Origin of the sequence: Stenotrophomonas maltophilia, assembly GCF_900186865.1 — a bacterium.
Lineage (GTDB): Bacteria > Pseudomonadota > Gammaproteobacteria > Xanthomonadales > Xanthomonadaceae > Stenotrophomonas > Stenotrophomonas maltophilia.
Genome location: NZ_LT906480.1, coordinates 4242021 through 4466655, shown reverse-complemented (window position 1 = coordinate 4466655; position 224635 = coordinate 4242021). Strand labels below are relative to the sequence as shown.

Here is a 224635-nt window from a genome sequence, read left to right as displayed (position 1 = left end):
CGTCGGTGCGGTGCTGGTACTGGCCACGCTGGTGGCCGAAACGCTGCGATGGCGCCAGCGCGGCCGGCCCAGCGCGGTCATCGCCAACCTGGTGTCGCGCATCCGCGCGTGGTGGGTAATGGCGATCGTGGTCGGGCTGGCGCTGTTCTTCGGCCGCGCCGGGGTGATCGTGCTGTTCGCGATCATCTCGCTGTTCGCACTGCGCGAGTTCATCACCCTGGCGCCGACCCGCTCAGGCGATTACTACGCGCTGCTGGCCGCGTTCTACATCGTGCTGCCGTGGCACTACTACCTGGTGTGGATCGACTGGTACGGCATGTACACGCTGCTGATTCCGGTCTATGCGTTCCTGTTCCTGCCGATCCTGTCGACCATCGGCGGCGATACCACGCACTACCTGGAACGCACGGCGAAGGTGCAGTGGGGGCTGATGATCTGCGTGTTCTGCATCTCGCACGTGCCGCTGCTGCTGAATCTGCACGTGCCGGGCCATGACCCCTCGCGCAACGTGCTGCTGTTTGCTTTCCTGGTGATCGTGGTGCAGTCCTCGGACGTGCTGCAGTACATCTGGGGCAAGTTGTTGGGCAAGCACCTGATCGCGCCGAAGCTGTCGCCGTCGAAGACGGTGGAGGGCTTCGCCGGCGGCGTGCTGAGTGCCAGCGCACTGGGCGCGGCGCTGTGGTGGATCACCCCGTTCACGCCGCTGCAGGCGTTCGGCCTGTCGCTGCTGATCAACCTGATGGGGTTCTGGGGCGGCCTGGTGATGTCGGCGATCAAGCGTGACCGGGGCATCAAGGACTGGGGCCACATGATCGAGGGCCATGGCGGCATGCTCGACCGGCTGGATTCGGTGTGCTTCGCCGCGCCGGTGTTCTTCCACGTGGTGCGGTATTACTGGAAGGCGGGCGGCGGCGGTTGATTCTGCCGGCTTCCATCCACGCATGGCGCGGTTCTACCGGTAGTGCCGGCCGCTGGCCGGCAACTGCAACATCCTGCCATCGTTCGTGGGGTTGCCGGCCAGCGGCCGGCACTACCTGCGCGCGTTTACGCGCTGATGCCGTATTCCTTCAGCTTCTTGCGCAGGGTGGCACGGTGGATGCCCAGCATCGCGGCGGCGCGGCTCTGGTTGCCTTCGCAGTGGTTGAGCACTTCCACGAACAGCGGGATCTCCATCTCGCGCAGCACGATCTCGTAGACATCGTCCGCGTCGCAGCCATCGAGGTCACGCAGGTAACGGCGCACGGATTGGGCGACATGTTCACGCAGCGGTGGCCGGGGAGCGCCACGACTGTTGTCAGGACGAGAGAGGACAGCGTTCAAGGGGGTTCCCGATTCGGTGGGCCCGTGCGCGCGGTGCGCGCGGCCGGACGAGGTGGTGGCGGCCAGTCTAGCGCGAGCGTGCCCGGCCTGCCACGGCCGGTCGCCTTTTCACGTTCAGAGGAAGTCGAAGGTGAATGCGACGGTGGATGCGGCGGGCTCCTGCACACGGAAGGCGACGCGCGCGCTCTGACCCGGTTCCAGCAGGGCCGCGCCGGGGTTCTCGCCAAGGTACTGCGCAGGCGTGAACACACCGCTGCCGATGACCCGGCCATCAGCATCGGACAGTGACAGGCGCAGGTCCGGCCAGGCCTGTGCCCAGCGTGCGTCGTTGCGGATGCTGGCCTGCACCTGCAGCACGCCGGCCTGCCCGGGCAGCGGCCGGATCTCGCGGCTGGTCATGGTGAAGGCGGTGGGTTCATGCCAGGCCGGCAGACTGCAGCGCAGGAGGCCGCAGAGCGTGCCCAGCCAAGCACGGTTGCCGGCGTCGGCGGCCAGCCGCGCACGGTCGGCCAGCACGCTCTGCAGCACCAGCAGGAGCGCCAGCCCTGTAACCAGCAGCCAGTGCCAGCGCGGTGCCGGCAGGCTGCGGGGGCGCGCACTGCCAAGGAAACTCGGCGCGTCAACGGCGGCCGTCGTCGCCGGCACTGCAACCGGTGCCGACGCGATGGCCGCAATGTCATCAACGATGACAGGCGCATCGTCGTGCTGCATCTCCGCCGCCACATGCGCCGCTTCGGCGGGCCCGGCTGGCACCTGCATGGCAGGCGACGCGTGTTCTTCCGGTTCCTGCGTGCGCGCATCGGTCGCAGGCACGGGCAAACCTTCCGGGGCGGTGCGCAGGAAGGTTGCCAGAGGGCGTCGCGGTGGGTTCGGCTCGGACATGCTCAGGGTGCGGGCTCGGATCCAGCAGTCATTCAACCACGATCAGGCGCGGCGCACGCCGGTGATGCGCATCCAGTCGCCATCCTGGGTCGCCTGCAGGTCGTCGAACCATTCCGCATAGCGCTGCAGCAGTTCACCTTCCTGGCCGTGCAGGATGCCGGACAGGGCAATACGGCCGCCGGCAGCCACGCGCGCGGCCAGCAGCTCGGCCAACGCGTCCAGTGCCGAGGCGAGGATGTTGGCGACCACGATCGGGTAGGTGGCGACCGGTTCGTCCGGCGGCAGGTACACGTGCATGCGCGCCTGTTCGCCGTTGCGCTCGGCATTGTCGGCGGTGGCGACCAGGGCCTGCGGATCGTTGTCCACGCCGATGGCCTCAGCGGCGCCCAGCTTCAGCGCGGCAAGCGCAAGGATGCCGGAGCCGCAGCCGAAGTCGAGCACGCGCTGGCCCTGCAGCAGGCCATCCACGGCCAGCTGGTCCAGCCAGCGCAGGCAGAGCGCGGTGGTCGGGTGGGTGCCCGAGCCGAACGCCAGGCCCGGGTCCAGCCGCACCACGGCGGCGTCGGCAGCCTGTGCGGCCTCCGGCAGTTCATGGTTCCACGGCACGATCCAGGTGCGGCTGCCGAAAGCCATCGGCTGGAACTGGTCCAGCCAGGCGCGTTCCCAGTCCTCGTCCTCGACCGCGCGGAAACTGCCGCTGCTCCAGTCCAGTTCCGGGTCGAACGCCTCCAGCGCGGCCAGCAGCAGCAATGCGTTGCTGTCGGCGGGAAACAGCGCGCTCAGCACCAGGGTGTCCCATAGCGGGGTCTCGCCCACGCCCGGCTCGAGAATGGCCTGTTCGTTGCTGGTATCGGCCTCGGCATCAAGCAGCGTGACGGCCAGTGCGCCGACATCCTCCAGCGCATTCTCATAGCGGGGCTGGGTAGCTTCGGTGCAACGCAGGGTCAGTTCCAGGAACGGCATGGCGGTGGGGGCAATCGCGGGAAAGGGGGCCATGCTAGACCATCGGAGCGTCTCCGTATTGCCTGAGATGCCGCTCGGAGATGAATGGAACCGATTCAGACAGGCCTGGCGGGCCTTGCTAAACTTGGTGCTTTCCTGTGCGCCATGAACGTTCACTGCCGCCAATGGCCTTTGCTCCGACCCTGAAAACCTGGTTGCTCGTACTGCCGGCGGTGGCCGTGCTGGGCGTGGCCGGGTATCGGGCCAGCGGCCATGCCGGATCGGTACCGGTGACCGCAGGCGAACTGCCGACGGCGCAGGTTGCGTCGGACGATGCGGCGCCCCTGCCGGTCGTGCCGGAAGCGTTGGCGCGTCGCCTAGCGGCGTTCGAGCGCGGCAACGCGCTGCCTTCGGGCCTGCCGCTGGACCTGCGCGCGGACATTGAGGATGCCACCGATCTGTACGCCTACGCGCAGCGCCTGCGCGTGCAGGCCGACGACGGCAATCACGAGGCGCGCTGGATGCTCAGCCGGGTCTACGACTACTGCGCGCAGTACGCCATCGATCCGGGCGGTTATCGGTTGGACAACAATGTGCTGGCCGGGCTGGGCCTGACCGCTGCACCGGCGATGGTGCAGGCGCGCGAGCGCGTGGCGCAGCGTTGTGGCGGCTTCGTGCCGGGCGACAAGCTGGGGTCCGCGCTGGTGCTGGCCGAGCGCCGCAAGGCGGCCACGCAGGGCAACCTCGCAGCGGAAGCATCGCTGTTTGCCGAAGGCGAGCCGCTGAATGACAGCCCCGAGTACCGCCGTGACCTGGTCGAGCGGGTGCGCACATCGCGCGATCCGGAGGCCTTCATGGCCATTGCACCGGGCATGGGCGTGCGCGCGGCGGGCGACCAGGCGCTCACTGGCCTGGTGGCGGGTGAACAGCTCAGTGAACTGGCGTGGCGGGTTGCGGCCTGCGAGCTCGGTCTACCGTGTGGTGCCGACAGCGTGCTGGTCAACAGTTTTTGTGCGAATGGAGGGATCTGTTCGCAGGATGGGACGCAGGATTTCCGGGATTTCGTGTATGACGCTGCGGTTTCGCGGCAAGGTGCGGGGAAAATGAAGCAGTGGATCAAGCGATTGGTTGGCAAGAGGGGCGGGCAATGAACTACCGTCGATTCCTGCATGGGGCCAAGTTCTGGTTCTGGGTGGCGCTGTTCGTGGCCTATTCGGCCGGCGCGGTCGGGCTGTTGATGATCGACACCTATGAAGATCGTTACCGGCATCTGTCGAAAGTGGAACTGACCACGGTGAAGGCGCAGGAAGATGTGCGCCGCGTGGGTGCCAGCCAGGTCGCTGCGGTCTATCGCGCGCAGAGCGGCATGCCGTTCGCTTCGTTGCCGGCAGGCAGTACCTTCCAGGTGGTGTGGCCCGATGGGTCCACCGAGACGATGGTGATCGTCGACCCGAGCTCGCCCAATGGTGTACGCCCGCTGGCGAATTCGCAGATCCCGGCCGAAGCTGCCGACAAGCGCTGATGCATCTGCCGTAGAGCCGAGCCCACGCTCGGCTCTACGGCAATGGAAAAAGGGCGGGGATATCCCCGCCCTTTTCATGTCCAGTACCTGCTGCCGATCAGGTCAGTGCGATCGGCTTGTTCTTGCGCTCGGCAAGACGCTTTTCCAGGTAGTGGATGTTCTGGCCACCGGCCTGGAAGCCCTTGTCGCGCATGATCCGCTGCTGCAGGGCGATGTTGGTCTTGATGCCGTCGACCACCATCTCGCTCAGCGCCACCCGCATGCGGGCGATGGCGGTTTCGCGGTCCGGGCCGTGCACGATCAGCTTGCCGATCATCGAGTCGTAGTTCGACGGCACGCGGTAGCCACTGTAGATGTGGGTATCCACGCGCACGCCGGGGCCACCCGGCGGATGGAAGCCGGTGATGGTGCCCGGGCTCGGCACGAAGGTCTCGGCGTCTTCGGCGTTGATGCGGCACTCGATCGCGTGGCCGGTCAGCACCACGTCGCTCTGCTTGATCGACAGCTTCTGGCCGGCGGCGATCTTCAGCTGCTCGGCCACCAGGTCGATGCCGGTGACCATTTCGGTGACCGGATGTTCCACCTGGATGCGGGTGTTCATCTCGATGAAGTAGAAGCGGCCGTCTTCGTACAGGAACTCGAAGGTGCCGGCGCCGCGGTAGCCGATGCGCACGCAGGCTTCGGTGCAGACCTTGCCGATCTGCTCGCGCTGTTCGGCGGTGATGCCCGGTGCCGGTGCTTCTTCCACCACCTTCTGGTGGCGGCGCTGCATCGAGCAGTCGCGCTCACCCAGGTGGATGGCGTTGCCCTGGCCGTCGGCCAGCACCTGGATTTCCACGTGGCGCGGGTTCTCCAGGAACTTCTCCATGTAGACCTCGCCATTGCCGAACGCGGCCTTGGCCTCGCTCTTGGTGGTTTCGATCGAGGTCTTCAACGAGGCCTCGGCATGCACCACGCGCATGCCGCGACCGCCACCGCCACCGGCCGCCTTGATGATGACCGGGTAGCCGATCTCACGGGCGATCTTGGTGTTGGCGACGATGTCATCGCCCAGCGGGCCGCCCGAACCGGGCACACACGGCACGCCGGCCGACTTCATCGCGCGGATGGCTTCGACCTTGTCGCCCATCATGCGGATGGTGTCAGCCTTGGGGCCGATGAAGATGAAGCCGGATTCTTCCACGCGCTCGGCGAAGTCGGCGTTCTCCGACAGGAAGCCGTAACCGGGATGGATCGCCTGCGCGTCAGTGACTTCAGCGGCGGCGATCAGCGCCGGAATGTTGAGGTAGCTCTGCGGCGACGGCGCCGGGCCGATGCAGACCGACTCGTCGGCCATGGCCACATGCTTGAGGTTGCGGTCGACCGTGGAATGCACGGCCACCGTGCGGATGCCGAGGGTGTGGCACGCGCGCAGGATGCGCAGCGCGATCTCCCCTCGGTTGGCAATGACGACTTTGTCGAGCATGGCGTGCCCCTCAGCCGATCACGAACAGCGGCTGGTCGAATTCCACCGGCTGGCCGTTCTCGCCGAGGATGGCGACGATGGTGCCGGACGTGTCGGCTTCGATCGGGTTGAACATCTTCATTGCTTCGATGATGGCCAGGGTCTCGCCTTCCTTGACCTGCTGCCCAACGGTGACGAAGGCCGGCTTGTCCGGGGCGGACGACGCGTAGAAGGTGCCGACCATCGGCGAGCGCAGCACGTGGCCTTCCGGCAGTGCCGGGCCCGGCTTGGCGGTACCGCCGGTGGAGGCTTCGGTCGGCGACTGCATCGGCATTGCCTGCGGTGCCGGGGCGGCCGGAGCGGCGTACACCGGGGCGGCGACCGGGGCGGCATAGCCGGCCACCGGGGCACGCGACAGGCGCACCGACTCTTCGCCTTCCTTGATTTCGATTTCAGCCAGGTTCGACTCTTCCAGCAGGTCGATCAGCTTCTTGATTTTGCGCAGATCCATGAGGGCCTCTTTGGTTTCTATCTAGGTGAGGAGAGCGCCGTGGGCGCCCGGGTCGACAATCAGGTGGCGGATACCCGCAGCAGCGCCGCGTCCATCGCGTAGCGGTAGCTGTCGGCACCGAAGCCGCACACCACGCCCACCGCCTTGTCACTGAAGTAGCTGTGCTGGCGGAACGGTTCGCGGGTATGCGGGTTGGACAGGTGGATCTCGATGAACGGCACCGCCACCGCGGCCAGCGCATCGCGCAGGGCAACCGAGGTGTGGGTGAAGGCGGCGGGGTTGATCAGGATGAAAGCGGTTCCGTCGTCGCGCGCGGCCTGCACGCGGTCCACCAGCACGTGCTCGGCATTGGACTGCAGGCTCTCCACCGCGTGCCCGGCGGCCGATGCCTGGCTGGCCAGGGCCTGGTCGATGTCGGCCAGCGTGGTGTGGCCGTAGACCTCCGGCTCGCGTGTGCCGAGCAGGTTGAGGTTGGGGCCGTGCAGGACCAGCAGCTTCGCCATGGGATCCGGAAGACGGGAAAGGGCGGCAGTCTGGCGGAACCGGCGGATGCTGTCCAGTTCGGCGAAGTTTGCAGCGTTTCAATCGAACGTTTGAAATCTGCCGGAGCGCTTGTGGCCGTATGGCGGGCGCTGGATCAAGGCGCGCTGAATGGCTCGCAGACCGGGGATGCATGCACGTAGGCCGACGATGGCGGCAGGCATGGGCAGGGCTGATGCTGTCATGGGTGGTGCTGCAGTAGATCCACGCCACGCGCGGATGAGGCCACCATTCAATAGATCCACGCGATGCGTGGATGGAGGACGTTCGGTACGCAGCACGCTACGCACCCACCGAGGGGCAGCCCAAGGTGCGCCGCACGCCACCCACTGCCCCCCGCCACGCCCCCGCTCACGTCTCCAGCGGCACCGTCGGCACCACGTTCGGGAACACCTCTTCCAGCGGTTCCCGTTCTCCAGGCTTCGGTGCCGGCCAGTTGTAGGCATTCACCGGCTGCGCGCGGTTTACCCACAACGCGTAATACAGGTGGTCGGCGCGGCCATCACCGGTATTGGGGTGGATCAGGATGGTCAGGCCCAGGCTGTTGAGCTGCAGCCAGGGCACCAGCACCGGCAGCAGGTCGTTGGTGAAGCCGAAGTAGAACGACGGGGTGACGTGCGGCCCGCGTGGTTCCAGGTTCCAGTTGCCCAGCTCCACCGGGAAGCGCTCGGCCGTCCAGCGCCGCAGCAGCGCAGCCTTCTCGAAGCTGTCCTCGTCGAAGTAGATGTGCGCGTGATAGCTCTTGATGTCGGTGTAGGCGCGTGGGGTCACGGGCAGGGTGGCCTCGCCGGGACGCACGCTGGCCGGGCGCGGGGGCGGTTCGCTGGCCGTGGCCTGGCCCCAGGGGCTGTGCCCTTCCGGTGCTGGCGGCACGATGGCACGGAAGCCGGGGCGGCCAGGCTCGGTGGTGTTCACCGCGTCGTTGCCGCGCGGTGCTGCGGCGGCGGTCGAGGCACTGGCCAGGCCGCCAGCGGCCAGACCCGCCGAAGCGATCAGGCGGCGCCGTGCCGGCGAAAGCAGGTCGGCCCAGTGGGCGTCATCATCGCCGGCGTCGGTGAGGGTCTGCGGGTCCGGGTGCATGAAGGGCTCCGTGGCGGCATCGTGTGGGCAGGCAAGCACGCTCGGGCACCCGCATCCACAGCGTCCAATAAGCAGGGGGCATCACCGGGTTCGCTCCGTCGTCGTTGAGCGTGGCCTCTGGGCGGGCTAGGGTGCAGGTCTGCCGCCCCCGGAGCCCGCCATGACCTCGCTCGATGCCGACACCCCGCGCAAGCGCGCGGCCTTCCGCCAGCTGCATGCGCAAGGTTGCTTCGTGCTGCCCAACCCGTGGGACGTGGGCAGTGCGCGCTACCTGCAGCGGCAGGGCTTCCTGGCGTTGGCCACCACCAGTGCCGGCTGTGCCTGGAGCGAGGGCCGGCCGGACGGCGCGGTATCGCTGCCGGCCACGCTGGCGCATCTGCGCCTGATGACGGCGGCGACCCCGTTGCCGTTGAATGCCGACTTCGGTGATGGCTTCGGCGCCACGCCGCAGGCGGTGGAGGAGGCGGTGGCTGCAGCGATCGACACCGGCATCGCGGCGTTGTCGATCGAGGATGCCAGCGGCGTCGCCGATGCACCGCTGCGTCCGGTCGACCAGGCGGTCGAGCGCCTGCGCGCTGCCCGTGCAGCCATCGACCGCGCGGGTGGCGACGTGCTGCTGGTCGGCCGCGCCGAGAACTTCTTCGTTGGCGTGCCGGATCTGCAGGACACCCTGCAGCGCCTGCGTGCCTACGCAGAGGCCGGTGCAGACGTGCTGTATGCACCTGGCATCAGCACGCGCGAGCAGATCAGCGCGGTGGTCGCCGCTGCCGGGTCGAAGCCGGTGAACCTGCTGGTCGGTGTACCGACACCGCTGCGCCTGCAGGACATTGCCGCGCTCGGCATTCGGCGGGTGAGTCTGGGCGGCGCACTCGCCCGTGCCGCGTGGGGCGGGCTGATGCAGGCGACCCAGCCGATCGTGCAGGACGGACGCTTCGATGGGCTGCAGCAGGCGGCCTCCGGGGCTGCCTTGAACGCGCTGTTCCGCTAGATCCACGCCGTGCAAGGCGGGAGGGGCCGGCGACTACAGCGCCTCGATCTCCCGCTTGGGTAAGGTCACGTCGGGTTCCAGCGCTGGCAGCAGTTGGCGAAGCAGGTTTGGATTGCCCTGCAGCCCGGTGCCATCCAGATACGTCCAGCCGGAACCACCAACGCGGCGCACGGCCACCATGAACGTGGTGCTGCGCATTGGGGTTTCACGCACCCGTATCAGGGATTGGCGTGGCACGAAGCAGACTTCTTCCTCTCCGGCAGCATAGGTCCGGGTCGGCACACCTACATCTTCGCTGATGATCACTACACCGGCGTTGTGCTGCTTCTTCAACGCATCACGGGTGATCGCCTGGAAGGCGTCATCGCCGCCGGCCAGTCGCTTGAGGCTGGGATGGGTGCGTTCGATGAGGAAGTCCGCATCGCCGCGGGCGTATGCAGCCATCATGGCGCGCACATCTTCGCGCAGAGCCTTCGCATCACTGGGACTGAGTTCACCTGCGAAGGCGGATGGCAGCAACAGCAACAGCGACAGCAGCATCAGCATCGTCAGGGGCAGGCGTCGATCCATGTTCGGGTGTCTCACGGGGCACCGCCGCACTATACGGTGGATGCGAAAACAGCGTCCCATCGATGGCGCTGGTATCCTGGAAATCACTACTTACTATTGGTAGGTATTGATTCCTGGAGACCCCCATGCACAGCCTCATTGTCATCGCCCACCCTGAACCCGGTTCGCTGACCCATGCGATGGCGCATCGCATCGGCGATGCCATCACTGCCGCCGACGCCCGCAACACCGTGGCCTACGCCGATCTGATGGCCGAAGGCTTCGATCCGCGCTTCAACGCCCAGGACCAGGCCTTGTTCCGCAGCACTGGCGCGGTACCGGCCGACATCGCCGCCGAGCACGCACGGCTGGAGGCCACCGATACGCTGGTGCTGGTCTTCCCGTTGTACTGGTGGTCGTTCCCGGCACTGCTGAAGGGCTGGATCGACCGTGTCTTCACCAACGAATGGGCCTACGCACAGGATGCGCAGGGCAGGCTGGTGAAGAAGCTGCAGCGCCTGAACGTGCATCTGGTGGGGCTGGGCGGTGCCGATGCAGCGATGGTCGAACGACGCGGCTACGACGCGGCGATGAAGACGCAGATCGACATGGGCATCTTCGACTACTGTGGCGCCCGCGTGCTGACGTCCGATCTGCTGCTGGATGCCGATACCGGTGCGGCCGGAACGCATCTGCAGACCGCGCTGGCGATCGGCCGTAAAATAGGCACTCCGATGCGCTGATCGCCGTGTTCCGCCGATGCCTGCCAACGCCGCTCCCACGCGCCGCCGATTGACCCGCGAGCAACGCGCCCGCCAGTTGCTGGATGTGGCCTGGGCGCTGGTTGGCGAAGAAGGCACCGACGCGTTGACGCTGGGACGGCTGGCCGAGGCGGCGGGCGTGACCAAGCCGGTGGCCTACGATCACTTCGTGACCCGCAACGGCCTGCTGGCTGCGCTCTACGATGACTATGACGGGCGCCAGACGGTGGTTTTCCACGAGCGTATCGGCCGCGCCCGGGCGCAGCTGGCCGACCGTGCGGCGGCCATCGCCTCCGGCTACATCGACTGCATCCTCAGCCAGGGCAGTGAAGTGCAGGGCATCCTCGCCGCGCTGGTGGGCGCGCCGGAACTGCACGAGGTGCGGCGGCGCTACCAGCAGGACTTCATCGACAACTGCGACGCCTGGCTGGGTCCGTTCGCCACCGATGGCTCGGTGCCGCTGGCAGGACGCTGGGCGATCCTTGGTGCGGCTGAAACCCTGTCCGAGGGTGTGGCCGCCGGCGCGCTGGACAAGACCAACGCCGAGGCCGAGCTGCAGCGGCTGATCGTGGCGACGGTCAAGCGGCGCTGAGCCGCTTCGGGCGTCAGGCCCCGGCAGTGCTGCTGGCCAGCGTGGCGAATCCTGCCGCCAGCTGATCGCGCACTAGGGCATCGCGCGCGTCGCGGCTTTCAGAACCCAATACCACGGTGATCAGGCGTACCGGCTGATCCCGCCCGGGCACTGCCCGGCATGCGGTGGCGGCCAGGCAGAAGCCTGCTGCCTGGGTGTAGCCGGTCTTCAAGCCATCCACGCCATCATCGCCAAGCAGCGCATTCTGGTTGTTGCGGCTGAAGCTGCCATGCACGAACGCGCGCTGCGCGGTGATTGCCAGTATCTGCGGATGGTCATTCAGCAGGCAGGCGGCCAGCACTGCCATGTCGCGCGCGCTGGATGCATGGTGCGGCGTGGTGATGCCGGAGACGCTGGCGAACCAGCTGCTGCGCAGGCCGAGCTGGCGTGCGTGCCGGTTCATGCGCTCCAGGAACGCAGGCTGCGATCCGTCCAGGTGGCGCGCGATGGCCAGCGCCGCGTCATTGCCGGAGACGATCATCAACCCTTCCAGCAGGCGCGCGAGCGTGACCGTTTCGCCGGGCACCAGGCCCATGCGCGTTTCATCGTCGGCGACCGCATGCACGTCGCCGGCGGCGATGGTGACTTCGTCGCCCCACGAGCGACCGCGCTCCTCGACACATTCGTAAGCCGCGTAGGCGGTCATCAGCTTGGTCAGCGAGGCCGGCTGCCTGGCGATATCCGCGTTGTGCTGATGAATCACCGCGAAAGTTGCCGCATCGAGGGTGATGGACGACAGCGGTGCACGCGCAGGAGCAGGAGACGGCATGGAAGCGACGATGGCAGTGGGGACCCAGGAGGATAGTGTGCGGCGGCTGCACGAAGCTGAAATATTGCAACGATATAACGTATCGCCATTGTGGGCCGCCGATGGCCCGACGGGACATCCGATGACTGCACGCATTCCACGCCGCTGGCTTCATTCTTCGTTGCTGCTCGCGCTGGCCGCACTTGGCGGTTGCCAGCCCAACCTGCGCGCCGAGGCTGTTTCCAGCACCGAAGCCGGTCCGCTCAATGTGATCGTGATGATCAACGACGGTGCCGGCTGGGGTACCTGGGACGCCGCCGCCTACTGGCAGTACGGCAGCCGTGAAGGCGCACCCTATGCGGATTTCCCACTGCGCCTGGCGGTGACCACCTTTCCGTTGAACGCGAGCAGCCAGCCGACCGGTGACAACGCGCAGACGCTTGGCTACGACCCGGGCAAGGCCTGGGATGACGCGCCGGTTCCTGCGCTGGACCTGCCTTTTGCGGGCTACCAGTACCTGGCCGCGGTGGCTACCGACAGTGCGGCGGCGGGCACTGCGCTGTCCTCGGGCATCAAGACCTACAACAACGCCATCAACGTCAACAACGATGGCCAGCCGGTCGAGTTCAATACGCTGCGCGCCAAGCGCCTGGGCATGGCCACCGGCGTGGTCACCTCGGTGCCGTTCGCGCATGCCACGCCGGCCGCGTTCGCGGCGCAGAACGAATCGCGCAGCAACTATCACGCCATCGCACACCAGATGCTGGCGCAGGGCCACATGGACCTGGTGATGGGCACGGGTGGCCCGGGCTACAGCGTCGACGGCCGCGCCTGCCATGAAGGTACGGACGCGGCGAAGGCGGAGGGCTGTGCGAATCCATGGGAGTGGGTGTCGCAGCAGGATTGGCAGCAGCTGGAAGCGGGCAGCACCATCGGCGGCAATCCGGCGGGACCGTGGCGCCTGATCCGCAGCAAGGAAGCGTTCGCCGCACTGGCGCAGGGACGGTTGCCGGCCGACCGGCCGCTGATCGGTGTACCGCGCGTGGCCAACACACTGCAGCAGGCGCGCCAGCTGCAGGTGCTGGGCAAGGATGCAGGCACGCCTTCGGGAGTGAGGAAGATCGACAGCGTGCCCGATCTGGCGACCATGACCCGCGGCGCGCTGCAGTTCCTGCAGCAGCGCTCGTCCAAGGGGCTGTTCCTGATGGTGGAAGGCGGCGCCACCGACTGGGCGGCGCATACCAGTGCCTGCGGCACCGAATGGCATTACGGCCAGTGCAGCGATCAGCCGCAGTATGGCCGGTTGATCGAAGAGACCGTGGAATTCAATGACGCGGTAACGGCGGTGGTCGACTGGATCGAGCGCAACGGTGGCTGGGAGCGCAACCTGTTGATCGTCACCACCGATCACGACAACAGCATGCCGATGGGCCCGGATGCACAGAACGTTGCCTTCGAGCCCGTGCGCAACAACGGACGTGGACGCATGCCGGGGATGAGCTTCCGTCCCACCGGCAACCATTCCAACGCGCTGGTACCGCTGTGGGCCAAGGGCGCCGGCGCGGAGCTGCTGGGCAAGCGCGTGCGGGGCGTTGATGCCGGCTACCGTCAGCACGTGCGCTGGAACGACGGCAGTTGCATCGACAACACCGACGTGGCTGCAGCGGTGCAGGAAGCGCTGCAGCGTTAGGGGCGCGCCGGCCGTTGACCGGCAGTTGTGGGATGCACGGTCGGCGAGGTTGCCGGCCAGCGGCCGGCACTACCGGGGGTGCTGCTGGGCGGCGGCGGCGGGGACGGGCTGGCCAGTTGGCGTGCCAGCTCGGCGCTGGCCACGTGGCCCTGCAGGAACAACAAGCCGCCGAAGATGTTCATGAGCGTGCCTCCACTTGAGTGGATTGCACGATACGGGCAGCATGGACGGGCAAAAAGCGACATTTCCGCAAGCATGACTTGAGAGAATTTCAAGCCTTATGTCCCGCCCTCCGCTCCATGCCCTCCAGGGCTTCGTGGCTGCCGCCCGGCTTGGCAACCTGTCGCGCGCGGCGGCGTCGATGAACCTGACCGTCAGCGCGCTCAGCCACCAGATGAGGCAGCTGGAAGAACGGCTCGGGCAGCCGCTGCTAATCCGCCAGCCGCGTGGTATCACCCTTACCCTTGAGGGGCAGCGCCTGCTCGAGCAGGTGGGGCCGCATCTGGATGCGATAAACGAAGCCTTCCAGCCCTATGCCGCGCGTGCCGAGCACGTGCTGACGATCAGTGCGGTGCCATCGATGGCATCGGCCTGGCTGGTGCCGCGCCTGGGTCACTTCGTGGCTGAGCATCCGCAGATCGAGATCAACCTGCAGTCGAGTGAGCGCCTGATTGATTTCGAGCGGCAGCGCCAGTTCGACGCCGCGCTGCGGCTGGGCAGCGGGCAATGGCCGGGCCTGGTGGTGGAACCGCTGTTCGACGAGTGGCTGGTGCCGATGGCGAGCCCCGCGCTGATCGAGCGCATGGGGGGCATCGACCGTGTACCGCTGACCCAGTGGCCGCTGCTCGGTGATCCAGACGGCGCGTGGGGCGCCTGGTTCGCGTTGAGCGGGCAGAGCCCGCCATCGCGCTTCGTGGCGGTGCTGGATGATTCGGAGGCGCACCATCGCGCCGCACTGGATGGCGTAGGCGTGGCCCTTGGCCGGGTGACCCGGGCACGCCTGCTGCTGGAATCCGGCCAGCTGGTCGCGCTGTCCAGCCAGCGCCTGAAGACGGCGTGGCCGCATTGGCTGGTGTACCCGCAGCGCTCGGCCAGCCATCGCGGCTTCCTCGCGTTTCGCGACTGGCTGCATGCGCAGGCCGCCGAGCATGTGCAGCACATGGCGGACGCGCATCTGTAACGCCGCGCGGTGCTCGATCTCGACTCTACAGTCACTGCACCAGGGTGACCGCCTGCCCGGCACGCGCGAACGCTTCCTCCAGCAACGGGCCCGCCTTGATCGCTTCCACTTCCTCAAACAGCGCCCGCAGCGCATTGGCCGGGCGTGAGGCCGGTGCCGCCACTGCCTGCTGGATCGCGGTGAAGCGATCGGCCAGCACCCGATGGCCGGGATGTGCCTTCGCCCAGGCCGCCAGCGGCTGGCGTACACCGGCGGCGGCATCCAGGCGGTGCTGGTCGAACAGGGCGATGGCCGCTGCCGAGGTGTCCGCCCGCTCGATCGTGGCATGGCGCAGTTCCCGGCTCAGGAACAGGTCATAGGCCGCGCCACGCCCCACCGCGATGCGCAGTCCGTCGCGGTCGAGGTCAGTCACGTGTTGCGCAGAGCTGTTCTCGCGCACCAGATAGGTGCCTTCGATCTCCACGTACGGGGCACTGAAGGCGATGCGGTCGGCACGCGCCGGATCGATCGCCAGGAAGGCCAGATCCCAGCCGTCTTCGCCCGCTGCGGCGACCACCGAGGCTGCGGCACCGTGGCAGGTGAAGCGTGCCTGCACCCCCATCCGTTGCGCCAACGCGGTAGCCAGTTCCAGCGAGGGGCCGCGCGGTGAGCGCGCATCGCCCTGTGCCAGCACCGGGTTGCCCAGGTTGATCGCCACGCGCAGGAAACCGTGCGGTGCCAGCGTACGTCGGTGGTCGGCCAGGGACATGCAGGACTCCACGGGGCAGGGGAGACCCAGCATGCCAACAACGGTGTCCGCGTGGCGTGGACTCAGCCGCGCGCGGCGAAGGTGCCGTGGAAGCCCAGTGGCACCGCATACGGCAGCCACGCCTGGGCCAGCGGACCGTCATCCACATGGCGCGCATCCAGCACGGCCAGACCGCTGCGCTGGTTCACCGGATCGAGCAGGGTGCCGATCAGCCAGCCGTCATCGGCGTTGCGGCTGCCCGGGCGCGGTACGAACACATGCTCTTCGGCCATGATGTCCGGTCCATAGTTCCAGAGCTGGCGGCGCCCGTGCTCGATCTCGAACGCGGCCACTGCATTGAAGTACGGCGCAGTGGCCGTGCCGTCGATGGTCGGCGCATACAGCCGTGCGCCACGTGTGTTCGCCGAGCGCGGGTCGAACAACGGGAACTCCACCGCGCTGATGCCCAACGTCTGCCAGCGGGCCTGTCCACGACGCAGGTCCAGATGCAGCTCGACCAGGCTGGCGCCACTGTTGGCCGCGTGTGCGCCATCACCGGCCATCGCTTCCTTCATCGGCGAGCGCGCCTCATTGATGTCGTCGTGGCGCACTGCGCGCAGCACGATGCCGCCATCGCGGGTGAACGCGTCGCCGAAGTGGTAGATCGCCGCGAACGGGGCCTCGAACCATTGCGCCTTGTCCGGCGCATCCTTGGCGACCACCGCGATGCGCACCGGACGCTGCGGTGCGAACTGCATGCGCTCGAAGAAGCTGCCACCTGCGCCGGTGAAATCGAACGGCATCATCACGAACACCAGGTGCTGGTCGGTCATCGCGAAGGCATGCAGGTAGCCATGCTCGGGTGTTTCGATCACATTGGCGCTGCGCAGCTGGCCGTCCACACCGATGTGCCAGACCAGCAGGCCATGGCCCCCCATCAGGCTGATCGAGCCGAAGTTCCAGAGGCTCCCGTCGTGGTCGGTCAGCGGGTGCGCCGAGAACGGCAGCGCCGCCAGGTCCGGACGCCAGGTGACAGGGCCAAGCGTCTGCAGCGAATCCGGGTCCACTTCGAACGCCGAACCGGATTCGCACAGGGCGAACAGGCGGCCATTGATCATCGTCACCGAGGTGTTGGCCACGTTGGCATCATCGTTGTTGCGTACCGCCAGCGCACCGGGAATGCTGGTGCCGGCGGCCGGATACTGGAAGCGGCCGGCCTTCTGTTCACGGGTGAATTTCGGCGTGGCAACCATGCGCCCGTGATGGGTCAGGCTGCCATCACCATTGAAGCGCCAGCCATGCACCATGCCGTCGCCGTCGAACCAGTGGTCGTAGCGGAAGCCATCGCGCTCGGTCCACGCCGGACCGTTGCGGTACAGCGTGCCAGCCAGGCCCGACGGCAGCTTTCCCTGCAACTGCACGGTGGCCGGACCGAGGCTTTCGCTGCCGACGCTGCGCCAGCCGAGCAGCCACGGGTGTTCCTGCATGCCCTGCGCGAACCGCGCCGGGTCGCCGGCGAAGGCGGGAGCGCTGCGCAGTGCGGTGGTGCCCAGGGCCAGACAGGCACTGCTGCTGAGCAGGGTACGAAGGAAGCGGCGACGGTCCATGGTGGCCTCGGGTCTGGATGCAGGAATCAGCGCAGGGTGATGTCGATGGCGGTGCCGGCGGCCGGTACGTCGACGCGCGCCTCGTCGAAGGTCGGCTTGCGCATCACCTGCGGGTTGTTGCTGAAGCCGTAGCCCTCCACCGGCATGCCGACCAGGTTGGTGTCGAGCTTGCCGTTGTCGTTCTCGTCGTGGGTGAGCAGCACGGCATAGCTGCCGGCCGGAACGCCCTTGAACGTGAAGTGGGCGCTGTCGCCGCTGGGCGCCGCCTGCTGGGCCTGCACGGGCCTGGCCTTGCCGTCCCAGGCGGCGGCGCTGTCGACCAGCGCAACGCGCAGGGTGCCGGTCTGCACACGGACGTCGTGCACGGTCACGGCCAGGTCGGCGGCGTGGGCACTGCCGGCCAGGGCCAGGGCAGTCAGGGCGGTGCTGAGCAGGGCGGTGCGGATCATGGCAGTGGCTCCGGAAGTGTGTGTGGCGGTGTGGCGCCAGTCTGCATGCGGCGCTGCACCGGGTTCAGGGCCAGTGGTCATCGATTCGACGTGCCAGAAGTCACTTTCTGCGCCGGACCCATTGCCGCCGGCGTGTGCGGCGGTCAGCATCTGGCCATGCCCAGCCTGTTCCGCCATCTGTTGCGTCCCCTCAGCCTCGCCGGCCTGGCCACCGTGCTGGTGGTGGGCCTGTCATTCGCGGTGCAGCGCAACGGTGCCGGGCTGAGCCTGCTGCTGCTTGCCGTGTTCCTGCTGCTGTTCGTGGTGCACGGCTGGGCGTCGGTGCCATCCCGCGTGCGCGCTGTCGCGGCGGTGTTGCAGGCGTTGCTGGCGGTCGTGCTGGTTGCGCTGCAGCCGCGTACCGGCACCGCACCGGTACTGCTGGTGGTGCTGGTGGCGCAGCTGGCCGAGCATTGGCCACCGCGCTTCGTGCTGGCTGTTGCACTGCTGGCCAACCTCGCCATGTATCTCGTGCTGCGCTACAGCGGCTTCAGCCAGCCGCTGCTGGTGGTGCTGCTCTATGGCGGCTTCCAGGCCTTTGCCGCACTGACCGCACACTATGCCCGCAGCACGGCGCTGGCCCGCGATGACCTGGCCCGCGTCAATGCCGACCTGCTGGCTACCCGCGCGCTGCTGGCCGACAGTGCACGCGACGCCGAGCGCCTGCGCCTGGCCCGCGAACTGCACGATGTGGCCGGGCACAAGCTCACCGCGATGCGCTTGAACCTGCGTGCCCTTGCGGCCGACCCTGTGCTGGCCAAGCGCGAAGGATTGGTGCTGGCCGAGCAGCTGTCCGGCGAGTTGCTGGCCGACATCCGCCAAGTGGTGCAATCGATGCGCGATGATCGCGGCCTCGATCTGGCCACCGCATTGCACGCGCTGGCCGCGCCGTTCCCGCGCCCGAAGCTGCAGCTGCAGATCGGCGAGTGCGTGCGCGTGGTTGACCCGCTGATGGCCGAGACCGTGCTGCGCCTGGTACAGGAAGCGCTGACCAATGCCGCCCGGCATGGCAACGCAGACACCGTATGGCTGACGATCAACGAGGAGGATTCCCGGTTGCGTATCGACATCCGTGACGACGGCCAGCGCGCCGAACGTATCCGCGAGGGCAACGGCATCGCCGGCATGCGTGAGCGCCTGGCCGCAGTGCGTGGCCAGTTGGAACTGGCCCGCACCGCACAGGGCGGCATGCACCTGACCGCCTGGGTGCCGGCATGAACGGCAGCGCGATCCGTGTTGCCCTGGCCGACGACCAGGCGCTGGTCCGCGCCGGGCTGCGTGCGTTGTTGCAGGGGTTGGGCGTGGACGTGGCGCTGGAGGCCGAGGAGGGCCAGGCGTTGCTGGACGCGCTGTCCACCCAGCGCGTGGATGTTGTGCTCAGTGACATCCGCATGCCCGGGATGGACGGCATCGAAGCAGTGCGCCAGCTGCGCGCGCGCGGCGATGCCACGCCGTGGCTGCTGCTGACGACCTTTGATGAAAGTGATCTGCTGCTGCGTGCCAGCGAGGCCGGCGCACAGGGCTTCCTGCTCAAGGATGCCGCACCCGCAGACCTGCGCGAAGCGATCGAGCGCGTCGCCGCTGGTGAGACTCTGCTGCTGCCGGTCAGCACCGAGCCGGTGCGCGCCCGTTACCGCTTCCACGACGAAGCACCGCCCACCGATACCTTCGGGGAACGCGAAGTGGCGATCCTGCGCCTGTTGGCCGGGGGATACAGCAACAAGGAGATCGCACGCAGCCTGTTCCTGGCCGAAGGCACGGTGAAGAACTACGTGTCCGCCATACTCGACAAGCTGGGCACCCGCGATCGCACCCGTGCGGTGCTCAAGGCGATTACCCTGCGCATCATCTGAGTGGACCGAGCAAGGAGTGCCAGTGAACCCGATCCTGCATGTGGAAATCCCGGCCAGTGACCTGGACCGTGCCATCACGTTCTACCAGCGGTGGCTGCAGGTCGCGGTGGACGAACCTATCGTGCTGCACGACTGCCGGATGGCCTACCTGCCGTTCTCCGATGAGGCCGCCGGTGCCAGCATTGCGCTGGTGCACGGCGCGGACTACCGGCCCTCCGAGCAGGGTGCACGCATCTACATCGGCGTCGATGACCTGGATGCGAGCCTGGAGCGTGCACTGCAAGCGGGAGCTGAGCTGTGCTTCGGACCCGCCGATGCGGGTGACTGGCGCGTGGCCGAGATCCGCGACAGTGAAGGCAACCGGATCGCGGTGCAGGCGCGCGCAGCTCTGTAGAGCCGAGCCCACGCTCGGCTGCTGTTGGCCCAGCCGCTCCAGCTCATCCGAGCATTGGCTCGGCTCTACAAGAGCGCGGCGCGCGAGCGCTGCAGCCAGTCATTGATGGCCGGGTCCAGTCGCGGGTCGTCCGGTAGCTGCATGCCGAAGCGCTGCTGCAGCACCTCACGCACATCACCCACATCATGCAGCGGGCGCTTGTCCGGCGCCTGCCCGGGGCGGTACTCGGTGTAGTTGCCGCTGCCGATGGTACGGCGCCAGTCCGGCCCGGTCAGCGATGCGCGCAGCTGGCCGGGGAAACTGGAATCGGGATGGGTGCACACGTACCAGTTGCCCACCACGTTGTCGATCGGTGCCGGCGCCTGCAGGTCGAACCGATACATCGCCCGCCAGCCATCGTTGGACTCGGCCGACAGCACGAAATCACCCTCGCCGGGCAGGCGCTGCAGCAGATAGCGTTCGTGCGGCGTGGCCTGCGGCTGCGGATCATGCAGGCGCAGCGGCACGGTCGGGGTCAGGCTGCCGAACCCGGCATCCACCAGCCAGTCATCGCCATCCACCTGCACGCGTAGCAGCAGGTGGGTACGCGCGGTCAGTTCGCCGTCCTGGGCGGCCAGCAGTACGCGCGCGCTCAATGGCTGCGCGTCGAAGCCCAATGCCTGCAGCAGCGCCAGCAATCCGCCATTGAGTTCGAAGCAGTACCCGCCACGGCGGTCGTCAAGCAGCTTGCGTTGCACGCTGTCCAGGTCGATCGGCACCGCATCGCGCAGCAGGCAGCTGAGGGTCTCGAAGGGCAGCAGTGCGTTGTGGCGCTGCTGCAGCAGGGTCAGGCCGGCCAGCGTCCGCGGTGGCGGCGCATCCAGCTGCAGGCGCTGCAGGTAGCGGGGGACATCGAGCGTCGTCATGGAGGCACCGGGCGGGGGAGGGAGGTCCACTGTGCTCCCCCAACCGGGGTTGAGGTCAAGCGCGGCGGCCGTGTCATGCCTCCGTCGCCTGCACCCGGTACAAAGGCCGCGTCCACCAGCGATGGGGGGACGCAGACGAAGAAAGCGCTAAAGTTGTCCTGAATCCGGCCGATACAGGTGCGTCCTTCCGCCTGGAGTCTGTCATGTCGGCCGTTGTCCCCCACCTCCGGTCCCTGCGCACGCGCCTTGCTGCGTTGCACTCGGCGTCCCCCGGGCTGCTGCGCTGGCTGCAGCCACATCGGCTCAGCGTGGCCAACAAGCTCAAGGCCACACTGTGGATCTGCGGCCTGGGCCTGGTGGCGATCGCTGCTGTCTACGCCTGGACTGGCCATGCCAACGCACTGGCTGCGCGCAGCCAGGCCAGTTACCAGCGCGGCAGCGATCTGGCTGCCAGCCTGTCCACGCGGGTGGCCGAAGCGCGTCGCCTGCAGACCCAGTATGCACGCAGTTTCGATGATGCCGACCGCGCGCAGCTGTTGGCCACGCAGAAGGCGTTGCAGACCGATCTGCAGGCGCTGCGCGCGACGCCGATGGATGCTGGCCGGCGCAAGGCCCTGCAGGCGCTGACCGAGGCTGCCGACGCGTTCTCGCAAGGTGTGGCCGCCCTGTTCGAACGGGTCGACGAGATGGGCCGTGGTGATGCCGGCCTCGCCGCGCAGCTGCAGCAGGCCGCTGACACCCTGCAGGCGCAGGTGGATGTGCAGCAGCGGCCCGCGCTGGCGCTGTCCCTGCAGAAGATGCGAAGGCAGGAGGCACTGCTGCTGCTCGACGGTGATTCCACCCACGCCGACCGCGCCAGCGAGGAGAAGCTGCCGTTCGACCTCGCGCTGGCGGGCCTGCCTGCGGATGTGCAGGACACCCTGCGCACCGGGATGGAGGCGTATCAGGCCGCACTGCTGGGGTATACCGCTGCCCGCGTCGGCCTGGATGTGGAAGCGCAGTCGCTGCTGGATACCGCCACGGGCGTAGCGCCGGCGTTGGCCGCATTCCAGCAGGCACAGGTGGCGGCGCTGGCCGGGGCGCAGGCACGCCAGCAGGCCTGCGCGCGCACCATGAGCGTGCTGTTCGCACTGACCCTGCTGCTGGTGGCCGGCGTGCTGATCACCAGCCTGGTGCTGGTGCTGCGTGCGGTGCGCCAGCCGATCCAGGACACCCTGCGTTTCGCCAGCGACATCGCCGACGACCGCCTCGACACCACCCTGCGCGTCTACAACGCCAACGATGAAATCGGCCAGCTGGCCCAGCGCCTGGTCGACATGCAGCAGCGCCTGCGCGCGCGCATCGAGACCGAGCGTGCGGTGGCCCGCGGCAACACCCGCGTGCGCCAGGCATTGGACAGCGCACAGGCCGGCTTGATGGTGATCGATGCCGAAGGCTTGGTGGCGTACGCCAATCCGGCGCTGCTGGAGCAGCTTGCACTCCGGCTTGAAGATCTGGTGGGGAGCGATGCGGTACGCCTGCATCCGGCACTGGCCAGCCTGGCTGGCGTGCGCCAGCGCGAGGAGCGCGAGATCGGTCATGCCGGCGTCCGCTACCAGTTGATCGCCAATGCCATCACCGACGAAGGGCATTTCCTCGGCGTGGCAGTGGAGTGGCGCAGCCGCGCGCTGGAAACGCTGCTGGAAACCGAAGTGGCAGCACTGGTCGACGCCGCCGCACATGGCGACCTGCACGGCCGCATCGCGCTGGAGGGAAAACAGGGCTTCGTGCGCACGTTGTCGACAAGCATCAACCGCCTGCTGGCGACCTTCGAGACCAACCTCGGCGATCTGCAGGCGCTTCTGGCGGCGCTGGCCCGTGGTGACCTCAGCGTGCGCATGGAAGGTGAGCTGCAGGGCGTGTTCGCACGCATGCGCGACGATGCCAACGCCACGGTCGCGCAACTGGGCCGCATCGTCACCCGCATCCAGCAGGCGACGTCCAGCCTCGACACCGGCGTTGGTGAGATCGTTGCCGGGCACCATGATCTGTCGCAGCGTACCGAACAGCAGGCGGCCAACCTGGAAGAGACGGCAGCGTCGATGCACGAGTTGACCGACACCGTTGGCCGCAATGCCGATGCCGCGGGCCGCGCCGATGCCCTGGTGCAGGGGGCGGCCGCGGTGGCCCAGCGCGGTGGCGAGGCCGTCGGCCAGGTGGTCGCGACCATGCATGGCATCAGCGAGGCCTCGCGGCGGATCGGCGACATCACCCAGCTGATCGATGGCATCGCTTTCCAGACCAACATCCTCGCGCTGAATGCCGCGGTGGAAGCCGCGCGCGCAGGTGAGCAGGGCCGCAGCTTCGCCGTGGTGGCTGCGGAAGTGCGCCTGCTGGCCCAGCGCAGTGCCGAAGCGGCCAAGCAGATCAAAGGACTGATCGAGGATTCGGTGGCGCGTGTTGGCCAGGGCAACCAGCAGGCCGAGCAGGCGGGCATCACGATGGGCGAGATCGTTGGCAGCGTGCAGCAGCTGGCCGAGCTGCTGGCCGGTATCCGCAGTGCATCGCAGGACCAGCATGCCGGCATCGCGCAGGTGAAGCAGACCATCGTGCAGATGGAAGCCAGCACCCAGCGCAACGCCAGCCTGGTGGAAGAGGCTGGTGCCTCCACCGCGCAGATGCAGGCGCAGGTACACGCGCTGACCGAAGCGGTGGGCGCGTTCCAGTTGCAGTCGATGCCACAGGCGCGCGCTGCGGCCTGATCGTGCTCCGGTATGCCGGCCGCTGGCCGGCACGCCCCTGATCATGCCGGCCCGCGGCCGGTACTACCCTTGTGGCTCAATACACGTCGCGACGGTAGCGCCCGGTCTCCAGCAGCGTTTCCACTTCTTCATCACCCAGTGCTTCGCGCAGCACCTGGTCCACGCCTTCGGCCATGCCCAGCAGCGAACCGCAGACGTGGATGACCGCACCACGCTGCATCCAGTCGCGCAGGGCATCGGCTGCTGCACGCAGGCGATCCTGCACATAGCCGCCCTCACCATCGCGCGAGAACGCCAGGTCCACCCGCGCGAGATGGCCGTCGGCCTGCCACGCTTCGATCTCATCGGCGAACAGGAAGTCGTGCGCGCGCTCGCGTTCGCCGAACAGCAGCCAGTGCCCGTGCTCACCTGCATGCGCGGCTTCGCGCAGCAGGCTGCGCAGGCCCGCGATGCCGGTGCCATTGCCGATCAGCACCATCGGCGCACCGCCAACGCGATGGAAACCGGGGTTGCGGTGCACGCGGGCCACGATGCTGGCACCAACCGGCGCATGCAGCGACAGCCAGCCCGATCCCAGGCCGGTGCGTCCGGTTTCGTCATGGACCAGCCGCACCACCAGTTCGACCGCACCGTCATCCGTACAGGATGCGATGGAGTACTCGCGCCCCGGCAGCAGTGGCAGCCCTGCCAGCCAGAGGCACGCATCCTGCACCGCCAGCGCAGCATCGGCATCGGGCAGCTCGCGCTCGCTGGCCAGCGCCAACAGCGTGCGCGGCTGGCCGTCAATCAGCAACGGCTGCTGGGGATCCAGCCCATGTGCCTTCAGCACCGCAGCGGCGTGCCGCGCGTTGTGGCGGGGCGCGACGTGCAGGATGTCGCCCGCTTGCCATTGCGCGTCGGCCGGTGGCGCAAGACGGATGCGCCAGATGGCGCCGCCCACGCTGCCTGGATTGAGGCGGTCACGGCCGAGCAGGCGCCACTCGTGCATCTGCGTCGCGGCCGGCAACACGCTGTCATCGGTGGCGATGCCGGTCAGTGCGCCGAGATGTTGCTGCCACTGGCGCAGCGCCGGTATCGCGGCGGCATCGACATCGATGCGCTCGAACAGCGCACGTGCGCCGTTGCCCAGCAGCCAGCCATCGAATTGGCGGCCAAAGCCGCAGTAATGCGGGTACTGGCGGTCACCCAGGGCGAGCAGGCCGAACTGCAGGCCCGACAGATCGGGCGCTTGTGCCAGCAGCCGCCGCGCAGCGCCCCGTGCCGCATCCGGCGGCTCGCCATCGCCGAAGGTGCTCAGCACGAACAATGCCTGCGCAGTGCGCGCGAGCTGCGTGGCATCGACCCGGGCCAATGGCAGCACCTGCACCGCATGACCGGACGCCTGCAGCTGCGCGGCTGCGCGCCATGCGAGTTGTTCGCCCAGCCCGCTCTGGCTGGCATGCACCACCAGCCACGGCGTGCCACCGCCATCGGCAGGCGTTGCTGGCAGCGACTGGCGCAGGCCACGCGCGGCGCGCTGGCTGCGGCGCCGGTCCAGGTAGAGCATCCAGCCGGTGATGAAGAACAGGCTCATGCCCAAACTGCTGAGCATCACCACGACACGCCCGGGCACGCCGAAGTAGCTGCCCGAGTGCAGCGCGAACACGCTGGTGGCCAGCTGCGCGCCGGCGCCCTGGCGCGCGTAGGGTCGGGCATCGAGCGTGGCACCAGTGCCCGGGTCCAGCTGCAGCAGATCATGCGCGCGGTCATGCTGGCCGCCGCGCTGCGACGGATCACCGGCCATCACGCGCACATTCAGTGCCTGCCCGGGCTTCTCCGGCAGGCGCAGGTCGATGTAGCCGGTGCGCACGCCGGGCAGTGCATACAGCGTGGCTTCGATGCGCTCCAGGTTCAGGGCGGCACCGGTGGCGACCTTGTGCTTGGCGGCCGGTGCGACGCCCAGCAGGGTGTTGGCGGCACTGCGATACCAGTCGAAGGACCACCACAGCCCGGTCAGCGCACTCATCAGGTAGATCAGCAGAACCCAGGTACCGACCACCGAGTGCAGGCTCCACAGGAAGCCACGGCCGCTGCGTTTCCATTCCACCGCCAGCCAGCTGCGCCAGTGCCACCAGCGTCGCGGCCAGCGCAGGTAAAGGCCGGACAGGGTGAAGAACAGCAGCGCGATGGCGCAGCTGCCGGTGATCCATTTGCCGCGCTCGCCGGCGGCGAGGTGGCGATGCAGGTCCTCGACGAAATCGAAGAACGCCTGCCCACGCAGGGCGCTGAATCGCTCGCCGCTGTACGGATCGAAGTAGACCCAGTGTTCCTTGCCACCGGCGAAGCGTGCCACCGAGGGCCGCTGCCCGGTGGCGTCCACGCGCAGGCGTTGCAGGGGGCGATCACTGCCGGCCTGCAGCAGCGGCACCAGCTCGCTGAGTTCAAGCGGAAGCTGGCCGTCGGCATGGTGCTCGGCGATTTCGGCGAAGCCGGGGTTGGCCGCGCGCAGCAGCTCGTCCTCGAAGGACAGCACGGCGCCGCTGAGGCCCATCACGGCCAATACGGCACCGGCGGTGATGCCCAGCAGCCAGTGCAGTTGGAACAGGACGTTCTTGAACATGGAAGGAGGAGGGCCTGGAAGGCTGCCGCCCGCATCCTGCGCAACAGCAAATGAGAATTAGTCGCGGAATTCTCCGTGGCGGACGGGCTACGGTCAAGGAGGGTTTTGTTGCAGGGCTTTGCAGCCCTGCACCCGCTACAAGCCGGAGCAACGTCAACGTCAAAAGCTGGCTTTCCGTGGGTTGGCGGGGTGGGGCCGGTTGAGGGGGACGCTGCAAGTCCCCCTCCGGGGCCCGGCCCAGCCGCTGGCGGCTGTGCGTTCGGGCGCTTGCGAAGCAGTGCTTCGCAAGCAAAGCGCCCTCACCCATGTAAGCTCGGTCGCCGCATCCATGCGGCTCACGCCCCCTCAACCGGACCCACCCCGCCTTCGACAGTTTCCTGCGATCTGTCGGAACGGCGTTCTGCTTTGGTAGGTGCCGACCGTTGGTCGGCACGGGGTCTGATTCCGTTCTGAATATCGATATCTGACAGATGTGTCGACCAAGGTCGACACCTACCAACAGCCGCGAAGATCTGTCAGAGGCGGGGCGGTGTCGGAGTGCGGGGTGTCAGCCGCATGGATGCGGCTGCCAAGCTTACAGGGACGTACTTGCAGCGTCCCCGCACTCCGACACCGCCCCGCCATCCCACGGAATGCCCGCTTTGGCTTTGGCTGTTGCCGTTGCATTGAGCAGGGTGCAGGGCTGCAAGCCCTGCAAAAAACACCCTCACTTCACCCAGCTGTCGATCTCGCCGTGGGCGAACGGTCCCAGCTTGGCCTTCACCAGCCGCCCCTGCGCATCGAACAGCACGCTGTAGGGCAGCAGGCCCTGGGTATTGCCCAGCTGCACGCTGGCATCGCGCGGCCCCGGGGTCTCGATCACGATCGGATAATCCACCGGTACCCGCTGCAGGAAACCGCGCACGTCCTCCGGCGTATCCAGCGCCAGTCCCAGCACCTGCACACCGCGCTCGCCCTGGATATGTGCGAAACGCGCCAGTTCCGGCATTTCTTCCACGCAGGGCGCGCACCAGCTGGCCCAGACATTGATCAACAGCGGGCGACCGCCAGCGTGCTGGCGCAGGTCCAGCGGCCGGCCTTCAAGATCGGGCAGCGACAGCGCGGGCAGGCTGTCGCCGACCTGCAGGGCAGGTGCCGCAGCCGCCACAGCAGGCGCCGCTGGCATGGCCTCAGGCGCAACCGGCGCAGGAGCCAATCGATGCCCGGCCCACAGGCCAAGGCCGGCGGCCAGCACCGCTGTCCACAGCAGCGCTGGCCGTTGCCACTTCATCGTGCGGTGCGCAGCAGCGCTTCCTCCACCACCGCCTGGGTCAGCAGGGTCGGCAGCACGGTCGGCGGTGCGCCGGGGCCGTACACCACGTACAGCGGCACGCCGACGGCTTTGTGCTCTTCCAGGAACGTGGTGATCTGCGGATCGACGTTGGTGTAGTCACCGCGCATGTACACCGCGTTGGTGCGCTTGAGCAGGTCCTTGAACTCCGGCCGCGACAGCACGGCACGCTCGTTGGCCTTGCAGCTCACGCACCAGTCGGCGGTCATGTTGACGAACACCACGCGGTTGTCGGCGCGCAGGCGGTCCAGCAACTGCGGCGAATACTCCACCACGTTGTCGCTGGCGGCCTGTGCGGCGCGAGCCGGCGCTGCCAGCTGGGTCACGCCCCAGGCCGGTACCAATGCGCTGATCGCCAGCAGCACGCCGAGCAGGGTTACTGCACGCGAACCGGTCCAGCGGTTGCGCTCGAACAGCCACAGGCCGAAGGCGAACAGCAACAGGCCACCCAGCACCAGCGCCATGCCGTCCACGCCGCGCTGCTTGCCCAGCACCCACAGCAGCCACAGCGCGGTGGCGTACATCGGGAAGGCCAGCACGTGCTTGAGCGTTTCCATCCACGGGCCGGGCTTGGGCAGGCGGCGCGCCAGCGCCGGCACGAAGCCGATCAGCAGGAACGGCAGCGCCAGGCCCAGGCCGAGGAACAGGAACACGGTCATCGCCTTCAGCGGCGGGGCAATGAACGCGTAGGCGATCGCGCCACCCATGAACGGGCCGACGCAGGCACTGCCGACCACGCAGGCCAGCGCACCGGTGAAGAAGTCACCGGCCGGGCCGCTGCGGCTGGCCAGCGACTGGCCCAGGTTGCCGATGCCGCCGCCCAGGGTGAACACGCCGGACAGGCTCAGGCCTACCGCGAACATGATGTAGCCCAGCGCCGCCACCACGCCCGGGTGCTGCAGCTGGAAGCCGATGCCGACGGCGTTGCCGATTGCGCGCAGGCCCACCATCAACGCACCGATCACCGCGAATGCGACCAGCACGCCCAAGGTGTACCAGAGCGCGTGGCTGCGTGCGCGCTGCGGGCTTTCGCCACTTTGCGCCAGGCTCAGGACCTTCAGCGACAGGATCGGCAGCACGCAGGGCATCAGGTTCAACACCAGGCCGCCGGCCAGCGCCAGCAGCAGCACCCAGACGAACGAACGGTCCGGGTTCGGTGTGGTCGCCGGCGGGCGCGTACGCAGCGCGTTGTCACCGCGCGCATCGGCGGCGAATTCATTGCCGTCCACGGTGCCTGCGACGGCCGGGGGGGCGGCATCCGTATTGGGCACCGTCGGCAGCAGGCGCAGGGGGGCGCCGTTGGCGCCTTCGCGTGGCGCCGCAGCCAACGGGCTGATTACCTCGTTGCGCGGCGGTGCCTGGTCGGCGCTGGCGCTGACCTTGCCGGCCGGTATCGACAGCTTCACCCGGCGGGTCATTGGCGGGTAGCAGATGCCATCGGTCTGGCAGCCCTGGAAGGTCACCACGAGGGTGCCGTCAACCGCGTCGGCAACCGTGCGCCGCAACGGCAGCGGCACTTCCACCTGGTTGAAGTACACCGAGACATCGCCGAAGTGCTCGTCGCGATGCGACTGCGCGGCTGGCCAGCGCGGCGTGCCGGCCTGCACGCCGGTGCTGCCTTCCAGCTTCAGCGAGGTGCGGTCGCGATACAGGTAGTAGCCCGGTGCCGGACTGAAGCGCAGCAGCAGGGTGTTGCCGTCGCTGGCGATGGCATCGAAGCCGAACGCCTGCTCCGACGGCAGCGGCAGCGTCTGGCTGTTGCTGGCCGCACCTGGCAGGCGCAGGCCGCCGCTGTTGCCGGCACCGGCCAGCGGGTTGTTGAACGGACTGGCCGCACCGGCGCGCGCGGCAGGGGCCGCGGCCTGTGCACCGCTGCCGGGCAGGGTGACCTGCACCACGCGCTTCTGCGGCGGGTAACAGACACCGGCATCTGCGCAGCCCTGGTAACGCACTTCCAGGCTGATGGTGCCGGCGGCCTCGGTCGGCGTGCCGGGCAGGGTGGCCTGCAGGCGCTCGCGATAGGTTTCGACCTCGCCGAAGAAATCGTCGTGGTGCTTGTCGCCCTTGGGCATCTGCAGCGCGCCGGCGTTGAAGGCCGGGTCGGCCTTGACGCTGGTGCGGTGGCGATACAGGTAATAGCGGGGCGCGATCTTGAACTGCAGCTGCACCTGGCCCCGTTCGGGGGCACTGGCGGTCAGCGCGAACGCCTGGTCCACCGGCAGCAGGTCCTTCTCATCCAGGGCGAAGGCGGGCAGCGAGAGCCACATCAGGGCGCACAGGGCGGCGCCACGCGCAAACAGAGTCTTCAATCAGTGTCCTCCCGGGTCTGTGCCCGGATCCAGTCCAGATACGCCGGCAGGCCGGCCCGGGTTTCGACCGCGATGCACTCCGGGAGTTCATACGGGTGCAGTTCGACGATCCGGGCGATTGCGTCATTGACGCGACTCGCGGTGGTCTTCACCAGCAGCTGCAGCTCGGCGTCGGTGGTCACCTCGCCCTGCCAGCGGTAGGTCGACTGCGCGCCATCGAGGCGGGTCACGCACGCGGCCAGGCGCTCGCCAACCAGCGCGTGCGCGATGCGCTCGGCACTGGCCAGGTCCGGGCAGGTGGTCAACAGCAGCAGGACGGGATCGACGGTCGACATGACCGTCGAGTATAGGGCCGCCGCCGGGTCAGGACCCGGCGGCGGCCGTGGACCGCTGCGTTGCGCGGTCAGTTGGCCAGCTGGCAGGTGGCCGGCTTGGCCGAGGTGAACAGGCCAGGGGTCGCCCACTCGGGGTGGTCGATGAACGGGTTGCGGTTGCCCTGGAAGCTGTAGATCACGTCATTGCGCGCACGCTCGGCATCATCCGGCGGGTCGGACAGGTGCCAGTCGATCAGCGTCGACAGCAGGCCCATGTAGGCCGGCGAGCTGCTGGTCTTGACGATCCTGCTGCGGTCGTCGGTCAGCTCCAGGTCCGGCTCGGACTGGCCAGTGGCTGCATCCTTGCCGCCCTCGTAGCGGATCGCCATGTACATCACCGCACGCGCCATGTCGCCCTTGCGCTTGCCCCACACCTCGAACGTGCCGGTGTTGCCGTCCGGCGTGCGCACCCAGTTGGAGTTGCCCGGATAGCCACCACTGCCGCCACCCTGGCCGTTGTTGGCCTCGGTGGCGCGCTCGCCGCAGCTGGCGTCGCACTTGCCGAACGGCTTGTTGCCACGGTCGGCGTTCCACTGTGCATCGGTCAGGTACAGCATGTGGGTGTCGGTATACGGCGCGTACGGCAGGCCCTTGTCACCCGTGGTGGTGGCAAAACCCAGCGAGTTCGGCCAGGTGTGCTCGCGGTTGTACTTCAGGCCACTGCCGCTGCCGGCGCGATCGGTCACCTTGGCGTAGCTGCGGTTGCGATACGCGTCGAGGATGCGGTTCGGGTTGTTCGGGTCCTCGTCTGCGATCTCCAGGATGGTCCAGGTACTGGTGCCCGAGCCGCTGTACGGGTAGGCGGTGTGGCCCTTGATTGTCGCGTGCAGCGAGCAGCGCAGCTGGCTCGGGCTGCTGGTGTTGACCTTGGAGTAGTAGCCGGCCGGCACGCCAGGGTTGCCCGGGTCCGGATTGCCGCCGGTGCTGGCCACGGTGAAGGCGATGCGGCTGTCGGCCGCCGGGTGTGCGCCCTGCAGGTCGGTGATGCGCGCGGCGCGGATGTCGAAGCGGCAGGCTTCACCGGCCACCAGCGCGGTGTTGGTGGACAGCTTCACGCTGCGCCCGCTGGCCGGGAAGGTCAGCGGCACGCTGCCGGAGGTACCGCAGCTCAGCGCGAACGCGCCGCTGGCCAGGTTCACCGTCTCGCTGAACACCACTTCCAGATCGGCGGCGGCCGGGAAGGTGCTGCTGCCCTGCGCCGGGGTGGTGGTGGACACCGACGGCGGCGTGTTCGGGCCCGGGGTGCCGCCGCCGCTGAAGGTCTGGCCGTTGTTGCAGCTGCCGAAGGTCTGCCTGGCCGACTCGGCCCAGGTGAAGTGGGCGTACTGGCTGCCGCTGCCGGTCAGCTGCAGCGAGGTGCCGGGAGCCGTGCTGTTGGTCTCGGCCACCGGAATGTTCTGGCTGGTCATGCCGGCGGCAGGGCCACCGGAGGCGGTGATGGCGCCCTCGTAGCTGAGGAACTGGACCACCTTGCCGCTGGCGTCGACCAGGGCGATGCCGTCGTTCGGGCCGTTCTGGATGCCGTTGGTCGGGTAGTTGACCACGGCGATGCTGGCGCTGCCGCAACCGGCGGCGGTGCCGGCCGGGACCGGGTTGTTGGCGTAGACCGTGGCGGCCGAAGGATTGCTGCCGTTGTAGAGGTAGAGGCGGTAGCCGGACAGGTCTTCACCTGCGGTAGCGACCACTTCGATGGCTTCGCCGACGTCACCGGCGGCGGTGCTGTCGTCGTAGTGCAGTTCATTGATGAAGACCTCGGCCTGGGCCGGCGCCGCGGCCAGTGCCAGCAGGCAGGCGGCGGCAAGCGGGGACAGCAATCGCATCGACTACTCCTTGTGATTGGGAATGCGTGACCGAGCCTAAGGCCGATCCAGTGACACTTTGTCGTAAATGAACGTCAGATATCTGACAGTGCGACGCTTGTCACCGAAATTGTCCAGGACCAACGCCTTGGCCGAGGCGCGCGGGTGGAAAAAATTTTTTCATTCCGCCCTTGAAAGGGGGCGGCGGGGCTCCATCTCTGCCCTGCTCCCGACGTTGTCGGGTTTCTTCACGTGCGGTTCTGGCACTCGCCTGGGGTGAGTGCTAACATCGCCGGACTTTTTTAGATCAATCAATCACTTAAGAGGTCTCCTATGAGCATCAAGCCGCTGCACGACCGCGTTGTGGTCAAGCCGATCGAAGCCGACGAAATCTCCGCCGGTGGCATCGTCATCCCCGACTCGGCCAAGGAAAAGTCCACCAAGGGTGAGGTCGTGGCCGTCGGCCCGGGCAAGCCGCTGGACAACGGCAACGTGCGCGCGCCGTCGCTGAAGGTCGGCGACAAGGTCATCTATGGCCAGTACGCCGGCAGCTCGTACAAGAGCGAAGGCGTCGAATACAAGGTCCTGCGCGAAGACGACGTGCTCGCCGTCATCGGCTGAGCCTCGGCGCGACCTGTTTCAACCTGATCCCAAACTCCCAGCCGCCGGGCATCGTCCGGCGCTACCAATGAGGTAAATGCAATGGCTGCCAAGGATATTCGTTTCGGTGAAGACGCCCGTTCGCGCATGGTGCGCGGCGTCAACGTTCTCGCCAATGCCGTCAAGGCCACCCTGGGCCCGAAGGGCCGCAACGTCGTGCTGGAAAAGAGCTTCGGCGCCCCGACCATCACCAAGGACGGCGTCTCCGTCGCCAAGGAAATCGAACTGGCTGACAAGTTCGAGAACATGGGCGCGCAGATGGTGAAGGAAGTTGCTTCGCGCACCAACGACGATGCCGGCGACGGCACCACCACCGCCACCGTGCTGGCCCAGGCCCTGATCCGCGAAGGCGCCAAGGCCGTTGCCGCCGGCATGAACCCGATGGACCTCAAGCGCGGTATCGACAAGGCCGTTTCGGCCGCCGTCGCCGAGCTGAAGAACATCTCCAAGCCGACCGCCGACGACAAGGCGATCGCCCAGGTCGGTACCATCTCGGCCAACTCGGACGAGTCGATCGGCCAGATCATCGCTGACGCGATGAAGGAAGTCGGCAAGGAAGGCGTCATCACCGTTGAAGAAGGCTCGGGCCTGGACAACGAGCTGGACGTGGTCAAGGGCATGCAGTTCGACCGCGGCTACCTGTCGCCGTACTTCATCAACAACCAGCAGTCGCAGACCGCTGACCTGGATGACCCGTTCATCCTGCTGCACGACAAGAAGATCTCCAACGTCCGTGACCTGCTGCCGGTGCTGGAAGGCGTCGCCAAGGCCGGCAAGCCGCTGCTGATCGTGGCCGAGGAAGTTGAAGGCGAAGCGCTGGCCACCCTGGTCGTCAACACCATCCGTGGCATCGTCAAGGTCGTGGCCGTCAAGGCTCCGGGCTTCGGCGACCGTCGCAAGGCGATGCTGGAAGACATGGCCGTGCTGACCGGCGGCACCGTGATCTCCGAAGAAGTCGGCCTGTCGCTGGAGAAGGCCACCATCAAGGACCTGGGCCGCGCCAAGAAGGTGCAGGTCTCCAAGGAGAACACCACCATCATCGACGGCGTCGGCGACAAGGCCAACGTTGATGCACGCGTGGCGCAGATCAAGACCCAGATCCAGGACACCTCCTCGGATTACGACCGCGAGAAGCTGCAGGAACGCGTGGCCAAGCTGGCCGGCGGTGTTGCCGTGATCAAGGTCGGCGCCTCGACCGAAATCGAAATGAAGGAAAAGAAGGATCGCGTCGACGACGCCCTGCACGCCACCCGTGCGGCCGTTGAAGAAGGCGTGGTTCCGGGCGGCGGCGTTGCCCTGGTCCGCGCGATCACCGCGCTGGCCGGCCTGAAGGGCGCCAACGAAGACCAGAACCACGGCATCCAGATCGCCCTGCGTGCGATGGAAGCCCCGCTGCGCGAGATCGTTGCCAACGCCGGTGACGAGCCGTCGGTCATCATCAACAAGGTCAAGGAAGGCACCGGCAGCTTCGGCTACAACGCCGCTACCGGCGAGTTCGGCGACATGCTGCAGTTCGGCATCCTGGACCCGACCAAGGTGACCCGTTCGGCGCTGCAGAACGCGGCCTCGATCGCTGGCCTGATGATCACCACCGAAGCCATGGTTGCCGAAGCTCCGAAGAAGGACGAGCCGGCCATGGGCGGCGCCGGTGGCATGGGCGGCATGGGTGGCATGGGCGGCATGGACTTCTAAGGTCCACGCCCGCGTCGGACGTTGCCGGCCCTGGTCGGCGCGTCTCCCCGATGCAAGGAAAAACCCCGCCGCGAGGCGGGGTTTTTTTGTTGCCCGGTTGCCGCCATGGCGCCGCGTCGCTACGCTCGCAGACCATGCCTACCTCGTTCATCGTCGTCGACGACTTCCTCTCTCCAGCCGATGCACACGGCCTGCGCCAGGCCGGGCTGGGCCTGACCTACCCGGCGCAGGAGGGGGCATTCCCCGGGCGTAATTCGCTCGAACGGCTGGAGCTGGACGGCCTGTCCGAGGCCGCGTCGCGGTTGGTCAACGAGCCGCTGCGGCCGGTCAATCCGTTGCAGTCGCACGGCAAGTTCCGGCTGACCCTGGCCAGCGATGTGGGTCGCGCCAAGGTGCACACCGACCATTCGCACTGGTCCGGCATCCTCTACCTCAGCGCCCCGGAGCACTGCGAAGGGGGTACCGAGTTCTTCCGCCATCGCCGCACCAACACCGAGCGCATGGCGCTGAACGCCCACGAGCTGGCTGCGCTGGGCTACGCCAACGGCGGCGACATGCATCGGGACATCATCGAGCGCGACAGCGTCGACGACAGCCAGTGGGAAATGACCATGCGCATCCCGATGCGCTTCAACCGCCTGGTGCTGCTGCGCCCGTGGTTCTGGCATACCGCCGGCCCGGCCTTCGGCGACCGGCCGGAGAATGGGCGGCTGGTCTACCTGATGTTCTTCGAGCAGGCGCGTTGAAGGGAGGTCATCCACGCATGGCGTGGATCTTATCTCTTGCCAATCTGGCACCTTGGTTGCCGAGAGCCCGGCGTGGGCGACCGTGTGGATCCAGGTCTTGCGACCGAGAAGTAGCTTGGGTCCCCACGCCGGATTCTCCCTGAACCGCCCGAACAGTTGGTTGAGTTGGCGCTCGAACTGATAAGACTGGGCAAGCGGGGAGAGCTCTCGCCCCTGTCAGCCTAGCGGAGTTCTGCCATGTTTGGGATCGGGATCGATGTGAGCAAAGCCACGCTGGATGTGGCCGTCCATGGAGAGCAGTTTCGCCAATTCAGCAACGACAAGCGCGGCTTTGTGCGCTTGATTCGGTGGCTGAAGACGTGGCCGATCAAGCAGGTCGTTCTTGAGGCAAGCGGGGGTTACGAGCGTGCTGCTCTGGATGTATTGCACGCCGCTGGCCTGCCGATGGTACGAATCAATCCGGCGCGTGCACGGCGATTTGCCCAAGGCACGGGCCGTGCCGCCAAGACCGATCGGCTCGATGCGACAGTGCTGGCACAAATGGCCCATTTGTTGCCGCTGACCCGCTACGTACCCCCTGCTCCTTGGCAGCAGCGTCTGGCTGAATTTGCGCAATGCCGCAGGCAACTGGTGCAGATGCGGGTCAGTGAGATGCAGCGCTTGCGGCGATTGGTCGATCCGGATCTGATTGCGATGAAGCAACGCCATATAGCTCAGCTATCTGACGACCTGAAGCAGTTGGATAAAGCTATTGCCGAGCAGCTTGAGGGGCAGCCTGGCTGGAAGAATATCGGCGCGCTCAAAGGCGTCGGCCCCATCCTGATCAGCACACTGGCCTGCGAGTTGCCCGAACTGGGCAGCTTGGGAAGCAAAGCCATAGCATCGCTGGTGGGGTTGGCCCCGATGAACCGCGAAAGTGGCACCTGGCAGGGCCAACGGCGGATCAGTGGTGGGCGCGCGGTGGTACGCGAAGCCCTTTACATGGCGGCCCTGACGGCCATCCGGTACGAGCCAAGGCTGCGCGCGTTTTACGCTGGCCTGAAGGCCAAGGGCAAAGCGAGCAAGGTGGCGCTCGTGGCGGTCATGCGCAAAATGCTGGTGATCCTCAACGCCCGTAAGCGAGACGCCGAGGTGGCCCTCGGCTGCCCCTGACAAGACAGTTGCTACTTCACGAATGCCTTTGCTGCGCCGTACTCCCACTGCCACGGTACGCCGATGTCGCCGAGCACGAAGGCCACCAGCGCCGGGAAGGTCGCCTCGGCGCGCACATCGTTGCCCAGGATCACCACGCAGCGCTGCTGCTGCTCGACGCACACCAGCGTATTACCGACCGCATCATCGTGGCCGCCCTTGTAGAAGCCTGCGCCTTGCGGGCCACGGAACGTCACCACCCCCAGGCCGGCCGCCAGGTCCTTGCGCTGCAGCGCCTTCGGCAGCTCCGGCTGCAGGGTGGGGAACTGGCTGGCGGTGGTGATCGGCAGCTGCGGCCGCACCAGCTCCTTGCGCATCGTCGCTGAAAGCCCATCGCCGCGCACGTAGCCGGCGGCGAAACGGGCCATGTCGGCGATGGTGGTATCCATCGAACCGGCCGCGCGCACGCGGCTGCGCTCATCGTGCGGCTCGGCGGTGCCCTCCATGGTCCAGCCGTCGGCCAGGTTGGTGGCGAAGTCCCCGCGCCACATCATGCTGGTGCGGGTCATGCCGAAGCGGTCGAATACCCGCTGCTGCATCAACGCACCCACATCCTCGCCCAGCCGTCCGCGTTCGATCACGAACTGCAGCAGGATCAGCCCTTCGCCGGAATAGCCGTAGCGGCTGCCTGGATCAAAGTGGAACTTCAGTCGGCCGTCCGGTTCAAGAAACCCGAAGTTGGCAAAGCCACTGGCGTGGTTGAGCAGCAGGCGAGGGGTGAGCTGGCGCCAGCGCGCATCATCGGCCAGCACGCTGTCGTCGGCGTACTTCTTCGTTTCGGGCGGATAGTCCGGCAACGGCTTGTCCAGCGCTGTGGCGATGCTGGCATCCAGATCGATCCTGCGGTCCTGCGCCAGCTGCGCGACCAGATGGCCGAATGCCATCTTGGTCAACGAGGCGGCGTACATCACCGTATCGGTGCGCAGTGGTTCGCCTGCGGTATTGCGCTCGCCGTAGGCGGCGACGTGCACCACCTTGCCGCCGTCGATCACCGCCAGTGCCATGCCGCGCGCCTGTGCGGCCTGCATCAACCGCTGCGCTTCGGCATCGATGCGGGCCGGCGAGGGTACCGGGGGAGGTGCAGCCAGCACGGCCAGCGGGAACAGCGTCAGCAACATCAGGGCAGCACGGCACATGCGTGGAACTCCTGGTGGGGCGCACGGTGATGCTACGCCAGGCTGCCGCTGGCGTCATTGCCGGATGTCAGCTGGCCTGCGGCCGGCGCAGGCAGATCCGGGACGCGCCGGCACCGATGTCCACCTGGCCGCCGCGCATTGCATCCGCACCAAGGATCAGCGCCGGCCGGCCCTCCAGGCCGATCGCCTTGAACACTGGCAGTTCGCTGATGCGGACCTCCATCGAGGGGTGCTGCCAGCCGTTGCCGGCCATGCCGGGCAGGGTGTACAGCCAGGTTGCCTGCTTTCCGCCGCCCAGGCCTTCGGTGCCCTTTTCACGCACCCGCACCCGTGCGTCGCTGCCGTCGGTGCGCAGCCCCAGTGCGCGGGCTGCTTCGGCGTTGAGGACGGTCTGCGCGGCACCGGTGTCGACCACGGCGATGGCGTCCACCGCGGGCGCGCCCAGTGCAAGCGTGATGAAACCGAACTGGCGCAGGCCGTCAGTGCGTCCGGGCAGCGCATTGGGCTGGCAACCCCGTCCTTCCAGGTTCAATCCGCCGGGTGTCCACAGCGCCAGTTGATTGCGGCCGAAGTCCCAACGGGTGTCCCAGCGTCCGGTCAGATCGTTGCCGATCAAGCCGTCAATGGCCGGATCATCGTCCTTCGGCAACGACGACAGATCGACCTTCATGGCTTGGGCCTGCAGCTGCCAACTGCCCAGCTGCCAGGACGTTCTGCGTATGCGCTGCAGCCGCGCGGAGGCTGCACTTGCCCCTTGGGCGTGTGATACCTCCGCATCCACATCTCCCAGACCGTAGCGCCGCACGACGCGGTCATCGACCAGGGTGGCGCCTGCCGCGCTGTCGACCACGAAGCGCAGCGGTTCGGCACGCCCGTCCAGCGACACGGCCACGGCCGGATGACCGCCCTGCATCCACATCGGCAGGATGTGTTCGGGGGAATCGGACGCCAGCGCAGCCAGCGGGGCAGCAAGCAGGACGAATGGGATGAGGCGCAAGGCAAGTCTCCGCAGTGATCATGGGTGACCATTGGCGCGCAGCGGCGTATCGCGGGAATATCGGCGTTGATACCGTCCTGATACAGACCTGCCTGATACTGCCTGCATGACGACTCCCGCCCGTGTCATCGTTGTCGATGACGACGCCAGCATCCGTGATGCCATCGCCGATTGCCTGTTGCTGCATGGCTACCAGGTACGGGTGGCAGCGGACGCGACGGCGCTGGACGTGCTGCTGCAGGTCGATCGCCCGGACGTGATCATCCTCGACTGGATGATGCCCGGTGAGGATGGCCTGTCGGTCTGCCGCCGGCTGCAGGCACGGGCCATTCCGATCCTGATGCTGTCGGCGATGGGCAGCGCACCGGACAGGGTGATCGGCCTGGAGATGGGCGCGGACGACTACCTGGCCAAGCCGTTCGACCCGCGCGAGCTGCTGGCGCGGGTACGCGCGCTGCTGCGTCGGCAGGACAAGCTGCGCGCGCAGGTAGCCAGTGAACTGCGCTTTTCTGGTTGGCGGTTGCTGCCGGAACAACGTCGCCTGCTGGCGCCGGATGGGAACGAGCTGGTGCTCAGCCGTGGTGAATTCAGCCTGTTGCTGGCGCTGGCCGAACGCCCCGGGCGGGTGCTGGGGCGCGAGCAGCTGCTGCAGCTGAGCCGTGGCGAACCGAGTGACAGCGTCGACCGCGCGGTCGACCTGGCGATCAGCCGCCTGCGCCGCAAGCTCGGGCAGGCCTCACCCGGTGCGGAAGCCCTGGTGCAGACATCGCGTGGCGAAGGCTATCGCTTCCACGCCGAGGTACTGGTGCTGTGAACAGCCGGTGGCCGACCGCGCGTTGGATCACGATGCTGGCCCTGGCCAGCCTGCTGCTGGCGACACTGGTCAGCGTGGCCGTGGTTGGCTGGATGCCTCGGCCCGCGCCGCCACCGATGCGGTTGGACCAGGCCGTGCAGGTGCTGCGGGGGGAGCAGGCCGCGGCACCACTGGGCCTGCATCTGGCGACGCAGGATGCGCCACCAAAGGGCAGTGCCAGTGACTGGCTCACCCAGTTGGCGGCGCTGCAGATGGGTTTGCCGGCGAAGGAGGTGCGCCTGGTCTGGAGCGGACAGGGCAAGGCGCCTGATGTGCAGGTCATCGAAGGCGGCGAGGTGCTCGACGGCACGGCGCGGGTCGGTGTACTGAAGGCGCAGGCCGCGCTGCTGACCGCGATGCAATGGCCGCCGTTTGAACTGGGCGTGCGCAAGGCCGATGGCCGCTGGCGGGTGGTCGGCAGCGATCACAGTGATCTGGCAGCTTGGCGGCGACAGGTGATACTGGCGCTGCTGGGCGGTGCCGTGTTGCTGGCGCCGCTGGCGGCGTGGGCATCGATCCGGCTGGGGCGTCCACTACGACGCTTGGCCGATGCCAGTGCACGCGTGGACCTGCAAGCCGACACGCCCCTGCCGGATGATGGCCCGCGCGAGGTACAGATGCTGGCCGCCGCGATCGGCACCGGTCGAGAGCGCCTGCGTGCGCAGGCCCAGGACATGACCCATATGCTGGCTGCAGTGGCGCACGACCTGCGCACACCATTGACCGGCCTGCGACTGCGCGCCGAGTTCGCGCCCACACCACAGGCGGCCCGGATGGTGGCGGACATCGAGCGCATGGACACGATGATCGAGCAGGTGCTCGATTACGCACGCGGCGAATTGCAGCCGTTGCAGATGCGCCCGCTGGATCTGGCCGCGCTGCTGGAGGAGTGCGTGCAGGCAGCGTTGCTGCGCGGTGTCGAGATCTCCATCCAGGGGCCGGACAGTCTGCCCTGGCACGGCGACGCGCTGCTGCTTCGGCGCGCGTTCGACAACCTTATCGACAATGCCGATCGCTATGCCGGGGCGATGGAACTGCGGCTTGCCGTGGTTGAGCGAGGGGTCCAGCTGGAGGTGATGGATCGGGGCCCAGGTATCGCCGAGGGCGACCGAGTACGCCTGCTGCAACCGTTCCAGCGCAGCGAGCGTTCTCGTAGTCGCACCACCGGTGGAGCGGGACTTGGGCTGGCAGTGGCCGCCAATGTTGCGAGGCGGCACGCGGGCGAACTGCAGCTGCTGCACCGGGAGGGCGGCGGGCTGATTGCGTGCCTGCTGCTGGGAAAGTTCACCTGATATCGGCTGTGGTTTACAGGCAGCGGCTGTTTAGCTGTATGATTAGGCGCCTAACCATATCACGTGCGTGAGATGATCGAAGCCAAGCACCATGCCCTGATCGAGGAAGCGCAGCGACGCGGTCACGCCAACATCGCGCCGCTGCGCCTGTGTTTCCAGCTGCTCTCGCTGTCCTCGTCGATCGATCGCGACTGCGCCGCGCGGCTGGCACCGCATGGGCTCAGCGAGGGTCGCTTCATCGTGCTGTTCCTGTTGCACGGGGCCGGTGGCGCACTGCCGCCGCATGTGCTGGCCGAGCGCGCCGGCGTGACCCGCGCCACCATCAGCGGCCTGCTCGATGGCCTGCAGCGCGAAGGCCTGCTGCAGCGTCGCAACGATGACGGGGATGGCCGCCGCCTGCAGATCGTGCTGACCGCACCGGGAAAGCGTTTGGCCGAATCGCTGTTCGAGCAGCACACGCAATGGATCGGTGGGCTGTTCAACGGCCTGGATGCTGATGAACAGCAGCAGCTGTCACAGCTGCTGCACAAGGTCTGGCAGCACACGGACGCCGGGCGGGAATCCGCAGCATGAGCACGGCCATTCCCGGGGAACGCCGGCAAGCACTCAACACCGGCCGCGTCCCCGCCACCCATCTGGCCGAATGCCTGGCAGTGGATTTTGCCGCGCTGCTGCAGGTGGTGGCGCCTGCGCTTGCACCGGAGGCGCTGCAACGCATGCGGGACGCCTCAGGCAAGGGCATCACGCTGCGCATGGCCCTGGCTGCGCAACTGCTGCGTGAGGCGGGGCAGGGGGCGCCTGCGCTCTGGCGGCATCACAGCTCCGATACCGTGCGCGGCTGGGCCTGCTACCTGATCGGCAGCGATGCCCGCGCAACGCTGGCAGAGAAGCTGCAGCAGATGCGCACACTGGCCGATGACCCCCACTTCGGTGTGCGCGAATGGGCATGGCTGGCACTACGCACGGACATCGTTGCCGCGCCGATGCAGGCGCTTGATTGCCTGCAACCGTGGTCACAGGAAACATCGCCCTACCTGCGCCGCTTCGCCTGCGAAGCACTGCGTCCGCGCGGTGTCTGGGCCACGCATATCGCACTGTTCAAGCAGCACCCGGAACATGCATCCGCGCTGCTGGAAGCACTGGCCGACGATCCGGAACGCTATGTGCAGGATTCGGTCGGAAACTGGCTCAACGATGCCGGCAAGACCCAGCCGCAGTGGCTGCGCCAGCTGTGTACGCGTTGGCAGCATGAGCGCCACAGCGACGCCAACGCCTACATCCGCAAACGCGCGCTGCGCTCGCTCCGGTAGTGCCGGCCGCTGGCCGGCAACCCCCGAACCCTCAAGGAAGAACCACCATGTCGCACACTTTCATCGAGCTCTACACCGCCACCCCTGCCTGGACCACACTTCCGCCCGAGCAGCGGAACGCCTTCTTCGCCCGTATCGGCGCCGGCATGCAGCAGTTCGATCCGGTCCGCATCACGCCGCTGGCGATGGGCCGCATTGCCTCGGGCGTACCGCACGGCAGCGATGAGCAGTTCTATGCGGTCTGGCGCTGCGCAAGCCGCGAGGAGGTCGATGCGTTGATGGCCGGCATTGCCGCTACCGGCTGGCATGAGTACTTCACCACCACCCAGGCGGTAGGCGCGATGGACAGCATGGCCCAGCACCTTGCCGACCTGGCCGCCTTGTAGCGGCGCGGCAGACGCCGGCAGATCCCGGTGCTGGGCATGGGTGGCACATGCGCCTGTCACGCAGACGCGGTAAACAGGACATTGCCCATGTCCATCCGCAGGAAGGTCGATCATGCAGAGCACGCTCCAGGTCACGCTGTTCGGCCCTCTTGGCGACAGCCCGGCGTTGCAGTTGCCGGGGCTGGAGGGGCCGTCGGTGGCCATCCAGGAATCGGCCCTGCGGCGCTTGGTTTCCGATCTTTACACCGCGCGTTCCCTGCTCAACCCCGAGCAGCTGGACGAGGCCCGGCAGGAACTGGATCGCGTGCTGGAACGCTGGGCCGACATCCATGAGGGCCTGCTGCTGGACGTGGAAGTGCATGGCAAATGAGCGACGTTGCGTGGTTGCCGCCGCGTGGGCAGGGCCGGCGCGCATCTCGCTGAACCGCGTCCCCAGTTGCGGATGAAACATTTTGCACTGCGCAAAAGCTGTGCTATCAATACAACCCATGAACGCAGCCGCCACCCGCTTTTACTGGTATTACTTTCCGAAGCCACTGGCGGAGGAAGGACTGCGCTCACCCTGAAGAAAGCTTCAGACGCATTCCCGAAAGCCGCCAGCGAACCTGGCGGCTTTTTTCATGCTGCCACGCTGGGGACCCCCAACGTTCCGGAGACCTCCCCCAATGCCCCCGCACACCGACGACCTGCGTATCCGCACCATCGAACCGCTGACACCGCCTGCCCAGCTGCTGGCGATGCTGCCGTGTGACGATGAAGCCTCCGACACCGTCAGCGCCTCGCGCGCGGTCCTGCACCAGATCCTGCATGGCCGTGACGACCGCCTGGCAGTGGTGGTTGGCCCATGCTCGATCCACGACCCGAAGGCCGCCATCGAGTACGCCCAGCGCCTGAAGCCGCTGCGTGACGCGCTGGCCGGGGAACTTGAAATCGTGATGCGCGTGTACTTCGAGAAGCCGCGCACCACGGTGGGCTGGAAGGGCCTGATCAACGATCCGGACCTGGACGGCAGCTTCAGGATCGACAAGGGCCTGCGCATCGCCCGTGGCCTGCTGCGCGACATCAACAAGCTCGGCCTGCCGGCCGGCGTCGAGTTCCTCGACGTGATCTCGCCGCAATACATCGCCGATCTGGTGGCCTGGGGCGCCATTGGTGCGCGCACCACCGAAAGCCAGGTGCACCGCGAACTGGCCTCGGGGCTGTCGTGCCCGGTCGGCTTCAAGAACGGCACCGATGGCAACGTGAAGATCGCCGCCGACGCGGTGGGTGCGGCCTCCAATCCGCATCACTTCCTGTCGGTCACCAAGCAGGGCGGCACCGCCATCGTGTCGACCACTGGCAACCCGGATTGCCATGTGATCCTGCGCGGCGGCAAGCAGCCGAACTACGATGCAGGCAGTGTCGCCGAGGCCTGCCAGGCGCTGGCCAAGGCCAAGCTGCCGACTCGTCTGATGATCGACGCCAGCCATGCCAACAGCCTGAAGAATCCGGACAACCAGCCGAAGGTGATCGAGGATATCGCCGTTCAGTTGGAAGACGGTGAACAGCGCATCGTCGGTGTGATGATCGAGAGCCATCTGGTCGGTGGTCGCCAGGAACTGGTGGAAGGCCAACCGCTGGTCTACGGGCAGAGCATCACCGATGGCTGCATCGACTGGGACACCACCGTGACGGTGCTGGAGCGACTGGCCGCGGCCGTGCGCGCCCGTCGCGACGTGAAGGTGTCCGAAGCCGCTTGAGTGCGGCACGTGTGTGGATGGCGGCCAGCGCCTGCGGGGGTGCGGCCGCGATCAGGGCCGGTCGGAGTTGGAGACCGGCCCATCTGCACCGGCGATGCGCCTGGCGCTGCGCATGAGCGACAGCGCCAGGTACATCGCCGGGGTGGTGCGGATTCCGCCGCGCGAACCTCAATGCACTTCGTCGTGGTACACGAACTTCGGCATTTCCCAGCGGTAGTGGATCGCCAGCAGGCGCAGCGCGAAGCCGCCGCCGAGGCAGCACAGGATCGCGGTGGCGTCGGCCACGCCCCAGTGCAGCAGCAACAGGTAGGCCGCGCCGGTCAGCAGCGCGATGATCGCGTAGAGCTCCTTCTGGAAGATCAGCGGCACCTCGTTGCAGAGGATGTCGCGCAGCACGCCGCCGAACGCGCCGGTCAGCATGCCGGCGATCAGCACGATCGGCATCGCATGGCCGGCTTCGCGCGCAATCGAGCAGCCGATCAGGGTGAAGGCGATCAGGCCCAGGCCATCGAGCACCAGGAAGGTGCGGCGGAAGTGGTGCATCCAGCGCGCCACCCAGGTGGCGATCAGCGCCGCGCACACGGTGAAGCCCAGGTACTCGGGATGCTTCACCCAGCCCAGCGGGTAGTGGCCGAGCAGGATGTCGCGCAGTGAACCACCGCCGAGTGCGGTGACGCAGGCGATCATGACCACGCCGAACAGGTCCATGCGGCGGCGGCCGGCGGACAGCGCGCCGGTCATGGCTTCGGCGGAAATGGCGATCAGGTAGATGATGGACAGCAACATGGGGCAGGCTCCGGGCGCGGTGGGGCCGGCCATGCGCGGACGCCGCCATTGCCTGCGCAATGACGGAATGACGATGACCGGTGCCGCTCCCGCTGTCCTTTTGCCTGAGAGTTCAGCGGCATGGGCCGCGTGCCCCTTCGGCGGATCGTCCCGGGCATGCCCGGTGACCTCTCTCCAGCTCGGCGAGTCGAATGCATGGTTGGTGGGATTCCAGCCCACCGGCCTGAGCGATCATGGGAGCCTGCGCCTTCGGCGGGCGCCAGCGCGGCGCCTCTCTCCTGCATTCGGGCGCCAGTATATCCGCTGCAGTGCAGCACGGCATAATCCGGGCATGGCCCCGTCCCTCCGCCCGTGGTTCCTGTACCTGCTCGAATGTCGCGATGGCAGCTATTACGCCGGCATCAGCACCGACGTGGACGCGCGTTTCGCCGCCCATCAGGCCGGCAAGGGCGCGCGCTACACCCGGGCCCGGCCACCGCTGCGCGTGCTGGCCGTGCGCGAATACCCGGACCGGGCCGCCGCCTCGCGGGCCGAATGGCAGCTCAAGCAGCTGCCGCGCGAGCGCAAGCTGGCGTGGTTGCAGGCGGTGGATGCTGGGTCCCTGTAGATCCATGGCATACATGGATGCCTCTGTGCCGCCATGCGATGATCGCCCAGCCCTCAGCGCTGGAGACCCGGATGTCCACCGTCGCCCTGTTGTTCGCTCTCTCTGCGTCAACCAGTCCCGCTGCCGACCCGGCCACCCTCGCGGCCATCGAAGCCACCTGCCATGACTACGTCGACGGCCAGCTGGAGGCCGACCCGCAGCGCGTCGCCCGCACCCTGCACCCGGACCTGGCCAAGCGCGCGGTCCTCGGCGATACGCCCGACGAGCGGCTGGGCCTGCGCCGCATGTCGAAGCAAGAACTGGTCGCGCTGACGAAGCAGGGCGCGCTGAAAACCCCGAAGGATCAATGGGACCGCCGCTGCACGGTGCTGGACGTGACCGGCAATGCCGCCTCGGTGCGATTGGAAACGCCGTGGTTCGTCGATTACTTCCACATGGGGCGCTTCGACCAGCGCTGGGTCATCGTCAACGCGTTGTGGTACCCGAAACCGAAGGCGAAGTGAGCACGACGCGTGCCGCCGGTAAGGCATGGGTCTCCGTCGTCGTACTGGCCGCCGGCATCGCACTGCTGCCTGGCCTGCTGTACCTGCTCGGGCTTGCCCTGGTGGGCGGTTGGCCGAAGCCAGCAGACCGTGCGCCCAGTGGTGTGGCTGCGTGCAGCAGTGAACCGCGAACAGGATTTCAGCCGATGAATCCCTGGAGTTTCGCCGCGCAGTTCTTCGACGACGACGCGATGAAGAAGAAGGTGCCAGAGGTGGAACGGGAGGCGTTCTGGATTGCCCGCCGCCATCTTTGGCGGCAGCCACGGCACGACATGCTGCGCTGGCATCTGAGCAGCACGGCACTGACGATCTGGATTACCCGCAACTGGAGTGCCGCGCAGATTGCCGACACCGCAAGGAAGGAGGACTTCTGCCGCGCATGGTCGAAACGGCGGGCGCCCGGCGGCCCGATGAAGCGGTAGATCCACGCCATGCATGGATGATGTTGACGGAGTCAGAGCCCTTTCCTGCGGAGAGGGGACGGACCGCGCGGCAGCCGGCCAGCGGCCGGCACTACCGCCGGGGTCGCCGGTCTTCCTGGTCATCGCCGAAGATGATGCGTGCGCTGCGCTGGTAGCTCCAGTACGCCACGGCCCAGTTCAGCAGCACCACGATGCGGTTGCGGAAGCCGATCAGGAAGAACACGTGCGCGGCCAGCCAGAACCACCAGGCCAGCACGCCCGACAGCTGCAGCCGGCCCAGGTGCACGATCGCGGCCATGCGACCGATGGTGGCCAGGTTGCCGTAGTCGGCGTACTTGAACGGGCCGGGCTCGGGCTTGCCGTGCAGGCGTGCGCGGATCACCTCGGCCACGTATTTGCCCATCTGCTTGGCAGCGGGTGCCACGCCGGGTACCGGCTTGCCGTCGGCCTGGCTCAGTGCGGCCAGGTCACCGGCCACGAACAGCTCCGGGTGATCGGGCAGGGTCAGGTCCGGTTGCACCGGCACGCGGCCGGCGCGGTCCAGCGGCACGTCCAGCGTGCGCGCCAGCGGTGAAGCGGCCACGCCGGCGGCCCAGACCACGGTGCGGGCCGGCACGAACTGGTCACCGAGCGTGAAGCCCTGGCTGTCGATGTCGCTCACCGGGGTACCGGTCAGCACTTCCACGCCCAGCTTTTCCAGCTGGCGGCGTGCTTTCAGCGAAAGCACTTCCGGGAACGAGGACAGCACGCGCGGGCCGGCCTCGACCAGCCGCACCTTGGCGCTGGCCGGGTCGATGTGGCGGAATTCGTTGCGCAACGTATGCCGCGCGATCTCGGCCAGGGTGCCGGCCAGTTCAACACCAGTGGGACCGCCACCGACCACCGCGAAGCTCAGCCATGCGGCATTCTTCGTCGGGTCCGGTTCTGCTTCGGCACGCTCGAACGCCAGCAGCAGCTTGCGGCGCAGCGCGATCGCATCGTCCAGCGTCTTCAGGCCGGGCGCATCATCGGCCCACTGGTCGTTGCCGAAGTAGGCGTGGGTGGCGCCGGTGGCCAGCAGCAGGCTGTCGTAGTCCAGCGTGCTGCCATCGGCCATGCGGATCTGCCGGGCCTGTTTGTCGATGGCGACCACTTCGCCGAGGCGGACTTCCACGTTGCGCTGGTGGCCGAGGATATGGCGCAGTGGTGCAGCGATATCCGGCGCGGACAGGCCGGCGGTGGCCACCTGGTACAGCAGCGGCTGGAACAGATGATGGTTGCGGCGGTCGACCAGGGTGATGCGTATGCGCTCGCGGGCCAGGGCACGGGTGGCCCAGAGACCGGCAAAACCGCCGCCGACAACAACCAGGTGGGGAACGCGCTCGCGACTCATCGACTCACTCCAGTGGGGGCATTGGGGGAAGCGCCTGGCATCTTCGCACGGCGACTGCCTGTCACGTCAGCGCCCGCGTGGATCGGCGATACTCGGGTTCAGGCAACCGCCCGCGAGGAGTCCATGAGCGAACCGGAAAAGCGCATCGCCCTGTTGATCGACGCCGACAATGCGCCGGCCTCGAAGATCGACGAGGTGTTGGCCGAAGTGGCCCGCTATGGGGTGGCCAACGTGCGCCGCGCCTATGGCAACTGGAAGAGCCCGCGACTGAAGGGGTGGGAAGCGGTGCTGCATGAGTATGCGATCCGTCCCATCCAGCAGTTCGCCTACAGCAAGGGCAAGAATGCCTCGGACATGGCGATGGTGATCGATGCCATGGACCTGCTGTACGCGCGCAACCTGGATGGCTTTGCCATCGTCTCCAGCGATGCGGACTTCACCCCGATGGTGATGCGCCTGTTGACCGATGGCGTGAAGGTGTACGGTTTCGGCGAGAAGAAAACACCCGAGCCGTTCGTCAATGCGTGCTCGAAATTCACCTACCTGGAAGCACTGGGCCAGACCCACGCCAGCGTGCCGGATACCGAACAGGCATCCAGCGAACAGGCCTCGAACGAGCCGGTGGCCAACGACGATGCGCGCCCGCGCAAGAGCGGTGCGGAAATGCGCAGCGACACGCGGCTGGTGAAGATGCTGCGTCGCGCGGTGTCCGCGGCCGAGGGCGAGGATGGCTGGTCGCACCTCGGCCCGGTCGGCAGCCAGATCGGCAACCAGGCGTCGTTCGACCCGCGCAACTATGGCTACGGCAAGCTCAGCGATCTGCTGGCAGCGATCGGCCTGTTCGAACTGAAGAAGGATGGCAAGTCGTCCTACGTGCGCGCGCTGCCGAAAAAGAACCGGTAATGCCGACCGCTGGCCAGCGAGGAACCGGTAGTGCCGGCCGCTGGCCGGCAATCCCCGGATGCCAGATTCCGCATCCCGCATGCACACACCCCGCCCGATCAGGGGTATCGTTGCCGCTCGCATTGCCAGCAAGGATTACCCGCATGTTGAAGATCTGGGGCCGCCGCAATTCCAGCAACGTCCGCAAGGTGCTGTGGTGTGCCGAGGAAATCGGCCTGCCGTACGAGTCCATCGAGGTCGGTGGCAGCCACGGCGGCACGCAGACGCCGGAATACCAGGCGATGAATCCCAATGGCCTGGTACCGGTGATCGAAGACCACGGCCTGCCGCTGTGGGAATCGAACGCCATCGTGCGCTACCTGAGTGCGCGCTACGCGCTGGGCACGCTGTACGCCGAAGAGCCGATGGAACGCGCCCAGGCCGAGAAGTGGATGGACTGGAGCACCTCGCGCATGGCGCCGCTGTACACCGACCTGATCTGGGGCATCATGCGCACCGCCCCGGCCGACCGCGACGAAGCGCGGATCAATGCCGCCATCGTACGCGCCGGCGACTACCTGGCGATGGCCGATGCCACCCTGGCCAAGCAGCCGTGGCTGTCCGGCGAGACATTCGCGATGGGTGACATCCCGCTGGGCTCGCTGATCTATGCCTGGTTCGAACTGCCGATCCAGCGTCCGGAACTGCCGCACCTGGCCGACTGGTACGCCCGTCTTCGCGAGCGCCCCGCCTACCAGCGCGGCGTGATGTCGCCGCTGACGTAAGCGAAAGCGTCCGGGGTCAGAGCCCTTTTCTGCGAAAAGGGATCCGACCCCAGGGCATCGGGGTCGGATCCCACCCGACGGGTAGGCTCTGACCCCTCAATAAAGATCCGTCGGATCCACATCCAGCGACCAGCGCACCTTGCGTGCTTCCGGCAGCGCATACAGCTGCGGTACCAGTTGCGAAAGCACCCCGTGCAGCGGTGGCCGCTGCGCGGCAGACAGCAGCAGCTGGGCGCGCTGGTAACCGGCGCGCCGTGGCATCGGCGCCGGCATGGGTCCATAGGCTTCCACCACGTCCTGCTCGCCCAGCAGCTGTCGCGCTGCCAGCAGGAATGCATTGGCATGCTCCACCTGCTGCGCTTCGGCGCGCATCAGCGCCAGATGCGCGAACGGCGGGAATCCTGCGGCCTGGCGCTGGTTCAACTCGGCCTGCGCGAACGGGTGGTAGCCACCGCTGACCAGGGTCTCCAGCAGTGGGTGCCCCGGGTGATGCGTCTGCAGCCAGACTTCGCCCGGGTCGCGCGCGCGTCCGGCGCGACCGGCGACCTGGATCAGCTGCTGCGCCAGTTTCTCGCTGGCGCGGAAGTCGGCCGAGAACAGGCCCTCGTCGATGCCGACCACCACCACCAGGGTCAGCTTGGGCAGGTCGTGGCCCTTGGCCAGGATCTGCGTGCCGACCAGGATGCCGGGCTGGTCGCCCAGTTTCGCCAGCTGTTGTTCCAGTGCATCGCGTCGCGAGGTGGTGCTGCGGTCGATGCGCACCACCGGGAAGTCGGCGAAGGCGGCGGTGAGATGTTCTTCCAGGCGCTCGGTGCCGATGCCCTGCGGTTGCAGCGCCAGACTCCCGCACGCGGGGCATGCCAGCGGCGCCGGTTGCCGCGCGCCGCAGTGATGGCACTGCAGGCGACGACCGCCGCCATGCACGGTCATCGGTGCATCGCAGCGGTTGCATGGCGCGGTCCAGCCGCAGTCGTGGCACAGCAGTACCGGCGCATAGCCACGGCGGTTCTTGAACACCAGCACCTGCTGGCCGCGCTGCAGGTGCTCGCCGATGCCGGCCAGCACGTCGGCCGAGAGGCCGTCATGCAATGGTCGCTTGCGCACATCAAGGATGCGCACGCGCGGTGGCCGCGCATCACCGGCACGCTGCTTCAGGCGCAGGTGGGTGTAGCGCCCGGCATAGGCGTTGTGCAGCGTCTCCAGTGAAGGCGTAGCGCTGCCCAGCAGCACCGGAACGCCCAGCGCCTTGCCCCGGACCAGAGCGAAATCGCGTGCGTGGTAGCGGATGCCGTCCTGCTGCTTGTAGCTGCCGTCATGCTCCTCGTCGACGATCAGCAGGCCGGCCTGCGGCAGCGGCGTGAACACCGCCGAGCGGGTGCCGACGATCACCCGTGCCTCGCCGCGCGAAGCCGCCGCCCAGACCCGGGCGCGCTCGTTGTCGTTCAATCCCGAATGCAGTGCATGCACGGCGATGCCGAGGCGGCCGCGGAAGCGTGCCAGGGTCTGCGGGGTGAGGCCGATTTCCGGCACCAGCACCAGCGCCTGCTTGCCTTGGGCCAGGCAGTGGATGATGGCCTGCAGGTAGACCTCGGTCTTGCCGCTGCCGGTTACGCCATCCAGCAGGAACGGTTGGAAGCCCTCGACTGCGTTGATCGCCGCCACGGCCTCTGCCTGCTCCGTGTTGAGGGTGGGGCCAGGCAGTGGCTGCGCGTGCTGCGGAGCGACGCGCAGCGCCACGCGTTCGGCCAGCTCGCGCTTGGCCAGGCTGCGCGCGGCGGTGCGCCAGTCGTCCATGCGTTCGCCCAGCACGTCCTCATCGACGATGGCGTCGGCCAGCAGCTCGGCCAGCTGCCGGGGGCGGCTGCCGGCGCGCAGTTTTTCGCGCTGGGCGCGGCCTTCGGCGGTCAGCTGCCAGCCCCAGTGATGGGTGTCGGGCAGGGCGTCGCCATGGCGCAGCGGGCCCGGCAGGGCGGTGCTCAGCACCTCGCCCAGTGGCGCATGGGTGTAGCGCGCCAGCCACTGCAGGCTGTGCCACAGCTCGCCCTGGAGCAGCGGTTGCGGGTCGCACCAGGCCAAGGCCTGGCGCAGTTCCTGGCCGTCATCGGTCTGGCCGTGCCCCACCACCACGCCGACCAGCTCGCGGTTGCCGAACGGTACCTTCAGGCGGCAGCCGACCGCGACCGTGGGGCCATCGCTCTCTGGTGACAGGTAGTCGAACAGGCGCGGCAGCGGGACGGGCAGGGCGACCTGCAGGGTCGGAATGGGTGAAAGCATCGGGCCAGTGTAACGGGCCATGCGCGCGCGGATGGCAGGAGCCAGAGACTGCCGGAGGGCCTCCGTCGAATCATAAATGTCACCTAAATATCGGTGTCCATTGGAGATTCAGTCTTATCCACATGTTCTGTGGATAACGTTGTGCGTTACCGGTCGACGGGAACGCAGGAGGCCGATGGCGACGAGCTCACGCTTGGGTTGGTCAAAAAATCGCCACACTTTAAAGTCATTCAAAATCAACAACTTGAGTGTGAAACATTGCTGAAACAGAGTGAATTCAGCTGGATGCCGCAGTTTTCCCCGAGGCGGGCGTGGTGCTGTGCACAACCTGCAGCACGAAGTGCCTGCGCGCGCAAGTCCTACGGGTGCCGATGGGCTGCCGCTATCATGCCGGCAGACCTTTGGAGTGACCGATGACGGCTGTGCCCGCCCCTGTTTCCTCGACCGCGGCCGGCGCGCTGCCGGCGTTCCTGCGCGGCGTCGAGCGCCGCGCCCTGGTGGTGGCTGAGCTGCAGTGCGGCGATGCCGCGCGAGCCGAGCAGACCCTGGTGGCGGTGATGCGCGCCTTCGCCGCGGTCGCCAGCGACCTGCCGATGGCGCAGTGGCCGACCCGCTTCTGGACCCTGCTGGGCCAGCGCCAGGCGCTGCGCGAGCCGGTGGGCGGCCAGTGGCTGCCGCCGTTGGCCGCGCTGGGCGAGATGGGACCGCTGCCGCGCTTGGCATTCCTGCTGCGGGTGGGCGGCAGTCTGGACGAGGGTATCGCCATGCGCGTGCTCGACCAGGACGAAGCGGGCTACCAGCACCTGCTGGCTGATGCCTGCCCCCGTGATGCGCACGGCCAGCCCGATGCGTCGGCATGGCGCCAGCTGGCCGAACAGGTGCAGCTGCGCATCCGCGACCTGCCGGCCAAGCGCCTGCAGCAGCTGCAACAGCCGGCTGCGTCGGCCGCCAGCAATGAAGCTCCCGCGACCAGCTGGCGCGCACCGCAGCGCGATGATCGTGCGGCCGCCCAGGGCAAGCGGCGGCGTCCCAATGCCAGGCCGCGCTGGCGCGGCCCGGTGATCCTGCTGGTGACGGTGGCGGTGCTGTTGGCCGCGGCACTGGGCTGGCGCTACTGGCAAGGACATTCATCCGGTAGCGACGCTCCACTGCCGGAAGGGGTAGTGGGCGAAGCTGGCCCGGTCACGGTGGAAGCGCTTCCGCCGAGCAAGGTCAATGCCACGCCGGATGCGACCCCGGCCCAAGCCTCCGACGACGCCATGATGCTGGCCGACCGCGACTATCCGCTGGTGGCCGATGCCGATCTGTATGCCTGGACCGCCGCCGGCGGCCCGTTGCCGGTGGACGAATCGCAATCCAGGCCGAGCCGGCCCGAGCCGGCCAGCGCCACGCTGGAAACCGCTGCCGCCGATGAATAAGACCCTGTTCGCCAGCCTGCTGCTGGCCCTGCCGTTGGCGCTGTCCGCCGCGCCGCAGACCTTGAGCGTGCCGCTGCCGCCGCCAGTGCCGGGCAGTTCACCGGCGGCTCCCGCTCCGGCCACCACAAACACGACGCCCGCTGCGTTCACCCAGCTCGACGCCCAGCAGCAGCGTCAGCGCCGTGCCGACTACGCGGCCTGGCGCGCCCTGCCGGAGAGCGAGCGGGAGCGCATCCGGCAGGCTGCGGCGCGGTTCAATGCGCTGCCGGCGGACCAGCAGCAGCGCCTGCGCGAGCAGTTCCTGGCGCAGGACCAGGCCTTCCGCGAGGGCTGGCGGCTGGGCCCGCAGCTGGGACTGGAGTTCCCCAAGCTGCACGGCCTGTTCGGCTTCGTGCCACCGGAACAGCGCGAGGCCGCGCTGGCCGTGCTGCGCCAGCTCAGCCCGGCGCAGCTGGCCCAACTGACCCTGGTCGCGCAGCGCACGCCACCGCAGGAGCGTGACACGGTGCGAGGCGCGTTCCTCGCCGTGCCGGCCGCCGAGCGCGATGCCTGGCTCAAGCGCCAGGCCGGCCAGTAAACAAAGGGGACGGAGGGGATTAAGTCGTGTTCGGCACAGTCGGGCTTGAAACGACTTAATCCCCTCCGTCCCCTTTTCTGTTCGTAACGCGATCGCAACGCGTGATGCCGAGGCCTGCCGGAACCCAGCATTCACGCCATGTCATGGGAATGCGCGCGCTGCGCGCGTAAGATGACCGGCCGCAACCCGGTGCCTGTGCCCTTCGCGCGCAACCGTAGTTCGCGTCAAGCACCTTATGTCTACTGCAACCTCCACGCCGCGCTTCAGCAAGGAAGTCGGCGCCACCGGTCTGCTCGCCCTGCCGCTTGTGCTCGGGCATGTGTCCACCGGTCTGATCTCCTTCGTCGACAACGTCATTGCCGGCCACCACGCCACCGCGACCCTGGCCGCGGTGACCATCGGCACGGCGCTGTTGTGGCTGCCGATGCTGATCCCGATCGGCACCCTGATCTCGCTCACCGCCTCGGTATCGCAGCTGCACGGCGCCGGCCGCGAGCGCGAAATCGGCCCGCTGTTCCGCCAGGCGTTGTGGTTGGCGCTGGGCCTGGGCCTGATCATGTTCACCTTCCTCACGGTGGTGCCGCCGCTGCTGCCAGCGTTCGGGATCGCGCCGGACATCGTGCCGGGGGCGACCGCGTTCCTGCACGCGGTGCGCTGGGGCGGGCCCGCACTGACCCTGTACTTCTGCATGCGTTACCTGAGCGAAGGCATGCACTGGACGTTGCCGACCATGCTGCTCGGCTTCGGCGGCCTGCTGGTGCTGGCGCCGATGGGCTACGTGCTGGCCAACGGCAAGCTCGGTTTCCCGGAACTGGGTGCGGAAGGCCTGGGCATCGCTTCGGCGGTGATGATGTGGCTGCAGGCCACGGCGTTTGCCCTCTACCTGTGGCGCACCAAGCGCTTCGCCCACCTGCAGCTGTTCTCGCACTTCGAAGGACCGCGCTGGAAGGCGATCTGGGACCTGCTGCGCACCGGCCTGCCGATCGGCATTACCGTGCTGATGGAAGGCGGCCTGTTCATCGTCACCGCGCTGCTGATCGGCCGCCTGGGTGCGAATGAAGCGGCCGCGCACCAGATCGCGATCAACGTGGCGCAGCTGTGCTTCATGATCCCGATGGGCGTGGCCGAGGCCACCACCGTGCGCGTCGGCCATGCGGTTGGCCGTGGCGATGGCTTCGGCGTACGGCGTGCGGCCTGGGCCGGCTACGCGATCATCATGGGCACGCAGACGCTGTCGGCGGCGGTGCTGCTGTTCGGCCACGATGCCATCGTCGGTGTCTACACCAACGACCTGGCGGTGGCCGGCCTGGCCTCGACGCTGCTGCTGTACGCGGCCACCTTCCAGTTCCCGGATGGCATCCAGGTACTGTCGGCCGGCGCGCTGCGCGGCCTGAAAGACACCCGCGTGCCGATGTTCATCGCCATGTTCGCGTACTGGGGCCTGGGCATGCCGCTCGGCGCCGGGCTCGGCCTGGGCCTGGGCATGGGCCCGCAGGGCATGTGGATCGGCCTGATCGTTGGCCTGACCGCCGCTGCCATCCTGATGGGCTGGCGCCTGCGCCGCAGCAGCCTGCGCATCGGCCAGTCGATGTTGTCCTGACCTTTGCGCCCGCCATGCCGACCCATGGCGGGCGATCCCCTGACTTGTGTCCGATGCTGCATCACGCGGCACCGGCTATGCTGGTACCACGGCAAGAAGCCATCCGGAGCGTTCCATGAATCAACCCGTGCCCCCGCTGCCCCCGGCGCGTCGCAACCCCGTCGCCAGTTTCTTCATCGGGCTGTGGGACGTCATGAACTTCACCCGCCGGTTGATCCTCAACCTGCTGTTCTTCGGCTTGCTGTTCCTGCTGCTGGTGATGTTCGTCATCGCGGCGGGCATGGGTGCCGGTGCCAGCAAGTCACTGCAGGATCGCACCACCCTGGTGATCGCCCCGGAAGGTCGCCTGGTCGAGCAGTTCAGCGCCGACCCGGTCAGCCGTGCACTGGCCAAGGCGGTGGGCGACAACGGCGCCGAAGAGATCCAGCTGCGCGACCTGCTGCGGGTGATCGAGTCGGCCAAGGAAGACAAGAAGATCGAGCGCGTGGTGCTGGAGCTGGACAAGCTGCAGCCGTCCGGCTTCGCTTCGCTGCGTGAAGTGGCCACCGCGCTGCAGGACCTGCGTGCCTCCGGCAAGCAGCTGGTGGCCTACAGCGAGAGCATGGGCCAGTCGCAGTACCTGCTGGCCGCACAGGCCGACGAGGTCTACCTGGATCCGATGGGGTCGGTGGTGCTCGAGGGCCTGGGCCGCTACCGCCAGTACTTCCGCACCGGCCTGCAGGACAAGCTGGGCGTGGACGTGCACCTGTTCAAGGTGGGCGAGTACAAGTCCGCGGCCGAGCCGTACGTGCTCGATGCGGCCTCGCCGGCCTCCAAGGAAGCCGACCTGTTCTGGATGAACGACGTGTGGCAGCGCTATCTGGCGGACATCGCCAAGGCGCGTCGCCTGGACCCGGCACAGCTGGCCGCCGGCATCGACACGCTGCCGGAAGGCATCGCTGCCGCCGGTGGCGACCTGGCCAAGTTCGCCCTGCAGCAGAAGCTGGTGACCGCGCTGAAGACCCGCGAGGAGTTCGAGGATCTGATGATCGAGCGCGGCGTGGCCGACGACGATGCCGACGGTGGTTTCCGCAACGTCGACTTCGGCACCTACCTGGGCCAGCTCGATGCGCGCCGCAACCCGGTGGACAACCGTCCGCAGGTAGCGGTGGTTGTGGCCGCCGGCGAAATCAGCGGCGGCGATCTCCCGGCCGGCCGCATCGGTGGCGAATCGACCTCGGCGCTGCTGCGTGCCGCGCGTGACGACGAGAACGTGAAGGCGGTGGTGCTGCGCGTGGATTCGCCGGGCGGTGAAGTGTTCGCCTCCGAGCAGATCCGCCGCGAAGTGGTGGCCCTGCAGGCCGCCGGCAAGCCGGTGGTGGTGTCGATGGGCGACCTGGCCGCCTCCGGTGGCTACTGGATCAGCATGAATGCCGATCGCATCTATGCCGATCCGTCGACCATCACTGGTTCGATCGGCATCTTCGGCATGGTGCCGAACTTCAGCCGCGCGCTGGACAAGATCGGCGTGCACACCGATGGTGTCGGCACCACCCGTTTCGCGGGTGCGTTCGATGTCACCCGCCCGATGGATCCGGCCGTGGGCCAGGTCATCCAGTCGGTGATCAACAAGGGTTACGCCGACTTCACCGGTCGCGTCGCCGACGCCCGCAAGAAGCCGGTCGAGGCCGTCGACGAAGTGGCACGTGGCCGCGTGTGGAGCGGTGCGCAGGCCAAGGAACGTGGCCTGGTCGATGCCTTCGGTGGCCTGAAGGATGCCGTGGCCGATGCCGCCAGCCGCGCCAAGCTGGGCAAGGCCGATGCCTATCGCGTGCGCTACATCGAGAAGGCGGCAACGCCGTTCGCGCAGTTTGTCAGCGGTTTCGCCGGCAGCCGTGCCGGCGCCTGGATGCTGTCCGACTCGGGCATGGCGCGGATGGTGCTGGCGCGCACGATGCCGGAAGTGGATACGCAGCTGCGCTTTGTCGAGAACGCGGCGCGCGAGAAGGGCAACGGCACGCCGGTGAAGGCGCTGGCCTACTGCTTCTGCGGGTTCTGATCGGCAGCGGTGACGAATGAAAACGCCCGGCCCTGGCCGGGCGTTTTCGTTGGTGGGGTCGGATCCCTTTGCCCCGCAAAGGGCTCTGACCCCACAGGTCACTGCGTCGCGTCGGCCTCGGCCTTGCGTTCGCGTGCGGCGGCCTCTTCCACGGCCTTCCCTGCGTCCTTCGCACGGTCCAGCGGTTCCTGCATCGCACGCGACATCGCTTTGGGCACCGGTGGCTTCTCCGGGTTCGGCGTCGGCGGCCGCTGGCAGGCCACCAGCAGCACGCCGGCCAGCAGGGACGAGAACAGGGTCAGGATGCGCATGGCGGCTCTCCGCAGTGGGCGTACGTGCAGTGTCGCATCCTCGGCAGAGGGCCGCCGTGAGCGCGTATCCTTGCCGCATCGAAATGCAGCGGGCGCGGCCCCGGAGGAAACATGACCCAGCAACGGTGGCGCCTGGACGGGCAGACCGCCCTGATCACCGGTGCCAGCGCCGGTATCGGCCTGGCCATCGCGCACGAACTGGCCGGCTTCGGCGCGGACCTGATGATCGTCGGGCGCGATATCGACATGCTGGAGACCGCGCGCGACGAGCTGCTGGATGTGTATCCGCAGATGCAGGTGCACGCGCTGGCCGCCGATGTCTCCGACGACGAGGACCGCCGGCAGATCCTGGACTGGGTGGAAGACCACAGTGATGGCCTGCACATCCTGGTCAACAATGCTGGCGGCAACGTCACCAAGGCGGCCACGGAGTATTCAGAGGACGAATGGCGGAAGATCTTCGAGACCAACCTGTTCTCGGCGTTCGAGCTGTCGCGCTACGCGCATCCGCTGCTGGCTCGCCACGCATCGTCGTCGATCGTCAACGTCGGCAGCGTGTCCGGCCTGACCCATGTGCGCAGCGGCGTGGTCTACGGCATGAGCAAGGCCGCGATGCACCAGATGACCCGCAACCTGGCCGTCGAGTGGGCCGAGGATGGCATCCGGGTCAATGCAGTGGCGCCGTGGTACATCCGCACGCGGCGGACCTCCGGTCCGTTGTCGGACCCGGATTACTACGAGGAAGTGATCAACCGCACGCCGATGCGTCGTATCGGCGAGCCGGAGGAAGTGGCCGCCGCGGTGGGCTTCCTCTGCCTGCCGGCAGCCAGCTATGTCACCGGTGAGTGCATCGCGGTGGATGGCGGCTTCCTGCGCTACGGGTTCTGATCTTTCAGCGGGTAGTGCCGGCCGCTGCCGGCAACTGCAATCATCTGAAGATCCTGTGGTTGCCGGCCAGCGGCCGGCACTACCGGGTGGCGGTCACCCCGGTACCGGGCAGTTGCTGGCCTCCAACACCGCCTGCAGCCGCTCGCGTTCACCGCGCGCGGTATCGCGGTTTTCCGGTGCGGCGAAGCGTTCACGGCCGCGGGCATCGCGGAAGCGCTGCTGCCAGCTGCCGCATCGCTGTGCTTCGGGAAGTTCCTCGCAGCGGTCGCGTACGACTTCGCAGCCGGCCGCGTTCATCGGCGTGACCCCACCCAGGCCCTGCACCGTCATCGGTTCGCAGCGACCAGGTGATGCCTCGTACTCGTGCAGATAACCACCGCCCTGTCCATCGGTGCACTGGAAGATCGGGGGAAGCGGCGGCTTCGGTGGACCGTTGCCTGCTTCGGCACGGGCATCGGCATCACGGCGCAGGGTCGCACTGTCGAGAATCTGGTTGGCACCTTCGCGTTCAACCATTCCCGCTTCCATGATGGTGCGTCCTTCGTCCGCGCGTCGTGGTTTCGCTGGGGCCGCAGGGGCAACGGCCGGTCCGGCCGGCACCGGCGCGGGTGTTTCGACGGGGGCGGGTGCAGGTTCCGCAGCCACAGGTGCAGCGGCAGCCGGCTGCGGGTTGGCCGGGCCGGGCACGCGCAGCACCTGCTGCTTGCTGCCGGTGGGGCACGGCGTGCGCTGCAGGGTAGGGACGTCACTACTGCTGGAGGTACAGCGGTAGATCACGCCCTCTTCGGCCAACGCGCTTCCGGGCAGCAGCGCCAGAAGCAACCAGATCAGTCTGTTCATGCTCACAGCGTACAGGCTGCGCTCAAAGCTGGCAGTCGCGTGACAGGCGCGCGTCGATGCCACGCTGTTCGTTGCTGATGGCGGTGCGCTCGCTCTGCAAAGCGCTGTTGTAGCGACGGTCCAGTTCCCAGCGGCGGTCGCGCAGGCGCGCACAGACCTCCTGTGGCGGCAGCGCGTGGCAGCTGTCGCGCACCAGCACGCTGCCGGCCGGGACCTGCACGCCTACGCCGACGGCGGGCGGCCGGTAACCGGGACCCTCGCCGACGGGCGGACCGATCGGTGTGCCGATGGCCGGGCGCGGACCCGGGTACGATGGGCCCCGATGCCCGTGTGGCAGCCAGACGCTGGTCCACAACGGCACCCAACGCGGATTGCCCTCGTTGCTGTCGCTGGTATAGCGCTGGCCATCGTCGCGCACGCATTCGTACAGCGGCTGCGGCGGCTGGATGTAGACGTGGCGGACCTCGCGGTCACGCATCACCGGAGATTCGTCCGGCGGTGCGGGCGGCGCATCGCTGCGCACCACCCGCGGCGCTGGATCGCGCGGGCGCTGCAGGTCGCGGACTTCCTGGCGGCCGCTGTTGCAGGGCCTGTCCTGCAGGGCCACGGCGCCGTTGCTGGCGACGCAGCGGTAGACCCGCACATCCTCGGCCGCCGGTGCCGTCGATGGCAGCAGCAGGCACAGGCCCAAAGCGGTGCGCAGCAGGTTCATGACGGCAGGGTGCGCGATTGTCCGGGGCAGCGCAATCGACCGCTCAGGAGCGCAGCACGTTGCCGCTGAGCGCGTCGCGGATCGGGGTGGGCTGGGCCAGGCCGCCGGTTTCGCCATCCAGGATGCCATCAAGCAGGCGCAGCAGGCGTGGATCCAGTTCTTCGCGGCGGCGCGCCGGTGGTTCGCCGGCCAGGTTGGCGCTGGTGGAGACCAGCGGGCCTCCCCAGGCACGGCAGAGTTCGGCCACCAGCGGGTGGGCGCTGATGCGCACGGCGATGCCGCTGTGCTCCCCGGTGACCCACGGCTGGGCACGGGGTCCGGCCGGCAGGATCCAGGTGTTGGCGCCGGGCCAGCTGGCCAGCACCGCGCGCTGGCGTGCGTCCGGCAGGGCCTGCAGGCGCACCCAGCCTTCCAGCTGCGCCAGATCGGCCGCGACCAGAATCATGCCTTTTTCGATCGGGCGTTGTTTCAGTCGCAGCACCATGTGCACCGCCGCCTCGTGCGAAGGGTCACAGCCCAGGCCCCAGACCGCTTCGGTCGGGTAGGCGATCACGCCGCCCGCGCGGAGCGTGGCGACAGCAGAGTCCAGGGTGAGTTCTTTCATGGCGGCGACCGGCCCGGCGTGGGCCTTCATTATCCCCCTGCTGCGTGCAGAAGGGGTGGACCCTGGCACCCGGTAGTGCCGGCCGCTGGCCGGCATGTGATGCTTCTGGGGTTGCCGGCCAGCGGCCGGCACTACCCCTCATCCACGTATGGCGTGGAGTTACTTCGCGGCCTTCTTGACGGCCTTCTTCGCCGGGGCCTTCTTCGCGGCGGCCTTCTTTACTGCTTTCTTGGCCGCGGCCTTCTTGGCAGGCGCTTTCTTTGCAGCGGCCTTCTTCGGCGCCGCTTCCTTCTTCACTGCCGCCTTCTTGGCCGGGGCTTTCTTTGCAGCGGCCTTCTTGGCACCGAAGCCCTTGCGCACCGGCTTGCCGGTTTCTTCCATCAACTGCTGCACTTCAGCCAGGGTCAGCGACGCCGGTTCGCGATCCTTGGGGATCTTGCCGTTCATCCTGCCGTCGCTGATGTACGGGCCGAAGCGGCCGTTCAACACCTGGATGTCGCTGCCCTCGAACTCCTTGATGATCCGGTTGCGCGCGATCTCTTCCTTCTCTTCGATCAGGAACACGGCGCGGGCCAGGTCGATGGTGTACGGGTCGTCCTCCTTCTTCAGCGAGGCATAGGTGCTGCCGCGCTTGGCGAACGGGCCGAAGCGGCCGATGCCGACGCTGACCGGCTCCCCGTTGTCCTCGCCCAGTGCACGCGGCATCAGGAACAGCTCCAGCGCGTCTTCCAGGGAAATGGTGTGCATCGACTGGCCAGGGCGCAGCGAAGCGAACTTCGGCTTCTCCTCGGCATCTTCGGCGGTGCTGCCGATGGCGGCATAGGGCCCGAAACGGCCCAACCGCACGCTGACCGGCTTGCCGGTCTTGGGGTCGGTGCCGAGCTCGCGCGCGCCACTGGCCTCCGCGCGGTCGACCGATTCCTTCTTGTCTTCGACCAGTTCCTTGAACGGTTCCCAGAAGCGCGACATCAACGGGATCCAGTCTTCTTCGCCACGCGAGACTGCATCGAGCTCGTCTTCAAGCTTGGCGGTGAAGTCGTAATCCACGTACTGGGTGAAGTGGCTGGACAGGAACTTGGACACCGCGCGGCCCACATCGGACGGGCGGAAGCTGCGCCCTTCCATTTCCACGTACTTGCGGAACAACAGGGTCTGGATGATCGAGGCGTAGGTCGAGGGACGGCCGATGCCGTACTCTTCCAGCGCCTTCACCAGCGCCGCTTCGGTGTAGCGCGGCGGCGGCTGGGTGAAATGCTGTTCGGCCTGGATGCGTTCCAGCGGCACGCGGTCGCCGGGCTTCATCGCCGGCAGCTTGCGGCCTTCGTCCTCGTCCTCGGCACTCTTGTTGTCCTTGCCTTCCTCGTACACGGCCAGGAAGCCGGGCACGACCACGGTGGTGCCGCTGGCACGGAACACGTGTTCGCTGCCGGCCGACAGGTCGACGCTGACCGTGTTGAGCGTGGCCGGAATCATCTGGCAGGCCACTGCACGCTTCCAGATCAGTTCGTACAGGCGGCGCTCGTCGTCGGTGAGGAAGCGGGCGACCTGGGCCGGGGTGCGCAGGGCCGAGGTCGGGCGCACCGCTTCGTGCGCCTCCTGGGCGTTCTTCGACTTGGTCTGGTAGGTGTTGGGTTGGTCGGGCAGCGAGGCGATGCCGTAATCACGGGCGATCACGTCGCGGATCTCGGCCAGCGCATCCTGCGACAGGTTCACCGAGTCGGTACGCATGTACGAGATCAGGCCGACGGTGCCTTCGTCACCAATCGCCACGCCTTCATACAGCTTCTGCGCCACCTGCATGGTCTTGCGGGTGGTGAAGCCGAGCTTGCGCGAGGCTTCCTGCTGCAGGGTGGAGGTGGTGAACGGCGGCGCCGGGCGGCGCTTGCGCTCCTTGCTGGCCACGTCGGTGACGTGCAGCGAGCCCTGCGCGGCCTGCTGGATGCGCATCCGCGCCGCTTCAGCGGTGTCGCCATCGGTGATGGTGAACTGCTCGAACTTCTGCCCGTCCAGCTTGATCAGCTTGGCGTTGAAGTGCTGCGACGGGTGCGCGCACTCGGCGGCGATCGACCAGTACTCGCGGGCGATGAAGGCTTCGATCTCTTCCTCGCGCTCGACGATCATGCGCAGCGCCGGGCTCTGCACGCGGCCGGCGGACAGGCCGCGCTGGACCTTGCGCCACAGCACCGGCGACAGGTTGAAACCGACCAGGTAATCCAGCGCGCGGCGCGCCTGCTGGGCATCGACCAGGTCGCTGGCGATCGCGCGCGGCTGGCTGATGGCTTCCTTGATGGCGCGCGGGGTGATCTCGGTGAACACCACGCGCTGCATCGGCTTGTCCTTGACCAGCCCGCGTTCCTTCAGGATCTCGGCGATATGCCAGCTGATCGCTTCACCCTCGCGATCCGGGTCGGTCGCCAGCAGGATGTCGTCGGCGCCCTTGGCGGCCTTGGCGATCGCGTCGACGTGCTTCTCGTTCTTGTCGATCACGTCATAGTGCATGGCGAACCCGTTGTCCGGGTCGACCGCGCCTTCCTTCGGAATCAGGTCACGCACATGCCCATACGAGGCCAGGACGGTGTAGTCCTTGCCGAGGTATTTGTTGATCGTCTTGGCCTTGGCCGGCGATTCGACGATGAGCAGGTGCTTGGGCATGGCAGCAGGGTCTGTGGGGCGAACCGTGGGGAAGGGGCCGCTAGGGTGGAGCAAATGGCCGCATTAGTGAAGCGGCCACGCGCAAATCCATAAACTGAACGCCCGGTAATGTGCCGGGCGTTCAGGTTTCACCTTATTAGAGGAATCACGCCCGGCCAGCCCGTGTCAAGCAGCCAGCCGTGAGGATGGCCGTTCAGGAGGCCATCTTGGCGATGAAGCCGACCGCGAACACCAGCAGCGCCAGGCCCACCAGCGACAGTACTGCGGTCAACACCAGTACCAGCACGGTGACGGTGCCCAGCTCGCGGCGCTGCAGGTGGGGCTGGTCGGTGTAGGCCCAGCGGTCGACCACCAGAGTGTCGCAGATCATGTCGTGCAGGCCCTGCTTGCGCTCGGTGAAGGCCGCCATCAGGAAGCCGATGCCGAGGGTGAAGCTGCTCAGCAGCATGGCCCAGTAACGACCGAACGCGCGGGCCTTGGTCAGGCGCTCGCCGTTGCCGCGGACGACCTTGATGCCGACCGCCATCTTGCCCAGCGTGGCGCCGCCCTTCGAGGCATGGAACCAGGTGTAGTACGCCATGCCGATGCAGAGGTTGATCAGGGCACTGGCCAGCTGGGCCACGATCTCGATGGCTGATTCGCCACTGCCCACCGCGCCCATGCTGGCGCCCAGGATCGCACCGAGGATGGCTCCTATCATGCTGCCGGGGATGACCAGCACGAAGTAGTCGATCATGTAGGCCGCCACGCGCTTCCAGAAGCCTGCGTAGACCACTTCACCGCCAACCACAGGCTGTGCGTGGCCACCGCTGCCGACGGCGGCTGGAGCGCTGTATGGCGAGCTGCTGAGCGCGCCGGTGCCGGGCAGCGGTGCGGTGCCGCTGTCGATGGCGGCATAGTCGCTGCGCAGGTCGAACCCGCCGCTGCTGGTGGCAGTGGTGGCATCGGCCAGCGTCTGCAGGCCGAGCTCGTCGACCACCTGGCGCAGTGCAGCCCACTGGGCCATGCCCTCGCGCCAGACCAGGGTGTCCAGGTTCAACTGGCCGCGCTGGAAGCGCTGGCGGATCTCCTGGACCGGCAGCGGGCCCTGGCGTTGCTGTCCTTCGGCGTAGTACCACTCAGTCATTGCATGTTCCCTGTTGAATCATCCTTGGAGGTGCTGGCGTGCGCGTGGCTCAGCCGCGGCACGTCGGCGGCAGGTACTTGTCGTTGCTTTCGCCACTGCATTCCCACCGGCCGCTGTCGCGATCGTATTCCAGCCACAGCAGGTCGCCGTCGATGCCCTTGCCTGGTACCGCCAGCGTTGCTTCGATGCCGCAGTGACCGTTGTTGAAGCGGCCGATGTTCACCGCCGACAGGCCCGCGTTGGCGAAGTCGCCCGGGGCCGGGAAGCCGGCGTCATTGGCACCCGGGCAGCGCCCTTCGTCATCGGCGAAATGCTGCACCTGGTCCTTCAGCGGCTGCAGCGCGGCCACGGCGCCGGCGACTTTGCTGCGCACGGTGTAGTCGTTGTAGGCCGGCAGCGCGATGGCGGCCAGGATGGCCACGATCGGGACCAGTACCAGCAACAGGGCACCACCGATGATGGCGGTCAGCGCACAGCCGGACAGCTTCTTTTTCGGTGCCGGCAGGACGGTGGCCGATGCACTGGCGGCGTAGGGCGTGGACGCCGGCAGTACCGGCGGCTGCGGCGGAGGCGGTGCGACGGGTTCCGGTTCCGGTTCGGGTTCGACCGGCGGTACGGCGGCGTCCAGCGCCGGCACGATCAGGCCGAGTTCGTCCACGACGGTGCGCAACGGCTGCCATTGCGGCAGTCCGTCGCGCCAGACCAGGGTGTCCAGGGTGATCTGGTTGTTGCGGAACAGCTCGACCAATTGTTCCGCCGGCAGCGGACCTTGCTGCCGGTTGCCTTCTGCATGGAACCACTCGCTCACGGGGACGCTCCTGAATGCGCTATGCCCCCAAGTGTACGGTCAGTGCAGGGGTTCTGGCTCGTCCATGAACATCTGCGTCTCCATCCAGGCATAGGCCGCTTCGGAGCCAGGCTGGTTGAACAGCACCATCAGTACGACCCATTTCAGGTCGTCCAGGTCCAGTTCGTCCTGGTCCAGGGCCATCGCCCGGTCCAGCACCAGTTCGCGCTGGTCGGCGTCGACGATGCCGTGCTGTTCCAGGTACAGCAGGAAGCCGCGGCATTCCACGTCCAGCTTGTCCAGCTCGGGGCCGTGGTAGACGCGCACGGGGCCGTCGACCCGTGCCTGGGCCACGCTCGGCCGCTGCGCGGCCAGGGCGTCGAGCCAGTCGAACGCCTTGTTGATCTCGGTTGGGCTGAAACCGGCCTGGATCAGGCCGTTCTGGAGCGAATCGCGGTCACGGATCAGGTCCGCGTCTTCGCTGAAATAGTGTTCAAACAGGTACAGCAGTACGTCCAGGATGCTCTCTTTCATTGCCCCTCGGCCTGCGTCGCGCGACGCTGTGGAGGTGAAGAAACTAGGGAGTTCGACAGTAGCGGCCGTGTACGCACACCACGATTCCCGCCAGTTCCATGGCCAGCAGCATGGAGGACACCTGGGGCGCCGTCAATCCACAGCGTGTGATCAGTGAATCCATACTGCTTGGGTCGTGGTCCAGGGCCCGCCACAAGCACTGGTAGTCAGGGTCGTCGGCCCAGCGCGCCGGCAGGAGCGCCGGCGGTGCCTGTTCAGTGGGGGTGCCCAGCCGTGATTGCAAGCCCGGCAGCTGCTGGCGAAGGGCAGGGGCCAGCAGTTCCAGCACTTCCTCGGGGCGCTCGACTAGTGCGGCCCCTTCACGGATCAGCCGGTGGCAGCCCGCTGCGCGTGGGTTGAGTACCGAGCCGGGCAGGGCACAGACTTCACGGCCCGCCTCGGCAGCCAGCCGTGCGGTGATCAGGGCGCCGGAGCGTTGCGCGGCCTCGACCACCACCGTCGCCAGCGCCAGCCCGGCCACCAGGCGGTTGCGCGCGGGGAAGTGGCCCGGGCGTGCCGGTGTGCCGGGCAGGTACTCGCTGAGCACCGCGCCCTCGGCGGCGATCCGCCCCTGCAACCGTTGGTGGCTGTCCGGATAGGCCCGATCAGGGCCGGTTCCGATCACCGCCACGGTGCAGCCGCCTGCCTCCAGTGTGGCCAGGTGGGCGGCCGCGTCGATGCCGGCCGCCAAGCCACTGGTTACGGCCAGTCCGGCCTCGACGAAGCAGCCGGCAAAGCGCGCTGCCAGCGCGCGTCCTCCCGGGGTTGGCGAGCGGCTGCCGACCAGCGCCACCGAGGGGCGCCAGGCCAGGCTCGGATCGCCCGCCACGAACAGCGCCAGTGGCGGGTTCGGGACGTCCAGCAGGGGCGGCGGAAAGGCCGCATCGGTAAAGGACAGCAGATGGTGGTCGTCGTCTTCCAGCCAGTGCCGCGCCACGGTCCAGGCGCGGGCGTCGGGGTGTTCCAGTGCAGCGCACTGCTCTGGCGTGCAACCGTGCGCGCGCCAGTTCGCGGCGCCCTGCGCGATCGCGGCCTCCGCGCTGCCCGCGGCCTGCAGCAGGGACCGCCGTGGCGCCAGCGCGCCGCCTGCCATCACCAGGCGCAGCAGCGCCTCATCAGCTTGCTTGGTCATTCCCCCACTATCGAGCGCATGCAACAAAGGCGCCCTAGGGCGCCTTCGCATGTGGCTGTCAGGTTTTGCCGGAGACCGCCCCTGTAGAGTCGACTGTCAGTCGACTACCGCGCGCAGCGCGGGCGCTTTCGGGGGGGTGGTGAAGAGCAGTCGACCAACAGTCGACTCTACCGCGCGTCCGGGTGCAGCGCGTTGTACCCCACGCGCACCGGCTTCACGCCCTGCATCACCAGCGCGTAGCTGACATTGTCGAAGGTGCGGAACACCATGGCATGCGCCGCGTACTCGTCCGGCAGCGAGACCCGGCCGGCGCCGGTGCTGAGCGAATCGTCCGTGCGCGACGAGTTCGGGTACTTCATGCGGTGCGCCACATGGCGGCCCGGGCGCCACAGCGAGAACACGGTTCCATTGTCCACGCCCTGCGTGCGACCAGCCGAGATCGCGATCACGTCGCGGGGGCCGCCGGCAGTGAACATGTCGGTGACGGCCAGCACGCGTACGTCGACGCCCTCGACGCCTGCGGCGGGGACATGGGGCACGAACTGCAGGTCGTACGGCCTGGCCTCGATCGGCACCAGGCGGTCGCCGGCACGCACCTCACGGCCGCCTTCGTTCTTGTCCAGCACCAGGGTGGACGCCTCGACCTTGCCTCCGGCGACATGGGTGATGGTGCCGGTGGCGACCTGGGCCAGCTCATAGCCGAGCACGCCGCGGCGGTGGTTGGGTGCGCTGTAGGCGCGCCACAGGTTGCCGCTGCCCGGGGTGACGTCGCCGTTGGCGGTCAGGTCCTCGGTCGGCTTGGGCTGGGCGTAGCGCACGGTCGGGCGGACAACCGCCCAGCGCTGGCCTACCTGGGCGTCAGCCAGGCGCACATAGACGGCGTGGCCGCTGGTGGCACGCAGGCGTTCCTCTTCCAGGCCGGCCACGTAGGGCAGCTGCTCGATGCTGTCGACCACGCTCAGCTGCTTCAGGAACGGCTCGACCTGGGCCAGCGGAATGGCGTCGATCGGGGCCTCCTGGCGTGGGCCGGGCCGGGCCGCCACGGTTACCCGGTCCAGGTAGGCCAGGCTCAGAACGTCACCGGGATAGATCAGGTGCGGATTGGCGATCTGCGGATTGGCCTGCCAGATCTCCGGCCACAGCCACGGCTTCTGCAGGAAACGTGCGGCGATATCCCACAACGTATCCCCTTTTCGGACCACATAGGTGTCCGGGTGCCCGCCATTCACTTCCACGGCGGTAGCATAGGCAGCCACGGTCAGCATCGCCGCGGCGACGACCGTACGAAAACGAAGCAACATAGGTGTGAAGCCCTGATTCCCCAACAGGTCCGCGCACTATAGTCCAGAAACCGGGGCGCAAGGCAAGCGTTGGAGCTAGAATCTGCGACGTATGCCGGCGTGCCGGCCCCCTATCCGGAAACAGCCATGGCCCTTCTCCCCATTCTCGAGTTCCCCGATCCGCGCCTGCGTACCAAGGCCGCGTTGATCGAAGCTGCCGAAGTCACCACGCCGGCCTTCCAGGAACTGATCGACAACATGTTCCTGACCATGTACGACGCCCCGGGCATCGGCCTGGCCGCCACCCAGGTGGACGTGCACAAGCGCTTCATGGTCATCGACGTCAGCGAAGAAAAGAATGAACCGCATGTGTTCATCAATCCGGAAATCGTCGCCAAGGACGGGGGCCGGGTGTACCAGGAGGGCTGCCTGTCGGTTCCGGGCATCTTCGCCGACGTGACCCGTGCCGACACCATCACCGTGAAGTACCTGGACCGCAACGGCCAGGAACAGCAGATGGAGGCTGGTGACGTGCTGGCCACCTGCATCCAGCACGAGATGGATCACCTGGACGGCAAGCTGTTCATCGACTATCTGTCGCCGCTCAAGCGCGAGATGGTGCGCAAGAAGCTGGCCAAGCAGCGCAAGCACGTGGCGTGATCGCCAATCCGGGCCACCCTTCGGGTGGCCCGTGCCTGCGCGGCTCGCGCGGGCTCTACGGCGCCGGCCGACGGCGCCGTTTTCTTTCCTGCACGAATCCATCCTGCAAGTGGGGTAGCCATGAGGATTGTCTTTGCCGGTACGCCGGAATTCGCGGTGTCGTCGCTGCGCGCGGCTGCGCGCCACCATGAGGTCGTGGCCGTCTATACCCAGCCTGATCGCCCGGCCGGCCGAGGCCGTGGCCTGGCGCCTTCGCCGGTCAAGCTCGAAGCCGTGGCCCGTGGCATTCCGGTCTACCAGCCGGAGTCGCTGAAGGACGCGGCCGCCCAGCAGCAGTTGCGCGACCTGCAGCCGGACCTGATGGTGGTGGTGGCCTATGGCCTGATCCTGCCCAAGGCAGTACTGGCCATCCCGACCCATGGTTGCTGGAACGTGCATGCCTCGCTGCTGCCGCGCTGGCGCGGCGCTGCGCCGATCCAGCGTGCGATCCAGGCTGGTGACGCGAAGACCGGGGTGTGCCTGATGCAGATGGAGGCTGGCCTGGATACCGGCCCGGTGCTGCTGCACCAGGAGCTGCCGATCGCCGCCACCGATACCGGCGGCCAGCTGCACGACAAGCTGGCCGAGCTTGGTGCCCAGGTGTTGTCTGATGGCCTGGGCCTGCTGCGCGCGGGCATCAAGCCGATCGCGCGACCGCAGCCGGAACAGGGCGTGACGTACGCGCACAAGCTGGACAAGGCCGAAGCCAGGCTGGACTGGGCGCAGGACGCCGACGCGCTGGCGCGTACCGTGCGCGCGTTCAATCCGTGGCCGATCGCCGAGGCAACGCTGGCTGGCGAACGCGTGCGCATCCATGGTGCGGTGGCACTGGAGGCAGACCACGGCCAGGCGCCGGGCACCGTGCTGGCCGCCGGCCGCGACGGCATCGACATTGCCTGTGGCCAGGGCGCGCTGCGCCTGCGCGTGCTGCAGCGTGAAGGCGGCAAGGCGATCACCGCTGCCGATTACCTCAACGCTCGCCGCGACCTGCGCGTGGGGGCATAAGCGGTGTCCAAGCAGAACGATTTCTCCGTCGCCAAGGCGGCACCGGGCGCGGCCACGCGCATGCTGGCCGCACGCGTGCTGGCACAGGTGTTCACCCGTGGCCGTTCGCTGAAGGCCGAACTGGCCTGGGCGCTGCCGAAGCTGGCCGACAGCCGCGACCGCGCGCTGCTGGAAGCCCTGTGTTTCGCTGTGCTGCGCCGTCGCAGCACCTATGACGCGGCCTTGCAGGCCTGGATGCAGAAGCCGCTGTCGGCGCGCGATGCCGACCTGCGCACGCTGCTGATGGTCGGTTTCGCCCAGCTGGACGTGCTCGAACTGCCTGCGCACGCAGCGCTTTCGGCTACGGTCGATGCGGCGCGCGCGCTGGGCCGTGAGCGCCAGGCAGGCCTGGTCAACGCGATCCTGCGCCGCGCCCAGCGCGAGGGGTTCCCCGAGCAGCCTGCGCGCGACGCCTTCCCGGAATGGTTGGCTGATGCGATCGAACGCGACTGGCCGGCGCAGGCCGAAGCGATCTTCAGCGCCAGCCTGCAACCCGCGCCCTTGTGGCTGCGTGCCAACCGCCAGCACGGCGGTCGCGACAAGGCCCTGGCGACGCTGGCCGAGGCCGGCATTGCCGCTGAAGCCACTGCACTGTGCGCCGATGCGTTGCGCCTGGCGACCCCCGTTGCCGTGAACCAGCTGCCGGGCTTCGGCGATGGTGCACTGTCGGTGCAGGACCTGTCGGCGCAATGCGCGGCCGATGCGCTGGCACCCGCGACCGGTGCCCGCGTGCTGGATGCCTGCGCGGCACCCGGCGGCAAATCGGCGCATCTGCTGGAGCGTGACCCGAGCCTGCGCCTGCTGGCGCTGGATATCGACGCGCGCCGTCTGGCCCGTGCACGTGACACTTACACCCGCACCGGTGTGGGCGAGCATGCGCAGACCCGGGTCGCCGATGCCAGCGATCCCGGGTCGTGGTGGGACGGCGTGCCGTTCGATGCGATCCTGCTGGATGCGCCATGTTCGGCCACGGGCGTGATCCGCCGCCAGCCGGATGTGATGTTCCACCGTCGCGCCGAGGACGTCGATGCACTGGTGGGCGTGCAGGCGCGCCTGCTGGAAGCCTGCTGGTCGATGCTGCGCCCGGGCGGCGTGCTGCTGTACGCCACCTGTTCGATCCTGCGCGCCGAGAACATCGATCAGGTGCGTGCGTTCCTGAAGTGGCATCCGGACGCGGTGGCGCAGCCGCTGGGCGATGCGTTCGGCGTGGATTGCGAAGGCGTGGCACGCCAGCGACTGCCTGGTGACAACGATGCTGACGGTTTCTTCTACGCGCGTCTGATAAAAGCAGCCTGACCCCCGCTGCCGTTTCGAGTCCCATGCTGAAGACCCACGCGTCGCGCCAGACGTGGTTGTTCGTGGTGGTGGCCCTGCTGGTGCTGGGGGCCGGGCTCGGTGTCCGCGATCCGTGGCCCTCTGACGAACCACGCTTCGCGCTGGTGGCCAGGCAGATGGTCGACAGCGGTTACTGGTTGTTCCCGCATCGCGGTACCGAGCTGTATTCGGACAAGCCGCCGATGCTGATGTGGTGGCAGGCCTCGCTGTATGGCCTGGTTGGCCACTGGCGCGTGGCCTTCCTGCTGCCCTCGCTGCTGGCCGCATTGGGCACGCTGTGGTGCGTGGTCGATCTGGGGCGCCGGCTGTGGACGCGGCAGGTCGGGCTCTGCGCGGGGTGGGCACTGCTGTTCGCGCTGCAGTTCACCTTCCAGGCGAAGAAGGCGCAGATCGATCCGCTGCTGGTGCTGTTCATCACCCTGGCCAACTATGGCCTGCTGCGCCACCTGCTGCTGGGCCCGGCCTGGCGCTGGTGGTGGCTGGGCTGGTTCTTTGCCGGTATCGGGGTGATCACCAAGGGCGTGGGCATGCTGGCGCTGCTGATGATCGTGCCGGCGGCCATCGCTGCAGCCCTGCAGTGGCCCCGTGTTTCCCTGCACGCACGCGATGGCCGCTTCTGGCTGGCACCGCTGGCCTTCCTGCTGGCGATATCGCTGTGGCTGGCGCCGATGCTGCTGGCCGCGCTGGGCACCGGATCGGACGAGTACCGCGGCTACATCAACGACATCCTGGTGCGGCAGACGGCCCGCCGCTACACGCAGTCCTGGGACCATCACCAGCCGTGGTGGTACTTCTTCGGTGTCATGCCAACGATGTGGATACCCGCGTTCCTGCTGCTGCCGTGGGCGCTTCCGGCGTGGCGGCGGCGCCTGTGCCGCCGCGATCCACGCTACCTGCTGCCGCTGGCGTGGTGGTTGCTGGTCGTGCTGTTCTTCTCGATTCCCCAGGGCAAGCGTGATGTCTACATCCTGCCGGCGCTGCCGATGTTCTGCCTGGCGCTGGCGCCGCTGCTGCCCGGGCTGCTGAAGCGGCGCGATGTGCAGCGCGTGCTGGGAGGGTTTGCCGCGTTGCTGGCACTGGGCTTGAGCCTGGTCGGGGCGCTCGCGTTGCTGGGTGATCCGCGCTTCGAGGTGAACCTTGCCCATGGACGCGGATTGCCGCCCGGCGCGACCGATGCATTGGCGTGGACGATCCTGGCGATGGGGCTCTGGGGTGGCTTGAGCCTGGTGGTGACCGGCTGGCGTCGAAGCCATCTGGCGCTGCTATCGACCCTGGCCGTGGCCTGGGTGCTTTACGGCCTGTTCGGCTACCCGTTGCTGAATGATTCAAGCTCTGCGCGTGGTCTGATGCGTGACGTCGGCGCCCGTCTCGGGCCAGGCGCGGAACTGGGGCTGGTGGCCTGGAAGGAACAGAATCTGCTGATGGCGGACCGCCGCGCGGCGACCTTTGGATTCGAGAACCGCTGGCATGAACAGCTGCAGGCGGCCGTGCGCTGGCAGCGCTTGTCCCCCCGGCATCGCTGGTTGCTGGTGAATGACGATGCCATGCAGGAGTGCATTGATCGTTCGCAGGCGCAGATGGCCGGCATATCCAACCGCCGTCGCTGGTGGCTGGTTCCCGCCGGGGCGGTGTCCGGGGCCTGCGTGCCTGACCTGAAGGAGCTCGAGCGCGAGTACCGGCTGCAGGGGCCACCGGATGCGGACTGAACGAATGAGCGACGGACATGGCCAGTCTGCGTCAACCAGCGGCCTGCTCTGTCCTAGAATGAGGGCCGCTCCCGGCACCGTGCCGGTCTATCGCCATCGACCTGCCGACCGCACCACGTGACTCCGCTTTCCTTGCCTACTTCCCGCACGACGGGCTTCCTGGCCGGCGCCTACGCCGTGGTGCTGGGGGCGTTGCCAACGCTGCTGATGATCACGATGGAGGGCGGCAGCGCGGGGTTCTACCTGGCGATCCTGCTGTCGATCGTCCTGCTGCTGGTGCCCTCGGCCGCTCCGCGCCTGCTGCCCGGTTCCGCCCGGCGCTATGCGTGGATGGGCATCGGCATGGGCGTGATGCTGGTCGGCGTGCTGATCAGCCTGGGCGTGCATGGCATCTGGAAGGGATCGGAGGTCGAAAAGGCCGCACGCCTGTTGTCGATGCTGCTGATCCTGTTCGCCGCGCTGCGGGTGCCGCGCAGGATCCTTGCGCGGGCGATGCTTGGCACCCTGCCCGCGGTGTGGTCGGCAGCAGCCATCATTGGCTGGTTGGCGCTGGAGACCGGCGTGCGGCCTGCCACCCAGCAGTTCAATGCGGTGACCTATGGCGACCTGACCCTGTTGTTCGGTGTGCTGAGCCTGATGTCGCTGGGCCTGCCGGTGACCCGTTTCACCCGCATCGAAGCCACGCTGAAGCTGCTGACCGGCATCCTTGGCCTGGTCGCATTCCTGTGGACGCAGACCCGCGGTGGCCTGCTGGCGATTCCCTGCTTCCTGCTGATCGGCCTGCTGGTGATGGGGCGTCGGCTTGGCCGGATGAAGATCCTGCTGGGCCTGGTACTCGCGGCCGGCGTCGGCATCGTCGCCACCCATGATGGTGCGTTGCGCGATCGCATCGATGCGGGCGTGAGCGAGTATGGCGATTGCAGTGCCGACCACCTGGCAGATACCTCGGTCTGCATCCGCCTTCAGTTGTGGACCGCGGCTGGCTACATGATCCGCGAGCAGCCGGTGTTCGGTGTCGGTGGTGGTGACCGCTTCCGCCAGGAGCTGGAACGACTTGCCGGACAGGGAAAGGTGTCGGCGATGGTCGCGCGTGATTTCGGCGAGACCCACAACGACCTGCTGTATTTCCTGGCCACCTACGGCGTGCTGGGGGGGCTTGGCCTGGTGCTGGTGTACGTGGCCCCGGCGCTGGTGTTCGTGCCACGCCTGTGGCGTGGCGACGAACGGTCGCGGTTGCATGCCGCGGCAGGGTTGAGCATCTGCGTGGCATTCGCCGTCTTCGGGGTTACCGAAATGATGCTGCGTGACATGCGGACCGCCTCGTTCTATGCCGCCTGGGTTGCCCTGCTGCTGGCCCTGTCCGAGCCGCGCCGGTCAGATCAGGCTGAGGCCAGCACCGCTTCGTAGCTGGCCAGGGTCGCCCCGGCGAAGGTCTGCAGGCCGAACTCACGCTCTGCATGGCAGCGGGCGGCCATGCCCATCGCCGGCAGCGCCTGGCGTTGTTCATACATCGCCTGCACCTGTGCGGCAATGGCGGCCACGTTGCGGGTGGGCACGACCCAGCCGTCGACTCCCTGCTCGATGTTTTCCGGCAGCCCCGCGTAGTCGCTGACCAGCATCGGCCTGGCGCTGGCCATCATTTCGCGGCAGGCGAAGGAAATTGTTTCGATGTCGTTGGACAGCACGAAGCCGACGTCGCCGGCGGCGATCAGTGGGCGCGTATCGGCCAGCAGTCCGGTGAAGTGGACCTGCGTGGCGACATCACCGAGGGCCTGCACCTGCGCGCGTTGCTGCGCGTTGGGCAGGTGACCTGCGACCGCCATGTGTACGTGCGGCCGGATCGCGTCGGGGAGCAGGGCAATGGCCTGCGCAAGGTCGATCCAGCCCTTGTAGTCATCGGTGCCGGCGTTGCTGACCAGCAGCAGCGCATCCGGATCCTGCGTCCATTGCTGCCGCATTGCCTGGCCGGCGTCGGCCGGCAGCGGCGCGAAGCGGTCCAGGTCGACGCCGTTGCGGACCACATCGATCGGGCAGCGCCGGTACGGGCCCTGCTCCAGCAGACGCCCGGTGTGTGCCGAAACCGCAATCACGCGATCGGTGGCCCAGCGGGCCCTGAAGGCATTGCCAAGCGTACGGGTGGGCTTGCTGTTGTGCTTGGTCAGGATGATCGGCGGGCGGCGCATGCCGAGCAGTCCCTGCATCACGAAGCGGTGATCACGAGCACCGTTGACGTGGACCAGGTCGATGCCCTCGTCCCGCACCAGCCGGCGCAGCGCATGCTGTTCGGCCAGTTGTCGTGGCAAGGTCGGCAGGCCGCTGCCAAAGGCCATCGGCAGCGGGGTGGCGATCCCTTCCTCGGCCACCGTGCGCAGCAGGCGGCTGTCGGCGGGGGCTGCGACATGGAGCGTGTGCTGGCCATGCAGGGCGCGCGCCAGGGACACGATGTACGTGGTGTGGCCGCCACCGTCGCCATAGTGGAAGTTGGTGTACAGGATTTTCATGGGGGATCTTCAGGCAACGCGCAGCAAGTGTGACACAGCCGGCTCAGGGCCGTTCCACAGGGGCTGGAGGATCGGCCACCGCCTGGCCGTTGCCCAGCATCCACAGCATGATGGTCTTCTGCCGTACGTAGTTGGCACGCACATAGGCATAGACCAGGCCGTGCCAGCCGTCGCGGAAGCCGCCGCGGAACAGGAAGCCACGCCAGAACCGCCAAGCCGGCGCCAGCACCAGCTTGCCCAGCGTGGCGCGCTTGCCACGCGCGAACTCGTGCTCGGCCATCATCCGCGCGTACTTCTCGGTCTTGGCCAGCTGCTGCTGCAACGATCGATAGGGATAGTGGATGAGATCGCCGCGCAGGGTGCCGACGCTGCCATCGACGCTGGCCGCCTCGTGGATCTCGCGCTTGCCGCGCCAGCCGCCCTGGCGGCGGTCGAACAGGCGCATCACCCGGTCCGGGTAGGCATTGCCGTGGCGCAGGAACCTGCCAAAGTATTCGGACAGGCGGGCGAAGCGGTAGCCGGCGTGGCCGGCGAAGCCGCCGTCACGGGCCTGTTCGATGGCCGCACGCAGCTCGGGGCTGATGCGCTCGTCGGCATCCAGGCATAGTACCCAGTCGTGGCTGGCCTGCTCGACGCAGAACGCCTTCTGGCTGCGGAAGCCCTCGAACCGACGCTGCAGCACGCGGGCACCGGCAGCCTCGGCGATGGCCACGGTCGCATCGGTGGACTGCGAGTCCACCACCACGATCTCATCGCAGAAGGCCAGCGAGGCCAGGCAGTCGCCGATGCGCCCGGCCTCGTTGAACGCGATAATGCACGCCGAGATGCGAGGCCGTTCGATGGGAGCGGTCGTGGAGGACATGATGGCCGGGTACCTGTTGTTTGCGACGGAGCGCTATGCGCTGCCTATTCTCGCCCCGTTGGCGCAGGCGTTGCACGCGTCCGGGCAGGAGGTTGCGGCCTGGTTCGAAGGCGGCGCGGCCGGCAGCAGCCTGCCGGGGGTGGCCAAAGTCGGCCTGAAGCAGGCCCTGGCAATGCGCCCGCGGGCGGTGTTCAGCGCGGCCAACTGGGTGCCGACCTTCCTTTCGGGGGCCAAGGTGCAGCTGTTCCATGGCTTCAATGTGGAAAAGCGCGACAGCGCGCGCGGCCACTTCCGGGTGCGCGGCATGTTCGACCTGTACTGCACGCAGGGGCCGGCCACCACGACACCGTTCCGCGAGATCGCGGCCCAGCAGGGCCACTTCGCGGTGGCCGAGACCGGCTGGCCGAAGCTGGACCCGCTGTTCCGCGATGACGGTGGCGAGAGCGCGGCACTGCGTGCGCCGGCCGGCGATCGCCCGGCGATCCTGTTTGGTTCCACCTTCACCGAGCGGCTGAGTGCGGCACCGCACCTGCATGCGCAGATCGCCGCCGATATCGCTGCCGGTGGACGTTACTGGCTGCTGACCCTGCATCCCAAATGTCCGCCGGAACTGTTCGAGCGCTACCGCGCGCTGGCCGGTGCCAATGCCCGCTTCATCGAGCCGGAGCAGGTGATGGCCGCGCAGCGCGCCGCCGATGTGCTGGTGTCGGACACCTCGTCGATCGTTTCGGAGTTCATCGTCCAGCACAAGCCGGTGGTGACCTTCCGCAACCGCGTGCCGAAGCCGCACATGATTGATTTCGACGACCCGGCACAGCTGCCGGCGATGCTGCAGCGCGCGCTGCATCCGGACGCCGCGCTGCAGGCGGAAATCGTGCGTTACGCCGATGCCATCCATCCGTACCGCGACGGCCTGTCCAGCGAGCGGGTAATCGCGGCCACCGAGGATTTCCTGTCCGGTGAAATGGGTGCGCTGCGCCGCAAGCCTCTCGGCAGCTGGGTGCGCGATCTGCAGATCCGAAGGGACCTGGGCTATTGGGGCCCCTCGCAGCGATGATGCCTCGCTGACCCTGCTCGCGGCCGGCACTACCTGATTCAGGCCGGGATCCGACCCCGCATCACCAGCGCAGTTTGCGCCGCGCCAGCGCGGCCGCCAGTTGATCCATCGCCTGCTGTGCCTGTGCCTGCGGCAGATGGTGCAGGGTGAGTGCCACGTCGCCATGCGCACCGGCGGTGTCCAGTTGCAGGCTGCTGGTGCCCAGCACCTTGTCCAGCGGTGAACGCTGCAGGCGCAGGCCCTGCACCTTGTCCAGCTCGGCCCAGCGCCACCAGCGTTTCCACCAGCCGCCGCGCACGGCCACATAGTGCTCGTCCAGATACCAGCCCATGCGTGCCATCTGCCGGTGTGCGACCAACAACGCGACCGGCAGCCAGGCCAGCACGACCAGGCCCCACGGACCCCAGCGCCAGTACGCGGCGGCGGCCAGCAGCGGCACCAGCAGCAGCGCGCCCAGGCACAGCCGCCACCAGCCACGCTGCGGGATGGACTGCCATTGCGCCGGTGGCCAGTGCAGCTGGGGGAGCAGGTGCTGCACCAGTTGCGTGCAATGCTCGCGGGTTGCCAGCGGCGCCAGTTCGCGCAGGGCGCGGTCCTCATCACGCGAAGGGCCACCGGCGGCACTGTCGATGCGCAGCTGGCGCAGCCCGAACCAGCGCTGCAGGGTGCCTTCGCGCAGCGTCCAGGCCTGGATGCGGCGACGTGCCACGCTGCTGCGGGTGCGGCTGAGCATCCCGGCCGACACCGTCAGGCGGCGGTCCTGCTCGACGAGGGTGAAGCCGTGGTAACGCAACAGGGTCAGCACCACTGACAGCACGCGCAGCGCCAGCCAGCCCAGCAGCAGGGCCGCCGCCGCCAGCAGCAACGCGCCGGTCACGCCGGGATGCAGGTGGCTGGCATAGCCGAAGGCCTCGCGGCCGCCGCGCTGGATGGCGTCGTCCATCACCGGCCGCGGCACGGTCTGGAACAGGACGCCGAACGCGGCCACTGCCAGTGCCCAGCCGCGGTTGGAGAGCAGTCCCATGCGCACCACGTCCCAGCTGGACAGTCGCAGCAGTACGCGTTCGCTGTCGACGTCGGCAATGGGCGGTGCATCGACGGCGTCGTTGGCCTGCGGCGCCTGCCCGCGCTGGCGGACCAGCCGTTCCAGCGCCAGTGCCTGGTCCAGCTTCAGTACCCGCATCTCCGCTTCAGGGCACACACCGCCGGCCGATTCCAGGCGCAGCTCGGCCACCCCGAACAGGCGGTGCAGCGGGTTCTGCCGCACTTCCACGTTGTGGATGCGGGCGAACGGGATCTCGCGGCGGTTGCGCGCCAACAGGCCACTGCGCACGGTGATCGCATCGCTGCCGATGCGGTAGCGGTAGCTGAGGTACTGCATCACCGACACCAGGACCAGGGCGGCAATTGCCGTCAGCGGAATCAGCTGCGCCCACATCGGATCGCGGTCGCCGCGCTGGCCGAACACCAGCAGCGCGACCAGTGGCAGGAAGTAGTGGCGCAGCTGCATCAGCAGCACGAACAGCCACGACCACGGGTGCAGGCGGTGGTCCTCGGTACCGGTGGGCGGCGGTGCAGGCAGGGGCGGCGGCAGGCTCACAGGGCGTCGGCGTCCTGGTCGAGCTGGTGGGACAGGGTGTCGCGCAGGCGCTCGGCATCCGCCTCGTCCAGGCCGCTCACGGTCACCGCGCTCATGCGGGTGCCGGCGGTGTGCACGATCAGCGTGGCCAGGCCGGCACGGCGCTCCAGCGGGCCCCGGCGCAGATCGAGATGCTGCACTCGCGAAAGCGGGATGCGCGTCTCCAGCTGCCACATGAGGTCGCGGCGCAGGCCGAGGCCCTGTGCGTCCAGCCGCCAACGGGTGCGGACCAGGCGTCGACGGCCCAGCCACGCACCAAAAGCCACACCCATCAGCAGCCCGGCTGCAGCGGTCCACAGGCCACCGGGCAGATCGAAGAACCACGCCGCCGCCGCCAGTGGCAGGCCCGGGACGAACAGGCCGCCAAAGGCACCTTCCAGTGCGGCCAGGCGGGCTGCGCGTTGCGGCAGTGACTGCCAGTCGGTGGCGGGTGGTGCAGGAATCGTGGCGTCGGTCACGCGGGCTCCGTCAGGCAGCAGGGCGGGCGGTAGCGGCCGTGGCCGCACCGCGCAGACGGTAGCAGGTCGGCTGCGTTACTGGGCAGACTGGATCAGCGCATCGACATCCAGCAGGTGGCCGGCACGGTCGGCCTTGGTGCGCAGGTAGTTCTCGTTCTCGGCAGTGATCTCGCCGGTGACCGGAATGCAGTCCAGCACTTCGATGCCAGCATTGCGCAGGCGCTGTGCCTTGGTCGGGTTGTTGCTGAGCAGCGCCACGCGCGAAATGCCCAGGCCACGCAGCATCGCCACCGCGCTGCCGTAGCGCCGCTCGTCGGCACCGAAGCCCAGCTGCGCATCGGCGTCGATGGTATCCAGGCCGTCGTGCTGGTAGCCATAGGCGCGCATCTTGGCGGCGATACCGGTGCCGCGGCCTTCCTGGTCCAGGTACAGCAGCACGCCACCGCCCAGGTCCTTCAGCTTGCGCAGGCCACGCCGCAGCTGGTCGCCGCAGTCGCACTTGAGTGAACCGAACAGATCGCCGGTCAGGCACGAAGAATGCACGCGTACCGGCACCACTGCCGACAGGTCCGGCTCGCCGACGATGATCGCGACCTGGTCGCGCTGCGCCACGCCGCCGCGGAAGACTGCAAAGGTGGTCATGCCGACGTCGCGCAGCGGAACCGGCGAACGCGCCACCAGTTCGTAGTCGTGGGCCGCATGTGCTGCGCCTTCGGCCAGGTCGCACAGGGCCACCTCGGCCGCACCGTCGAAAGTGTGGTCATCGAGGTCCAGGCGCACCGCCACCATGGCCGGCAGCAGCAGACCCAGGCGGGCAAGCTCCACCGCGCCGGCATCGAAGGCGTCGCCGGCGCTCCAGCTTTCGGGCATCGGCCCGGGTTCGCGCAGGTAGCCCAGCGAGGGCAGAGCCTCGAAGGCCACGCCGCTCAGCGGCAGGCGCGCGCCCTGTGGTGCCTCCACGCCGAGCACGCGGGCGCGGGTGGCGGTCAGGAACAGGTAATGGCGCTCGCGGGCGGCAGCGGCGAAGGCGGCGAAGCTGCTGGTCGTGGCGCTGTCCAGCGCGATCACCGCCAGGCGCTGGCCCTGGCCATCGTGGAGCAGCACCGGGCGACCGGCGCGCAGTTCGGCCACCGCGCGTTCGCAGCGGATCGCGGCCGGATCGCCGAACAGGGAAGAAGCAGCAGGCATGGCAGGACCGGGGGAGGCGGACATCGCAGTCTCTATGGGGGCGCCGGCGTCGTATTCAACGTGGTGCGGCCAGTGGTCGCAGGCGGCCGTCAGTGGGGGTGTTCCTCAGTTGCGTACGGGTCTTCCTCGCTACTGCCCGGTGGCCGCAGCGTATAGCGCTTGTAGGTCCACTGGTACTGCGCCGGGTCGCGGCGGGCGATGCGTTCGATACCGGCGTTGAGGGCGGTGGCCGCCACCAGCGGGTCCGGATCGGCCACGGCCGGGTCGGTCGGCTCGATGTGCAGCGCGAACTCCATGTCCGGCCCGATGCGTTCGCACCAGCCATAGAGCACGGTGGCACCCGTGCGTTCGGCCAGCCGGTTGACCAGGGTCATGGTCAGCGCCTGCACGCCGAAGAACGGCACGAACACGCCATCGCCGGCCTTGGGTTGCTGGTCGGGCAGGATGCCGGTGGCGCCGCCGTCCTTGAGCACCTTGAACAGCTGGCGCACGGCCGGGCCTTCGGCGCGCACCTGCTGTACGTTCTGGCCGCCGCGCACCAGCTGCAGGAAGGCATCGCTGGCCTCGTCCTCCGGCGGCTTGTAGACGATGGCGATCTGCCCGCGCGAGGCCAGCCACTGGTTCAGCAGCTCCCAGTTGCCGAAGTGCGGCGCGGCCACGATCACGCCCTTGCCGCTGGCCAGGGCGGCGTCGTACAGGGCCTCGCCATGGCGCTGCTTCAGGTGCAGGCGCAGGTTGTCGGCCGGCGCCTGGCTCCACAGCCGCAGGGTTTCGATGGCCTGCAGCGCGGTGGAGCGCAGCAGATCACGGTGCAGGCGGTCGCGCGCGGCGCCATCCAGTTCCGGGTAGGCCAGTTCCAGGTTGCGCCGGGTGACGCGGCTCTCACGGGCATTGAGGGCGATCCATGCCCACGCCAGGGCGCGCGCGAATGCCCGCAGCAGCGGCCAGGGCAGGCGGGCGAACAGGGTGGTGGCGCGGTAGACCAGCCGGGCTTTGCGTTGCGGATTCATCGGCGCCAGTTTAGCCAAGGGCGCTGCTATCGTGGCCGGCCCTGTTCATTGGAAGCCCACGATGCTCGTCCTGATCCAGCGTGTCAGCCAGGCCGCCGTCCATGTCGACGATGAGGCCGTGGGGCAGATCGGCCCTGGCCTGTTGGCCCTGGTCGGCATGGAGCCGGGCGATACCGAGGCCCAGTTGCGGCGGATGGCCGAGCGCCTGCTGGGCTACCGGGTATTCGCCGACGAGGCCGGGAAGATGAACCGCTCGCTGCGCGATACGGGCGGCGGCCTGCTGCTGGTCAGCCAGTTCACCCTGGCCGCCGACACCCGTTCGGGCATGCGGCCGAGCTTCACCACGGCCGCGCCGCCGGAAGAGGCTGAACGCGGGTTCAACCGTTTTGTCGAGATCTGTCGTGAAAATCACGCGCCAGGGGTGGAAACGGGCCGATTTGGTGCCCATATGGTCGTCAGCCTGGTCAATGACGGTCCCGTGACCTTCCTTCTCCGGCCCTGAGCCTGCGGGACCACCGCCCGGCAGGCAGGGCCCCGGGCTGGTATAATGCTACGTTCCCTATTTCTCCCTGCCGGTGGCGCGAGCACTACATGGCCAACGAACGTCCTGCCCAATCCGAAATCAAGCAACTGATCAGCAAGGGCCTGGAACAGGGCTACCTGACCTACGCCGAAGTCAATGACCATCTGCCGGACGACATGGTCGACCCGGAACAGATCGAAGACATCATCGGCATGATCAACGGCATGGGCATCGATGTCCATGAAGTTGCGCCGGATGTGGAAACCCTGCTTCTCAACGATGGCAACACCGGCAACCGCGAAGTCGATGACACCGCGGCTGAAGAAGCTGCCGCTGCGCTGAGCGCGCTCGACACCGAAGGTGGCCGTACCACCGACCCGGTGCGCATGTACATGCGCGAAATGGGCACCGTCGAGCTGCTGACCCGCGAAGGCGAAATCGCCATCGCCAAGCGCATCGAGGAAGGCCTTTCGCAGGTCCAGGCGGCCCTGGGCCAGTTCCCGGTTTCGGTCGAGTCGCTGCTGAACGACTACGAAGCCCACAAGGAAGGCAAGAAGCGCCTGGCCGAAGTGATCGTCGGCTTCAACGACCTGGTCGACGAAGAGCCGGCGCCGCCGGCGGTCGCTGCCGATGACAGCGCCGATGCGGACGCCGAAGGCGACGAGGACGAGGACGACGATGTCGACGGTGGCGATGAAGAAGCCGCACCGACCGGTCCGGATCCGGAGGAAGTCGCCGCGCGCATGCAGGCGCTGAGCGATGCCTTCAACGCCTTCAAGAAGGCCGCGACCAAGGGCGACAAGAAGAACCTGCCGCGCCTGCGCGAGGAAATGTCGGCGGTGTTCGTCACCCTGAAGCTGCCGCTGCCGCTGACCGACGTGCTGACCAAGCAGCTGCGCGACACCATGGCATCGATCAAGGCCCATGAGCGCCGCGTGCTGAACCTGGCTACCGTTACCGCCCGCATGCCGCGCAAGGACTTCATCCGTTCCTGGGAAGGCAACCAGACCAACCTGGAGTGGGTGGAAGACGCACTGAAGCGCAAGCAGAAGTGGTCCTCGGCGCTGCGCGAAGTGAAGGACCAGATCATTGCCGAACAGCAGGCGACGATCGACATCGAGACGCTGACCCAGCTGGACCTGGAAGAGCTGAAGGAAATCAGCCGTGCCATGGCCTACGGTGAAGCCAAGGCGCGCAAGGCCAAGAAGGAAATGGTCGAGGCCAACCTGCGCCTGGTCATCTCCATCGCCAAGAAGTACACCAACCGTGGCCTGCAGTTCCTCGACCTGATCCAGGAAGGCAACATCGGCCTGATGAAGGCCGTGGACAAGTTCGAGTACCGCCGCGGTTACAAGTTCTCGACCTACGCCACCTGGTGGATCCGCCAGGCGATCACCCGCTCGATCGCCGACCAGGCGCGCACCATCCGTATTCCGGTGCACATGATCGAGACGATCAACAAGTTGAACCGCATTTCCCGCCAGATGCTCCAGCAGTACGGCCGCGAGGCTACGCCGGAGGAGCTGGCCAAGGAAATGGACATGCCGGAAGACAAGATCCGCAAGGTGATGAAGATCGCCAAGGAGCCGATCTCGATGGAAACCCCGATCGGCGACGACGAGGATTCCCATCTGGGCGACTTCATCGAGGACACCAACGTGGAGTCCCCGATCGAGAACACCACCAACATCAATCTGTCTGAAACCGTGCGCGACGTGCTGGCCGGCCTCACCCCGAGGGAAGCCAAGGTGCTGCGCATGCGCTTCGGCATCGACATGAACACCGACCACACGCTGGAAGAGGTCGGCAAGCAGTTCGACGTGACCCGCGAGCGCATCCGCCAGATCGAAGCGAAGGCCCTGCGCAAGCTGCGTCACCCGAGCCGCTCGGAGCAGCTGCGCAGCTTCCTGGATATCGATTGATTTCCAGCGGCTGTTGAAGCGTTGAGAGAAACCCCGCCTGGTGCGGGGTTTTTCTTTTTGGGGTGTGTGTGCTTTCTGTAGAGCCGAGCCAGCTGCTGTTTGCGATGACGTATCCAGCAGGTCTTCTCAACGGCTGCGCGTTTGCGCCGCTATTGGATTGGGAAGATGTGATGCGCGACGAGCGAGCGCGAGGATTCACTGGGATTCGCCCGAAGAGCGACGCTGGCGTTGCTGACGCAGTCTGGTGCTGGATTATTTGCTGGCTTCGGCGGCGACAACCAGAAGGGGCTGGAAGAGACCAGGAGGACTGTGGCGCTGTTCCACGCGCACCTGCGGCGGCAGGTGTGGTTTGCGGACGTGGCGGAGACGCGGTTGGGGCATGTGGCTGAGGCTCTTGCTGCTGCCGGGTAGCCGATCGAGCGCGGCCTCCACTACACTGTGACGCTGCGCCGGGCCTATAGCTCAACGGTTAGAGCAGGGGACTCATAATCCCTTGGTTCCAGGTTCGAATCCTGGTGGGCCCACCAACCGACCTCGCCTGACCGGTCGCAGGTCTCATCGCTCCCCAGCGCGACCTGCAGCGTCGGTACCATCTGATCCGCACACAGGGATCGACCATGGCCAGCACCGATACGCCGGTGGAAGACTTCACCAACGAAATCGAAGACAGCCGGCACCTGTTTGCCTGGTGCCTGGTCCACTATGGACAGGTGCCCGAGGCGCTGGCACTTGAACAGGCACGCCAACGCTATCCCGACCAGAGCCCCGGCCGCGATTACGAGCACGCGCTGATCTTCCACGACGAGCCCTGGCATTGGGCGATGCTGCAGGTGGAAGGGGAAGGTTATTGGCACCGGCGCCCGGAACTGGCGCAGCCATCGCTGGACTATGAAGCCGAATCGGACGCACTGTGCCTGGCCCGCGGTGAGCGGGTCCCACTGCTGGATGAGGACGAGTACCTTGGCGCGCTCGCGCATGCGCGCCACATGCGTGCATGGACGCTGGTCCATCAGACAGGTCGTTCGCCGGATGAAGCGCGCCAGGAGGCGCTCGGCCACTACGCATATCATCCGCGCCATCATCGCGGTCGATTTCAGGTTCATGATCCGCGTGATGGCTGGCGTCATGTGATGAGCGAATTGCATGGCGACGATTACTGGGCGCGACCAGAGTTGCGGGAACCGCCACAGGCCTATTGGAGCGAGTCCCGCGCCTTTGTTTCGGCGCAGGGAATCCGCTTGCCGGACCCTCCGGGCTGAGGCCTGCTCGGCAGGCGAAGGCGCAGCACCGTCGATCACCGCACTCTGTGCCGAATGACACATGCCCCGCCATTTCTGCTGGCGGGAAGATGGCGGCATCCCGAAGTGGAGTGATCTGATGCCTGGTACGCTCAGTCGTCGCGCCTTCCTGGCCAATGTCGCGGCTGTTCCGGCGGCCACGCTCATGCCCACCGGTGTTGCCACGGCGGCGCAGCCCACCGTCACCACCGGGAACCTGATCGAAGCGGAGCGCAGCGTGATCCGCTCCGCCATGCAAGGCAGCGGCATCGGTGCCGCTGCCGTCTGCCTGGTCGAGGGCGGGCAGGTGCGCTGGACTGAAGGCTTCGGTCACGTATCAGGCCAGGGTAGCGCGGCCGCGGACGCCAGTACGATGTTCAGCATCCAGTCCACCTCGAAGAATTTCGCGGCGGTGGCGGTGCTGTTGGCCGTGCAGGACGGCATTCTTGATCTGGATGCGCCCATTACCCGCTATCTGCCGTCGTTCACCGTGCGCAGTCGCTTCGAGCATTCCCCGCAGGAGCGCATCACCCTGCGCCTGCTGCTTGCCAATCGCGCGGGATTCACGCACGAGGCGCCGCTGGGCAACAATTACGAACCGGCGTCACCGGGCTTTGATGCGCACGTCCGCAGCATCTCGCAGACATGGCTGCGCTTTCCGGTGGGTACGCGCTATCGTTATTCCAACCTGGGCTTCGACCTTGCCGGTCATGTCCTTGAGCAGGTTGCGGGCATCGGCTATCCGGCCTGGCTGCAGCGCCGGATCTTCGAGCCACTGGGAATGCACGACAGTACAGCCGATGCGTCGGTCTACCTGGCAAGCAGGGGGCGGGCACTGGGAACCCAGGAAGGCCATGCGCAGGTGCCGCCGGTGACGCCGCTGGTGGTGTCGGGAGGCGTCTGGACCAGTGCCGCCGACATGGCGAAGTATCTTGGCTTCCTGCTCGGTGGCGGCCAAACCGGTGCGCAGCAACTGCTTGAGCCCCGTCTCTGGGACGAGATGCATGGTTTCGGCCTGGGCGGTGACTACGGCCTCGGTGTAATGCGCAGCGAACGCCTCTACGGTAGTACACCGGTGCGGCTGCTGCACCATCGCGGCGGAGGATTCGGATTCGGGTGCGTGTTCACCTACTGCAGGCAGGCCAACGTTGGATTTGCCGCGATGTTCAACCGCGCGACGTCCGCGGGGTACGGCATCGGCGAGCGTCTGATCGATCAGCTGCTGTCGGCGCGTTTCGGGCCCCGTCAGCCGCGTGTGCCGCTATCGTCCCTGGCGCCGATCAGGTTGAACCAGGACCAGATGCAGCGGATGGCGGGAGACTGGATAGGGCGCAGCGGCAAGGCGAAGATCGTGGTTGCCGGAAGCGGTGAACTGCAACTGCATCGTGGGGCGCAAGCTGTGGGCAGACGGTTTGCGGCCATCGACAGCGACCAGCTGTTCACCGCGGACACCGATGGAGAGGTTGCGACGTACCGTTACCATGCGGCGACGGAGATGCTGCCGGCGCACCTGGAATGTACGAACGGCGAGGATGGCCTGGACCAGAACGATCCCATCGATGGGTCCACCGGGCCGCGCGCGCCCCATTGGCAACCCTGGCTGGGGCGCTATCGCATCGACCAATGGGGAAAACCGTCGATGTCCGTTGTGCTGGAGCAGCGACAGGGCTGGCTGTACATCGATGGCATCCGCCTGGTCACTGAAGTGGAGCCAGGCCTGCTGTTCACCAGCGATGGCGAAGCGGTGGATTTCCGCAGCTCCCAGCCGACATGGCGCAACCTGCGTCTGCAGCGCGTCCAGCCCGTGGGCCAGGGATGATGGCGGCATGCCGCCATCATCCGCGCCGCCCACGCCCATCGATGCTGTAGCGCCCCGCCCCGGTGCAGGCCAGCAGCAGGAAGCCACCGGCAAGCCCCAGGTTCTTCAGGAACATGATCTGCTGGGTCGGGTCGGCAACGTTGTGGTGGAAGATGAAGGCGGTGACCAGGCTGAAGCCTGCCAGCACGATCGATACCAGCCGGGTCTGGAAGCCCAGCAGGATGCACAGGCCGCTGCCGATCTCGAAAGCAATGGTAGGCCACAGCAGGATGCCGGGTACCCCCATCGCTTCCATGTAGCCCTGGGTACCGCTGAGGTCGCCGAGCTTGCCGATGCCGGACACCAGGAACAGTGCCATCAGCAGGATGCGCGCAAGCAGGTAGGCGAGCGAATGCGATGAGTTGCTCACGTCGAAGTCCTCGGAGATGGCTGCCGAAGGCGATCGGAGCCCACCGGCAGTGAAGCCCGTGTCTACGTGCCGGGCAAGGCGGCTTGACAGCTGGCCGGCCGCAGGACACCTTTCCATCATGACGATCGATATTGAATCGCTCAGCCTTCGGGAGCTGGGCGCCTTGGTGGTTGCCGCTGAAAAGCGGAAACAGCTCATTTCCAGCCGCCGTCCGGCCAGCGCGGTGCGGCGGATGTTGAAGGCTGCCGCGGCCGAAGCCGGCTACACCCTCGAAGAACTCTTCGGTGGCGAAGCCTCGGAAACACCTGCGCCCGCCCGCAAACCCACCCGCCGTAAATCCGGCAAAGTCGCGCCCAAGTATCGCGACCCGGAATACAAGCGCCTGACCTGGACCGGTCGCGGGCGCATGCCGCGCTGGCTGGCGTCCAAGGTGTCGATGGGCCATAAGGCCACCGATTTCCTGATTCCTGGCTTGGCCAGGCCGACCGCTGGCAAGACCAGCACCATCGGCAAGCGGACTGTCATCAAGAAGGGATGAGGCTGCAGCACTGCTACCCTGCCCGGGTCTTTCAACCAAGGAGCACCGGATGGCACACGAGGGTGGCATGACGATCACGCCGAAAGTCCTGTACACAGCCGCAGGCGTGGCCGTGCTGGTCAGCCTGTTGGCCTGGGCGGTGGAGTGGAGCGGGATGGCCTATGTCTGCCCATACTGCCGCGTACAACGCACTGTCATCGGTGTGCTGGGCGTGCTGACATTGTTCGCGCGGCCGGGGAGCCTCATCGTGCCCTGGTTGTCGTACACAGCGGGCGGCTTCGCGTTCGTGGTTGCAGCGATGCAGCACTTCAACGGCTGGAAGCGCATTTCCGCCGGTGATTTCAGTTTCAACGCGCAGTGGTACATCGACCCGTGGCTGCTGTCAGGCTGCGCGATGCTGATCCTGGTAGCGCAGCTGATGCTGGTGCAGGCCGCCTGCCGGCGCAGCTTGCGCTGAGTGTTTCCACCCATGGCGTGGAACTACCCGTTCTGGAATACCGCCAACTGCGCAGCAAACGCGCGCTGATAGGCGGGACGCTGCGTCGCCCGTGCCACATAGGCCACCAGCAGCGGGTACTCGTCGAGCAGGCCGCTGCTCTTCAGGCGCAGCAGTACCGAGACCATCATCAGGTCGCCCACGCTGAACCCGCCGTCCAGCCACGCCGCCGCGCCCAACCACGCGGACAGTTGTGAGAGACGCATCCGCACGCGCTCGTCCAGCATCACCAATCGCCGTGCATACCAGGGCTGTTCGCGCTCCAGCACCCAGGCCATCGAGCGCTCGACGATGGGTGGCTCCACCGTATTCAACGCGGCGAACACCCACATGACTGCGCGCATGCGCGCATCCGGACCGACGGGGAGCAGGCCGGCATGCTGTTCGGCCAGGTGCAGGACGATCGCGCCGGATTCGAACAGGACCTGGTCGCCCTCCTGCCAGGTGGGAATCTGTCCGAAGGGATTCCGCGCCAGGTGGGCAGGTTGCTTCATTTCGGCGAAGGTCAGCAGCTGCACGTCATAGGGCACGCCCAGTTCCTCCAGCGCCCAGCGCACGCGCATGTCACGGGCCAGGCCCTGGCCGCGGTCGGGGGAGGTGGCAAAGGCGGTGAGGATGGGGGACATCGCGGCGCTCCTGCAGGCGGGAAGGCCTGTCTCTTCTGTTCCGACGAACGACGAGGGCGGAAATCGACATCCCTCGATGCGCTCTTCACCCCGCCCGATGCAGTTTCCGGTACTGGTCCGGCGTGCACTGTGCGTGCCGCTTGAACATCTCTGCGAAGGCGCTGACGCCGGAATAGCCCAGCTCCTCGGCAATCCGGCTGATCGGCCGGCGTGTGCACAGCGCTTCGGTGGCGCGCACGAACTTCACCCGACCGCGCCAGTCACCAAGTGACATGCCCAGCTCGCTGCGTGCCATGCGCTCCAGCTTGCGTACGCTCATGTGGTGCCGCTGCGCGATATCGGCGACCGACTCGGCTGCGGACAGGTGCTTCTCGATGTACGCCATCACCTGTTTCAGGGCATCGCTGCTGGCGATCGGCAGGAAGCTGGGCAGCACTGCGGCATTGAGGATCTGGTCGATCACCACGGCGGCCATGCACCGCTGGGCCGGCGTCCGCGGATCGGTCACGCCCTGTCGCGCCAGCTCGTGCAGCAGCTCGCGCAGCAATGGGCTGACTTCCAGCGCACTGCAACGCTCGGGCAGGCGGCGTGACAACGCCGGCGACAGGTAGGCCGAGCGATAGGCCAACCGCGACCGGTTGCGCGAATAGTGGGGCATTCCCGGTGGGATCCAGATCGCGTAATGGGGCGGGGACACCATCCACTCGCCGTCGATCTTCATCTCCATCACCCCTTGTGCGACGAAGTTGAACTGGCCCCAAGGATGGCTGTGCGTGCCCCAGTCGGTGGGCTCCATCGCACCCTGCCGGAAGTAGACCGGACCGGGCAGCTGGCGGAAGGTGGGGATGGGCTCCATCGGTTGCCGCAACCCGGGGTCGGAGTGACGCATTTTCAGGATGTCCTCGATATGCGCCAAGCGTACGCTTGCCATTCCCCCACGTACACCCACGCTCTTGAACTACCTCTTCCCAATCCTTGCCTGCCTGCTGTGGGGCGCGAATACCATCGTGACCAAGCTGGCCTCGGGCGCGGTCGGTCCCATCGATATTGGTTTCTTCCGCTGGCTGGTGGCGGCCATTGTCCTGTTGCCCTTCGCGCTGCCGCGGCTGCGCAACAACCTGCAGACCGTGCGTGCCAACCTTGGCCGCTTCCTGCTGCTGGGGTGCCTGGGCGGGGTGATGTACCAGTGCCTTGCGTACTATGCGGCGCACTTCACCTCGGCCACCAACATGGGCGTGATCCAGGCATTGATTCCACTGCTCGCATTGGCGTTGTCACGCGTGTTCATGGGCCATCCGGTGCGCGGTACCTCCATTGCCGGTGCGGTGATTTCCACTGTCGGGGTGGTGGCGGTGGTCTCGCAGGGCGACCTGGCACGATTGGCCGCTCAGGGCGTGAACCGCGGTGATGCGATCATGCTGATCGGTGCGTTGGCCTTTGCCGCCTACAACGTGCTGATGCAGCGCTGGAAGATCCCGCTGACGGTGCTGGAATCGTTGTTCCTGCAGGCCACCGCCGCGTCGCTGATCCTGTTGCCGGCGCAGCTGCTGGTCGGTACCGGGGTGAACAATCTCACTGCGGTCGGCTGCATCGGGTTTGCGGCAGTATGCGCGTCGATCCTGGCCCCACTGACCTGGATGACTGGATTGTCACGGTTGGGCGCAGCGCGTGTCTCCGGCTTCTTCAACCTGGTGCCGATCGTGACCGCCGCACTGGCCGTGCTGCTGCTGGGCGAATCGCTCAGTGGCTGGGTACTGGCAGGGGGCGTGCTGGCGGTATCCGGCGTGGTCTTCGCCGAGTACGCAGCGAAGCGCGCGACGATGGCGAGTGGGGGCGAAGCGTCCTGACGCGGTCAGGCCGGACCCGCGCGGACCTCAGCCGCGGCGTGTCGTCCCGCACAGCGCCTGCTCCACCTCCTGCTCCAGCGCGTCGGCGTCGTAGCCGCGCTTGCCCTGCAGGCTCAGGTACAGCGACAGCGGGTCCACGCGGTCACCGCTACCGGTGAAGGCAGGCGGATACGACCATATCTGCAACGTTCCGCTGCGCGTGCAGTCGGGGCCGGCTGCAGGCAGTGCCCCCAGCTTCCGCCAGGCATCGATGTACAGGGCGCGTGTGATGCCGTGGTCTTTCGACGGCACCGCAAGCATTGCTTCCGTCCCTGCCTGGGGGGCGGATTGAGCATGTCGGGCCAGAGCGTCGGCGACCTGTTCCCAGCAGACCTCCACTTCCTTCAGCACGGGGGAGCGCAGGAACGGCTGCGCTCTCGCCCAGACCTCGCCGCGGCTGCCGGCGAGTCTCAGGAAGCGTTCGCGTCCGCCGGTGGAGCGTTCGGCCAGTCCGCGACCGACCAGTTCAGCGGAGAGCCTCGACGCGGTCATCGAGGTGTATCCGGCAGCACGGCTGACCTCACGCGGTGACCACCAGCGTGCCTGGTCCGCCAGGAGTACGTGGATGAGCACGGCCTGCGCCGAAGGCAGCAGCGAAATCGCCTTCTTCTCGTGGTCGGGTGCATCGCGGAACTCGATCGCCAGGCTGGGGGCGTACAGCTGGTTGTGCGGTACCACGAAGTCGATATGGTTCTCGACCAGGAACCTGCGCTGGGTGGGGGTGAGGTACGGCGAGACATACAGCACCATGGCCTTTGCCGCTGAGCGCAGCACTTTCACATCCTGGATGACGCGGCTGCTGGATTCGCCCGGGACTCGTGGAACTGCCAGCATCGCCGGCGTTTCACCATAGAGGGTCAGCTCGGCGATGTGATAGCGCGAGGCCATGGTCTGCGGGATGAAGCGTGCCGCAGCCACGGGGCCGACCACCGAGGCCAGGCCGGGCAGGATCCGGCGCAGGTAGCGCTGCGCATCCATGACCAGATCGGTCAAGCCACTGTGTACTGCCGTTGTCATCGCTTGCTTCCCTTGGACCAGCCTCATTCCCGCAGCGGGGAGGGGGTGGTCCATCGCATTCAGTGGTGAATCCGGAGAGGTCGGGCGAGGTGGATGCCGCGCGGGCGATCCTCGCTTGCCTGCTCCATCTGCTGCCGTTGCGCCAGTGTTGCCGGGGATGTTGGAGATTGGGTCGAAGTAGCGTGGAGATTGGGTGGAGGTTGTGTGCGGCGTGGCCGGCGGAACTCCCCTTCCGCCGGCCACGTGCACGGACGCTACGGTCAGAAGCGCTGCGAGTACTTCACGTACACCGTGCGGCCGATATCGAAGCCGCCGTAGTAGGGGAAGGAACTCTGCGGCTTGGAGAACATGATCGGGCCGCGATGGTCGAACACATTGTTCGAGCCCACTGCCACGGTGCCATCCCAGGGCAGCCTGTAGCTGACCTGGATGTCGTGGAACGCATTCGAGCCGACCCTGCGCACGGCATCCGGTTCGCCGTTGGCGATGCGTTCGGGCGCGGTGCAGGGCCGGTTTGGCATGCAGCCTTCCATCATCCCGGAGTAGTAGCGCACCGTGTACTGGGCCGAGAGGTTGCCCAGCTGCCAGTTGACGCCGAGATTGGACCGCAGGCGGAACACCCCAGGGCGTCCAATACGACCGTCCATGATGGTGTCACCGGCCGAGTTCTGCTTCTCCTCGTCGTACTTGGAGACGTAGCTGTTCTGCAGGTCAAGGGTGAAGCGACCGAACGCGTACTCCGGCAGGCGGTAACGGATGCCCAGGTCCCACCCCTCGGTCTTCATCGCGCCGAGGTTGGTCAGGCCGTAGAACATGCTGGTGATGTGGCCATCAGCGGCACGCTTGACGCTGCCGCAGCGCGAGGCATTGCCCAGCACGTAGCAGTCACGGAGGATGCGATCGACGTTGTCCTCGATGATCATGTTGGTGATCTTGTAGCTGTACCAGTCCAGGTTGATGTCCAGACCGTTGACCCAGCGCGGGCTCCAGACCACACCGACGGTCTTGCTCTTGGACTCTTCCGGGCGCAGGTTCGGGTTCGAGCCCGTGGTGAACTCGTTCGGGGTGGCGCACGGGTAGCTGGTGCAGGGCTTCAGGCCCTGGGCCAGCTGCTCGTAGCCACGCGGAACACCGGCGGCGTTGCAGGCCGCGTTGCCGTTGACGCTGTTGGTGGCGCCGATGCCGCAGGGGTCCACGTAGGTTTCGAAGCTGGTGCCCAGGCCGCCATACAGGTCGGAGATGCTGGGAGCACGGAAGCCCTCGGCGAAGGTGCCGCGCACCATCAGCTCCTCGACCGGGCGCCAGGCGAAGCTGGACTTGGTGTTGGTGGTGCTGCCGAAGTTGCTGTAGTCGGAATAGCGTGCCGCAACGTTGACGGTCAGCTCCTTGGCGAACGGAAGGTCACGCAGCACCGGCACATTCACTTCGGCGAAGACTTCATTGAGGCTGTAACCGCCTGCAGTGGTCTGTGCCCCCAGTGCAGTGCTCTGGCGCGACTGGGCAAAGGCGTCGGGAACGTAGCGACCTTCTTCCTTGCGGTACTGGTAGCCCATCGCCACCGAGAGCTCGCCCGCCGGCAGTTCCAGCACCGGCCCGGAGATGTTGGCGAAGTAGCTTCGGGTCTTGGTGATGCCGGTATCGGTGAACGTGGGGAACAGGAAGCGCTGCAGTTCCGGGTCGGCAAGCGAGCCGGCGCCAGCAACGCCGTACGGCAGCAGCGGATTCCAGGCCAGGCAGCCGGCGATCGGTGCACCTGCGCTGCCACAGCGTGCTACACCGTTGCCATCAACAAAGGACTGTCCCAGCGCTTGGCGCGAGGCGATCAGGCTCATGTCACCACGGCCGGTTTTGGTCACCTCGTTGCGGTTGAACAGCGCGCCCACCTCCCAGTCGAACGTTTTGCTGGCCAGTTCGAAGTAGCCCGACAGCGTCGGTGCCACGCGCAGCGACTTCAGCTTGCTTTCGGTCGTGCGCGGAAGCTCCCACAGGCGGCGGTTGAAGGCGATGTCATGGCCGACCGGGTTGAACGCACTGTTGCCGGCCAGCGGCGTCCCGAACTTGGTCGATTCGTAGGGGTAGCCGGCAATCTGTTGGTCCGAGATACGCTCGTTGTAGCCGATATCGGTGGTGAAGGTGATCTGGTCACTCAGTGCATAGTCGGAGCTGAGGAACAGCGACCGGCGCTCGATGCCGGTCTGCACATGCATCTGCTCGTTGCCGTTGGAATACTCGGCCGGCGTGATCGGATGGTAATCGTTCGGGTTCTTCGGGTCGCCACCACGATTGAGTGTCTTGAACACGGAATTTCCGGTGGCACAGTCGTAAAGCGCCGGGTCACACCAGGAGCCGTTCTGGCTGAGGTCGCTCCAGCCCGCGCGCGGATAACCCGGCCCCGCACCACCATGCTTGGAGAACCAGCGGTCGCGGGCGAACACCGGGTCGGCCTTCTGGTATTCCAGGGCCAAGGTGTAGCCACCTCGCTCGCCGCGCGCGCCGGTAACGAGCGAGAACGTGCTGTCCTTGCCGTCGCCCTGGCTGAACTGGCCATGCTGCGCCGAAAGCTCCAGCCCCTCGACGCTCTTGCGGGTAATGATGTTGATGACGCCGGCGATGGCGTCGGATCCGTAGAGCACCGAGGCGCCATCCTTGAGCACGTCGATGCGCTCGACCGCGCTCATTGGAATCTGGCTCAGGTCCTGCAGGCCGCTGGTGCTGGCGCCCAGGCGCTTGCCGTTCACCAGCACCAGGGTGCGGGTGGCGCCGAGGTTGCGGATGTTTGCGTAGCTGCCGCCGACGTCTTCGCCGGACGACAGCGTGCGCGAACGCGAGAGCGCTGGTGCGCCGGCCGACGTGAGGTTCTGCAGGACGTCGGCGATGGTGGTGAAGCCCTGCTGCTCGATCATCTTGCGCGAGATGGCAAGCACCGGCTGCTGGGTTTCCACATCCACGCTGCGTATCGCCGATCCCGTCACCTGGATGCGGTCCAGGTTCTTCGGAGACTTCGCAGCGTCGTCCTGTGCATTGGCAGCCGGCGAGAAAACGGCAGCCAACACGGCGCCGATCCCTGCCGAAAGCAGAGTGTATTTGTAGTGCATTGTTTCTCTCTCCAAATCCGTTGTGTGGTCGCAATGCGCGCGGCGCTACGACCGGTCTGCATTCCGTTACCCGGAATCGAGAGGAACCTAACATCCCGCTCACATTTGAACTGCGTTATGGACGCGTTATCTTCGCGCGCCCTTGGCCGCCGTCCTGCACGGGGAGTGCACGTCGCGTCGACGTTGTGCAATATCGTTTCGCTTCAGTCTGGCAGCTCCTTTCCCGGCATACACAGGAGGCCGCCGATGAATACGCCTGGCAAGCCGAAACCCAGCTGGAAGCAATGGCATGTGCTGCTGGTGATTCTGGCGATTGCGCTGCTGATCAGTGTGATCATCGTCATCGCGCCATGGTGAGGCAGGCATCGCATGCGTGTTTTTCCGTGAACATTCAATGATGCCGGCAATGAATAAGTCAGCACGTGTTCCGCATGGTGATGTGTACATCAATTCGTACTCACCCGGCCGGCACACGAGGACGATGATAGTGAGGTCGAAGGCAGTGCCGACGCGCTGCCATTCTCCACTGACTTTCGAGCACACAGGAGCGACGCCATGAGCACCCAGTCCACCATCGAACATCGCCTCAACGACCTGATCGAGATCGCGCGTGATGGCAAGTCCTTCTATGAGGAAGCCGCAACGAAGGTAAAGGATGCCGAACTGTCGGCACTGTTCACCCGTATCGCCGGGGTGAAGGCGCGGATCGTCGCGGCGCTGAGTGGTTCGGTCGCCGCCAGCGGCGGCAAGCCGGCCGAGCACGGCACCATGGTCGGTTCGATGCAGCAGTTCTACGGCAAGGTGCGCGCCGCGTTTGGTGATACCAACTACGGCTACGTGGCCGAACTGGAAGAATCCGAAGACCGCCTGCTGGGCGCGTTCAAGGATGTGCTGCAGGACAACGATCTGCCGCCCGCGGTGCGCCAGGAAGTGACCCAGCTGCTGCCGGATGTGCAGGAGTGCCACAACGTCATGCGGGCACGCAAGCACGCCATGAAGGCTGCCTGACGTCCCGCGCCGGGCGGCCGATCGCGGCCGTCGAGCCCCGGAGGCGCGTCATGGCCCGGGAACCTTCGCAGCCCGGCAGGGCTGCGAAGGACCGGGCGTCCGGCCCCGTTTCCATGGTTATACTTGGCCGAGTCCAGGGAACAGGCGCGGCATGACGAAGGGGGCTTCGTCCAGCATCAACGTCAATCGCCAACCGGATGCAGTCGCGTCCGGTTTTGTGCGTGTGCGCGGTTTGCTGTGATGTGCGCTTCGCCGGTCTTTCCGTTGCCTGATCCTGGTTGTCCCATCGCCATCCATTGCGAACAGGCCCACTGACTATGCGTCGAGTCAATGCACTTTCCGCGATGATGTTGCTGGGCACGGTTGTGGGAAGTGCGGGGGCGCAGTCCTACAGCAAGACCAACGTCATCACCTATCACGATGATCTGTCGAAGTGGGTGCTTGGCCAGGTCCGGACGTCGGTCAACCAGGACACGGGCCGGACCGAGTCCCAGGTGGATTATGACCCGGCCACCGCGAAGCCCCAGCGGATCCATGCCTTCGGCCAGCTCCAGCAGACCATTCACTACAACAGCGACGGTACCGTTCGCGCCGTGGTGGACGGGCGTGGCAATACGGTGAGCCTGTCCGGCTGGAAGCGCGGCATCCCCGGGAACATCCAGTATGCGGATGGTTCGACCCAGTCTGCCGGCGTGGATGACAATGGCTGGATACGCTGGATCACCGATGGCCGGGGCAACACCACGCGTTACGACTACGACGCGATGGGGCGCATGTCGCTGGTCGACTACCCCGACGGCGATACGGTGGACTGGGCGTCCACCACGACACAGTTTGCCCAGGTGGGCGGCGCCGAGTACGGCATTCCTGCCGGTCACTGGCGGCAGACGGTCAGCACCGGCAATGCGCGCAAGGTCACCTACTACGATGCGCTGTGGCGCCCATTGCTGGTGCGCGAGTACGACGCGGGCAATGAAGCCGGCACGCAGCGGGCCTCGGTGACCGCCTATGACACGGAGGGGCGGGTCACCTTCCAGTCCTATCCTGTCGCGGGGGTCGGTACGGTCCAGGACGCCGGAACTGGCGTCCGTACGACGTACGACTCACTTGGGCGGGTGGTCCAGGTCAGCCAGGATTCCGAGATTGGCGCGCTGGTCAGCACAACCGAGTACCTGCCGGGGCGGCGCGTGCGCACGACCAATGCCAGGGGTATCCCGACCGTCGTGACCTACACCGGTGCAGATGCCGCGAAGCTTGACTGGCCGGTACGTATCGAACTGGCAGAGGGAGCCGTGCTGGATATCCCGCGGGACGTCTTCGGCAAGCCGACGTCGATCACCCGCAGGGCCAGCAATGGCTCGGTGACGTCGACCCGGCGCTATGTCTACGATGCGGCGCAGCGGTTGTGCAAGACGATCGAACCGGAAACCGGCGCCACCGTATTTGACTACGACGCCGCATCGAACCCGGTTGGAAGCGCGCAGGGGTTGGACCTGTCCGATGCAGGCAACTGCAACCAGGACATTGCCGCGGCGAGCGGGCGCCGGGTGGTGCGTTCCTATGACGCACGCAACCGGCTCGCATCACTGCAGTTCCCCGACGGCAATGGCAACCAGCGCTGGAGCTACTGGCCCGATGGCCTGGTCAAGCAGGTCACCACGTTGAACGCCGGGGTGGAGACGCATAACAGCTATGCGTACAACCGTCGCGGGCTGCTCATCGGTGAGGTGCAGAGCCCCACCGATGGCGAAGCGCTGGCGATGGGGTATGCCTACGACGCACTGGGCAACCTGTCCGCGCATCGCTATCCCTCCGGCAACGTGGTCGCGTATGCGCCCAACGCGCTGGGACAGGCCGGGCAGGCGGGCTCCTACGCCGCTGGCGTGGTCTATTACCCCAACGGGGCGATTCGTCAGTTCACCTATGGCAACGGCATTGTCCACTCGATGGTGCAGAACGCGCGCCAGTTGCCGGATGAAAGCCAGGACACGCTTGGCGCAACCCGGATCCTCAGCGACGGCTACGACTACGATGCGGTCGGCAATGTGATGGCAATCACTGACGGTGCCACCGGCCGCAACCAGCGTGGCAACCGCAATCTGGGCTATGACGCGCTGGATCGGCTCGTTTCGGCTTCCTCGCCCATGTTCGGCTCGGCGAGCTACAGCTATGACGCGTTGGACAACCTCACGCGGGTGACGATTCTCGGCCGTGACCATCACTACTGCTATGACAACGCCTGGCGCTTGACCAACGTGAAGGTCAACGGTTGCGGAGGGTCAACCGTGGTCGGCCTGGCCTACGATGCGCAGGGCAATCTGCGGGCGAAGAACGGGCAGCCGTTTACCTTCGACTTCGGCAACCGGCTGCGTGCGGCGGCAGGTTCCGAGAGCTACCGTTACGATGCTGACGGTCGCCGCACACAGACAGACTCATCGTTCGGACGGATCACCTCGATGTACGACCACGCCGGCGTCCTCCGCTACCAGGCGAGCGAGCGCGAGGACAAACGGACCGATTACATCACGCTGGGCGGAAGCCTGGTCGCCAAGGCAGCGGTGCCGATGCGGCGTTCGCCGGCCGCGAAGGACTTCGTTGGGTGGTCGCCTGTGGCCTCTGCCGTCCGCTACGTCGTCGAGGAAAGCGTGGACGGGGTGACCTGGACCACGGTCTACGAAGGCAACGCCGCGAACTGGACGTCTGCCGCACGCCCTGCCACCAGCTATGCGTATCGCGTGCTTGCCTGTGGCGCCACGGGGAGCTGCACGCCGGTGCCCGATGTCTCGCATGTCCAGCGTCCGCAGGGTGACATCGTGCCCCTGCTGTACCAGCTGCTGCTGGGCTGAGCGTAGCGGACCGCACGGGGCGCAGTGCACCGTCAACCGGTTGTTCATGACAGGGGAAGGAAGAACATGGATGGAGTACGTGCTGTATCGCGCCCGCGTGGCGCCATCGGCGGCAAGGTCCTGCTGGCGCTGGTGGCAGTGCTGGGAACTGGCCTGGCCTCAACGGCAAATGCAGAGCCTTACAACCTGGAAGGCCATCGGATCGTATCCGTCGCAACTGGCTGGGGCGGGGAAGGGTTCTACCTGGTGACGCAAGGTGTGCTTCCAGCGGGCTCGGATTGTGGGGGTGGCAATCGCTTCATTCTCCTCAATGATCATCCGATGCAGAGGGAGATGGTCTCGATGCTGCTCATCGCCTGGCAGAACAAGCTGCGTGTTGGATTGCGTGTCGACGGCTGCACCTCCGGGGTAATGCAGCTGAGGGCCGTGACGATGCCTGAGGCCTGATGTCTGAATCCACAGGGGAACTACATGATGATGAGTGACGCGACGCCGGGCTTCCGCAGGAAGTTGGGAGCGGGGGTGGCCTTGACGTTGGCCTTGTGCCTGTCTGCACCACTGAAGGCGGAGCCAACCAGCGATCAGATGACGATTCTGTCGCTGCGGCCGTACATGGACGGCCCGGCGGGAATTGTGTACGTGCATGTTTCGAGTACGGCCTTCTGCAATACCGATACCTTTGCAATCGACATGTCCCGGCCGGGTGCCAAGGAAGCGTACGCGGCGGCGTTGGCAGCGCTGACATCGGGGAAGAATGTCCGGCTCGAGGCGTTCAACTCCACCGGGTGCAATGGCTGGGCGACCCGGCTCCAGTCGATCTTCATCCACGCGTAACGCTCCACGGATGGATCCAGGACGCGATGATCCTGGGGTATCGCGCACAGCCCTGGGGCGTGGATAAAAAGGGGGCGGCCCTGAGGCCGCCCCAAACCGTCAGGAGAACACGCGTCTAGAAACGAACCGACCAGCGCATGTTGGCGCTGTGGTCGCGGCTTTCACTGCCGTACTGGCCGCTGTAACCCAGCTCCAGCTGCTGGCGCGGGGTCAGCCAGGCCGACAGCCCCAGCTCGGCCAGCACGGCGCTGTCGGCAATCGGGGCGCCTTCGACCGCGAAGGTGGTGCTGCTGTTGGCGAATGCGAGGTCGGCCAGCTGGCGGCGGTCACCCGAGGCACGGCGGTAGCCCACGCCCCCACGCAGGTGCAGCCAGCTGTCCTGCTGGAATGATGCCTTCAGGCCCTTGTCGAAGCGCAGGCCAGCGGTGGCGATCGTGGTGCCGGTGTCGTCCACCTTGCCGTGCAGGGCGGCTGCACCACCGCGCTCGTTGATCGGCTTCAGGTCCACCTCCACGCGCGCGACCTGCAGGTAGGGTTCCAGCCCGGCCTCCGGGCCACCAAAGCGGTAGCCGGCTTCGATGAAGGCCTGGCGGGTATGCGCGTTGTAGCGGGCGCTCAGGCTGTCGCTGAACCCTGCGAAGTCGACATCGCGGGTGCTCTTCACCTTGTGCTTGCTCCAGGCGACGCCGCCACGCAGGCCGAGGCCGCCCCAGTTGTGACTGGCATATGCACCGAAGTGGGTGTTGTCGATCTTCGACTTGGCACGAAGCGCCTGCTGCTTGACGTCGGTGCGGCCGGTGCCAGCCAGGACGCCGACCTGCCAGCCAGAGAACTCGTGGTCGATACCGGCCAGCAGGCCGTTGCTGTTGGCTTCGGTGCGGGCGGTATTGCTGTTGCCGTCCAGCCTGCTGTTGCTGCCCAGAGCCTGCACCCAGGCGCCGGTGGCGTCGCCCGCATCGGCGCCTGGCGCGACTGCACCTGCACGGCGGGACAGCGCGGCATCGCGAACGTAGCGGCTGCCTTCCACCAGTGCGAGCGGCGTGGCTGCGTGCAGTTCGCCGCTGAGGCCGTCGAGCACGCCGCCGACCTGCTGCGGGAACAGCTGGGTCAGCGGCTTGGGCAGGCCCTGGTTGATTGCCAGCAGGTCCGCCGCGGCGGCCACCGCGCGCTGGTTCGGGGTGGTGGCGGCGCTGGCCAGCGAGGCACCGCGTGCCACGTCGATGCGGGTGCCATTGGTGCCGTAGGCGAGGCTGAACTGCAGGAACGGCGAGAACGCGCTGAAGTCGGTTTTCGCGAAGTGGCCGTTGATGCCACCGTCAGCGCGGATGAAGTTGAACTGCTCGCCGAGATAGTAGATGCCTGGTTCCGGCAACGCGACCAGCGTGCCGCCGAGGGTGGCGGTACCGGTCACGTGCAACTGGTCGCTGCGCCCGCCAGGCGCGAGTTCGGCGGCGTAGACGCCGGTCGCGCCCTGCACGTAGTCGCCGTTGATGGTCAGCGTGCCGATCGAATTGCCGGGCGCGATGGTGCCGTCCACTCGGGTGCTGCCCAACGTGCCGATACCCTTCAGCAGGCCGTTGCTGCCGACCGTGGTGGTGCCGCCGGTCTGCATGCCATTGAAGGACACCACGCCGCCATTGACGGTCAGGTTCCCGTCCTTCAGAACGCCGCTGGCGCTGACCGTGCTGACGCCACCGGTGGTGGTGAGTGCGGTGGAGACCAGGCTGCCGTTGAGCAGGAACCGGCCGCCTTGCACATCGACCGCCGAGGTGAGGGTGTTGCTGCCGTTCAACTCCAGCGTGCCCTCGCGCAGCACCGCGCCGTTGAAGCTGTTGTCGCCGCTCAGGCGCAGCCAACCGATGCCGGATTTGGTCAGCGTGCCGGGGCCGCCGATGTCATTGGTCCAGTCGTCCCAGGCATCGCCCTCCCACACCTTCAGGCCGCCGGCCCTCTGGTTCATCACCACGTTGGTATCCACGCGCAGCGAGCCATAGCCCTCGATGGCCCTGCGCAGGTCAACCATGCCCCAGCCGTAGATCGGGTCGACGCCTGCCGCACCGAGATCGCGCGCGGTGGTCAGCAGGACGTCGCGCACCTGGGCGTTGTCCAGGTAGGGGAAGCGCTCCATCAACAGGCCGAGTGCGCCGGTGATATGGGGGGCGGCCATGGACGTGCCGGTCTTCAGGCCGTAGTCGTACGTGGGATTCTGGCTGTCGATGAGAAGACGGACGTAGTCTGCGGTCTTCTCCAGCCGTCCCTGGATGTCACCGGAAACGATGGTGCTGAGGATTGCCGTGCCGGGTGCGGAAATGCACCAGTTGGCGGCAGCGCCACAGATGCTCGAGCCTGCGTTGATCACGTAGTCGGTTTCACCATTGGCTGTATTGGGCTGGCGAACGTTGGCGACGGCCAGCCAGTAGGGCTCGATCTCCGGCTTCCAGCGCGGCAGGGCCGCGGTGATACCGGCGACGGCGCCGCTGCCATTGCCGGCCGACCAGACCTGGATCAACTGCGAAGCGGGGGCGTTCGCACTGTCCTTGTAGATGCTTCCGTATACGTCGTAGCCGGCACCGATGCGTGCGTACTGGGCATCCAGTGCGGCCACGGTCATGTTGCGGGTGGAGATGCCCCAGCTGTGATTGATGGCACGCACGCCTTGTGCCTGCAGCTGCGCGTACATGTCCAGCCTTGCGGCACCATCGGGATCCGTCCGTTCCACGGCTTCAGGCAGGTAGCCTCCGCTCGCCTGGCGCCTCCATTCGTAGTAAGTGTCACCAAATACACGGGCGGTCGTCAGATCTGCACCGAAGGCGACGCCGTGCATCCCCGTGCCATTGCGGTTGGCGCCAATGGTTCCGAGGACATGCGTGCCGTGATCGGCATAGCGGAAACCCCATTCACGGCCTGCGGCAATGATGTTGGCCTGCAGGGAAGCAGGCACGCCCGCGCCGAGCGTGTAGTAGTTGATACCCGGTTGATCACCCTGTGTCTGGCTGCACGCGCCGGTACCGCCGACGGTTCCCGGTGACGCACAGTTCGGGCCGATGGTGATGCTGGAGGTGTTGCGGCCGGCGAATTCGGGGTGAGCCAGTGCCGAGCCGGTGTCGAACAGCGCCAGGCGCACGCCCCTGCCGGTCAGGCCGCGGGCATACGCGTGGTCGGCCCCCATCGCACCCAGGCCCCAGTCGGCGTTGAATTCATCGCTGCGCCAGCTGGCGGCATCGCCCGGACTGCCGAGCAGGGCGGTGGCGGTTGCCGCAGGCATGGCGGCCGTCGATGCTGCAGGCGCGCTGACGGCGGGCTGTGCCCACGCCGCCTGCAGCTGGCGCTGTTGCTGCCATGCGTCCAGCGCCTCGCCGGCCATGGCGGGCGCGGCAGCGGCAAGCAACAGGGAGCTGGACACGGCCAGCGCGAGGCGGCTGTGCAGCGGGGAGCGGGAGCGGGAGTGGGACGAACGGCCGTGCAGCGGGTGATTCATCGGGCAACTTCCTTGGTGGACGGGCAACAAGGCCGTTAACGCCAATCCGTGGCGACATCCCCCATGCATGTGAAAGGAGAATTGTGAACAGGTTAAGTGTGCGTGACAGTGGGCTTCACTTCGTCTCCCCGTGTCCTCGCTAACGTGGGCCGGCCTGGGCTCACCAGGCTTATCAAGGAGTGATGGCGATGCGTGTTGTCAGGAAGGTGATCGCAGTGGCGGTATTCGCGTTGGCGTGTACCGGTTCGGTGGCAGTGGCAGGGCCGGTCGAGCCCTGCGACCAGCCGTGCTGGCGGGCTTATCAGATGTGCCTGGCCAGTGGCACCGATGCCGGTGAATGCCAGCAGGCGTACAACACCTGCGTGGTCGATCTGTGCATGGGCGTGTGAGTCGCGCCGTTTGAGCCTTACGCAGAGCCCCGTCATCGACGGGGCTCTTCTGTTCCAGCGATCGCCTCAGATGGCGATGCGGGCATCTGGCCCGAGCCCGCTTGCGGGCCATGCACGCAGCGGCGAGGATGGGAAGTCGCACCGGAGCCGCTGCACATGGCCGTCAAACGTATTGTCGCCAACATCGCCACGCCCGACCCGGCGCGTGCCGCAGCGTTCTATGGCGGGCTGCTGGGCATGCCGGTGGTGATGGATCATGGCTGGATCGTCACCCATGGCGGGCAGGGCAGTGCGCTGGCGCAGGTGAGCTTTGCCAGCGAAGGGGGTTCCGGCACCGCGGTGCCCGATCTGTCGATCGAAGTGGACGACCTGCAGCAGGTGCTGGAGCGCATGCACGCGGCCGGCATCCCGCTGGAGTATGGCCCTGCCGACGAGCCTTGGGGAGTGCGTCGTTTCTTCGTCCGCGACCCGTTCGGGCGGCTGTTGAACATTCTCGCCCACACCTGAGCGGGAAGCGTTGCGTCAGCGGCGTCTGCCGCTGCGCGTCGGCGCTGCCGGAACGCCGACCATGCGCAGGCAATCCGCTTCCACAGCGGCGATGAAGGCATCGGCATCCTGTGCGGGTGTGGCGATCAGGTCGTCGGTGGCACCGTGCACGCCGGCATAGATCAACGAGGCGGTGACCTGTGGAGCAGGCAGTTGCCACAGTCCGGCTGCGTTGCCCGCTTCGAGGATGCCCAGCAGCTGCTGCTGGATCGCATTGCGCTCGGCATTGCCCCGCTGGTGGTGGTGATGGTTGGCGTACACCACGTCATGCAACGCGTGGGTGCGCGCGTAGATCTCGATGTTGGCGCGGATCCAGGCGCGCAGGCGCGCTGCGCCATCACCGGCAGGGTGCTGCTGCACTGCCTGCTCGACCTCGTCCATGAACTGCCGCGTGTAGCGCTGCGCCAGCGCCTGCAGGATCTCGGTGCGGGAGGCGAAATAGGTATAGAAAGTGCCCTTGGCCACGTCGGCCGCGGCGACGATGTCGCTGATGGTGGTGGCGTCCACGCCCTGCGAAAGGAACAACGCCTGCGCGGCGTCCATCAGTTCCTCCTGGCGGGTTTCGGCGGGCTTGGTGCGAGGCCTGGCGACAGCTGGGGTCTGCATGGTGGGCGGTATCCGGGTGTGACGGACGCCATTCTAGCTGCCCCTGCGCACTGACTGACCGCCAGTCATTGACCGACGGTCAGTCAGTCGATAGGATGCGCGCACATCCTCCCCCCGGATCCACGCATGAGACGCCTCCAACGGCCCGCCCTGGTGCTGGCGGCCTACCTCGGTACATTCCTCGCTTCGCTGGACATCAGCATCGTCAACGTGGCCCTGCCAACCCTGCAGCAGGCGCTGCAGACCGACATGGCGGGCCTGCAATGGGTGATCAACGCCTATGCGATCGCACTGTCGGCGCTGATGCTGTCGGCCGGTCCGTTGGGGGATCGCTACGGTCATCGGCGGATGTGGCTGCTGAGCGTCGCCACCTTTACCATGGGCTCGCTGCTGTGCGCCTGCGCCAAGGACCTTTCGACCCTGGTTGCCGGGCGCGCGGTGCAGGGCGTGGCAGGTGCGCTGTTGATTCCCAGTGCGATGCCGATCCTGAGTCACGCATTTCCCGATCCGGGCCAGCGTGCACGCGTGATCGGTGGCTGGTCCGCCTTCAGCGCGCTGGGCCTGGTGCTTGGCCCGTTGCTCGGCGGTGCGCTGGTGCAGCGGGCCGGCTGGCCCAGCATCTTCCTGATCAACCTGCCTTTGGGGCTGCTGGCGTTTGTGCTTGGCGCCTGGAGTATCGCCGAGCGACGGCACCCGCAGCACGCCGCGCTGGATCCGGCCGGGCAGCTGCTCAGCATCGGTGCACTGGGCACGCTGTGCTATGGCCTGATCGCGATCGGCGAGCAGGGCCTGCTGGCCCCGGTGACGCTTCTGGCGCTGGGCGCCGCAATTGCGGGGCTGATCCTGTTCGGCATCGTCGAGCGGCGGGTGGCACGGCCACTGCTGCCGCTGGACCTGTTCGCCGACGGTCGCTTCCGCATGCTCAACCTGGCCTCGTTCGTGCTGGGCTTCACCGCCTACGCGAGCCTGTTCTTCCTGTCGCTTTTCTTCCAGCAGGCACAGGGGCACAGCGCCGCGCTGGCAGGCTCGCAGCTGGCTCCCCAGTTCCTGTTGATGGGTGTTGTCTCGCTGTTGTTCGGGCGCCTGGTTGCCCGCCTCGGGCTGCATGCCGCGCTGGTGCTGGGCTACGTCCTGGCCGGTGTGGCGCTGTGCGCAATGGCCACGTTCGAACCGGCTACTTCGCGCGCTTATGCCACTGCCGTGCTGATGCTGCTTGGCATTGGAATGGGGCTGGCGGTGCCGGCGACCGGCATGGCGATCATGGCCAACGCACCGGCCGAACGCGCAGGTATCGCGTCAGCCACGATGAACGCGCTGCGCCAGGCAGGCATGAGCCTGGGCATCGCGCTGATGGGCAGCCTGATGGGCCAGCGTGCCGTACAGCAGTTCACCGCCTGCGCACAGGCCGCAGGGCAGCAGCGGCTTGTTGCGCAGGCGCGTGAACTGATCCTGCACCCGGGCTCGATGCACGCCACGCCGCAGGTGCTGACCTGGTACCGCAGTGCGATGGCCAGCGGGTTCGGTTGGGCGATGGCGGTGGCGGGTGCGCTGGCCCTGCTTGCGGCGCTTGGGCTGCATCGGCAGCGTGCATCGGCTTGACGCGCAGCATTCAGCCCTGCTGGCGTTGCGGGTCCTCTGCCGTGCGTTCGATCGCCTGAGGCTGTTGTTGCTGCTGGCGCGCGTTGGCGTGGCGTGCGTGTCCACCTTCGCGTCCGATCGTGGCCATGTGCTGGCGGTCGCGGCTGATCGCTTCGCCGCCCTTGCGGCCTGCGACACGTGCTTCGGCCGGACTGAATTCGTGCGCATTGCCGGAGGCATGTGCCGCGCGCCCGCCCTTGGCGGCGATCGCGCGCTGTTTGTCCTGGTCCATCGAGGCGAAGCCCCGGTTGGAGCTGCGCGGGTTCTGCTCAGTCATGTGAAATCTCCTGCAGTGTGGACGCCGCCTTCGTGGACGACGGCGTCCATGCTTGGCCATCGCACGCTAAGTCCAGGTCGCTATCTTCGCCCCGGTTTTCACGCGCCCTGCGCACCGGGATGATCACGCAGCCGGCCCGGCGGCCGCATTCGTCGCGTATTCACTGCCGGCCCTCGGATGTGCGGCAACGCCGGCGGCCGCAGTGGCGGTGCCGCACATATGTTCGATGATCCTGTGCTGCTGCCCGATGGCTATCAGATCAGCGTTCCGGACCGGCAACCGATCAGACTGCGCACCGGTGGCAACGGCGAACGGACCGGTGTCGCGCCCCACGCGGCAGGCGGCGACGATCCACTCTCCATCGCGCGTCAACTGCTGGCTCCGCCGAAGTCGTCAGGATGAACGCACAGTTGCGCGGTCGTCCTATCGCAGATGTTCCGTTGCATGCCTAGAATCGAAGCATCCCGGTAGTTCCCGGGCGCTTCGAGTGAATGGACTCAATGAAGATTCTGTTGACCGGCAGTTCCGGGCGGATCGGGCGCGCGATCTTCGGCGCGCTGGCGGCTGCCCATGAAGTGGTGGGTCTGGACCGCAGTCCGTTTGCCACCACGCGCATCATTGCCGATGTCACCGATCATCAAGCCGTCGTGCGCGCGGTGCAGGGCGTCGACGCGGTCATCCATACCGCGGCCCTGCATGCGCCACACGTGGGCCTGGTACCGGACGCGGTGTTCCAGCAGATCAACGTGGACGCGACTGCGCACCTGCTGCAGGCGGCGCGCGAGGCAGGCGCGCGGCGGTTCGTGTTGACCAGTACCACCGCGCTGTACGGCCACGCGGTGATGGCAGGGGGATGCCGCTGGATCGATGAGGATACCGAGCCGCTGCCGCGAACGATCTACCACCGCAGCAAGCTGCAGGCCGAGGCCCTGGCTGAAGCTGCCGCCGCACCGGACTTCGGGGTGCGCGTGCTGCGGATGGGGCGCTGCTTCCCGGAACCGCCGGAACGGATGGCGATGTTCCGGTTGCATCGTGGGATCGACGCCCGTGACGTGGCCAGTGCCCATGCCGCGCTGCTGCTGGATGAGGGGCCGGCCTTCGCCCGCTACATCGCCTGCGCCGCGACCCCGTTCCGTCGCGAGGATTGCCTCGAGCTGGCCACCCAGCCGCGCAACGTACTGGCCCGGCGCGTACCGCAGCTGCTGGCCGAGTTCGAGCGCCGCGGCTGGCCATTGCCGCTGAGCGTCGACCGCGTCTACGACAGCGCCCGCATCCGCAGGGAGCTGGGGTGGCAGCCGCGTTTCGGGCCGGACGCCGTGCTGCAGCAGTACGCCGCAGGCAGCATCGAGGTGTTGCCACGCGCGGAGTGGATCAAGGATCGGGTGGCCGAATAGGGGACGCGGGGACGGATCCTCTGTCCCGTCCCTGAGTGGATTCAGGAATGTGTAGGCCGGTCGCCTCAACCTCGTTGGCAGGCGGCCGCTAACCCGGTGCGCTTCCTGCGCCGGGCGGGTCCCGGCGGCCGGTGGCCTGCGCGACGGATCGCGCGCCTGCGCGGTGCCCTCCCGGTGCCGGTCGTCCTGAACTGCCTTGCGGACCCCTCCATGCCTTCTTCCCGTTCCGCCGCTGCCCGCCGCCCGGGCAGCATCGCCCACAAGCTGATGCTGGGCACCGCCGTCATCGCGCTGCTGTGCTTCGGCCTGACGGCGTTCCTGATCTATCGCCAGGCCAGTGCCAGCCTGATCGATGCCTCGCGCCAGACCATGACCAGCGAGGCCAACGCTGAAGCGCGCCAGGTCGCCGCCGATCTGGGCACGGCGTTTGCCAGCAACGATGCCATGGTCGAAGCCGTGCTCGCCCAGCGTGCGCGGGGTGACGTGCCCGATCGCGCCAGCCTGGCTGCCGTGCTGGGCGAGCAGCTGCGCACCCACCCGGAGTGGCTGGGCAAGAGCACCATGTGGGAGGCCGATGCCTTCGATGGCAAGGATGCCGAGTTCGCCAATACCGCGATGCACGATGCCAGCGGCCGCTACATGAGCTACTGGGCCTGGCATGACGGCAAGCCGCAGCAGTCGACCATGACCGACTACACCGAAGCCGCCGACGGCTCGGCCGACTGGTATGTGGTACCCAGCCGCGACAAGCTGCCCAAGGTCAGCGAGCCCTATGCCTACGACATCGCCGGCCAGCAGGTGCTGATGAGCACGTTGAGCTCGCCGATCGTCGAAAACGGCACCTTCCTCGGCGTGTTCACCGTCGACTTCTCGCTGGCGGCGCTGCAGAAGCACCTGGCGACGCTGACGCCGATGGGCGCAGGCCGCGTCGAGCTGCTTTCGCCCAACGGCGTGGTGCTGGCCTCGGCGAATGCCGCCGAGATCGGCAAGCCGCGCACCGACGCATTGACCCGCAGCATGCTGGCCGACATCGCCGCCGACCGCCGGTTCGAAGCCTTCACGCCCGATGCAGCCGGCAACGTGCGCGTCTACGTGCCGCTACGCGTGGGCAATGCCCCGCAGCGCTTCGCGCTGGGCGTGGTGATGCCGCACGCGGTGATCGTGGCCGAGGCGCGCCAGCTGCTGTGGTTGACGCTGCTGGTGGGCGTGGTGGCCGCGTTGACGCTGAGTGCCGGCGTCTATGTGCTGCTGCGCCGCCTGGCGATCCGCCCGTTGGCCGAAGCGGTGCGGGTGGCGGGTGACGTAGCCGCCGGCAAGCTCGACAGCACCTTGCCTGCGCGCAGCAACGATGAAGTGGGCCGCCTGCTGGACGCGATGCAGGGCATGCGCGGGCAGCTGCAGGCGGTGATGGCGGCGCAGGCGGAAATGGCGCGCCGCCACGATGCTGGCGAGCTGAGCTACCGCATGGACGCCACTGCCTTCCCCGGCGAGTACGGCCGCATGGTGGCCGACAGCAACCAGCTGGTGGCTTCCAGCAATGCGGTCACCCAGCGCCTGGTCGAGGTGATGCAGCGTTACGCGGTGGGTGACCTCAGCGTGGACATGGAAGCGCTGCCGGGCGAGAAGGCGGTGTTCACCGCAGCGATGGCCACCACCAAGAGCAACCTGGCCGCGATCAACGAGCAGATCCAGCAGCTGGCCGCCGCCGCGGCGGCCGGCGACTTCGCTGTACGCGGTGATGCCCAGCGCTTCGACCACGATTTCCGCCGCATGGTGGAGACCCTCAACATCATGATGCAGGTCAGCGATCACAACCTGGCTGAGCTTTCGACGCTGCTTCGCGCGATTGCCGCCGGCGACCTCAGCGCACGCATGCGCGGCGATTTCCATGGCGTGTTCGCGGTGATGCGCGACGATGCCAACAGCACCGTGCAGCAGTTGACCCAGATCGTCGGCCAGATCCAGCAGTCGGCCGCCAGCATCCGCCTGGCGGCGGGTGAGATCGCTGCGGGCAACAGCGATCTCTCGCGTCGTACCGAGCAGCAGGCCGCCAACCTGGAAGAAACCGCCGCCTCGATGGAGGAGCTGACCTCCACCGTGCGCCAGAACGCCGATCACGCGCTGCAGGCCAATACCTTGGCAGGATCCGCCGCTGACGTTGCCAGCGAGGGCGGTGAAGTGGTCAACCAGGTGGTGCAGACCATGGAGCAGATCGAGGCCTCCTCGCAGCGCATCGCCGAGATCATTTCGGTGATCGACGGCATCGCCTTCCAGACCAACATCCTGGCGTTGAATGCGGCGGTGGAAGCGGCGCGGGCCGGTGAGCAGGGCCGCGGCTTCGCGGTGGTCGCCAGCGAAGTGCGCGCGTTGGCGCAACGCTCGGCGGGCGCAGCGAAGGAAATCAAGGAGCTGATCGACGCATCCGTGGCACAGGTCGGTGCCGGTGCGCAGCTGGTGCACGGTGCGGGCCGTACCATGCAGGCCATCGTCGGCCAGGTGGGGCGCGTCAACGAGATCATGGCCGAGATCTCGGCTGCGTCGCGCGAACAGTCCGCCGGCATCGAGCAGGTCAACCAGACCGTGGTGCAGATGGATGAGACCACCCAGCAGAACGCCGCACTGGTGGAGGAAGCCAGCGCCGCGGCGCGGGCGATGGAGGAGCAGGCCGAGCAGCTGGCCGTGGCGGTCTCGCGCTTCCGCCTGCGGGCCGAACCGGAGGCCATGGCCCGCCGCGCGGCCTGATCCCGGAAACGAAGACGCCCGGCGGGGGCCGGGCGTCGGTGGCATCCTTGCCGCGCATCCTGCGCAGGTCTGATGGCTCAGAACATTCCTTCAAACGGGTTCCAGCTGGTACGTCCTTCCACCTTCTCCAGGTAGTAGCTGTAGTTGGTGCTGGAGGCGACCAGCAGGTTCATGGCGATGAACAGCATGCGCCCGACGACGTCCGGAAGGAACATGGTGATGATGGCCAGCGCGATGTTGATGCCGATCACCACCAGTGCCTTGCGCCACATGCCAAGAATCAGCAGGTAGATGGCACCGAAGAACAACGCGAAGAAGTTCAGGTTGATCTTCAGGCGGTCACCAAAGGACAGCGCCTTCCAGGCCTGCTTGAAGCCGGGGTTCTTGGGGGCGCCGTGCTGGCGGAAGAAGTTGAAGCGGAACTGCCACTTCGGGCTGAACTGGGACAGGTCAGTGGTATTCATTGGGGGGAGACATCCCTGTGAGAAAACGTTTTCATGATAGGACAAGTCCTATTCAGGATCCAAGCGTCACCGTCAAAAATGTGACGCCTGCCTTGTTCCGGCTGCTGCGGCAGGGGCGCGCACCGTCACCCGCCCGCCTTGTTTTTAGGATAGGGTGCGCAGTTCCGCTGCCGCACCAGCTGAATCCGTGCGGCGGCGGGATGTCCATGGAGGTTGCATGACCACACCTGCTACACCGGAAAACGCACCGGGACCGGTGCTCCTGCCGACACCTGAAGTGGTGCAGGCACAACAGCTGCTCGCACGCCAGCAACTGGCAGTGGCGATGGACCGTGCACGCACGGCGGCTACGCAGAGCGCGGCGCCCGCCGCCGCATTGGAAAGCGAGTAATCCGCAACACCGCCGATCGCGCTGGCCCGTCGCCAGCGCGATCGCGGCGGACGCTCTTGGTCAGAACCGCGCGGTCATGCTGAGGAAGTAGCTGCGCCCGGCCACGAAGTAATCGGTGGAGCCTTCCGCATACAGCTTCTTGTCGGCCAGGTTGCTGACGCCGCCACGCAGGGTCAGTACCTCATTGACGTTCCAGGCGGCGGTCAGGTCATACAGCGTGTAGGCCTTGAGGAAGGTCGTCGCCGTGCCGGCCTGCCTGCCGGTGTACTGCGCCGACAGGCTGCTGGAAAACACCGCGTCGGGCGTCCAGTCCAGCGACGAATAGCCCGAGAATTCGGGGGTATCGATCAGGTTGCGGCCGGTGGTCAGGTTCCTGGCTTCCTTCATCCACGTCGCCGAGGTGCGCCAGCGCCAGTGCTCGCCGAAGCGGACATTGAAGTTGCCTTCCATGCCGCTGGTGCGTGCGCGCTGCACGTTGCTCATCCGCGTCCACCAGATGCCGTTGAACCTGCCCAGCGGTGCGTACTCGATCTTGTTCCTGAAGTCGGTGTGGAAGTAGGTCAGGCCGGCATCGACCAGATCGTTGTCGAAGCTGATGCCGATTTCGCGGTTGGTGCTGGTTTCCGGGTCCAGGTCCGGATTGCCGGCCATGTAGCAGCCGCCGCGGGTATAGCCCAGCGGAATCAGCGAGGTGCAGCCACGGCCACCGGACTGGGTGGCGGCGCTGGCGGAGTTCTCGGTCAGGCTGGGGGCGCGGAAGCCCTTGGAGACGCCACCGCGGATGGTCCATTGCTCGGCCGGATGCCAGACCAGGTAGGCGCGCGGGCTGACGTGGCCACCGAACTTCTCATGGTGATCCAGGCGCGCGCCCAGGGTCAGTGCCAGGGTGCGGTGCAGCTTCAGTTCGTCTTCGACGAACAGGGCCCAGGTATCCACTTCCAGATCGGAGCCGCTGACGGCATTGCCGGTATAGTCGATCGGCGCGCGGCCGATGGTGTCGGTGTTGGTCAGCTCCTGGCGCTTCCACTGGCCGCCCACGGCGAACTGGTGTTCAACGCCGAGGGTGAACGGCGTGGTCAGGCTGCCCTCGATGATCGTATCGGTGGCTTCGGAACGGCCGGTAGCACCGATGTCGTTCCTGTACTCGGTCCAGTACGCACTGATCTTCGAATTGCCGAAGCTCCACTTGCCATCGTGGTTGAGCGCCAGCGAGCTGCGCTTGAGTTCGCTGGCACCCCAGGCGCCTTCATCCTGCTTTTCCAGCGAAGCGTCGATGAAGGCCTGCTGCACGCCATGGCCGGCTTCGAGCGACAGTTCCTGCGCGTCGCTCAGTTTCCACTGCAGCAGCGCATCGACATTGCGGTCCTTCTCGCCTGCATACGCGTTGCCGTAGACACCACCATTGGAGCGATCCGAATCGCGGCGCATGCTGTTGGCACCGATGCGCAGGCCGAAGCGCTCGCCGAGCGGGCCGGAGAACGTCGCACCGATCTGCTGGGTGTCGCCGCGCTTGCCATCGCCCGGGCGGGTATAGCTGTGGGTGGCGCTGCCGCTCCAGTCATCACCGATGCGCCGGGTGATGATGTTGATCACGCCGCCCATGGCGTCGGAGCCATACAGCGACGACATCGGTCCGCGCACCACTTCGATGCGCTCGATCTGGTCAGGCGAGATCCAGTTCAGGTCCTGGCGGCCCAGGTCCGGCCGGTAGTTGGTCGAGGCCGAGCTGCCCATGCGCTTGCCGTCCACCAGCACCAGCGTGTAGTTGGACGGCATGCCGCGCAGCTTGATCTTGGACTGCTCGCCAACCGCACTGAGGCCACCGGTCACGCCGGGCACGCGGCTGAGCAGGGTGGCCAGGTCGTGCACCGGCTGGCGCGCGATGTCCTCGCGGCTGATCACGCTGATGCTGGCCGGCGCATCCTTGATCCATTGCTGGTTGCCCGAGGCGGTGACCACCACGGTATCCAGATCCTTGGTGGAGGCATCGGCACTGGCCTCTGCGGCGGCCAGGCCGGGCAGGGCAAGCAGGCAGGCGGTGGCCAGGGCGCAGGCCAGGCGGGTGCGCGGCAGGCGCGCGGAAGGGGTACGGAACGACAGGGACATGACGGCTTCCATCGGAGGAGGAGGACCCGGTGGAAGCAGCAGGCGCACGCAGACAGCAGGCAGCCCCCTTCCATGGGTCGTAGGGCGCACGGTTCGGGCCGGCGCAGCTGGGTGGGTCTCGGCCGTAAGGAAGACGGCGACCTGCCTGGTTAATGAAATGATAACCGTTCGCGTTTGTTACGATCCAGTACCCGGTGCCACGAAGCGACATTCCCCTGCGCGGTCCACCATCGCCTGCTGTTTGCTGAATGGGGATAAATCCCGGCATAGACCTTCGCACTCGGCTTACATCCGGCGCCCTAGACTGGGCCGCATTTTCGATTCCGCCCCGTTGGAGATCGTGTGGGTTCCGGTAGTGACAGACAGCGACTGTGCGGCCAAGGGCCGGTACAGCCAGGACAAGTGCGGGCGCCGGGAAGGCGCGCCGGGAACCTTCGCGCATGCAGCCCGGCCGGGACGGCCGGCCATGCCGATCGTGGGGAGTAAGCGGTGATGGGGGGTCAAACCATCCACGCGGAAGCGGATGCGCCCCGGCTCGACGCCGGCTGGGCGCTGCTGCCGGCCGAATCTCCGCTGCCGATGCCCGAACAGACCCTGCGCGAAGGCAAGCTGAAGGTCCGTCGGCACCGTACCTCGCCACGCCTGATCGGCCTGCGCCGGTTCTACATCTTCGGCGGCACCCTGGCCATGACCGCCATCGCCACCCGCATGATGTGGCGGGTGCTGTCGGCCAATGGCATCAGCGTGCTGGAAGCCTGCCTGCTGGTGCTGTTCGTCGGCCTGTTCGCCTGGATCGCGCTGTCCTTCGCCAGCGCCGTGGCCGGCTTCCTGACCGCCGTGTTCGACCGCGGCTATCGCCTTGGCATCGACCCGGACAAGCCGCTGCCGACCGTGCACAGCCGCACCGCGCTGCTGATGCCGACCTACAACGAGGATCCGCGCCGACTGCTGGCGGGCCTGCAGGCGATCTACGAGTCGGTGGCCGCCACCGGCCAGCTCGAACGCTTCGACTTCTTCGTGCTCAGCGATACCCGGCGCGAGGACATCGCACGCGCCGAGGAGCAGGTATTCGCCGAACTGCGCGAGCGCGTGCCGGACGGCCAGACGCGGCTGTTCTACCGCCGCCGTGGCGACAACAGCGGGCGCAAGGCCGGCAACATCGCCGACTGGGTGCGCCGCTTCGGTGGCGCTTACCCGCAGATGCTGATCCTGGACGCCGACAGCCTGATGACCGGCGACAGCATCGTGCGCCTGGTGGCCGGCATGGAACACAACGCCGATGTCGGCCTGATCCAGACCCTGCCCTCGGTGATCGGTGGCCGCACCCTGTTCGCACGCATGCAGCAGTTCGGCGGTCGCGTGTACGGCCCGGTGATCGCCCGTGGCGTGGCCTGGTGGCATGGCGCCGAGAGCAACTACTGGGGCCACAACGCCATCATCCGCACCCGTGCCTTCGCCGACCACGCCGGCTTGCCAGCGCTGCCGGGGCGCAAGCCGTTCGGCGGCCACGTGCTCAGCCACGATTTCGTCGAAGCAGCGCTGATGCGCCGTGGCGGCTGGGCCGCGCACATGGTGCCGTACCTGGGGGGCAGCTACGAAGAAGGCCCGCCGACCCTGACCGACCTGCTGGTGCGCGACCGTCGCTGGTGCCAGGGCAACCTGCAGCACGGCAAGGTGGTCGGCAGCCGTGGCCTGCACTGGATCAGCCGCACCCACATGCTGATCGGCATCGGCCATTACTTCACCGCGCCGATGTGGGCGATGCTGATGCTGATCGGCATTGCGATCCCGCTGTTCCAGGAAGGCATCGATTTCAACGCCCTGCTGCACCTGTCACCCAGCGTGTACTGGCGGGCCCAGGACGAGGAGCAGGTGGTGCGCCTGTTCGCCGCCACCATGGCCGTGCTGCTGCTGCCCAAGGTGCTGGGCTATCTGGCGATGCTGCTGGACCCTGTCGACCGCCGCGGTTGCGGCGGTGCGATCCGTGCGTTCGTGTCGATGCTGGTGGAGACCGTGCTGGCCGCACTGATGGCACCGGTAGTGATGTACGTGCAGTCGCGCGGCGTGGCCGAAGTGCTGTCCGGCCGCGATTCCGGCTGGGACGCACAGCAGCGTGACGATGGTGGCATCTCGTGGATGGCCTTGATCCGTGGCTACGGCGGGTTGGGCGTGTTTGGTGCGTTCATGGGTGTGCTGGCGTGGGCGGTGTCGCCGTCGCTGGCAGCCTGGATGGCGCCGGTGGTGATCGGCATGGTGCTGGCCGTTCCGGTGGTGGCGCTGACCTCCTCGCGCGGTCCGGGTGCCTTCCTGCATCGCCTCGGCCTGCTCGACATCCCCGAAGAGAACATTCCGCCACCGGTGCTGGTGCGCGCCGCGCAGCTGCGCCGGGAAGCCGCCGAGCAACCGCCGCTGTACTGATGGCCCTGCACCAGCGGCATAATGCGGCTCGAACTTGAAGGAGCCGCATCATGCTGCAAACGGTGGAACAGGAAACCGGCGCCTCGCCACAGTGGTCGGTGATCTGGCTGCACGGGCTTGGCGCCGACGGCCACGACTTCGCGCCGATCGTGCCGGAACTGGTGCGTCCGCACTGGCCGGCGCTGCGCTTCGTGTTCCCGCACGCACCGGTGCGGCCGATCACGATCAACAACGGCGTACCGATGCGCGGCTGGTACGACATCGTCGGGATGGACTTCCGCTCGCGTGCCGACATGGCCGGCGTGCAGGAATCGGTGCTGCAGCTGGATGCGCTGATCGCACGTGAGATCGAGCGCGGCGTCGCGCCGGAGAAGATCTTCCTGGCCGGCTTCTCGCAGGGCGGGGCGATCATCCTCACCGCTGCACTGTCGCGCACCGCGCCACTGGCCGGCCTGATCGCACTGTCCACTTACCTGCCGGAAGCCGAGAGCGCCAGGCGCGTTGACGGTGCGGTGCAGGTGCCGGCGTTCATGGCCCATGGCAGCAGCGACCCGGTGATTCCGCAGGCGGTGGCCGTACACAGCGCGCAGGCCCTGCAGGCGCTGGGCCTGGAGGTGGAGTGGCACAGCTATCCGATGGCCCACCAGGTCTGCGCCGAAGAGATCCAGGCGCTGGGTGACTGGCTGCAGGAACGGTTGGGCGCTGCCTGAGCCATGCCCCCGGCCAGCACATCGCCGTGGATGCCGGAACTGTGCCGCCTGCCGCGGCTGGCGGCGATGCTCGGCCTGGCCCAGCTGGTGGTGGTGGTGCTGGCGCTGGCGCCCGATGGCAGCCGCCACTGGACCTTCGGCGAGCTGCTGTCGGCCAGCGGCTTCGCGCTGTGGCTGGCGCTGGCGGTGACCGCCAGCCTGTGCCTCCTGCGGCAGGCTCTGTCGAGGCTGCCGCCGGTGCTGGGCGCTGTCGCGGCGATCGTGCTGGCGACCCTGATCGCGGTGGTCTGTGCCGGCATCGTGCATGCACTGTACGCGGTACTGGGCGACAACTTCGCCCGCGGCATCAGCTTCTGGCGCTTCACCCTGGGCAGTGCGGCAACCACGGCACTGATCGCCGCGCTTGCCCTGCGCTACTTCTATGTGAGCGATCGCTGGGCCGCGCAGGTGCAGGCCAACGCGCGTGCCCAGGCCGACGCGCTGCAGGCGCGGATCCGGCCGCACTTCCTGTTCAACAGCATGAACCTGATTGCCAGCCTGCTGCATCGCGATCCGGCGGTGGCCGAACGCGCGGTGCTGGATCTGTCCGATCTGTTCCGTGCTGCCCTGGGCGCGGGCGAGGGCGACTCCACCCTGCGTGACGAATGCGAGCTGGCCGAGCGCTATCTGTCGATAGAGTCGCTGCGCCTCGGCGAGCGTCTGCAGGTGCGCTGGCAGCGCGATGAGCCGCTGCCGTGGGACCTGCCACTGCCGAGGCTGGTACTGCAGCCGCTGGTGGAAAACGCAGTGCTGCATGGCATTTCGCGGCTGCCCGAGGGCGGCACCATCGAATTGCAGCTGGTGCGCGAGGGCAAGGAGCTGCAGATCTGCGTGCGCAATCCCGCACCCGATCCGCAGGCGCCGGGGTTGGCGCTGGCGCGTGGTGCCGGCCATGCCCAGCACAGCATCGCTCATCGGCTGGCCTGGCGCTTCGGCGCCGCCGCGCGGATGACGGCTGGCTGGAGCGAGGGCTACTATGCCTGCCAGGTGACAGTGCCGATCCAGTGAGGGGACGACCGTGAGGGTAGTCATCGCCGATGACGAACCGCTGGCGCGGGAACGCCTGCGCAGCCTGCTGGCGGCGCAGGACGGGGTGGACGTGGTGGCCGAGGCCGGGAACGGCGAGCAGGCCCTGCATGCGTGCGCGGAGCTGCAGCCGGACCTGGTCCTGCTGGACATCGCCATGCCCGGGCTGGACGGCCTGGAAGCCGCCCGCCACCTGGCCAGCTTCGAGCCGCGCCCGGCGGTGGTGTTCTGCACGGCTTATGACGCGCATGCGCTGTCGGCGTTCGAGGCGGCGGCCATCGATTACCTGATGAAGCCGGTCCGCGCCGAGCGCCTTGCCGCAGCGATCGCACGTGCACGCACGTTCCTGGCCGGCCGCGATGGCCAGCCGCAGGACAGCGGCGGGCAGCAGGCCCGCAGCATGCTGTGCGCACGCCTGCGTGGCAGCCTGCGGCTGATCCCGCTGGACGACATCCACTACCTGCAGGCGGAAGAGAAGTACGTGGTGGTGCACCATGCGCGCGGCGAGGACCTGATCGAGGAGTCGCTGAAGTCGCTGGAGGAAGAGTTCGCCAGCCGCTTCATCCGCATCCATCGCAACTGCCTGGTGGCGCGCCACGAGCTGGTGGAGCTGCGTCGAGGCGCGGGTGGTCAAGTGCAGGCGGTGCTGCGGCATGGAAAGCAGCCGCTGGAAGTCAGCCGCCGCTGCGTGGCGACGCTGAAGCAGGAATTGCGGCATCTGTGAGTGGTCCCGCGCGGCCTGCGGCCGCGACTGCTTACGAGCAACGTCTGGAGCAACGGCAACTGCAACTGCAACGGCGGTTGGTCGGCGCGTTGGTGCTACGTACTGGGTCGGGCCGGGGTGGGGTGGCGGGACACGCTGCAAGTACATCCCTGTAGCTCGATGGCGCCATCCATGGCGCCAACGGTCCCGCCACCCCACCCCGGCCCAACCCTCTCGTTTTTCCCGCGTCGGACGGCAAAGGCATTGTTGTTATCGGGTGGGGAAAGAGGGGTCAGATCCCTTTTCCTGCGGAAAAGGGATCTGACCCCGGAAGCAATCGGCTTTTGATTCTTTCTTTTGATCTTCCGTGGCTGATGCACACGGAAACTGTCAGAGGCCGGGCGGGGCGGGTTCGCGGGGGTGTCCGCGGCATGGATGCCGCGGCCAAGCCTCCACGGACGGATTCACGGCGTCCCCCGCGAACCCGCCCCGCCCGGCCTAGTGCAATGATCCAGCAGTTCGCTCCAGCCACGAGGGGCTCCGCCGTTGGCCGTATCCGCGCCGAAGGCGCGATAATGACCGGATGGAAACCGTCCGCATCGCCACCCGCAAGAGCCCGCTCGCCCTCTGGCAGAGCGAACACGTCGCCGACCGCCTGCGCCAGGCCCATCCCGGCTTGCATGTGGAACTGGTGCCGATGAGCACTCGCGGCGACGAAGTGCTCGACCGTTCGCTGGCCGCCATCGGTGGCAAGGGCCTGTTCCTGAAGGAGCTGGAGCTGGCCATGCTGCGCGGTGAGGCCGACTGCGCGGTGCACTCGCTGAAGGATGTGCCGATGGAACTGGATGCGCCGTTCGCGTTGCCGGCAATGCTGACCCGTCACGATCCCGCCGATGGCTTCGTCTCCAACCTGTACGCCTCGCTGGACGCGCTGCCGATCGGTGCGCGGGTCGGGACCTCGTCGCTGCGTCGCCAGGCGCAGCTGCGCGCGCTGCGACCGGACCTGGAACTGCTCGACCTGCGCGGTAACGTCAACACCCGGCTGGCCAAACTCGACAACGGTGGCTACGATGCCATCGTGCTGGCCGTGGCCGGCCTGGAGCGTCTGGGTCTGGGCGAGCGCATCGTCGCGCGCCTGCAACCGCCGCAGTGGCTGCCAGCCCCGGCGCAGGGCGCGGTGGCGGTGGAGTGCGATAGTGGCAATGCGCGTCTGATGGCGTTGTTCGCCCCGCTTGATGACGCGGCCACGCGTGCCTGCGTGGAAGCCGAGCGGGCGATGAACCGTGCGTTGCATGGCAGCTGCCACGTGCCGGTGGCGGCCATCGCGCAGTGGCAGGGCGATGACCTGCACCTGCAGGGGCTGGTTGGCAGCGCCAGCGACGGCCGTGCGGTGCGCGCCGAAGCCGTGGGCCCAGGCAGTGATCCGGAAGCGCTGGGCCAGCAGGTGGCGAAGATGCTGCTGGATGCCGGTGCCGGCGAACTGCTGAACGTCTGAGCCATCGCAGGTCGTGCCGGCCAGCGGCCGGCACTACCGGAAGAAGAACGGGCGCCCTTGGCGCCCGTTTCTTACTTGAACTTGTAGACCACGTTCATCGTGGTCAGCGTATCGGTCTTGCGCTTGTCCTCGGCCACGTCACTGTTGTAACGCGCCTGCCAGCCGGCCTTCAGCGCCAGGTGCTCGTTCATGCTCACCGACACGCCGAAGTCGTTCTGGCCGAAGGTGTTGTACGAACCGGATTCGACCAGCAGGGTGTTGACCAGGTCGGTGTTGTCGGTCAGCGAGTACTTCATGTCGAACAGGCCGCGGCCGATCATGCCGGTGCGGGTGCGGTCGTCCTCGGTGCTGTGGGTGCGGCGCACACCGGGGCCGATCTGCGCGTCGAACGAGAAGCGCTCGGTGTTCCACAGGCGGGTGCCGTAACCCAGACCGAACGAGCTCTGGCGGTCGTAGGTGGCGAAGTCGTCGCGCTCGGTACGCACCGTGGCCGTCAGCTGGCGGTGCTCGCCCAGCTGCAGCGCGCTGCCGGCACTGCCGGTGTAGCGGTTGGCGGTGGTGTTGTTGCGGCGGGTGGTGGTGCCGTCGTCGCGGGTCTCGGTCACCTTGGAGCTGGAACGCAGGCCGGCCAGGTCCATGCTGTGCACCCAGTCGCCGTCGGTGTAGCGCAGGCGCAGGCGGCCGTTGAAGCTCTCGGTGCTGCTGTTGCCGCGTGCCGAGGCGAAGCCGAGCTCGCCGCCACTGCCGCTCCACGGCGAAGACATCGCCGCCAGTTCGGAGGCATCCTGTGCATACGCGAGCGGCGCGCACAGCAGCAGGGGGATCAGCAGGGACACGCGCAGGGACATCGGGGCTTCTCCGAAGCGGTTGACAGCCGGTGATGATACTGGAAGCGTGATGGCGGTCAGAATCGATCCAAGGCGCGCTTCAGCAGACGTTGCCGCGGACGCCTATTCAGGGCAGATCGATACGCAATGCCGGGTCGTTGAAGCGCGAATAGCGCAGGCGCAGCTGGAAATTGCGGCCATTGCTGCTGCCGCTGCGCACGATCTGCCGTGGCAGGCCCTGGGCGTCCACCCAGTACTCCAGGCGTTCGCCGGCCTGCGCGCCGCGCAGGCGGTAGTGACGGGTCTCGACTCCATCCAGCGATTGGCTGCCCAGGTCTTCGGCCTGCAGTTCGGCAGGCAGGGCGTCGGCCGGCAAGGGATTGCGCCACTGCTCCAGCAGGCCCGGCGGGGTGGGAACCTGGCGGATCGCACCGTCGGCCTGCAGGAACATGGTGTCGCCAATGATCGTCTGCGGCCCGCCCGGGGTCTGCACCCGGAAGCGGTCGGGGGCGACGAAGTCCATGGCACTGCGCACCGGCTGCGGCGCGCCCAGCACCTCCAGCTCGGCATGGAAACTGCCCAGGGCCGCAAAGCGTTGGCTGGCGCCGAGTACGGCCTGGGCCGGATCTGCCGCGGGCACGGGGGCTTCGGTCCTGGCCGGCGCCGGTGCGCGATCGCAGGCAGCCAGCAGCAGGCAGGCCAGCAGGGACAGGGCGGGCAACCGGCGCATCGGGCATTCCATGGGGGTGGGGGCGACCACGATAGCCCAAACGTCCCACACAAGACCCGCGACTCGGACATAATCGGGGGTATGGACCGATACGAACGCATCACCGCCCTGCATCGTCTGCTCAAGTCCGCGCGCTATCCGGTGACGGTGGCGACCCTGCAGGACAAGCTCGGTTGTTCCCGTGCCACCGTCTACCGCGACCTGGCCTTCCTGCGCGATGCGCTGATGGCACCGATCGAGGGCGACGGCGAGGCCGGCTTCCGCTACCAGGCCGACGAGAGCGACCGCTTCGAACTGCCTGGCCTGTGGCTCAGCTCGGAGGAGCTGCACGCCCTGCTGGCCTCGCAGCACCTGCTGGCGCGTACCGGCGGCGGCGTGCTGTCCTCGGTGCTGGCGCCGCTGCAGCAGCGTATCGAGAGCCTGCTGGCTGCCCAGGCCGGTGTCTCCAACTGGCCGGTGGACCGTGTGCGGGTAATCCCGCACCGCGGCCGCAAGTTCGATGAAGGCAGCTTCCGCAGCGTGGCCTCGGCGGTGCTGGAGCGCCGCCAGCTGGCGTTCGAGTACCGTGCCCGTTCCACCGACGAGCCGACCAAGCGCACCGTCTCGCCGCAGCGCCTGACCCATTACCGCGACAACTGGTACCTGGATGCCTGGGACCATGACCGCGAAGCCCTGCGCAGCTTCGCCGTGGACCGCATCCACAAGGCGCGCGTGGTCGACAGCACTGCCCGTGACGTCGCCGACAGCGAGCTGGACGAGCAGCTGGGTGCCAGCTACGGCATCTTCTCCGGTGCGCCGAAGGGCTGGGCGACCATCCTGTTCAGTGCCAAGGCCGCGCGCTGGGTGGCCGACGAGCATTGGCACTCCAAGCAGCAGGGCCGCTTCCTGGCCGATGGCCGCTATGAACTGAAGGTGCCGTACAGCGTCTCACGCGAACTGCTGATGGACGTGCTGCACTACGGCTCGGATGCCGAAATCGTCGAGCCGGTGATGCTGCGCGAGCAGGCCAAGGCGCTGCTCGAGCTGGCCCTGAGCAACTACGAAAAATCCTGACACTCCCCCCGAGAACTCCTCCGCCCATGAAGAAGACCCTGTTGCTGCCCCTGCTCGCCGCTGCGCTGGCCCTGACCGCCTGCGGCAAGTCCGGCGAGCCCTCGCAGAAGCTGGTGGTGGCCGCCACGGCCGTGCCGCATGCCGAGATCCTTGAGGTGGTCAAGCCGATCCTCAAGCAGGAAGGCGTGGACCTGGACGTGCGCGTGTTCAACGACTACGTGCAGCCCAACGACCAGCTGGTGCAGAAGCAGGTGGACGCCAACTACTTCCAGACCGAGCCGTACCTGGATGCCTACAACCGCGATCGCAAGACCGATCTGGTGAAGGTGATCGGCGTGCATATCGAGCCGTTCGGTGCCTATTCGCGCAAGGTCAAGTCGCTGGCCGAGCTGCGCGACGGTGCCGACGTGGTGATCCCGAACGACCCGAGCAACAACAGCCGCGCGCTGATCCTGCTGCACAAGGCCGGCGTGATCGAGCTGAAGGATCCGGCCAACGCGCTGTCGACCCTGCGTGACATCACCGCCAACCCGAAGAACCTGAAGTTCCGCGAGCTGGACTCGGCGATGCTGCCGCGCGTGCTGGACCAGGTCGACCTGGCCCTGATCAACACCAACTACGCGCTGGATGCGGGCCTCAACCCGACCAAGGATGCACTGGCGATCGAGAGCAAGGACTCGCCGTACGTGAACTTCCTGGTCGCGCGGCCGGACAACAAGGACGACGCCCGCGTGCAGAAGCTGGCCAAGGCCCTGACCAGCCCGCAGGTGAAGGCTTTCATCGAGACCAGGTACAAGGGCGCGGTGCTGCCGGCGTTCTGACCGGCGCTCCGGGCGTTCTGGCCATGCGGTCGTGCCGGCCGCTGGCCGGCAATCTGCAAACGCCGCCAAGGATCATGGGGTTGCCGGCCGGCGGCCGGCACGACCTTCAGTCGACGTGGAAGGCGAGGGTGGCCGCCACGGCCTGCTGCCAGCCTGCATAGAGTTTCTCGCGCCGCGCCACTTCCATCTGTGGCTCGAAGCGCCGGTCCAGGCCCCATTGCGCGGCGATCTGCTCGCGGCTGGACCAGAACCCGACGGCCAGACCGGCCAGGTAGGCCGCGCCCAGCGCGGTGGTCTCGGTCAGCCGCGGCCGCAGCAGAGGCACCCCAAGGACGTCGGCCTGGAAGCCGGCCAGGAAGTCGTTGCCGATCGCACCGCCGTCGGCGCGCAGTTCGGTCAGCGCGATGCCCGCATCGGACTGCATCGCATCAAGCACGTCGCGGGTCTGGTAGGCCATCGCCTCCAGCGCGGCACGCACGAAGTGTGCCTTGCGGGTGCCACGGGTCAGGCCGAACATCGCGCCGCGCACATCGCTGCGCCAGTAGGGCGCGCCCAGGCCGACGAATGCCGGCACCAGATACGCGCCGCCGCTGTCCGGCACCTGCGCGGCCAGTGCCTGGCTGTCGCTGGCACGCTCGATCATGCGCAGGCCGTCACGCAGCCACTGCACCACCGAGCCGGCGATGAAGATCGAGCCTTCGAGTGCATATTCCACGCGCCCGTCCAGGCCCCAGGCAATGGTCGTCAGCAGGCCGTTGCGCGAGCGCACCGCCTGCGTGCCGGTGTGCATCAGCATGAAGCAGCCGGTGCCATAGGTGTTCTTGACCATGCCCGGCTGGAAGCAGGCCTGGCCGAACAGCGCCGCCTGCTGGTCTCCGGCGATGCCGGCGATCGGGATCGGGTGGTCGAAGAAGAACTGCGGCCGGGTGTGCGCATACACCGTGCTGGAATCGCGCACCTGCGGCAGCATCGCGCGGGGTATGTCCAGCAGCGCCAGCAGGTCGTCATCCCAGTCCAGCGTGTGGATGTTGAACAACAGGGTGCGTGCGGCGTTGCTGTAGTCGGTCACATGCGCCTGGCCGCCACTGAGGTTCCATACCAGCCAGCTGTCGATGGTGCCGAACAGCAGCTCGCCACGCTCGGCGCGTTGCTGCGCACCTTCCACGTGGTCGAGGATCCAGCGCACCTTGGTGGCGGAAAAATAGGCGTCGATCAGCAGGCCGGTGCGTTCGCGGACCAGTGCCTCATGCCCGTCGCACTTCAGTCGCTCGCAGATGGCATGGCTCTGCCGCGACTGCCAGACGATGGCATTGTGGATCGGCTGGCCGGTGGCGCGGTCCCAGACCACGGTGGTCTCGCGCTGGTTGGTGATGCCCAGCGCGGCGATATGACGCGGGTCGATCTGTTCGCGGCTGAGCAGTTCGGTCAGCGTGGCATAGACACTGGTGAGGATCTCGCGCGGGTCATGCTCGACCCAGCCGGGTTGCGGGAAGATCTGCGCGAACTCGCGCTGCGCACTGCCGACGATGTCGCCAGCACGGTCGAACAGGATCGCGCGCGAACTGGTGGTGCCCTGGTCGATGGCCAGCACGTAGCGGGGCGTCATGCAGCGTCTCCGGTGGCGATGGGGAAATCCTAATGCATCGATCGCGTCGCGCGCGGCCACCCTGGTAGCTGCCAACCTTGGTTGGCACACGTGGCAACACGGGGGTCAGAGCCCTTTCCCTGGGAAAGGGATCCGACCCCCCATCCACGCCTGCAGCCGCGCCACCTGCGCCGCATCCAGCCGCAGCCCCAGCTTGCTCCGCCGCCACAGCACGTCCTCGGCGCTACGCGCCCATTCGTGGTCGCGCAGGAAAGCCACTTCCCGCGCATGCAGGCCGCCGCCAAAGTCCTCGCCAAGATCGTTCATACCCCGCAGGCCCTGCAGCAGCTCCGCGCTGCGGCTGCCGTAGGCGCCGGCCCAGCGGCGCGCAATCTCTGCGGGCAGCCACGGTGCCAGTGCCTGCAGGCGCGAGCACGCCTGCGTGGCGTCGCCCCAGTCGCTGCCCGGCAGTGGGTGGCCCGTTGCCGTCCATGCCGGTCCCATCTGCGGCAGGGCGGGGCGCAGCAGGTCCAGCGCTTCTTCGGCCAGCACGCGGTACGTGGTCAGCTTGCCGCCCAGCACATGCAGCGCGGGCGCCGGGCCGGACTGCAACTGCAGGCGGTAGTCACGGCTCAGCTTCGCTGCACGCGGATCTGGATCGGCAAGTAGCGGGCGTACCCCTGCGAACTGCCAGACCACGTCCTGCGGGGTGATCGGCTCGCGCAGGTAGTGGTTGGCGGCCTCGCACAGGTAAGCCACCTCCGAAGGCAGCACGCTGCACCGGGCCGGGTCGCCGCGGTAGTCGGTGTCGGTGGTGCCGACCAGCAGGTGGTCGTGGGCGAACGGCAGCAGGAACACCACGCGGCCATCGGGCTGCTGAAGCAGGCAGGCGCTGTCGTCGGGCCAGGGCCGGCGCAGCACGATGTGGCTGCCCTGTACCAGGCGCAGGGCGGGGCCGCCATCGCGCGCCTGCATACGTTCCAGCAGGCCTCCTGCCCAAGGGCCGGCTGCATTGGCAATGGCCTGGGCGATCACCGTTTGCTGCCGGCCGTCGGTGGCTTCCAGCGTGGCCTGCCAACGGCCCAGCACAGGGCGCAGTTCAATGCAGCGGCTGCGCACATGTACCCGTGCGCCACGCCGGGCGGCGTCCAGCGCATTGAGCAGTACCAGCCGCGCGTCATCGACCTGCGCATCGGCGTAGCTGAAGGCCTGCCGCAGCGCCGGGGAGAGCCAGGGGCCGAGCGGGTCGCGTTGCAGGTCCAATGCGCGCGAGGCGGGAAAACTCGGGCTGCGCCGGCCGAGATGGTCATACAGCCACAGGCCCGCGCGCAGCATCCAACGCGGTCGCAGGTGGGGTTCCCATGGCAGCACGAAGCGCAACGGACGGACCAGATGGGGGGCCTGCCCCCGCACCACTTCGCGTTCACCCAGTGCCTTGCGCACCAGTCCGAACTCGCCCTGTTCAAGGTAGCGGAGGCCGCCGTGGATCAGTTTGCTGCTGGCGCTGGAGGTGTGCGCGGCCAGGTCATCCTGCTCGCACAACAGCACCCGCAGGCCGCGGCCGGCCGCATCACGGGCGATGCCGGCGCCGTTGATGCCGCCACCGATCACCAGCAGGTCGACGTCGTCCATCGCGTCTCCGTGTCCTGTGTGTGCGTAGAGTCGACTGTCAGTTGACTGCCTCTTGTAGAGTCGAGCCATGTTCGACTTTTTGAAAGAGCGGTCGACTGACAGTCGACTCTACAGAACGCGGGTGACGGAAACGACGACGGGCCCCGCAGGGCCCGTCGCGTTACATCAGTGAAGCCGGTGCTGCCTGGATCAGAAGCGGGCACCGATGCCGAAGCCGACGGTCCACGGATCCATCTTGGCTTCGCCGATCTTCTCGCCGCCGACCTTCACGTCCGGACGCGAACGCATGTAGCGGGCATCGGCACGGGCGAACCAGGTGGAGTTGATGTTCATGTCCACGCCGACGGTGCCGATCACGCCCTTGGCGTCCTTGAGGCGGATGTCGGAGCTGCTGCCGTCGGCCAGCGTTTCATTGCTGAAGCTGGACTGGTAGTAGCCCACGCCCACGAACGGACGGAACACGTTGTCAGCCTGGCCGAAGTGGTACTGGCCGCTCAGCGCGACCGGCTGCTGCTCGACGTTGCCCAGGCGGGCATTGTTCGGGCCCTTCACCTTGTGGTCGAACTTGTCGGCGGCGCCCCACAGTTCAACGGCCCAGTTGTCGTTGATGTAGTAGCTGAAGCTGACGGTCGGCGCCGGGCCACCATCGACCTTCTTGATGCCGTCGATCGGATCATTCTTCGGCTGCAGCAGCGCGACGCCGCCAACCACGGCAAAATGCTTGCCCGAAGCGGTATCGGTGGAGCTGCTGTCCTGGGCGAAAGCGGCCGGCGCGAAGGCGGCGGAGGTCAGCAGGGCGAGACTCAGGATACGGATGGAGCGCATGGGGGTATCTCCTAATGTTTCTTGTTTTGGGCCCCCGGTTGCGGGGCGAGCACACCGTAGTCGCCTCAACATGAATCGAATCCGACGCGCGTTAAAAAATAGTTTTCCTTGTTCAGCGATCAGCGCGAAAAGCCTGTATCCATGGGGTTTCTGGTCGTCAGTGGCATTCATTCAGTTGGAGAAGATGTGAGCGCGGCAACGCTGTGCGTCGGCCTGCAAGCGCAGGTGAACGTGGATTGCAGGGTGCTGCTGCTGGGTTCGATGCCAGGCGTGGCATCCCTCCAGGAGCAGCGTTACTACGCGCATCCGCGCAACCGCTTCTGGCCGCTGATGGCCGATATCTGCGGTTTCGACGCGGCTCTGCCCTATGTGCAACGGCTGCAGGCGTTGAACGCCGCGGGCATCGGCCTGTGGGATGTGATCGGCCGCTGCGAGCGGCGCGGCAGCCTGGATGCCGACATCGTGCGTGGCACGGAAGTGGCCAATGCGCTGCCGGAACTGATCGCCACGCTGCCTGAGCTGAAGCTGATCGGCTGCAATGGTGGTGCCTCGCTGCAGGCATTCCAGCGCTGGGTGCTGCCACGGCTGGAAACCCCGCCGAAGCTGGTCGCATTGCCGTCGACCAGCCCTGCCAATGCGGCGTGGTCGTTGCCGCGCCTGCGGCAGGCCTGGCAGCCGGTGGCCGACGCGCGGGCGACATGAAGCGGACATCGTCCGGACAATACGCTACCGACTGGTCGCGGCCGCGACCCATGGGCAACAGCCTGTCCCGGCTGCGTGCGTACTGAAAACACCTGTAACGGTTGGCGCTGGCCCCCGCTGGCCGCACAATAGACGTTTCCCTACACCAGATTGCCGGAGTTATCCCCATGGCCGAAATCAAGGAAGCACTTGTCCCCGATATCGGTGACTACAGCGATATCCCGGTAATCGAGGTGCTTGTCGCCGTCGGCGACACGGTCAAGAAGGACCAGGGCCTGGTGACGCTGGAAAGCGACAAGGCGACCATGGAAGTGCCGTCCTCGGTGACGGGCGTGGTCAAGGAACTGAAGGTCAAGGTCGGCGACAGCCTGTCCGAAGGCAAGGTCGTGGCCCTGATCGAAGTGGCCGCAGGCGAAGCCGAAGCCGCCAAGCCGGCGGCTGCCGCGCCGGCCAAGGCCGCTGCCCCGGCTGCCGCTACCCAGAGCGCGCCGGCTCCAGCCGCAGCTGCGCCGGCCGCTCCGGCTGCCAGCGGTGGTGCGGTTGAAGCGCTGGTGCCGGACATCGGCGACTACTCCGGCATTCCGGTCATCGAAGTGCTGGTCGCCGTCGGCGACACGGTCAAGAAGGACCAGGGCCTGGTCACGCTGGAAAGCGACAAGGCCACCATGGAAGTGCCGTCGTCGGTGGCCGGCGTGGTCAAGGAGATCAAGGTCAAGGTCGGCGACACTCTGTCGCAGGGCAATGTGGTCGCCATCATCGAAGCCGAGGGCGCTGCCGCGCCGGCGCCGACCAAGGCTGCCGCTGCGGCCGCTCCGGCTGCCGCCGAGACCGCCACCAAGGTCGAGCCGGTCGCTGTGCCGGCGCAGCCGGACAAGCTGGCGGCCCGCGAGATCGCCTCGGCGGGTACCCCGTCCAGCCCGCCGGTGCAGTTCAACGCCGATGGCGTGCTGCCGGCCAAGGTGCCGTATGCCACCCCGGCGGTGCGTGTGTTCGCCCGCGAACTGGGCGTGGACCTGCTGCAGATCAACGGCACCGAGAAGGGTGGCCGCATCACCAAGGGTGACGTGCAGAAGTTCGTCAAGGCCGCACTCAGTGGTGGCGTGCCGGCTGCCGGCGGTGCTGCTGCCGCTGCCGGTGGTGGCCTGAACCTGCTGCCGTGGCCGAAGGTCGACTTCAGCAAGTTCGGCGAGACCGAAGTCCAGCCGCTGTCGCGCATCAAGAAGATCTCGGGTGCGAACCTGGCCCGCAACTGGGCGATGATCCCGCACGTCACCCAGTTCGAGCAGGCTGACATCACCGACCTGGAAGGCCTGCGCGTGGCGCTGAACAAGGAGAACGAGAAGGCCGGCATCAAGCTGACCATGCTCGCCTTCCTGATCAAGGCCAGCGCCGCGGCGCTGAAGAAGTTCCCGGAATTCAACGCCTCGCTCGATGCCAGCGGTGAAAACCTGACCCTGAAGAAGTACTTCCACATCGGCTTCGCCGCCGACACGCCGAACGGCCTGGTCGTGCCGGTGATCCGCGACGTGGACAAGAAGGGCGTGGTGCAGATCGCGCAGGAAACCGGCGAACTGGCCAAGAAGGCGCGCGACGGCAAGCTGGGCCCGGCCGACATGAGCGGCGGCTGCTTCTCGATCAGCTCGCTGGGCGGCATCGGTGGCACCGCGTTCACCCCGATCGTCAATGCACCGGAAGTGGCCATCCTCGGCGTCTCCAAGTCCTCCATCCAGCCGGTCTGGAACGGCAAGGAATTCGCTCCGAAGCTGATGCTGCCGCTGTCGCTGAGCTACGACCACCGCGTCATCGACGGCGCCCTGGCCGCACGCTTCACCACGTACCTGTCCCAGGTACTGGCCGACATGCGCCGCGTGCTGCTGTAAGGCACCCGCTTCGCCCCCACCGTGCGGCCGCAGCCCCTGGCGCGGCCGCGTGAACAGATGCAGTGACAGCCCACCGGCCATGCCGGGCGGGCATGAGGAAAACCCACCATGGCCACGATTGAAGTCAAGGTTCCCGACATCGGCGATTACAGCGATGTGCCGGTGATCGAAGTGTTGGTCGCCGTCGGCGACACGGTGAAGAAGGACCAGGGTCTGGTAACCCTGGAATCGGACAAGGCCACCCTGGAAGTGCCGTCCTCGGCTGCCGGCGTGGTCAAGGAAATCAAGGTCAAGCTGGGCGACACCCTGTCCGAAGGCGCCGTGGTCGTGGTGCTGGACGCTGAAGGCGCCGCCGAAGCCCCGGCCAAGGCTGCTGCGCCGGCTCCGGCTGCAGCCGCTCCGGCCAGCAAGCCGCCGGTGACCCCGTCGCACCGCGCCCCGGCCGAACCGGCTGCGCCGAAGCCGGCGCTGTCCAGCGGCAAGCCGGCCGACATCGAATGCGAGATGGTCGTGCTGGGCTCGGGCCCGGGCGGCTACACCGCCGCCTTCCGCGCTGCCGACGTCGGTCTGGATACGGTGCTGGTCGAACGCTACGCCAGCCTCGGCGGCGTCTGCCTCAACGTGGGTTGCATTCCGTCCAAGGCGCTGCTGCACGCCGCAGCGGTCATCGACGAAGTGGCCCATGCCGGTGATTTTGGCGTCGAGTTCGGCAAGCCGACCATCACCCTGGACAAGCTGCGCCAGTACAAGGAAAAGGTCGTCAACCAGCTGACCAAGGGCCTGGCCGGCATGGCCAAGCAGCGCAAGGTCCGCAACGCGCAGGGCGTCGGCAAGTTCATCTCGGCCAACGAGCTGGAAATCACCGCTGCTGACGGCAGCACCCAGCTGCTGCGCTTCCAGAAGTGCATCATCGCCGCCGGTTCGCAGGCGGTGAAGCTGCCGAACTTCCCGTGGGACGACAAGCGCGTGATGGATTCCACCGACGCGCTGGAGCTGGCCGAAGTGCCGGGCTCGCTGCTGGTCGTCGGCGGCGGCATCATCGGCCTGGAAATGGCCACCGTGTACAGCGCGCTGGGCAGCAAGGTCACCGTGGTCGAGTTCATGGACCAGCTGATGCCGGGCGCCGACAAGGACCTGGTCAAGCCGCTGGCCGACCGCCTGAAGAAGCAGGGCATCGAAGTGCACCTGAAGACCAAGGCCTCGGGCGTCACCGCCGATGCCAAGGGCATCACCGTCACCTTCGACGCTGCCGAGGAAGGCCAGGCGCCTGCGCTGGCGCAGGGCACCTTCGACCGCGTGCTGGTGGCCGTGGGTCGCTCGCCGAACGGCAGGAAGATCGATGCCGAGAAGGCCGGCGTACAGGTCACCGACCGTGGCTTCATCCCGGTTGATCGCCAGATGCGCACCAACGTGCCGCACATCTTTGCCATCGGCGACATCGTCGGCAACCCGATGCTGGCCCACAAGGCCACGCACGAGGGCAAGCTGGCCGCCGAAGTGGCTGCTGGCCACAAGAAGGAATGGGTGGCCCGCGTGATTCCGTCGGTGGCCTATACCAACCCGGAAATCGCCTGGGTTGGCGTGACCGAGACCGAAGCCAAGGCCAAGGGCCTGAAGGTCGGCGTGGCCAAGTTCCCGTGGGCCGCCAGTGGCCGCGCGATCGGCATCGGCCGCACCGAGGGCTTCACCAAGCTGATCTTCGACGAAGAAACCCACCGCATCATCGGCGGTGCGATCGTCGGCGTGCACGCCGGTGACCTGCTGGCCGAGATCGGCCTGGCGATCGAGATGGGTGCCGAAGCCGAAGACATCGGCCACACCATCCATGCCCATCCGACGCTGAGCGAGTCGGTGGCGATGGCCTCGGAAATCTACGACGGCACGATCACCGATCTGTACATGCCGAAGAAGAAGTAAGGCGCCCGCGCCGTTCCGAACGAAAAGCCCCGGTTTCTGCCGGGGTTTTTTGTTGGCTGCAGGAATGTCTTCGGCTGTTGTCATCGCGAGGGTCCGGGCCACTGCGCGGGTGGCAGGCATTTCGACAAATGTCCCCCGTCGCCCGCCTGTGGCGGTCGCCTCCTCCTTTACTTTGTCGAAACGCCCGCCACCCGCGCAGTGGATCGGCTTGCGGATAGTCAGAGCCAGTGCCAAAGCCGCCCGGATTCCTGACACGCGGGGGGAGAGGGGCTTGTGTGCGAAGTAAAGGAGGAGGCGTCGGCCGTAGGCCGGCGCCGGGGGACATTCGCACGCAAGCCCCTCTCCCCCCGCGCTCGACCAACCTGCTTCTCTGCTCGACGATGCCACAAAAAACGCGGCCCCGATGTTCCGGAGGCCGCGCCAGGAGAGAGGGTGCCGTGGAAGGGGCGGGGGATCAGAACACGAAGCTGATACCGGCCACCGGGCCCTTGAATTCCTGCTTCAGGCCGACAGTACCGTCGCTGCCCTTCTTGTCCACGTCCAGCTTGAACCAGTCGTAGCCGGCGAACACGCCGAAGTTCTTGGTGAAGCGGTAATCGACGATGGCATTGGCGCGGCTCAGGTCGCCCTTGTAGTCATCGAAGCTGCCCCAGCGCGTGTTGAGGTACTGGCCCTGCAGCGTGATCATCCAGCGCTCGGACGGCGTGAAGGTCATGCGGGCGCCCACCACAGGTGCCACGCCATCGGCCTTCTCGTCGAGGAACTGGCCTTCGTACACCGTGCCCAGGTCGGCGTAGCCCTTGGTGCTGACCTTGGCGTACTCGCCACCGATCTGCAGGCCGAGGTCGAAGGTGTCGGTATCAACCACCGAGTAGTCATAGACCAGGCTGGCCACCTGGTACTTCAGCTCACCCTTCACGAAGCTGCCGGCCGGCACGTTCTCACCGCCGAAGGAAATGCCCTGGTCGAGGGTCTCGCGGCGGTCCTTGTCGTACTTGAAGTAGTTGAACAGGAGGCGCTGACGGTTGCTGATGCGGAACATGCCGTCGATGCGCGGCTCCCATTCCTTGCCACCCAGCTTGAAGTCCTGGTTCAGGGAGATGTCCTGGCCGGCCACGGTGGTGCTGCCGCGGAGGGTGTTGTCCGAATCGATGTTCATCGCACCCAGACGGATGGCAAAGCGGTCATCGCCTTCGGCGGCGTGGGCCGCATTGGCGAACGAGGCGCCGGCAGCGAGCAGGGAGAAGGCGAGCAGGGTGGGTACGGGGCGCATCGAAGAGTCCTTGCAGTGGTTCATCAGAATGAAGGCCACTGTGCCGGACAGGCCCGTCCACCATGCGTGAACGTATGGTCCATGGCATGTGTACGGTTCAGTGCTGTCGCGACGATGCAAAAAGATGGCCCCGGAGCCGGGCTTCGGGGCCATCGTGGGACCTGCGGGGCGGAGCCGACGAGGATGCTGCAGGCAGGTCGAATGATCGGACCGGCATGTCTGACGAAAGTTCCGCAGCCTGCGACCAAAGTTCAATAGTGCGTCGCAACATGGTGCGGACGTCATTGTCCCCCTGGTGGCACGCAAAAATGTAACCGTTACCGCAACTTGCGGCTTCCAGGGATGAACAGGGAGCGGTTGTCTCGCAAATTGTCCCATTGCTATAATTTGGCGGCTCGATGAGGCCCCCCTGCTGTAGCCGCCTCAGCCCTCCACTTGCAACCACGCGGGACGTCCTGTGCTGAACTCCGTTGATGCGGGTCGGCGACTGATGCTGCGCGCCGCGGTCTACCCGCTGGCCGCAGTGGCTGTCCTGGCCCTGGCCTTCCTGCTGGTAGGTCCGAAATACGCCCTCGGCGCGCTGGCGTCCGGTGTGGCCATTTCGGCCGGTGGCTGGGTGGCGGCACGGATGGCACTGGGCGGTGGGGCACTGGCCGCAGGATCGGCGATGGCTCGCCTGATCATTGCGATCGTGGCCAAGTGGGTTGTGGTTTTCGGCGTCCTGCTGGTGGGGTTCCTGGTCTTCAAGCTGCCTGCATTGGCGCTGTTGGCCGGTATCGCCGTCGGCTTGATGTTCCAGGTCCTGGCGATGGCCAGGCGTTGACAGAATTCAATTAACTGAAGGTTCCGGACACATGGCGGGCGAGGCTCTAACCCCTACCAGCTACATCCAGCATCACCTGCACAACCTGACCGCGCCGGTCGGCAAGGGTGAGGGTATGTTCTGGCATATCCACGTCGATACCTTCCTCACCTCGGTCCTGATGGGCCTGGTGATCGTTGTCGCGTTCTGGCTGGGCACCCGCAAGGCCACCGCCGGCGTGCCGGGCAAGTGGCAGGCCTTCGTTGAAATCTGCCTGGAGTTCGTCGACCGCCAGGCCAAGGACACCTACCACGGCAAGAGCAAGCTGGTCACGCCGATCGCCATCACCATCTTCTTCTGGATTCTGCTGATGAATCTGCTGAAGATGATCCCGGCCGATTTCATCGCCAAGCCGCTGGAATGGGCGGGCGTGCACTACTGGAAGCCGGTGCCGACCGCTGACGTCAATGCCACCCTGGGCATGGCCATCAGCGTGTTCTTCCTGATGCTGTTTTTCGCGCTCAAGTCCAAGGGCCTGGGCGGCTTCATCAAGGAATTCCTGACGGCCCCGTTCGGCAAGTGGATGATGCCGTTCAACCTGATCCTCAACATCGTCGAGTGGCTGAGCAAGCCGATCTCGCTGGCGATGCGACTGTTCGGCAACATGTTCGGCGGCGAAATCGTGTTCCTGCTGATCTGGGTGCTGGGTGGTGCCGGTTTCTTCGGTGCCATTGCCGGTGGTGTGTTCGGCCTCGGCTGGATGCTGTTCCACCTGCTGGTGATCCCGCTGCAGGCCTTCATCTTCATGATGCTGTCGATCGTGTACCTGAGCCTGTCGGAAGACGCTCACTGAGTTTCAAGCTTCAACGCGTTTCAACCTTCATCCGTTTCATCACCCTTAGCAACTTAAGTTCCTGGAGATAACCATGTACTTCGCCGTCCTGACCAACTTCGCGCAGATTCAGAGCTCCACCGCCCTTGCCGTCGGCATCATGATCGGCCTGGCCGCGCTGGGCGCCGGTCTGGGTCTGGCCATCATGGCTGGTAAGTTCCTGGAGTCGGCCGCCCGCCAGCCGGAACTGATCCCGGTCCTGCAGGTCCGCATGTTCATCACCGCCGGCCTGATCGACGCCGCGTTCATCATCTCGGTCGCCGTTGGCCTGCTGCTGGCCTTCGCCAACCCGCTGTCGGCTGCCTTCGCTGGCGCCGTCACCAAGGCTCTGGCCGGCTGATACAGCGGTTTGAGACGACCGGGTGCTGATGCACCCGGTTTCGGATGAAGGCCGGATGTGCCGCTACGGCGGCGCGTCCACCCCGAAACCAGCGATCGAGCTAACCATGAATATCAATTTCACCCTTCTTGCGCAGGCGCTGGCCTTCGCTGGTCTGATCTGGATCATCGCGACCAAGATCTGGCCGCCGCTGATGAACGCGATCGAAGAGCGCCAGCAGAAGATTGCTGAAGGCCTCGCTGCTGCCGACCGCAGCCAGAAAGATCTGGCCCAGGCGCAGGAGAAGGTCAACGAAGCGCTGAAGGAAGCACGCACCAAGGCCAACGAGATCATCGATCAGGCCCACGCGCGTGCCAACCAGATCGTTGATGCTGCCCGTAACGAAGCGATCACCGAAGCCACCCGTCAGAAGGAACTGGCCCAGGCTGAAATCGACGCCGCCGCCAACCGTGCCCGTGAAGATCTGCGCAAGCAGGTGTCCGCGCTGGCCGTGACCGGTGCCGAAAAGCTGCTCAAGCGCGAAATCGACGCCAACGCCCACAAGGCGCTGCTCGACGAGCTGGCCTCGGAGATCTAAGGATGAGCCAGGCCCTCACGCTTGCCCGCCCGTACGCCCGCGCCGCGTTCGCGACCGCGCGCGACGAAGGCGCGTTCGCGCCGTGGTCGGACGCCCTGGCGTTCTCCGCCCACGTCGCCGCCGACCCGCGCGTGGCGGCCCTGCTCGCCAACCCGGAGCTGGGTCGTGACGACGCCGTCGCCCTGCTGGCGCCGGTGTCCCACGGCGAGACCTACTCGCGCTTCCTGGCCATCCTGGCCGAATCGCATCGTCTGCCGCTGCTGCCGGAGATTTCCGGCATGTTCGACGCCCTGCGCGCCGAAGCCGAGCACGTGGTCAAGGCCACCGTCACCTCGGCCGCCGAACTGTCGGCCGGTGAGCTGGACGCGATCAAGGTCGCGCTGCGCAAGCGCTTCAACCGCGAGGTCGACGTGACCACCGCGGTCGATGCCTCGCTGATCGGCGGCGCCGTGATCGACGCCGGCGACGTGGTCATCGATGGTTCGCTGAAGGGCAAGCTGGCCCGTCTGCAGACCGCGCTCGCTAACTGAATTCATTTAACGTCCGGCCCCGCTGCCGGCACTAGGACTTGACGATGGCAACCACGCTCAACCCCTCCGAAATCAGCGAACTGATCAAGAACCGCATCGAGAAGGTCAAGCTGGCCGCGGAATCGCGCAACGAAGGCACCGTGACCAGCGTGTCCGACGGCATCGTGCGCATCTTCGGTCTGGCCGACGTGATGCAGGGCGAAATGATCGAACTGCCGAACAACACCTTCGCACTGGCCCTGAACCTGGAGCGCGACTCGGTCGGCGCCGTGGTGCTGGGTGACTACGAGCACCTGCGCGAAGGCGACGTCGCCAAGACCACCGGCCGCATCCTGGAAGTGCCGGTCGGTCCGGAACTGCTGGGCCGCGTCGTGAACGCGCTGGGCGAGCCGATCGACGGCAAGGGCCCGCTGGGCACCGACCTGACCGCTCCGGTGGAGCGTGTTGCGCCGGGCGTGATCTGGCGCAAGTCGGTCGACCAGCCGGTGCAGACCGGCTACAAGTCGGTCGACTCGATGATCCCGATCGGCCGTGGCCAGCGCGAGCTGATCATCGGTGACCGCCAGACCGGCAAGACCGCGATGGCGATCGATGCCGTGATCAACCAGAAGGGCACCGGCATCAAGTGCGTGTACGTTGCGATCGGCCAGAAGGCTTCGACCATCGCCAACATCGTGCGCAAGCTGGAAGAGAACGGCGCGCTGGCCCACACCATCGTGGTGGCCGCGACCGCTTCCGAATCGGCTGCCATGCAGTACATCAGCGCCTACTCGGGCTGCACCATGGGTGAGTACTTCATGGACCGCGGCGAAGACGCGCTGATCGTGTACGACGATCTGTCCAAGCAGGCTGTCGCCTACCGCCAGATCTCGCTGCTGCTGAAGCGCCCGCCGGGCCGTGAAGCCTACCCGGGTGACGTGTTCTACCTGCACTCCCGTCTGCTCGAGCGCGCTGCCCGCGTGTCCGAGGAGTACGTCGAGAAGTTCACCGAAGGCAAGGTCACCGGCAAGACCGGTTCGCTGACCGCGCTGCCGATCATCGAAACCCAGGCCGGCGACGTGTCCGCCTTCGTTCCGACCAACGTGATCTCGATCACCGACGGCCAGATCTTCCTGGAAACCGACCTGTTCAACGCCGGCATCCGCCCGGCCGTGAACGCCGGTATCTCGGTGTCGCGCGTCGGTGGCTCGGCCCAGACCAAGATCATCAAGAAGCTGTCCGGCGGCATCCGTATCTCGCTGGCCCAGTACCGCGAGCTGGCTGCGTTCGCGCAGTTCGCTTCGGACCTGGACGAAGCGACCCGCAAGCAGCTGGAGCGTGGCCAGCGCGTCACCGAGCTGATGAAGCAGAAGCAGTACGCGCCGATGTCGATCGCCAACCAGGCACTGTCGATCTACGCCGTCAACGAGGGTTACCTCGACGACGTGCCGGTCAACAAGCTGCTGGCGTTCGAAGAAGGCCTGCACGCCCACTTCGCCAACACCCAGGGCGAGCTGGTCAGCAAGGTCAACGCCACCGGCGGCTGGGACAACGACATCGAAGGTGCCTTCAAGAAGGGCATCGCCGAGTTCAAGACCACCGGCAGCTGGTAATCGCGGTCCTGTAGAGCGGAGCCGCTGGCTCCGCTGGACCAGATGACAAACGGTTGAACAACGCGGGGCAGCAGCCCCGCGCCACGGGAAACAAGAGATGGCAAGCGGACGCGAAATCAAAACCAAGATCAAGAGCGTGCAGAACACCCGCAAGGTGACGCGCGCCCTGGAAATGGTCTCGGCCTCCAAGATCCGCAAGGCGCAGGATCGGATGAAGACCTCGCGTCCGTACGCGCAGGCGATGAAGCAGGTGATCGGTCACCTGGCCCAGGCCAGCACCGACTACCAGCATCCGTTCCTGGTCGAGCGCGAGCAGGTCAAGCGGGTCGGCTTCATCGTGATCTCCTCCGATCGCGGCCTGGCCGGCGGCCTGAACAACAACCTGTTCCGCAAGATGCTGGGCGAAGCCAAGGCATGGCAGGACAAGGGTGCGGAAGTGGACCTGGTGACCATCGGCCAGAAGGCTTCGACCTTCTTCCGCCGCGTGAAGGTCAACATGGTCGGCAGCGTGACCCACATCGGCGACGTGCCGAAGCTGGAATCGCTGATCGGTGTGATCAAGGTCATGCTCGACGCCTTCACCGAAGGCAAGATCGACCGCGTGTACCTGGTCTACAACCGCTTCGTGAACACCATGGTGCAGAAGGCCAGCTTCGATCAGCTGCTGCCGCTGCCGCCGGCTGAGAAGCAGGTCGCTCACCACGACTGGGACTACCTGTACGAACCCGATGCCGCGACCGTGCTCGAGCACGTGATGACGCGTTACATCGAGTCGCTGGTGTACCAGGCACTGCTGGAAAACGTCGCCTCCGAGCATGCGGCACGCATGGTTGCGATGAAGGCGGCGAGCGACAACGCCAACAAGCTGATCGGCACCCTGCAGCTCGTCTACAACAAGGCGCGTCAGGCAGCGATCACCCAGGAAATCTCCGAAATCGTCGGCGGCGCGGCAGCAGTCTGACCGCGTTCGTTCAAAGCACACATTAGAGGATGCAGCAATGAGTCAGGGCAAGATCGTTCAGATCATCGGCGCGGTCGTCGACGTCGAATTCCCGCGTGAATCGGTGCCGAAGGTGTACGACGCACTGAAGGTGGAAAACACCGAGATCACCCTCGAAGTCCAGCAGCAGCTGGGCGACGGCGTGGTGCGTACCATCGCCCTCGGTTCCACCGACGGCCTGAAGCGCAACCTGGTTGCCGTCAACACCGGCCGTGGCATCTCGGTGCCGGTCGGCGCTGGCACCCTGGGCCGCATCATGGACGTGCTCGGCCGTCCGATCGACGAAGCCGGCCCGGTGGCCGCCAGCGACAGCTGGGAAATCCACCGTGCGGCCCCGTCGTACGAAGACCAGTCCCCGGCCACCGAACTGCTGGAAACCGGCATCAAGGTCATCGACCTGATGTGCCCGTTCGCCAAGGGCGGCAAGGTCGGCCTGTTCGGCGGCGCCGGCGTCGGCAAGACCGTCAACATGATGGAACTGATCAACAACATCGCCAAGGCGCACAGCGGTCTGTCCGTGTTCGCCGGCGTGGGTGAGCGTACCCGTGAGGGCAACGACTTCTACCACGAAATGAAGGACTCCAACGTCCTCGACAAGGTGGCGATGGTGTACGGCCAGATGAACGAGCCGCCGGGCAACCGCCTGCGCGTCGCCCTGACCGGCCTGACCATGGCCGAGTACTTCCGCGACGAGAAGGACGAAAACGGCAAGGGCAAGGACGTCCTGCTGTTCGTCGACAACATCTACCGCTATACCCTGGCCGGTACCGAAGTGTCGGCACTGCTGGGCCGCATGCCGTCCGCCGTGGGTTACCAGCCGACCCTGGCCGAGGAAATGGGCGTCCTGCAGGAGCGCATCACCTCGACCAAGAACGGTTCGATCACCTCGATCCAGGCCGTCTACGTTCCCGCGGACGACCTGACCGACCCGTCGCCGGCAACCACCTTCGCCCACCTGGACTCGACCGTTACCCTGTCGCGTTCGATCGCCTCGCTGGGTATCTACCCGGCCGTGGATCCGCTGGACTCCACCAGCCGCCAGATGGACCCGCTGGTCATCGGCCACGAGCACTACGACACCGCCCAGCGCGTCCAGCAGACCCTGCAGAAGTACAAGGAACTGAAGGACATCATCGCGATCCTGGGCATGGACGAACTGTCCGAAGAGGACAAGCAGGCCGTGTCGCGCGCCCGTAAGATCGAGCGCTTCTTCAGCCAGCCGTTCCACGTGGCCGAAGTGTTCACCGGTTCGCCGGGCAAGTACGTGCCGCTGAAGGACACCATCCGTGGCTTCAAGGCCATCGTCGATGGCGAGTACGACCACCTGCCGGAGCAGGCGTTCTACATGGTCGGCGGCATCGAAGAAGCGGTCGAGAAGGCCAAGAAGATGGCCGAGAAGGCCTGATCCGGGGCGGGCGGGAGCGATCCTGCCCGACCTGACGCCGGCGCCGGGCAACCGCCCGCGCCGGTGGACTCCCACGGCGGCATTGCGCCGCCGCGAACAGCGAAGAGATTTGCATGAGCACGATCCGTTGCGACATCGTCAGCGCCGAGCAGGAAATCTTCCGTGGCGAAGCGACCCTGGTCGTGGCCACCGGTGAGCTGGGCGAACTGGGCATCGCGCCCAAGCACGCGCCGCTGATCACCCGCCTGAAGCCGGGCAAGGTGGTGGTGACCACGCCGAATGGCGAGCAGCTGGATTTCGCCATTTCCGGCGGCATCCTGGAAGTGCAGCCGCAGGTGGTGACCGTGCTGGCCGACACCGCGATCCGCGCGCAGGACATCGACGAAGCCTCGGTCCGCAAGGCCAAGGAAGAAGCCGAGCGCATCCTGGCCAACCGCGGTGAAGCCATGGAAGTGGCCGAAGCCCAGCAGAAGCTGGCCGAAGCCGTCGTCCAGCTGCAGGCCCTGGAACGCCTGCGTAAGACCCTCAAGCACTGAGGTTCCGCGCTGCATCCACGAAAACGCCGGCCCTGCGCCGGCGTTTTTGTTCGGGTGGCTGGGTAGAGTCGACCGGGTGGATTCGACTGGGTAGAGTCGACTGGGTAGAGTCGACTGTTAGTCGACTGCTCTACGTTCAGGCCGCGAAAATCCCGCGCTGCGCGCGTTAGTCGACTACCAGTCGACTCTACCAGTCCCGGTCCCCAGTCCCGGTCCCCAGTCCCGATCCCGATCCCGATCACCGATCCCGGTCCCCGATCCCGGTCCCCGATCCCGATCCCGGTCCCCGATCCCGATCCCGATCCCGATCCCGATCCTGGTGCCGTCTCAGCGATACACCACGTACCGCATCAGCAGGAACGACACACACGCCAGGCCGCCTTCCACCAGCGGTTTGGCAAGCCAGGTGTACTGCAGGCCCAGCGCGTGGTCCACCAGGCTCACCAGCAATGTGCTCGCCACGGTGAGCAGCAGCCATAGGCCGAAGAAGCGTGCAAATCGCTTCCATCCCAGCTTGCGGGTGCCGGCCTCGGCAAAGGTGTAGCGGCCGTTGAGCCAGAAGCCCAGCAGCATGCCGGCCAGGCGCCCGGCGATGTTGGCCGGCGCCACTGGCATGCCCAGTGCGGTGGTGACCACGAACACGAGCCAGTCGAGCAGCAGCTGCACGAGCCCGATGACGAGGTAGGCGCTTCCCTGGCGGACGAGGCTCATCGGCATGGCGAGGAGAGGAGGGATGCCCATGTTAACGGCGCACGCTCTAGAATCACCGGCAACGAACCACGGACCGCCGTTCCCATGACCCAACCCCTGCACGTCATCATCCTCGCTGCCGGCGCAGGCAAGCGCATGAAGTCGGTGCTGCCGAAGGTGCTGCAGCCGATCGCGGGCCAGCCGATGCTGGCGCACGTGATCGACGCGGCCCGCGAGCTCCAGCCGGCGGCGATCCACGTGGTCCATGGCCATGGCGGCGAGGCGGTGCGCCAGTACTTCGCCGGCCAGCCCGACCTGCAATGGGCCGAGCAGGCTCAGCAGCTCGGCACCGGCCATGCGGTAGCGCAGGCGATGCCCCAGGTTCCCGACCTGGCGCAGGTGCTGGTCCTGTACGGCGACGTGCCGCTGATCCGTGCGCAGACCCTGCGCGACCTGCTCGCACAGCCGGGCCGGCTGGCGGTACTGGTGGCCGATGTCGATGACCCGACCGGATATGGCCGCGTGCTGCGCGATGCCGAGGGCAAGGTTGGCGCGATCATCGAGCAGAAGGATGCCACCGATGACCAGCTGCGCGTGCGTACGATCAATACCGGCATCATCGCCGCCGAATCGACTGCGCTGCGCCGTTGGCTGTCCCAGCTTTCCAACAGCAATGCACAGGGCGAGTACTACCTCACCGATGTCTTTGCGTTTGCCGCCCATGAATACACGCCGGCCGAAATGGCGCTGGTGGCCGACGCGCAGGAGGCCGAAGGGGCAAACGACCCCTGGCAGCTCTCGCAGCTGGAGCGCGCCTGGCAGCGTCGTGCGGTACGGGCCCTGTGCGCACAGGGGGCGCGCGTGCGCGATCCGGCCCGGCTCGACATCCGCGGCACTGTCACCGTAGGCAGCGACGTGCTGATCGACGTCGATGTCGTGCTCGAGGGCAACGTGGTGCTCGGCGACGGCGTCACCGTCGGTCCGTTCAACCGTTTGAAGGACGTCAACCTTGGGCCGGGCACCGAAGTGCGTGCGCACTGCGACCTGGAGGGCGTGGTTACCGAGGGCGCCGCGCAGATCGGCCCGTTCGCGCGCCTGCGACCGGGCACCGTGCTGGCCGATGGCGTGCACGTCGGCAACTTCGTCGAGACCAAGAAGGTCACGCTGGGTGTCGGTAGCAAGGCCAATCACCTCACCTACCTGGGCGATGCGGTGATCGGCAGCAAGGTGAACATCGGCGCTGGCACCATCACCTGCAACTACGATGGCGTGAACAAGTCGACCACCACCATCGGCGACAACGCGTTCATCGGCTCCAACAGTTCGCTGGTGGCACCGGTGACCATTGGCGACGGCGCGACCATTGCCGCCGGTTCGGTCATCACCCGCAACGCGCCGGACGGCAAGCTGACACTGGCACGTGCCCGGCAGGAAACCATCGATGGCTGGAAGCGCCCGCTCAAGAAGTCCTGAGCCCCGCATTCCCCGCGCCGATGAACTCGGTGTGCTGCCCGGCATCGAGCAGCGCGCCGGCGAGGTGTTGAGGGGCCATGAGGCCTATCCGGTGTTCGCCGGGCATGGCCTGGACCTGCCGACACTACAGGATGGCCTTGAACGCGGGCAGCTGTGGGTGGTGGATGCGGCTGACGGTGGCATCGCCGGCTATCTGCTTGCCGGCGAACTGGCAGGTGAGTTCCACGTGCTGCAGATGGATGTGGATCCTGCACACGCGCGGCAAGGTCATGGGCGCACGTTGTTGCGCCATGCATTGGTACAGGCCCGGGCGGAGGGCTATCGCTCGGCCGTGCTGACCACGTTGTCCGACGTGCCGTGGAATGCGGCCTTCTATGCCAGTGAAGGGTTCGTCGCCGTACCGGAGGCGGAGTGGGGTGCAGGGCTGCAGGCGGTGATGGCCGAAGAGGCCGCGCTGGGGTTTCCGATGCATCTACGCGTGGCGATGCGGCAGGCCTGGTAGGTGCCGACCTCGGTCGGCAAATCCACGCATCGCGTGGATCTACCCGATCGGTCCGCTCAACCCACCGGCAGCAGGATCGACACGCACAACCCGCCATCGCTGCGGTTCTGCAGTGACACCCGTCCGCCGTGGGCCTCCACGATCTCCCGCGTCAGCGCCAGCCCCAGCCCGGTGCCATTGCGCTTGGTCGAATAGAACGGCATCAGTGCGTTCTGCAGCACCTGCTCGTTCATGCCCTTGCCGCGGTCAAGCACGTCCAGGCGCAGCCACTGCGGCAGCCGGGTCAGCTGTACCTGCACATCGTCGTTGGGCGGCTCGGCTTCAGCGCAGGCTTCGTGCGCATTCTTCAGCAGGTTCAACAACGCCTGCCCGAACTGCGCGATGTCGATGCGGCTGCTCAGCTCCTCGTCCGGCTCACGTTCCATGCCGAACGGGATCTGCTGGCGCAGGCTGGACAGGAACGGCGCCCAGTGCACGGTCTGCAGCTGCGGCTGTGGCAGCTTGGCAAAGCGCGCATAGCCACGGATGAAGCCTTCCAGGTGGCGTGCGCGATCCTCGATGGTGGTGAAGATCTCGGGCAGCCGGTCAAAGCGTTCACGCTGCACCAGCACGCCGCCGGAATGGGCGAGCGAAGCAATCGGCGCCAGTGAGTTGTTGAGCTCGTGGCTGATCACCCGGATCACCTTCTTCCAGGTCTGCACTTCCTGGCGGCGCAGCTCGGCGGTCAACAGGCGCACCAGCAGCAGGTCGTGCGGACGACCGTTGAGCTGGAAGGCACGCCGCGAGAGGTGATAGACCTGCTCGTCATCCTCATCGCCGTCCTCCCCCTCGGCGTGCACCGCGAACAGGCTGTCACCGCCACGGGCGATGGCATCGCGCAGTTCCACCGGCACCTGTTCCAGCACGTCTTCCAGGCGCTGGCCTTCCAGCTTCCAACCGCCGTGCAGCAGCTTGCGCGCGGCCAGGTTGGAGAACACCACGCGGGCGATGCCATCACCGCCGGAGGCGATCAACAGCATCGCAACCGGCGTATTCTGCACCATGGTGTCCAGCAGCAGCTCACGTTGCACCAGGCCCTGCCGCTGCTCACGCAGTACATCACCCAGCTCCCGGTGTGCCTGCACCAGGTCGCCGAGCTCGTCATTGCCGGGCCAGTGCACGCCGAAGTTGTATTCGCCGTCGCGATAGCTGCTGGTGGTGCCCGCCAGGGCCCGCATCAGTGACCGCACCGGGGCGGTAGCCCGACGCAGCGTCCACCACATCAGCGACAGCAGGATCAGCGCCGACACCGTGGTCACCACCCAGCCATGGTCCATCCAGTAGGCCAGCAGCCACGGCAGTGCCGCAGCCAGTGCCAGCACCGGCAGCAGGCGCAGGAACAGGCGGAAAGTGAACGAGCGCCGCTTCATTCGCGTGGAATACCGTGGCGGTCCATGCGCCGGTACAGCGCCTGGCGGCTCAGGCCGAGCTCGGCGGCAGCCTGGGCGATGACGCCATGGTTGCGTGCCAGCACATCCTCGATGCGTGCGCGGTCGGGATCATTGTCTGCGCTGGGTGCCGGTCGTGGTACGACGGTTGCGCGCGGCAGGTTGAGATCGGCCACTTCGATGCGGTTGCCGGTGGCCAGCAGTTCGGCACGCTGGATCACGTTGCGCAGCTCGCGCACGTTGCCTGGCCAGGGGTGCCGCTGCAGTGCTGCGGTGGCGGCGCTGGACAGCGGCTTGCCAGCGGTCAGGAATCGCTCGGCCAGCGGCACGATGTCGCCCGGGCGGTCGGCCAGCGGCGGCAGCACCAGTTCCACCGTGTTGAGGCGGTAATAGAGATCTTCGCGGAAGGTACCCTCGCGGATCATCGCCGGCAGGTCGGCATTGGTCGCGCTGACCACGCGGACCTTGACCTGGCGCTCGCGGTTGGAACCCAGGCGCTCGAAGCGGCCGGTTTCCAGCACGCGCAGCAGCTTCATCTGCCCGCCGAGCGACAGGTTGCCGATCTCATCCAGGAACAGGGTGCCACCATCGGCGGCCTCGAACTTGCCTTCGCGCGCCTTGTTGGCGCCGGTATACGCACCGGCCTCGGCACCGAACAGTTCGGCTTCGATCAGTTCCGAGGGCAACGCGCCACAGTTGACCGCCACGAACGGGCCCTTGGCCACCAGCGAATTGGCCTGGATGATCTGCGCGATCTTCTCCTTGCCGGCACCGTTCGCGCCGGTGATCAGTACCGGCAGTTCCGAGCGTGCGACCTGGCAGGCGAGGGCGATGACGCGCTCGCTGGCGGGGTCGGCGAAGACCGCGCCGCACAGGTCGTACTTCTCTTCCAGCGCGTTGCGCTGGTGCAGTTCACGGCTGCGGCGCCGGTCCAGTTCGCGGCGTGCCTCGGACAGTTCCAGCAGGTTGTTGACCGTGGTCATCAGCTTGCGGTCGTCCCAGGGCTTGGCCAGGTAGTCGGCCGCACCGGCCTTGACCAGGTCCACTGCACTGCTCAGGTGGGTCCAGGCGGTCAGCAGGATCACCGGCAGGTCCGGATGGCGCGCACGGATCTGCGCGAACAACGCTTCGCCCTCCTCACCGGAGGTGGTGTCCTCGCTGAAGTTCATGTCCTGGATCACCAGATCGACCGGCTGCGACTCGAGCAGGGCCAGCCCATCGGCGGGCGTGTGCGCCTGCAGGGTGTCGATGTCGTGCAGGGAGAACAGCACGTCCAGCGCAGTACCCACGCTGGCGTTGTCGTCGATGATCAGGATCGCAGGCATCAAGCGGTTCTGCAGAAAGGGATGGGCGGCGCCGATGGAGCCGTTCGTGTCCACGCACCGGGAGAGCCCGGCGCCACCCATCAAGCATAGCCAAACCTGTGGCCGTGCAGGAGCGGATGATGCTCAGCGCCCGGGTGGGGCTGGCGGAGGTGGTGGCGCGGGTGGTGGCGGGACCTCCAATGCCTGTCGCCACGCAGCGGCGTTGACCGCCACCGTCAGTTCGCGCTTGTCGCGGCGCAGCAACAGATAGGCGCTGGCCGCGTGGGAATGGCGCAGTGCCTCGGCCAGATGTTCAACCCGGCGCACCGCCGTGTCGTCCACGCGGAGGATGCGATCGCCACTGCGCACGCCGAAGCGCACTTCCGGGCTGGCGGCCTCCACATGCACCTGGCCTTCGGTCGAGCGCAGCGACAGCCGCGCTCCATCGCGGCGCCATTCCAGCGTCTGTGCGCTGCCACCACCGGCCAGCGCCGGCAGGGGCAGGAGCAGCATCAGGCACATCGCGCAGGCACGCATCTCACGCGCCCCGCGTGGCGACCGCAGGCGGTACCGCCGCCGCACGCCGTGCCGGACCGAACACCGCAATCTGGCCCAGTATCCACAGCAGCAGCGCACCCAGCGGCAGGTAGTACAGCGGCATGCGCGGCAGCTCGTACAGGTTCATCAGGGCCAGGTTGATCGCGTACGCCGCCAGCATGCCCAGCACGATGCCCAGCGAGGCCAGCAGGAAGTTCTCGGTCTGGAAGTAGCGCAGGATCTGCCCGCGGGTGGCGCCCAGCGCACGGCGGATGCCGATCTGCTTGCTGCGCTGCTGCACCCAGAAGCTGGCCAGGCCGATGATGCCCAGCGCAGTGACCACCAGCAGCGAGATGCTGACAGTGATCAGCAGGCCGACCATCGCGCGGTCGTTCTTGAAGAAGTCCTTGCGCTGGTCTTCATAGGTCAGCTTGTCGCGCATCAGGCGGTTGGGGTCGTTGCGCTCCAGCGCGGCGGCACCGGCATCGAGCACCTCCTGGCGGCGTTCCGGCGAAGTGCGCAACACGTACGTGCCACCCTTGTCGAAGCTGACCCGGATCGGCAGCAGCATCGAGTTGGTCCAGTTGTCATTCCAGCCATTGGGCGTGCTGAGCGTGTCGACGATGCCGACCACATGCAGCGACTGCTTGCCCATGTAGTAGGTCTTGCCCAGGGCGCTGCCGTTGGGCTCCATCTTGGCGGCGGTGGCCTGGGCGAGGATGACCGGGATGGCCTTTTCCTTGGCGCCACCCTTGCTGACGTCTTCGAAGTTCTGGTACTCGTCGGGCAGGAAATCGCGGCCGGCGATCAGATTGATGCCCATCGTGGCCAGCCCGTTCTCGGACAGGGTGTACATCGAAGCGTTGGTGGTCGGCCGTTCCTGGTCGATCACCCGCGAGATGCTGCTGCTGGAGGAGCCGTTGCGGAAGGGAACCTGGTTGATGATGGTGACGTTGCTGACGCCGGGAATCGCGCGCAGCGATGCCAGGTCCTCGCGGGTGCGGGACATGGCGTCGGTCTGCTTGCCGATGCCACTGACGCGCAGCATCACCAGTTCGCTCTCGGCGATACCGCTGGGCATGCTGATTTTCTCCACGCGCTGGCTGACCAGGAACAGCGCGTTGCAGACGATGGCGCAGGTCAGTGCGACTTCCAGCACGATCAGGGCGGCAGCGGTCTTGTGCCGGCGCAGCGTGCTGAGGATGGGGCGGATGTCCATGGGAGTCCTCGTTCGGGTGCTTACTGCGACTTGAGCTGGATGGCCGGGGTGACCTGCATCGCGCGCCAGGCGGGCAGGAATCCGGCGGCGAGGCTGGCGAACAGGGTCAGGCCCAGCGCGAGCAGCAGCATGTTGCCGTCCAGGTGGGCCAGCTTTGCGTATTCCACCGGCTGCTGGCGCACCGCGAACAGGCCAAGCAGGGCCAGGCCGATACCCAGCACGCCACCGACCACGCCCACCGCGCCGGCTTCCACCAGGCACTGCAGGAAGATCTGGCCACGGCTGGCACCGAGTGCACGGCGCACGCCGATCTCACCACTGCGGCGCAGGAACTTGGCCAGCAGCAGGCCTACCGTGTTGACCAGGCAGACACCGAGGAAGCCCAGCGCCAGCCACAGCTGCAGGCGCACGTCGCTGGGCACTGCACCATTGAAGTCCAGCCATTCCATCACGGTGCGCAGGCGCACGTTCGGCGGATGCTTGAAGCGGCCGGCCTCGCGCTGCTGGGTCGAATAGTTCTCCAGGTAGCGGCGGTAGTCGCCGGCCTTGGCCGGGTCCATTTCCACCCAGTACTGCAGCCACGCGCACGGGGCATTGAGCGAGTAGCTGTTGCCGTCGGGGTTTTCGCCGAAGCAGTTCATGTTGCCGTTGTTGCCGAGCTTCAGGTCCAACGAGGTGGAGATCGGCAGCAGCAGGTCTTCGTTCTTGCCGTAGCTGCCGGTGGTCAGGTCGTAGAAGTGCGGCTCCGGGCTCCATTCCTTCATCACGCCGACGATGCGGTAACTCTGGCCTTCCATGCGCAGGTCGCGGCCCACGCTGTTGGCGCCCTGGTACAGCTTGTCGTTGAGCGCCTTGGAGATGACCACCACGCGTGCGCGGCCTTCATCGTCCTCGCGCGTCCAGGGGCGGCCGTACTGCATGGGCACCTCGAACATCGGGAAGAAATCGGCCGAGGTCCAGCGGGTGTCGATGCTGAAGGGCTTGAGCGTGCTGTTGTCCGGTTCGATGGTGCCGCCGCCGCCGCTCATCAGCGCCTGGCGCTCGCCCTTGGCCTCGCGCAGCAGCGCTTCACCGTCGAAGCGGGTCAGCTGGGTTTCCGGTTCCTCGCCGGCGACATAGGCGCCGGTCGCGGCATCGAGCTGCACGTAGAACAGGCGGTCACTCTTGCCCGGAATCGGGTCGCCGGACAGCACGTGGAATACGGTCAACGTGGTCATCGAGGCGCCGATACCGAGCGCGATGGCGATCACCATCAGCGCGGTCAGGACCTTGTTGCGGCGGAAACTGCGCGCCGCCAGTCGGGTGTAGTAGGCGAACATGGTCGGGCCCTCACTCGTTGACGGCGACGATGTGGCGCAACGGCGTGGCCAGCACCGGCTCGCGCACCAGGTCGGTCACCTGGCCATCGACGATGTGCACGTTGCGCTGCGCACGCGCGGCCAGTTCCGGGTCGTGGGTGACCATCACGATGGTGGTGCCGGCGGCGTTGATCTCCTCCAGCAGCTCCATCACGCCCCGGGCCATCTGCGTATCCAGATTGCCGGTCGGTTCGTCGGCCAGCAGCAGGCGCGGGCTGCCGGCCAGCGCACGCGCGATGGCCGCGCGCTGCTGCTGGCCACCCGACAGTTCATTCGGATAGTGCTTCATGCGCGAGCCCAGGCCGACCTGGGTCAGTGCCTTCTCGATGCGTTCGCGGCGCTCGTTGGCGCTCATCCTGCGATAGCGCAGCGGAACGTCGACGTTGTCGAACAGGTTCAGGTCGGGGATCAGGTTGAAGCCCTGGAAGATGAAGCCGATCTTCTGGTTGCGCAGGCGGCTGCGGGCGTCGTCGCCCAGCGTGCTCACGTCCTGGCCGTCCAGCATGTAGGTACCGCTGGTGAAGGTTTCCAGCAGGCCGGCGATGTTGAGGAAGGTGGTCTTGCCGGAGCCGGACGGGCCGGTGACCGCGACGAACTCACCTTCCTTGACCTGCAGTTCCAGCGAGCGCAGTGCGTGGGTTTCCACCTGTTCGGTGCGGAAGACCTTGGCGACCGAACGCATTTCGAGCATGTACATGGGGTGTCCTCTCTCCAGGATTCAGGTATCAGGTATCAGTTGACGGAGACGCGTTCGGCGTCCTTGAACAGGTCGCTGCCGGAGACCACGATGCGGTCGCCCGGCTGCACACCCGACTTGATTTCCACTTCGCCCAGGCTGCTGACGCCCAGTTCCACCGGACGGCGCACGGCGGTGCGGCCATCCATCACGTAGGCCATGCCGTTGCCCTGTTCGACGAACGGGCCACGCTCGACCTTCAGCACGTTCTTGCGGGTATCGAGCAGCACGCGCACTGACATCCGTTGGCTCTGGCGCAGGCCTTCGGGCTGCGCGCTGGCAAAGCGCACGCGCGCGTTGACCTCACCGTTGACCACTTCCGGCGACACCGCGCTGATCTCGCCCGGGAAGGGCTGGCCGTTGCCGCCGGTCAGCTGTGCGGGCATGCCGATCGCCAGGTCGCGGGCGAAGCTCTCCGGCACCTTGATCTCGACTTCGAACTTGGACAGGTCGACCACGCCCAGCACCGGGGCATTGGCGGCCAGGTTGGTGGACTGCACCGCCTGCACCTGGCCGACCTGGCCATCGAACGGGGCACGCAGCGTCAGCGCATCGACCTGGCGCTGTACTTCGGCCACCACCGCCTTCTGGCGATCGGCCAGCAGGCGCTTGTTGCGGGCATCCAGGTCCGCGCCCTGGCTCTGCAGGCGGGCATCGGTGGTGGCGTTGGCCAGGGTGATGTCGGCTTTCTTCAGCGAGTCCTTGGCCTTGGCCAGGTCGATCTGCGGCACCGCCCCGCCGTCGTAGCCGCGCTGGTAGCGCTGCAGGTCGCGGTCGGCGGCCTGCCGTTCGATGGTGGCCTGGTCGGTTTCCTTGCGCGACTTGGCGCGGGCCAGGGTGGCGTCCAGCGCGGCACGGCTGGCCTCGGCCTCCAGGCCGGCCAGGGTGGCCTGTTCCTGGGCCAGCTTGCTGCGCAGTTCGGGGCTGTCGATGACCGCCAGCTCCTGCCCCTTCTTCACCACGTCACCGGCGACCACCTTCAGGTCCACGGTGCCCGCAGAGATGGCATACAGGACCGGGCTGTTGGCGGCGATCACGCGGCCGTCGGCGGCGATGTCACGGACCAGGTCGCCCCGCTTCACTTCGGCGATGCGCACGCGGCTGCTGTCGAAGGAACGGCTGGCGTTGGACCAGGCGTGCACGGCCCAGCCGATGCCGGCGAGCAGGGCGATCGTGCCCAGCGCCGGCCAACGGTAACGGAGCCAGTTGGCGCGCGGAGCGCTGGCCGGAGTGGAGGAAACGATCTGGTCCTGGGCGGAAGTGTCGCGGATCATCGGGTGCGTGCCTGACGGTGGTAGCCAGTACCAAGCACGTAGCGTGCCAACTTTAATTCCTTATGGGTCAATGAGTTGGGATGTGGTGTGAAGTGTCCGGGTGTCCGCGGACACCTTTCCGGACACTTTCATTAAGCGGACAGGAGGGGGAGCGCGGGCACGCAGGCTAGAATGCGACGATCGTCTTCAAGGAAACGCGTGACATGTGTGGAATCGTGGGTGCGATCGCTGATCGCGACGTAGTGCCGGTGCTGATCGAAGGCCTGAAGCGGCTGGAGTACCGTGGTTACGATTCCTCCGGCATCGCGGTGATCGACCAGGGTGAGCGCCGCGATGTACGTCGCGTGCGTCGTACCGGTCGTGTGTCGGAAATGGCCACGGCGGCCGAGGCCGAGGGCTTCAACGCGGTGCTGGGCATCGGCCACACCCGCTGGGCCACCCATGGGGGCGTCACCGAGGCCAACGCGCATCCGCACATCAGCCATGGCGTGGCGCTGGTGCACAACGGCATCATCGAGAACCACGAAGAGCAGCGCGAGAAGCTCCGTGCGCTGGGCTACACCTTCGAGTCGCAGACCGACACCGAAGTCATCGCACACCTGATCCACCATCACCTGAAGAGTGGTGACGACCTGCTGGTGGCGCTGCAGCATACGGTGAAGGAGCTGACCGGTGCCTACGCACTGGCCGTGGTCAGCCGCGCCGAGCCGGAACGCTTCGTCTGCGCGCGGATGGGCTGCCCGCTGCTGATCGGCCTGGGCGAGGGCGAGAACTTCGTTGCTTCCGACGTCTCGGCGGTGATCTCGGCCACCCGCAAGGTCATTTTCCTGGAAGAGGGCGATACCGCCGAGATCCGTCGCGATGGCGTGCGCATCTTCGACGAGCACGACCGGCCGATCGAGCGCGACGTGCATCTGTCCGATGTGTCGCTGGCATCGCTGGAGCTGGGCCCGTACCGCCACTTCATGCAGAAGGAAATCCACGAGCAGCCGCGCGCGCTGGGCGACACCATCGAGGCGGCGATCGATGCCGGTGGTTTCCCGGCCGGGCTGTTCGGCAAGAACGCCGAAGCGGTGCTGTCGGGCACTGAAGGCGTGCAGATCATCGCCTGCGGCACCAGCTACTACGCCGGCCTGACCGCGCGCTACTGGATCGAAGCCATCGCCGGCCTTCCGTGCAGCGTGGAGATCGCCAGCGAGTACCGCTATCGCGCGGCCTACGCGAACCCGAAGCATCTGATCGTCACCATCTCCCAGTCCGGCGAAACGCTGGATACGTTAGAAGCGCTGAAGTACGCCAAGTCGCTGGGCCACAAGCACACGCTGTCGATCTGCAACGTGCCGGAAAGTGCGATTCCGCGCGCCAGCGAACTGGTGTGCTACACCCGTGCCGGTGCCGAGATCGGCGTGGCCTCGACCAAGGCCTTCACCACCCAGCTGGCGGCACTGTTCCAGCTGACCGTGGTGCTGGGCAAGCTGCACGGCCGCATCGACGCGGCGCAGGAAGCGGACTACCTCGAGCAGCTGCGCTTCCTGCCGGGCAGCGTGCAGCACGCATTGAACATGGAGCCGCAGATCGCTGCCTGGGCCGAGCGTTTCGCACGCAAGAGCAGCGCGCTGTTCCTGGGCCGTGGCCTGCATTACCCGATCGCGCTGGAAGGCGCGCTCAAGCTCAAGGAAATCTCCTACATCCACGCCGAGGCCTACCCGGCAGGCGAGCTGAAGCATGGCCCGCTGGCGCTGGTGGACGAGGACATGCCGGTGGTGGTGATCGCGCCGAACGACAGCCTGCTGGAGAAGGTGAAGTCGAACATGCAGGAAGTGCGCGCGCGTGGCGGTGAACTGTTCGTGTTCGCCGACCAGGACAGCAACTTCAACGAGTCCGAAGGCGTGCACGTGATCCGTACGCCGCGTCATGCCGGCGTGCTCAGCCCGATCGTGCACACCATTCCGGTGCAGTTGCTGGCCTACCACACCGCGCTGGCGCGCGGCACCGACGTGGACAAGCCGCGCAACCTGGCCAAGAGCGTGACGGTGGAGTAACACCCGTCAGCTCGGTTGGAGGTTGCAAGCGAAGGGGGCCGTGTGGGCCCCCTTTCGTTTGTGCCGGTGGCAGCGGCAAGTGGGACAGTCACAGGGTGTTCTGTCCACCGTCGGCAGCAGGCAATCAATCTTTAACGCGTGGCATCGCGTGTATTCAGCGGCGGTTTCAGCCGCGGTGCCATTCTCTGGATCGTCGGTTGGTTCCCACGACGAACTGTCCCATCGATGCCGGTAGTGACCGATGGTCGCAGTCGTAGAATCGATTTGACCGAGGTCCGGGTTGAGCGGTTGAGCCCACCTCGTTCGCGTTGCAGCACGTCGTCTGCCGATCCATTCCAAGCGGCAGCCGGGTGCGCCAGACGTGCGCTGAAAGGTCTGTTCCCGGGGAGGGGGCGTATCGGAAGAGCACACTTTTTGACTTCAGTGACCTGCACCAGGAAACAAGAATGAACGTCCGCGAACTCCTGCAATCCAAGAAAGAAGCTGTCATCACCATCGATGCCGAAGACACCATCGGTGCCGCCGCCCACAAGATGAGCGCGAACAGGATCGCTGCACTGGTGGTGATGAAGGACGATGCCCCGGTCGGCATCATTTCCGAGAAGGACATCGTGCGTACCCTGGCCGACGACGGCCCGCAGGCCGGCCGCCGGGTGATTTCCAGCCTGCCGTCCACCGGCCTGGAGGGCATCGCCCCGGAGGCCACCCTGAAGCAGGCCATGTCGTTGATGACGTACTCGCGGCGCCGTCATCTGATGGTCACCGAAGGCACTCGTCTGGTCGGCATCCTCAGCCTGGGCGACATCGTGAAGAACCTGCTGGGCGAGCTGGAGCTGGAAAAGGCCGTGCTGCAGGACATCTACATGGCCGCCCACTGAGGGCTGCAGCGCTGGAAGCAGAGAAGCCGGGCATTGCCCGGCTTCTTCGTTCACGGCATCGGTGAAATCAGAAAGTGACCTTCACCGAGTCGGCGCTGTAGCTGGCTGGGCCGTGGTAGACCACTTCGATGTTGTTGCCATCCGGGTCGAGCACGAACGCGCCGTAGTAGCCCGGGTGGTAAGGGCGTTCACCGGGCGCGCCGTTGTCGGTGCCGCCGGCGGCGATCGCGGCGGTATGGAAGGCATCGACGGTGGCGCTGTCGCGGGCCTGGAAGGCCAGATGGTGGCGGCCGGTCAGCTGGCCGGTGGCGGCCGTGCTGCTGGCGCTGGAAATGAACAGCTCATCGGCCCAGAAGTAGTCATCGCCTTCACCGGCGATCGGGATGCCGATCGTATCGAACACCGCCTGGTAGAAGCGGCGGCTGGCCGCCAGGTCGCGCACTACCAGCTGGATGTGGTCGATCAGGCGGCCACGGTGCAGTTCCATCGTTTCCATACCAACCTCGCAGAAAAAGGGGACGGAGGGGATTAAGTCGCTTCCAGCCCAATAATGCCAGAAACGACTTAATCCCCTCCGTCCCCTTTTCGGGTCAGACGTTGGCGATGATCTCGACCCAGTAGCCGTCCGGGTCCTTGATGAAAGCCAGGTTCTTCATGCGGCCGTCGGTCAGGCGCTTCTGGAAGGTCACGCCCAGATCCTCGAAGCGCTGGCAGGCAGCCTCGATGTCCGGCACCGACACGCAGATGTGGCCGAAGCCGCGCGGGTCGCTGTTGCCGTCGTGGTAGACCGCGCCGTCCTGGGTTTCGGTGCCGTGGTTGTGGGTCAGTTCCAGCACGCCCGGCAGCCCGGCCATCCACAGGCGGCGGGCGTTGTCATCTTCCGGCACCGTGACGCCAGCGGGCACGTAGGCCAGGAAGTACAGGCTGAACTGGGCCTCGGGGAAGTCGCGCTTGTCGATCAGCTGGTAGCCGAGCACACGGGTGTAGAAGTCCAGCGAAGCGGCAATGTCCTTCACGCGCAGCATGGTGTGGTTGAACACGAAGCCGGTGGTTTCGGCCGGGGCCTGGGCGGCGACGCCGGGAACATCGCGCAGGGCGGGAATGGTCATGGGGGAGGTCCTTCAGACAGGGCCGTTGCCGGCCGGATGGCGCCATTCTACCGGCCAGCACCTGACGGCACTGCGACGTACAATGACCGGATCGCACCGTTCCGTCCTGACAACGATTGCCCGCCATGTCGCAGCGTGAATGGGTGGCTGCCGCCATCCGCAAGATCGAAGCTGATTTCAACCGTTCCGCCGATACCCACCTGATCCCGCTGGCGTTGCCAGGGTTCGAGGGCATCGACCTGTACCTGAAGGATGAGTCGAGCCATCCCACCGGCAGCCTGAAGCACCGGCTGGCGCGCTCGCTGTTCCTGTATGCGCTGGCCAATGGCTGGTTGCGTGAAGGGCGTCCGGTGATCGAGGCCTCCAGCGGCTCGACCGCCGTGTCCGAAGCCTATTTCGCGCGGCTGCTCGGCCTGCCGTTCATTGCGGTGATCCCGGCCTCCACCTCGCCTGAAAAGATCGCCGCGATCGAGTTCCACGGCGGCCGTTGCCACCTGGTCGAACGTGCCTGCGACCTCAACTGTGATTCGGAAAAGCTGGCCCGTGAAACCGGCGGCCACTTCATGGACCAGTTCACCTATGCCGAGCGCGCCACCGACTGGCGCGCCAACAACAACATCGCCGAGTCCATCTTCAAGCAGATGGCCGAAGAGCCCAGCCCGGTTCCGGAATGGATCGTGTGCAGCCCCGGTACCGGCGGTACCGCAGCGACGCTGGGCCGCTATGTCAGCTATCGCCGGCATGACACCCGCATCCTCTGTGCGGACCCGGAAGTGTCGGTGTTCTTCGATGGCTACAAAACCGCCGTTGCCGGTGAGCAGGACTGGCGCGGCCTGACCTGCAGCGGTGGCTCGCGCGTGGAAGGCATCGGCCGGCCGCGGGTAGAGGCGAGCTTCATCCCGACCAGTGTCGATGCGATGGTGAAGGTGCCCGATGCGCTGAGCCTGGCCGCGATGCGCCATGTCAGCCGCCAGCTGGGCCGCCGTGTCGGTGGCTCCACCGGCACCAACTTCATCGGTGTGCTGCAGGCGGCGCAGTGGATGCGCGAGGCGGGCCACCAGGGCAGCATCGTCAGCATCCTGTGCGACAGCGGCGAGCGCTACGCACAGAGCTACTACGACCCGTCGTGGTATGCGCGCCAGGGCATCGATGTCGACGGCGCCGATGCGCAACTGGCGGCGGCGGTGGCCGGGCAGGGACTGCCCGAATTGCCGTGGTGCAGCCTGGAAGCGTTGTAACGCGGCAACGCACGGCCGGCTGTGCGTCGGCTGGGTAGAGTCGACTGTTAGTCGACTGCTCCAGGTTCAGGTCGCGAAAATCCCGCGCTGCGCGCGAAAGTCGACTAACAGTCGACTCTACCCGGTCGCCGGGGCGTCTCAATATCCCGCTGCAGTGAACGCGTCCAGCACCGCGTCGCGCAGTGCATCGGGCAAGGCCTCGATGTCCACCGCGCGATCATCCAGATGCAGGCTCGGGTCCAGGATGCTCGCTCGGCCCTGGGCCAGCGCCTGCAGCCACAGCAGCACGCAGATCACGAACTCGCGCTCATGGCCCAGCCGCAGCTGGCTGGCGCCGCGTTCGATCACCTCGAACGGGTACCACTCCTGCGCATCGTTGAACGTGCCGCCCTGCTGCAGCACTGCCTGCAACTGCTGCAGATGGCGCGGGGCGTCATCGCCGGCATCGCACAATGCGGCGATCCAGGTCAGTTCGGCCGGGCTGGCGGACAATGCCAGTGACCGGGCCGGTGAGGCGGATGCAACTGCAGCCAGACCTTCCATGTAGGGCCTCGTTCGGTGCGTACCGCTGCGGACTCCCCCGCAGCCAGAGCTTCGGTGCGCGACCGTAAGGCCGACGTGAATGCCGGGCCGTGCCCCCTTGTCAGCCCCGCCTGCCAGCGCCATATCCTGCATGCTGCCCGCCTGCCGGGCCCGTACCCTGGAGATCTGCCGTGACCGTTGCCAACCCCCTGCTCGATTTTTCCGGCCTGCCGCGCTTCGAGGCCATCCGCCCCGAGCACGTGGCGCCGGCGCTGGACGTGCTGCTGGCCGAGGCCGAAGCCGCCGTCAGCGCCGCCGAGCAGGTGCAGCCGGTCACCTGGCAGACCTTCGTTGCCCCGCTGGATGACGCCACCGAGCGCCTGTGGCGCGCCTGGGGTCTGGTCGGCCACCTGCAGGGCGTGGTCAACACCCCGGAACTGCGTGAGGCCTACAACAGCAACCTGCCGCGGGTGACCCGCTTCGCCAGCGCGCTGGGCCAGAACCTGGCGTTGTACCGGCAGTACCAGACGCTGGCCGCCAGTGCCGAGGCGGCGCGCTTCGACGCGGCCCAGCGCAAGGTGCTGGACAACACCCTGCGCGATTTCCGCCTCGGTGGTGCCGAGCTGGCGCCGGAGGCGCAGCAGCGCTTCGCGGCGATCAAGGAAGAACTGTCGGCGCTGTCGGCGAAGTTCTCGCAGAACGTGCTCGACGCTACCGATGCCTGGTCGATGATCATCGAGGACGAAGCGCGGCTGAAGGGCCTGCCGGAAGACGTGAAGGCCGCCGCACATGCCGCAGCACAGAAGGACAGCAAGGCCGGCTGGAAACTGACCCTGCAGATGCCGTGCTACCTGCCGGTGCAGACCTGGGGTGAGGACCGCGACCTGCGCGAGATCCTGTACCGCGCCAGCGCACAGCGTGCGTCCGAATTCGGCGATGAGTCCCTGGACAACAGCGGCAACATCGATCGGATCCTCGCCCTGCGCGCTGAACTGGCCGCGCTGCTCGGCTTCGATTCGTATGGCGATTATTCGGTAGCGACCAAGATGGCGCAGGACCCGGCCGAAGTGCTGGGTTTCCTGCGTGACCTGGCCGCGCGCGCCAAGCCGTTCGCGGCCAGGGACCGGGCCGACCTGGAGCAGTTCGCACGCGAGCAGCTGGGCATCGACAGCCTGCAGGCCTGGGACCTGGCGTTCGCCGCCGACCGCCTGAAGCAGGCCCGTTACAGCTATTCCGAACAGGAAGTGAAGCAGTATTTCACCGAACCGAAGGTGCTTGGCGGCCTGTTCTCGGTGATCGAGCAGCTGTACGGCCTGCGCGTGCAGGAGGACAGCGCACCGGTGTGGCATGACGACGTGCGCTTCTTCCGTCTGGTCGATGCGCAGGGCGCGCTGGTTGGCCAGTTCTACCTGGACCTGTACGCGCGCGAAGGCAAGCGCGGTGGCGCGTGGATGGATGATTGCCGCAACCGTCGCGTGCGCGCAGACGGCAGCGTGCAGACACCGCTGGTCTACCTGGTGTGCAACTTCGGCCGCGGTGCCAATGGCAAGCCGGCCACCTTCAGCCATAACGAAGTGACCACGCTGTTCCATGAGATGGGCCACGGCCTGCACCAGCTGCTGACCCGCATCGGCGAACTGGGCGTGGCCGGCATCAACGGCGTGGAATGGGATGCAGTGGAGCTGCCCAGCCAGTTCATGGAGAACTTCTGCTGGGAATGGGACCACCTGCAGGCGATGACCGCGCACGTGGACAGTGGTGAGCCGCTGCCGCGCGCGCTGTACGAACGGATGCTGGCGGCGCGCAACTTCCACAGCGGCATGGCCACCGTGCGCCAGCTGGAGTTCGGCCTGTTCGACATGCTGTTGCACAGCCAGTTCGAACCGGCGCAGGACAGCGTGCTGGCGCTGCTCGATCGCGTGCGCGCGGAAGTGGCGGTGAATCACCCGCCGGTCTGGAATCGCTTCCCGCACCAGTTCAGCCACATCTTCGCGGGCGGTTACGCCGCCGGCTACTACAGCTACAAGTGGGCTGAAGTGCTCAGTGCCGATGCCTATGCGGCGTTCGAGGAAGCGCCGCAGGCACTGGCCGAGACCGGTGCACGCTTCCGCGATGAGATCCTGTCGCGCGGTGGCAGCCGTCCGGCGGCGGAAAACTTCAAGGCCTTCCGTGGGCGCGCACCGCAGATCGACGCGCTGCTGCGCCACTCGGGCATGGCGTAAACCGTTGTGGTGGGTGCCAACCCTGGTTGGCACTTCACCGCCATCCACGCATGGCGTGGATCTACCGGAATGCCGGCCAGCGGCCGGCACCACCGAAGACCGGTCATTCGGCGTAGATCATCTTCCGGGTCATGCCGCCGTCGACGATGAAGTCCTGGCCAGTGCTGAAACCGGACAGCGACGACAGCAGGTACACCGCCAGTGCACCGATATCTTCAGGGCGGCCGACCCGGCCGACCGGATGCTGTGCGTGGTCGATGGCCGAGTACTCTGGTTCATGGCGCCGTGAGGGTGCCTGCCACGCAGTGGTACCGACCCAGCCGGGGCTGATGCTGTTCACCCGCACCGCCGGGCCGGCGCTGATCGCCAGCGCATGGGTGAAGGCCACCAGGCCACCCTTGGCCGCCGCATAGGCCTCGCTGTGCGCTTCGGATTGCCAGGCGCGGGTGGAGGCGATGTTGATGATCGCGCCCGCAGCACTGTCCGTCAGCGCCGGCAGCGCGTGCTTGCTGCACAGGAAGGCGCCATGCAGCGACGACAGCCGGCGTTGCCATTCGTGCCAGTCCATGTCCTGCAGCCGCGTGCCGTGCGGCCCGGCGATGCCGGCATTGTTGACCAGCCCGTCGATGTGTCCGAAACGCTGCAGCGCCTCGGCGATGAAGTCGCGCACGCTGGCTTCGTCGGTGATGTCCAAACGCTGGAACGCGGCATCCTCGCCGCGCTGCCATTCGTCCAGGCAGGCCTGGCCGGCCTCCCTGTCCAGGTCGCCGATGAGCACGCGTCCGCCGGCACCGAGCACGGCCTGGGCAATACCGCGACCGATGCCGTTGGCGCCGCCGGTGACCAGCACCACCTTGCCCGACAGTGGCGCGGCCGGCCATGCGGCAATCGGCGGCACCGTGCTCACGTCAGGTCTTCGCCGCGCAGGCGACGATGCCAGCCGTCCACGCCGATGCGGTCCAGGGTCTGGATGTTGCGCTCGACGATCACGTCCGGGTCCGGATACACATCCACCGCGCGCGCCACGCTGTCTTCGCGCAGCAGGTGCAGGGTGGGGAAGGGCGCGCGGTTGGTGTAGTTGCTGGCGTCGTCGGCGGCCACGCCCTCGAACTGGTAATCCGGATGGAAGCTGGCCACCTGCAGGATCCCCTGCAGGTCCAGTGCCTCGATCGCCGCATCGGCGTTGTCGAGGAAGTCGTTGTAGTCGAGGAAATCGGTCAGCACCTGCGGATGCACGATCAGCGTCGTATCGATCTGCTCGGCCGGCGTGTCGCGCAGCAGCACCAGCTCCTCGGCCAGCTGTTCAACCAGCGCTTCTGTCGTGGTCGCATCGCTGAGCACGATGCGGACCTGGTCCTTCACGTATACCGCCTTGGCGAACGGGCACAGGTTCAGGCCGATGACGATGCGCTCCAGCCACAGGCGGGTGGCGGCGATCGGGTCATCGGTGGACAGGTCGGAATCGGTCATGGCGGGCACGTCGGCTGGCGGGGCCGACATTGTAGGCGCGTCGCTGGCAACGCGCCGTCGTACCTGCGGCTGGCAGCGCCGGGGGATTCCCGGCAGGTGGCTCAGTCGCGGAAATTGTTGAACTGCAGCGGCAGCTCGAACTTGCCGGCCTTGAGCACGGCGATGGCGTCCTGCAGGTCATCGCGCTTCTTGCCCTGCACGCGCAGCTTGTCGCCGTTGATCTGGCTTTCCACCTTCAGCTTGGCGTCCTTCAGGGCCGCCGCGATCTTCTTGGCGATCTTCTGCTCGATGCCCTGCTTGACGGTGATCTTCTGCCGGGCCTGGGCCAGGTTGGTCTCGATGTCGCCGAACTCCAGGCTGAGCACGTCGATGCCGCGCGCGGCCAGGCGAGCACGCAGTATGTCGTTCATCTGCTTGAGCTGGAATTCGGTCGGCGCGAACTGATTGATGACATCGCCGTCGCGCTCGAACTTTGCGTCCACGCCCTTGAAGTCGAAGCGGGTGGCCAGTTCGCGGTTGGCCTGGTCGATGGCGTTGGTCAGCTCGTGGGTGTCGACTTCGGACACGACGTCGAAGGAAGGCATGGGCGGTGCTCCGCAGGTTTCAGTGGCGATCATTCTATCGTGCCGGCCCGCGTGCCCGCTTTCTGTGGAGCCCAGCCCATGCTCGGCGGCCGCCCTACAATCCGGTGCGGTCGGCGATAATGGGCCATGAACGTGCAACGCTCCCCTTCGCGTGCGGTGGCCTGGATGGTCGCTGCGGTCGCCTGTTTCTCGCTGATGGACGCTGGCATGAAGCAGCTGTCGGCCAGCTATCCCACCCTGGAAGTGACTTTCCTGCGTGGTGCGGCCTCGTTGCCGTTCGTGCTGGTGTGGGTGCTGGTCAGTGCCGGCCCACGTTCGCTGGTGCCGCGGCGCTGGGGCCTGCACCTGCTGCGTGGCGCGTTGGGCATGGCGATGATCGGCTGCTTCGTGTTCGCCCTGCGCGACCTGCCGCTGTCCACCGCCTACACCATCTACTTCGTTGCCCCGCTGCTGATCGCCGCGCTGTCGGTGCCGTTGCTGGGCGAGCGGGTCGGGCCGCGGCGCTGGGTCGCCATCGGCATTGGCCTGGTGGGCGTGCTGGTGGTGCTGCGGCCGGGCGTGGATGGCTTCATCTCGGTGCCCGGCCTGATGGTGCTGGCGGCGGCAACGGCCTATGCCGTGGCGGCGATCACGGTCAGCCTGCTGACCCGCACCGATACCTCGCAGTCGATGGTGGTGTGGTTCCTGGTGATCATGGCCATCGGCGCCGGCCTGCTCGCCATTCCCGGCTGGGTACCGCTGCAGCTGGCACACGCGCCTTTGATTGCCGACATGGGCCTGGCCGGGGCGCTGGGCCAGATTGCCCTGACCAAGGCCTTCCAGCTGGGCGAGGCCTCGATGATCGCGCCGCTGGAGTACAGCGGCCTGGTCTGGGTGATCGGCTGGGATCTGGCCTTCTGGGGCCAGCTGCCGGACGGCTATACGTGGGTGGGCGCGGCGATCATCGTCGCCTCGGGGCTGTACCTGCTGCATCGCGAGCGGGTAAACCGGCAGGAACCGCCGAAGCCGCTGGATCATCCCTGAGCCCGGGGGTAGTGCCGGCCGCTGGCCGGCAACCCCTTGCGCCGGAGGGACCGCTGCAGGTGCCGGCCAGCGGCCGGCACTACCGGGGACAGTTTCTTAGAACCAAAAGGAATAACATTCTGGGCCATGGCGCGGGCGCGCGACCGCCTGCGCTGGTAGGCTGCACGCCCCCTTCCGTCACCCAGCCGGTGAGCCACGCCCGTGATCGAGTTCCAGCGCCTGCACAAATCCTATGCCGTTGCCGGCCGCGAAGTCAGCGCGCTGCAACCGTTGGACCTGACCATCGAGGCCGGTGAGGTGTTCGGCATCATCGGCCATTCCGGCGCCGGCAAGTCGACCCTGATCCGCATGATCAACCGCCTGGAAGAACCCAGTGGTGGCCGGCTGCTGATCGGCGGTGAGGATGTCACCGCGCTGGACGCGGACGGCCTGCGCGCGCTGCGCCGGCGCATCGGCATGATCTTCCAGCACTTCAACCTGCTGTCCTCGCGCACGGTGGCCGGCAATGTCGCCTTTCCGCTGGAACTGGCCGGCACGCCGAAGACGGAGATCGACGCGCGCGTGGCCGAGCTGCTGCAGACCGTGGGCCTCGAAGCGCATGCGCAGAAGTATCCGGCGCAGCTGTCCGGTGGCCAGAAACAGCGCGTCGGCATCGCCCGCGCGCTGGCGACCCGTCCGCAGATCCTGCTGTGCGACGAGGCCACCAGTGCGCTCGACCCGCAGACCACCGCTTCGGTGCTGTCGCTGCTGTCGAAGATCAATCGCGAGCTGGGCCTGACCATCGTGCTGATCACCCACGAGATGGACGTGATCCGCCGTGTCTGCGACCGCGTTGCGGTGCTCGATGCCGGCCAGATGGTCGAAACCGGTCCGGTCACCCGGGTGTTCCTGCACCCGCAACACCCGACCACGCGCCGTTTCGTCAGCGAATCGGAGCATGTGGACGAGGGCACGCTGCACCGCGATTTCGATGCCGTCGTTGGCCGCATCGTGCGCCTGACCTTCCTCGGTGGCGACACCTACGAACCCCTGCTCGGCCGCGTCGCGCGCGAGACCGGGGTCGACTACAACATCCTGTCCGGCCGCATCGACCGGATCAAGGACACCCCGTATGGCCAGCTGGTGGTCGCCCTGGTGGGCGGCGACCAGTCCGCCGCGCAGGCCGCATTCGTGGCCGCCGGCGTGCATGTTGAGGAGCTGCGTCGATGATCATCGCTACTGCCGGCGGATTCTTCCGCCACCTGGACGCGGGCAAGTGGGCCGACATCGGCCAGGCCACCATCGACACCCTGCTGATGCTGCTCGGTTCGCTGCCGCTGACCCTGGCCATCGGCCTGCCGCTGGGCGTGCTGCTGTACCTGTTCGGCGCACCGCAGATGAAGCGCCGGCCATTTGCGTACGGCGTGCTGGCGCTGGTGGTGAACCTGCTGCGTTCAGTGCCCTTCATCATCCTGATGATCGTGCTGATCCCGGTCACCCTGTTCCTGATGGGGACGTCGCTGGGTGTACGCGGTGCGATCGTGCCGCTGGTCATCGGTGCCGCGCCGTTCTACGCGCGCCTGGTCGAGACCGCACTGCGCGAAGTGGACCGTGGCGTGATCGAAGCGACCCAGGCGATGGGAGCCACCACCTGGCAGCTGGTCACCCGCGTGCTGCTGCCGGAAGCGCGCCCGGGCCTGATCGCTGGCGCAACGGTCACCACCGTCGCGCTGATCGGCTTCACCGCGATGGGCGGTGCGATCGGTTCCGGTGGCCTTGGCGACCTGGCCTTCCGCGACGGCTACCAGCGCTCGCACACCGACGTGGCGCTGGTCACCGTGGTCCTGCTGCTGATCCTGGTGCAGCTGCTGCAGATGCTTGGCGACCGCCTGGTCGCGCATTACAGCCGCAGATAACAGAATGCCGGGCGGCGCCCGGCATCTCGTTCGGGTAGTGCCGGCCGCTGGCCGGCAATCCCACGTGCGGTCAACGCACGTTCGGTACTTCGTAACCCAGCTTCCCGACCTGCTCCGGGTGCTGCGGCACGCGCTTGAGCTTGTCGGTGTTCACCCCGTACTCGTCACGCAGGCGTTCGGCCAGCTCCTTGTACAGGGCTTTGTCCATGTCCGGCGTACGCGAGAAGATCCAGGCCATCTCGCGGCCCGGGTAACCGATCAGTGCCCACGAGTAATCCGGTGCCACTTCCAGCACCCGCGAATGGGTAGGCACGACGCGGTAGAACCAGGTGCGCCAGCCGTGGTTGCCGCTGTCCGGGTCGACGCTGGCGCGGGCACGCACTTCCTGCAGCGGTTCGCCGAAGCCATCACGGTAGCGGTAGGTGATGCCGACCTTGTGCTCGTCGCGCAGTTCGTAGTCGTTGACGCTGGCCACATGGCCACGTTCGATGAAGTTCGGCACGCGGCCGATCACGTACCAGGTGCCCATGAAGCGCTTCAGGTCGATCGGCGCATCCGGGTCGGTCGCGCGCGGGGTGCTGGCGCGGGGCGATGGCGGCTCACTGGCGGCCACGGCGGGGCCCGCCAGGGACAGGGCCAACAGCATGGCGCAGAGCGGGCGGATCGAAGTCATGCGGGAGCGGGCTCAGAAGGGCTTTGCCTGAGCATGGTCGACTGAGCGTGCGCGATCCGTCAATGGTGTCGCAACCTGTGAGAAGGGCCTTGCCCAAGCTGTGTTGCATTGTCCACCGGAGAAGCCCCATGAACGCACGTTCCGTCCGCCGCCCTGCAACTGAACGCGTCATCATTGAACGCGCCGATCCGCGCCTGCTGCGCAGCGTGCAGCAGGTGGCCCTGGCCGGCCTGGCGCTGGTACTGGTCTGGCCAGCCGCGCGCGGCAGCAACGCCTGGCTGGGCTGGCTGCCGATGTGGCTGGTGGGCATGCCGCTGGTGGCCTGGTGGGCGCTGCTGCGCTTCCCTGTGCCGCGCCTGTCGTGGCTGCGGCTGGCCCGTCGCACCGGTGGACAGGCACATCGTCGCACCGCCGGGACGCCCCGCCGTCGCCGCCGCGCTACGGCCACGGCCTGACCTTCGACACGGGGGCGGCTGCAGCGATCCATGCTAGCGTTCCACGGCTTATGACTGCCTGGAGCTGCAATGTCTCGACTCGCTTCCGCCTGCCTGCTGGCTGGCATGATGACCGCTGCCTCGGTGGGGACCGCCGTGGCTGCTGAAGACACCGATCGCTACGCCTGGCTGGAGGACGTCACCGGCGACAAGCCGCTGTCCTGGGTCAAGGAACAGAACGCCAAGTCCGAGGCGCGCCTGGCGCAGACCCCGGCCTTCAAGCAGATGGAGACCAGCATCCGCGAGGTGCTCGACTCCGATGCCAAGATTCCCGCCGTGCAGAAGATCGGCGACTACTATTACAACTTCTGGAAGGACCAGCAGCACGAGCGTGGCCTGTGGCGCCGCACCACGCTGGCCGAGTACCGCAAGGCCTCGCCGCAGTGGGAGACCGTGCTTGACCTCGATGCCCTGAACAAGGCCGAGGGCGAGAACTGGGTCTGGCACGGCGCCGACTGCCTGCGCCCGGATTACAGCCGCTGCCTGATCGCGCTGTCGCGCGGTGGTGCCGACGCCGACGTGACCCGCGAGTTCGACCTGGCCAACAAGACCTGGATCAAGGACGGCTTCTTCCGTCCGGAGTCGAAGGGCGGCCTGAACTGGATCGATCGCGACACCGTATTCGTCTACACCGACTTCGGTGCCGGCTCGATGACCACCTCCGGCTACCCGCGCGTGGCCAAGCTGTGGAAGCGTGGTACGCCGATGGCCTCCGCCAGCGTGGTGTATGAAGGCAAGCCGGAAGACATGTACATCGCGGCGATGCACGATGACACCCCGGGCTTCGAGCGTAACCTGGTCAGCCGCACGCTGGCGTTCTACAACAACGAGATCTACCTGCGTGGCGACGATGGCACGCTGACCAAGATCGATGCGCCGAACTCGGCCGAGAAGGGCCTGCACAAGCAGTGGCTGACCCTGGAGCTGCGTGATCCGTGGACCGTGGGTGGCAAGACCTATGCGTCCGGTTCGCTGCTGGCGACCAGGCTGGATGACTTCCTGGCCGGCAAGCGTGAGTTCGACGTGCTGTTCACCCCGACCGCGACCACCTCGCTGGCCAGCGCCACCTGGACCAAGAGCCACCTGGTGCTGAACGTGCTGGATGACGTCAAGAACCGCCTGTCGGTGCTGACCCCGGGCGCCAATGGCTGGCAGACCAGCCGCTTCGTCGGCGCGCCGGCCTTCGGCACGCTGGGCGTGGCTGCGGTCGACAGCAACGACAGCGACGCGGTGTGGCTGACCGCCACCGACTACCTGACCCCGACCACCCTGGCGCTGGCCGAGATCGGGCAGGCCCCGGAAACGCTGAAGACCATGCCGGCCTTCTTCGATGCCAAGGGCAAGGTGATCGAGCAGCACTTCGCCACCAGCAAGGACGGCACCCGCGTGCCGTACTTCGTGGTGCACGACAAGGCGATGAAGCTGGACGGTTCCAACCCGACCCTGCTGTACGGTTACGGTGGTTTCGAGATCTCGCTGACCCCGGGCTACTCCGGTGGCATGGGCCGCGCCTGGCTGGAGAAGGGCGGCGTGTACGTGGTTGCCAACATCCGCGGCGGCGGCGAATACGGCCCACGCTGGCACCAGGCGGCGCTGAAGCAGAACCGCCACAAGGCCTATGAAGACATGGCCGCAGTGGCACGCGATCTGGTCAAGCGCAAGATCACCAGCGCCAGGCACCTGGGCGTGCAGGGCGGCAGCAACGGTGGCCTGCTGACCGGCAACATGCTGACCCAGTACCCGGAACTGTTCGGTGCGGTGGTGGTGCAGGTGCCGCTGCTGGACATGAAGCGCTACAGCCACCTGCTGGCCGGTGCCTCGTGGATGGCCGAGTACGGCAACCCGGATACCAGCGACTGGGCGTTCATCAAGACCTTCTCGCCGTACCACCTGTTCGACGCGAAGAAGAAGTACCCGCCGGTGCTGTTCACCACCTCCACCCGCGATGACCGCGTGCACCCGGGCCACGCCCGCAAGATGGCGGCGAAGATGATCGACGCCGGCAAGGATGTGACCTACTACGAGAACATCGAAGGTGGCCACGGCGGTGCAGCCAACAACGCGCAGGCCGCACACATGTCGGCGCTGGCCTACAGCTTCCTGTGGGAGCGGTTGGGCGGTAAGTAAGCAGACAGGCAGAACGGAAAACGCCGCCCCAGGGCGGCGTTTTTCTTTATCCGGTAGTGCCGGCCGCTGGCCGGCAACCGCATCATTCACGCATTCCCGGGTTGCCGGCCAGCGGCCGGCACTACCGTCAACGTGATCCCTGCCAACGCTGCAACCCACGCGCGATCCGTGCCACCGCCTCCTGCAACCGCGGCACTTCCTGGGTATAGGCCAGGCGCACGTGCTGGTTGGCGCGATGGAAGCCGAAATCCAGCCCGGGCGTGAATGCCACGTGCTCGGTTTCCAGGAAGTGGGCGCAGAACGCCTGTGCGTCATCGGTGAATGCGCTGACATCGGCGTACAGGTAGAACGCACCCTGCGGCTCGACTTCGATGCGGAAGCCCAGTTCACGCAATGCCGGCAACAGGAAGTCGCGGCGCTGGCGGAACGCTTCGCGACGCTGTTCGAAGATCGACATCGCTTCGTCGCTGAAACACGCCAGTGCGGCATGCTGGGCGATGCTCGATGCGCTGATGTACAGGTTCTGCGCGAGTTTCTCCAGGTCCGGCACGGCTGCTGGCGGTGCCACCAGCCAGCCCAGCCGCCAACCGGTCATGCCGAAGTATTTGGAAAAGCTGTTCAGCACGAATGCGCTGTCATCCACCTGCAGCACGCTGGGTGCATCCAGGCCATAGGTGAGGCCGTGGTAGATCTCGTCCACCACCAGGTGACCACCGCACGCGTGCAGGGTCTTCGACAGGGCGGCCAGTTCGTCGGCGGAGAGCACGGTGCCGGTCGGGTTGGCCGGTGAGGCAACCAGCGCGCCGACGCTGTCGGCATTCCAATGCTGTTCCACCAGCGACGGTGTGAGCTGGTAGGCAGTGTCCGGGCCGACCGGCACCAGCTGTGCGCCGCCTTCAACGAGGCGCAGGAAGTGGCGGTTGCACGGATAACCAGGGTCGGCCAGCAGCCAGTGGCGGCCGGGATCGACCAGCAGGCTGCTGGCCAGCAGCAGCGCACCGGAGCCGCCGGGGGTGACCAGGATGCGTTCGGGGTCGATGTCCAGCCCGTAGTGGCTGCGATAGAAGCCGCTGATCGCCTGGCGCAGGGCGGGCAGGCCACGTGCGGCGGTGTAGCGGGTATGGCCGGCGGCCAATGCGGCCTGGCCGGCACGCACGATCGGTTCGGCGGTGGTGAAGTCCGGTTCGCCGATTTCCAGGTGGATCACGTCGTGGCCGGCCTGTTCCAGCGCTTGCGCGCGGGCCAGCAGGGACATCACGTGGAACGGAGCGATTTCATGGCTGCGCCGGCTGTAGCCCGGCGTATGGGGCAGGGTACTCATGCAGCCCATGGTACGCCGCGCACCGGGGTCACGCGCTCTGGTAGTGCCGGCCGCTGGCCGGCAACCGACCCACCCGCAGGCCGTGAGGGTGCCGGCCAGCGGCCGGCACTACCGGCAGGCATGGCCACCATGACGTTCCGCAGGGTTGCCCACCGTCCTTCCGCAACCCAGACTCGGGCGCAAGGACGCCATTGCATTGCCCCTCAAGGAGCCCTATCTCATGAAATCCACCCTCTGCCTGTTGCTTGCCAGCCTGATGACCACCACTGCCACCGCCGCCACTCCGCCCGTTCCGCCGGATGCCGCCAAGCATCCGCATGTGGTCAAGGCGCCGTTCGGCGCGACCCGCAACGATGACTATTACTGGCTGCGCGACGACAAGCGCGGGAACAAGGACATGCTGGCCTACCTGCAGGCCGAGAATGCCTATGCCGACCAGCTGCTGGCGCCGCTGAAGCCGCTGGAAGACACCCTTTACAAGGAGATCGTCGGCCGCATCAAGCAGGACGATTCCAGCGTGCCGGCGCGCGAGCGTGGCTACTGGTACTACAGCCGCTTCGAAACCGGCCAGGACTACCCGATCCACGCACGCCGCAAGGGCAGCATGGAGGCCGCCGAGGAAATCCTGCTGGACGTCAACGCGATGGCTGCCGGCAAGGGCTATTTCAGCGTCGGCTCGATGGAAGTCAGCCAGGACAATCAGCTGCTGGCCTGGGCCGATGATGATGTCGGCCGCCGCCAGTACACCATCCGCTTCAAGGACCTGGCCACCGGCAAGGTCCTGCCCGATGTGATCACCGGCAGCTCGGGCGACCTGGTCTGGGCCGACGACAACCGCACCGTGCTGTATGTCGAGAACGATCCGGAAACGCTGCTGACCGTGCGCGTGAAGAAGCACGTGCTGGGCACCCCGGCCAGCGCCGACACCGTCGTCTACGAAGAGAAGGACGACAGCTTCTACATGGGCATCGGCCGCACCCGCGACGATCGCTTCATCACCATCGGCGTGCACAGCACCGTGTCCTCGGAAGAGCGTTACGCGCCGGCCAGCGACCCGACCCACTTCACCGTGCTGGCGCCGCGCCAGCGCGATGTCGAGTACGACGCCGACCACTACGATGGCCGCTGGGTGATCCGTACCAACGACGGTGCGAAGAACTTCAAGCTGGTCACCGCACCGACCGATGCAACCTCGCGTGCGCAGTGGAAGGACTGGATCGCGCACGACGATGCGGTGTTCATCGAAGGCTTCGAACTGTTCGATGGCTACACCGCCATCGCCGAACGCTCCGAGGGTCTGGAACGCATCCGCCTGCTGTTCAAGGATGGCCGCAGCGACTACGTGAAGGCCGACGAGCCGGCGTACTCGATGGGCCTGGGCGACAACACCGAGGCCGATACGCCCTGGTTGCGCTACGTCTACACCTCGATGACCACCCCCACCACCGTGTTCGAACTGAACACCGCCACCGGTGAGCGCCGCCAGCTGAAGGTGCAGCCGGTGATCGGCTATGACGCGTCGAAGTACGAAACCGACCGCGTCTGGATCACCGCGCGCGATGGCGTGAAGGTGCCGGTGTCGCTGGTCTACCGCAAGGGCTACCAGAAGGATGGCAAGGGCGCGTTGTTCCAGTACGCCTATGGCAGCTACGGCATGTCGATGGACCCGTACTTCAACCAGACCGCGGTGAGCCTGCTCGACCGCGGCGTGGTGTATGCCATCGCCCACATCCGCGGTGGCCAGGAAATGGGCCGCGACTGGTACGAGAACGGCAAGCTGCTGCACAAGCAGAACACCTTCAACGACTTCATCGACGTCACCCGTGGCCTGGTGGCACAGGGCTGGGCGGCGAAGGATCGCGTGGCCGCCTCTGGCGGCAGCGCCGGTGGCCTGCTGATGGGCGCGGTGGCCAACCAGGCGCCGCAGGACTACCGCGTGATGGTGGCCCAGGTGCCGTTCGTCGATGTGGTGACCACCATGCTCGATCCGACCATTCCGTTGACCACCAACGAGTACGACGAGTGGGGCAACCCGGAGCAGAAGCAGTTCTACGACTACATGCTGTCCTACTCGCCCTACGACAACGTCAGCAAGCAGGCCTATCCGGCGCTGTTCGTGGGCACCGGCCTGTGGGATTCGCAGGTGCAGTACTGGGAACCGGCCAAGTGGGTGGCCAAGCTGCGTGACGACAACACCGGCCACTACCCCATCCTGTTCCGCACCAACATGGAAGCCGGCCACGGCGGCAAGTCGGGGCGCTTCCAGCGCTACCGCGAGCTGTCCGAGTCGTACGCATTCGTGCTGCAGCAGCTGGGCATCGCCCAGCCGTGATCGCGACAGGGTGCCGGGCACTGCCTGGCACCCTGAACCGGTATCCTTGCGGCCATGAGCGCGCCAGATCCTTCCGTCCCTCGCGATGCCACCACGCCTCCGCGCGTGGTGCGTTTCCGCTGGGCGTGGTGGCTGCTGGCCTATGTCAGCCTCGGCACCGGCATCGTCGGCATCTTCGTACCGGGCCTGCCGACCACCGTATTCATCCTGATTTCGGCCTGGGCCGCCTCGCGTGGCTCCGAACGCCTGCACAACTGGCTGCTGCAGCATCCACGCTTCGGCCCGGCCATCGCCAACTGGCAGGCACACGGGGCGGTCAGCCGCTACGGCAAGTGGATGGCCACGATCACCATGGCGGTATGCGCCGGCATCATGCTCTGGTGCGTGCCGATTGCCTGGGTGAAGTGGTTCTCGATCGGCAGCATGACCGTGGTGGCGATCTGGCTGTGGACCCGGCCGTTGCCGCCGCCGGAAGGCTGAACATGGCCCGCCCCGGGGCGGCCCGTGGGGCGGTCAGGGGGGTAGAGTCGACTGTCAGTCGACTATCGCGCGCAGCGCGGGTTTTTCACGGCCGTTGCACGAGCAGTCGACTCACAGTCGACTCTACCAACCGCTCAGCCGCCAATGGCTATACTCGGGGCATGAAGATCCCCCATCGAAACGCCATCCTGATTCCGCTGGCAGCGGCTTCGCTGCTGTTCCTCGCCGCCTGCGGCAACAAGGGCCCGCTGGTACTGCCGCAGAAGCCGGTGCCGGTGGAAGAAACCGTCGAACCTGTTGCCGAGCCCGCTACCGAAGCGACCCCGGCGCAGACCGAAGGCAGCGGCACCCCGGCCACGACCGTGGAGCCGGCTGCACCGACCACGCAACCGGCGCCTGCGCCTGCGAAGAAGGTGGGCGGCGGGAATGAGTGAGGCCGGTTCCAAGGCCCTGCGCTTCAGCAAGATGCATGGCGCGGGCAATGATTTCGTAGTGATCGACCTGCGTGACGGCACCGCGCCGCCCACGCTTGAACTGGCCGCGCAGCTGGCCGACCGCCACACCGGCGTCGGCTGCGATCAGATCCTGACCATCGAAGCGCCGCGTGCGGAAGGCTCGGTGGCGTCGTACCGCATCTGGAATGCCGACGGCTCCAATTCCGAACAGTGCGGCAATGGCGCGCGCTGCATCGCCGCCTGGCTGGTGCGCGAAGGCAGTGCGCAGGGCGACCGCTTCGTCATCGACAGCCCGCTGGCCAGCCATGAGGTGGAAGTGCTGGGCGATGGCCAGTTCGCGGTGACCATGGGCGTGCCGGCGTTCGAGCCGGCCAACGTGCCGCTGGTGGGTTTCGCCCACGCGCGCGAGGAATACCTGCTGCCGCTGCAGGGCGAAAGCGTGCGTTTCGCTGCGGTGTCGATGGGCAACCCGCATGCAGTGATCGAAGTGGGCCTGATCGATGCTGCACCGGTCGAGCGCGTCGGTGCGCTGCTGCAGCAGCATGCCTCGTTCCCGCGCTCGGTGAACGTGGGCTTCGCCCAGGTGATGGGCCCGGCGCATGCACGCCTGCGTGTGAATGAACGCGGCGTCGGTGAAACCCTGGCCTGCGGCAGTGGCGCCTGCGCCGCTGCGGTGACCCTGATGCAGCGCGGCCGCCTGCAGCGTGATGCACGCATCAGCCTGCCCGGTGGTGACCTGCGCATCCAGTGGCCGGGCGATGGCCAGCCTGTGGTGATGGCCGGCCCTACCGCATTCGTCTTCGAAGGGGAGTGGATGGCATGACCGAAACCGTCGACAAGCTCGGGGCCCACGAAGTCGCTGCCTGGTTGCGGCGACATCCCGGCTTCCTCAAGCAGTTCCCGGACCTGGCCCTGACCCTGGTGGTGCCGCGTGACGACGGCCCGACCGCGTCGCTGGCCAGCTACCAGCTGGAAGTGCTGCGCGAGAAGAACCGCGAGCTGGCACGACGGTTGGCCGACCTGGGCGCGACTGCCCAGGTCAACGAACGCCTGGCGGTGCGCACGCACCAGCTGACCCTGGCGTTGATGAAGCAGGACAACGCCGCCGACACCCTGCGTGCGATGGCGGCCTCGCTGCAGGAAGATTTCGCCGGCGACCTGGTGCGATTGGTGGTGCACACACCGGTGGCCGGGCTGGAACAGGCCGACTGGTTGCAGGTGATCGCCGCCGATGATCCGCAGCTGGGCCCGTTCCGCGACTGCCTGAAGGACGGCGAGCCGATCTGCGGCCGCCTGCAGCCGGAAAAGAATGCCGTGCTGTATGGCGTGCGCAGCGAGGAAGTGCAGACCACCGCGCTGCTGCCGTTGCCGGGCGTGGGCCTGATTGCGGTGGGCAGCCACGATCCGAACCGTTTCTATCCGGGCATGGGCACGCTGTTCCTGCGCATGATGGGCGATGCCCTGGTCACCGGCCTGAAGCGCTTCCCGGGCTGAGCAGGACACGACGATGAGCGCGGTACAGGCCTTCCTGCAGCATCTGCAGGTGGAGCGGCGGATGTCGGCGCATACGCTCGATGCCTACCGCCGTGACCTGGACGCGCTGTCGGTCTGGGCCGAGCCGCGCGGTGTTGCGGTGGAGGCACTCGATGCCGACGCGCTGCGCCAGTTCGTCGCCGATGAGCACCGCCGTGGCCTGTCGGCCAAGAGCCTGCAGCGCCGCTTGTCCGCCTGCCGCAGCTTCTATGCCTGGCTGCTCAAGCACGGCCGCATCGAGGTCAGTCCTGCAGCAACGCTGAAGGCGCCGCGCGCGCCGCGCCGGTTGCCTCAGGTCCTCGACGCCGATGAGGCCGTGCAGCTGGTCGAGCTGGAGCCGGAAGGTGAACTTGGCCGCCGTGACCGCGCGCTGCTGGAACTTTTTTATTCTTCCGGCCTGCGCCTGAGCGAAGTCTGCGCGCTGACCTGGCGCGATCTGGATTTCGACAGCGGGCTGGTCAACGTGCTGGGCAAGGGCAATCGGCAGCGCCGCGTGCCGTTCGGCCGGCCGGCGCGCGAAGCGCTGCAGGCGTGGCGCGCCGAAAGTGGCGGGGGACCGGCCTCGCCGGTATTTCCCGGCCGCAACGGACCGATCAGCCAACGCGCGGTGCAGATCCGCATCCGCCAGCTGGCGCAGCGCCAGGGCCTGTTCAAGCACGTGCACCCGCACATGCTGCGGCACAGTTTCGCCAGCCATATCCTGGAATCATCCGGTGATCTGCGCGGCGTGCAGGAGCTGCTGGGCCATGCCGACATCGCCACCACCCAGATCTACACCCATCTGGATTTCCAGCACCTGGCCAAGGTCTACGACGCGGCGCATCCGCGCGCGAAGCGTCGAAGCAAGGACGACAAGGCTGAATAGCCCGCCCTTGATCTGGATCAGGGCAGGGCGGGCGCTGCCGGCGCATCGTGGCCGCAGGCCACGAGGAACCCGCCACCATGGCGAAGCCCATTCCGCTGCACCCCAAGCATCCCGAGCGCATCTGTTGGGGCTGCGACCGCTACTGCGCGGCTGACGCGCTGGCCTGTGGCAATGGCTCCGGTCGCACCCAGCATCCGATCGAGACGCAGGGCGAAGACTGGTACATCGCCTGGGGCATCGAGCCCAATCCGGACCGGCCGTCGCACGCCAAGCGCTGAACGGCAGCCATCCGCACAGGCTTGATCGCACCCGGCGCTGTCCCCATGTCCCGGGAACAGCTATCGGAGGCCGCATGGACCCCAGTCAGAATCCCAACGTTTTCCACGCCACCACCATCGTCTGCGTCCGTCGCGGCGAGCACGTGGCCATTGCCGGCGACGGCCAGGTCACGCTGGGCCACACCGTGATGAAGGGCAATGCGCGCAAGGTGCGCCGCCTCGGTCGTGATGGCCAGGTGCTGGCCGGCTTTGCCGGTGCCGCCGCCGATGCCTTCACCCTGTTCGAGCTGTTCGAGGCCAAGCTGGAAAAGCACGGCCAGCTGCAGCGCGCTGCGGTCGAGCTGGCCAAGGATTGGCGCACCGAGCGCCGCCTCGGCAAGCTTGAAGCCCTGCTGGCCGTGGCCGACAAGGAAACCTCGCTGATCATCAGCGGCACCGGCGATGTGATCGAACCGGAGGATGGCATCATCGCCATCGGCTCGGGTGGTTCCTATGCGCTGTCGGCTGCACGCGCGTTGATGGCACACACCGAACTGGATGCGCGCACCATCGCCAGCGAAGCGATCGGCATTGCCGGCGATATCTGCATCTACACCAACCGCAACGTGGTGGTCGAGGAACTCTGAGGGTCGCGCCGGCTGCTGGCCGGCAACCTCATGATCCCCCACACGCGTGCCTGGTTGCCGGCCAGCGGCCGGCGCGACCGACAACGAATTCGTGAGCACATCCATGTCGAAGATCGAAGTTTCCTCTGCCACCATGACCCCGCGCGAGATCGTGCAGGAACTGGACCGGCATATCGTGGGCCAGCACGACGCCAAGCGCGCCGTGGCCATCGCCCTGCGCAACCGCTGGCGCCGCATGCAGCTGGTGCCTGAGCTGCGCAATGAAGTGATGCCGAAGAACATCCTGATGATCGGCCCGACCGGCGTTGGCAAGACCGAGATCGCGCGTCGCCTGGCCACGCTGGCCAACGCGCCGTTCGTGAAGGTCGAAGCCACCCGCTTCACCGAAGTCGGCTACGTCGGCAAGGACGTCGAGCAGATCATCCGCGACCTCGCCGATACCGCAGTGAAGCTCTACCGCGAACAGGCCAAGGTGCGCGTGCGTACCCAGGCCGAGGAACGCGCCGAAGACCGCATCCTCGATGCGCTGCTGCCGCGCCGCAGCGGTGGCATCGGCTTCGATCCGGAAGTCGCCCGCAACGAACCGTCGGCGCAGGACAACGAGACCCGCATCAAGTTCCGCAAGATGCTGCGCAACGGTGAGCTGGACGAGCGCGAGATCGAACTCGACCTGGCCGCCAATGTCAGCATGGACATCATGACCCCGCCGGGCATGGAGGAAATGGGCCAGCAGCTGAAGTCGATGTTCGCCAACCTTGGCGGCGGCGCGAAGGCGCACAAGCGCACGCTGACCATCAAGGCCGCGCGACCGCTGCTGATCGAAGAAGAGGCCGGCAAGCTGGTCAACGAGGACGATATCCGCACTGCGGCGATCGAGGCCTGCGAGCAGCACGGCATCGTCTTCATCGACGAGATCGACAAGGTCGCCAAGCGTGGCGATAACGTGGGCGGCGGCGATGTCTCCCGCGAAGGCGTGCAGCGCGACCTGCTGCCGCTGGTGGAAGGCTCCAACGTGTCCACCAAGTACGGCACGATCAAGACCGACCACATCCTGTTCATTGCATCCGGTGCGTTCCACCTGGCCAAGCCCAGCGATCTGATTCCGGAGCTGCAGGGTCGCTTCCCGATCCGCGTTGAACTGGGTGCGCTGAGCAAGGGTGATTTCGTGCGCATCCTGACCGAGCCGAAGGCCGCGCTGACCAAGCAGTACGAGGCGCTGCTGGCTACCGAGGGCGTCAAGGTCAGCTTCACCGCCGACGCCATCGAGCGCCTGGCCGAAATCGCCTTCCAGGTGAACGAGCGCCAGGAGAACATCGGTGCCCGTCGCCTGCATACGGTACTGGAGCGCCTGCTGGATTCGCTCAGCTACGAGGCACCGGACCGCGATGGCGAAAGCCTGGCGATCGACAGCGCCTACGTCGACAAGCACCTGGGTGAGCTGGTGCAGGACCCGGACCTGAGCCGCTACATCCTGTAATGCCCGTTGGGGTCGGATCCCTCGCCCCAGCGAGGGCTCTGACCCCGCCCGCTGCAACAGAAAGGGCCGCCGCAGGGCGGCCATTTTCTTGTGCGGTCAGCGCGACTGCCGGGTGCGGTAGTCCCGCAGCACCTGGTCGATCACCGCACTGGTGCGGGCGGCGCTGATGCCGCTCGAGGGCGAACGGCCGTTGCCGCGCAGCTCGTCCACGAGGGAGGCGATCAATGGCTGCTGGACCGATGGCGGGTTCGGGATGTCGAATGCCTGCATGCCCGCTTCGGTCTCCAGAACCACTGGAACGTCCTCGAAGGTGGCAAAGCGCAGCTGCCCGCGGTCGCCGGTGATCTCGACCTCATCCTGGCGGCGGAACGCGCAGAAGCTCCATTGCGCGATGCCGTGCGCCCCGCTGCCGGTACGGAAGCACATCGAGACACTGTCCTCGGCGGCGTAGGCGCCGGTCAGCGAACTGGCCAGGCCACGCACGTCGCTCAGCGGCCCCAATAGATGGTCGAGCAGGTCCAGGGTATGCGAGCCCAGATCGACGAACAGCCCGCCGCCGGCGATCGACGGATTGGTCCGCCAGAAGTCGGGCGATGCGGCATTCGCCGAATGCGGCCGATGCAGGATGGCGCGCACGCTGCGCGGCGTTCCGATCGCGCCGTTGTCCAGCAGCTGCTTCACCTGTGCGAAGCGGGGCAGGGCACGGCGGTAGTAGGCCACGAACACGGGCACGCCGCTGCGGGCGCTGGCCGCGATGATGCGCTGGCACTCGTCGTGGTCCATGGCCATCGGCTTTTCGATGTAGACCGGCTTGCCCGCGGCGATCGCCTGCAGCGCGTATTGCATGTGCGTCGAGGGCGGCGTTGCGACGTACACCGCGTTCACTTCCGGATCGGCGATGAGTGCGTCGGCGTCCGCGTACCAGCGCGGAATCGCGTGGCGCCGCGCATAATCCTCGGCCAATGCCGCATTGCGGCGCATGACCGCTGCCACCCGTGAGCCGGGTGTACTGGCCAGGGCGGGGCCGCTCTTCTTCTCGGTGACGCTGCCACAGCCGATGAAGCCCCACATCACGTTGTCCAGGATCACGGGGCTGTCCTCAGATGGGCGCGGCGGTGGCGGCAGCAGCGCCACTCACGCTTCGGGCAGCGGCTCGGGCACAGTGCCCGGCACGAACACGCCGTCCTTCACGTAAGCGGCCAGGGTCATGTCCAGTGCGAGCATGCCGTCGCGCTTGAGGTCCATCAGGTCCGGTTCGACCATCGCCCCGTGCAGCACGCCCAGCACGGTGGCATGCAGCATGCGCGCGGCAATCTTGGGGTCGGCGCCTTCGCGCAGCTGGCCCAGATCGCGGGCGCGGCGCAGGGCACGCTCCATCCGGTCCAGCGCATCGCGGAATCCGGCCTGCTGCATTTCGGTCAGCACCCTGGTGTCGGCCGAGGCATCGCTGCGCAGCATGATCTCCATGGTCTTGCGCAGGCGCTCGTCTTCGGACAGCTCGATGAAGGAGTGGATCATCACCGCGCGCAGGTCGTGCACGGGGGTGTCGCGCTGGTCGGTGGAGGTGCGCTCCAGTTCCTGCATGAAGGGCAGGTGCACCCGTTCGACGATCGCGGCCAGCACCTCGCTCTTGTTCTTGAAGTGCCAGTAGACCGCGCCACGGGTATAGCCGGCGCGGGCGCCGATCATCTCCAGCGTGGTACGGGCCACGCCGTGTTCATGGAAGCAGGCTTCGGCGGCGTCAAGGATGCCTTCCCGGGTTGCCTGGGTCTCCTCTTTGGTCTTGCGGGCCATGTAGGTACGAGTGCGGGTGAAACGTGGCTGAATTGTACCGGTTTACAAACAAGCATGTATGTATATTTCGCTCCCATCATTCCCGTCGTGTGCGTGGCAGGCCGGTCCGGCTCCCGCTCCACCCGGGTGGGCGCTGTTCTCACGGTCTTCACCTTTACCGGTCGAAGGGTCCGCCGTATCAGCGCCGGCTGAGATCCTTTCCTTCAAGAGCCTTTCCGTCATGTTGCTGAGCCGAATCCGACCCTTTGCACTGTCGCTGGCCATCGCCGCAGCCGTGGCTGCCTGCGGCGGCCAACCCCAGGCCCCCGAGCAGGGCCCGGGTGACGTCACCGTGGTCACGCTGAAGTCCGAGACCGTGGGCCTGACCCGCGAACTGCCGGGCCGTACCAACGCCTTCCTGGTCGCCGAAGTGCGCCCGCAGGTCAACGGCATCGTTGCCAAGCGCCTGTTCACCGAAGGCGGCATGGTCAAGGCCGGCGAGCCGCTCTACCAGATCGAGGACGCCAGCTACCGCGCCCAGGCCAACAGCGCCCGCGCCCAGCTGGCCCGCGCCGAAGCCACGGCCAACGCCGCGCGCCTGAGCGCCAAGCGCATCACCGAGCTGGCCAAGGTCGACGCGGTCAGCCAGCAGGATCTGGAAAACGCCGTGGCCGCGCAGAAGCAGGCCGAGGCCGATGTCGGTGCCGCCAGGGCCTCGCTGGACGCGGCCAACGTCACCCTCGGCTATGCCCGCATCACCGCGCCGATCAGCGGCCGCATCGGCAAGTCCAGCGTTACCCAGGGTGCGCTGGTCAGCGCCGGCCAGGCCAATGCACTGGCCACCGTGCAGCAGCTGGACCCGATCTACGTCGATCTGACCCAGTCCTCGGCCGAGCTGCTGCAGCTGCGCCGCGAACTGGCTGCCGGCCGCCTGCAGGACAACCAGACGCTGCCGGTCAGCATCCTGATGGAAGACGGCAGCACCTTCGAGCACAAGGGCACGCTGGAGTTCTCTGAAGTGAGCGTCGATCCAGCCACCGGCAGCTTCGGCCTGCGCGTGAAGGTGGACAACCCGGACGGCCTGCTGATGCCGGGCACCTACGTGCGCGCGGTGATCGGCGGCGGCGTGCGCAGCGATGCGGTGCTGGTACCGATGCAGGGCATCGCCCGCGATCCGAAGGGCGACACCACCGCGATGGTGGTCGGCAAGGACAACAAGGTCGAAGTGCGCCCGGTCAAGGTCAGCCGCACGGTCGGCGACAAGTGGCTGGTCGAGGACGGTCTGAAGGCCGGCGACAAGGTCATCGTCGAAGGCCTGCAGAAGATCGGCCCCGGCATGCCGGTCAAGGCCACCGAGAAGGGCGCTGCTCCGGCCAAGCCGGCAGCGGCCGCCCAGCCTGCCGCCCCGGCCGGCGACGCGAAGTAAGCGGAGAACCCCATGGCACGCTTTTTCATCGATCGACCCATCTTCGCGTGGGTGATCGCCATCATCATCATGCTCGCCGGCGGCCTGGCCCTGTTCAAGCTGCCGGTCTCGATGTACCCCAACGTCGCACCGCCGGCGGTGGAAATCAGCGCCACCTACCCGGGTGCATCGGCCAAGGTGGTCGAGGACTCGGTGACGCAGATCATCGAGCAGAACATGAAGGGCCTTGATGGCCTGATCTACTTCTCCTCCAACAGCTCGTCCAACGGCCAGGCCACCATCACCCTGACCTTCGAGAGCGGCACCAACCCGGACATCGCCCAGGTGCAGGTGCAGAACAAGCTGCAGCTGGCCATGCCGCTGCTGCCGCAGGAAGTTCAGCGGCAGGGCATCAACGTGGCCAAGTCCAGCTCGGGCTTCCTGAACGTCATCGCGTTCGTGTCCGAGAACGGCAGCATGGATGCCAACGACATCGCCGACTACGTCGGTTCCAATGTCGTCGATCGCCTGAGCCGCGTGCCGGGCGTGGGCAACATCCAGGTGTTCGGTGGCAAGTACGCCATGCGCATCTGGCTGGATCCGAACAAGCTGCATACCTATGGCCTGTCGGTTGCGGAAGTGACCGCAGCGATCAAGGCACAGAACGCGCAGGTGGCCATCGGCCAGCTTGGCGGTGCACCGTCGATCAAGGGCCAGCAGCTCAACGCCACCATCAACGCGCAGTCGCGCCTGCAGACCCCGGAACAGTTCCGCAACATCATCGTGCGCGGTGCGCAGGACGGTGCCGAGCTGCGCCTGGGGGATGTCGCCCCGCGTCGAGCTGGGTGCCGAGTCCTACGACTTCGTCACCCGCTACAACGGCCAGCCGGCCAGCGGCCTGGCGGTGACCCTGGCCACCGGCGCCAACGCGCTGGATACCGCCGCCGGCGTGAATGCTGCGCTGGAAGACATGAAGAGCTTCTTCCCGGCCGGGCTGAAGGCCGAGGTTCCGTACGACACCACCCCGTTCGTGCGCGTTTCGATCAAGGGCGTGGTGCAGACCCTGATCGAAGCGATCGTGCTGGTGTTCGTGGTGATGTACCTGTTCCTGCAGAACTTCCGCGCCACCCTGATCCCGACCATCGCCGTGCCGGTGGTGCTGCTGGGTACCTTCGGCGTGCTGGCCATGCTCGGCTTCTCGGTGAACATGCTGACCATGTTCGCGATGGTGCTTGCGATCGGCCTGCTGGTGGACGATGCCATCGTGGTGGTTGAGAACGTCGAGCGCATCATGTCCGAGGAAGGACTGTCGCCGCTCGAGGCGACCCGCAAGTCGATGGGCCAGATCACCGGCGCGCTGGTGGGCATCGGCCTGGTGCTGTCGGCGGTGTTCGTGCCGATGGCCTTCATGAGTGGCTCCACCGGCGTGATCTACCGCCAGTTCTCGGCCACGATCGTCTCGGCGATGGCATTGTCGGTGCTGGTCGCGATCGTGCTGACCCCGGCGCTGTGCGCGACCATGCTCAAGCCGCTGAAGAAGGGTGAGCACCACGTCGCCCACCGCGGCCTGGCCGGTCGCTTCTTCAATGGCTTCAACCGTGGATTCGACCGCACCAGCGAAAGCTACCAGCGTGGCGTGCGCGGCATCATCCATCGCCCGTGGCGCTTCATGGGCATCGTCGCGGCGCTGTTCGTGCTGATGGGCGTGTTGTTCGTGCGCCTGCCCAGCTCATTCCTGCCCAACGAAGACCAGGGCGTGTTGATGGCGCTGGTGCAGGCCCCGGTGGGTGCCACCCAGGAACGTACGCTGGAATCGATCGCGGCACTGGAAAACCACTTCCTGCAGAACGAGAAGGATGCGGTGGACTCGGTGTTCTCGGTGCAGGGCTTCAGCTTCGCCGGCATGGGCCAGAACGCCGGCATGGCATTCGTCAAGCTGAAGGACTGGAGCGAGCGTGACGCCAACAATGGCGTGATGCCGATCACCGGACGCGCGATGGCGGCCCTGGGCCAGATCAAGGATGCCTTCATCTTCGCCTTCCCGCCGCCGGCCATCCCGGAACTGGGCACCGCCTCGGGCTATACCTTCTTCCTGAAGGACAACAGCGGCCAGGGCCACGAGGCGCTGGTGGCCGCGCGCAACCAGCTGCTCGGCCTCGCCGCCGGCAGCAAGAAGCTGGCCAACGTGCGCCCGAACGGCCAGGAGGACACGCCGCAGTTCCGCATCGACATCGACGCGGCCAAGGCGACCTCGCTGGGGCTGTCGATCGACCAGATCAACGGCACGCTGGCCGCCGCGTGGGGCAGCTCGTACATCGACGACTTCGTCGATCGTGGCCGCGTCAAGCGTGTGTTCGTGCAGGCCGACCAGCCGTTCCGCATGGTGCCGGAGGACTTCGATCTCTGGTCCGTGAAGAACGACAAGGGTGAAATGGTGCCGTTCAGTGCCTTCGCCACCAAGCACTGGGATTACGGTTCGCCGCGCCTGGAACGCTACAAAGGTGTGTCGGCCATGGAAATCCAGGGCGAACCGGCCCCGGGTGTCGCCTCCGGTGATGCCATGGCCGAGATCGAACAGCTGGCCAAGCAGCTGCCGGCGGGCTTCGGCATCGAATGGACGGCGATGTCGTACCAGGAGCGCCAGGCTGGCTCGCAGACGCCACTGCTGTACACGCTCTCGCTGATGATCGTATTCCTGTGCCTGGCCGCGATGTACGAAAGCTGGAGCGTGCCGACCGCAGTGCTGCTGGCGGCCCCGCTGGGCATCCTCGGCGCGGTGCTGGCCAATACCTTCAAGGGCCTGGAACGCGATATCTACTTCCAGGTGGCGATGCTGACCACGGTGGGCCTGACCAGCAAGAACGCGATCCTGATCGTGGAGTTCGCCAAAGAGAACCTGGAGAAGGGCGCAGGCCTGATCGAATCGATCATGCATGCCGTGCGCGACCGCCTGCGTCCGATCGTGATGACCTCGCTGGCCTTCGGCATGGGCGTGGTACCGCTGGCGATCTCCACCGGTGCCGGTTCGGGCGCCAAGCAGGCGATCGGCACCGGCGTGCTCGGCGGCATGATCGTCGGCACCGTGCTCGGCGTGTTCTTCGTGCCGCTGTTCTTCGTGGTGGTCCAGCGCGTGTTCAAGCGCAAATCCACGACGTGACCTGTAGCGGTCATGCCGGCCTCAGGCTGGCGTTGTCGAAACGGTAGTGCCGGCCGCTGGCCGGCATGACCTCCTGCCATCCGGCAGTACCGATGGAAGTCATTCCCATGAAAAGTGCATCCCTGTTCCTTTCCATTGCCGCTGTGCTCGCGCTCGCCGGCTGCTCCACCCTGGTGCCGAAGAACACCGCTGTCGCCCCGGCGATCCCGGCGCAGTGGCCGGCCGAGGCCGCGCAGGGCGAGGTGGCCGATGTCGCCGCCGTCGGCTGGCGCGACTTCTTCACCGATGCGCGCCTGCAGCAGGTGATCGACCAGTCGCTGCAGAACAACCGCGATCTGCGCGTGGCCGTGCTCAACGTTGAGCGCGCGCGCGGCCAGTACCGTGTGCAGCGCGCTGATCGCGTGCCCGGCGTGGCCGTTACCGGCCAGATGCAGCGCCAGGGCACCGACGCCGGTGTCAACGAACAGTTCACCGCCGGTGTCGGCGTGGCCGAGTTCGAGCTGGATCTGTTCGGCCGCGTGCGCAATCTCAGTGAAGCCGCGCTGCAGCAGTACTTCGCCGTCGCCGCCAACCGCCGCAACGCGCAGTTGAGCCTGGTGGCCGAGACGGCCACCGCATGGCTGACCTACGGTGCCGACGCGCAGCGGCTGAAGATCGCCGATGCCACGCTGAAGACCTACGAGGATTCGCTGCGCCTGGCCGAGGCCCGCCACGAACGTGGTGGCAGTTCGGCGCTGGAGCTGACCCAGACCCGTACCCTGGTCGAGACCGCGCGTACGGACGCCGCACGCCTGCGTGGCCAGCTGGCCCAGGACCGCAACGCGCTGGCGCTGCTGGCCGGTGGCCAGCTGGATCCGGCGCTGCTGCCGGACAGCATCGAGCCGCAGCTGCTTGCACTGGCACCGCCGCCGGCCGGCCTGCCCAGCGACGTGCTGCTGCAGCGCCCGGACATCATGGCCGCCGAACACCAGCTGCTGGCGGCCAACGCCAATATCGGTGCGGCACGCGCGGCGTTCTTCCCGAGCATCTCGCTGACCGGCAGCATCGGCAGTGGTTCGAGCGAACTGTCCAACCTGTTCGACAGCGGTACGCGCGTGTGGAGCTTCCTGCCGAAGATCACGCTGCCGATCTTCCAGGGCGGCAAGCTGCGCGCCAACCTGGCCATCGCCAACGCGGATCGTGATATCGCTCTGGCGCAGTACGAGAAGTCGATCCAGGTGGGCTTCCGCGAAACCGCCGATGCGCTGGCGTTGAATGTCAGCCTGGACGAGCAGGTGAGTTCACAGCAGCGCCTGGTGGAAGCGGCCGAACAGGCCAACCGCCTGTCGCAGGCGCGCTACGACGCGGGCCTGGACAGCTTCGTGACCCTGCTGGATGCGCGGCGTACGGCCTACAACGCACAACAGACCCAGCTGCAGGCGCAGCTGGCGCAGCAGGCCAACCGCATCACCCTGTACAAGGTGATGGGCGGTGGCTGGCACGAGCGCAGCTGAAGGACAGCTGGCCAGCGGCCGGCTCTACCTTGATGATCGATGGTAGTGCCGGCCGCTGGCCGGCATTGTCATTTCAGGACCTGCTACACCGCTTCATCGTCGCGCCGCGCTGCATGGCAGGCGCGAACGCGCGCGAGCGCATCGCCGGCTTCGCGCGCCATCTGCTCGTACTCGGCGCGGATCTCTTCCAGGCGCGCTTCGTCCAGTTCTTCCAGATCCAACAGTTCGTTGTTGGCTTCGGCCGTCGCCCGGATCAGCTCGTCCAGCTTGATCTGCATCGCGGCGGTGTCCGCGTTCTGCGTGTGCTGGATCAGGAACACCATCAGGAAGGTGATGATGGTGGTGCCGGTGTTGATCACCAGCTGCCAGGTGTCGTTGAAACCGAACACCGGGCCACTGATGCCCCAGATCACCACGATCGCTACTGCAGCCAGGAAGGTCCACGGTGAGCCGGTGGCGGCCGCGGCCTTCTTGGCGATCGTATTGAACAGGTTTCGTACTTTCATCGTCGTCGTCCCACTCAGGTGACGAGGATGATCGGCAGTGGCCCGTGCAGGCGCCGTGCAGCGGCGGTCAGGCGCGCATGCGCTGCAGCCGCGGTGCCTGCAGGCTGCGCACCGGACTGCTCTGGTAGACGTGCTGCCAGCAACGGTCGACGAATTCGCGGGCCTGGGCTTCACTCAGTCGCGGCATGATCTGCAGGGCGTACTGGGTCTGGAACATCTCGTCACGTTCGGCCTCGCTGGCGCGCGGCTGGGTGATCAGCGAATCGCAGGCAAACTTGATCCACGGCACGTACGAGCCGAACGAGTTGTGCGGCAGTGCGCCTTCGGCATGTTGGCGGCGCCAGTGATCCAGCTCGGCGTCAACGTTGATGACCGGAGGAATGGTGGGGACTTCAGCGTGCATGACAATCCAGTTCGGTTGAGTGGAAAGGGAGTGGGGGTTCATCGGAGTGTGGCGTATGTGGCGGTGCATGCCGCGTCAGCACGATGTGGAGCTGGCGTTGGCATGTCCAATCAACTGCGCGTGCTCGACGGCACCGAGATCTTCGGCCAGGGTGGCCATCGCGTTGCACAGGCGCTCGTGGTCGAGCGGATGGCGACGGACCAGCTCCAGTTGCATGCGCTGGTAGGCGGTCCAGAACAACGCGCCGCGCCGGTGCAGTGCATATTGCCGCTGCAGGCGTTCGCGGATCGGGTCGAGGATCGAGTCTGGTGCAGGTCGTACGGCGTGCGCGCACATGGCTGGCTCCGCCGGGGAAAGAAGTCCCGGTAACCCCACCCTAGGCGCGGCAGCCGGGCGGGGTGTTATCGCAGCGTGTGCACGTTGCGCAGCTGACTGTGCACTGGTTCACGGCAATGGCCGCAAACGCTGCCGGCACTAGGGCGTGCCGGCACTGAAGCGTTCATTAAACGGGTTCAACAGGACACTGCGTGGTGATCATTCACCGATGTCTTCATTCCAGATCTCCGGGTGCTGCGCAATGAAGCCGCCCAGCAGGTCCACGCATTCCTGGCTGTCCAGGTCGATCACGTTGACGCCATTTTCCCGCAACCAGTCGATGCCGCCCTGGAAGGTGCGCGATTCGCCCACCACCACGGTGCCGATGTTGAACTGGCGCACCAGGCCCGAGCAGTACCAGCACGGTGCCAGGGTGGTGACCATGATCGTGTCCTGGTAACGGCGCTGGCGGCCGGCCTTGCGGAACGCATCGGTCTCGCCGTGCACCGACGGGTCGCCTTCCTGCACGCGGCGGTTGTGGCCGCAGCCAAGCAGGCGGCCGTCGTTGTGGTACAGGGCCGCGCCGATCGGCACGCCGCCCTCGGCCAGGCCCTGGCGGGCTTCGGCGATGGCGGTCTGCAGCAGGGCCTGGTAGTCGGGCGTGGTGATCATGCGGGGCTCCGGTAAGTCGTGGCCCGCCATGATACGGGCAGGGGGTGCCGCTGGCCCCCGGCGGTGCGATAATCGGGGCCATGAGCGAATCCCCCTACAAAGCCGGTACCACCCATTTCGGGTTCCGCGACGTCGCCGCCAAGGACAAGCAGAAGCTGGTCGGCCAGGTGTTCACCTCGGTCGCGCGCAACTACGACCTGATGAACGACCTGATGAGCCTGGGCGTGCACCGGGCGTGGAAGCGCTACTACGTGGCCACCGCGCAGGTGAAGCCGGGCGACCGCGTGCTCGATCTGGCGGGCGGCACCGGCGACATCGCCGCCCTGCTGAAGGAGCGCGTAGGCGCCGAGGGCTCGGTGGTGCTGGGCGACATCAACGCCGGCATGCTGTCGGTCGGCCGTGACCGCCTGACCAACCGCGGCCTGGTGCTGGGCCTGGACTACGTGCAGTGCAATGCCGAGGCCCTGCCGTTCCCGGACAACAGCTTCGACCTGGTCACCATCGCCTTCGGCCTGCGCAACGTGACCGACAAGGACGCTGGCCTGCGCGAGATGTACCGCGTGCTGAAGGTGGGCGGCCAGGCCCGCGTGCTGGAGTTCTCCGAAGTCACCGCGGACTGGTTCAAGCCGATCTACGACTTCCACTCGTTCAAGATCCTGCCGAAGCTGGGCAAGCTGTTCGCCAATGACTCGGACAGCTACCAGTACCTGGCCGAGAGCATCCGCAAGCACCCGCCGCAGGATGAACTGAAGGCGATGATGGGGCAGGCCGGGTTCGAGCGCTGCCACTACAAGAACCTGACCGGCGGCATCGTTTCGATCCACTCCGGCTACAAGCTGTAAGCCCTGCTCTGGTGGGTGCCAACCTTGGTTGGTGCTCGCCCGCTGCGATGATGCGCTCTGGTGGGTGCCGACCTTGGTCGGCGCGGGCCTGCTGCATGCGTTGATGGGTCCGTGCCAACCAAGGTTGGTACCTGCCTGTAGATGCCAGCCTTGGTTGGCATGCGCCCGAGGCGCAGGATCGGCTTGCCTGCCATTACCCCGCACCGCGCAACGCCTGCCGGGCCGGAGGGAGGTACCATTGGGGTTTGATCCCCGTAACGGTCCCGATTCATGCGTAATCCGCTGATGCTCCTTCCGCTGGCCGTGGCCCTGGCCGCCGGCTGCTCCCAGGAGGCGGCCGCGCCCGCCGCCGCCCCGACTGCCGCAAAGGCCCCTGCCGCCCCCGTGAACGCCGAGAACCGCAGCCACGACGAAAGCTCGTACGCCGAGCCGGACAAGGTCGTCATCAAGGACATCGCGCTGGATCTGAAGCTCGACTTCGACCAGAAGCAGATTGGCGGCACCGCCACCTACACCCTGGAATGGAAGCAGAAGGACGCCAGGCAGCTGGTGCTCGACACCCGCGAGCTGACCGTGTCCAAGGTCGAGGCCGTCGCCGCCGATGGCGCGCGCAGCCCGCTGAAGTTCGAGCTGGCCGCCGCTGACAAGGTGTTCGGCAGCAAGCTGACCATCGAGGCCCCGGAACAGCCGGCCAAGGTGGAAGTGACCTACCACACCGCGCCGACCGCATCGGGCCTGCAGTGGCTGGCACCGTCGATGACCGAGGGCAAGAAGCTGCCCTTCATGTTCAGCCAGTCGCAGGCCATCCATGCCCGCTCCTGGGTGCCGCTGCAGGACACCCCGAGCGTGCGCTTCACCTACAGCGCGCACGTGGTCTCGCGCCCGGACGTGATGGTGCTGATGAGCGCCGACAACGATCCGAAGGCCGCGCGTGATGGTGACTACACCTTCAAGATGCCGCAGCCGATTCCGTCCTACCTGCTGGCCATCGCCGCCGGCGACCTGGTGTTCGAGCCGATCTCCGGCCGCTCCGGCGTCTGGGCCGAGCCGACCATGGTCAACAAGGCCGCCAAGGAATTCGAAGACACCGAGAAGATGATCGGTGCCGCCGAGAAGCTGTACGGCGAATACCGCTGGGGCCGCTACGACATGCTGGTGCTGCCGCCGTCGTTCCCGTTCGGCGGCATGGAAAACCCGCGCCTGACCTTCGCCACCCCGACCGTGATCGTCGGCGACAAGTCGCTGGTCTCGCTGGTCGCCCACGAACTGGCGCACAGCTGGTCGGGCAACCTGGTGACCAACGCCAGCTGGAAGGACATCTGGCTCAACGAAGGCTTCACCACCTACGTCCAGGGCCGCATCACCGAAGCCCTGTACGGCAAGGAGATGGCCGAGATGGAGAAGCAGATCGACCAGACCGACCTGCTGGCCGAAGTGAAGGACATGAGCCCGGCCGACCAGGCACTGGCGCTGCCGCCGCTGAACGAGCGTGACCCCGATGAAGCGCTCAGCCAGGTCGCCTACGTCAAGGGTTCGTGGTTCCTGGAGTTCCTGGAACAGCGCTTCGGCCGCGAGACCTTCGATCCGTTCCTGCGGGGCTGGTTCGATGACCACGCCTTCCAGAGCGCGAACACCGACCAGTTCGTCGCGTACATGAAGAAGAACCTGCTGCCGAAGAATCCGTCGGCCGTGACCGAGGCCGAACTGAAGGCGTGGCTGGACGAGCCGGGCATCCCGGCGTTCGCGGCCAAGGCGCAGTCGCGCAACTTCAGCAGCGTCGATACCGCGCGCATCGCATTCGCCAGCGCCGGTACCGTGCCCAGCAGCCAGGTCATCGCCGACTGGAGCACCCAGGAATGGGTGCGCTTCATCGACGGCCTCGGTGCGACCCAGCCGCTGGACAAGCTGGCCACGCTGGACAAGGCCTTCCACTTCACCGGCACCCCCAATGGCGAGATCGCCATGCGCTGGTACCCGCTGGCGATCCGCAGCGGCTACGAGCAGGCCAATGAAGGGGCGGCTGCATTCATCGAGCGCGTCGGCCGTCGCAAGCTGATCCTGCCGATCTACGCCGAACTGGTGAAGACCCCGAAGGGTCTGGAGCTGGCCAAGCAGGCCTTCGAAAAGGCCAAGCCGGGCTACCACCCGATCACCACCGCCTCGGTCCAGGACATGCTGGCCAAGGCTGAAGCCAAGTAAGCGGTAGTGCCGGCCGCTGGCTGGCAACCGGTCACTGCTTCACCACCAACGGCGGGGAAACCCGCCGTTGGTGTATCCGCTTTTCGCTGCCGATAGAATCGGGATGCACTCGCATAGGACCTCCGCCATGAAACGACTGATCCTGCTCACCGCCTGCACCCTGGCCCTGGCCGCCTGCAGCAACCCGGAAGAGGAGCGCAAGGCGCAGGAAGCCGCTGCGGCCGCCGCGCAGGCACAGAAGGAGGCCAAGGCCGAAGACGTGGCCAAGCAGTACGACATGGCCGTGGCCGCGCAGGACTGGGAACGCGCGCGCCTGCATGGTGCTTCGCTGCTGGACCAGTACAAGGACACCGCCGCCGCCGAGCGCATCGCCGCAGGCTTCGACGAGGTCAAGGCCAAGGGCGATGCCGCGCGCGACCTGCGCCGCATGCAGGGGCTATGGCAGTACAACCAGATTCCGGTGGGCAGCAAGGGCAACCAGGTCTCGGCGCAGATCTACAGCAAGGAACGGGTGGACGTGGATGGCAGCGGCGCCAAACCGGTGCAGCTGGTGTTCCGCGATCATCCGGAGTGGAAGCGGCATGCCTACCTGGTGCTGCAGGCCGGCGATTTCCGTTGCCCGCAGTGCACGGTGAAAGTGACCGTGGACGACGGCAAGCCGGTACCAATGGCGGCCTGGCGCCCGAAGACCGATGAAGCCATCGCCCTGTTCATCACCGATCAGAAGGCACTGTGGAAGCTGGCGCGCAAGGGCAAGTCGATCAGCATCGAGTTCCCGATCAAGGCCGGTAGCACGCGCACGGCCGTGTTCGAAACCGGCGGTGTCGACGCCAGCCGCATGCCGCAATGGTGGCAGTGAGGGGTGCGACGGGCAGCGCAGTGCACGCGTTGTCCGCGATCCGGCACTGGGTGTTCGACATGGACGGCACACTGACGGTGGCCGTGCATGACTTCGCCGCGATCCGCCGCGCGCTGGAGATCGCCGCGGAGGAAGACATCCTCGACCATATCGCGGCATTGCCCGACGCACCGGCGCAGGCGAAGCGCGCGTGGCTGCTGGATCACGAGCGCGCCCTGGCCGAGGACGCGCTGCCAGCGCCGGGGGCGGTGAAGCTGCTGCGCGCGCTGGCGGCGGCGGGTTGCCGACTGGGCATCCTGACCCGCAACGACCATGCGCTGGCGAAGCTGACGCTGGAGGCGATCGGGGTCGGGGCGTTGTTCGACGACGCCGACATCATCGGCCGCGATGAAGCGGTGCCCAAGCCCTCGCCGGATGGCCTGCAGCAGCATCTTCGTCGCTGGGGCATCGGGGCTGCGCACGCGGTGATGGTCGGTGACCACGCTTACGACCTGGAGTGCGGTCGTGCCGCGGGCGCCCACACCGTGCTGGTCAACCTGCCGGAGAACCCATGGCCGGGCCGGGCCGACTGGCATTTCGCCGATTGCCGCGCCTTGCTGGCGGCCTGGCAGCAAAAGGGGTAGTGCCGGCCGCTGGCCGGCAGTGTCGACCAAGGTCGACACCTACCAGAACACCCGTGGCCAGGCTGGCGGCCTGGCAGAAGGGGTAGTGCCGGCCGCTGGCCGGCAGTGTCGACCAAGGTCGACACCTACCAGAACACCCGTGGCCAGGCTGGCGGCCTGGCAGCAGAGGGGGTAGTGCCGGCCGCTGGCCGGCAGTGTCGACCAAGGTCGACACCTACCAACAGCATTCCCAGCAGCGCATCGGGTGGAAAGCCCCCTTGTTGTTCAAGAGGGCGCGCCGAAGGCGCGGGGACAAGGTGGAATGCGCGGGCAGTTCGGCTTACGCGCCCAGCGCGTAACCGAACTGCTGCTTGAACTGCTCGTTGAACTCATCGAAGGTGAAGCGCTGGTTCTGCGTGCCCGGGTGCTCGACCTTCAGCGCGCCCATCAGGTTGCCCATGCGGCCGATGGTCAGCCAGTCGTAGCCCTTCTGGATGCCGTAGATCAGGCCGGCGCGGAAGGCGTCGCCACAGCCGGTCGGATCGACCACGCGGCGCTCGTGCGCCGGCGGGATGTCGTAGCTCTTTTCCGGGGTGTGGATGACCGCACCCTTCGGGCCACGGGTGGTGATGTAGGCCTTGACCCGGCTGACGATCTCCTTCTCGTCCCAGCCGGTGCGCTCCTGCAGCAGGTTCGACTCGTAGTCGTTGACCACCACGTAGTCGGCCTGATCGATGAAGGCGCGCAGCTCGGGGCCGTTGAACAGCGGCATGGCCTGGCCCGGGTCGAAGATGAACGGAATGCCGTCCTCGTGGAACTCCTGCGCGTTCTGGATCATGCCTTCGCGGCCGTCCGGGCCGACCAGGCCCAGGGTCACGCCCGGCACGCCGCGCACATGGTTCTCGTAGGAGCGCATCATCGCGCCCGGGTGGAAGGCGGTGATCTGGTTGTTGTCGTGGTCGGTGGTGATGAACGCCTGCGGGGTGAACAGCTCGTCGATCACGCGCACGCGCGACAGGTCGATGCCCAGGCCTTCGAAGTATTCGCGGTACGGGCCGAAGTCCGAACCCACGGTGCCCATCGGGATCGGCTGGCCGCCCAGCAGGTGCAGGTTGTAGGCGATGTTGCCGGCGCAGCCGCCGAACTCGCGGCGCATGCGCGGCACGAGGAAGGACACGTTCAGGATGTGCACCTTGTCCGGCAGGATGTGATTCTTGAACTGGTCCGGGAACACCATGATGGTGTCGAAGGCAAGAGAACCACAGATCAGAGCGGACATCGATGTAAGCCTATGCGGTGAATTTTGGGGTGGGCCGGCCCGGTTCAGCGGGCAAGCAAACGGCGCCCTTGGGCGCCCGACGGCGCAAAGGTTACCCGCTGGTGCCGCTCAGGGCCAGAACCGGGTGATGCCCGATCAGGCCGAAAGCCTGTGAAGACGCGGGTTCAGCTAGTTTTTTCCTTGCTCGGCGGCAGGCGGGTTGCTAGGCTTGTCGGCCTCGATTTCTGCCCATTTTTTCGCCATCCCGCGGCGGGCACGACACCCCTCAGGACTCCTTCCTCAGATGTTCAAGAAACTCCGTGGCATGTTCTCCAACGACCTGTCCATCGACCTGGGCACGGCCAACACCCTCATCTACGTGCGCGGGCAGGGGATCGTGCTGAACGAGCCGTCGGTCGTGGCCGTGCGCCAGGACCGTGCCATCGGTGGCACCCGCTCGGTGGCAGCCGTTGGCGCCGAGGCCAAGCAGATGCTCGGCCGTACCCCGGGCCACATCACCACCATCCGCCCGATGAAGGACGGCGTCATCGCCGACTTCACCTACACCGAGGCGATGCTCAAGCACTTCATCAAGAAGGTGCACAAGTCGCGCGTGCTGCGCCCGAGCCCACGCGTGCTGGTCTGCGTGCCGGCCGGTTCGACCCAGGTCGAGCGCCGCGCAATCAAGGAATCGGCCGAGGAAGCCGGTGCCCGTGACGTGTACCTGATCGAAGAACCGATGGCTGCCGCGATCGGCGCCGGCATGCCGGTCACCGAAGCCCGTGGCTCGATGGTCATCGACATCGGCGGCGGCACCACCGAAGTGGCGGTGATCTCGCTCAACGGCATCGTCTATTCGGCCTCGGTCCGCATCGGCGGCGACCGCTTCGACGAATCCATCACCAACTACGTGCGCCGCAACCACGGCATGCTGATCGGTGAAGCCACCGCAGAGCGCATCAAGGTCGAGCTGGGTTGTGCCTACCCGCAGGCCGAGGTGCAGGAGCTGGAGATCTCCGGCCGCAACCTCGCCGAGGGCGTGCCGAAGATGATCAAGATCAGCTCCAACGAGGTGCTTGAAGCCCTGCACGAACCGCTGTCGGGCATCGTCAGCGCGGTCAAGCTGGCGCTGGAGCAGACCCCGCCGGAACTGTGTGCCGACGTTGCCGAGCGCGGCATCGTGCTGACCGGCGGCGGCGCCCTGCTGCGTGACCTGGACCGCCTGATCTCCGAGGAAACCGGCCTGCACGTGCAGGTGGCCGACGATCCGCTGACCTGCGTGGCCCGCGGTGGCGGTCGTGCGCTGGAACTGGTGGACATGCACGGCAACGAGTTCTTTGCGCCGGAATAAGCCGTCCCGGCCGTTCCTGCCCGCCGCGCCCTTCCGGGGTGCGGCCCGCCGCGATGGCGGGCCGGCACCGGCGGGGCGTCCGCGTGTTTCCCTTCCGCCTTCTGCCAGTTGAATCGTTGCCGTGCCGCCCTACGCCGGTCCTCCCGTTGCCTCCCGATCCGGTGATGCCGCCAGCCCCCTGCGGTTGCTGGCCTATCTTGCGTTGGCCATCACACTGATCGTCCTTGACGATCAGGCGGGTTGGCTGGCGCGCCTGCGCGAGCAGGCCAACAGCCTGGTGCAGCCTGTGTGGGCACTGGCGGGTCTGCCCGGCAAGCTCGGCAACCAGGTCAAGGATTCCGCAGCCAGCCACACCCAGCTGGTCACCGAGAACCGTGAACTGCGCAACCAGCTGCTGCTGGCCAATGCGCGCCTGACCCGTCTGCAGACCGCGGCGCTGGACAACGCCCAGCTGCGCGAACTGCTGAACGTGGCCGAGCGCAGTGGCCTGGACGTGCAGCTGGCGCCGATCCTGGATATCGACCTGGACCCGGTGAAGCAGCGCCTGGTGCTCGACGCCGGCAGCCGCGAAGGCGTGCACGTCGGGCAGGCGGTGATCGATGCCGGTGGCCTGATGGGGCAGGTGATCAGCGTCACCGGCGGTACCTCCACCGTGCTGCTGCTGACCGACCCCGACCATGCGGTGCCGGTCACCGTGGCCCGCAACGGCGTACGCCTGATCGTCTACGGTCGCGGCGACACGCTGGAGCTGCGCGACATCCCGCTCAGCGCGGGTGTGGAAGTGGGCGATGAGATCGTCACCTCCGGCCTCGGTGGCCGCTTCCCGGCCGGCTTCCCGGTCGGCACCATCACCGGCCTGCGCCCGGACGACACCCATGCCTTCCTGGTCGGCGAACTGAAGCCAGCCGCCCAGCTGGATCGTGGCCGTGATGTGCTGCTGCTGCGCCCCGGTGCGGCGATCCGCATTCCGCCGGAACTGCGCCTGCAGCTGGAAGAAACCACTCCGGGTGGCCCGGCCACCGGCGCCACCGTGCCTGCGGGAGCCGCGCCAGCGATAACGACGCCAGCTCCGGTCAGCTCCCCGGTAGTGCCGGCCGCTGGCCGGCAACAGCCCTCGTCGCAAGCGAGGACTGTTGCCCCCGCATCCTCGCTTGATCCTGCCGCTCCGGTAGTGCCGGCCGCTGGCCGGCAACAGCCCTCATCGCAAACGAGGACTGTTGCTCCCGCATCTTCGCTTGATCCTGCTGCTCCGGTAGTGCCGGCCGCTGGCCGGCAACCGACCACGCCGGAGGCCCAGCGATGAGCCGCCTGCGCGACAACCCGTGGGTATTGCCGGCCAGCCTGGTCGTAGCCCTGCTGCTGGGCCTGCTGCCGTTGCCGGCGCTGCTGCAGCCGCTGCGCCCGTACTGGCTGGCGCTGGTACTGGCGTACTGGGTGATCGAGACGCCCGAGCGCGTCGGCCTGGGCATCGCTTTCGCCAGCGGCGTGGTCGCCGACCTGCTATACGGCGGCGTGCTCGGCGAACAGGCGCTGCGGCTGGTGATGCTGGCCTTCATCCTGCAGCGTTTCCGCGCCCGCATCCGCTTCTTCCCGATGTCGCAGCAGATGCTGGCCATCGGTGGCCTGTTGTTCAACGACCGCATCGTCAGCGCGCTGGTCCACATCCTGGTGGGCGAGCCGACCCTGCCGTGGTCGTACTGGTGGGCCCCGCTGTTGGGCATGGGCCTGTGGCCGCTGGTGTTCGTGCTGCTGGACGCAGTGCGCTTCGGCAAGCGCGGGCGCTGAGCCATGATCCCGCGCCGCCAGGTCAAGAACCCGCACGCCGAAGCCGAACAGTTCCGCCGCCGTGCGGCGCTGGGTTTCCTGGGCGTGCTGGTCTGCCTGCTGGGCCTGGGCGGCTGGTACTTCAAGCTGCAGGTGCTGGACCACGACGTCTACGCCACGCGCTCGGAAGCCAACCGCATCAAGCCGCGGCCGGTGGTGCCCGGGCGCGGCATGATCTACGACCGCAACGGTCGCCTGCTGGCCGAGAACGTGCCAGCGTTCCGCCTGGACGTGACCCCGGACAAGGTCAAGGACATGGACGCCACCCTGGAAGGACTGGCGAAGATCATCAGCATCAGCCCGGAAGAGCTGGAAGCGTTCAACAAATCGCGCAAGGCGCGCCGCAAGTTCCTGCCGGTCACGCTGAAGCTGCGCATGAGCGACGAGGAGATGGCGCGCTTCGCCGTCGACCGTTGGCGCTTCCCCGGCGTCGAGCTTGAGCCCTACCTGACCCGGCGTTATCCGTACGGTGACCTGTTCGCGCACATCATCGGCTATGTCGGCCGCGTCGACGACAAGGATCTGGAGATCCTCGGCGAAGGCAATGCCGCGCTGACCCACATCGGCAAGTCCGGCCTGGAGCGCTATTACGAGCAGCAGTTGCGCGGCAAGGTCGGCTACGAGCAGGTCGAAACCAACGTGCAGGGCCGTGCCATCCGCACCATCGGCCGGGTGGCCGCGCAGTCCGGCGCCGACCTGCGGCTGTCGATCGACGCGGACCTGCAGCGTGCCATGGTGGCCGCCTTCGGCGACCAGGAAGGCTCGGCAGTGGCGATGGACCCGCGTACCGGCGAGGTGCTGGCGATGGTCAGCCTGCCGTCCTACGACCCCAACCTGTTCGTCAACGGCATTTCCCATGCCGACTTCAAAGCGCTGAACGAGAACCCGTCGCGGCCGCAGTTCAACCGCCTGGTGCTCGGCGGCGTCGCTCCCGGTTCCACGCTGAAGCCGCTGATCGGCCTGGCCGGCCTGGACTCGGGCGTGCGCCGCCCGGAAGACAAGGTGCTGTCCACCGGCATGTTCTACCTGCCCGGCACCAGCCGTGGCTGGGGTGATGCGCATCGTGGCGGCCATGGCTGGACCGACCTGCGCAAGTCCATCGCCGAGTCGGTCAACACCTACTACTACAAGCTGGCGCTGGACCTGGGCATCGAGCGCTTCGACCATTACATGGAGTACTACGGCTTCGGCCAGCCGACCGGTATCGACCTCACCGGCGAAATCGGCGGCATCCTGCCGTCGCCGGCCTACAAGCGGAAGACCCGCAAGGAAGCCTGGTACCCCGGCGATACGGTCAACATCAGCATCGGCCAGGGCGACTGGAAGGTCACCCCGCTGCAGTTGGCGCGCGGCGTCAGCGCGCTGGCCGACGGGCAGCTGCGCACCCCGCACCTGGTGATCCAGCAGCGCGACGGCTTCGACAGCGACTGGACCGCGGCGCCGCCCGGCGAGAGCAAGCCGGTCAGCCCCAACCCCAACAACGTGCAGGCGGTGCGCGAGGGCATGATGGCGACCATGCGGCCGGGCGGCAGCGGCTGGCGTGTGGCGGTCGGTGCGCCGTACGTGATGGCCGGCAAGACCGGTACCGCGCAGGTCATCAGCCGCAAGGGCACCGCAGCGGTGAACCCGAAGAGCCTGCCCATGCACCTGCGCCACCGCGCGCTGTTCGTCGGCTTCGCGCCGGTCGAAAACCCGGTGATCGCGATCGCGGTGGCGGTGGAAGGCGGTGGCTATGGTGGTTCGGCTGCTGCGCCGATCGCCCGCAAGGTGTTCGATGCCTACCTGCTGGGCAAGATGCCCGAGGGCATGCAGCCGCTGGACAGCGAGCGTGGTACCACCGCCATCGGTGCCACCGCGTTCGACAACGAAGACGCCGGCGCACGCCAGGCCGGTGATCTGGCGGCCGCGCAGCTGGGCGAACACCCGGCGCAGGTGGGTGCCCCCACCCCCGAACCGGCCCCTGCGCCGCAGCCGGGCACGCCGGCCGCTGCCGCAGTGCCGGCCACGCCACGCCCGACGGTTGCGGAGCCCGCACGATGAAAGTGTTCCTGCGCTGGGCCGGCGACATGCTGCGCCGCTTCTTCAGCACGCTGGACTGGGTGTTGTGCCTGGCCCTGGGCGCGCTGATGGTGATCGGCCTGGCCACCTTGAAGAGTGCCGGTGGCGACGGCCTGGTGATGGCCCAGGGCGCGCGTTTCGCGGTGGGCATGGCTGCACTGTGGGGCATCTCGCGGGTGCCGATCCTGCGCATCCGCTCGGCCACGCCGATGATCTATGCGATCTCCATGATTCCGCTGCTGGCGGTGTTCGTGCTCGGCACCGGCAAGTACGGCCGGCAGTGGCTGGACCTGAAGTTCTTCTACCTGCAGCCGGCCGAGCTGCTGAAGGTCAGCCTGCCGATGATGGTGGCCTGGTACCTGCACAAGATGCCGCTGCCGCCGCGCTTCAACACCGTGCTCGTGGCCTTGATCATCATCGGCGTGCCGACCGGCCTGGTGATGTTGCAGCCCGACTTCGGTACCGGCGTGCTGATCGCCGCCAGTGGCGTGTTCGTACTGCTGCTGGCAGGCCTGCCGTGGTGGTGGGTCGGGCTGGGCGTGGGCGGCGTGGCTGCGGTCGCGCCGGTGGCCTGGTTCTGGCTGCTGCGGCCGTACCAGAAGGACCGCATCATGATGTTCCTGGACCCGGAGATGGATGCACTGGGGGCCGGCTGGAACATCATCCAGTCGAAGATCGCGATCGGGTCCGGTGGCTTCGATGGCAAGGGCTGGGGCGAGGGCTCGCAGTCGCACCTGAACTTCATTCCCGAACAGACCACCGACTTCGCGTTCTCGGTGCTGAGCGAGGAGTTCGGCTGGATGGGTGTGGCCCTGGTGCTGACCCTGTACCTGGTGGTGATCGGGCGTTGCCTGTGGATCGCCAGCCAGTCGCGCGATTCCTATTCGCGCCTGTTGGCCGGCGCTACCGGCCTGGCGTTCTTCGTCTATGTACTGGTGAACGGCGGGATGATTTCCGGCCTGCTGCCGGTGGTGGGCGTGCCGATGCCGCTGATCAGCTACGGCGGTACCTCGGCGGTGTCACTGCTGGCCGGCTTCGGCCTGGTGATGGCCGTACGCAGTCACAACCCGGTGCACGGCGGCTACGGCTAGCACCGGTCGCGCGCTTCGTCGCGCTTCCATCTGCTCGATTGCATCCGCTGTTCTGTAGAGTCGAGCACGGCTTGACTCTACAAGCGCATGCGCACCCTGACAGCTTCACGCAAGCACGCATTGCTACCGTGCCCACGTGGAATGGAAACGACTGCTTGGCGGCTGCCGTGAGGTGGCGCGCACGATCGATCTGCCATTGCTGATCGCGCTGCTGATCCTGATGGGCGCGGGCCTGGCGGTGCTGCACAGCGTGTCCGGTCCGGTGGCTGGGCAGGCGGCGCGTTTTGCCGGTGGCCTGGCGTCGATGTGGCTGCTGTCCCGCGTTTCGCTGCTGCGGCTGCGCGCGTGGACGCCGGCAATCTATGCGCTGTCGTTGCTGCCGCTGATGGCGGTGTATGTGATCGGTACAGGCAAGTACGGGCAGCGCTGGCTCAATCTCGGCGTGTTCTACCTGCAGCCGTCCGAACTGCTCAAGCTCAGCCTGCCGCTGATGATGGCCTGGTACCTGCATCGGCAACCGCTGCCACCGTCGCCGCGCACCGTACTGACCACCACCGTGCTGATCGGTGTACCCGCCGTGCTGATCCTGATGCAGCCCAACCTGGGCACCGCCACGCTGGTTACCGCCAGCGGCGTGTTCGCGCTGCTGCTGGCCGGATTGCACTGGGGCTGGGTGGCCACTGGCGCGACGGGCCTTGCCGTTGCCGCGCCGCTGGCCTGGTTCGGCCTGCTGCGGCAGTACCAGAAGGATCGCGTGCTGACCTTCCTTGATCCGTCGGCGGATCCGCTTGGCACCGGTTGGAACATCCTGCAGTCGCGCATCGCGATCGGCTCCGGTGGCTGGGACGGGCGCGGCTGGGGGCAGGGCACCCAGGCCACGCTGGACTTCCTGCCTGAGTACACCACGGACTTCGCGTTCTCGGTGCTGGCCGAAGAGTTCGGCTGGATCGGCGTGGCCACTGTGTTTGCGCTGTACCTGTTCGTGGTCGGCCGCTGCCTGTGGATCGCGGTGCACGCCCGCGACACGCACGCACGGTTGCTGGCCGGCAGCCTGGGCTTGGCGTTCTTCGTGTACGTACTGGTGAACGGCGGGATGATTTCCGGCCTGCTGCCGGTGGTGGGCATTCCGATGCCGTTGATCAGTTATGGAGGTACCTCGGCGGTGTCGCTGCTGGCGGGTATCGGGCTGGTGATGGCGGTGCGCGGGCACCGGCCCGTGCACGGGGGATAGGGTTTCCAGCCAACGGCGCAGCCCCTCGTGGGTGGTCGCGAAAAGCAGTTAACGGGTGAGGCCAGGTAGATGGGCTGCGCAGGGGCCGCTGCAAGTACGTCCATGTAAGCTCGGTCGCCGCATCCATGCGGCTCACGCCCCTGCGCAGCCCATCTACCCGGCCACGGACAGGTTCCGTGCGCGTCTACTCACGGAGAAGAAAGAGAAGATCAAAAGCAAAAGCGGCTTGGCGGGTCGCTTCATTGCCTTGTGTGGAGCCGAGCCATGCTCGGCTCACAAGCAAGCGCAGCGCCGCGACCCGCTTTTGATTTTCTCTTTCTTCTCCGTGGGTGGCAGACCGCCAAAATCTGTCAGAGGGCGGTCGGGTTGGGTACGCGGGGGTGCCAGCCGCATGGATGCGGCTGACAAGCCTCCAGGGACGGATTCACGGCGTCCCCCGCGTACCCAACCCGACCGGCCCACCCGCGGCTTCTGCTTTCCGCGGCCACCCAGACACCACCCACGAGGGGCTGCGCCGTTGGCTGGAAACTTCCTGACTCTGCGCAACGCTCGCTGTGGAAGCGTTCTCACAACGATGCAGGACAGCACACTCGCTGACCAAAGTCCGCAAAAAACGTTAGCTGGTTCACACTTTTACGCCGCGTTGATCTTGATCAATGGACTTGTCGTAATCGGCCTGCACAATGGCGGCCCGTTCGGCACGGCGCGCCGTCTATCGTTGCAGCGCGAGGGGGCGTCGGGCGGGAAGCAGTACTGATCCAACGGATACAAGGAGCGCGGGGCACTGCCACTGGGGAGCGGCAGCCGCGCAGGTATCGACCGGATCCGGTCGCCGGTTGCGTCTGCGGGGATGGGGACGCAACCGGCCACCTCTATCTGAATGGGGAAGCAGGATCACGACGCCTTCACATTTCCCGCTGAACACGGGCAAATCGTTGTGATTCATGGTGTTAGGGGTTTTAATTCATCCATGACCTGCTAACCTGCGACGATGATTCGACGCACTCTGGCCTGCATGCTCACCCTCGGCCTGGTCGCCTGCGCGACCCAGCCGAAGTCCCCACCGTCTTCACCCCAGGCCAGCAGTACGCCGCGCCAGCCCGCCACCAAGGCCCATGGGCCGGCCGAGGCTGCACCCGAAGCAACTGCGGCTACCGCGCCGCCGGTGGATCTCACACCGGTGCCGTTCGAGGTCGCGCGGGCCCGCTTCATTGCCGATACCGCCAAGCGCTATGGCCTGAAGCCGGAGCAGATCAGCAGCGTGCTCGACCAGGCGCAGGTGCGCCAGCCGATCATCGCCGCGATGTCGCGCCCGGCCGAGCGGGTCAAGCCGTGGAACGAATACCGGCCGATGTTCATCAGCAAGGCACGCATTGATGGCGGTCGCGCGTTCCTGGCCGAACACCGTGCCGAACTGGATCGCGTGCAGCAGCGCACCGGCGTGCCGGCCGAAGTGATCGTGGCGATCATCGGCGTGGAAACCAGTTACGGAAAGAATGCCGGCAGCCATCGCGTGCTCGATGCGCTGTACACGCTGGCGTTCTACTACCCACGCAGCGGCGACCCGGCCAAGCTCGAACGCGAAGTGCGCCGCGAACTGTTCTTCCGCGATGAGCTGGCCAAGCTGTTCGAGCTGGGCCGCGAAGAAAAACTGGACATCACCACGCTCAAGGGCAGTTATGCCGGTGCGATGGGCATGGGCCAGTTCATGCCGTCCAGTTACCTCGATTACGCGGTGGACGGCAACGGTGATGGTCGTCGCGACCTGTTCAACAGCTACGACGACGTGTTCTCCTCCATCGCCAACTACTTCGTGAAGAAGGGGGGCTGGGTGCGTGGTGGCCAGGTTGCGGTACCGGCGACGCTGGCCCCGGGCCGCGAGGAGTTCAACCCGACCGAATGGATGCCCACCTGGTCGCTGGCCGACCTCGCACAGCGCGGCTACCAGCCGAGCACGCCGGTGCAGCCGGGCGCCACCGCCACCCCGATCACCCTGGAAGGCAGCACCGGCAAGCAGTACTGGCTGGGCTTCCAGAACTACTACGCGATCACCCGCTACAACCTCTCGAAGATGTACGCGATGGCCGTGTTCCAGCTGTCCCAGGCCATCGCCGGACAGGAGCTGCCCCCGGCATGAACATCAGATGGTTGGTCCCGAGCTTGATCGTCTTCGCGCTGGCGGCCTGCAGCAGCGCGCCGAAGAAGCCGGCCACGGCCGGCCATGGTGGCAAGTCCAGCGGCACGCTGGTGCAGGGCCGTGGTTCGCGACCGGCGCACTGCCCGGAAGGTTCGCCGTATGCAGCGGCCAAGGAAGACCTCAGCACCCGCGGCAATTACACCGCTGGTGGCCTGTACAAACCAGGCGTGCGTGACAGCACGCCCGACTACATTCCCAACGTGGCCTGCATCCCCGAGCCGGAAGTGACCGCCGAGGAACGTTCGGCCATCGGCAACAAGTCGCCGTACGTGGTGCTGGGCAAGTCGTACAAAGTGCTCGACGACACCCATGACTACGTCGAGCGCGGCACCGCGTCGTACTACGGGGCCAAGTTCCACGGCCGCCTGACCTCCAACCGCGAGGTCTACGACATGTACCAGTTCACTGCCGCGCACAAGACGCTGCCGCTGCCCAGCTTCGCCCGCGTGACCAACCTGGACAACGGCGAGTCGGTGATCGTGCGTGTCAACGATCGTGGTCCGTTCCATGACGGCCGCGTGGTCGATCTCAGCTATGCCGCCGCCGTGCGCCTGGGCATCACCCAACGCGGTACCGGCAATGTCGAGGTGCGCGCGCTGCAACCGGGCGAGAGCAACCTGATGGCGCAGAAGCCGTCGCGTCGCGAGCGTCGCGCGGCTGAAGCGGCTGCCGCCACTGCAGTGGCCAGCGCGCGCCCGATGCCGGCGCCACGTGCTTCCACCGACAGTGATATCGATCGCCTGGTCAACCGCTTGCCGACCGATGGCGCCCCGGCGCGCGGCCAGCCGGCCACCACCCGGGGCGTGGCCAGCACCGCGCCGGATGTGGCGGTCAGCAGCCTGCCGCCAAGCGCGCCGGTGGTGCGCAACTCCGCGCCGGCTCCGGCCGTTGTCGCCAGCACGGCCCCGCGCGCGGTGGCACCGGCACCGGTGCGTGCCGCCGCGGCGGCGCCGAGCCTGTCGCAGCAGATGGTCGGCGCGGTGATGGTGCAGGTCGCCAGCTTCTCCAACCGCGACAACGCCAACCGCGCGATGGGCCAGCTCAGTGCCGCCGGCATCGTCGGCGCGACCATCAGCGACATCGCCGCCGGTGGCCGCACCCTGTTCCGCCTGCGTGTTCCGGCAAGCGACCATGCCAGTGCGGCGGAACTTGTCGGTCGCATCGCCGGTCTGGGCCTGGGTTCGCCGCAGATCGTCAAGGACTGATCCGCCCGGGCCGGTGCTGCCGGCCCATGCTCCCCCGGCCTTACAATGGCCGTTACGTTCCACCCTCCATTCCCGGCCGTCCCCTGGAGCCTGCTGTCCAATGAATTTCCGTTCCGCCGCCACCGCCCTGGCCGCCACCCTGGTGGTGGGCCTGGCTTCCGCCCAGACGCCGCTGCCGACTCCGGCCACGCCGGCGCCCGCCGCCGCCGCCGCCCCGGCCACCGTCGCCACTCCGCCGGCCCCGGCGCCAAGCGTGTCCAAGGCCTGGGTGCTGATGGATTACGCCACCGGCCAGGTGCTGGCTGGTGAAAACATCCACGAGCAGCTGGCCCCGGCCAGCATCACCAAGGTGATGACGTCCTACGTGATCGCCGCCGAGGTCAAGAACGGCAAGGTCCGTGCGGATGACCAGGTGATGATGAGCGAGCGCGCCTGGCGCGAAGGTGGCGCCGGCACCGATGGCAGCTACAGCGGATTCCCGGTCAACCAGACCGCGCGCCTGGAAGACATGGAAAAGGGCATGGCGATCCAGTCCGGCAATGATGCCGCGATCGCCTTGGCCGAACATGTGGCTGGCAGCGAAGAGGCCTTTGCCTCGCTGATGAACAGCTACGCCGCCAAGATCGGCATGAAGGACTCGCACTTCGTCAACGCCCATGGCCTGACCGCGCAGGGCCACCACAGCACCGCCTACGATCTGGCGCTGCTGGGCCGCGCGATGGTCCGCGATTACCCGGAAACCTACGCGTACAACAAGATCAAGGAATTCCAGGTCGGCAACATCAAGCAGCCGAACCGCAACCTGCTGCTGTGGCGCGATGGCAGCGTGGACGGCATCAAGACCGGCCACACCTCCGAGGCGGGCTACTGCCTGATGAGCTCGGCCCAGCGTGGCGACCAGCGCCTGATCGCGGTGGTGCTGGGCGGTGCGTCGGAGAAGCAGCGTGCCGATGACAGCCTGGCCCTGCTGAACTGGGGCTTCCGCTTCTTCGAGACCCACCGCCTCTACGAGCCGGGCAAGGCCGTGGCCGAGCACAAGGTCTGGAAGGGCACCACCGACAAGGTGCAGCTGGGCGTGGCCCAGCCGATGCTGGTCAGCGTGCCGCGCGGCCGCTACAACGACCTGAAGCCGAGCATCGACGTGCCCAAGACCTTGGAAGCACCGTTCACCGCCGGCCAGCAGATCGGTACCGTGAAGGTCACCCTGGATGGCAAGGTCATCGCCGAGGCACCGCTGGTGGCCGTGGCCGCCGTCGAGCAGGCCGGCTTCTTCAAGCGCCTGTGGGACAGCTTCTGGATGTGGTGGGAATCGGAATGATCCACGCCCTGGCGTGGTGAAGGAAAAGGCCGGCGAATGCCGGCCTTTTCCGTTTCGGGATGCCGGCTCCGCATGATTCCCGCCGGATATGGGTAGTGCCGGCCGCTGGCCGGCTCCCCATGGACCCATCCGGATGTGGGTAGTGCCGGCCGCTGGCCGGCTCCTCATGGACCCATCCGGATGTGCCGGCAGCCGGCCAGCGGCCGGCACTACCCTCAGCCCCTCGCTTACAGCGAGCCATGCAATAACCGGTGTGCCGACCAACGGTCGGCACCTACCCGCTTCACCCTCAGCCCCTCGCTTACAGCGAGCGGCTGATGGTGAAGCTGCCGAACACCGGTGCTTCGCGCTGGCCGTTGAACTCGCGCGTGCTGTGGTAGCGCGCCGCGGCGAACTTCCAGCGTCCGTACATCACGGCCACGCCATAGCCGCCGTAGGCCACCACATGGCGCTTGTCCACGCTGTGACTGTTGCGGAACGTGTTGCCATCCAGCGTGATGTCGCGGATCACCCAGGCCGCGTCCGAGGTCGCGAACAGGTGCCAGGACCAGCCATTGGGACGGCCGCCGCGGGTCGGCGCAGTGTTCTCGCCGGCCGGGCGCAACGGCGTGCTGCCGAAGTCGTCCGGCAGCTTCCAGCCGAAGCGCACTTCACCGCCGAGGTTGGCCTTGGTTTCCAGGTTGCCGATCGACCCGCCGTAGTGGCTGATCGCGTCCCAACCCCAGCCGTCGGCATTGACGCTGGCATCGCCGGGCCAGCGGCGCATGCGCTCATGGGTGAGCATGAACAGCGGCTCGTTGTGCAGCTGGTTGTCCCAGCCCTTGAATTTCTCGTCGCCCAGCACTTCGTGCACGGCATTCTGCACCTGCTTGCCCTGTGCCCACGGGCCGACCACGCCCAGCGTCAGCTGGGTGGTCTGCAGGCGGTCGCCGCTGCGCGCATTGAAACCGAAGTTTGCGATCAGTACGCCGGCGTAAGGACGGTCGTCCTCGATCAGGTCCCTGCGGCTGAAATCGGTCGGGGTGAAGATGCCCTGGCCGATGCTGAAGATCATGTTCTGCTGTTCGAACCTGCCCGGATGCAGCCCTTCCAGGTACTGGTTCACCCAGCGCGCCATGCGCGGCAGGCAGGGGTCGTCGGTGTAGTCGACCAGATTGGGCGAGACCAGGGTCAACAGTGCACCGTTGGTGTAGCCCTGGTCCTGGTGGCGGCCACCAAACAGGTCGTTGTCAACGCGGAAGTTGATCTGCGGCGGGTGGTCGCGCATCGCGTCCGGGCCACATTGTTCGGCCGCCTGGGCGGCAAGGGGGAGGGCAGAGGCCAGCAGGCCGGCCAGCCCCAGGGCTGCGACACTACGCATGGATGGAATGCTCATGGGGAAGGGGACGGTTTTCAGTCGTTATATGCAACGCTACGGTACTCGCGCCCGCGCGGCGGAACGAGCACGTTCGAATCACTTGTCTGTTCCGAAAACAACATTGTCCAGCGGACACAATTTGTTACCCGCGCAAGCGCCGCGGGTCTGGTGTGAAGGTGACCACTGGCCGCCATACGATGCCTGGGCCAGCGCGTGACAGCAGATTGCAGTCAGCTGCCGTTGGGCTTTCGGCCCGCGCCTCTGGGCGGCCTGCAACGCAGCAGGCCGCCGGTGCCGTCTTTGACGTTGATGAATACTCTTGGGTTTGTTGCCCTGCGGCCCGATAATGGGTCCATGGAAATCAAGTCCGACAACCCCGACCACGGCTTCCAGTTCCCCGGCCAGTTCGAGCTCAGCGCCATGGGCCCGGCCAACCGCGGCCTGGAACATGAGCTCCCCCGCCTGCTGCTGGCTGCCGGCATCGATGTCGTCAATGAACGCATCAGCTGGAAGCATTCCTCCAACGGCAAGTACGTGTCCGTCCGCATCGTGTTCAAGGCTGAGAGCCGCGAACAGTACGACCTGGCACACCAGGCGCTGCGCGACCACCCGGAAGTGAAGTGGACGCTGTAGCCGACAGCTGCCCGGCTGAAGCCGCCCCCGAGGACCGCGCGCCGCGTCCGGCGCTGGTGCGTGACCTTGGCCGCCAGGCGTACGAGCCGGTGTGGCGCGCCATGCAGCGCTTCACCGACCAGCGCAGCGACACCGATGCCGACGAATTGTGGGTGGTCGAACACGACCCGGTGTTCACCCTGGGCCAGGCCGGCAAGGATGAGCATGTGCTGGCGCCGGGCGATATCCCGGTGCTGCATGTGGACCGTGGCGGCCAGGTGACCTATCACGGCCCCGGCCAGATCGTGGTCTACCCGCTGCTGCGCCTGCCGCGCCTGGGCATCGGTGTGCGCGATTACGTGTGCCGCATCGAGCAGGCCATCATCGATACGCTGGGCGAGTGGAACATCGGTGCCGAACGCCGGGAGGGCGCCCCGGGCGTCTATGTCGGCGGCGCCAAGATCGCTGCCCTCGGCATCCGCGTGCGTCGCGGCTGCACCTTCCACGGGCTGGCCTTCAATGTGGCCATGGACCTGGAACCCTTCCACCGCATCAATCCCTGTGGCTATCAGGGGTTGCAGGTGACCTCGGTGGTAGACTTGGGCGGTCCCTCCGGGATGGAGGCCGTCAAGCCGGTGCTGCTGGACCACCTGGCCCGCCAGTTCGGCCTGCTGCTGCAGCACACCCCCGAACTGCCCGATCTTTCTGCGGCCGCCTGACCGCCCCCGGAACTGCCATGACTGAAACCACCGCCCGTTCCATTCCCCTGCAGATCGTGCAGGGCGACTCCCCGTCCGCCGCGCCGTTGCAGGCCGGGGTCAAGCAGCTGGGCGGTGACAAGATCAACCGCTCGCCGGTGCAGTTCGCCGACGCGCCGGTGCTGCGCAAGCCGTCCTGGATCCGCGTGCGCATTCCTTCGGGCAATGCCGTGCAGAACCTGAAGGCCAAGCTGCGCGAAAACCGCCTGGTGACCGTGTGCGAGGAAGCCAGCTGCCCGAACATCCACGAGTGCTTCGGCCACGGCACCGCCACCTTCATGATCCTGGGCGAGGTCTGCACCCGCCGCTGCTCGTTCTGCGACGTGGCCCACGGCCGCCCGAAGCCGCCGGATGCCAACGAACCGGCCAGCCTCGGCCAGACCGTGGCCGACATGGGCCTGAAGTACGTGGTGGTGACCAGCGTCGACCGCGATGACCTGCGCGACGGTGGTGCCCAGCACTTCGTCGACTGCATCACCGCCATTCGCGAGAAGTCGCCGGGCACCCGCATCGAAGTGCTGACCCCGGACTTCCGTGGCAAGGGCCGCATGGAGCGCGCGCTGGAGATCCTGGCGCAGAACCCGCCGGATGTGTTCAACCACAACATCGAGACCGTGCCGGACCTGTACCGCAACGTGCGCCCGGGTGCGGACTACCAGTGGTCGCTGAACCTGCTGAAGAACTTCAAGGCGCAGCATCCGGACGTGCCGACCAAGAGCGGCATCATGCTGGGCCTGGGCGAGGACTTCGAACAGATCAAGGCCACCCTGCGCGACCTGCGCGCGCACGACGTGGACATGATCACCATCGGCCAGTACCTGCAGCCGACCGCACACCACCACCCGGTGCTGAAGTACTGGACCCCGGAAGACTACAAGGCGCTGGAAGACTACGGCTACGAGCTGGGCTTCAGCCACGTGGCCTCCGGCCCGATGGTGCGCTCGTCGTACCACGCCGACGTGCAGGCCAAGGGCGCCGGCGTCTCCTGAGGTGGGTGCGGACCTCCTCACTGGTGGGTGCGGACCGTTGGTCCGCACGCTTCCGCCGGGCATGGCCCGGCGCTACCGGTAGCTGCTGACCTCTTCCCGGGTGGGTGCGGACCGTTGGTCCGCACGCCTTCGCCTGCATTCACAATTTGCTACACCGGCCCGGCTAGGCTGGTTTTCCACCGAGCGCGGCCGGGTGACAAACCCGGCAACTTTCGGCACTGTCGTGGTGTCTTAACACCCCGCAGTCTTCCCCTTGGCAAGGCGCCTTCGAGCACGTCAATGAAATTCAAAGCCCCCGCATTCCTGATGGCCCTGGCGCTGGTCGCGCCACTGGCGTTGGCGGCCAAGGCCGACTCGCCCGCATTGCCCGCGGCGGCCACCGCCGACCAGGTGACCACCTCCAAGCTGGTGTACGGCCTGCTGTCCGACAGCCGCTACGCCTATCGCCCGCGCGCGCTGGACGAGGCCACCTCCAAGGACGTGTTCAAGCGCTATCTGGAAACGCTTGACGGCGGCAAGCAGTACTTCACCCAGGCCGACGTGGCGCGCTTCGCACCGTTCGAGGCCAACATCGCCTCGGCCATCCGGGGCGGCGAGCTGGAGCCGCCGTTCCAGGTGTTCGCCGTCTACAAGCAGCGCGTCGGCGAGCGCGTGGCGTACGCGCGCAAGCTGCTCAAGCAGGAGCCGGACTTCACCACCGACGAGCGCTTCGAGTACGACCGCAAGAAGGTGCCGTGGGCGGCCAGCAGTGCCGAGCTCGATGAGCTGTGGCGCAAGTCGGTGAAGAACGATTGGCTGCGCCTGAAGCTGGCCGGCAAGAAGCCGGATGACATCCGCAAGACGCTGGACAAGCGCTACGCGACGCTGGAGAAGTCGGTCAATGAACTGAAGGGCGAAGACGTCTTCCAGTTCTTCATGAATTCGTACACCAGTGCCGTTGACCCGCACACGGATTACTTCACCCCGCGCACCGCCGAGAACTTCAACCAGGCGATGTCGCTGTCGCTGGAAGGCATCGGTGCGCAGCTGCAGCGCCAGGACGATGTGGTGGTCATCCGCGAGATCATTGCCGGTGGCCCGGCCGCGGTGGATGGCACGCTGAAGCCGGGTGACCGCATCGTCGGCGTTGGCCAGGGCAAGTCCGGCCTGGTCGAGGACGTGATCGGCTGGCGCATCGACGATGTCGTGGCCAAGATCCGCGGCGCCAAGGACACCCAGGTCAAGCTGGAATTCATCCCGGCTGCCGAAGGCGCCGATGGCAAGCACCACACCCTGGTGCTGACCCGCCAGAAGGTGCGCCTGGCCGAACAGGCTGCCAAGGGCGAGACCATGACCATCCCGGCTGCCAACGGCGAGCCGGCACGCAGGATCGGTGTGATCAAGCTGCCGACCTTCTACCAGGACTTCGAAGGCCGTCGCCGCAATGCCGCCGACTACGCCTCGGCCACCCGCGACGTGGCCAAGCTGCTGGCCGGCTTCAAGAACGACAAGCTGGACGGCGTGGTGCTGGACCTGCGCAACAACGGCGGTGGTTCGCTGGATGAAGCGATCGAACTGACCGGCCTGTTCATCGAACAGGGGCCGGTGGTGCAGGTGCGCGAATCCGGTGGCCGCGTCACCGTCAACAGCGACCGCAACCAGGGCGTGGCGTGGGATGGCCCGCTGGCGGTGCTGATCAACCGTGGTTCGGCCTCGGCCTCGGAGATCTTCGCTGGCGCCATCCAAGACTACGGTCGCGGCCTGGTGATCGGTGAAACCAGCTTCGGCAAGGGCACCGTACAGAACATCGTCGACCTTGACCGCTGGCCGAGCGGCGAGACCCAGCGCTTCGGCCAGGTCAAGCTGACCATTGCCCAGTTCTTCCGCATCAGCGGCAGCAGCACCCAGCACAAGGGCGTGGTGCCGGACCTGGCGTTCCCGGCCAGCGTCGATGCCACCGAATTCGGCGAGAGCACCTACGACAACGCACTGCCGTGGACCCGCATCGCCGCCGTGCCGCACACCCAGTACGGCAACTTCGCGCCGTTGCTGCCGAAGCTGGAAACCCGTCACGACGCGCGCATCGCCACCGACAAGGAGTTCCAGTGGTGGAACGAGGACGTGCAGCAGTTCCGCACCGAAGCGGCGAAGAAGTACATCTCGCTCAACGAGGCGACCCGTCGCGCTGAGCGCGAGCGCCAGGATACCCAGCGCAAGGAGCGCCAGGTGCAGCGCAAGGAGCTGGGCCTGGCCCTGGACCCGCTGGCCGATGACAGCAGCGATGACGGCCTGACCGGCAACGAGCGCGACATCGTCAAGGATGCTGCGCGCGAGAAGGCTGCCGAAAAGCGCCCGGACCCGCTGCTGCGCGAGTCAGCCTCGATCCTGGCCGACGCGGTGAACCTGCTGGCCAACGACCGCCCGCTGTCGGCGCAGGTGCTGCCGCAGTCCACCGGCGCCGGCCGCTGGGCGGACTGAGCCGGCGACGGCATGTGATACCCGAGGGGCCGGCATTGCCGGCCCTTTTTTCGTTTGGGGGACCTCGTTCACGGTAGCGCCGTGCCATGCGTGGCGGGGCGAAGTGCCACAAACGACTTAATCCCCTCCGTCCCCTTTTCCGTGCATGAACCGGCAGCAACGGCGGGGGCTGGCGGGCATACTTTCGACCTGTCGCACACGGCCGCAGGACTACCCTTGGCGGCACCGTCCTCGCAGGAGTACCCATGCGGGCCTCCCGTCTTTCCAGTGTTGCCGTGGCGCTCGCCAGCGCCCTGATCCTGTCGGCCTGTGGTGGCCGCGCTGCTGACAGCACGTTGCTTCGCGAATCCTTTGATTCCGGCGACACCTTCTCGCGCACCGTCGATGGCCGTCCCGGTGACGCCTGCGAGGCCGCACGGCGCACCCTGCTCAGCCAGGGCTATGCCATCGCCCGTTCCGACGCGGCGCAGGTGGAAGGCAACAAGAACTTCCAGCCGCGCGAGGACGATCACGAGCAGCTGGTGCTGCGTATTTCCTGCGCACCGCGCGGGAGCCAGACACTGGTATTCGTCAGTGCCGTGCAGGATCGCTATGCGTTGAAGAAGAGTCCGACCTCGGCCAGTGTTGGCGTCGGTGCGCTCGGATCTGTATCGCTGCCGTTCGGCAGCAATGACGACTCGCTGGTGAAAGTGGCCAGCAGCACGGTTACCGATGCTGAGTTCTATCGTCGCTTCTTCCAGCGCCTGCAACAGTACCTTCCGGCGGAGGCAGGCAAGCCCGTTCCGCCCGTGGTCACAACCCCGGAGCCCGCACCGGCGAGCACGGACCAGGATTGAACGTGCGCGGCAGATGGATGGGCGTGGCCCTGCTGCTGCCCGCGCTGGGCGCGGCAGCCACGCCGCTGGACTGTACACAAGGCCTGCTGCAGCGCCTGGGGTGGCACTTCGAAACACGCGCGATCGGTGCACCGCAGGTGCATGGTGGCCCTGTGTGCACGCGCGCGTCGCTGCCGGAGGCTCAGGCGGCAGGCGATCTGCGCGTGCAATGGCCGGCGGACATGCCCGCTGCAGCGCGCAAGGCGTTGCTGCAGCAGGTGCTGGACGATCCGGCTACGGTTTGCGCCTACGCCTTCCAGCTGGGTGCAGCCACGCAACGTGCCGCTGCTGCACTGCAGGGCAATGCAGGATTCCGCTTCTCTGGCCTGCAGCTCGGTTGGATCGGCTTCGGCCTGCACGGCGCACGCGCGCAAGGCTGGCAGCGCAAGCGAAGCTTCGGCCGTGGTTTCGTGCCCATCAAGGGCAACAGCCAGGCGCTGCAGGCGTTCTACAGCGGCAATGTACGCGCCGAATGTGGAGTCGGTCGCCAGGTCGCACAACTGGCCACACAGCGCGAGCTGTATGGCGATGCGGCCTTCGACGCTGGATTCTCCGCAGAAGAACTGTCGATCGGTACGTTCCTCGCGCTGCACGATACCGACAGCATCCTGCTTGGCGCACACGCCGGTGACTACTTCGCCGATGGCAAGGCGGTGCGCACCTCGGCGATGGGCCGCCAGGCCTTCGTCGGTGTGCCTGGTTTCATCGAACATGTGTACGACAAGGGCATGCTGGACGACCTGAGCAACCAGGCCGAAAACTTCGTGGTGGTGTCGGTGGGCGAGGAGGCCGCGCAGGCGTTGGCCGCGCACGGCGGCCTTGCCTGGTACGACCAGCGCAATGCCGAGCTGTGGGCGCTGGCGCAGGACATCCCGCGTATCGGCCGGCGCTACTTCGAACGCCTGTTGTTCGAGCGCGACCCGGACCTTCGTGCACGGCTGGAACCGCGCTACCACGCCACGCTGGCACGCATGGACCGCCTGCTGGACGATCCGTTCTACCAGCAGTTCGTGATCTATGTGCATCCGCGCGGTATACGTCCCATCGGCTACCACATCGCCCGCCTGCTTGACCGCAACCCGCGAACCCCCTTTTCGATCGACCTGGCGGTGCACAATCTGCATACCACGCTCTACCGGCGTTGGCGCGAGGCGCAGCTGCGCCACTGCGCGGCTACCGGCAGGCCAGGCAGCCTGACCCTAGACCCCAACTGAAGGTGAAACAATGGATATTGCAATGATCGGCCTCGGCCGCATGGGCGCCAACATGGCCCAGCGCCTGCATCGCGGCGGCCACCGCGTCGTCGGCTACGACCCGGGCGAAGGTGCCCGCCAGCGCGCCGCCGAGGCCGGCCTGGAGGTGGTCGATTCGCTGGCCGCCGCGGTGGCCGCGCTGCCGGTGCCGCGCGTGGTGTGGCTGATGGTGCCGGCCGGCGAAACCGTCGACCAGACCCTGGGTCAGCTGACTCCGCACCTGGCCGAGGGTGACATCGTCATCGACGGCGGCAACTCCAACTACCAGGACTCGATCCGTCGCGCCAAGGCGCTGGCCGAAGACGACCTGGGCTACGTCGACTGCGGCACCAGCGGTGGCGTGTGGGGCCTGCAGGAAGGCTACAGCCTGATGGTCGGTGGTGAAGCGGCGGTGGTGGAGCAGATCGCACCGCTGCTGCGCACGCTGGCACCGGCCGAAGACCGTGGCTGGGGTCGTGTCGGCCCGTCCGGCGCTGGCCACTTCACCAAGATGGTCCACAACGGCATCGAGTACGGAATGATGCAGGCCTACGCGGAGGGCTTCGCGCTGATGGAGCGCAAGCAGGAAATGGAACTGGACCTGGCCCAGGTGGCCGAAGTCTGGCGCCACGGCAGCGTGGTGCGTTCGTGGCTGCTGGACCTGAGCACCGAAGCCCTCAAGCGCAATCCTTCGCTGGATGGCATTGCCCCGTACGTGGAGGATTCCGGTGAAGGCCGCTGGACCGTGGCCGAAGCGATCGCGCTCGATGTGCCGGCACCGGTGATCACCCTGTCGCTGCTGGAACGCCTGCGCTCGCGCGAATCCAATTCGTTCACCGACCGCCTGCTGTCGGCGATGCGCAACGAATTCGGCGGCCACGCGATCAAGAAATCGTAAGCACGAAGCCGGGGTCGGATCCCTTTCCGCAGGAAAGGGCTCTGACCCCATGCAGGCAGTCGAGCATGGCTCGACTCTGCAAAAGCCGTCTCCGATGGCTTCCACGTCGATGTGTCGACCAAGGTCGACACCTACCGTCGGGCGCGGGACTCTGTCGAAGGCGGGGTGGGTCCGGCTCCCGCAACCGGACCCATCCTGCCATCTCACGGATTGCCGGTTTTTGCCGTTGCTGTTGAGGTTGCCGGCCAGCGGCCGGCACTACCACGGGTGCAGGGCGCAGCCCTGCCGATCACCCCAACGCGATCCGCCGCCCTTCGCGCGCACTGTCCATGCCTGCCTGCAGCAGCCGCATCAGCTGCAGCGCCTGCACCGGATCGACCGTGGCTTCGCCGTCGCCATGCATGGCCGCGGCGAACTGCGCATACAACCGACGGTAGTCACCGGGCAGATTGTCGACGGTGCCGCGCTGCACGTTGTCCTCGGCATCACAGCGCACCAACTCGCCATGCCGCGGGTCGATGCCCCAGCCGGGCGCACCGGGCGCCACACCGCGGCGCAGCTGCGCTTCCTGTACATCCAGGCCGTGCTTGATCCAACTGGCCTTGCTGCCATGCACGCTGAAATGCGGCGTGGGAGCTGCCACCAGGGAACCGGAATGCACGATCGCGCGATGCCGCGGGTAGTGCAGCACGGCGTGGAAGTAATCGATGGCGCTGCCGCCATCGCGCTGCACGGCCAGATCAGCATCGATCGCTTCGGGCCAGCCGAACAGCACCAGCATCTGGTCCAGCAGGTGCGGGCCCAGGTCGTACCACAGGCCACTGCCGGGACCGTCCTGCTCGCGCCAGCGGTCACGCACCTGCGGGCGATAGCGATCGAAATGCACATGGCACTCGGCGATGTCGCCCAGTGTCCCGTCCGCAAGCAGCGCCTGCAGCGTGAGGAAGTCGGCATCGAAGCGCCGGTTCTGGAAGACGGTGGCGATGCGTCCGGCATCGCGCGCCGCAGCCAGAACGGCTTCGGCTTCAGCGACATCCAGCGCGAACGGCTTGTCGACCAGCACGTGCTTGCCGGCGGCCAGCGCTGCGATCGCCAGCGGCGCGTGCTGTTCATTGGGCGTGGCGATCACTACGGCATCCACCGCCGGGTCGTCGAACACCTCCTGCGGCGTGGCACGCACGTGCACGTCACTGAACGCGCGCAGCAACGTGTCTCGCTGCGAACTGACGATGCTGTGCAGCACCAGGCCGGGTGTGTGCTGGATCAGCGGTGCGTGGAAGACACGGCCGGCGAGGCCGTAGCCGATCAGGGCCAGTTGCAGGTCGGGGCGCATGACAGAGCTCCGGCAGTGGGGAAGGGCAGGGTAAACGACGCGGGCTCACGGGCCAAAGCTGAACGGTTGTCGTTGCAGATAGCCCGATTCACAGCGGCATGACCGCAACCCCACGCCTGCTCTACGCCGGGTTGTCCAGACTGGCAGCACATTCCGAAGGAGTACGACACGATGAGCAATACGACCCGCACGCTGATTGCCTCCGCCCTGACGCTGGGCCTGGCGCTGTCCTCCTCGGCCGCATTCGCCAAGGATCCGGCCGCGAAGAGCCCGCCGACCAGCGCGCACCCGGCGACCCATGCTGATCGCCACGATTCCAACGAGCCGGTGACCGATACTTGGATCACCACCAAGGTGAAGGCCGACCTGCTCGCCAGCAGCAACGTTCCGGGTACCGAAATCAAGGTGGAAACCGTGAACGGCGTGGTCAGCCTGAGTGGTGCCGTAGCGAGCCAGGCCGAAAAGGACAAGGCCGTCACCACCGCCAAGGGCATCAAGGGCGTGACCCGCGTTGATGCAGCCGCATTGAAGGTCAGCGCTGCCGCCAAGCGCTGAACCTGATGGGCGCCCCCTCGCGGGGCGCCCGTTGAGCTGTAGGGCCGCGGCCATGTTCGGCTGGACCTCCAAGGCAGCCGAGCATGGCCCGGCTCTACAGGTCTGATGACTGCGAACCTGTTCAGCCAACCAGGGGGAAACCCCTGCGTTGTGACCGCCTGCGCTATATTGCCGGTTCCGCCGCAGCCGGACAGGGTCCGGCCGACGCCCTGCGGCCGTGCTGAAGAGGAACTATGGCGCTGGTTTTCAGTGACGACATCTGGGACCGCTGGCGGTTGCCGGCCTTGGCGCTGGCGGCCGCAGCGATCATCGTGGTGCCGTGGTTGACCCTGCGCAAACTGCAGCAGGACAACGAGCAGGCAATGGCCTGGGTCAACCATACCCAGGCGGTAGGCGTGGCCCTGCAGCAGCTGCAGGCTGATGTGCGCGACGTCGAATCGGCCGCATTGACGCTGTCCAAGGGCGTGGACGCACCTGGGTTGCGCGAGCGCATGGCCGCAGCCAACGACATCCCCGGGCGCTTGGCCGAACTGGGGCGGATGACCCGCGACAACCCTGACCAGCTGATCCGCATCGGCCGTATCGAATCGATGCTGGAAGGGCGGATGGCGCTTGCCCGTGAACTGGCCAGATCTGAACCCAACAGCGATCAGCGCGAGCTGGTGAAGGACCTGAGCACGCGCTATCCGATCCGTGGCCTGGTGGAAGAACTCCAGGCCAGCGAACAGCGACTGTTGACACTGCGGGCCGAGCAGGCGGCGCGCCAGCGCAAGCAGACCGAGCTGGTGTCTTGGAGTTCGCTGGTGATCCAGCTGGGACTGCTCGGCCTGGTGCTTTGGCTCCTGCAGCGGCAGATCGGGCGGCGCCTGCACGCCGAACGCCAATCGCTGCGCTCGGCGGCACGCGCGGCATCGGTGTTGCAGACCGTGCGCGAACCCATCGTGCTGCTCGACCGCGACCTGCGCGTGCAGTTGCATAACCCCGCCTTCGCCGAGTTGTACGGGCTGCAGGACGAACGCGCCGATGGCCTGCTGCTGGAAAGCGTCGGCGACGGCGCCTGGAAGGACGCCGTCGTGCGCCAACGCCTGTCCGACGTGCTGCTGCGCGGCCGCGAGCTGTGGGATTTCGAGCACGAACAGCGCACCGCCGACGGCATGGCGCGCTACATGCTGCTGAACGCACGGCGCATGCCGCTGCCCGATACCGATGATGAAGTGGTGCTGCTGACAGTCAGCGATGTCACCATGCAACGCGCAGTCCAGCTGCGCGTTGAAGAGCTCAACCGCCAGCTGGAAGGCAAGGTCGCGCAGGTGTCCGAGGTCAACCGCGAGCTGGAGGCCTTCAGCTACTCGGTCTCGCATGACCTGCGTGCACCGCTGCGCCACGTCGCCGGATTCTCCGACAAGCTGTCGCGCCACCTCGGCGACGCCGCCGATGACAAGAGCCGTCATTACCTGGACGTGATCTCCAGTTCGGCCCGGCGCATGGCGGCGCTGATCGATGACCTGCTGGTCTACTCGCGCCTGGGCCGCGCGGCGATGCGCCAGCAGGCGGTGGACATGCAGTCGCTGGTGGCCGATACCCGCGCCATGCTCGATTCCAACCTGCAGGCCGAGGCGGAGAACAGTGGCCATGTGCACCAGGTGGAGTGGAGCATCGCGCCGCTGCCGATCGTGGTCGGCGATGAGAACATGATCCGCCAGGTCTGGCTGAACCTGCTCGGCAACGCGGTGAAGTACTCGGGCAACCGCGAACCGGCGAAGATTCGCGTGGACTACCAGCCGCAGCCTGACGGCGGTCATCAGTTCACGGTCAGCGACAATGGTGCAGGCTTTGACATGGCCTACGCCGGCAAGCTGTTTGGTGTCTTCCAGCGCCTGCACAAGGCCAGCGACTACCCGGGTACCGGCATCGGCCTGGCCAGCGTGCGCCGCGTGCTCACCCGTCATGGTGGCCGTATCTGGGCCGAGGCTGAACCGGACGTCGGCGCCACCTTCCACTTCTACCTGCCTCCCGCGATCGATGCGGACAAACAAGGGCCTTCTGCATGACCACTTTGCGCACCATTCTTCTCGCCGAAGACAGCCCGGCCGACGCCGAAATGGCGATCGACGCCCTGGAAGAGGCGCGTCTGGCCAACCCCATCGTGCACGTCGAGGATGGCGTGGAAGTGATGGACTACCTGTTGCGCCGTGGTGCCTTCGCCAACCGCGAGGAAGGCCTGCCGGCGGTGCTGCTGCTGGACATCAAGATGCCGCGCATGGATGGCCTGGAAGTGCTGCGGCAGATCCGTGAACACGAAGAACTCAAGCGCCTGCCGGTGGTGATCCTGTCGTCCTCGCGCGAGGAAAGCGATCTGGCCCGGAGCTGGGACATGGGCGTGAATGCTTATGTGGTCAAGCCAGTGGACGTGGACCAGTTCTTCGGCGCCGTACAGACGCTGGGCAAGTTCTGGGCGTTGATCAACCAGGCACCGGAACTCGAGTGAGCCCATGCCCTTGACCGGTCCCGCCCTGGGGGCGCTGCGCATCCTGCTGGTGGAGGACTCACCGGAAGATGCCGAGCTGATGTCCGAACAGATGCTCGATGCGGGCCTGGAGGCCCGCTTCGAGCGTGTCGAGAGCGAGGCCGAACTGCGCCAGGCACTGGCCGCGTTCCAGCCGGACATCGTGCTGTCCGACCTGAGCATGCCGGGGTTTTCCGGTGATGATGCGCTGCGCATCGTGCGCGAGACCTCGCCGGAAATACCCTTCATCTTCGTCTCCGGCACCATGGGTGAGGAGAATGCGGTGGCGGCGCTGCAGAAGGGCGCCAATGACTACATCATCAAGCACCAGCCGGCGCGGCTGCCGTCGGCGGTGGCACGTGCGATCCGCGATGCACGCAACGCGATCGAGCGCGCACGGGTGGAAACCGAGCTGATGCGCGCACAGCGCCTGGAAAGCCTGTCGCTGCTCGCAGCCGGGCTCAGCCACGACCTGCGCAACATCCTGCAGCCGTTGCTGATCATGCCGGACCTGCTGAAGGCGCGTACCGACGATCCGCAGCTGCACCACCTGGCCGATGTCATCGCCGAGTGCGGCCGCCGTGGCCATGAGATGGCCGAATCGATGCTGTCGTTCGTGCGCGGTTCGCGCAAGCCGAGCGAGCGCATCGAGATCGATGGCCTGTTCGATGCGGTGGCACTGCTGTTGCGCAGCAACGTGCCTGATGCGGTGCGCCTGGAGTTGCAGGTGCAGGACGAAGGCCTGGTGGTCGACGCCAACTACACCGAACTGCAGCAGGTGATGCTGAACCTGGCACTCAACGCGATACAGGCGATGCCCAACGGTGGTCGCCTGAGCCTGACTGCCAGCCATGCCGGCCATCGCGATGGCGTGGACTGGATGCACATACGGGTCGCCGACGAAGGCATCGGCATGGATGCGGACACGCTGTCGCACCTGTTCAATCCGTTCTTCACCACCAAGGCCGACGGCACTGGCTTGGGGCTGATTTCCTGCAAGCGCATCGTCGAAGGTGCCGGCGGCAGCATTCACGTCAGCAGCCAGCCGGGGCAGGGCACCTGCTTCGAACTGCGCCTGCCGATGCACGACGCCATCGATGGCAGCGAGCCGATCGAACAGCTGGTGGCCTTGGGCAGCGGCCAATCGATCCTGGTGGTCGATGGCGAAGCCACGCGCCTATCGCTGCTGGGCAATGCGCTGTCCAGCCAGGGCTACCAGCTGCAGTTGGCTTCCGATGGCCCGGCAGCGCTGCGCTGGATGCAGCAGGAGGCGATGCCCGCGCTGGTGATTGCCGATGCCGGCTCCAAGCTGCTGCCGGCCAGCCAGCTGCTGGGCGAGATGGCGACGTTGGGCTATCGCGGCCCGGCACTGGTACTGGAAGACCCGGCAGTGCCGGTCGCGGCCGATGCCTTCCCGGACGGCGTGGAGGTGCATGTGCTGCACAAGCCGCTGCAGATGCAGCAGGTCTTCCGCGCCGTGGCCGAAGCGCTGGGCTGATGCCCCGGTAGTGCCGGCCTCTGGCCGGCATCCCTGTGTGGCGGGATCAACGCGGTTGCCGGCCAGCGGCCGGCACTACCGCTCGGCAGTTTCCCAGGAGAAGCGTGGCAGGGCGTCCACCGCCTGTTCCAGCCGCTGCAGATGCAGCTGGTCTTCCGCGCAGCGGCCGAAGCGCAGGCTGATGCCAGGTAGTGCCGGCCGTTGGCCGGCATCCCAGTGTGGTGGAATCAATGCGGTTGCCGGCCAGCGGCCGGCACTACCGTTCGGCAGTTTCCCAGGGGAAGCGTGGCAGGGCGTCCGCCGCCTGTTCCAGCCGCTGCAGATGCAGCAGGTCTTCCGCGCCGTGGCCGAAGCGCTGGGCTGATGCCCCGGTAGTGCCGGCCGCTGGCCGGCATCCCTGTGTGGCGGGATCAATGCGGTTGCCGGCCAGCGGCCGGCACTACCGTTCGGCAGTTTCCCAGGGGAAGCGTGGCAGGGCGTCCACCGCCTGTTCCAGCCGCTGCAGATGCAGCAGGTCTTCCGCGCGGTGGCCGAAGCGCTGGGCTGATGCCCCGGTAGTGCCGGCCGCTGGCCGGCATCCCTGTGTGGTGGGATCAACGCGGTTGCCGGCCAGCGGCCGACACTACCGTTCGGCAGTTTCCCAGGGGAAGCGTGGCAGGGCGTCCACCGCCTGCTCCAGCCGCTGCAGATGCAGCAGGTCTTCCGCGCCGTGGCCGAAGCGCTGGGCTGATGCCCCGGTAGTGCCGGCCGCTGGCCGGCATCCCTGTGGGGCGGGATCAACGCGGTTGCCGGCCAGCGGCCGGCACTACCGTTCGGCAGTTTCCCAGGGGAAGCGTGGCAGCGCCTGCTCCAGCCGCTGCAGATGCAGCTGGTCTTCCGCGCCGTGGCCGAGGCGCTGGGCTGATGCCCCGGTAGTGCCGGCCGCTGGCCGGCATCCCTGTGTGGCGGGATCAATGCAGTTGCCGGCCAGCGGCCGGCACTACCGTTCGGAAGTTTCCCAGGGGAAGCGTGGCAGGGCGTCCACCGCCTGTTCCAGGCGCCGTGACCAGTTCTGGTGGATGTCCGCATACAACGTTGAATCCGCGCCGAGCCGCAGCTGCTGCCCGATGCGCAGGTCACCATCACGCAGCAGCGCCAGGTCGATCGGCAGGCCTACCGACAGATTGGAGCGAATGGTCGAATCCAGCGACACGATTGCCGTGCGCGCCGCGTCCTCCAGGCGTGTGGCCGGGCTGAGGATGCGGTCCAGGATGGGCTTGCCGTACTTGGACTCACCGATCTGAAGATAGGGCGTCTCCGGCGAAGCGGCGATGGCGTTGCCGAGCGGATAGATCATGTACAGCCCGGGCCGCTCGCCAGCGATCTGGCCACCGAAAATCAGCGTCGCCTGGGTGTTGACCCCGTCATGGCCGTGCTCGCTCTGGCTGCTGTGCACCTGGCTGTCCACCAGCAGCTGGCCGACGTACTCGGCAGCTTCGAACAGATGGGTCATGTCGCGCAGGTTGGGCGTGCGCCGTTCACTGGCGTCGCGCCCCAGGCGCGACACCAGCAGCTGGGTGGTGGCCAGGTTGCCAGCCGCCATCAGCACGTAGGCTGCCTGGCCGGGGAACTCGAACACGTGCAGCTTGCGGTGCACGCGCACATCGTCCAGCGAGGCATTGGTCCGGGTGTCGGCAGCGAAGACCAGGCCTTCGTCCACCTCGATTCCAACGCAATAGGTCATGTCGGTGCCCTATCATGTGCGTCCCGGATTGTAGGCAGGCCGCCGTGACGACGGCATGTCCACGCCCCCCAAGTGCCGTCACCTGAACCGCATGACCACCGTGCTCCTGAGCCTGGGCAGCAACGTCCAGCCCCGCCGCTACCTCCACGCCGCGGTGACGGCCCTGCGCGAGCGCTTTGGCGCACTGCAGGTGTCACCCGCCTACCGTACTGCCGCGGTCGGCTTCGATGGCCCGGCCTTCCTCAACAATGCGGTGGCGATCGAGACCGATCTGCCACTGCAGGAACTGGACGACTGGCTGCATGCGCTGGAAGACGCGCACGGCCGCGATCGCAGCGGGCCGCGCTTCTCCGACCGGACCCTGGACATCGACGTGGTGTTCTACGGCGACCTGGTGGTGGAAGGCCCCGGCCACCTGCGCATTCCGCGCCCGGAACTGAAGCATGCCTTCGTGCTGAAGCCGCTGGCGGACATCGCGCCGGGCTTCATCGACCCGGTCAGCGGGCAGGACCTGGCCACGCTGTGGCGGGCGCACGCGCAGTTTGGCGACGCGTTCGAGGTGGTGGACCTGGAATGACGGCGGTTGCCGGCCAGCGGCCGGCACTACCTCAACTGACCGTGCGCCCACCATCCACGCGCAGGGTGTGGCCGGTGACGAAGCTGGCTTCGGCCACCAGCCAGTAGACCGCTTCGGCGATCTCCTCGACCGTGCCGATCCGTGCCAGCGGCGTGCGCGCCAGCAGTGCCTCGCGGGCGAAATCGTCCTTGCCCTGCTCCGGCCACAGGATCGCACCCGGCGCCACCGCATTGACCCGCACCTTCGGCGCCAGCTCCAGTGCCAGCGAGCGGGTGGCCATCTCCAGCGCGGCCTTGGCCATGGTGTAGGCGATGTGGTCGCGCATCGGGTCGGTGCCGTGCAGGTCGGTCAGGTTGACGATGCAGCCCTGCTGGCGGCGCAGGTAGGGCGCCGCGGCCTGTGACAGCAGCAGTGGCGCGCGCGCGTTGACCGCGTACAGCTCGTCCATTGCCTCGGCAGTGACCTGGCCGAGCGGGGTGGGGAAGAAGTTGGAGGCGTTGTTGACCAGCGCGTCCAGTCGGCCGAAGTGGGTGACCGCCTGTTCCACCAGGTCGGCCAGGGCGTCGGCGTCACGCAGGTCGGCCTGCAGGGCCAGCACGCTGCCCGGGCGCACGTTGTCGAAATCGAACGCGGCCTGCTGCAGCTCGGCGCTGGAGGTATTGGCGTGCAGCACCACCGACCAGCCACAGGCGTGGAACTGGCGGGCGATGGCCGCACCGATCCGGCGCGCGCTGCCGGTGATCAGGACCACGGGGTGGGTATCGCTCATCGAGGGTCCTCCAAGGCTCGGCTATCCTGTGCACCATTGTCACCGCATTCGAAGACGCCATGCAGCCCACCTTCCCCCTGCCCGAAGCCGATGCCCTGGCCCATAGCGACCAGCTGGCGGCCGCCCTGCGCGCCGAGATCCTTGCCCAGGGCGGGGCGATACCGTTCTCGCGCTTCATGGAGCTCTGCCTGTATACCCCCGGCTGGGGCTATTACAGCGCCGGCGCCAGCAAGTTCGGTGGCAGTGGCGACTTCACCACCGCGCCCGAGCTCGGCAGCCTGTTCGCCGGCAGCGTGGCCAATGCGCTGGCGCCGGTGTTTGCCCAGCTGGGTGCGCAGGCGCGGATGCTGGAACTGGGCGGCGGCACCGGCGCCTTCGCCGAGGCGGTGCTGCTGCGCCTGGCCAAGCTGGACGCGCTGCCGTCGCGCTACGCCATCCTGGAACCCAGCGCCGACCTGCGCGAGCGCCAGCAGCAGCGCCTGCAGCAGAACCTGCCGGCCGAGCTGGCCGCGCGCGTGGACTGGGTCGACCGCCCGTTCGAGGAGGACTGGGAAGGCGTGGTGTTCGCCAACGAGGTGATCGACGCGCTGCCGACCCCGCGCTTCCTGATCCGGGACGGCGAGGTCTACGAGGAAACCGTCGAGCTGGACGCCGAGGGCAACTTCATCCGTGGCGCGCAGCCGGCCGACATCCTGCTCAACGGTGCGGTGCGCCATATCGAGCGCTACCTGGAAAAGCCTTTCGCCGAAGGCTACCGTTCTGAAGTGCTGCCGCAGCTGCCGTACTGGCTGCAGGCGGTGGCCGGTGGCATGCAGCGTGGTGCGATGCTGTTCGTCGACTACGGCTACAGCCGCAGCGAGTTCTACCAGCACGACCGCGACGATGGCACCGTGCGTGCGTTCTACCGCCACCACGTGCACAACGACGTGCACCGCTGGCCAGGGTTGCAGGACATCACCGCGTCGGTGGATTTCACCGCGATGGCCGAGGCCGGCATGCACGGCGGATTCGAGCTGGCCGGCTACTGCAGCCAGGCCAGCTTCCTGCTCGGCAACGGCCTGGACCAGGTGCTGCTGCTGGCCGAGGAACGCACCGATGAGGTCGGCCGCATCCAGCTGCGCGACCAGGTGAAGAAGCTGACCCTGCCGACCGAGATGGGCGAGCGCTTCCAGGCCATCGGCCTGCAGCGTGGCGTCGACTTCGAACCGGCCTTCGAGCTGGGTGACCTGAGCTGGCGCCTGTGAGCGAGGTGTTGTCGGCGATCAAGCCACTGCGGCGGCCGCGCTTGTGGGCCGCGCTATGGGCGACGGCAG

The 224635-nt window shown here is 67.0% G+C and carries 208 protein-coding genes, 1 tRNA gene, 2 pseudogenes and 2 riboswitches (2 of these 213 only partly in view); of the genes and pseudogenes, 127 read left to right on the top strand and 84 right to left on the bottom strand.

What is annotated here, in order from left to right; all coding sequences use genetic code 11:
- Nucleotides 1–919, top strand: partial view of a phosphatidate cytidylyltransferase gene (locus CKW06_RS21035; RefSeq protein WP_024958376.1) — the 3' portion only. 77 nt of this gene lie to the left of the window's left edge; only the last 919 of its 996 coding nucleotides appear in the window; its start codon lies beyond the left edge, outside the window; its stop codon occupies nucleotides 917–919.
- A gap of 125 nt (nucleotides 920–1044) precedes the next feature.
- Here CKW06_RS21035 and fis read toward each other — a convergent pair whose 3' ends face one another.
- The 3 genes from fis to prmA form a co-directional block, all read right to left on the bottom strand.
- Nucleotides 1045–1320, bottom strand: a complete 276-nt coding sequence (gene fis, locus CKW06_RS21030; protein ID WP_005419706.1) for a DNA-binding transcriptional regulator Fis — start codon at nucleotides 1318–1320, stop codon at nucleotides 1045–1047.
- Nucleotides 1321–1434: 114 nt separating this feature from the next.
- Nucleotides 1435–2202, bottom strand: a complete 768-nt coding sequence (locus tag CKW06_RS21025; protein WP_024958375.1) for a DUF3426 domain-containing protein — start codon at nucleotides 2200–2202, stop codon at nucleotides 1435–1437.
- Nucleotides 2203–2244: 42 nt separating this feature from the next.
- Entirely contained in the window at nucleotides 2245–3165 is a 921-nt protein-coding gene (gene prmA / locus CKW06_RS21020; RefSeq protein WP_012481409.1) for a 50S ribosomal protein L11 methyltransferase, read from the bottom strand.
- A 164-nt stretch (nucleotides 3166–3329) separates the two neighbouring features.
- Between prmA and CKW06_RS21015 the strand changes: the two genes are divergently transcribed.
- Complete coding sequence (locus CKW06_RS21015) at nucleotides 3330–4295, top strand: hypothetical protein (RefSeq protein WP_024958374.1); 966 nt, start codon at nucleotides 3330–3332, stop codon at nucleotides 4293–4295.
- On the top strand, nucleotides 4292–4666 hold the full coding sequence (locus CKW06_RS21010) for a hypothetical protein (RefSeq protein WP_005411254.1): 375 nt from the start codon (nucleotides 4292–4294) through the stop codon (nucleotides 4664–4666). Before CKW06_RS21015 ends, CKW06_RS21010 begins: the two co-directional genes overlap by 4 nt.
- A 97-nt stretch (nucleotides 4667–4763) precedes the next feature.
- On the opposite strand, the gene accC is transcribed toward CKW06_RS21010, so the two are convergent.
- The 4 genes from accC to CKW06_RS20990 all read right to left on the bottom strand — a co-directional run bounded on the left by accC (nucleotide 4764) and on the right by CKW06_RS20990 (nucleotide 8241).
- Complete coding sequence (gene accC / locus CKW06_RS21005) at nucleotides 4764–6131, bottom strand: acetyl-CoA carboxylase biotin carboxylase subunit (protein ID WP_005411253.1); 1368 nt, start codon at nucleotides 6129–6131, stop codon at nucleotides 4764–4766.
- A gap of 10 nt (nucleotides 6132–6141) precedes the next feature.
- Nucleotides 6142–6621, bottom strand: coding sequence for an acetyl-CoA carboxylase biotin carboxyl carrier protein (accB, locus tag CKW06_RS21000; RefSeq protein ID WP_005411252.1), 480 nt, complete (start codon nucleotides 6619–6621; stop codon nucleotides 6142–6144).
- 59 nt (nucleotides 6622–6680) lie between these two features.
- The gene (gene aroQ / locus CKW06_RS20995) at nucleotides 6681–7124 is read right to left on the bottom strand and encodes a type II 3-dehydroquinate dehydratase (RefSeq protein ID WP_005411251.1); all 444 of its coding nucleotides are present in this window, start codon (nucleotides 7122–7124) and stop codon (nucleotides 6681–6683) included.
- A 388-nt stretch (nucleotides 7125–7512) separates the two neighbouring features.
- Complete coding sequence (locus CKW06_RS20990; protein ID WP_024958373.1) at nucleotides 7513–8241, bottom strand: DOPA 4,5-dioxygenase family protein; 729 nt, start codon at nucleotides 8239–8241, stop codon at nucleotides 7513–7515.
- 160 nt (nucleotides 8242–8401) lie between these two features.
- Here CKW06_RS20990 and CKW06_RS20985 point away from each other — a divergent pair, with 160 nt between their 5' ends.
- The gene (locus tag CKW06_RS20985; RefSeq protein WP_024958372.1) at nucleotides 8402–9229 is read left to right on the top strand and encodes an isocitrate lyase/PEP mutase family protein; all 828 of its coding nucleotides are present in this window, start codon (nucleotides 8402–8404) and stop codon (nucleotides 9227–9229) included.
- Between the two features lie 33 nt (nucleotides 9230–9262).
- Here CKW06_RS20985 and CKW06_RS20980 read toward each other — a convergent pair whose 3' ends face one another.
- Nucleotides 9263–9799 carry a hypothetical protein gene (locus CKW06_RS20980; protein WP_005414649.1) on the bottom strand — a complete coding sequence of 179 codons (537 nt, stop codon included), beginning with the start codon at nucleotides 9797–9799 and terminating at the stop codon, nucleotides 9263–9265.
- Nucleotides 9800–9924: 125 nt separating this feature from the next.
- On the opposite strand from CKW06_RS20980, the gene CKW06_RS20975 reads away from it, so the two are divergent.
- A complete protein-coding gene (locus CKW06_RS20975) occupies nucleotides 9925–10521 on the top strand; it encodes an NAD(P)H-dependent oxidoreductase (RefSeq protein ID WP_024958371.1) in 597 nt (198 codons plus the stop codon).
- A gap of 16 nt (nucleotides 10522–10537) precedes the next feature.
- Complete coding sequence (locus tag CKW06_RS20970) at nucleotides 10538–11131, top strand: TetR/AcrR family transcriptional regulator (RefSeq protein ID WP_024958370.1); 594 nt, start codon at nucleotides 10538–10540, stop codon at nucleotides 11129–11131.
- A gap of 13 nt (nucleotides 11132–11144) precedes the next feature.
- On the opposite strand, the gene CKW06_RS20965 is transcribed toward CKW06_RS20970, so the two are convergent.
- Nucleotides 11145–11939 (bottom strand): D-alanyl-D-alanine carboxypeptidase family protein, encoded by a 795-nt coding sequence (locus CKW06_RS20965; protein ID WP_024958369.1) that lies wholly within the window; start codon nucleotides 11937–11939, stop codon nucleotides 11145–11147.
- A 121-nt stretch (nucleotides 11940–12060) separates the two neighbouring features.
- Here CKW06_RS20965 and CKW06_RS20960 point away from each other — a divergent pair, with 121 nt between their 5' ends.
- Nucleotides 12061–13608 carry an alkaline phosphatase gene (locus CKW06_RS20960; RefSeq protein ID WP_024958368.1) on the top strand — a complete coding sequence of 516 codons (1548 nt, stop codon included), beginning with the start codon at nucleotides 12061–12063 and terminating at the stop codon, nucleotides 13606–13608.
- Here CKW06_RS20960 and CKW06_RS20955 read toward each other — a convergent pair.
- Nucleotides 13605–13790: a hypothetical protein gene (locus CKW06_RS20955; protein ID WP_024958367.1), complete on the bottom strand. Its 186-nt coding sequence runs from the start codon at nucleotides 13788–13790 to the stop codon at nucleotides 13605–13607. The two genes, CKW06_RS20960 and CKW06_RS20955, sit on opposite strands and share 4 nt — an antisense overlap.
- Nucleotides 13791–13888: 98 nt before the next feature.
- Here CKW06_RS20955 and CKW06_RS20950 point away from each other — a divergent pair, with 98 nt between their 5' ends.
- Nucleotides 13889–14788, top strand: a complete 900-nt coding sequence (locus CKW06_RS20950) for a LysR substrate-binding domain-containing protein (protein WP_005411241.1) — start codon at nucleotides 13889–13891, stop codon at nucleotides 14786–14788.
- Between the two features lie 31 nt (nucleotides 14789–14819).
- Here CKW06_RS20950 and CKW06_RS20945 read toward each other — a convergent pair whose 3' ends face one another.
- From CKW06_RS20945 to CKW06_RS20935, 3 genes are all read right to left on the bottom strand, one after another.
- Nucleotides 14820–15536: an ABC transporter substrate-binding protein gene (locus CKW06_RS20945; RefSeq protein WP_024958366.1), complete on the bottom strand. Its 717-nt coding sequence runs from the start codon at nucleotides 15534–15536 to the stop codon at nucleotides 14820–14822.
- A 62-nt stretch (nucleotides 15537–15598) separates the two neighbouring features.
- Entirely contained in the window at nucleotides 15599–17122 is a 1524-nt protein-coding gene (locus CKW06_RS20940; protein ID WP_024958365.1) for a carotenoid oxygenase family protein, read from the bottom strand.
- A 26-nt stretch (nucleotides 17123–17148) separates the two neighbouring features.
- A complete protein-coding gene (locus CKW06_RS20935) occupies nucleotides 17149–17571 on the bottom strand; it encodes a DUF2141 domain-containing protein (RefSeq protein WP_012481398.1) in 423 nt (140 codons plus the stop codon).
- A gap of 156 nt (nucleotides 17572–17727) precedes the next feature.
- Between CKW06_RS20935 and CKW06_RS20930 the strand changes: the two genes are divergently transcribed.
- From CKW06_RS20930 to CKW06_RS20920, 3 genes are read left to right on the top strand one after another with little or no spacing between them, the layout of a single operon-like run.
- A complete protein-coding gene (locus CKW06_RS20930) occupies nucleotides 17728–18828 on the top strand; it encodes a sensor histidine kinase (RefSeq protein ID WP_024958364.1) in 1101 nt (366 codons plus the stop codon).
- Nucleotides 18825–19463: a response regulator transcription factor gene (locus CKW06_RS20925; RefSeq protein WP_005411236.1), complete on the top strand. Its 639-nt coding sequence runs from the start codon at nucleotides 18825–18827 to the stop codon at nucleotides 19461–19463. Before CKW06_RS20930 ends, CKW06_RS20925 begins: the two co-directional genes overlap by 4 nt.
- Nucleotides 19464–19485: 22 nt before the next feature.
- Nucleotides 19486–19857, top strand: a complete 372-nt coding sequence (locus tag CKW06_RS20920) for a VOC family protein (protein WP_024958363.1) — start codon at nucleotides 19486–19488, stop codon at nucleotides 19855–19857.
- A 65-nt stretch (nucleotides 19858–19922) separates the two neighbouring features.
- On the opposite strand, the gene CKW06_RS20915 is transcribed toward CKW06_RS20920, so the two are convergent.
- Nucleotides 19923–20762 (bottom strand): arylamine N-acetyltransferase family protein, encoded by an 840-nt coding sequence (locus CKW06_RS20915; protein WP_024958362.1) that lies wholly within the window; start codon nucleotides 20760–20762, stop codon nucleotides 19923–19925.
- A gap of 203 nt (nucleotides 20763–20965) precedes the next feature.
- On the opposite strand from CKW06_RS20915, the gene CKW06_RS20910 reads away from it, so the two are divergent.
- On the top strand, nucleotides 20966–23503 hold the full coding sequence (locus tag CKW06_RS20910; RefSeq protein WP_024958361.1) for a methyl-accepting chemotaxis protein: 2538 nt from the start codon (nucleotides 20966–20968) through the stop codon (nucleotides 23501–23503).
- Nucleotides 23504–23579: 76 nt separating this feature from the next.
- Here CKW06_RS20910 and CKW06_RS20905 read toward each other — a convergent pair whose 3' ends face one another.
- From CKW06_RS20905 to CKW06_RS20885, 5 genes are all read right to left on the bottom strand, one after another.
- Entirely contained in the window at nucleotides 23580–26102 is a 2523-nt protein-coding gene (locus CKW06_RS20905) for a PepSY domain-containing protein (protein ID WP_024958360.1), read from the bottom strand.
- 706 nt (nucleotides 26103–26808) lie between these two features.
- Nucleotides 26809–27372, bottom strand: coding sequence for a TlpA family protein disulfide reductase (locus CKW06_RS20900; protein WP_024958091.1), 564 nt, complete (start codon nucleotides 27370–27372; stop codon nucleotides 26809–26811).
- Complete coding sequence (locus CKW06_RS20895; RefSeq protein WP_024958092.1) at nucleotides 27369–29741, bottom strand: protein-disulfide reductase DsbD family protein; 2373 nt, start codon at nucleotides 29739–29741, stop codon at nucleotides 27369–27371. The genes CKW06_RS20900 and CKW06_RS20895 overlap by 4 nt, the downstream gene beginning before the upstream one ends.
- Nucleotides 29738–30076 (bottom strand): divalent-cation tolerance protein CutA, encoded by a 339-nt coding sequence (gene cutA, locus CKW06_RS20890; RefSeq protein WP_005411229.1) that lies wholly within the window; start codon nucleotides 30074–30076, stop codon nucleotides 29738–29740. Before cutA ends, CKW06_RS20895 begins: the two co-directional genes overlap by 4 nt.
- 68 nt (nucleotides 30077–30144) lie before the next feature.
- Nucleotides 30145–31935 (bottom strand): endonuclease, encoded by a 1791-nt coding sequence (locus CKW06_RS20885; RefSeq protein WP_005414629.1) that lies wholly within the window; start codon nucleotides 31933–31935, stop codon nucleotides 30145–30147.
- A 312-nt stretch (nucleotides 31936–32247) separates the two neighbouring features.
- Here CKW06_RS20885 and CKW06_RS20880 point away from each other — a divergent pair, with 312 nt between their 5' ends.
- From CKW06_RS20880 to CKW06_RS20865, 4 genes are all read left to right on the top strand, one after another.
- The gene (locus tag CKW06_RS20880) at nucleotides 32248–32535 is read left to right on the top strand and encodes a co-chaperone GroES (RefSeq protein ID WP_005411227.1); all 288 of its coding nucleotides are present in this window, start codon (nucleotides 32248–32250) and stop codon (nucleotides 32533–32535) included.
- A gap of 81 nt (nucleotides 32536–32616) precedes the next feature.
- Complete coding sequence (gene groL / locus CKW06_RS20875; RefSeq protein WP_005411226.1) at nucleotides 32617–34266, top strand: chaperonin GroEL; 1650 nt, start codon at nucleotides 32617–32619, stop codon at nucleotides 34264–34266.
- A 134-nt stretch (nucleotides 34267–34400) separates the two neighbouring features.
- Entirely contained in the window at nucleotides 34401–35012 is a 612-nt protein-coding gene (locus tag CKW06_RS20870) for a DUF6445 family protein (protein ID WP_005411225.1), read from the top strand.
- Between the two features lie 237 nt (nucleotides 35013–35249).
- Complete coding sequence (locus tag CKW06_RS20865; RefSeq protein WP_005407612.1) at nucleotides 35250–36164, top strand: IS110-like element ISStma6 family transposase; 915 nt, start codon at nucleotides 35250–35252, stop codon at nucleotides 36162–36164.
- An 11-nt stretch (nucleotides 36165–36175) separates the two neighbouring features.
- Here the strand turns inward: CKW06_RS20865 and CKW06_RS20860 are convergent, their stop codons facing one another.
- On the bottom strand, nucleotides 36176–37339 hold the full coding sequence (locus CKW06_RS20860; protein WP_024957880.1) for a serine hydrolase domain-containing protein: 1164 nt from the start codon (nucleotides 37337–37339) through the stop codon (nucleotides 36176–36178).
- 67 nt (nucleotides 37340–37406) lie between these two features.
- Complete coding sequence (locus tag CKW06_RS20855) at nucleotides 37407–38336, bottom strand: pepsin/retropepsin-like aspartic protease family protein (RefSeq protein ID WP_024957881.1); 930 nt, start codon at nucleotides 38334–38336, stop codon at nucleotides 37407–37409.
- A 106-nt stretch (nucleotides 38337–38442) separates the two neighbouring features.
- On the opposite strand from CKW06_RS20855, the gene CKW06_RS20850 reads away from it, so the two are divergent.
- The 7 genes from CKW06_RS20850 to CKW06_RS20820 all read left to right on the top strand — a co-directional run bounded on the left by CKW06_RS20850 (nucleotide 38443) and on the right by CKW06_RS20820 (nucleotide 43916).
- A complete protein-coding gene (locus tag CKW06_RS20850) occupies nucleotides 38443–39150 on the top strand; it encodes a response regulator (protein WP_024957882.1) in 708 nt (235 codons plus the stop codon).
- A gap of 32 nt (nucleotides 39151–39182) precedes the next feature.
- On the top strand, nucleotides 39183–40481 hold the full coding sequence (locus CKW06_RS20845; protein WP_024957883.1) for a sensor histidine kinase: 1299 nt from the start codon (nucleotides 39183–39185) through the stop codon (nucleotides 40479–40481).
- A gap of 72 nt (nucleotides 40482–40553) precedes the next feature.
- Nucleotides 40554–41054 carry a MarR family winged helix-turn-helix transcriptional regulator gene (locus CKW06_RS20840; RefSeq protein WP_005414623.1) on the top strand — a complete coding sequence of 167 codons (501 nt, stop codon included), beginning with the start codon at nucleotides 40554–40556 and terminating at the stop codon, nucleotides 41052–41054.
- A complete protein-coding gene (locus CKW06_RS20835) occupies nucleotides 41051–41791 on the top strand; it encodes a DNA alkylation repair protein (protein ID WP_024957884.1) in 741 nt (246 codons plus the stop codon). Before CKW06_RS20840 ends, CKW06_RS20835 begins: the two co-directional genes overlap by 4 nt.
- 47 nt (nucleotides 41792–41838) lie before the next feature.
- The gene (locus CKW06_RS20830; protein WP_005411218.1) at nucleotides 41839–42177 is read left to right on the top strand and encodes a DUF6616 family protein; all 339 of its coding nucleotides are present in this window, start codon (nucleotides 41839–41841) and stop codon (nucleotides 42175–42177) included.
- A 112-nt stretch (nucleotides 42178–42289) separates the two neighbouring features.
- Nucleotides 42290–42547, top strand: coding sequence for a hypothetical protein (locus CKW06_RS20825; RefSeq protein WP_005411217.1), 258 nt, complete (start codon nucleotides 42290–42292; stop codon nucleotides 42545–42547).
- Nucleotides 42548–42842: 295 nt separating this feature from the next.
- Entirely contained in the window at nucleotides 42843–43916 is a 1074-nt protein-coding gene (locus CKW06_RS20820) for a 3-deoxy-7-phosphoheptulonate synthase (protein WP_024957885.1), read from the top strand.
- A gap of 168 nt (nucleotides 43917–44084) precedes the next feature.
- Here the strand turns inward: CKW06_RS20820 and CKW06_RS20810 are convergent, their stop codons facing one another.
- Nucleotides 44085–44702, bottom strand: a complete 618-nt coding sequence (locus CKW06_RS20810; RefSeq protein WP_005411215.1) for a trimeric intracellular cation channel family protein — start codon at nucleotides 44700–44702, stop codon at nucleotides 44085–44087.
- 82 nt (nucleotides 44703–44784) lie between these two features.
- Nucleotides 44785–44890: riboswitch (glycine riboswitch) on the bottom strand.
- 13 nt (nucleotides 44891–44903) lie between these two features.
- A riboswitch (glycine riboswitch) is annotated at nucleotides 44904–44993 on the bottom strand.
- A gap of 40 nt (nucleotides 44994–45033) precedes the next feature.
- On the opposite strand from CKW06_RS20810, the gene CKW06_RS20805 reads away from it, so the two are divergent.
- The 3 genes from CKW06_RS20805 to CKW06_RS20795 all read left to right on the top strand — a co-directional run bounded on the left by CKW06_RS20805 (nucleotide 45034) and on the right by CKW06_RS20795 (nucleotide 46273).
- Entirely contained in the window at nucleotides 45034–45309 is a 276-nt protein-coding gene (locus tag CKW06_RS20805; protein ID WP_024957887.1) for a GIY-YIG nuclease family protein, read from the top strand.
- Nucleotides 45310–45380: 71 nt separating this feature from the next.
- The gene (locus CKW06_RS20800; RefSeq protein ID WP_024957888.1) at nucleotides 45381–45812 is read left to right on the top strand and encodes a nuclear transport factor 2 family protein; all 432 of its coding nucleotides are present in this window, start codon (nucleotides 45381–45383) and stop codon (nucleotides 45810–45812) included.
- Nucleotides 45809–46273 (top strand): hypothetical protein, encoded by a 465-nt coding sequence (locus CKW06_RS20795; protein ID WP_024957889.1) that lies wholly within the window; start codon nucleotides 45809–45811, stop codon nucleotides 46271–46273. The genes CKW06_RS20800 and CKW06_RS20795 overlap by 4 nt, the downstream gene beginning before the upstream one ends.
- A 91-nt stretch (nucleotides 46274–46364) precedes the next feature.
- Here CKW06_RS20795 and CKW06_RS20790 read toward each other — a convergent pair whose 3' ends face one another.
- A complete protein-coding gene (locus CKW06_RS20790) occupies nucleotides 46365–47645 on the bottom strand; it encodes an NAD(P)/FAD-dependent oxidoreductase (protein ID WP_024957890.1) in 1281 nt (426 codons plus the stop codon).
- 123 nt (nucleotides 47646–47768) lie between these two features.
- Here CKW06_RS20790 and CKW06_RS20785 point away from each other — a divergent pair, with 123 nt between their 5' ends.
- Nucleotides 47769–48548: an NYN domain-containing protein gene (locus CKW06_RS20785; protein ID WP_005411210.1), complete on the top strand. Its 780-nt coding sequence runs from the start codon at nucleotides 47769–47771 to the stop codon at nucleotides 48546–48548.
- A 143-nt stretch (nucleotides 48549–48691) separates the two neighbouring features.
- On the top strand, nucleotides 48692–49312 hold the full coding sequence (locus tag CKW06_RS20780; protein WP_024957891.1) for a glutathione S-transferase family protein: 621 nt from the start codon (nucleotides 48692–48694) through the stop codon (nucleotides 49310–49312).
- A gap of 96 nt (nucleotides 49313–49408) precedes the next feature.
- On the opposite strand, the gene CKW06_RS20775 is transcribed toward CKW06_RS20780, so the two are convergent.
- Nucleotides 49409–51586 (bottom strand): primosomal protein N', encoded by a 2178-nt coding sequence (locus tag CKW06_RS20775; RefSeq protein ID WP_024957892.1) that lies wholly within the window; start codon nucleotides 51584–51586, stop codon nucleotides 49409–49411.
- Between the two features lie 413 nt (nucleotides 51587–51999).
- On the opposite strand from CKW06_RS20775, the gene CKW06_RS20770 reads away from it, so the two are divergent.
- The 4 genes from CKW06_RS20770 to sppA all read left to right on the top strand — a co-directional run bounded on the left by CKW06_RS20770 (nucleotide 52000) and on the right by sppA (nucleotide 57219).
- Nucleotides 52000–53004, top strand: coding sequence for a hypothetical protein (locus CKW06_RS20770; RefSeq protein WP_024957893.1), 1005 nt, complete (start codon nucleotides 52000–52002; stop codon nucleotides 53002–53004).
- On the top strand, nucleotides 52997–53581 hold the full coding sequence (locus tag CKW06_RS20765; protein ID WP_024957894.1) for a DUF3106 domain-containing protein: 585 nt from the start codon (nucleotides 52997–52999) through the stop codon (nucleotides 53579–53581). The genes CKW06_RS20770 and CKW06_RS20765 overlap by 8 nt, the downstream gene beginning before the upstream one ends.
- Nucleotides 53582–53816: 235 nt before the next feature.
- Entirely contained in the window at nucleotides 53817–55181 is a 1365-nt protein-coding gene (locus CKW06_RS20760; RefSeq protein WP_005411205.1) for an MATE family efflux transporter, read from the top strand.
- 115 nt (nucleotides 55182–55296) lie between these two features.
- Nucleotides 55297–57219: a signal peptide peptidase SppA gene (sppA, locus tag CKW06_RS20755; protein WP_005411204.1), complete on the top strand. Its 1923-nt coding sequence runs from the start codon at nucleotides 55297–55299 to the stop codon at nucleotides 57217–57219.
- Nucleotides 57220–57317: 98 nt separating this feature from the next.
- Here sppA and CKW06_RS20750 read toward each other — a convergent pair whose 3' ends face one another.
- Nucleotides 57318–57530 (bottom strand): hypothetical protein, encoded by a 213-nt coding sequence (locus CKW06_RS20750; protein WP_005411203.1) that lies wholly within the window; start codon nucleotides 57528–57530, stop codon nucleotides 57318–57320.
- Nucleotides 57531–57641: 111 nt separating this feature from the next.
- On the opposite strand from CKW06_RS20750, the gene CKW06_RS20745 reads away from it, so the two are divergent.
- Nucleotides 57642–58418 (top strand): SDR family oxidoreductase, encoded by a 777-nt coding sequence (locus CKW06_RS20745; RefSeq protein ID WP_005411202.1) that lies wholly within the window; start codon nucleotides 57642–57644, stop codon nucleotides 58416–58418.
- Nucleotides 58419–58511: 93 nt separating this feature from the next.
- Here the strand turns inward: CKW06_RS20745 and CKW06_RS20740 are convergent, their stop codons facing one another.
- The 9 genes from CKW06_RS20740 to CKW06_RS20700 all read right to left on the bottom strand — a co-directional run bounded on the left by CKW06_RS20740 (nucleotide 58512) and on the right by CKW06_RS20700 (nucleotide 68145).
- Nucleotides 58512–59258 carry a hypothetical protein gene (locus CKW06_RS20740; RefSeq protein ID WP_005411201.1) on the bottom strand — a complete coding sequence of 249 codons (747 nt, stop codon included), beginning with the start codon at nucleotides 59256–59258 and terminating at the stop codon, nucleotides 58512–58514.
- 22 nt (nucleotides 59259–59280) lie between these two features.
- Nucleotides 59281–59970: a DUF4124 domain-containing protein gene (locus CKW06_RS20735; protein WP_024957895.1), complete on the bottom strand. Its 690-nt coding sequence runs from the start codon at nucleotides 59968–59970 to the stop codon at nucleotides 59281–59283.
- A 43-nt stretch (nucleotides 59971–60013) separates the two neighbouring features.
- Nucleotides 60014–60604 carry an L-threonylcarbamoyladenylate synthase type 1 TsaC gene (gene tsaC, locus CKW06_RS20730; protein ID WP_005411199.1) on the bottom strand — a complete coding sequence of 197 codons (591 nt, stop codon included), beginning with the start codon at nucleotides 60602–60604 and terminating at the stop codon, nucleotides 60014–60016.
- Nucleotides 60605–60733: 129 nt separating this feature from the next.
- Nucleotides 60734–63226, bottom strand: a complete 2493-nt coding sequence (locus tag CKW06_RS20725) for a DNA topoisomerase I (RefSeq protein ID WP_005411198.1) — start codon at nucleotides 63224–63226, stop codon at nucleotides 60734–60736.
- Nucleotides 63227–63419: 193 nt separating this feature from the next.
- A complete protein-coding gene (locus tag CKW06_RS20720) occupies nucleotides 63420–64352 on the bottom strand; it encodes an RDD family protein (protein WP_024957896.1) in 933 nt (310 codons plus the stop codon).
- A gap of 49 nt (nucleotides 64353–64401) precedes the next feature.
- Nucleotides 64402–65160 carry a pilin gene (locus CKW06_RS20715; RefSeq protein ID WP_005414606.1) on the bottom strand — a complete coding sequence of 253 codons (759 nt, stop codon included), beginning with the start codon at nucleotides 65158–65160 and terminating at the stop codon, nucleotides 64402–64404.
- Nucleotides 65161–65199: 39 nt separating this feature from the next.
- Complete coding sequence (locus tag CKW06_RS20710) at nucleotides 65200–65673, bottom strand: DUF494 family protein (RefSeq protein WP_024957897.1); 474 nt, start codon at nucleotides 65671–65673, stop codon at nucleotides 65200–65202.
- 43 nt (nucleotides 65674–65716) lie between these two features.
- The gene (gene dprA / locus CKW06_RS20705; RefSeq protein WP_024957898.1) at nucleotides 65717–66844 is read right to left on the bottom strand and encodes a DNA-processing protein DprA; all 1128 of its coding nucleotides are present in this window, start codon (nucleotides 66842–66844) and stop codon (nucleotides 65717–65719) included.
- A gap of 167 nt (nucleotides 66845–67011) precedes the next feature.
- The gene (locus CKW06_RS20700) at nucleotides 67012–68145 is read right to left on the bottom strand and encodes a LysM peptidoglycan-binding domain-containing protein (RefSeq protein ID WP_005414604.1); all 1134 of its coding nucleotides are present in this window, start codon (nucleotides 68143–68145) and stop codon (nucleotides 67012–67014) included.
- Nucleotides 68146–68271: 126 nt separating this feature from the next.
- Between CKW06_RS20700 and def the strand changes: the two genes are divergently transcribed.
- From def to CKW06_RS20675, 5 genes are all read left to right on the top strand, one after another.
- Nucleotides 68272–68784, top strand: coding sequence for a peptide deformylase (def, locus tag CKW06_RS20695; protein ID WP_005411192.1), 513 nt, complete (start codon nucleotides 68272–68274; stop codon nucleotides 68782–68784).
- A 120-nt stretch (nucleotides 68785–68904) separates the two neighbouring features.
- A complete protein-coding gene (gene fmt / locus CKW06_RS20690) occupies nucleotides 68905–69828 on the top strand; it encodes a methionyl-tRNA formyltransferase (RefSeq protein ID WP_024957899.1) in 924 nt (307 codons plus the stop codon).
- A gap of 3 nt (nucleotides 69829–69831) precedes the next feature.
- Entirely contained in the window at nucleotides 69832–71163 is a 1332-nt protein-coding gene (gene rsmB, locus CKW06_RS20685; RefSeq protein WP_024957900.1) for a 16S rRNA (cytosine(967)-C(5))-methyltransferase RsmB, read from the top strand.
- Nucleotides 71164–71186: 23 nt separating this feature from the next.
- Nucleotides 71187–72908 (top strand): ArnT family glycosyltransferase, encoded by a 1722-nt coding sequence (locus tag CKW06_RS20680; protein ID WP_024957901.1) that lies wholly within the window; start codon nucleotides 71187–71189, stop codon nucleotides 72906–72908.
- Between the two features lie 132 nt (nucleotides 72909–73040).
- Nucleotides 73041–74315: an O-antigen ligase family protein gene (locus CKW06_RS20675; RefSeq protein WP_199801545.1), complete on the top strand. Its 1275-nt coding sequence runs from the start codon at nucleotides 73041–73043 to the stop codon at nucleotides 74313–74315.
- On the opposite strand, the gene CKW06_RS20670 is transcribed toward CKW06_RS20675, so the two are convergent.
- Both CKW06_RS20670 and CKW06_RS20665 read right to left on the bottom strand, forming a co-directional pair.
- Nucleotides 74288–75409, bottom strand: a complete 1122-nt coding sequence (locus CKW06_RS20670; RefSeq protein WP_024957902.1) for a glycosyltransferase family 4 protein — start codon at nucleotides 75407–75409, stop codon at nucleotides 74288–74290. The two genes, CKW06_RS20675 and CKW06_RS20670, sit on opposite strands and share 28 nt — an antisense overlap.
- Before the next feature lie 43 nt (nucleotides 75410–75452).
- Entirely contained in the window at nucleotides 75453–76271 is an 819-nt protein-coding gene (locus CKW06_RS20665) for a glycosyltransferase family 2 protein (RefSeq protein WP_005414597.1), read from the bottom strand.
- On the opposite strand from CKW06_RS20665, the gene CKW06_RS20660 reads away from it, so the two are divergent.
- Nucleotides 76270–77328: a CDP-glycerol glycerophosphotransferase family protein gene (locus CKW06_RS20660; RefSeq protein ID WP_024957903.1), complete on the top strand. Its 1059-nt coding sequence runs from the start codon at nucleotides 76270–76272 to the stop codon at nucleotides 77326–77328. The two genes, CKW06_RS20665 and CKW06_RS20660, sit on opposite strands and share 2 nt — an antisense overlap.
- Nucleotides 77329–77389: 61 nt before the next feature.
- Here CKW06_RS20660 and CKW06_RS20655 read toward each other — a convergent pair whose 3' ends face one another.
- The 4 genes from CKW06_RS20655 to CKW06_RS20640 form a co-directional block, all read right to left on the bottom strand.
- Nucleotides 77390–78928 (bottom strand): PH domain-containing protein, encoded by a 1539-nt coding sequence (locus CKW06_RS20655; RefSeq protein ID WP_024957904.1) that lies wholly within the window; start codon nucleotides 78926–78928, stop codon nucleotides 77390–77392.
- Nucleotides 78925–79425, bottom strand: coding sequence for a PH domain-containing protein (locus tag CKW06_RS20650; protein ID WP_005411183.1), 501 nt, complete (start codon nucleotides 79423–79425; stop codon nucleotides 78925–78927). Before CKW06_RS20650 ends, CKW06_RS20655 begins: the two co-directional genes overlap by 4 nt.
- Before the next feature lie 75 nt (nucleotides 79426–79500).
- Entirely contained in the window at nucleotides 79501–80637 is a 1137-nt protein-coding gene (gene ribA / locus CKW06_RS20645) for a GTP cyclohydrolase II RibA (RefSeq protein WP_024957905.1), read from the bottom strand.
- Nucleotides 80638–80702: 65 nt separating this feature from the next.
- The gene (locus CKW06_RS20640; protein ID WP_005411181.1) at nucleotides 80703–81623 is read right to left on the bottom strand and encodes a lauroyl acyltransferase; all 921 of its coding nucleotides are present in this window, start codon (nucleotides 81621–81623) and stop codon (nucleotides 80703–80705) included.
- A 61-nt stretch (nucleotides 81624–81684) separates the two neighbouring features.
- Between CKW06_RS20640 and dtd the strand changes: the two genes are divergently transcribed.
- From dtd to CKW06_RS20610, 5 genes are all read left to right on the top strand, one after another.
- Entirely contained in the window at nucleotides 81685–82125 is a 441-nt protein-coding gene (dtd, locus tag CKW06_RS20635; RefSeq protein WP_005411180.1) for a D-aminoacyl-tRNA deacylase, read from the top strand.
- An 89-nt stretch (nucleotides 82126–82214) separates the two neighbouring features.
- On the top strand, nucleotides 82215–84068 hold the full coding sequence (rpoD, locus tag CKW06_RS20630; RefSeq protein WP_005411179.1) for an RNA polymerase sigma factor RpoD: 1854 nt from the start codon (nucleotides 82215–82217) through the stop codon (nucleotides 84066–84068).
- A 451-nt stretch (nucleotides 84069–84519) separates the two neighbouring features.
- A tRNA-Ile gene (locus CKW06_RS20620) sits at nucleotides 84520–84595 on the top strand.
- Nucleotides 84596–84685: 90 nt separating this feature from the next.
- Complete coding sequence (locus tag CKW06_RS20615) at nucleotides 84686–85327, top strand: hypothetical protein (protein ID WP_024957906.1); 642 nt, start codon at nucleotides 84686–84688, stop codon at nucleotides 85325–85327.
- 61 nt (nucleotides 85328–85388) lie between these two features.
- The gene (locus tag CKW06_RS20610) at nucleotides 85389–87164 is read left to right on the top strand and encodes a serine hydrolase domain-containing protein (RefSeq protein ID WP_231910818.1); all 1776 of its coding nucleotides are present in this window, start codon (nucleotides 85389–85391) and stop codon (nucleotides 87162–87164) included.
- A gap of 16 nt (nucleotides 87165–87180) precedes the next feature.
- Here CKW06_RS20610 and CKW06_RS20605 read toward each other — a convergent pair whose 3' ends face one another.
- The gene (locus CKW06_RS20605) at nucleotides 87181–87573 is read right to left on the bottom strand and encodes a DoxX family protein (protein WP_012481352.1); all 393 of its coding nucleotides are present in this window, start codon (nucleotides 87571–87573) and stop codon (nucleotides 87181–87183) included.
- A gap of 118 nt (nucleotides 87574–87691) precedes the next feature.
- Here CKW06_RS20605 and CKW06_RS20600 point away from each other — a divergent pair, with 118 nt between their 5' ends.
- Both CKW06_RS20600 and CKW06_RS20595 read left to right on the top strand, forming a co-directional pair.
- Nucleotides 87692–88111, top strand: coding sequence for an H-NS histone family protein (locus CKW06_RS20600; RefSeq protein WP_024957908.1), 420 nt, complete (start codon nucleotides 87692–87694; stop codon nucleotides 88109–88111).
- 49 nt (nucleotides 88112–88160) lie between these two features.
- Complete coding sequence (locus tag CKW06_RS20595; RefSeq protein WP_024957909.1) at nucleotides 88161–88568, top strand: hypothetical protein; 408 nt, start codon at nucleotides 88161–88163, stop codon at nucleotides 88566–88568.
- Between the two features lie 23 nt (nucleotides 88569–88591).
- On the opposite strand, the gene CKW06_RS20590 is transcribed toward CKW06_RS20595, so the two are convergent.
- Nucleotides 88592–89233 (bottom strand): glutathione S-transferase family protein, encoded by a 642-nt coding sequence (locus CKW06_RS20590; protein ID WP_024957910.1) that lies wholly within the window; start codon nucleotides 89231–89233, stop codon nucleotides 88592–88594.
- An 85-nt stretch (nucleotides 89234–89318) separates the two neighbouring features.
- Nucleotides 89319–90122, bottom strand: a complete 804-nt coding sequence (locus CKW06_RS20585) for an AraC family transcriptional regulator (protein ID WP_024957911.1) — start codon at nucleotides 90120–90122, stop codon at nucleotides 89319–89321.
- Nucleotides 90123–90186: 64 nt separating this feature from the next.
- Between CKW06_RS20585 and CKW06_RS20580 the strand changes: the two genes are divergently transcribed.
- Nucleotides 90187–91080, top strand: coding sequence for a DMT family transporter (locus CKW06_RS20580; RefSeq protein WP_024957912.1), 894 nt, complete (start codon nucleotides 90187–90189; stop codon nucleotides 91078–91080).
- A 27-nt stretch (nucleotides 91081–91107) separates the two neighbouring features.
- Here CKW06_RS20580 and CKW06_RS20575 read toward each other — a convergent pair whose 3' ends face one another.
- A complete protein-coding gene (locus tag CKW06_RS20575; RefSeq protein WP_024957913.1) occupies nucleotides 91108–92136 on the bottom strand; it encodes a hypothetical protein in 1029 nt (342 codons plus the stop codon).
- A gap of 260 nt (nucleotides 92137–92396) precedes the next feature.
- The gene (locus CKW06_RS20570; RefSeq protein ID WP_024957914.1) at nucleotides 92397–95231 is read right to left on the bottom strand and encodes a TonB-dependent receptor; all 2835 of its coding nucleotides are present in this window, start codon (nucleotides 95229–95231) and stop codon (nucleotides 92397–92399) included.
- Between the two features lie 555 nt (nucleotides 95232–95786).
- Between CKW06_RS20570 and CKW06_RS20565 the strand changes: the two genes are divergently transcribed.
- The 4 genes from CKW06_RS20565 to CKW06_RS20550 all read left to right on the top strand — a co-directional run bounded on the left by CKW06_RS20565 (nucleotide 95787) and on the right by CKW06_RS20550 (nucleotide 99919).
- The gene (locus CKW06_RS20565; RefSeq protein WP_005411167.1) at nucleotides 95787–96239 is read left to right on the top strand and encodes a PA2169 family four-helix-bundle protein; all 453 of its coding nucleotides are present in this window, start codon (nucleotides 95787–95789) and stop codon (nucleotides 96237–96239) included.
- A 344-nt stretch (nucleotides 96240–96583) separates the two neighbouring features.
- Nucleotides 96584–99085 carry an RHS repeat domain-containing protein gene (locus CKW06_RS20560; protein ID WP_231910816.1) on the top strand — a complete coding sequence of 834 codons (2502 nt, stop codon included), beginning with the start codon at nucleotides 96584–96586 and terminating at the stop codon, nucleotides 99083–99085.
- 66 nt (nucleotides 99086–99151) lie between these two features.
- The gene (locus tag CKW06_RS20555) at nucleotides 99152–99532 is read left to right on the top strand and encodes a hypothetical protein (protein WP_032964146.1); all 381 of its coding nucleotides are present in this window, start codon (nucleotides 99152–99154) and stop codon (nucleotides 99530–99532) included.
- Between the two features lie 30 nt (nucleotides 99533–99562).
- Nucleotides 99563–99919, top strand: a complete 357-nt coding sequence (locus tag CKW06_RS20550; protein ID WP_231910813.1) for a hypothetical protein — start codon at nucleotides 99563–99565, stop codon at nucleotides 99917–99919.
- 115 nt (nucleotides 99920–100034) lie between these two features.
- Here CKW06_RS20550 and CKW06_RS20545 read toward each other — a convergent pair whose 3' ends face one another.
- Complete coding sequence (locus CKW06_RS20545; protein ID WP_024957917.1) at nucleotides 100035–103397, bottom strand: autotransporter domain-containing protein; 3363 nt, start codon at nucleotides 103395–103397, stop codon at nucleotides 100035–100037.
- Between the two features lie 188 nt (nucleotides 103398–103585).
- Between CKW06_RS20545 and CKW06_RS20540 the strand changes: the two genes are divergently transcribed.
- Together CKW06_RS20540 and CKW06_RS20535 are read left to right on the top strand one after the other, a co-directional pair.
- Nucleotides 103586–103786 carry a hypothetical protein gene (locus CKW06_RS20540; protein ID WP_005411162.1) on the top strand — a complete coding sequence of 67 codons (201 nt, stop codon included), beginning with the start codon at nucleotides 103586–103588 and terminating at the stop codon, nucleotides 103784–103786.
- Between the two features lie 156 nt (nucleotides 103787–103942).
- A complete protein-coding gene (locus tag CKW06_RS20535) occupies nucleotides 103943–104293 on the top strand; it encodes a VOC family protein (RefSeq protein WP_005411161.1) in 351 nt (116 codons plus the stop codon).
- Nucleotides 104294–104308: 15 nt separating this feature from the next.
- Here CKW06_RS20535 and CKW06_RS20530 read toward each other — a convergent pair whose 3' ends face one another.
- Nucleotides 104309–104938 (bottom strand): TetR/AcrR family transcriptional regulator, encoded by a 630-nt coding sequence (locus tag CKW06_RS20530; protein ID WP_005414565.1) that lies wholly within the window; start codon nucleotides 104936–104938, stop codon nucleotides 104309–104311.
- A 126-nt stretch (nucleotides 104939–105064) separates the two neighbouring features.
- On the opposite strand from CKW06_RS20530, the gene CKW06_RS20525 reads away from it, so the two are divergent.
- Nucleotides 105065–106537, top strand: coding sequence for an MFS transporter (locus tag CKW06_RS20525; RefSeq protein ID WP_024957918.1), 1473 nt, complete (start codon nucleotides 105065–105067; stop codon nucleotides 106535–106537).
- A 10-nt stretch (nucleotides 106538–106547) separates the two neighbouring features.
- Here the strand turns inward: CKW06_RS20525 and CKW06_RS20520 are convergent, their stop codons facing one another.
- Nucleotides 106548–106853 carry a KGG domain-containing protein gene (locus CKW06_RS20520; protein WP_024957919.1) on the bottom strand — a complete coding sequence of 102 codons (306 nt, stop codon included), beginning with the start codon at nucleotides 106851–106853 and terminating at the stop codon, nucleotides 106548–106550.
- Nucleotides 106854–106974: 121 nt separating this feature from the next.
- On the opposite strand from CKW06_RS20520, the pseudogene CKW06_RS24135 reads away from it, so the two are divergent.
- The 3 genes and pseudogenes from CKW06_RS24135 to CKW06_RS20505 all read left to right on the top strand — a co-directional run.
- Nucleotides 106975–107255: pseudogene (locus CKW06_RS24135) on the top strand (S41 family peptidase); the annotation flags it as partial.
- A gap of 98 nt (nucleotides 107256–107353) precedes the next feature.
- Entirely contained in the window at nucleotides 107354–108247 is an 894-nt protein-coding gene (locus CKW06_RS20510; RefSeq protein ID WP_005411157.1) for an NAD-dependent epimerase/dehydratase family protein, read from the top strand.
- 210 nt (nucleotides 108248–108457) lie between these two features.
- Entirely contained in the window at nucleotides 108458–110989 is a 2532-nt protein-coding gene (locus CKW06_RS20505; protein ID WP_005411156.1) for a methyl-accepting chemotaxis protein, read from the top strand.
- A gap of 77 nt (nucleotides 110990–111066) precedes the next feature.
- Here the strand turns inward: CKW06_RS20505 and CKW06_RS20500 are convergent, their stop codons facing one another.
- Nucleotides 111067–111453: a DUF2628 domain-containing protein gene (locus CKW06_RS20500; RefSeq protein WP_024957921.1), complete on the bottom strand. Its 387-nt coding sequence runs from the start codon at nucleotides 111451–111453 to the stop codon at nucleotides 111067–111069.
- 217 nt (nucleotides 111454–111670) lie between these two features.
- Between CKW06_RS20500 and CKW06_RS23775 the strand changes: the two genes are divergently transcribed.
- Nucleotides 111671–111844, top strand: a complete 174-nt coding sequence (locus CKW06_RS23775) for a hypothetical protein (protein ID WP_005411154.1) — start codon at nucleotides 111671–111673, stop codon at nucleotides 111842–111844.
- A 60-nt stretch (nucleotides 111845–111904) separates the two neighbouring features.
- Here the strand turns inward: CKW06_RS23775 and CKW06_RS20495 are convergent, their stop codons facing one another.
- Nucleotides 111905–113950 carry a TonB-dependent receptor domain-containing protein gene (locus CKW06_RS20495; protein ID WP_024957922.1) on the bottom strand — a complete coding sequence of 682 codons (2046 nt, stop codon included), beginning with the start codon at nucleotides 113948–113950 and terminating at the stop codon, nucleotides 111905–111907.
- A 492-nt stretch (nucleotides 113951–114442) separates the two neighbouring features.
- On the opposite strand from CKW06_RS20495, the gene mdoH reads away from it, so the two are divergent.
- The 5 genes from mdoH to hemC all read left to right on the top strand — a co-directional run bounded on the left by mdoH (nucleotide 114443) and on the right by hemC (nucleotide 120341).
- Complete coding sequence (gene mdoH, locus CKW06_RS20485; RefSeq protein ID WP_005414555.1) at nucleotides 114443–116368, top strand: glucans biosynthesis glucosyltransferase MdoH; 1926 nt, start codon at nucleotides 114443–114445, stop codon at nucleotides 116366–116368.
- Nucleotides 116369–116418: 50 nt separating this feature from the next.
- The gene (locus CKW06_RS20480; RefSeq protein ID WP_012481332.1) at nucleotides 116419–117078 is read left to right on the top strand and encodes an alpha/beta hydrolase; all 660 of its coding nucleotides are present in this window, start codon (nucleotides 116419–116421) and stop codon (nucleotides 117076–117078) included.
- Between the two features lie 3 nt (nucleotides 117079–117081).
- Complete coding sequence (locus CKW06_RS20475) at nucleotides 117082–118125, top strand: sensor histidine kinase (protein ID WP_024957924.1); 1044 nt, start codon at nucleotides 117082–117084, stop codon at nucleotides 118123–118125.
- A gap of 10 nt (nucleotides 118126–118135) precedes the next feature.
- Nucleotides 118136–118867: a LytR/AlgR family response regulator transcription factor gene (locus CKW06_RS20470; protein WP_024957925.1), complete on the top strand. Its 732-nt coding sequence runs from the start codon at nucleotides 118136–118138 to the stop codon at nucleotides 118865–118867.
- Nucleotides 118868–119429: 562 nt separating this feature from the next.
- Nucleotides 119430–120341 carry a hydroxymethylbilane synthase gene (hemC, locus tag CKW06_RS20465; protein WP_038646370.1) on the top strand — a complete coding sequence of 304 codons (912 nt, stop codon included), beginning with the start codon at nucleotides 119430–119432 and terminating at the stop codon, nucleotides 120339–120341.
- Between the two features lie 71 nt (nucleotides 120342–120412).
- Here hemC and CKW06_RS20460 read toward each other — a convergent pair whose 3' ends face one another.
- On the bottom strand, nucleotides 120413–121189 hold the full coding sequence (locus CKW06_RS20460) for a DUF481 domain-containing protein (protein ID WP_005411146.1): 777 nt from the start codon (nucleotides 121187–121189) through the stop codon (nucleotides 120413–120415).
- Between the two features lie 106 nt (nucleotides 121190–121295).
- Entirely contained in the window at nucleotides 121296–121898 is a 603-nt protein-coding gene (locus CKW06_RS20455; RefSeq protein ID WP_038646374.1) for a LolA-like protein, read from the bottom strand.
- Nucleotides 121899–121979: 81 nt separating this feature from the next.
- On the opposite strand from CKW06_RS20455, the gene CKW06_RS20450 reads away from it, so the two are divergent.
- Together CKW06_RS20450 and CKW06_RS20445 are read left to right on the top strand one after the other, a co-directional pair.
- Nucleotides 121980–122951 (top strand): helix-turn-helix transcriptional regulator, encoded by a 972-nt coding sequence (locus CKW06_RS20450; protein WP_005411144.1) that lies wholly within the window; start codon nucleotides 121980–121982, stop codon nucleotides 122949–122951.
- A gap of 26 nt (nucleotides 122952–122977) precedes the next feature.
- Nucleotides 122978–123772, top strand: coding sequence for a MetQ/NlpA family ABC transporter substrate-binding protein (locus CKW06_RS20445; RefSeq protein WP_012481327.1), 795 nt, complete (start codon nucleotides 122978–122980; stop codon nucleotides 123770–123772).
- A 106-nt stretch (nucleotides 123773–123878) separates the two neighbouring features.
- Here CKW06_RS20445 and glpK read toward each other — a convergent pair whose 3' ends face one another.
- The 3 genes from glpK to CKW06_RS20430 all read right to left on the bottom strand — a co-directional run bounded on the left by glpK (nucleotide 123879) and on the right by CKW06_RS20430 (nucleotide 127814).
- Complete coding sequence (gene glpK / locus CKW06_RS20440) at nucleotides 123879–125378, bottom strand: glycerol kinase GlpK (RefSeq protein WP_038646377.1); 1500 nt, start codon at nucleotides 125376–125378, stop codon at nucleotides 123879–123881.
- A 105-nt stretch (nucleotides 125379–125483) separates the two neighbouring features.
- Complete coding sequence (glpD, locus tag CKW06_RS20435; protein ID WP_038646380.1) at nucleotides 125484–126989, bottom strand: glycerol-3-phosphate dehydrogenase; 1506 nt, start codon at nucleotides 126987–126989, stop codon at nucleotides 125484–125486.
- 189 nt (nucleotides 126990–127178) lie between these two features.
- Nucleotides 127179–127814: an OmpW/AlkL family protein gene (locus tag CKW06_RS20430; protein ID WP_005411140.1), complete on the bottom strand. Its 636-nt coding sequence runs from the start codon at nucleotides 127812–127814 to the stop codon at nucleotides 127179–127181.
- Between the two features lie 186 nt (nucleotides 127815–128000).
- Here CKW06_RS20430 and CKW06_RS20425 point away from each other — a divergent pair, with 186 nt between their 5' ends.
- From CKW06_RS20425 to lpdA, 3 genes are all read left to right on the top strand, one after another.
- Nucleotides 128001–128516 carry a DNA-deoxyinosine glycosylase gene (locus tag CKW06_RS20425; protein ID WP_005411139.1) on the top strand — a complete coding sequence of 172 codons (516 nt, stop codon included), beginning with the start codon at nucleotides 128001–128003 and terminating at the stop codon, nucleotides 128514–128516.
- 167 nt (nucleotides 128517–128683) lie between these two features.
- Nucleotides 128684–130396: a dihydrolipoyllysine-residue acetyltransferase gene (gene aceF / locus CKW06_RS20420; protein ID WP_024957079.1), complete on the top strand. Its 1713-nt coding sequence runs from the start codon at nucleotides 128684–128686 to the stop codon at nucleotides 130394–130396.
- 108 nt (nucleotides 130397–130504) lie between these two features.
- Nucleotides 130505–132313 carry a dihydrolipoyl dehydrogenase gene (gene lpdA, locus CKW06_RS20415; protein WP_024957078.1) on the top strand — a complete coding sequence of 603 codons (1809 nt, stop codon included), beginning with the start codon at nucleotides 130505–130507 and terminating at the stop codon, nucleotides 132311–132313.
- Nucleotides 132314–132767: 454 nt separating this feature from the next.
- Here the strand turns inward: lpdA and CKW06_RS20410 are convergent, their stop codons facing one another.
- A complete protein-coding gene (locus tag CKW06_RS20410) occupies nucleotides 132768–133586 on the bottom strand; it encodes a hypothetical protein (protein ID WP_024957077.1) in 819 nt (272 codons plus the stop codon).
- A 457-nt stretch (nucleotides 133587–134043) separates the two neighbouring features.
- On the opposite strand from CKW06_RS20410, the gene CKW06_RS20405 reads away from it, so the two are divergent.
- From CKW06_RS20405 to CKW06_RS20365, 9 genes are all read left to right on the top strand, one after another.
- Entirely contained in the window at nucleotides 134044–134409 is a 366-nt protein-coding gene (locus CKW06_RS20405; RefSeq protein ID WP_006394654.1) for a hypothetical protein, read from the top strand.
- Between the two features lie 31 nt (nucleotides 134410–134440).
- Entirely contained in the window at nucleotides 134441–135241 is an 801-nt protein-coding gene (gene atpB / locus CKW06_RS20400; RefSeq protein ID WP_024957076.1) for a F0F1 ATP synthase subunit A, read from the top strand.
- A 73-nt stretch (nucleotides 135242–135314) separates the two neighbouring features.
- A complete protein-coding gene (gene atpE, locus CKW06_RS20395; protein ID WP_005411133.1) occupies nucleotides 135315–135620 on the top strand; it encodes a F0F1 ATP synthase subunit C in 306 nt (101 codons plus the stop codon).
- Between the two features lie 106 nt (nucleotides 135621–135726).
- Nucleotides 135727–136197 (top strand): F0F1 ATP synthase subunit B, encoded by a 471-nt coding sequence (locus tag CKW06_RS20390; protein ID WP_005419512.1) that lies wholly within the window; start codon nucleotides 135727–135729, stop codon nucleotides 136195–136197.
- A gap of 2 nt (nucleotides 136198–136199) precedes the next feature.
- The gene (locus CKW06_RS20385) at nucleotides 136200–136727 is read left to right on the top strand and encodes a F0F1 ATP synthase subunit delta (RefSeq protein WP_005411131.1); all 528 of its coding nucleotides are present in this window, start codon (nucleotides 136200–136202) and stop codon (nucleotides 136725–136727) included.
- 44 nt (nucleotides 136728–136771) lie between these two features.
- Entirely contained in the window at nucleotides 136772–138319 is a 1548-nt protein-coding gene (atpA, locus tag CKW06_RS20380; RefSeq protein WP_005411130.1) for a F0F1 ATP synthase subunit alpha, read from the top strand.
- A gap of 97 nt (nucleotides 138320–138416) precedes the next feature.
- Nucleotides 138417–139280, top strand: a complete 864-nt coding sequence (gene atpG, locus CKW06_RS20375) for a F0F1 ATP synthase subunit gamma (protein WP_005411129.1) — start codon at nucleotides 138417–138419, stop codon at nucleotides 139278–139280.
- A gap of 37 nt (nucleotides 139281–139317) precedes the next feature.
- Nucleotides 139318–140724, top strand: coding sequence for a F0F1 ATP synthase subunit beta (gene atpD / locus CKW06_RS20370; RefSeq protein ID WP_005411128.1), 1407 nt, complete (start codon nucleotides 139318–139320; stop codon nucleotides 140722–140724).
- A gap of 113 nt (nucleotides 140725–140837) precedes the next feature.
- Nucleotides 140838–141260, top strand: a complete 423-nt coding sequence (locus tag CKW06_RS20365) for a F0F1 ATP synthase subunit epsilon (protein ID WP_005411127.1) — start codon at nucleotides 140838–140840, stop codon at nucleotides 141258–141260.
- Between the two features lie 327 nt (nucleotides 141261–141587).
- Here CKW06_RS20365 and CKW06_RS20360 read toward each other — a convergent pair whose 3' ends face one another.
- Nucleotides 141588–141971: a GtrA family protein gene (locus CKW06_RS20360; protein WP_024957075.1), complete on the bottom strand. Its 384-nt coding sequence runs from the start codon at nucleotides 141969–141971 to the stop codon at nucleotides 141588–141590.
- Nucleotides 141972–142055: 84 nt separating this feature from the next.
- Between CKW06_RS20360 and glmU the strand changes: the two genes are divergently transcribed.
- Nucleotides 142056–143423 carry a bifunctional UDP-N-acetylglucosamine diphosphorylase/glucosamine-1-phosphate N-acetyltransferase GlmU gene (glmU, locus tag CKW06_RS20355; protein ID WP_005411125.1) on the top strand — a complete coding sequence of 456 codons (1368 nt, stop codon included), beginning with the start codon at nucleotides 142056–142058 and terminating at the stop codon, nucleotides 143421–143423.
- Nucleotides 143392–143925, top strand: a complete 534-nt coding sequence (locus tag CKW06_RS20350; protein WP_024957074.1) for a GNAT family N-acetyltransferase — start codon at nucleotides 143392–143394, stop codon at nucleotides 143923–143925. Before glmU ends, CKW06_RS20350 begins: the two co-directional genes overlap by 32 nt.
- A gap of 56 nt (nucleotides 143926–143981) precedes the next feature.
- Here the strand turns inward: CKW06_RS20350 and CKW06_RS20345 are convergent, their stop codons facing one another.
- The 7 genes from CKW06_RS20345 to CKW06_RS20315 form a co-directional block, all read right to left on the bottom strand.
- The gene (locus CKW06_RS20345) at nucleotides 143982–145334 is read right to left on the bottom strand and encodes a sensor histidine kinase (protein ID WP_024957073.1); all 1353 of its coding nucleotides are present in this window, start codon (nucleotides 145332–145334) and stop codon (nucleotides 143982–143984) included.
- Complete coding sequence (locus CKW06_RS20340) at nucleotides 145331–146677, bottom strand: sigma-54-dependent transcriptional regulator (RefSeq protein WP_024957072.1); 1347 nt, start codon at nucleotides 146675–146677, stop codon at nucleotides 145331–145333. The genes CKW06_RS20345 and CKW06_RS20340 overlap by 4 nt, the downstream gene beginning before the upstream one ends.
- Nucleotides 146678–146800: 123 nt before the next feature.
- Nucleotides 146801–147178: a PDZ domain-containing protein gene (locus CKW06_RS20335; protein WP_024957071.1), complete on the bottom strand. Its 378-nt coding sequence runs from the start codon at nucleotides 147176–147178 to the stop codon at nucleotides 146801–146803.
- A 16-nt stretch (nucleotides 147179–147194) separates the two neighbouring features.
- Nucleotides 147195–148412 carry an ABC transporter permease gene (locus tag CKW06_RS20330; protein WP_024957070.1) on the bottom strand — a complete coding sequence of 406 codons (1218 nt, stop codon included), beginning with the start codon at nucleotides 148410–148412 and terminating at the stop codon, nucleotides 147195–147197.
- Between the two features lie 20 nt (nucleotides 148413–148432).
- A complete protein-coding gene (locus CKW06_RS20325) occupies nucleotides 148433–149731 on the bottom strand; it encodes an ABC transporter permease (protein ID WP_024957069.1) in 1299 nt (432 codons plus the stop codon).
- Between the two features lie 10 nt (nucleotides 149732–149741).
- Nucleotides 149742–150467 (bottom strand): ABC transporter ATP-binding protein, encoded by a 726-nt coding sequence (locus CKW06_RS20320; RefSeq protein ID WP_005411118.1) that lies wholly within the window; start codon nucleotides 150465–150467, stop codon nucleotides 149742–149744.
- 35 nt (nucleotides 150468–150502) lie between these two features.
- Complete coding sequence (locus CKW06_RS20315) at nucleotides 150503–151780, bottom strand: efflux RND transporter periplasmic adaptor subunit (protein WP_012481314.1); 1278 nt, start codon at nucleotides 151778–151780, stop codon at nucleotides 150503–150505.
- Nucleotides 151781–151983: 203 nt separating this feature from the next.
- Between CKW06_RS20315 and glmS the strand changes: the two genes are divergently transcribed.
- Both glmS and CKW06_RS20305 read left to right on the top strand, forming a co-directional pair.
- Nucleotides 151984–153822 carry a glutamine--fructose-6-phosphate transaminase (isomerizing) gene (gene glmS, locus CKW06_RS20310; RefSeq protein WP_005411116.1) on the top strand — a complete coding sequence of 613 codons (1839 nt, stop codon included), beginning with the start codon at nucleotides 151984–151986 and terminating at the stop codon, nucleotides 153820–153822.
- A 446-nt stretch (nucleotides 153823–154268) separates the two neighbouring features.
- The gene (locus tag CKW06_RS20305) at nucleotides 154269–154700 is read left to right on the top strand and encodes a CBS domain-containing protein (RefSeq protein WP_005411115.1); all 432 of its coding nucleotides are present in this window, start codon (nucleotides 154269–154271) and stop codon (nucleotides 154698–154700) included.
- A gap of 67 nt (nucleotides 154701–154767) precedes the next feature.
- Here CKW06_RS20305 and CKW06_RS20300 read toward each other — a convergent pair whose 3' ends face one another.
- Entirely contained in the window at nucleotides 154768–155196 is a 429-nt protein-coding gene (locus CKW06_RS20300) for a VOC family protein (protein WP_005411114.1), read from the bottom strand.
- 94 nt (nucleotides 155197–155290) lie between these two features.
- Complete coding sequence (gene gloA, locus CKW06_RS20295) at nucleotides 155291–155809, bottom strand: lactoylglutathione lyase (RefSeq protein ID WP_005414533.1); 519 nt, start codon at nucleotides 155807–155809, stop codon at nucleotides 155291–155293.
- A gap of 125 nt (nucleotides 155810–155934) precedes the next feature.
- Here gloA and CKW06_RS20290 point away from each other — a divergent pair, with 125 nt between their 5' ends.
- Nucleotides 155935–157047, top strand: coding sequence for a PLP-dependent cysteine synthase family protein (locus tag CKW06_RS20290; protein ID WP_024957068.1), 1113 nt, complete (start codon nucleotides 155935–155937; stop codon nucleotides 157045–157047).
- 138 nt (nucleotides 157048–157185) lie between these two features.
- Here the strand turns inward: CKW06_RS20290 and CKW06_RS20285 are convergent, their stop codons facing one another.
- Nucleotides 157186–157590, bottom strand: coding sequence for a hypothetical protein (locus CKW06_RS20285; RefSeq protein ID WP_024957067.1), 405 nt, complete (start codon nucleotides 157588–157590; stop codon nucleotides 157186–157188).
- A 170-nt stretch (nucleotides 157591–157760) separates the two neighbouring features.
- Here CKW06_RS20285 and CKW06_RS20280 point away from each other — a divergent pair, with 170 nt between their 5' ends.
- Nucleotides 157761–159791: a M3 family metallopeptidase gene (locus CKW06_RS20280; protein ID WP_024957066.1), complete on the top strand. Its 2031-nt coding sequence runs from the start codon at nucleotides 157761–157763 to the stop codon at nucleotides 159789–159791.
- A gap of 103 nt (nucleotides 159792–159894) precedes the next feature.
- On the opposite strand, the gene CKW06_RS20275 is transcribed toward CKW06_RS20280, so the two are convergent.
- The 3 genes from CKW06_RS20275 to CKW06_RS20265 form a co-directional block, all read right to left on the bottom strand.
- Nucleotides 159895–160698: an SDR family oxidoreductase gene (locus CKW06_RS20275; protein ID WP_012481308.1), complete on the bottom strand. Its 804-nt coding sequence runs from the start codon at nucleotides 160696–160698 to the stop codon at nucleotides 159895–159897.
- Nucleotides 160695–161261 (bottom strand): DUF1415 domain-containing protein, encoded by a 567-nt coding sequence (locus CKW06_RS20270; protein WP_024957065.1) that lies wholly within the window; start codon nucleotides 161259–161261, stop codon nucleotides 160695–160697. Before CKW06_RS20270 ends, CKW06_RS20275 begins: the two co-directional genes overlap by 4 nt.
- A gap of 101 nt (nucleotides 161262–161362) precedes the next feature.
- A complete protein-coding gene (locus CKW06_RS20265) occupies nucleotides 161363–161845 on the bottom strand; it encodes a YajQ family cyclic di-GMP-binding protein (protein WP_005411107.1) in 483 nt (160 codons plus the stop codon).
- Between the two features lie 126 nt (nucleotides 161846–161971).
- On the opposite strand from CKW06_RS20265, the gene CKW06_RS20260 reads away from it, so the two are divergent.
- The 3 genes from CKW06_RS20260 to CKW06_RS20250 all read left to right on the top strand — a co-directional run bounded on the left by CKW06_RS20260 (nucleotide 161972) and on the right by CKW06_RS20250 (nucleotide 164763).
- Nucleotides 161972–162868, top strand: coding sequence for a DMT family transporter (locus CKW06_RS20260; RefSeq protein WP_024957064.1), 897 nt, complete (start codon nucleotides 161972–161974; stop codon nucleotides 162866–162868).
- 201 nt (nucleotides 162869–163069) lie between these two features.
- Nucleotides 163070–164077, top strand: coding sequence for a methionine ABC transporter ATP-binding protein (locus CKW06_RS20255; protein ID WP_024957063.1), 1008 nt, complete (start codon nucleotides 163070–163072; stop codon nucleotides 164075–164077).
- Nucleotides 164074–164763, top strand: coding sequence for a methionine ABC transporter permease (locus CKW06_RS20250; RefSeq protein WP_005411104.1), 690 nt, complete (start codon nucleotides 164074–164076; stop codon nucleotides 164761–164763). Before CKW06_RS20255 ends, CKW06_RS20250 begins: the two co-directional genes overlap by 4 nt.
- A gap of 70 nt (nucleotides 164764–164833) precedes the next feature.
- On the opposite strand, the gene CKW06_RS20245 is transcribed toward CKW06_RS20250, so the two are convergent.
- Nucleotides 164834–165436 carry a lipocalin family protein gene (locus CKW06_RS20245; RefSeq protein ID WP_005411103.1) on the bottom strand — a complete coding sequence of 201 codons (603 nt, stop codon included), beginning with the start codon at nucleotides 165434–165436 and terminating at the stop codon, nucleotides 164834–164836.
- Between the two features lie 128 nt (nucleotides 165437–165564).
- Between CKW06_RS20245 and CKW06_RS20240 the strand changes: the two genes are divergently transcribed.
- Nucleotides 165565–165891, top strand: a complete 327-nt coding sequence (locus tag CKW06_RS20240) for a hypothetical protein (RefSeq protein WP_024957062.1) — start codon at nucleotides 165565–165567, stop codon at nucleotides 165889–165891.
- Between the two features lie 69 nt (nucleotides 165892–165960).
- The gene (locus CKW06_RS20235) at nucleotides 165961–168057 is read left to right on the top strand and encodes a prolyl oligopeptidase family serine peptidase (protein WP_024957061.1); all 2097 of its coding nucleotides are present in this window, start codon (nucleotides 165961–165963) and stop codon (nucleotides 168055–168057) included.
- Nucleotides 168058–168184: 127 nt separating this feature from the next.
- On the opposite strand, the gene CKW06_RS20230 is transcribed toward CKW06_RS20235, so the two are convergent.
- Complete coding sequence (locus CKW06_RS20230) at nucleotides 168185–169378, bottom strand: pyridoxal phosphate-dependent aminotransferase (RefSeq protein ID WP_024957060.1); 1194 nt, start codon at nucleotides 169376–169378, stop codon at nucleotides 168185–168187.
- A gap of 220 nt (nucleotides 169379–169598) precedes the next feature.
- On the opposite strand from CKW06_RS20230, the gene CKW06_RS20225 reads away from it, so the two are divergent.
- The 9 genes from CKW06_RS20225 (at nucleotide 169599) to hslU (ending at nucleotide 177424) form a co-directional block, all read left to right on the top strand.
- Nucleotides 169599–171710: a S9 family peptidase gene (locus CKW06_RS20225; protein WP_005414524.1), complete on the top strand. Its 2112-nt coding sequence runs from the start codon at nucleotides 169599–169601 to the stop codon at nucleotides 171708–171710.
- Nucleotides 171711–171764: 54 nt separating this feature from the next.
- Entirely contained in the window at nucleotides 171765–172190 is a 426-nt protein-coding gene (locus tag CKW06_RS20220) for a YbaN family protein (protein WP_024957059.1), read from the top strand.
- 161 nt (nucleotides 172191–172351) lie between these two features.
- A complete protein-coding gene (gene lptM / locus CKW06_RS20215; protein ID WP_005411097.1) occupies nucleotides 172352–172624 on the top strand; it encodes an LPS translocon maturation chaperone LptM in 273 nt (90 codons plus the stop codon).
- Complete coding sequence (gene dapF / locus CKW06_RS20210) at nucleotides 172617–173468, top strand: diaminopimelate epimerase (protein ID WP_024957058.1); 852 nt, start codon at nucleotides 172617–172619, stop codon at nucleotides 173466–173468. Before lptM ends, dapF begins: the two co-directional genes overlap by 8 nt.
- On the top strand, nucleotides 173465–174139 hold the full coding sequence (locus CKW06_RS20205; RefSeq protein WP_012481301.1) for a DUF484 family protein: 675 nt from the start codon (nucleotides 173465–173467) through the stop codon (nucleotides 174137–174139). The genes dapF and CKW06_RS20205 overlap by 4 nt, the downstream gene beginning before the upstream one ends.
- A gap of 13 nt (nucleotides 174140–174152) precedes the next feature.
- A complete protein-coding gene (gene xerC / locus CKW06_RS20200; protein ID WP_024957057.1) occupies nucleotides 174153–175043 on the top strand; it encodes a tyrosine recombinase XerC in 891 nt (296 codons plus the stop codon).
- A 77-nt stretch (nucleotides 175044–175120) separates the two neighbouring features.
- Nucleotides 175121–175321, top strand: a complete 201-nt coding sequence (locus CKW06_RS20195; RefSeq protein WP_024957056.1) for a DUF3079 domain-containing protein — start codon at nucleotides 175121–175123, stop codon at nucleotides 175319–175321.
- A gap of 74 nt (nucleotides 175322–175395) precedes the next feature.
- Nucleotides 175396–175947 (top strand): ATP-dependent protease subunit HslV, encoded by a 552-nt coding sequence (hslV, locus tag CKW06_RS20190; RefSeq protein ID WP_005411093.1) that lies wholly within the window; start codon nucleotides 175396–175398, stop codon nucleotides 175945–175947.
- A 103-nt stretch (nucleotides 175948–176050) separates the two neighbouring features.
- Entirely contained in the window at nucleotides 176051–177424 is a 1374-nt protein-coding gene (gene hslU / locus CKW06_RS20185; RefSeq protein ID WP_005414521.1) for an ATP-dependent protease ATPase subunit HslU, read from the top strand.
- Nucleotides 177425–177520: 96 nt separating this feature from the next.
- Here the strand turns inward: hslU and CKW06_RS20180 are convergent, their stop codons facing one another.
- Together CKW06_RS20180 and smeT are read right to left on the bottom strand one after the other, a co-directional pair.
- A complete protein-coding gene (locus tag CKW06_RS20180) occupies nucleotides 177521–178513 on the bottom strand; it encodes a Gfo/Idh/MocA family protein (RefSeq protein WP_024957055.1) in 993 nt (330 codons plus the stop codon).
- Nucleotides 178514–178558: 45 nt separating this feature from the next.
- On the bottom strand, nucleotides 178559–179218 hold the full coding sequence (smeT, locus tag CKW06_RS20175; RefSeq protein WP_024957054.1) for an efflux transporter SmeDEF transcriptional repressor SmeT: 660 nt from the start codon (nucleotides 179216–179218) through the stop codon (nucleotides 178559–178561).
- Between the two features lie 220 nt (nucleotides 179219–179438).
- Between smeT and smeD the strand changes: the two genes are divergently transcribed.
- From smeD to smeF, 3 genes and pseudogenes are all read left to right on the top strand, one after another.
- Complete coding sequence (smeD, locus tag CKW06_RS20170) at nucleotides 179439–180623, top strand: multidrug efflux RND transporter periplasmic adaptor subunit SmeD (RefSeq protein WP_005411089.1); 1185 nt, start codon at nucleotides 179439–179441, stop codon at nucleotides 180621–180623.
- A 12-nt stretch (nucleotides 180624–180635) separates the two neighbouring features.
- Nucleotides 180636–183759: pseudogene (gene smeE, locus CKW06_RS20165) on the top strand (multidrug efflux RND transporter permease subunit SmeE).
- Between the two features lie 92 nt (nucleotides 183760–183851).
- Complete coding sequence (gene smeF / locus CKW06_RS20160) at nucleotides 183852–185252, top strand: multidrug efflux RND transporter outer membrane subunit SmeF (protein ID WP_012481298.1); 1401 nt, start codon at nucleotides 183852–183854, stop codon at nucleotides 185250–185252.
- A gap of 83 nt (nucleotides 185253–185335) precedes the next feature.
- On the opposite strand, the gene CKW06_RS20155 is transcribed toward smeF, so the two are convergent.
- The 4 genes from CKW06_RS20155 to CKW06_RS20140 all read right to left on the bottom strand — a co-directional run bounded on the left by CKW06_RS20155 (nucleotide 185336) and on the right by CKW06_RS20140 (nucleotide 187148).
- Nucleotides 185336–185758: a low affinity iron permease family protein gene (locus CKW06_RS20155; RefSeq protein ID WP_005411086.1), complete on the bottom strand. Its 423-nt coding sequence runs from the start codon at nucleotides 185756–185758 to the stop codon at nucleotides 185336–185338.
- Between the two features lie 67 nt (nucleotides 185759–185825).
- Nucleotides 185826–186161 (bottom strand): hypothetical protein, encoded by a 336-nt coding sequence (locus CKW06_RS20150; RefSeq protein ID WP_005411085.1) that lies wholly within the window; start codon nucleotides 186159–186161, stop codon nucleotides 185826–185828.
- A 75-nt stretch (nucleotides 186162–186236) separates the two neighbouring features.
- Nucleotides 186237–186497, bottom strand: coding sequence for a hypothetical protein (locus tag CKW06_RS20145; RefSeq protein WP_024957053.1), 261 nt, complete (start codon nucleotides 186495–186497; stop codon nucleotides 186237–186239).
- A gap of 198 nt (nucleotides 186498–186695) precedes the next feature.
- Nucleotides 186696–187148: a nucleoside deaminase gene (locus tag CKW06_RS20140; RefSeq protein ID WP_005411083.1), complete on the bottom strand. Its 453-nt coding sequence runs from the start codon at nucleotides 187146–187148 to the stop codon at nucleotides 186696–186698.
- Between the two features lie 80 nt (nucleotides 187149–187228).
- On the opposite strand from CKW06_RS20140, the gene ubiE reads away from it, so the two are divergent.
- The 4 genes from ubiE to CKW06_RS20120 all read left to right on the top strand — a co-directional run bounded on the left by ubiE (nucleotide 187229) and on the right by CKW06_RS20120 (nucleotide 191671).
- A complete protein-coding gene (gene ubiE, locus CKW06_RS20135; RefSeq protein WP_005411082.1) occupies nucleotides 187229–187990 on the top strand; it encodes a bifunctional demethylmenaquinone methyltransferase/2-methoxy-6-polyprenyl-1,4-benzoquinol methylase UbiE in 762 nt (253 codons plus the stop codon).
- Nucleotides 187991–188260: 270 nt separating this feature from the next.
- Complete coding sequence (locus CKW06_RS20130; RefSeq protein WP_005414514.1) at nucleotides 188261–190189, top strand: M1 family metallopeptidase; 1929 nt, start codon at nucleotides 188261–188263, stop codon at nucleotides 190187–190189.
- Between the two features lie 127 nt (nucleotides 190190–190316).
- Nucleotides 190317–191048 carry a hypothetical protein gene (locus tag CKW06_RS20125; protein ID WP_024957052.1) on the top strand — a complete coding sequence of 244 codons (732 nt, stop codon included), beginning with the start codon at nucleotides 190317–190319 and terminating at the stop codon, nucleotides 191046–191048.
- Nucleotides 191036–191671 carry an HAD family hydrolase gene (locus CKW06_RS20120; RefSeq protein WP_032963570.1) on the top strand — a complete coding sequence of 212 codons (636 nt, stop codon included), beginning with the start codon at nucleotides 191036–191038 and terminating at the stop codon, nucleotides 191669–191671. The genes CKW06_RS20125 and CKW06_RS20120 overlap by 13 nt, the downstream gene beginning before the upstream one ends.
- 319 nt (nucleotides 191672–191990) lie before the next feature.
- On the opposite strand, the gene CKW06_RS20115 is transcribed toward CKW06_RS20120, so the two are convergent.
- Nucleotides 191991–192929, bottom strand: coding sequence for a carbohydrate kinase family protein (locus CKW06_RS20115; RefSeq protein WP_005411078.1), 939 nt, complete (start codon nucleotides 192927–192929; stop codon nucleotides 191991–191993).
- A 283-nt stretch (nucleotides 192930–193212) separates the two neighbouring features.
- Between CKW06_RS20115 and CKW06_RS20110 the strand changes: the two genes are divergently transcribed.
- The 9 genes from CKW06_RS20110 (at nucleotide 193213) to CKW06_RS20065 (ending at nucleotide 205183) form a co-directional block, all read left to right on the top strand.
- Nucleotides 193213–194259, top strand: a complete 1047-nt coding sequence (locus CKW06_RS20110) for a rod shape-determining protein (RefSeq protein WP_005411077.1) — start codon at nucleotides 193213–193215, stop codon at nucleotides 194257–194259.
- A 121-nt stretch (nucleotides 194260–194380) separates the two neighbouring features.
- Nucleotides 194381–195562, top strand: a complete 1182-nt coding sequence (gene mreC, locus CKW06_RS20105) for a rod shape-determining protein MreC (RefSeq protein WP_024957050.1) — start codon at nucleotides 194381–194383, stop codon at nucleotides 195560–195562.
- Complete coding sequence (gene mreD, locus CKW06_RS20100; RefSeq protein ID WP_005411075.1) at nucleotides 195559–196044, top strand: rod shape-determining protein MreD; 486 nt, start codon at nucleotides 195559–195561, stop codon at nucleotides 196042–196044. Before mreC ends, mreD begins: the two co-directional genes overlap by 4 nt.
- A gap of 3 nt (nucleotides 196045–196047) precedes the next feature.
- Entirely contained in the window at nucleotides 196048–198123 is a 2076-nt protein-coding gene (mrdA, locus tag CKW06_RS20095) for a penicillin-binding protein 2 (RefSeq protein ID WP_024957049.1), read from the top strand.
- Nucleotides 198120–199232, top strand: coding sequence for a rod shape-determining protein RodA (rodA, locus tag CKW06_RS20090; RefSeq protein WP_005411073.1), 1113 nt, complete (start codon nucleotides 198120–198122; stop codon nucleotides 199230–199232). Before mrdA ends, rodA (CKW06_RS20090) begins: the two co-directional genes overlap by 4 nt.
- Nucleotides 199233–199368: 136 nt before the next feature.
- Entirely contained in the window at nucleotides 199369–200463 is a 1095-nt protein-coding gene (gene rodA / locus CKW06_RS20085) for a rod shape-determining protein RodA (protein WP_024957048.1), read from the top strand.
- Nucleotides 200464–201454: 991 nt separating this feature from the next.
- Nucleotides 201455–202600: a lytic murein transglycosylase B gene (gene mltB, locus CKW06_RS20075; protein WP_012481291.1), complete on the top strand. Its 1146-nt coding sequence runs from the start codon at nucleotides 201455–201457 to the stop codon at nucleotides 202598–202600.
- Nucleotides 202597–203865, top strand: a complete 1269-nt coding sequence (locus CKW06_RS20070) for a septal ring lytic transglycosylase RlpA family protein (RefSeq protein WP_024957046.1) — start codon at nucleotides 202597–202599, stop codon at nucleotides 203863–203865. The genes mltB and CKW06_RS20070 overlap by 4 nt, the downstream gene beginning before the upstream one ends.
- Nucleotides 203866–203965: 100 nt before the next feature.
- Nucleotides 203966–205183 (top strand): D-alanyl-D-alanine carboxypeptidase family protein, encoded by a 1218-nt coding sequence (locus CKW06_RS20065; protein WP_005411069.1) that lies wholly within the window; start codon nucleotides 203966–203968, stop codon nucleotides 205181–205183.
- A gap of 301 nt (nucleotides 205184–205484) precedes the next feature.
- On the opposite strand, the gene CKW06_RS20060 is transcribed toward CKW06_RS20065, so the two are convergent.
- On the bottom strand, nucleotides 205485–206543 hold the full coding sequence (locus CKW06_RS20060) for a lipid A deacylase LpxR family protein (protein ID WP_005411068.1): 1059 nt from the start codon (nucleotides 206541–206543) through the stop codon (nucleotides 205485–205487).
- Nucleotides 206544–206894: 351 nt separating this feature from the next.
- On the opposite strand from CKW06_RS20060, the gene CKW06_RS20055 reads away from it, so the two are divergent.
- The 7 genes from CKW06_RS20055 (at nucleotide 206895) to gnd (ending at nucleotide 214361) form a co-directional block, all read left to right on the top strand.
- The gene (locus tag CKW06_RS20055) at nucleotides 206895–207173 is read left to right on the top strand and encodes a YbeD family protein (RefSeq protein ID WP_005411067.1); all 279 of its coding nucleotides are present in this window, start codon (nucleotides 206895–206897) and stop codon (nucleotides 207171–207173) included.
- Nucleotides 207161–207871: a lipoyl(octanoyl) transferase LipB gene (lipB, locus tag CKW06_RS20050; RefSeq protein WP_005411066.1), complete on the top strand. Its 711-nt coding sequence runs from the start codon at nucleotides 207161–207163 to the stop codon at nucleotides 207869–207871. Before CKW06_RS20055 ends, lipB begins: the two co-directional genes overlap by 13 nt.
- 17 nt (nucleotides 207872–207888) lie before the next feature.
- Nucleotides 207889–208899: a lipoyl synthase gene (lipA, locus tag CKW06_RS20045; protein ID WP_005411065.1), complete on the top strand. Its 1011-nt coding sequence runs from the start codon at nucleotides 207889–207891 to the stop codon at nucleotides 208897–208899.
- 279 nt (nucleotides 208900–209178) lie between these two features.
- Nucleotides 209179–211356, top strand: a complete 2178-nt coding sequence (locus CKW06_RS20040; protein ID WP_024957045.1) for a carboxy terminal-processing peptidase — start codon at nucleotides 209179–209181, stop codon at nucleotides 211354–211356.
- Nucleotides 211357–211601: 245 nt separating this feature from the next.
- Complete coding sequence (locus CKW06_RS20035) at nucleotides 211602–212192, top strand: DUF2242 domain-containing protein (protein ID WP_024957044.1); 591 nt, start codon at nucleotides 211602–211604, stop codon at nucleotides 212190–212192.
- Between the two features lie 17 nt (nucleotides 212193–212209).
- Nucleotides 212210–213445: a hypothetical protein gene (locus CKW06_RS20030; protein ID WP_024957043.1), complete on the top strand. Its 1236-nt coding sequence runs from the start codon at nucleotides 212210–212212 to the stop codon at nucleotides 213443–213445.
- 10 nt (nucleotides 213446–213455) lie between these two features.
- Nucleotides 213456–214361, top strand: a complete 906-nt coding sequence (gene gnd, locus CKW06_RS20025) for a phosphogluconate dehydrogenase (NAD(+)-dependent, decarboxylating) (RefSeq protein ID WP_005411061.1) — start codon at nucleotides 213456–213458, stop codon at nucleotides 214359–214361.
- Nucleotides 214362–214650: 289 nt separating this feature from the next.
- Here gnd and CKW06_RS20020 read toward each other — a convergent pair whose 3' ends face one another.
- On the bottom strand, nucleotides 214651–215694 hold the full coding sequence (locus CKW06_RS20020) for an oxidoreductase (protein WP_024957042.1): 1044 nt from the start codon (nucleotides 215692–215694) through the stop codon (nucleotides 214651–214653).
- A gap of 171 nt (nucleotides 215695–215865) precedes the next feature.
- Here CKW06_RS20020 and CKW06_RS20015 point away from each other — a divergent pair, with 171 nt between their 5' ends.
- The 4 genes from CKW06_RS20015 to CKW06_RS20000 all read left to right on the top strand — a co-directional run bounded on the left by CKW06_RS20015 (nucleotide 215866) and on the right by CKW06_RS20000 (nucleotide 220253).
- Nucleotides 215866–216249 (top strand): BON domain-containing protein, encoded by a 384-nt coding sequence (locus CKW06_RS20015; protein ID WP_005411059.1) that lies wholly within the window; start codon nucleotides 215866–215868, stop codon nucleotides 216247–216249.
- 233 nt (nucleotides 216250–216482) lie between these two features.
- Nucleotides 216483–218300 (top strand): sensor histidine kinase, encoded by a 1818-nt coding sequence (locus CKW06_RS20010; RefSeq protein ID WP_024957041.1) that lies wholly within the window; start codon nucleotides 216483–216485, stop codon nucleotides 218298–218300.
- Nucleotides 218297–218737, top strand: coding sequence for a response regulator (locus CKW06_RS20005; protein WP_005411057.1), 441 nt, complete (start codon nucleotides 218297–218299; stop codon nucleotides 218735–218737). The genes CKW06_RS20010 and CKW06_RS20005 overlap by 4 nt, the downstream gene beginning before the upstream one ends.
- A 4-nt stretch (nucleotides 218738–218741) precedes the next feature.
- Entirely contained in the window at nucleotides 218742–220253 is a 1512-nt protein-coding gene (locus CKW06_RS20000) for an ATP-binding protein (protein WP_024957040.1), read from the top strand.
- Nucleotides 220254–220328: 75 nt separating this feature from the next.
- On the opposite strand, the gene CKW06_RS23650 is transcribed toward CKW06_RS20000, so the two are convergent.
- Nucleotides 220329–220484: a hypothetical protein gene (locus CKW06_RS23650; RefSeq protein WP_154699834.1), complete on the bottom strand. Its 156-nt coding sequence runs from the start codon at nucleotides 220482–220484 to the stop codon at nucleotides 220329–220331.
- A gap of 748 nt (nucleotides 220485–221232) precedes the next feature.
- Complete coding sequence (locus tag CKW06_RS19990; RefSeq protein ID WP_024957038.1) at nucleotides 221233–221976, bottom strand: proteasome-type protease; 744 nt, start codon at nucleotides 221974–221976, stop codon at nucleotides 221233–221235.
- A 91-nt stretch (nucleotides 221977–222067) separates the two neighbouring features.
- Here CKW06_RS19990 and folK point away from each other — a divergent pair, with 91 nt between their 5' ends.
- Nucleotides 222068–222553: a 2-amino-4-hydroxy-6-hydroxymethyldihydropteridine diphosphokinase gene (gene folK, locus CKW06_RS19985; RefSeq protein WP_005414495.1), complete on the top strand. Its 486-nt coding sequence runs from the start codon at nucleotides 222068–222070 to the stop codon at nucleotides 222551–222553.
- A 31-nt stretch (nucleotides 222554–222584) separates the two neighbouring features.
- Here folK and CKW06_RS19980 read toward each other — a convergent pair whose 3' ends face one another.
- Nucleotides 222585–223322 carry a pteridine reductase gene (locus CKW06_RS19980; RefSeq protein ID WP_024957037.1) on the bottom strand — a complete coding sequence of 246 codons (738 nt, stop codon included), beginning with the start codon at nucleotides 223320–223322 and terminating at the stop codon, nucleotides 222585–222587.
- 59 nt (nucleotides 223323–223381) lie between these two features.
- Between CKW06_RS19980 and CKW06_RS19975 the strand changes: the two genes are divergently transcribed.
- Both CKW06_RS19975 and CKW06_RS19970 read left to right on the top strand, forming a co-directional pair.
- Nucleotides 223382–224566 (top strand): class I SAM-dependent methyltransferase, encoded by a 1185-nt coding sequence (locus tag CKW06_RS19975; RefSeq protein ID WP_024957036.1) that lies wholly within the window; start codon nucleotides 223382–223384, stop codon nucleotides 224564–224566.
- Nucleotides 224563–224635 carry the beginning of a VanZ family protein gene (locus CKW06_RS19970; protein WP_024957035.1) on the top strand. The gene runs 320 nt beyond the window's last position, so only the first 73 of its 393 coding nucleotides appear in the window; the start codon lies at nucleotides 224563–224565; the stop codon falls past the right edge of the window. Before CKW06_RS19975 ends, CKW06_RS19970 begins: the two co-directional genes overlap by 4 nt.

Bases quoted from the DNA above. Each gene is read 5' to 3' on its own strand.
- CKW06_RS21025 (WP_024958375.1), bottom strand. From the start codon at position 2,202: ATGTCCGAGCCGAACCCACCGCGACGCCCTCTGGCAACCTTCCTGCGC.
- prmA (WP_012481409.1), bottom strand. From the start codon at position 3,165: ATGCCGTTCCTGGAACTGACCCTGCGTTGCACCGAAGCTACCCAGCCC.
- CKW06_RS21015 (WP_024958374.1), top strand. From the start codon at position 3,330: ATGGCCTTTGCTCCGACCCTGAAAACCTGGTTGCTCGTACTGCCGGCG.
- CKW06_RS21010 (WP_005411254.1), top strand. From the start codon at position 4,292: ATGAACTACCGTCGATTCCTGCATGGGGCCAAGTTCTGGTTCTGGGTG.
- accC (WP_005411253.1), bottom strand. From the start codon at position 6,131: ATGCTCGACAAAGTCGTCATTGCCAACCGAGGGGAGATCGCGCTGCGC.
- accB (WP_005411252.1), bottom strand. From the start codon at position 6,621: ATGGATCTGCGCAAAATCAAGAAGCTGATCGACCTGCTGGAAGAGTCG.
- aroQ (WP_005411251.1), bottom strand. From the start codon at position 7,124: ATGGCGAAGCTGCTGGTCCTGCACGGCCCCAACCTCAACCTGCTCGGC.
- CKW06_RS20990 (WP_024958373.1), bottom strand. From the start codon at position 8,241: ATGCACCCGGACCCGCAGACCCTCACCGACGCCGGCGATGATGACGCC.
- CKW06_RS20985 (WP_024958372.1), top strand. From the start codon at position 8,402: ATGACCTCGCTCGATGCCGACACCCCGCGCAAGCGCGCGGCCTTCCGC.
- CKW06_RS20980 (WP_005414649.1), bottom strand. From the start codon at position 9,799: ATGGATCGACGCCTGCCCCTGACGATGCTGATGCTGCTGTCGCTGTTG.
- CKW06_RS20975 (WP_024958371.1), top strand. From the start codon at position 9,925: ATGCACAGCCTCATTGTCATCGCCCACCCTGAACCCGGTTCGCTGACC.
- CKW06_RS20970 (WP_024958370.1), top strand. From the start codon at position 10,538: ATGCCTGCCAACGCCGCTCCCACGCGCCGCCGATTGACCCGCGAGCAA.
- CKW06_RS20965 (WP_024958369.1), bottom strand. From the start codon at position 11,939: ATGCCGTCTCCTGCTCCTGCGCGTGCACCGCTGTCGTCCATCACCCTC.
- CKW06_RS20960 (WP_024958368.1), top strand. From the start codon at position 12,061: ATGACTGCACGCATTCCACGCCGCTGGCTTCATTCTTCGTTGCTGCTC.
- CKW06_RS20955 (WP_024958367.1), bottom strand. From the start codon at position 13,790: ATGAACATCTTCGGCGGCTTGTTGTTCCTGCAGGGCCACGTGGCCAGC.
- CKW06_RS20950 (WP_005411241.1), top strand. From the start codon at position 13,889: ATGTCCCGCCCTCCGCTCCATGCCCTCCAGGGCTTCGTGGCTGCCGCC.
- CKW06_RS20945 (WP_024958366.1), bottom strand. From the start codon at position 15,536: ATGTCCCTGGCCGACCACCGACGTACGCTGGCACCGCACGGTTTCCTG.
- CKW06_RS20940 (WP_024958365.1), bottom strand. From the start codon at position 17,122: ATGGACCGTCGCCGCTTCCTTCGTACCCTGCTCAGCAGCAGTGCCTGT.
- CKW06_RS20935 (WP_012481398.1), bottom strand. From the start codon at position 17,571: ATGATCCGCACCGCCCTGCTCAGCACCGCCCTGACTGCCCTGGCCCTG.
- CKW06_RS20930 (WP_024958364.1), top strand. From the start codon at position 17,728: ATGCCCAGCCTGTTCCGCCATCTGTTGCGTCCCCTCAGCCTCGCCGGC.
- CKW06_RS20925 (WP_005411236.1), top strand. From the start codon at position 18,825: ATGAACGGCAGCGCGATCCGTGTTGCCCTGGCCGACGACCAGGCGCTG.
- CKW06_RS20915 (WP_024958362.1), bottom strand. From the start codon at position 20,762: ATGACGACGCTCGATGTCCCCCGCTACCTGCAGCGCCTGCAGCTGGAT.
- CKW06_RS20910 (WP_024958361.1), top strand. From the start codon at position 20,966: ATGTCGGCCGTTGTCCCCCACCTCCGGTCCCTGCGCACGCGCCTTGCT.
- CKW06_RS20905 (WP_024958360.1), bottom strand. From the start codon at position 26,102: ATGTTCAAGAACGTCCTGTTCCAACTGCACTGGCTGCTGGGCATCACC.
- CKW06_RS20900 (WP_024958091.1), bottom strand. From the start codon at position 27,372: ATGAAGTGGCAACGGCCAGCGCTGCTGTGGACAGCGGTGCTGGCCGCC.
- cutA (WP_005411229.1), bottom strand. From the start codon at position 30,076: ATGTCGACCGTCGATCCCGTCCTGCTGCTGTTGACCACCTGCCCGGAC.
- CKW06_RS20885 (WP_005414629.1), bottom strand. From the start codon at position 31,935: ATGCGATTGCTGTCCCCGCTTGCCGCCGCCTGCCTGCTGGCACTGGCC.
- CKW06_RS20880 (WP_005411227.1), top strand. From the start codon at position 32,248: ATGAGCATCAAGCCGCTGCACGACCGCGTTGTGGTCAAGCCGATCGAA.
- groL (WP_005411226.1), top strand. From the start codon at position 32,617: ATGGCTGCCAAGGATATTCGTTTCGGTGAAGACGCCCGTTCGCGCATG.
- CKW06_RS20870 (WP_005411225.1), top strand. From the start codon at position 34,401: ATGCCTACCTCGTTCATCGTCGTCGACGACTTCCTCTCTCCAGCCGAT.
- CKW06_RS20865 (WP_005407612.1), top strand. From the start codon at position 35,250: ATGTTTGGGATCGGGATCGATGTGAGCAAAGCCACGCTGGATGTGGCC.
- CKW06_RS20860 (WP_024957880.1), bottom strand. From the start codon at position 37,339: ATGTGCCGTGCTGCCCTGATGTTGCTGACGCTGTTCCCGCTGGCCGTG.
- CKW06_RS20850 (WP_024957882.1), top strand. From the start codon at position 38,443: ATGACGACTCCCGCCCGTGTCATCGTTGTCGATGACGACGCCAGCATC.
- CKW06_RS20845 (WP_024957883.1), top strand. From the start codon at position 39,183: ATGCTGGCCCTGGCCAGCCTGCTGCTGGCGACACTGGTCAGCGTGGCC.
- CKW06_RS20840 (WP_005414623.1), top strand. From the start codon at position 40,554: ATGATCGAAGCCAAGCACCATGCCCTGATCGAGGAAGCGCAGCGACGC.
- CKW06_RS20835 (WP_024957884.1), top strand. From the start codon at position 41,051: ATGAGCACGGCCATTCCCGGGGAACGCCGGCAAGCACTCAACACCGGC.
- CKW06_RS20830 (WP_005411218.1), top strand. From the start codon at position 41,839: ATGTCGCACACTTTCATCGAGCTCTACACCGCCACCCCTGCCTGGACC.
- CKW06_RS20825 (WP_005411217.1), top strand. From the start codon at position 42,290: ATGCAGAGCACGCTCCAGGTCACGCTGTTCGGCCCTCTTGGCGACAGC.
- CKW06_RS20820 (WP_024957885.1), top strand. From the start codon at position 42,843: ATGCCCCCGCACACCGACGACCTGCGTATCCGCACCATCGAACCGCTG.
- CKW06_RS20810 (WP_005411215.1), bottom strand. From the start codon at position 44,702: ATGTTGCTGTCCATCATCTACCTGATCGCCATTTCCGCCGAAGCCATG.
- CKW06_RS20805 (WP_024957887.1), top strand. From the start codon at position 45,034: ATGGCCCCGTCCCTCCGCCCGTGGTTCCTGTACCTGCTCGAATGTCGC.
- CKW06_RS20800 (WP_024957888.1), top strand. From the start codon at position 45,381: ATGTCCACCGTCGCCCTGTTGTTCGCTCTCTCTGCGTCAACCAGTCCC.
- CKW06_RS20790 (WP_024957890.1), bottom strand. From the start codon at position 47,645: ATGAGTCGCGAGCGCGTTCCCCACCTGGTTGTTGTCGGCGGCGGTTTT.
- CKW06_RS20785 (WP_005411210.1), top strand. From the start codon at position 47,769: ATGAGCGAACCGGAAAAGCGCATCGCCCTGTTGATCGACGCCGACAAT.
- CKW06_RS20780 (WP_024957891.1), top strand. From the start codon at position 48,692: ATGTTGAAGATCTGGGGCCGCCGCAATTCCAGCAACGTCCGCAAGGTG.
- CKW06_RS20775 (WP_024957892.1), bottom strand. From the start codon at position 51,586: ATGCTTTCACCCATTCCGACCCTGCAGGTCGCCCTGCCCGTCCCGCTG.
- CKW06_RS20770 (WP_024957893.1), top strand. From the start codon at position 52,000: ATGACGGCTGTGCCCGCCCCTGTTTCCTCGACCGCGGCCGGCGCGCTG.
- CKW06_RS20765 (WP_024957894.1), top strand. From the start codon at position 52,997: ATGAATAAGACCCTGTTCGCCAGCCTGCTGCTGGCCCTGCCGTTGGCG.
- CKW06_RS20760 (WP_005411205.1), top strand. From the start codon at position 53,817: ATGTCTACTGCAACCTCCACGCCGCGCTTCAGCAAGGAAGTCGGCGCC.
- sppA (WP_005411204.1), top strand. From the start codon at position 55,297: ATGAATCAACCCGTGCCCCCGCTGCCCCCGGCGCGTCGCAACCCCGTC.
- CKW06_RS20750 (WP_005411203.1), bottom strand. From the start codon at position 57,530: ATGCGCATCCTGACCCTGTTCTCGTCCCTGCTGGCCGGCGTGCTGCTG.
- CKW06_RS20745 (WP_005411202.1), top strand. From the start codon at position 57,642: ATGACCCAGCAACGGTGGCGCCTGGACGGGCAGACCGCCCTGATCACC.
- CKW06_RS20740 (WP_005411201.1), bottom strand. From the start codon at position 59,258: ATGAACAGACTGATCTGGTTGCTTCTGGCGCTGCTGCCCGGAAGCGCG.
- CKW06_RS20735 (WP_024957895.1), bottom strand. From the start codon at position 59,970: ATGAACCTGCTGCGCACCGCTTTGGGCCTGTGCCTGCTGCTGCCATCG.
- tsaC (WP_005411199.1), bottom strand. From the start codon at position 60,604: ATGAAGGCCCACGCCGGGCCGGTCGCCGCCATGAAAGAACTCACCCTG.
- CKW06_RS20725 (WP_005411198.1), bottom strand. From the start codon at position 63,226: ATGCCCAAGCACCTGCTCATCGTCGAATCGCCGGCCAAGGCCAAGACG.
- CKW06_RS20720 (WP_024957896.1), bottom strand. From the start codon at position 64,352: ATGACTGAGTGGTACTACGCCGAAGGACAGCAACGCCAGGGCCCGCTG.
- CKW06_RS20710 (WP_024957897.1), bottom strand. From the start codon at position 65,673: ATGAAAGAGAGCATCCTGGACGTACTGCTGTACCTGTTTGAACACTAT.
- dprA (WP_024957898.1), bottom strand. From the start codon at position 66,844: ATGACCAAGCAAGCTGATGAGGCGCTGCTGCGCCTGGTGATGGCAGGC.
- CKW06_RS20700 (WP_005414604.1), bottom strand. From the start codon at position 68,145: ATGTTGCTTCGTTTTCGTACGGTCGTCGCCGCGGCGATGCTGACCGTG.
- def (WP_005411192.1), top strand. From the start codon at position 68,272: ATGGCCCTTCTCCCCATTCTCGAGTTCCCCGATCCGCGCCTGCGTACC.
- fmt (WP_024957899.1), top strand. From the start codon at position 68,905: ATGAGGATTGTCTTTGCCGGTACGCCGGAATTCGCGGTGTCGTCGCTG.
- CKW06_RS20680 (WP_024957901.1), top strand. From the start codon at position 71,187: ATGCTGAAGACCCACGCGTCGCGCCAGACGTGGTTGTTCGTGGTGGTG.
- CKW06_RS20670 (WP_024957902.1), bottom strand. From the start codon at position 75,409: ATGAAAATCCTGTACACCAACTTCCACTATGGCGACGGTGGCGGCCAC.
- CKW06_RS20660 (WP_024957903.1), top strand. From the start codon at position 76,270: ATGATGGCCGGGTACCTGTTGTTTGCGACGGAGCGCTATGCGCTGCCT.
- CKW06_RS20665 (WP_005414597.1), bottom strand. From the start codon at position 76,271: ATGTCCTCCACGACCGCTCCCATCGAACGGCCTCGCATCTCGGCGTGC.
- ribA (WP_024957905.1), bottom strand. From the start codon at position 80,637: ATGTCCGCCTCCCCCGGTCCTGCCATGCCTGCTGCTTCTTCCCTGTTC.
- CKW06_RS20640 (WP_005411181.1), bottom strand. From the start codon at position 81,623: ATGAATCCGCAACGCAAAGCCCGGCTGGTCTACCGCGCCACCACCCTG.
- dtd (WP_005411180.1), top strand. From the start codon at position 81,685: ATGCTCGTCCTGATCCAGCGTGTCAGCCAGGCCGCCGTCCATGTCGAC.
- rpoD (WP_005411179.1), top strand. From the start codon at position 82,215: ATGGCCAACGAACGTCCTGCCCAATCCGAAATCAAGCAACTGATCAGC.
- CKW06_RS20615 (WP_024957906.1), top strand. From the start codon at position 84,686: ATGGCCAGCACCGATACGCCGGTGGAAGACTTCACCAACGAAATCGAA.
- CKW06_RS20610 (WP_231910818.1), top strand. From the start codon at position 85,389: ATGCCCCGCCATTTCTGCTGGCGGGAAGATGGCGGCATCCCGAAGTGG.
- CKW06_RS20600 (WP_024957908.1), top strand. From the start codon at position 87,692: ATGACGATCGATATTGAATCGCTCAGCCTTCGGGAGCTGGGCGCCTTG.
- CKW06_RS20595 (WP_024957909.1), top strand. From the start codon at position 88,161: ATGGCACACGAGGGTGGCATGACGATCACGCCGAAAGTCCTGTACACA.
- CKW06_RS20590 (WP_024957910.1), bottom strand. From the start codon at position 89,233: ATGTCCCCCATCCTCACCGCCTTTGCCACCTCCCCCGACCGCGGCCAG.
- CKW06_RS20585 (WP_024957911.1), bottom strand. From the start codon at position 90,122: ATGCGTCACTCCGACCCCGGGTTGCGGCAACCGATGGAGCCCATCCCC.
- CKW06_RS20575 (WP_024957913.1), bottom strand. From the start codon at position 92,136: ATGACAACGGCAGTACACAGTGGCTTGACCGATCTGGTCATGGATGCG.
- CKW06_RS20570 (WP_024957914.1), bottom strand. From the start codon at position 95,231: ATGCACTACAAATACACTCTGCTTTCGGCAGGGATCGGCGCCGTGTTG.
- CKW06_RS20565 (WP_005411167.1), top strand. From the start codon at position 95,787: ATGAGCACCCAGTCCACCATCGAACATCGCCTCAACGACCTGATCGAG.
- CKW06_RS20560 (WP_231910816.1), top strand. From the start codon at position 96,584: ATGATGTTGCTGGGCACGGTTGTGGGAAGTGCGGGGGCGCAGTCCTAC.
- CKW06_RS20555 (WP_032964146.1), top strand. From the start codon at position 99,152: ATGGATGGAGTACGTGCTGTATCGCGCCCGCGTGGCGCCATCGGCGGC.
- CKW06_RS20550 (WP_231910813.1), top strand. From the start codon at position 99,563: ATGAGTGACGCGACGCCGGGCTTCCGCAGGAAGTTGGGAGCGGGGGTG.
- CKW06_RS20545 (WP_024957917.1), bottom strand. From the start codon at position 103,397: ATGAATCACCCGCTGCACGGCCGTTCGTCCCACTCCCGCTCCCGCTCC.
- CKW06_RS20540 (WP_005411162.1), top strand. From the start codon at position 103,586: ATGCGTGTTGTCAGGAAGGTGATCGCAGTGGCGGTATTCGCGTTGGCG.
- CKW06_RS20535 (WP_005411161.1), top strand. From the start codon at position 103,943: ATGGCCGTCAAACGTATTGTCGCCAACATCGCCACGCCCGACCCGGCG.
- CKW06_RS20530 (WP_005414565.1), bottom strand. From the start codon at position 104,938: ATGCAGACCCCAGCTGTCGCCAGGCCTCGCACCAAGCCCGCCGAAACC.
- CKW06_RS20525 (WP_024957918.1), top strand. From the start codon at position 105,065: ATGAGACGCCTCCAACGGCCCGCCCTGGTGCTGGCGGCCTACCTCGGT.
- CKW06_RS20520 (WP_024957919.1), bottom strand. From the start codon at position 106,853: ATGACTGAGCAGAACCCGCGCAGCTCCAACCGGGGCTTCGCCTCGATG.
- CKW06_RS20510 (WP_005411157.1), top strand. From the start codon at position 107,354: ATGAAGATTCTGTTGACCGGCAGTTCCGGGCGGATCGGGCGCGCGATC.
- CKW06_RS20505 (WP_005411156.1), top strand. From the start codon at position 108,458: ATGCCTTCTTCCCGTTCCGCCGCTGCCCGCCGCCCGGGCAGCATCGCC.
- CKW06_RS20500 (WP_024957921.1), bottom strand. From the start codon at position 111,453: ATGAATACCACTGACCTGTCCCAGTTCAGCCCGAAGTGGCAGTTCCGC.
- CKW06_RS23775 (WP_005411154.1), top strand. From the start codon at position 111,671: ATGACCACACCTGCTACACCGGAAAACGCACCGGGACCGGTGCTCCTG.
- CKW06_RS20495 (WP_024957922.1), bottom strand. From the start codon at position 113,950: ATGTCCCTGTCGTTCCGTACCCCTTCCGCGCGCCTGCCGCGCACCCGC.
- mdoH (WP_005414555.1), top strand. From the start codon at position 114,443: ATGGGGGGTCAAACCATCCACGCGGAAGCGGATGCGCCCCGGCTCGAC.
- CKW06_RS20480 (WP_012481332.1), top strand. From the start codon at position 116,419: ATGCTGCAAACGGTGGAACAGGAAACCGGCGCCTCGCCACAGTGGTCG.
- CKW06_RS20475 (WP_024957924.1), top strand. From the start codon at position 117,082: ATGCCCCCGGCCAGCACATCGCCGTGGATGCCGGAACTGTGCCGCCTG.
- hemC (WP_038646370.1), top strand. From the start codon at position 119,430: ATGGAAACCGTCCGCATCGCCACCCGCAAGAGCCCGCTCGCCCTCTGG.
- CKW06_RS20460 (WP_005411146.1), bottom strand. From the start codon at position 121,189: ATGTCCCTGCGCGTGTCCCTGCTGATCCCCCTGCTGCTGTGCGCGCCG.
- CKW06_RS20455 (WP_038646374.1), bottom strand. From the start codon at position 121,898: ATGCGCCGGTTGCCCGCCCTGTCCCTGCTGGCCTGCCTGCTGCTGGCT.
- CKW06_RS20450 (WP_005411144.1), top strand. From the start codon at position 121,980: ATGGACCGATACGAACGCATCACCGCCCTGCATCGTCTGCTCAAGTCC.
- CKW06_RS20445 (WP_012481327.1), top strand. From the start codon at position 122,978: ATGAAGAAGACCCTGTTGCTGCCCCTGCTCGCCGCTGCGCTGGCCCTG.
- glpK (WP_038646377.1), bottom strand. From the start codon at position 125,378: ATGACGCCCCGCTACGTGCTGGCCATCGACCAGGGCACCACCAGTTCG.
- glpD (WP_038646380.1), bottom strand. From the start codon at position 126,989: ATGGACGACGTCGACCTGCTGGTGATCGGTGGCGGCATCAACGGCGCC.
- CKW06_RS20430 (WP_005411140.1), bottom strand. From the start codon at position 127,814: ATGCGCTCCATCCGTATCCTGAGTCTCGCCCTGCTGACCTCCGCCGCC.
- aceF (WP_024957079.1), top strand. From the start codon at position 128,684: ATGGCCGAAATCAAGGAAGCACTTGTCCCCGATATCGGTGACTACAGC.
- lpdA (WP_024957078.1), top strand. From the start codon at position 130,505: ATGGCCACGATTGAAGTCAAGGTTCCCGACATCGGCGATTACAGCGAT.
- CKW06_RS20410 (WP_024957077.1), bottom strand. From the start codon at position 133,586: ATGCGCCCCGTACCCACCCTGCTCGCCTTCTCCCTGCTCGCTGCCGGC.
- atpB (WP_024957076.1), top strand. From the start codon at position 134,441: ATGGCGGGCGAGGCTCTAACCCCTACCAGCTACATCCAGCATCACCTG.
- atpE (WP_005411133.1), top strand. From the start codon at position 135,315: ATGTACTTCGCCGTCCTGACCAACTTCGCGCAGATTCAGAGCTCCACC.
- CKW06_RS20390 (WP_005419512.1), top strand. From the start codon at position 135,727: ATGAATATCAATTTCACCCTTCTTGCGCAGGCGCTGGCCTTCGCTGGT.
- CKW06_RS20385 (WP_005411131.1), top strand. From the start codon at position 136,200: ATGAGCCAGGCCCTCACGCTTGCCCGCCCGTACGCCCGCGCCGCGTTC.
- atpA (WP_005411130.1), top strand. From the start codon at position 136,772: ATGGCAACCACGCTCAACCCCTCCGAAATCAGCGAACTGATCAAGAAC.
- atpG (WP_005411129.1), top strand. From the start codon at position 138,417: ATGGCAAGCGGACGCGAAATCAAAACCAAGATCAAGAGCGTGCAGAAC.
- atpD (WP_005411128.1), top strand. From the start codon at position 139,318: ATGAGTCAGGGCAAGATCGTTCAGATCATCGGCGCGGTCGTCGACGTC.
- CKW06_RS20365 (WP_005411127.1), top strand. From the start codon at position 140,838: ATGAGCACGATCCGTTGCGACATCGTCAGCGCCGAGCAGGAAATCTTC.
- CKW06_RS20360 (WP_024957075.1), bottom strand. From the start codon at position 141,971: ATGAGCCTCGTCCGCCAGGGAAGCGCCTACCTCGTCATCGGGCTCGTG.
- glmU (WP_005411125.1), top strand. From the start codon at position 142,056: ATGACCCAACCCCTGCACGTCATCATCCTCGCTGCCGGCGCAGGCAAG.
- CKW06_RS20350 (WP_024957074.1), top strand. From the start codon at position 143,392: ATGGCTGGAAGCGCCCGCTCAAGAAGTCCTGAGCCCCGCATTCCCCGC.
- CKW06_RS20345 (WP_024957073.1), bottom strand. From the start codon at position 145,334: ATGAAGCGGCGCTCGTTCACTTTCCGCCTGTTCCTGCGCCTGCTGCCG.
- CKW06_RS20340 (WP_024957072.1), bottom strand. From the start codon at position 146,677: ATGCCTGCGATCCTGATCATCGACGACAACGCCAGCGTGGGTACTGCG.
- CKW06_RS20335 (WP_024957071.1), bottom strand. From the start codon at position 147,178: ATGTGCCTGATGCTGCTCCTGCCCCTGCCGGCGCTGGCCGGTGGTGGC.
- CKW06_RS20330 (WP_024957070.1), bottom strand. From the start codon at position 148,412: ATGGACATCCGCCCCATCCTCAGCACGCTGCGCCGGCACAAGACCGCT.
- CKW06_RS20325 (WP_024957069.1), bottom strand. From the start codon at position 149,731: ATGTTCGCCTACTACACCCGACTGGCGGCGCGCAGTTTCCGCCGCAAC.
- CKW06_RS20320 (WP_005411118.1), bottom strand. From the start codon at position 150,467: ATGTACATGCTCGAAATGCGTTCGGTCGCCAAGGTCTTCCGCACCGAA.
- CKW06_RS20315 (WP_012481314.1), bottom strand. From the start codon at position 151,780: ATGATCCGCGACACTTCCGCCCAGGACCAGATCGTTTCCTCCACTCCG.
- glmS (WP_005411116.1), top strand. From the start codon at position 151,984: ATGTGTGGAATCGTGGGTGCGATCGCTGATCGCGACGTAGTGCCGGTG.
- CKW06_RS20305 (WP_005411115.1), top strand. From the start codon at position 154,269: ATGAACGTCCGCGAACTCCTGCAATCCAAGAAAGAAGCTGTCATCACC.
- CKW06_RS20300 (WP_005411114.1), bottom strand. From the start codon at position 155,196: ATGGAAACGATGGAACTGCACCGTGGCCGCCTGATCGACCACATCCAG.
- gloA (WP_005414533.1), bottom strand. From the start codon at position 155,809: ATGACCATTCCCGCCCTGCGCGATGTTCCCGGCGTCGCCGCCCAGGCC.
- CKW06_RS20290 (WP_024957068.1), top strand. From the start codon at position 155,935: ATGTCGCAGCGTGAATGGGTGGCTGCCGCCATCCGCAAGATCGAAGCT.
- CKW06_RS20285 (WP_024957067.1), bottom strand. From the start codon at position 157,590: ATGGAAGGTCTGGCTGCAGTTGCATCCGCCTCACCGGCCCGGTCACTG.
- CKW06_RS20270 (WP_024957065.1), bottom strand. From the start codon at position 161,261: ATGACCGATTCCGACCTGTCCACCGATGACCCGATCGCCGCCACCCGC.
- CKW06_RS20265 (WP_005411107.1), bottom strand. From the start codon at position 161,845: ATGCCTTCCTTCGACGTCGTGTCCGAAGTCGACACCCACGAGCTGACC.
- CKW06_RS20260 (WP_024957064.1), top strand. From the start codon at position 161,972: ATGAACGTGCAACGCTCCCCTTCGCGTGCGGTGGCCTGGATGGTCGCT.
- CKW06_RS20250 (WP_005411104.1), top strand. From the start codon at position 164,074: ATGATCATCGCTACTGCCGGCGGATTCTTCCGCCACCTGGACGCGGGC.
- CKW06_RS20245 (WP_005411103.1), bottom strand. From the start codon at position 165,436: ATGACTTCGATCCGCCCGCTCTGCGCCATGCTGTTGGCCCTGTCCCTG.
- CKW06_RS20240 (WP_024957062.1), top strand. From the start codon at position 165,565: ATGAACGCACGTTCCGTCCGCCGCCCTGCAACTGAACGCGTCATCATT.
- CKW06_RS20235 (WP_024957061.1), top strand. From the start codon at position 165,961: ATGTCTCGACTCGCTTCCGCCTGCCTGCTGGCTGGCATGATGACCGCT.
- CKW06_RS20230 (WP_024957060.1), bottom strand. From the start codon at position 169,378: ATGAGTACCCTGCCCCATACGCCGGGCTACAGCCGGCGCAGCCATGAA.
- CKW06_RS20225 (WP_005414524.1), top strand. From the start codon at position 169,599: ATGAAATCCACCCTCTGCCTGTTGCTTGCCAGCCTGATGACCACCACT.
- CKW06_RS20220 (WP_024957059.1), top strand. From the start codon at position 171,765: ATGAGCGCGCCAGATCCTTCCGTCCCTCGCGATGCCACCACGCCTCCG.
- lptM (WP_005411097.1), top strand. From the start codon at position 172,352: ATGAAGATCCCCCATCGAAACGCCATCCTGATTCCGCTGGCAGCGGCT.
- dapF (WP_024957058.1), top strand. From the start codon at position 172,617: ATGAGTGAGGCCGGTTCCAAGGCCCTGCGCTTCAGCAAGATGCATGGC.
- CKW06_RS20205 (WP_012481301.1), top strand. From the start codon at position 173,465: ATGACCGAAACCGTCGACAAGCTCGGGGCCCACGAAGTCGCTGCCTGG.
- xerC (WP_024957057.1), top strand. From the start codon at position 174,153: ATGAGCGCGGTACAGGCCTTCCTGCAGCATCTGCAGGTGGAGCGGCGG.
- CKW06_RS20195 (WP_024957056.1), top strand. From the start codon at position 175,121: ATGGCGAAGCCCATTCCGCTGCACCCCAAGCATCCCGAGCGCATCTGT.
- hslV (WP_005411093.1), top strand. From the start codon at position 175,396: ATGGACCCCAGTCAGAATCCCAACGTTTTCCACGCCACCACCATCGTC.
- hslU (WP_005414521.1), top strand. From the start codon at position 176,051: ATGTCGAAGATCGAAGTTTCCTCTGCCACCATGACCCCGCGCGAGATC.
- smeT (WP_024957054.1), bottom strand. From the start codon at position 179,218: ATGGCCCGCAAGACCAAAGAGGAGACCCAGGCAACCCGGGAAGGCATC.
- smeD (WP_005411089.1), top strand. From the start codon at position 179,439: ATGTTGCTGAGCCGAATCCGACCCTTTGCACTGTCGCTGGCCATCGCC.
- smeF (WP_012481298.1), top strand. From the start codon at position 183,852: ATGGAAGTCATTCCCATGAAAAGTGCATCCCTGTTCCTTTCCATTGCC.
- CKW06_RS20155 (WP_005411086.1), bottom strand. From the start codon at position 185,758: ATGAAAGTACGAAACCTGTTCAATACGATCGCCAAGAAGGCCGCGGCC.
- CKW06_RS20150 (WP_005411085.1), bottom strand. From the start codon at position 186,161: ATGCACGCTGAAGTCCCCACCATTCCTCCGGTCATCAACGTTGACGCC.
- CKW06_RS20145 (WP_024957053.1), bottom strand. From the start codon at position 186,497: ATGTGCGCGCACGCCGTACGACCTGCACCAGACTCGATCCTCGACCCG.
- CKW06_RS20140 (WP_005411083.1), bottom strand. From the start codon at position 187,148: ATGATCACCACGCCCGACTACCAGGCCCTGCTGCAGACCGCCATCGCC.
- ubiE (WP_005411082.1), top strand. From the start codon at position 187,229: ATGAGCGAATCCCCCTACAAAGCCGGTACCACCCATTTCGGGTTCCGC.
- CKW06_RS20130 (WP_005414514.1), top strand. From the start codon at position 188,261: ATGCGTAATCCGCTGATGCTCCTTCCGCTGGCCGTGGCCCTGGCCGCC.
- CKW06_RS20125 (WP_024957052.1), top strand. From the start codon at position 190,317: ATGAAACGACTGATCCTGCTCACCGCCTGCACCCTGGCCCTGGCCGCC.
- CKW06_RS20120 (WP_032963570.1), top strand. From the start codon at position 191,036: ATGGTGGCAGTGAGGGGTGCGACGGGCAGCGCAGTGCACGCGTTGTCC.
- CKW06_RS20115 (WP_005411078.1), bottom strand. From the start codon at position 192,929: ATGTCCGCTCTGATCTGTGGTTCTCTTGCCTTCGACACCATCATGGTG.
- CKW06_RS20110 (WP_005411077.1), top strand. From the start codon at position 193,213: ATGTTCAAGAAACTCCGTGGCATGTTCTCCAACGACCTGTCCATCGAC.
- mreD (WP_005411075.1), top strand. From the start codon at position 195,559: ATGAGCCGCCTGCGCGACAACCCGTGGGTATTGCCGGCCAGCCTGGTC.
- mrdA (WP_024957049.1), top strand. From the start codon at position 196,048: ATGATCCCGCGCCGCCAGGTCAAGAACCCGCACGCCGAAGCCGAACAG.
- rodA (WP_005411073.1), top strand. From the start codon at position 198,120: ATGAAAGTGTTCCTGCGCTGGGCCGGCGACATGCTGCGCCGCTTCTTC.
- mltB (WP_012481291.1), top strand. From the start codon at position 201,455: ATGATTCGACGCACTCTGGCCTGCATGCTCACCCTCGGCCTGGTCGCC.
- CKW06_RS20070 (WP_024957046.1), top strand. From the start codon at position 202,597: ATGAACATCAGATGGTTGGTCCCGAGCTTGATCGTCTTCGCGCTGGCG.
- CKW06_RS20065 (WP_005411069.1), top strand. From the start codon at position 203,966: ATGAATTTCCGTTCCGCCGCCACCGCCCTGGCCGCCACCCTGGTGGTG.
- CKW06_RS20060 (WP_005411068.1), bottom strand. From the start codon at position 206,543: ATGCGTAGTGTCGCAGCCCTGGGGCTGGCCGGCCTGCTGGCCTCTGCC.
- CKW06_RS20055 (WP_005411067.1), top strand. From the start codon at position 206,895: ATGGAAATCAAGTCCGACAACCCCGACCACGGCTTCCAGTTCCCCGGC.
- lipA (WP_005411065.1), top strand. From the start codon at position 207,889: ATGACTGAAACCACCGCCCGTTCCATTCCCCTGCAGATCGTGCAGGGC.
- CKW06_RS20040 (WP_024957045.1), top strand. From the start codon at position 209,179: ATGAAATTCAAAGCCCCCGCATTCCTGATGGCCCTGGCGCTGGTCGCG.
- CKW06_RS20035 (WP_024957044.1), top strand. From the start codon at position 211,602: ATGCGGGCCTCCCGTCTTTCCAGTGTTGCCGTGGCGCTCGCCAGCGCC.
- CKW06_RS20030 (WP_024957043.1), top strand. From the start codon at position 212,210: ATGGGCGTGGCCCTGCTGCTGCCCGCGCTGGGCGCGGCAGCCACGCCG.
- gnd (WP_005411061.1), top strand. From the start codon at position 213,456: ATGGATATTGCAATGATCGGCCTCGGCCGCATGGGCGCCAACATGGCC.
- CKW06_RS20020 (WP_024957042.1), bottom strand. From the start codon at position 215,694: ATGCGCCCCGACCTGCAACTGGCCCTGATCGGCTACGGCCTCGCCGGC.
- CKW06_RS20015 (WP_005411059.1), top strand. From the start codon at position 215,866: ATGAGCAATACGACCCGCACGCTGATTGCCTCCGCCCTGACGCTGGGC.
- CKW06_RS20010 (WP_024957041.1), top strand. From the start codon at position 216,483: ATGGCGCTGGTTTTCAGTGACGACATCTGGGACCGCTGGCGGTTGCCG.
- CKW06_RS20005 (WP_005411057.1), top strand. From the start codon at position 218,297: ATGACCACTTTGCGCACCATTCTTCTCGCCGAAGACAGCCCGGCCGAC.
- CKW06_RS20000 (WP_024957040.1), top strand. From the start codon at position 218,742: ATGCCCTTGACCGGTCCCGCCCTGGGGGCGCTGCGCATCCTGCTGGTG.
- CKW06_RS19990 (WP_024957038.1), bottom strand. From the start codon at position 221,976: ATGACCTATTGCGTTGGAATCGAGGTGGACGAAGGCCTGGTCTTCGCT.
- folK (WP_005414495.1), top strand. From the start codon at position 222,068: ATGACCACCGTGCTCCTGAGCCTGGGCAGCAACGTCCAGCCCCGCCGC.
- CKW06_RS19980 (WP_024957037.1), bottom strand. From the start codon at position 223,322: ATGAGCGATACCCACCCCGTGGTCCTGATCACCGGCAGCGCGCGCCGG.
- CKW06_RS19975 (WP_024957036.1), top strand. From the start codon at position 223,382: ATGCAGCCCACCTTCCCCCTGCCCGAAGCCGATGCCCTGGCCCATAGC.